Origin of the sequence: Shewanella insulae (assembly GCF_009831655.1) — a bacterium.
GTDB lineage: Bacteria > Pseudomonadota > Gammaproteobacteria > Enterobacterales > Shewanellaceae > Shewanella > Shewanella insulae.
The window spans coordinates 1-230,686 of record NZ_WRPA01000004.1; the positions used below are offsets into that span (position 1 = coordinate 1).

Sequence of the window (230,686 nt, forward strand, 5' to 3'; positions counted from 1 at the left end):
TGCGCAGCTTCTAATTTGAACTCTGCACTGAATGTCGGTCTTGTGTTCTTCATTTCTACCACCTTTTTTCCAGAAGTGAGTCTATCACTTCGTCTATTCAGGTGGCCAAATTCACTATGCCACTACACTCTTGGCCCCAGGCCTCGACGCAGCGCTCTCTGTCTTCATACACCTTAGTGATGTTTCTAAAGGCCTGGAAGGCGACGAACAGGCCCTGCAGCTCGCAGATCCGCTGCCACATCTCAACCTGGGCCTTCTCTAGCGGCGTGTCGCCAAACAGCGAGTGTGCTGGCGCAGTGATTTCGTCGAAGTAGCGGCAGATGGCCACAGACTCACACAGGGTCTGGCCGTCGTCGAGTGCCAGCACCGGGATGCGGCCGTTGACGCTAATGGCCTTGAACTGGTCGCTCAGGTTGTCGCCGGCGCGCAGGTTGAGGCTCTCACGCTTAAGGCCTATCTCTTGCTCGTCTAGGCCGAGTTCTTTTAGGAAGATATTGACGCGTCTGGCGCTAGGGGTCATGGCTAATTCGTAGAGTTTCATCTATCCCTCTCTGACTCTTGTGGTAGTTGTTGTGGTGGCCTCAGTTGAAGGTTCTTGCTTTAACTGAACGCTCGTTTAGAATAGAATCTAGATCATTTCTAAACGTTCGGTCAAGAAACTTGTTGCGAACACATGTGACTAATTCAGAGCAAAATCATCTATGGCGAGAAGTTGTAATTTCGATAGACAAGACAAGCTGATAGCAGCCATGGAGCTGTTTTGGCAGAAGGGCTATGCCGACACCTCGGTGGCGGATCTGGTGGCGCACCTAAAGATTAACCGTTTCAGCCTGTACAACAGCTTCGGTGATAAGTTGAGCCTGTACCGCGAGGCCCTGGGCTATTATCTGGCGCATTACGCCCAGCCAAGAATCACCCCCTTGCTGGCCGATGATGCCGATTTGCAGTCGATTATCGACTATATCCAGGCGTTTGTGGCCCTGCAGGCCGAGCAGCCCTATGGCTGCTTTATGCAGAATGCGGTGCTTGAGAAGTACCTCAGCGATGAGGTGGTGCAGCAGCTTTGTGGCGAGTTGTTCGATGGTCTGCGTGAGGCCTTTGCGCGGGTGCTTACAGATGAGCAGCGCCTTGGGCGTGTGAACAGTGAGGTGAATCCCCAGGAGGTGGCCAGCTTCCTGGTGATGCAGCTGCAAGGCATTCGGGTGCTGGGTAAGGCGAAGCAGTACGCGCTCATCGAGCAAGCCCGCCGAGTGTTGACGGGCTATCTCGACGGACTATTTCTAAGGGCTATCACGGACTAGCTTAAAGGGCTGAGGCCCTAAATAAACGAGAAGCTTATTTGGCGCCTTTAATCAGCGGGATGCCGTTGGTGCCCACCGGAATATAGACTGTGGTGTGATTGGGCGAGTCCGCCATCTTCAGCTGGGCGTTAATCGCCTCGTGCTGCAGATAGTTGGGGGTCAGGGTCTCGTTGATGATCTTCTGCGCCTGGGCGATACCCTTTGCCTCTTCGATGCGGATCTCGGCGTCCTTCTGGGCGATCTCCTTCTGGGTCTCCTTCTCCGACAACAGCTGCTGGGCGGCCAGCTTCTTCTCGACCGCGATGGCGACTATGTCGGGGTAGTTGATGTTGCCCACAATCACGTTGTTGAGCTGAAAGGGCGAGGTCTTGAGGTAGTCTTTGAGCTTGACCGACACCGCTTGGGCGATCTCCGAGCGGTTTTCTTTCAGCGCCACGCTGTCATAACGCTGCACCTCGTCACGCACATAGGTGCGAAAGGTCTCGCGCACGAAACGCACATACCAGTTTTCGGCGCCATATTGCTCTACTACCTGCTGCACAGTGCCCGACTTGATGGCGATCACCGCATGGAAGTTAAAGCTGATGTTGAGATCGTCCTTGGCGAGGATCTTAAAGTTTTCCGTGTAGGTGTTGGGGCGCATGTCGATGTTGATCACCTCGTTGCGCCACAGGGAGACACCATAGTTGCTGGGGCCTATGAGGGTGCCGCGATAGCCGCCGGCGCCGAAGATGCGAGGCTTCTCAAACACATAGCCCTCTTCACCCGCCGGGGTGTTGGGGTTGGTGCAACCCGTTAGGCCAGTGGCCAGCGGCAGTACGACCAGGAGCGGTGCGATAAATTTCAGACGGCCGAGTCCGCTTAGGCGTGGGCCGAAAGTCTTGTTGGCTTTACGATTAAACATCAAAAATCCTTTTTAATAATCTAGGTCCAGGGCGAAACAGAGGTAGCCCATGAGTTTGTTGACCTGGCTAAACTGCTTGGCGCACCAGGTATCGAAATCCTCGGCAAACAGCTGCCGGGTGTCGAGTGGTTTGATGGCGATAAAGTCTTTGCGCTTGAGCTCATCAATCATGGGGTGATGCTTGTCAAAGCCCTTGGGCGGGCGCTGCAGGCTGTCGCCCTCCATGTTAAATCCAGCGTCGCTCAGCTGCTTGAGCGCCTGTTTGTAGGCGTTGGGGTTATCGTCGATGCAGCTGCGGATCTGGCTTAGCGCCTTGCTGTCTGGGTGCCAGATCCCGGCGCCGAGGAAGCAGCCATCGTTGGCGATATGCAAATACAGTCCAGGAGCGTGCACATCTTTGCCCTGGAAATGGCGAAACTGAATGCCGACGTTGATCTTATATGGGGTCTTGTCCTTGCTAAAGCGGGCATCGCGTTGGGGGCGCATCAGGCTGCCGCCGACCTTCTTGGGCACGGCGGTGAGGCGCGGCGAGAGCTTGGCGATATGGGGCGCCATGACACTAATAAAGTTGAGCGCCGGGGTGCGTACCTTGGCCTCATACTCGCTTTGGTGGCTCTTGAACCAGTCGCGCTCGTTATTGCTTGCCAGCTTGGCGAGAAAGTCGAGGCAGTCTGGGGTAAATATGGCTTCCCTGGGGGCCGATGTGGTCATAATCTGTGCCCTATGTCCTAATTATCAATATCTTGGCTAAATTACCATATTCCCTGCAAAGAGTGTTAATGCCTAGGCCCTAGTGATTGCTGGATTGTGCATTCTGCGAAGGGCGATAGCCGCTTGCTATGTTATAGTGCGCTCCATGCTCAACGCTATGTCGATATAACAGGAAAGAGAGATGAAAATTTGGGTCGATGCCGATGCCTGTCCGGGTGTGATTAAGGAGATACTGTTTCGCGCCGCCGAGCGCGCCGAGATCGCCGTGACCTTGGTGGCCAACCATGCTATGCGTATTCCGCCGTCGCGTTTTATCCAGTTGGTGACGGTGTCGTCCGGCTTCGATGTGGCCGACAATGAGATAGTGCGGCGCGCGGCGCCTGGCGATCTGGTGATCACCGCCGATATTCCCCTGGCCTCGGAGGTGATCGACAAGGGGGCGCTGGCGCTCAATCCCCGTGGCGAGCTGTACACTGAGCATAACATTAAGTCTATCCTCAACATGCGCGATTTTATGGATACCATGCGGGCCAGCGGCGTGCAGACCGGCGGCCCGGCCGCCATAGGCCAGAGTGAGAAACAGGCCTTCGGTAACCAGCTGGATCGCCTGATCACCAAACACCACAAACGCTAGGTCGATGTTAGTGCTTTGCATTAGTGCTCGATATGAGTGTAGGCATTAATGCTCAGAATTAGTGGCTAGCGCCTCGTAACAGCGAATCCCTAAGCGCCAGGTTGGCGCTTTTTTTGTGCCAAAATGTGAGTGGATACTGACGCCACAACGCCTGTCAGCCTGGGATTGCGCTCAGAGCCGAGTGAGGCGCATCTCACATAACTATTTGATTGTGAATTTGTTTGTCTTGCACTGGCCGCATAAATCGATTAACTTAAAACAAAAGTTTGCAATACAAACATTTGTTTGTTTTGCGGCGATGTATCCTTAATGCTGAGTGAGATTGCCGTAATGACGGAACGTGAATTAGAAATCCTAGCACTACTCAAGCAAGACCCTCTGATCCCCCAGCAGGAGCTGGCGGATCGTCTTGGGATCAGCCGCTCTGCGGTGGCTGGTCATATCATGAACCTGACCAACAAAGGCATTATCCGTGGCAAGGGCTATATTCTAGCCGAAGCCAAGTTTGCCATGGTGGTCGGCGGGGCCAACATGGATATTCTCGGTCGCCCGGCTGCCAACCTGCGGGTGGGGGATTCTAACCCCGGCAGTGTCAGCTGCTCCCCCGGTGGTGTGGGGCGTAACATTGCCGAGAACCTGGCGCGCCTAGGCTCAGATACCCGCCTGATGACCGCAGTGGGCAAAGATGCCTATGGCCAGCAGATCGTCGAGCATTGTCAGCGCGCCGGTATCGACATGAAACCCAGCTTGCAGCTGAGCGATGGCGTGACCTCCACCTACCTCTCGGTGCTCGATGGTGACAGCGACATGCATGTGGCGATCAACGACATGGCGATTCTGGAGCGTCTCGGGGTCGAGCAGCTCAAGAGTCAGCAGGAGATGTTCAAACGCGCCAGCCTCATCATAGTCGATGCCAACTTGTCTGATGCAGCCTTAGCCTATCTGCTTAGTAACTTCGCCGATATCCCGCTGTTTGTCGATACCGTTTCTTGCGCCAAGGCGGAGAAGATTAAGCCCTACCTGAGTGCGGTACATACCCTCAAGCCTAACCTCAAAGAGGCCGAGCAGCTCTCCGGCATAGCCATCGCCAACTATGGCGAGTTGCCTATGCTGGCCAGCTGGTTCCATGAGCAGGGCGTGCAGCGAATATTCCTGAGCCTGGGAACCGATGGGGTGTTTTACAGTGATGGTGAGGAGCAGGCCCTTGTTCCGGCCATTCCGGTCGAGATGGTCAATGCCAACGGCGCCGGTGATGCCTTCCTCGCGGGCCTGGCCCACGGCTTTATTCAAGGTTGGTCGTCCCGTCAGTCGACCGAGTTTGCCATGGCGGCGGCGGTGGTTGCCCTGTCGGATCTGGCAACCATCAATCCAAATATGTCTGAAATATCAGTTAACCGAGTTATCAAGGAGTCTCTATGTTAGCGCAGTACCTAGATATCAACCCAGAAGTGAAAGCGGCATTGGATGCCGGCCGTCCCGTGGTGGCACTGGAATCGACCATCATCTCTCACGGTATGCCTTATCCGCAAAATGTCGAGACTGCCCTGAAGGTAGAGCAGATCATCCGCGATAACGGCGCTGTGCCAGCCACTATCGCGATTCTCAAGGGACGCCTCAAGGTGGGCATGACCCATGAGGAGATCGAGTATCTGGGTAAGGCGGGTCAGGCTGTGATCAAGACCAGCCGCCGCGACATCCCCTTCATCGTGGCCAAGCAGGCCGATGGTGCGACCACGGTTGCGTCGACCATGATCTTGGCGGCGATGGCAGGCATCAAGGTGTTTGCCACCGGCGGTATCGGCGGCGTGCATCGCGGTGCCCAGCAGACCTTCGACATCTCGGCGGATCTGCAGGAGCTGGCCAACACAGATGTGGCCGTGGTATGCGCCGGTGCCAAGTCGATTCTGGATATCGGCCTGACCCTAGAGTATCTGGAGACCCAAGGGGTGCCGGTTGTCGGCTATGAAACCGAGACACTGCCTGCCTTCTACACCCGTGAGAGCGATTTTGGTGTCGACTATCGCCTGGATACGCCTAAGCAGGTGGCCGATGCCATGACGGCCAAGTGGCAGATGGGCCTCAAGGGCGGTGTGGTTGTGGCTAATCCTATTCCTGCCGAGTATGCCCTGGATAAGGCGATGATCGATCAGGTGATCAAAGATGCCGTGGCCGAGATGGATGCCAAGGGGATCTCGGGTAAGGCATCGACGCCTTTCTTGTTGGCCAAGGTCGCCGAGAAGACCGAAGGCAGCAGCCTGGCCGCCAACATCCAGCTGGTATTTAACAATGCTAAGCTGGCGGCGAAAATCGCCAGTGAATACAGCCGTTAAGGGTAATCTGACGGTGATAAAAAAGAGCGCTTAGGCGCTCTTTTTTTGTGAGTTTACGGGGCGTTTATCTTGAGATGACTCTAATTCGTGAGCAGTTCATCTAGTGAGCAGCTCATCGCGGATCAGTCTTAGCAGATAGGTCTCGCGCTCGATAGACAGACCCTTCTTGTCGCTGTGGGCCATGGTGTGCTCATTGTGGGCAATCGCCTCATGAATATCTATCCATACCGGGCGCATGCCGTTTTGCAGTTCATGGTGCTCGAGCCTAGTATCGCCAAGCTCTTCGCCAATGGCGCAGACAAAGCAGTAAGACTCCATCTGCACAAAATCGAATCCTGGCTTGTGCCAGGGACGAAACTCCTGATAGCGGCCGAACTCACTCAATATCTGTATGGTATGGGCGCCGGTTTCCTCTTCCAGCTCTCGCAGTAGCGCCTGGCGAATATCTTCGCCCTCATCCACACCGCCGCCGGGAATGCTGTAGTCGTGATAGCGCTCGGTGTAGAGCATTAATATTTGGCTGTCTCTGAGCACTATGGCCCGCGCCGCACGGCGCGTGAAGCCCAGTCCAGTTATCTCCTCTGGCGTGGTGGCGTTAAGGTCGGGATGTAGGGTGGATTTCAGCAGGCGCATAAATTGACTCACTTGAAGAAGTAATAAGCAAAAGGAAAAAGGTGGAAACTAGCAGGCTAGGCGCTAAGCAAGTCTAGCTGCGCCTGATAATCTGAGATGGCGCGCTCGAGCAGCGGTTTCTGCTCTTGCTTACTGCCTCTGACCACCTGATGGTAGTGTTTCAGCAGACGCCTTAGGTAGACCACTTGTGTCTCGATTGGCGCCTGCGACCAGAGGCTGTCGCCAATCGCCGTGATGGGCTGCTTGCCGTGGCGCGCCACATGCAAAAGCTCGTAGCAGCGCTGGTTCTCACTGATGAGCCGCTCGTCGAAGTATCTGAGCCCCAAGGTATCGAGTCTCTCTCTAAGCTGATAGGTGTGATGCACGGGGCAGAGCAGAAACTCTATGTTTTGCCCCAGTGCGTCGGCGCGCTGTTGAATCGCGCTCACCAGCTCGCCGGTCAGCTCGCCGCCGACCCCAGCGATGATCACCAGCTGCGGCGTCTCGCTCGGATAGTTCGCCAGCGGTAGCTTAGCCACATCCATACAGTGCACCCGCCATTGAGGGCTGGTGGCATCTTGATTTAGTGGGAAGAAGCGCGCGAGTTTGCCCTGCAGGGTCTGCATTATGCCAGGCACGATGTCGACAAAATGCATGGTACCGGCCACTTGCTTCTTAAGCAGGGCGGCGCCGAGCAGGCCGTGATCGCAGCAGCAATCCCAGATATGTTGGTAACGGCCATCGACCATGGCCTGCAGGTGAGAGAGGCGTTGACTGAGTTTCAAAGGGGAGGCTCGTCACCGGGAATGGCGGTTGTATCGACATTGCCGGTGTTTAATGGGTTGCTTGATCTAGGGTGTCAAAAGTTAAAGCAGATCGATTTCCAGCTCGATATCTGTACAACCCTTCTTACAAAACACGCCGTAATGGCCTGTCTGCGCCTTCTCGGTGGGCACGATCAGCTGCAGTGGTTGTTTACATTTTTGGCAATCGACTCTGTTGCCCTTAAATAGCCGCTTGATCAGATTCTTCTGCTCGTTAAAGGAGGCGGCCGTGCTCTTGTTGATGGCCGAGAAGTCTACTGCTTGGTTTGCTGGCGTGGCGTTGTCTGTCATCGTCAATGTCGTCAATAGTGGCAAATGAGGCCCTAGTATACCAGCCTTGGCGCGTTGCAACAGCGCTTTTACCAGCCGACAAGGCGGGATCTGTATTGCAAAGCTTCTTGTCTGATGATCGCAAAGCCTCTTGTCTGGCGGCGCGATAAGTCAGACAGCGAATTCCACTCCCGAATAAAATGTACACTCGTGCAACATATGTTTATTTTTTGTTAACGTCTTGTTGCCTTTGAGTTGGTGTGATAGCTTGTGCCTTGTTGTGTGGTAGTAAATGCCAAATCAGGTCGCAATTGAAGAGAGAAATACCGCGGCATTTGCTATTCAGGGAAGTTCTAATAAAAAGACTCTTAACAAAATAAATATAATGGAGAGACCTCTATGAAGTTAACTAAGTTGGCAAGTGCAGTAATGGCATTAAGTGTTGGCCTATCAACTCAGGCATTTGCCGATGATGATCGTTACATCATCCAGGTAGACAATGGCAGTAAGGGTGTCGTTAAGGCACTGGCAAAGCAGCTAGGCGCACAGATCCACGTTGATGGTGACGGCTTTATCGCTGCAACCTTTACGGGCAAAGATTTGGCCCAGGTCAAGGGACTGTTAAATAACCCACATGTAAAATTAGTCGAGGCGGATCAGCGTCGTCATCTGATGAGCTTCAGCGATGACGCGGGCAACCCAATGACGCAGCAGGTTACACCTTACGCCGTGTATCAGTCACAGGCCGATCAGGTGACCTTCAATGCTGCTGCTGGCATGAAGGTGTGTGTCATCGACTCTGGTCTGGACGCGTCTAACCCAGATTTCGTTTGGAACAACATCACAGGTGACAACGATTCGGGTACGGGTAACTGGAACGTCAACGGCGGTCCACACGGTACTCACGTTGCCGGTACTATCGGTGCCGCTGACAACAATGTTGGTGTGATCGGTATGGCGCCTGGCGTCGATATGCACATCATCAAGGTATTTAACGCCGAAGGTTGGGGTTACTCATCTGATCTGGCACACGCCACAAACCTGTGTAGCGCAGCCGGTGCCAACATCATCAGCATGAGCCTAGGTGGCGGCGGATCAAACTCTACCGAATCTAATGCCTTCCAAGCCTTCGTCGATGCGGGCGGCCTAGTGGTTGCTGCGGCGGGTAACGATGGTAACAGCGTACGTTCATACCCAGCTGGTTACCCATCTGTCATGATGGTGGGCGCGAACGATGCGAACAATAACATTGCCGATTTCTCTCAGTTCCCATCTTGTACTTCGGGTCGTGGTCCTAAGGCGACTTCTGATGAAACTATCTGTGTGGAAGTGACTGCAGGTGGTGTAGATACACTGTCTACTTACCCAGCAGGCATGGCGACAGCGTCTAACCTGACTGCCGATGGCGCTTCATTTGCCAGCAGCGCAATGGAAAACGCAGGCGTGGTTTCTGGCAACACCTATTTCATGGGCACTGCCGAGGCGACCGATGCGGGCGCGAACGGTAACATCTGTGTGATCGATCGCGGTGCGATCTCTTTCCACGACAAGGTGGCTAACTGTGAAAACTCTGGTGGTATCGGTGCGATCATCATCAACAACGAGCCTGGCATGCTGTATGGCACACTAGGCGATACCAACACCACTTCTATCCCAGCAGTGGGTGCTGCACAGGAAGATCGTGCTGCGCTATTGGCGGCGAGCACTGCAACTGTGGATATCGGCACCTCTGATTACGGCTTCATGAGCGGTACTTCTATGGCAACGCCAGCCGTGTCTGGTATTGCGGCCCTGGTTTGGTCTAACCATAACCAGTGTACCGGTAGCGAGATCCGTGCGGCGCTGAAGGCGACAGCCATGGATAGCGGTGCACCGGGTAAAGATGAGTACTTTGGTTACGGTATCGTTCAGGCTGCGGCTGCCGATGCTTACCTGACGGCTAACGGCTGTGCCGGTGGCGACAATGGTGGCGGAAACAACGGTGGCGGTGATTTCTCTATCTCAGCGAATGGTTATAAGAGTAAGGGCGTTAAGAAAGTTGATCTGACCTTCTCTGGCGCAGCGGGTGCAAACGTAGATGTTTACCGTGACGGTGGCAAGATTGCGACCACTTCGGCAAGCAGCACCTACACTGACACCATCAACACTAAGGGCGGCGGAACTTACGTTTACAAAGCCTGTGACGAAGGTACTTCTACCTGTACTGCTGAGCAGACTGTTGTTTTCTAAACAGTGTTCCTGAGTAACACAAAAAACGCAGCCTAGGCTGCGTTTTTTTATGGTTAATTCTTTAGCAATAGATGGGCACAATGAAAGGGAGCAATGAGTTGGAGTATTGAATGAGCCGCAAGTGAAAGCGTGAATCCCTGAATGTAAGGAGCTAACTGTTAGCCTCGCTCAAATTCCTTTCTTCAATTTCCTTTGCTCAGTTTTCTCTGTAGGTCCTGCTTGACTATCTCTAAAGCCGCCAGTGCCACATCTGGCTCAATCTCATGGCTCTCCAGAAGATAAATAAGGTCTACGGCGAGTTTAATCTCATCACTGGCGTCATCTAGGCCTGTGTTAGCGCTGGCCGAATCATTCGCTGCTTGTGTCATATTTTCCCCTCAGTTGCATGCTGTCGATTTTCACACAGCGCAGCGATAGGAACAAGTTGCCTAAGCTCTCACCTTGATGGCTGGTCGAGATAAAAAAAACAGGCCATAAATGGCCTGTTTTAGTGTGATGAACTGATAAGAATTAGTAGGTATATTTCGCTTCTAGGAAGAAGTAACCACCATTAAAGCCAAACGGGGTGTTGGTTAATGGGTAGACGAAGATACCATTGAAATTATTGCTGTCTGGGCGCTTCTCTGGGTAGACATCAAACAGGTTTTGCGCCCCGGCGGTAAAGCTTAGTGCATCGGTTGCCGCATACTGCACCGACAGATCCATTATCCACTGGTCGCTGTAATTTACGTCGCCCGATGAATAACCCACAGTATAGTCGCCGAAGTAGCTTAGACGAATATTGGTCTTAAAGTCGCCGAGTCTATGGGTGAGCCCCAGGTTGCCCGTGTTATTTGGCGTCGCCGAGGTCATACGGGTTTGTTCGATACGATTGAAGAGCTCTTTACCTACGCCGTCTAAGATCTGCGGGAAATGGATGTCTTGTATTTCCGTTTTGTTATAGGCATAGGCTAGGTTGGCTTGCAGGTCGCCCCAGGAACCGATATCAAAGTCCTGGCTTATCACCAGATCGACGCCACGGGTACGGGTATCGACCGCGTTGATGAAGAAGCGCGCCGACTCGGCATTGGTGCCCGCCAAGGCCTGTGCGACGGCCGGTGAATCATCAGGCGTGACTGAGCTCGACAAGATGATGCGGTCATCGACTGAGATTTGATAGGCATCCAAGGTCAGCGCTAGGCCGGCAGCGTTACGATAGACCAGACCCAGACTGAAAGATTGTGATAACTCTGGAGCCAGCTCGTTGATCCCCAAGCCTTTCGTTACCGGTGACAGGGTGTTGAACGTACCCGACTCTGTCGGTACCAACTGACCCGTGACAGGATCTGGATTGAACAGGGTAGAGATATTGCTGAAGTATAGCTGCTGCACGCTAGGTGCTCTAAAGCCTGTGTTGATGGTGCCGCGCAGCGCTAAGTTGTCGGTAAAATCATAACGGCCTGCCAGCTTCCAGCTGGTGTTGTCGCCGAAGTCTGAATAGTCCTCGTAACGTAGTGCCGCCGCCCAGTAAAACTCATCGGTTAACTGGTTTTCGAGCTCGACATAAACACCTGTGTTATTGCGGGTCTCGTCGACTTCAGATTCTGGGGTAAAGCCCGAAAAGCCTTGGCTACCGGCGGCGCGGTTATCAAAACCACCATTGATGTAGGAACCACTCTCGCCAGCCTCGATTTGGTAGCCATTTTGGCGCCATGAAATACCTGTGGCAAAGAGTATCTCTGAGTCATTTGCAAAGGAAAAATAGCGTGACGCATCGATGTTTAAGTTGGTTTCACGGGTCGACAATGTGCCTGCATCAAACTCGGTAGGGCTGTCGGGGCCTAAAGATGCGTTTAACGTGTTAACAATATTGTAGTTAAAAGCATTTTCGCCGCGGCCTGCGGATGTATCTATATCCCACTCACCCAGGCTGAATTCATAGCCAAGCACTATCGAGGTGTCGATAATGTCGGGGTTGATCTGTGGCAAGAAACCGTCGGGATAAATTTCGGTTAAGTTACGCTTATCTAGGGCTCTGCGGTAGAAGGCGCCAGATTTGGTTTCGCGTTTGCTCACGCCACCGAAGGCGTATAGCTCGCCGTTATCTGAGATGGCCTTGGCGGCGTTGATAAACAAGCCTAAGTTGTCGTATTCGGCGTCACCAACCTGGTGGCTCTTTCGATTAAAGCTGGCTTCACGAGGGTCGAGTGAACCATCGGCCAATTCCGGATACTGCTGGCGAGGATCTAACCCAGCGCGGTTGGTGCTGTCTTTATGGTGGGCCTCGAGTGAGACATTGACGAAGCCATCGTCACCCAGGGCGATACCATGGTTGGCACCCACTCGCCACTGTTCACCGTCACCGGCGTAGGTTTGGCCTGCTTGTGCCGACAGGCTACCACCTTGTTCATTGTCTTTTAGCACCACGTTGATGACTCCGGCGATAGCGTCGGAGCCATATTGTGCCGACGCCCCGTCACGTAGGATCTCGATACGCTTGATGGCCGTCATTGGAATGGCGTTTAAGTCGACGTTCGATGAGCCTTTACCGACAGTGCCACTCAAGTGGACCAATGCCGAGCCGTGACGACGTTTACCGTTGACCAGCACTAGGGTGTGATCCGGTGACAGGCCGCGCAGGCTAGCCGGGCGCACCGCATCTGAGCCGTCGGTGACCGATGAGAATGGAAAGCTATAACTTGGTGCGGCAAATTGCAGCGCCTTAGCCGTTTCCGTCATCCCCGTCGATTCGAGCTGCTCGGCGGTGATAATGTCCACCGGTGCCACACTATCTGTGGCGGTACGTAGCGCGATACGTGAACCTATGATCTCGATTTTTTCGAAGCTGGCTTGTTGATCTTCAGCTTGGACGCCAGGAACAATGAGTGCAGATGACACTGCTAATGCGGAAACAGCTAAGCGCATAAGGCCTCTTAATAATATGTATGTAAAACAATAATGAGAAGCGCGGGATATTATCACTGTAACAATTGTTACATTTAGAAGGATATGTACTAACTCATTGCAGACGGTTCTATTGGGCACTCGCAATAGTGTAGCTCAGGGGAGTTTTATCTCGCCTAGCGCCCCGAGTGAGCTGGATGACGTTTGCAGAATGGGTCTTTGTCGTTGGTGAGAAGGATCGCCCTTATCCAGGCCTGATGATAGGTTCGCGGCCAGCAGATAAGGTTAGATATGAGTGCACAAATAATAAAACGACGGCTGCTTGGGTTAAGCAGCCGTCGTGGGGGGACTCATCTTCAGGGGCAGATAGCCTGGCTGATTGTATTCAGCCTGGTTTATTCCACATTGTTTATTCAGGAGTGCAGCGAGTCACTGTCAGGGGCGCACTGCGATGCTCCTCGGTATCTGCGACAAAACACTCATCACCGCTTATCCAAAGCTGGACGATTTGCGGCAGCTCGAAACTGCGGCCCATTAACAGCTGATTGTTAGGATCCCTATGGGGGTGGCGCTCCAGTGCCAATCGACTGTTTTGGGTGAATGCATCGGCGGCAAGGGTCACCTTATCCATCTGTAACAGTTTGGCGATGGCGGCTTCCAGCTCAGCCAGACTCTCTGCACTCGGCTCGCTAATTATTGCTGGCACTGGGGCCTGCACAGGATCTGGCAAAGCAGCGTCTTGTGCCTGTAGTGAGCAGCCAAGGAGCGTTAACGGCATGACGCCGAGTATGATACGAATTAAGCGTTTCATCATAAATCCTACTTAGGCTGAGTCAGGATACGGTTATTGAGTAGGATATTTTGATTGCGGGTATCTTCCAGTATGTAACCCACATCGACAAACTGAGGTTTCGCCTGGGTTCGGGACGCTTTTGCCATCTGAGCCGGGCAGCTGTTGTTGTCTCGGTAGTAGAGCGCCGCGGCCAGCTGGCTCTCCTCTTTATCGCCTAAGGCATGGCTAAAGTCATCGGCTACGTCACAGCCAGGGACTTCGCTTTGCAGCGTAGGGTTGCTGCTGGGGACGAAACCGTCTGTATAGTCGCCGTAGCCCTTGTCGTTTACCCCCTTAAATTGAATGCTGAAGTAGGTGGTGCCACAGTTGGGGGTCGGGTAGAAACCATAGGGCTTACCACAGGTGGTGCCGCCAATCTGAATCACCTCGACATCTATGCCTCGTAGGCTGTTGATCAGCGATTCACTGGCGGAGCAGGTTCTGTCGGTGGTGAGCACAAACACCCGCGACAGGTTAAGGCTTGGCAGGCTCTTGCCACCAGCCAATAGCCCTGGGTTAAAGCCAAAGGTCTCGTCGTAGAAAGGCCTTGGTGTAAGGGTTTCCCCCGTGACAGGGTTTTTGGTGGGGTATTTGTCGTTGAAGCTGACGTTCTCGAAGATACGATCTTGCGTCGCCTGCTGGCCGGCAATCATATAGCCCAGTTGGCTGGCCATGGCCAATAGGCCACCGCCGTTATAGCGCAGATCCAGTACCAGATCGTCTACCCTGGCTGTGGCCAGGGTAGCGACGGCATCATAGAGGCCGCGCTCTGCCGTGGCGATATGAGCGTTAAACTGCATATAGCCTATGGTGCCCGTCGGTGTGGCGAGCACCTTAGTATTCTGCACTGGGGTAGAGACCACGGCTTGCGCGGTTAGCACCACGTCACGGGTCTGGCTGGCGCCGAGATCTTGGATGGTGAAGCGTGTCTCCTGGCCTTCGTCATCGGGGAACAGGCCCTTGTTGATAATGTCTATCGAGGCTGTGTCGCTGGCATCTTTCACGCTTACGCCGTCTACGCTGACGATGACTGCGCCGCGGGCGATATTGGCGCTGGTGGCCTGAGAGTTGGGCTCAGTGTAGGCGACGGTGACTTTCCTGTCTGTCTTGTCACTGCGCCGTTGTATATAGACACTCATCCCATAGCCAACCGAAACGCCCGATTGGTTGAGCTGTTCCCATTCGCTGGTGGGCATAGAGTAGTGAAACTTATCTTTGGGTTTGCCTGTGGCCGACAGGTTCTCGGTTTTCAGGTAATCGAAATATTCCAGGACCTGGTAAGGGGCCGGGTCCCTGTCGATGATCTCGCTGTACCAGAGGTAAGTGTCGTTACTCCATGAACGCAACCAAAGTTTTTCCCTGAGATCCGCATCGCATTGGTTGGCCAATTGCGAATAGGGGATGAATTCCCCCTCTACCCACTTCACTTCGCTAACCGTATTAGAGTTGCTGGAGCCGCCACAGCCAGTGAGTAATAGACCCGATGCGATCAGGCTTGTAAACAGGGCATTAGAGATTAGCTTCATAAATAATCCTTTATTATTAGACTCTTGTATTTTGGTATATAGCGATTGTTAATCGGCCTCAATTTGCAAACATAGGTGTAACAACCTATTGACCATCTTAGCTAAGAATTGACCACAGGTATAGCCTGTAGCAAACGAACTGGCTATCTTTGTTGGTTGTTTTTTAGACTGTTTGTAGTGGATTATACCTAGGACGCGCCCCTGTTCTGTGGCCGGGTGATGGGAATGGGTGATAACCCAGAGGAAATGTTCGAATCCACCGTGCAAAAGTATCATCTAAATGTCATTCCATCTTTGAATCCGCCAGGAAAATGGGGGAGAAACTGAGTTGCAATATCAATAGGCTATGATTAAATGAGCCTTGGTTAACAAGTTGAATCCATGATGAATAATTACCTGCTCGACCTTATCGCCGTGACCTGCTTCTTTAGCTGCTGGATAGGTTACGCTCGCTTCGCCCGCAAGAAGGCCAAGAACACTAACTGTATCGCCCGTTGCCTGCATCAGCATCGTATTCATTGGATGTATCAGCTGCTAGGCCGCGAGGTGAGGGTGGCGGAGGCGGCGCTGCTGGCCAACCTTGAGCGAAACATCACCTTCTTCGCCAGTACCACTATGCTGGTGCTGGCCGGGGTATTGACCCTGTTTGCCCAGGTCGAGCGGTTAGAGGCGGTGATCGCCTCTATCCCCATGACGGCGCCGCCGGTTCACATGCTGATCCAGTTCAAGCTTGGCATATTGACGCTGATCTTCGTGATGGCCTTCTTTCAGTTTACCTGGTCGATGCGCCAGTATGGTTTTCTCAATGTCATGGTGGGGGCGACCCCAGTCGATAAGAGCGGTCAAGATGCGCAACTAAAGGCCTATGCGCTGCAGATGGCGATAGTGCAGGACAGGGCGGCCCACGCCTATAACTATGGCCTGCGCTCCTACTATTTCTCGATGGCGGTGCTGGGCTGGTTCTTCCATCCGCTGCTGTTTATCGTTTCTAGCCTGGTGGTGGTCTATACCCTGTATCGCCGCGAGTTCAAGTCCAGAGCGGTGCAAGCGATCACTCAAGGGATGTTAATCTTCGATGAGCGTGAGCAGGCGAAAGGTGCCGAGCACTAAAGGCTGCTAGTGTAAGGGGAGCATGAGCACAAGGCGTCTATGGGTCAGTCCAGCGAGTTGTAACTTTTGGGTATCACTTGTTATCTGTTTGTTGCTCGTTGTTTTTATTAATGTTTTATTGCTTGGCTTTTATGAAGTTTTTATTGCACTTTTCCTAAACTATGGCGTATTGTTAGCGCCGCTAGGAGAGCGCCGGATATTTATTCTCATAAATATCATAAATTTACAATGGATTGTGTCTAACACCTTTCTATTTTTTGTCTTTTATTCTCCTAGCTTCATAAATATAAGGGAATACATTGATGAAAAAATCAGTAACAGCCGTTGCCATTATTCTTGGTCTTAGCAGCATGAGCGCCATCGCTGCCCAGGATAATGCCTTTCAACACGAAGCCGGTTTGAACTATAAGTCTAACTCTGAAGAGTTCGGCGATGGCATCTGGAAAGCCGACTACCGCTACTATGTGGCGCCAGTGGATCAGAAAAGCAGCCCATACGCCCTAAATGGCTTCCTGGCGCAAAGCTCTAACCTGGGGGCTTACTACAGTAACTTCGACGATGCCGACCGGGATTCTTACGGTATCGATGGTACTTATGTATTCGCCTCTAAGTGGTTTGTTGGCGTGAACTATAACAAGCACGACTATGCTAACTTTGACTTCGACACCTATGGCGCCGAAGTGGGTTACTACTTTAACGATTCTTCATCTGTTTCTGCCTTCTATGCCGATGGCGACGAGGGTGTTGAAGAGAGCTATGGTGTGAAGGTTCGCAGTTATATCGCGCTACAATCTACAGCCGGTGTGGATCTGCAGGCTAACTGGACTCACAGCGACAGCGACGACATGATCAACCTGGGCGCAGACTGGTATGTGAACAATGCTTGGTCAGTGGGTCTGGGTTACACCAACACCGACGATGATGACGCATTCGACGTGAGAACCGCTTACTGGCTGCGTATTTCTGACAACTTCTCGGCCAACTTCCAAGTGGCACGCGTGTTGGATTCAGATTTCGACGGCGTAAATATCGGTCTTGGTGTAGTCGGTCGTTTCTAAGATTTCTGCCGGACTAATGTCTGAAACTTAATTTCTTTTACTTAGCGCCTCTGACTTGAAATTGTGTCCTAAAGGTTAGAAGCATAGTGAGTATAAAAGGCCTGCTGGCGCCCTGGCTTGGCAGGCCTTCGTCTTATCCTGGTGACGATTAGTGAATGGCTAAGGCGCTCCGGGTTATTCTGTCTATCTTCTCTTAACTTTACCCCACATTTCTAACCGGCTTTATTCTTTGCCGTCTCATCTTTCGGCCGTCTAATCGCGTCGACAGCCCTATGGTCTTAAAACTCGGTGGAGTCGAAGGTGGCTTGTATTTTGAGTACCTCGGGGAGCGCCTCTTGGAGGGCGGCGACACAGTCGGCGTCCAGCTTACTGCCCGACAGACGTGCCAGCTCGGCAAAGGCATCGCTATTGGTCCAGGCGGCCTTGTAGGGGCGCTCACTGGTGAGGGCATCGAACACGTCCGCTACCGCCACTATTCTTGCCTCGATCGGCAGGGTCTCGCCGATGAGTCCCATTGGATAGCCCGAACCATCCATCGCTTCGTGGTGATAGAGCACGATATTACGCAGCATCTGGGTGTGATCCAGATTGCTCAGGCGGTAGTTACACAATAGTTTGTCGATGAGATCCCGGCCTGACTCGCAGTGTTTCTGCATTTCTGCGCGCTCGGCGTCCGTCAGAGAGCCTGGCTTAAACAAGATCTCGTCGGGCACTGTGATCTTACCGATATCGTGCAGGGGGGCAAACATGAAAATATGCTCGATAAAGTGATCGTTTAGTCCTTTCTCATCCGCTATCCGTTGGGCGATGAGACGGGAATAGTGGGCCATGCGGCTCAGGTGGCCGGCGGTTTCCGGGTCGCGAAAATGGGTGACATCTATGGCTGTCTTCATGGTCGAGGCTAGGGTGTTCAACTCGCTTAGCTCGTTGATCACCATCAGGGCCAGCAGGTTACCGATAAGGTCCAGGTGTTCCACGCAGCGCTTGTCGAATACCTGCTTTTCGTCGCCGTTGAAGAAGATAAAGCCCTGCAGGGTATTGCCTGAGAGCAGGGGCAGGGTATAGCTGCTGCGATAGCCCGCCTCATAGATCTTGATGGCGTGTTCGTGTCGGCTGTCTCTGTAGATGCCAAGGTCCTGGACGATTCTTGCCTCTCTGGAGCGGGCAATCTCCAACAGCGAGTTGCACCGGCTGAGATTAGCCTGATAGTGATTGAGAGGCGAGGGCTTACCGCTATAGATGAAGGTGCGCACTATGTCGGTGGTTTCGTCGAATAGGGCGACGGCGATACGGGTGATCTGCGGTAGCTTGGCCTGGGTGGTGGTATGAAGGTGTGCCAGCTTACTCATGATAGAGGAGTGTTGATTGAGCTCCGTAGAGGTGTAGTACATGTGCCCTCCCATGGCGTGGTGCCTGACTAAGCTAAGTTAGCTCATTGTCATTATAGTCAAGCTATTGGCAGAGATAGCATTATACCTATGGCTTATAGGAAAAAGGGCTTAAGGGAGTAAGGGGCATGATCCTTGTTAAGTTACCGAGCCAGTTGGCCCGGTAACTGGGGCCGTCAAATTAAATAGCCTTATCCAGGGCCTGAGAGACGTCCTGGATAATATCGTCGATATGCTCTATGCCGACCGAGATGCGGATCAGATCTTCTGATACCCCCGCCTTGGCCAGCTCCTCGCCGTTGAGCTGTCTGTGGGTGGTCGTCGCCGGATGACAGGCCAGGGATTTGGCATCGCCTATGTTGACCAGGCGCAGGATCATCTGCAGGGCATCGATAAAACGTCCGCCGGCCGCCTTGGCCGCCTCGCTATCTTCGGCCTTGATGCCGAAGCTGATGATGCCCGAGGCCTTGCTCGAGGTGATCTTCTCGCAGTTGTCGCGATAAGGGCTGTTGTCCAGCGCACCATAGTTGACCCAGCTGACCCTGGGATCTTGCTCGAGGAACTTGGCCAGCGCCAGGGCGTTGTCGCAGTGACGCTCCATACGTAGCGCCAAGGTCTCCAGCCCCTGTAGTAACAGGAAGGCACTCTGAGGCGCGAGGGCGGCGCCGGTATTGCGCAGCGGCACCACGCGGCAGCGACCGATGAAGGCCGCCGGACCGAAGGCCTGGGTATAGATCACCCCATGGTATGAGGGATCGGGCTCGTTGAGCAGGGCGAAACGTTCTGGTTGTGCCGCCCAGTCGAACTTGCCCGAATCGATGATCACTCCGCCTATGGTGGTGCCGTGGCCGCCGATATATTTAGTCAGCGAGTGAATCACGATATCGGCACCGTGGTCGAAGGGGCGACAGAGCACTGGGGTCGCGACCGTATTATCGACGATCAGCGGCACGCCGTGCCTGTGGGCTATCTCGGCCAGGCGGACGATGTCGACGATATTACCAGCCGGGTTGCCGATAGACTCACAAAACAGCGCCTTGGTCTTGTCATCGATATGAGCTTCCAGACCCTCGAAGTCGTCGAAGGCCGCCATGCGCACCTCTACGCCTTGTCTAGGCAGGGTGTGGGCAAACAGGTTATAGGTGCCGCCATAGAGCTGACTGGTGCTGACGATGTTATCGCCCACCTGTGTCAGTGCCTGAATGGCATAGGTGATGGCGGCCATGCCAGAGGCCAGTGCCAGGGCACCGATACCGCCTTCGATGGCGGCCAGGCGCTGCTCGAGCACATCTGTAGTGGGGTTCATGATGCGGGTATAGATGTTACCCGGCACCTTAAGATCAAACAGGTCGGCACCGTGTTGGGTGTCGTCGAAGGTATAAGAGGTGGTCTGATAAATAGGCACGGCCGCCGCCTTGGTGGTCGCTTCCGAGGTATATCCATGATGCAGGGCAAGAGATTCGAGTTTCATCTAATTCATCCTATCGCTTAACTGAAAACCTGTGATCGAAAAATGACCATATCATTTAGACTTCTAGATGTCTAAATCTTTTTAATATGGAGATGATTTGCTCGATGAAGGGGACTTGGCAGACGATTCGAGCCGATGAAGCACACTTTTTACCGCTGCTATACACTTAGCTCCCAAGGATTTGCAGAGGGCGAGAATGGCCGAGATGATGCCCTAAACATAAGATAATTTTTGCTCCAAATTGAATGCTTTAGCCTCGGCTAAATAAGGCGCATCCCCTTTACCTGTTTTATTGTTATAAAACTACATTGTTAACAGTTCTTAGGATTGACCAGCGATCATGATCACAATTCCTATCGAAAAACTGTAGCTAAGTTACAAGCTGGTGTCGGAATGTGACCTCAATATCGGAATCCCGGTTAACAAACTTTTACCATGAGGCATCCCAATTTAGTAACGGTTGATGTTTGCGATGGCAGGTTTTCCAGACAAGATTAAGACGATAAAGAAGGGCCTAGATGTGCCTATCGCCGGTGAGCCGAGGCAAGAGATAGATTGCTGCGCTCGTCCTGCAAAGGTGGCACTGCTGGGTGAAGAGTATGTTGGCCTCAAGCCTACCCTATTGGTGGAGGTTGGCGATCGGGTGAAGAAGGGCCAGCCCCTGTTTGAAGACAAGAAGGCGCCGGGTGTACGCTTTACCGCGCCGGCCAGTGGTGTGGTCGTCGAGATCAACCGCGGTGAGCGGCGTGTGCTGCAGTCTGTGGTGATCCAGGTAGAGGGCGATGAGCAAGTCACCTTTAAGGCCTATTCTGATCTGAGTCAGCTTAGCCGTGAAGCCGTGCAGCAGAATCTGGTTGAGAGTGGTCTGTGGACCGCGCTACGTACTCGCCCCTTCTCGCGTGTGCCTCTGCTCGATAGCGAGCCTGCCGACATCTTCGTCAACGCCATGGACACCAACCCCCTAGCGGCCGATCCCCGAGTGATTATTGCAGAGCAAACTCAGGCCTTCGCCGCGGGACTCGAGGTATTGAGCTACCTGACTTCTGGCAAGGTCCACCTGTGCCACGATGCCGGTGAGGCTCTGCCGGGTGCCGACCTTGCGCGTGTCGAGAGCCATCGTTTTGCCGGTGTGCATCCAGCAGGCTTGGTGGGCACTCATATTCACTTCATCGCGCCTGCCAGCCTGGAGCGCCCCGTGTGGCACCTTGGCTATCAGGATGTGATCGCTTACGGCAAGCTGTTCCTGACCGGTGAGCTCTACACAGATCGCGTGGTGGCCCTGGGTGGCCCGACGGCGCTCAATCCGAGATTGTTGCGCACTCAACTGGGCGCTCAGCTAAGTAATCTGGTTGAGGGCGAGATCAAGCCAGGCACCAACCGTGTGGTTTCAGGCTCTGTGCTGGCCGGCCATACAGCCGCTGACGTTCACGATTATCTGGGCCGCTTCCATCAGCAGATCTCTGTGTTGGCGGAAGATGCTAAACATCAGCTACTGCCATGGGTGCGCGGCGGCGCAGACAAGTTCTCTATCACCCGCGCGGTGACCTCTCGCTTCAAGGCGACTAAGCGCCTGTTCGATCTCACCACCCATGCCGGTGGCTCACACCGCGCCATGATGGCCTTTGGCCAGCTGGATCGCGTCATGCCGCTGGATATCTTACCCACGCTTTTGGTGCGCGATCTCGTGGTGCGTGACACAGATGAGGCTCAGGCCTTAGGGGCCTTAGAGCTGGATGAGGAAGATTTAGCCCTGTGTACTTTTGTCTGTCCCGGTAAGTATGACTTCGGGCAGGAACTGCGCATCTGCCTAGATATTATTGAGAGGGAAGGTTAATGAGTAAGCAAGACAATAAGCCAGATGTGCAAGAGAACTACTATGCCCATGGCTCGTCGATGCGCAGCTTCTTGCGCTCCCTGCTTTATGCCCATGGCCGCAGCACTAAAGGCAAGGTGCATGTGCGTGACGCGATTGATGTCAAACGTACCATGACCTTAGTGGGCCTTTGCCTGCTACCTGCCATATTGTTTGGTATTTATAACATAGGCTTACAAGCGCAGCAGGCATTGGCCGCTGGGCTGACGACACCAGAGAGTTGGCAGTTATGGGTGTTCAATGGCATTTCTGGAGGCCTCAGTGAGCAAACTGGGCTTTTAGGGCTATTTGCCTATGGCCTGAGCTTTTTCCTGCCCATCTATCTTACCGCGCTGGTGGTGAGCCTGTTTTGGGAAGTGGTGTTTGCCAAGGTGCGTCGTCAGGAGCTGCATGAAGGCTTCTTCGTCACCGCCTTGCTATTTACCTTGATTCTGCCGGTATCAACACCGCTATGGATAGTTGCCCTAGGCATCACCTTTGGTGTGATCATGGCCAAAGAGGTGTTTGGTGGCATGGGGTATAACTTCCTCAACCCTGCGCTGGCCGGTTATGCCTTTATCTACTTTGCCTACCCGACCGAGGTGGCGCAGATTGCCCAGTTTGTGGCGGTCGATGGCTTCTCTGGCGCGACTACGCTGCTCCAGACCGCGGCAGGCAAGATGAGCTTCGAGGGATACACCTGGTATCAGGCCTTTAGCGATCCGCTATGGTGGGATGCCTTCTTCGGCTTCACCGTCGGTTCTATCGCCGAAACCAGTACCCTGGCAATTCTAATCGGCGGGTTGTTCCTGCTGCTGACTCGCCTGGCCGACTGGCGCGTGGTGGCCGGTGTGATGGCCGGTATGGTGGCGACCGCCGTACTGTTCAACCTAATCGGTTCGGCCAAGAACGAGATGTTTGCCATGCCTTGGACCTGGCATCTGGTCAGTGGCGGCTTCGCCCTGGGGATGATGTTTATGGCAACCGATCCCGTGACTACCGCCTATACCCGCCAGGGTAAGTTTGCCTACGGCGCCCTGATCGGTTTCATGACGGTGCTGATTCGCGTACTGAACCTCAAGATGCCCGAGGGGATCATGCTGGCGATTCTGTTTGCCAACCTGTGGGCGCCCATCTTCGATTACCTGGTGGCACGCAGCAACATGAAGCGGAGGCTGAAGCGCAATGCCTTATAAGTCAGAACATATGCTAAGGATCCAGACCGCCAACCTCTGGTCATCGATTTTCGCATCCTTTTTGTTTCGCCGTTCCAGAGAGCGCGCCACTATGGAGAAGCAACGCTAATGGCATTTAAGAAAGATACCGTTGTGGGGACCATGATCTTCACACTCGTCCTCTGCCTCTCTTGTTCTTTTATGATCACGGGAACCGCCGAGGTACTCAAAGAACGTAAGTTGGTGAAGAAGCGCGACGAGCTTAAGCGCAATGTCCTGCTGGCCGCCGATATCGATATCAGTGGCGACAAAGATTTTCGTGCCATCTTCGAGCAGTCGGTGAGGCCTCTGCTGGTGGAGCTGGACAGCGGCGCCATTGATACCGAGGCGAACGTGTTGGATTTCGACGACCGCATGGCGGCCATCAATCCGCAGACCTCGAGCAAGCCTAAGAAAGATATCGCCAAAATCAAGACCCGTGCCAACCAGGCTCGCGTGTTCAAGGTGTTTGATGACAAGGGCGAGCTGCACGCCGTAGTGCTGCCTATCTACGGCAAGGGGCTCTGGTCGATCATCTATGGTTATGTGGCGCTCAAGCCAGACCTGAACACCATAGAAAACGTGGTCTTCTACGAGCATGGTGAGACACCTGGCATCGGTGACTTCCTCGACGATACGGCCTGGACCGACAAGCTTAAGGGCAAGCAGCTGTTTGACGAGAAGGGCAAGGTCTCCTTCAAGGTGGTCAAGGGCGGTGCTAAGGCCGGCGATCTCCATGGTGTCGATGCCGTGAGCGGCGCGACCATGACGGGACGCGGCGTACAGCGTGCCATGCAGTTCTGGTTCGGGGTCGAAGGTTATCAGACCTTCCTTCACAAGCTAAAAGCGTCGGAGGTTTAAGATGAGTAAGAGTATGACGGCGACCCGGGACATTCTAACCGGCCCGATTTTCGCCAATAACCCCGTGGCCATGCAGGTGCTTGGGGTCTGTTCGGCGCTGGCGGTCAGTAACTCGATGCAGACCGCATTGGTGATGACCCTGGCGGTGACCTTTGTGTTGGTGTTTTCCAATTTGATCATCTCCAGCATTCGTAACTTTATTCCTAACAGCGTGCGCATCATCGCTCAGATGACGGTGATCGCCTCCCTGGTGATCATAGTCGACATGGTGCTGCAGGATGTGGCCTATGAGCTGTCACGTCAGCTGTCGGTATTCGTGGGCTTGATCATCACCAACTGTATCATCATGGGCCGCGCCGAAGCCTTCGCCATGAAGATGCCGCCCCATCTGGCAGTGGTAGATGCCATGGGCAATGCCATGGGCTATGGCGTTATCCTGCTCAGCGTCGCCTTCGTGCGAGAGCTGCTGGGTGCCGGCACCCTGTTTGGTCACGAGATCTTAAAGACGGTGGAGAACGACGGCTGGTATCTGGCCAACGAGATGTTTAAGTTGCCGCCGAGTGCATTCTTCCTGATTGGCTTACTGATCTGGGCCATCAATGTTATCCAGCGTAAGCGAGGTTAAGGCTATGGAACACTATATCAATCTCTTTGTTCAAGCCGTCTTTATCGACAACATGGCGCTCTCCTTCTTCATGGGCATGTGTACCTTCCTGGCCGTGTCGAAGAAGGTGTCGACCTCCTTCGGTCTGGGTATTGCCGTGATTGTGGTGATGACTCTGGCGGTGCCGCTAAACCAGATGATCTACTCCAAGGTGCTGGCCCCCGGTGCACTGGCCTGGGCGGGGTATCCCGAGCTGGACCTGAGCTATCTCAAGCTTATTACCTTCATCGGTGTGATCGCCGCCCTGGTGCAGATCCTGGAGATGTTTCTGGATAAGTATATTCCCAGCCTATATGACAGCCTGGGGATCTTCCTGCCGTTGCTAACGGTTAACTGCGCTATCTTCGCCGGGGTGATCTTTATGGCGAACCGCGACTACACCCTGGGTGAGTCTGTGGTGTTTGCCACCGGCTCCGGCTTTGGCTGGGCGATGGCCATCGTATTGCTGGCGGGACTGCGTGAGCGGATGAAGTTTCACGCCATTCCTGCCGGGCTGCAAGGGGTGGGCATCACCTTTATTACCACGGGCCTGATGGCATTGGGCTTTATGTCTTTCTCCGGCATCTCGCTGTAAGTGGCGTGCTAGTGTCTGCGCATTAAGAAAAGGGTTATTAGATGGAAATGGCAATAGGCATAGGCATGTTCACCATAGTGGTGTGTGTGCTGGTGATGGTGATTTTAGTCGCCAAGAGTAAGCTGGTGATCAACGGTGACGTGAGCATCCGTATCAACGACGACGATGAGAAGAGTATTACCACGGCGGCGGGCGATAAGCTGCTGGGCGCCCTGGCGGGCAAGGATATCTTTATTCCCTCGGCCTGTGGCGGCGGTGGTACCTGCGGTCAGTGCAGGGTAAAGGTCAAGTCGGGTGGCGGCGATATCCTGCCCACCGAGCGCGACCATATCAATAAGAAAGAGGCCAAAGAGGGCTGTCGTCTGGCCTGTCAGGTGGCGGTGAAGACAGACATGGAACTTGAGCTGGAAGAGGAGATCTTCGGCGTCAAGAAGTGGCAGTGTGAGGTGATCTCCAACGATAACCAGGCCACCTTCATCAAGGAGCTGCTGCTCAAGCTGCCCGAAGGGGAAGATGTTAAGTTCAAGGCGGGTGGTTACATTCAGATCGAGGCGCCTGCTCACGAGGTCAAATACAGCGATTTCGATATTCCGGCAGAGTACCGTGATGACTGGGAAAAATATGGCCTGTTCGATCTCGTCTCAACCGTAAATGAAGATGTGCTGCGCGCCTACTCTATGGCCAACTACCCGGATGAGAAAGGGGTGATCATGCTAAACGTGCGTATCGCCACACCGCCATCAGAGGGGCTGCCACCGGGTAAGATGTCCTCCTACATCTTTAACCTCAAGGCGGGTGATAAGGTGACTATCTCAGGGCCTTTCGGTGAGTTCTTCGTTAAGGAGACGGATGCCGAGATGGTGTTTATCGGTGGTGGTGCAGGCATGGCGCCCATGCGCTCCCATATCTTTAACCAGCTAAAGGGTGAGCAGACTAAGCGCAAGATGACCTTCTGGTACGGTGCCCGTTCACGCCGTGAGATCTTCTATCAGGAGGAGTTCGACGCGCTGGCGGCGGAAAATGACAACTTCGAGTGGCACGTGGCCCTGTCGGATCCGCTTCCCGAGGATAGCTGGGACGGCTACACGGGCTTCATCCATAACGTCCTCTATGAGAACTACCTGAAGAATCACAAGGCGCCGGAAGATTGTGAGTTCTACATGTGTGGCCCTCCAATCATGAACTCCTCGGTGATTAATATGCTGGAAAGCCTAGGGGTTGAGCAGGAGAACATACTGCTGGATGACTTCGGCGATTAATCCCGAGTCTTTCTAAGACAAAAACGCAGCCAATGGCTGCGTTTTTTATGTCGAGGTAGGACGGGTCGCTATTTGATCTGTGTCATAGTGGTCTGTGAGGCATAGCTTTATATTGTTTTGTTATCTAAAGGTTAACGAAGTAATGATATGAGCGATAAGCCAGAGAGCTGCGAGAGCAGGGCACCCAAGAGCACCTATACCATCTCCGCGCGGGGCAAGGCGGATCATCAGTCGGTGATTAAGTTTCTTAAACAACACTTTGCCGCGGTGCCCCTTGCCCAGGTAGAGAGTGTATTTGGTTTCGTCGAGCCATCGACCCTATACGGCGGGCGTTTTTATCTGATGCGCCAGTTGTCTGAGCGGGATACGGGTCTGCTGGCAAACCATGGCATAGGGCTTAGAATTCCCTTTACCAATCACTTCGCCACCAAGGAAGAGTTTGACGCCAATCGCCCCTTGCTTGCCAAATATCATCACAAACGCAACTCGATTATCTGTACCAACGACGACCTGGCCTATTGGATCAAGCAGGAGTACCCTGACTATGACATAGAAGCGAGTGTGATTAAAAACTTGCTTAAGCCAGAGCAGATCGAGGAAGCTTTTGACCTGTACGATACCTTAGTACTGCCTATGGTGCTCAATGATGATGAGGCCTTCTTGGCGGCCTTGGCGCAGAAAGATCGCATTCGTTTGTTTGCCAATGCAGGTTGCGCCTACACCTGCCCGGCGCGCATCTGTTACAAGTCTATCTCTAAGTTTAATAAGGGGCTGGGGGGCGAGTTTAAATGTTCCCAAGATCTTAAGGCCCGTGAGATGCAAGGGATGATAGACTTCGATCTGCAAAGGCTGAGAAACCTGGGTTTTCATAAGTTTAAACTGCTAAGGGCCAGGGCTGGCGACCTGACGGGGTACTAGGGCCGATTCGATGGCGGTTGGCTATAACGACTTAGCTTGCTGTTAGGGGTTAGCTTGCAGTTAGGGTTTAGCTAGCCGTCCCGGTCAATTTATTAACCCATTAACCCTATTTTTGGGGACTCGTGGCGCTTTTTGGGGAGGGCGCTAAAAGCGACAGTGTTTGAGGGATAAAAGATTCGTTCAATGCTGTTTTCTAAATCAAAACAGATGGATAAATTTATAACTGGTAAAGGCTAACGCCTTGTTAGCCTGCTATATCTCATCAATATATCCCTTTGCTTATTCAAGCAATTTTTAGTTTTTTATCTTTGTGATAAGCAGCGAACTAAGCGTCGTTAGCGAGTGCCATCAGTGTGATTTACATTTTACAAAATATTCACATTTTGGTTTACTCCTATTTTTATTTGGGTATATTGTATACAGAATATTTTATCTCAATAGGTAATGTTGTTATTCAATCAGAGGGAAACGAATACGCCAGGGAAAGGTGATTTACCCACACACACTAACAATAAGAGTGACGAATAACATGACCAACAAATTGACCCTATCTATCCTGGCCGCCCTGTTAACCACCAGTACTGGCGTTAGCGCCAAGCAGCCGGAATTTGCCGCCGACCATTGTAAGGCGGGGGAGATCAACGCTCAGCATTATCGTAATTTCCCGGCCGCAGAGGCTGAGGCCAAGGCCCGCCATGCCAAGTTGTTTGAGCGTAAGCGCGCCATGGCTAAACCGGGAGACGACAGCGCTTCGACGGGAGATACCCCCTCGGCGCTGGCATTGTCGGCAACCCCAAGCTATGTGATCCCTGTGGTTTTCCATGTCTACGGCAGCCAGTTTAACGGCAAGACGGTAACCGATGCGGTGATCATCGACGCGCTGAATAAGACCAACGAGGACTTTCAGGGGCGCACCGCAGATTTTGCCGACATAGATGCCGAGTTTCAGGGAGTTAAGCAGGCGCTTAATATCGAATTTCGCCTAGCCAGTATCGATCCCGATGGCAATCCCACTTCGGGTATCGTCTATCATCCGGCGTCGTCAGGGGCGGGCAACTATTCCAGCTCGGATGTGAAGCGGGATCATTGGGATAACTACAAGTATATGAATGTCTACATTCAGAACGATCTCTATGCCGATGGGGTTACCAATAACTCAGGGGTGGCCTGGTATCCAGATACCACAATGTCAGACGAGGGGCTGGCACGTGTGACCTATAACGGCGCCTACCTTGGCAGCAACACCGACGAGAACTTCCGCTCTGTGTTGACCCATGAGTTTGGCCACTTTCTGGATCTGATCCACACCTTCGAAGGCGGCTGTAAGCGAGGCTTCGAGCGTCGCTGCGATACCACGGGCGATGAGAACTGCGACACGCCGCAGCAAAACAGCTGGCAGATGAACCCGGGTGATGGTGGCATAGTCAACTGCATGGGCCAGACCATTAACTGGCAGAACTTTATGGCCTACTCAGATCAATATGCCAACTTCACCCAAGATCAGGTGGCACGTATGGTCAATGGTCTCGACAGTCAGTCCCGCGTGACCCTCTGGTCGGCGCAAAACCTGGCCGCGACGGGGGTGGCCAACTAAGACAGAAAACCATGAGAAACGATAAAAACGCAGCCTAGGCTGCGTTTTTTGTTTCCTGGAGGTGAAGAGCTGGCAAATAACTAGACAAATACCGGGGCATCGTATTCGTAGCCCTCGTCGGTATAGGCGGTTACTATGGCATCGTCCACCAGGCCCGCAGGGGAGCTCACCTGAGTCTCGAAGAAGTGTTTGATCTGCTGGCGACGACCGTGAGCCGCCCAGCTTTCACCATCGGCCCAGATCTCGTTGAACACGATAGGATATTCGGTGCGGCTGGCACTCGGGTGGTCTATCTGGCGGGTGAGAATGTACTGAATACAACCTTGCTCCCGCAGGGAGTCGGGTTCCAGTGCCTTGAGTACCTCGAAGAGTTCGGCGGCTTTTCCTGCCTTGGGACGAAACTGGGCTATAACAAAAACGCGTGTTGACATCTGTTGCTCTCCGATAATTAAAAAATAAATGAAATCATGAGTGATCTCTGAGTCTAGCCTAAAAATGGGTTTGGCAAGAAGGAGACGTTTTACTGATATGGCTAGTAGGACACTGTCTAATTCGGCAATGGTTATTCAGCGTCGCAAGGGAGTGTTATCATCTGGGCCTAACGGAGCGCCGAGGAAGTACAGTGACACAGAGATTATCTAAAGATGCCCTTACTGGTTTTGGCGAGTGTCTTGCTCAGCTTGGACTGGCGGCGGATGAATGCACCGAGGCGCTCGGTCAGGCCAAGTGCGTTGCCGCGCCAAGGGGGGAGATACTGCTGCATCAGGGAGCTTGCCAGGCGCATGGCTATTTCATCGTCGACGGTATATTGGGCGCTCAGCATTATGGCGATTGTGGCGGCCTGTTTTCGAAGGAGTTTTATTTCGAAGGGGAGCTCTGCCTGCTCTATCATAGCCTGCTGACGGCAGATGCGGCGCCCTATCAGCTAGAGGCCGTGACCGATGTGACCTTAGTGCGCTTCCCCCTCACGCTACTCAAACAGGCGAGCTGGCAAGGCGTGCTGATTGCCTTGCTGAGTCAACAGCTGCTGTACAAGGAGGAGAAGGAGGCCTTCCTGCTACTCAAACGGCCCGAGGAGCGATATATCTATCTGGTTAACCACAGGCCCATGTGGGTCGAGCGACTGAGTAACGTACAACTCGCCCGCTATATCGGCATCACGCCCGTGAGTCTGTCGCGGCTCAAGGCCAGACTGGCATGAGCTTAGCGAGGTAAAGGCTGTAAGATCGCCCCGGCTTATCTTAAGTTAATGCGTCGCATCGACAACCTGTTACATACTGCCGACATCTTTTGCACGTTGAAGTCTTAGGTGGTGTATGTCGGTATTTCTTCTGTCCCAATGTCTGATCGCGATAGCCATAGTGACAGACATTCTCTCTTTTCAATTCAAGCAGAAGCGTCACATAGTGCTCTGTCTCGCGCTGTCTGGGGTCTTGATTAGCATTCACTTTGCCTTGCTGCTCCAGTGGACGGCAGCCGGGCTCATGTTGGTCGCCGCGATTCGCTACCTGGTGACCGTATTTTCTCACTCACGACGCCTGCTCTGGCTGTTCCTGGGGATAAATAGCCTGATCGCCATGTTTACCTATGCCGGCCCCTTGAGCCTGATTAGCTTTGTCGGCAGCTGCACCCAGACCATAGCCGCCTTCTGTCCGAGGGACCAGCAGTTGAGGCAGCTGATGATAGTGGGGACAAGTATCTGGCTGCTTAACAATTATCTGGTGGGATCGCCGACGGCTGTACTGATGGAGCTGCTGTTTATCGGCAGCAATCTGGTGGGCTACTATCGTTTCTATGGCTTGCCTTGGCGTCCTAGGCTCGCAGATTAAGGCTGGTAGATTTAGGTGAAAAGGGAGCGGGTTCCGAGTATTGCTGAACTGATTCGAGAAAAGTGGCGGCGGTGATTGCCACCGCCCCAACGCTTGCTCTTTCGTAGGCAAGCTCTCCCAACTTAACAGCTCCCTACTTGGCGACTTACCGCTTAGTTATCCCGCTGCTTAGTTCGGCCCTGCTGGCTGTGGGATGAGGCGCCGCGGCCGTTATTGGCATGGTGACTCCTCGCCCGCTGAGGGCTCTTTACATCGCGCTGATGGCTTTTTATATCGCGCTGATGGCTCCTCTCTCTTTGATAACTCTTCGGCTGATGGCTCTTTATATCGCGCTGATGGCTCTTTGCTTTACTCCAGTCTTTAGTTCGGTTATTGGCTTTGGTGCTCGATGAGCGGTTAGCCTGGTCATTGAGGCTGAGCCTGTCGCGCTTCTCATAATATTTGGTTGGCGCCTTATGCGCGTTTTGACGACGGTCATGCTGGCCACGCGCGTCGCTCAGCTTGTGGCTGAATTTCTGCTCGCGGCGTTTCTGGATCTGCGCCGCGTTGTAGTGCTTAGCATGGCTAGGCTTGGCCTGCTTTGAATTGGAATAGCGATTCACGCTGCTGTTGTGTTTTACGTCATAACGGTTATGGCGGTACTTGCCGTAGCGAGCCTTAACCTTAGGCGAGCGATATGCGACTCCGTGTCTATGCACCGGCTTATGGTGCCAACGCTGTGCGCCATTGCTGGTTACGATTCGGCTATGAGGACGGTAGCGATTCGTATGATGGTGATGGGTCACCACAATGTGGCGCCGATGCCAGCTAAAGGCACTGAAGAAATAGTTAAAGCTGATATGTATGCCGCTATTGAAATAGAAGTGTCCCGAAATATGCCCCGGATAATAACGGGTGTAACGAGGTGGATAGGCCCAATACACTGGCGGATAGTTGTACCAGTGCCAATGGCCGTAGACCACACGGGTGTCATAGTAAGGCACATAGATCACCTCACGCTGTACAGGCTCGATAACGATCTGACGATTGACCTTAGTCACCCTCATATTCTCCATATCGTCGAAGGCGTTGGCGCGCTCGGCCTGCTGTCTAAGGCGCTGAATGCTGTCCAGTACCTGGCCCTCGTTTTGTAGGAAGGCATCGCCCAGCTTCTGGGTCCACTCGAGGTCATCACTCAGGCGTTGCAGCAGATCGGGGAAGGCGACCAAGGCGGTGACGCTGGGATCCCAGTCCTGCTTCTCAGCGCGGTTAACCGCCTCGGCGCTCTCAAGGGACTTATGTTTGTTGCGCCAGCGATTGGCCTGTACCACTTCCAGTGGATAGGTGGAGGCGATCAAGATGTGGGTGAGTAGGCTGTCGGGATACAGGGCAATGGGGGCCAGCATCTGCGCCAACTCGGCGTCGCTAAATTGGATCTCTTGAACAGCGTCTTCTGCCCGCGACACTGAAGGGGTAAGCAGTGACTGTGAAAGGGCAATGAGCAGGAGCAAAGTCCATTGTCTGATGCTTTTCATAACGTCTCCTAGGCTTATCTGTCATTGGATTTACTCAGATAATAAAAGGCCCAAGATGAACATTAGCTGAAAGCTAAAAATAGAGGGGCAAATAAGTGCTGAATCGAGCTGAAATCGCTGTTGGTACTGGCTCTTGCTCAAGCTCTGGCTATTGGGCGAACTGCTGGGGGAAGCTCAAGATGAACTTGGCGCCGCCAAGCGTCTCCGAGCTGTCTATGGTGAGCTCTCCCTGATAGCTCTGTACTAAGTCGCAGACTATGGCGAGCCCTATACCATGCCCCTTCTCGTAGGTATCGGCGCGTCGCCCGCGCTCGAGTATGGTCTGACGTTGCTCAGGGCTAACGCCGGCGCCGTCATCTTCGACCCAGATGATGAGTTTGCCCTGCTCGGATGTGATGCTCAGTGTGACCCTGCTGCGGGCAGCCTTGCAGGCATTATCCAGCAGGTTACCCAGCATCTCGGTGAGATCGCTCTGATCGCCGTAGAAGATCTGAGTATCTTCCGGGGCCTTGCCGTAGCTGAGGGCTACCCCGGGATGGATCTTGACCAGGGTACGCAGCAGCTTGTCGGAGACCTGGCTGACCTTGATCCCCAGGTGCCATGCGTTGCCGGCGGCGCTCTGGGCCCGCTTTAGCTGGTGGCCTATGGTGCGATTGATCTGTCCGATCTGCTCGAGTGAGGTGGGGCTGAGATCTTTCTGGCTCTGAATCACCGCCAGCGGCGTCTTGAGGCTGTGGGCCAAGTCAGAGAGGGCATTACGATAGCGGCTGCGTTGGCGTTGCTCAGTGCTGAGCAGGGTGTTGAGCTGTGTGGCCACCGCCTGCAGTTCATTGGGGTAGTGGCCGCTGAGTTGCTCCGCCTCGCCCCGTTGCACCTGTTGTAGCTCTTCTCTGAAGCGTGCCAGAGGTTTTAATGTCCAGACCAGCCAGGCAAACTGAATCGCCAGCAGTAGCAGCATCAGTACGAACAGCCAGCTCCAAAGATGCTGGCTAAAGGCCGAGAGTTGCTGGGCCACGCCGTCGAGATCTTTGATGATGTGGACGGTGACCGGCGCGCTCTGGCGCTGGGCCTCGCCGGGGGCGAAGCGTACGCTGAAGCTGTAGATGAGATGGGGCCGTTGCTCTAGCATCAGCTCGCCAAATTCGCTGCGTCCTACCTTTGGGTGTGGCAGGGGCGCTGTGAGCTTCATCCCTAGAAAGGAGTTTGACGACCAGAGGGGCTCAAAGTTGGCTGGGTTATTGTCCTGACGGACACTATCAGTTTGGTTATTGTCCTGACGGACAATAATGGCATAGAGGCCCGAGCCTATGACATTGAACTGATTTTCCAGTAGGGCCTCTGGCATATAGAGCCTACCCTCTTCCATCTCAGCCACTGCCAAAACCGAATAGAGATAGGCACTTAGCTGCTCTCTGACGTTAGTCATCACCTGTTGTTTAAAGGCGTTATTAAGCGCGACACCTATGGTGGGAAGGAGCAGCAGTATCAGCAGCAGGGCGCTGAGGATCAGGCGAACCCTGAGGGAGTTGAGTTTGCCCTGTGGGGCGCGCAGGCTGCTCATCAAGTGACCTCGAAAGCTTAACTGTTATCCAGTGGCTTGAGGCGGTAGCCCTGGCCACGCAATGTCTCGATGAGACCATACTGACCTTCGGGGTCGAGCTTCTTACGCAGACGGCGGATGAAGACCTCTATGACGTTGGAATCTAGGTCGAAATCCTGATCATAGATGTGTTCGATCAATATGCTCTTGGACTTCACCTCGCCGATATGCAGCATGAAATACTCGAACAGCTTGTACTCAGAGCCGCTTAGGCTGACATCCTGGTCGCCAAACTTGATCTCATGGCTGCTGGTGTTGAGAGAGTAGGGCCCGTTTTGTATCACTGGGCTGGATTTACCCGCCGCGCGGCGGATCAGCGCCTTGAGCCTGGCCACCAGCTCTTCGGGATGAAATGGCTTGGTCAGATAGTCATCGGCGCCGGCATCCAGGCCTTCGACCTTGTCCTGCCAGTTGTCGCGGGCGGTCAGGATCAGTATGGGATAGTCTATCCCTTCCTCTCTGAGCCTGGCGATAAGCGCGATACCATCCAGCTTAGGTAGGCCCACATCGATAATGGCGGCGTCGTAGGGATACTCTTGTCCCTGAAACAGGCCCTCTTCGCCATCGCTGGCGATATCTAAGGTGTAGTTGGCATCGAGTAGGTGTTGTCTCAGGTTTTCCTGCAGGGCTAAATCGTCTTCAACCAGTAATAATCGCATCGGCGTGTCCTTTCTTAGGCTGGGTTATCGTTTGCTCATCTGTCCCGTGACGGCATCTATTGCGACATAGAAGACAACGCCATCTTTACTGAGCAACTTGGCGCGGTAGCCTGGGTTGCCATTGACCCGCGCTGCTTGCACACTCAATACCTTGGCATTAAAGCGTCCCTTGACCATCTGGGCGGCCTGCTGACGATTTTTAACACGCAGATTTTGATGAGTATTTTTCTGAGCCGCCATCAAGATGCTGCTACTGGCCGCCGATATTCCATAGCCTGCACTGTTTCCTTTTAGGGGAAACAGGAGTGACGCTATGGCGATCAATATTAGGGCTGGTTTCATCAAAATCACCTGTGTTGAATTCTTCGGACAGTGTAAAAGATCCTATAAAAATAAGAAACATATGCCGCGAATCTCCATGCTCACCAGAGTAAAGAGGCAAGTGTGCTTTTTCATTGTTATCTTGTGCAGATGAACAAGAGCTGAATGTTCAATTTTACGCCATCTTATTGAATAGGCTGATTTTTAATGTTCAGCTTATGTTCATTTTCGATCGCTTCTAATGGTCTTAAGCAAGACGCAGCCCGTTTTATGGAGATTGATTATGAACAGACTCACGATGAAAACTAGCCAGCATCTGGTAACTAAGATGCCCTCAACTGAGATGTCTTCAACTAAGACCCCCTCTGCTCTGGGCAAGCTGTATAGCGCCATCAAGGCTACTGCCTTACTGACCATGCTGAGCAGCGGCTCAGCCCTGGCCGCCGACAATCTTGGTGAGAATACAGCTTTAGTCGGCTCGGCATCGACCAGCGTAGTGCAGGATGAACAGACCCTGGCCCAAGGTTTTAGCCATGCCGGGCAGAGTATGACCGGCTCGCAGCAGGCGAGCGCCGAGCTGCTCAAACAGCTGGAGGTGAAACTTGCCCCGCGCAAGACACGTGAGCAGGTGATTGCCGAGCGCCAGGCGCTGACACTCAGCGCAGAGCAAGGCTCAGAGATTGGCACTAAGACGCTCAAATCCTCCGCTCAGCGTCTCGAGGCGGGGATCTACCATGAATTTGCTATCTATGAGGCCAGCAGCCGCTTATTCGAAGATGTCGATTATGATGGTTTCTATCGCACCTTCAGCGTGACCTTCGATGCCGATGTCCACAGTTATTACCTGGGTGAGCATGCCGATGTCTATGCCGATCTCTATTTGAGTCGTAATGGCGGCCCCTGGGAGCTGTATCACACCACAGATGTGTTCACCATAGTGGACGATGCCAGCGACGATGATTTTGAGGTGCTCACTACCTTGCATACTGGCTATCCGACGGACCATTACGATGTGCTGATCGACCTGTATGAGGTGGGCTACAGTGATATCGTCGCCACCATCAGCAGCGATGATCTGGATGATCTCTATGCCCTGCCGCTGGAGAGTGCCGATCGCGACCAATATGTGGTCGAAGAGGTGGTCACCGAAGTCGAGGTGAGTGGTGGAAGCCTCTCTGTGGGCTGGCTGTTCGGGCTACTGGGGTTGGGCTGGTTGAGCCTTATCAGACGCCGCCAGCAGGGTTAACAAAGTTATCGAGATCTTCCTTCGTCGCAAGGTTAATTAACCATAAAAAAATTAAGGTTAAGTTGCCTTGCCATGAAGCATATTTCACAAAATTTTTCCCTCAAGGGGCGTATATTAACAGCCACTGGGTAAACGTCTGAAATGGGGGAGACGATGTCACACGAGGCGATTAATCAACAAGACGCTAACCACTTGGCGGCTAGTCAAGGGGCCGTCAGTCAAAGAGGCGTCAGTCAAGAGGTTAAGGTTTACAAGGTATGGGACAGGCCCACTCGGCTATTTCACTGGATAAACCTTGGTTTAGTCATGGTACTGATCTTTATCGGCATGGTGATGTTATTTAAGGGTGATATCGGCATCAGTGGGCTGGAAGCCAAGATAGGCCTGAAGAAACTGCATGTCTGGGTCGGTTACTTGTTTGCCATTAACCTGAGTATCAGGCTGATCTGGGGAGTTATCGGCAGTCATAGCGCCCGCCTGAGTCAGTTTCTCCCGGATCTCAAGGGGCTGTCTCGTTACAAGGCCAAGCTGGCCAAGGGTGGCTCGCCTCAGTATCTGCATCATAATCCCATGGGACGTCTGGCCATCTTTGCCATGATGCTATTGTTGGTGACCATCATGTTGACCGGCCTGGTGCGCGCCGGAACCGATATCTACTACCCGCCATTTGGCGGTGCAGTCAGTGATTACATCGCCCAGCCCGGCGTCGAGGGTGCCAGCATCAAGCCCTATGATGATACCGGCGTCGATGGGAAGAAAGTGGCGATATTGAAACCCTATAAGTCGCTGGCTGGCAAGGTGCACCTGTATAGCGTCTATCTGTTGATCTTGATGATAGTGCTACATATTGCCGGGGTGATAGTGGCCGAAATCAAACATCAACCTGGCTTAGTGTCGGCGATGATATCGGGCAATAAGCCCCTTACCGGGCCCGCCGAGGATGAATAGCCTGTAAAGATTTGACCTATAGAGCAAGCCTGAATAGTCGGGCTACAGAATCTTTAGGCCTGGCAATTCCAGAGAAAATGCAGCCTTGGCTGCATTTTTTTGGGTCTGATTTCTCCCGCATGGGTGCAGGGAGTCTTTGGTTTGAGCTTAATGAAAGTAACAATTAAAGACTTAATTTTATGCGATTTTTACCTTAGTATGTTGGTCACTTGTAAATACTTTGTTTCTGGGGGAAAGCATGAAGCGCGCATCTTTGTTGGCACTGTCTCTGGCAAGCCTAATCGCATCGGGATCTGCGATGGCGGCCGCCGACTTCGAGGGGTTTTATCTAGGAGGTTTGGCGGGGTATTCTCAGCTTGAGGCAGGAGAGTTTGACGAGTCGGCCGTCAGTTATGGCCTCTATGGTGGTTACTATTTCAGTAAGAATTTCGCCGTCGAGAGTACCTATGTTCGCACCGACAACTTTGTTGACGTAGGGGATGTGAAGGCCAATCAATTGTCTGTCGCGGCCAAGTTTCACCATTATTTTAATGACACATACTCTATGTTTATCAAGGCGGGCTTGGCGGCTACCAAGATTGAGGCCGACCTAGACTATGACGGCAACGGCTGGTTGTGGGGCACGGGCTTTAATATGGCGCTCGATAACGGTATCAATGTGCGTATCGCCTATGAGATGCTATACACAGACCTAGATGCCACAGGGCTCGAGCAGGAGATAGAAAGCGACTGGGGCAATGTCTACCTCGGGGTTCATTATCAGTTTTAAAAGACCCGTCTGATTAGCTCAATAAAAACGCAGCCATGGCTGCGTTTTTTTGTGGGTGAAGGCTTGGGTTATTTACCCGGCAGGTATTTGAACCTCGCCATCTGCTCGCCATGATGCTCGATAATTTTCGCCACCTGTTCGTCGCTCAGTACCTGACGCCACTGATTCTTGCTGCCTTGGCGGAAGAAAGACTTGGCATTCTCATGTTTCTCAACAAAGCCGCGTTTGGTTTCCTGAGCCTTAAGCTGAGCGAAGGAGGAGTGCTTGATGGCGTTCTTGAGTCGGTTGGGGTCTTTCTTCAGGCCGAGAAAAGATTCTATTTTACGAAACACCTTCTTGGGATTATCTAAGATATCTTCGTAGCGCAGGATCAACTTGGCTTCTTCTGGGTCTTGGGTCCAACTGGCGACATGCATAGACCAGGAGGTGATCACCTGGGGCACGTTATCGGACTCGTTGGGGGTACCTGTCATATCTTCGGCCATGTAGGAGATAGTTTCATCTATGCTGTAACCGAAATAGTTGGCCATAGAGACGGTGACATCTAAGGGATTTCGTACTATGTAGATGGAGCCCGAGGTCACCGAGGAGTTATGCAGTGGATACTCTTTATAGGTGCCCAAGTAATTGTGGGTCTTTACGAAGGTGGTGCCGTGAGCCTGCATGGCGATATCGGCCTGTACTACAGGTCTGAGGGCGCAGATCTCCTCAAGGCTGAGATCTGTCGTCTTACGACCATCTTGCAGGTGCGCTTGAAAGCGGTGCGCTGCCGACTCGGCGGTCGAGATCTTGTGCATCGTGTTGATGTCGATCCCCTGCTCGGCGTTCTGGATATAGTTTTCAAGGAAGGCGCGAACCCAGGTGTTGCCCGATTTGGGATAGGAGGCGACCCAAAGAATATTCCCCATCAAAAAGTCCTTTCATTATTCTTGTGACTAGTTGGACGTATATGTGTCCGGGTACAGGCATATGAAACTACCGATTTGCAGGACAAATGGCAAGGTGAAGGCGGCTCTCTCGTTAAGCATCTGGTGTTGATTGAAAAACAGTCATCTTGAGTGTCTTGTAGTTCGAGACGAGAGTACCGTAGTCAGTCATGGCTACATTTTTTATGGCCAGCTCCTGTGCATGGCGGCATAAATATTGTGTATATCCAGCCTATGGGTGAATTTACATTGTAAAAAAGTTAGATAAATTTCTTTTAAAACAAATACAAAGTTTCTACATAGGTATCATCTGTGATCTGCCTCATTGTAACGTTAGTGATAATCGTTATCATTTGCGCCTAATTCTTATGGGGGATCTTTATCAGATGAAACAGATGCGCTTATCAGCAGTCGCGCTAGGGTGTGCCGTGTCCTTGTCGGTTGCGGCGGAACAAAATTATTCCAGTATTGAACAACCAGCCTCGGCAGACGTCGAACGAATCACAGTATATGGTCGGCAAAACAGAGTCGTGATGAATTCCGGCCTGGCGACTAAATCAGACATGTCCTTGATGGAAACGCCAGCGGCGGTGGTGATAGTCGATGAGGAGTTGATCAATACACAGGGGGCGACCGAGTTACAAGAGCTGCTACGCAACATCAGTGGTGTGACTCAGGCCGGGAATAACTATGGTATCGGCGACAACATAGTGATTCGTGGCTTGGGCGCTAACTATACCTATGACGGCATGTATGGTGGGGCCGGATTGGGTAACAGCTTCAACCCGACGCGTTCATTGACTAATGTCGAATCTGTTGAGGTGCTAAAAGGCCCTGCTACCGGCCTCTACGGCATGGGAAGTGCCGGTGGTGTGATTAATCTGATCGAGAAGAAGCCGACATTCAATGATAAGCATGAGGTGACTGCCGAGCTAGGCCAATGGGATAGCTATTCCCTGGGCATCGACAGCACGGCGGCGATCAATGACCAAGTGGCTTACCGTTTGGTGGCAAAGCATGCTCGGAGTGATGGGTATCGAGAGATAGGTACTGACAGAGACGAGGCTTATGGCTCTTTGAAATTCTTGCTTAGCGACGATCAGGATCTCATGCTCAGTGCGGCCTATATCAAAGATGCAATTGCGGTGGACTCTATCGGTCATCCTATCCGTATTTACAATGCCGCATCGGTAGGCGGTAAGTCGGCGGGAGAGGTGAGTTGGCAGGATCTGGTCAATGATGCATCGAGTGCCGGCCTACAGTTAAGCGATGAACAGCGCCAACAGCTGGCGGAGTCGCTATCGGCTTCAGATGGATTGACGCCCTATGCCTTCGGTGAGGCGGGGATCATTTCGCCGATGGCGAAAGACAATGAGGGTGAGGAGTTAAGGTTTAAGCTGACCCACAATATCTTTCTCGCCGACAATCTTTTCCTTAATCAGCAGTTACAGTATCGCGACTATCAGTCGGGGTTTGCCCGCCAGACAGGTGCCTACAACTATGTCTATTGGAACCGTAAAGGCGTGATCAACAGCGACCCCAGAGCCCCGTTAGTGGTTGATGATCGTCTCTATCCGTTTGCCGCCCGTCGTCAAGAATATCGTCAGGTTCAGGCCGACGAGACCTCATGGCAGTATTTTGCCGATCTGCGTTATGACTTTAGCTTTGCAGGAATAGATAACGAGCTGTTAGTTAACGCCAACTTCGAAGATCGCAATATTCGCTTCAAGCAATACTCCATCTATGATGCGGATAAGCTGATCAAGAATAAGGCCGGAGAGGTGATCTATCAGGGACAATTGCCTTATATTTTCGATATTCGCTCACCAAACTGGGCTGAGGGACAGTTTGAAGATTATGATCCCCTGATGACCAGTAACTACAACAAGAAGGTGCAGGCATGGGGTGTTGGCCTACAACATGTGGGTTACTTTGATTTTGGCATCACCACGCGTGTCGGAATCGCCTTCAATGATATTACTCAGCGCTACCAGCATTATGGTGTCGATGCTCGCTATAGCACCAGTCGGGCGCAGCCTTCGCCGGAAGCCGATACTTCCGATGATGGTGTGACCTATAACCTGGGCGTTACCTATATGCCTAATGATGATTGGTCATTCTTTATCAATCATGCCAAGGGACGCACCGCGTATAGCATTCTGGGCAGCCTCAAGGGTGATGGTGCGGATCGAGAAGATTCAGAGTCGATCAGCAACGATTTCGGCGTACGCTTCAAGGCTTTCGACGACCAGCTGCTGGCCTCGCTCGTGGTGTTTGAAAGTTCACGAACGAACTTGCAATACAATAACAAAGACTATGAGGCGGGCGTATCGGGTCCGGAAGTGGCTCAGTATTACTATGACGGCAGTGAAGAGACGAAAGGGGTTGAGCTGGATCTGAATGCTCACCTTGGCGAGCGTTGGTCGATCAATGTCAATGGTGTCTATCAAGATGCCAGAGACAAGCAAGATCCGAACAAGAGCAGCTTCGATACGCGTCAGAAGGGGGTCCCCTATGTGACCGCCAGCACCTGGGTGACCTATGATGCCGACTGGTTTAAGCTGCCGAGCCCGCTCAGTGTCAGCCTGGGTGCCAAATATGTCGATGAGCGCAGTACTCATTCATCTTCCTTTGGGATCCCCGACGGTTATGTGCCGAGTTATACCGTGATGGATGCCGCCATCAGTTATCAAGCTGACAACTGGCGAGTGCAGTTGAATCTGAATAATCTGCTCGATGAAGCCTACTATGAGAAAGCCATGTTCTTAGGTGGCATGCCGGGTGCCGAGCGCAACGCTAAGCTGAGCCTAAGCTATCGCTTATAACTCGCTCTATTGCCATTAACGATAGGTAACAAAAAAACGCAGCCATAGGGCTGCGTTTTTTATGCATTTAACGGAGGATATCCGCGATCCGACAGGCAGGTAGGTAGGCGCACAGGATCAGATAAAAATGCTAAGGCAGGTTCGGCGTATCGAAGCCATAGTCAGCTAGGATACTTTGCCCTTGGGGAGAGAGAATGAACAGAGCTAACTCGGCCGCATTGGCCTGGGCACCATGGATAAGGGTTAAGCCGTAGTTAGCGCCGACGCTCAGGTTTTCTGGCAGCTGCACTATCTTGAGGGGATTAACCTCTTTCTGTGCCAGCACGGCGTTGGTGCAGTAGGTGAGGAAGATATCCGCTCGCTTGTTCTCCATCACCCAGCCATAGGGGTTACGGCCTTTTGGTGGCTTGGCGCTGTGGGGGCCGCCGGTTAGTTGGAGAGCCTTGGTTTCTAGCTGCTGCTGAGCACCGGGAGAGAGGCTCTCGGCGCGCTCGAATACCTTAAAGGCGTAATCTCCGGCGGGATCCGCCTTAGGGGTCGAGGTGCCAAGACGTATCTTGCTGTTTAGCATCTGACTGAGCAAGGTGTCGCTTGTCAGAGCGACTTCGGGTTGCGCCAGGGCACAGAGTTTGTTGCGGGCAAACATCACCACATCGCCGCTGCGTGATGCCTGATTTAAGGTGGTGGGATGTTTCATGTTGGCCGAGGCAAAGAGGTCCACCTTCTCACCCGACTCGATACGCGCTCGAAGTAGCCCTGAGGGAGCAAACTGAGGTGCCACTTGGCTATCGTTCTTCGCCTGGTAGGCGTCAATTACCTCTGTCATGGCGGCCTTGAGGCTGCCGGCGGCGCGAAATTCGATGGGCGCCTCAACGGCTATCACCTGTGTGCTCAAGCCAGCAACGAGAAGTGTGCCCAGAAACCACTGATATTTCATGATGTAAAATCCCTGTTTGTCATAGATGGCCCTATCAAACCCGAGTTTATGCCTCCGGGCAATAGTGGGATCAGGCCGGGGAGTCAAGTTGCAACAGGGATCGCTGAATTAGGTATTCTACGAGACAAAATGTCGCGACACTTAGCTGCTATGAAATGGTTTTTAAGGGCAAGCCATGTGCCAGGCCGACGGTGCAATCTTCCTGATTGAGCGTCACCATCTCAGGGCCTTATTCGCCGGTAACCGTTCGCGTTGCTATCAATTTGCCAATCACCTCTCACTATTGCAGATCCAGATTGCTTTGTCTGGCTGCATAGCTATATTAGGCGCGGCCTCAAGGGGCTTTGTTTATTTTCTTTTTATTCAATTGGTTACATTTGTTTTCACACTTTGTGTGAGCGTTAATAGAGAGTGGGTATGTTTACATCTTCGACAAGAAAGACACTTATGGCCTTTATTGGGGTAACACTCGTTACGGGTTGCGCTACCGGTAATACGCCCGAGGCCAAGAAGGCGAATGCGCATCAGGAGACGCAGCAGGCCTTAGCGAGTATCTATGGGCAGCATCCCGGTGCTAAGACTGCCGTGGCCAACTCAGTTGCACATGTGGTTTGTACCGGCAGTAACAGTTATCTGTTCGCCTTGTCGAACGGGGGTGGGATCTGTGTGCTCAGCGAAGGTGGTAAGAAAAGCTACTATCGCTTCGCGACAGGTGGCGTAGGAGCAGGTATAGGCTGGAAACAGGTCGCCTTTGTGCAGGCCTTCATGAAGCGCGATGCGCTGAAGAGATTCAAGGATTCAGGTTATGAGGGCCAGGCCCAGGCGGAAGCCAGTGCCAAATATGAGGAGAATGGCGATCAGCTGTCGGCTAATCAATCGATGGATCTCGATGGGGTGAAAACCTACCAGGTCAATCTGTTGGGGGCCGCGGCGCAGGCAACGGTACAAGGCTATAAGTACTGGCCAACCGATTTTACCGAAGACTTTATGCAGAACAGAGGCTAGCCCTTATCCCGTCGGCACAATCACCAGAGTCTCGGCGGTTGATGTCGACGGTTTTGCCCTCTAGTGAAGGCCTAGTTTTGGTAGATAAGCAGACCAATCAGTTGGCCGAAGAAAAATGCGCAGAGGCACAAGAGTCCCAGTAACGCTAGGGCTAGCAGAGGTTTAATGAGTTCTGGTGTGGCATTCCATGCCTTGAGCAGTGAAGTCATACTCGTCCCTTAGTTTGCAGAGTACGGTCCGGCTTGCTGTGGGTCTGCCCCATGCAAGTGTCGCCAGCCGAGTTTAAGCCTGGGCATAGGATAGCCAAAGATTGTGACACAATAAAGTCATGTGGGGCGTCTTTGGTCAGAGGTTTGACCTTGTCATTGACTGGAGAGGGCGACGAATAAGTTCTGCCTTTTTCCTTATTCCTTATTCCTTATTCCTTAGCCTCTTGCCTTTTGTCTTCGCGTCATCGTCTAGGCATAGGCTAGGTGATATGACTATGACTCGCGCAGGTGGTTAACTTCTTCCCATCTCTCACAATCGGTTCGTTACTTCATTATCGCCTTGCCACCGATGATCTTAAAGGCGGGGACGCCTCTAACTATTGTTTCGCGGGCAAAACATTGGTTGCAGCTTGGGCAGTGGCAGGGAACCTGGGTATGGTCAGTGACGATACGCTCCTTAAAGCATTTGACTAAGGCGCCTTTGCCGCCTTTTTGATACTTGAAGAGGCGTGTCTTGCATTGGGCGCAGAGGATCTCGACCGTGCGGCTGGGGGCTTTCTTGTTGGGTCGTGCCATCGTTATCTTGTCATCTTGAGTATCTGATCCGGCGGGAGCCGCCGAGTGATAGGAGGATTGTATGGCAAAGTGGTGTGTTTGGCTAAGCCAAAAGGGCCCTGGGCTATGCCTCAGGGCCAAGATTCAAGTGAGTGGCAGTCATTACGCCGTCTTGAAGTGGTCGACCATGCTTTTTAGCCCTAGGGAGAGTTGGCTCAACTCGTTACAGGCCTGAGCCGTCTGGCTGGCGCCCTGAGCGGCTTCTGCCGAGGAGAGATTGATGCGCTCTATATTCTGACTCAGATTCTCGGTTACCGAGTTCTGTTCGCTGCAAGCGCTGGCAATCTGAATATTCATCGCCGCAATTTGCGCGACGGCAACTTCTATCTCGCCAATCTTATCGCCGGCGGCCTGACTCTGAGTCATGCAATGATGGATCATCTCGCAGCTCTGTCTGGTAGCGTCGCAGGCCTCGACGGCCCCTTGTTGCAGCTTCTCGATAATCTCGACAATCTGACGAGTCGAATCCTGAGTCCTACCCGCCAGGGTGCGAACCTCGTCGGCAACGACGGCAAACCCTCGGCCTTGCTCGCCGGCCCGTGCGGCTTCGATAGCGGCGTTGAGCGCCAGCAGATTTGTCTGCTCGGCGATGCCACCAATCACATCGACCACCATAGAGATACTGGCGGAATCCTTCTCTAGTAGTGCCACCATTTCACCGGCCTCTTGGATCACTGTGGAGACCCGTTCGATGGCGAGGATATTCTGTTTGACCTCCTGATTGCCGCGGTCGGCAAATTCATTGGCGGCGTTGGCCGATGTCGAGGCGTCCTCTGTATTCATCGCGACCTCATTGACCGTCGCCTGCATCTGCTGCATGGCCGTGGCCACCATAGTGATCTCATTTTGCTGGTCTAGCATTCCTTGGGAGGACTGGGCCGAAATTGCGCTGACCTCTTCGATAGAGGCGCTGAGCTGTACCACGGCTGCACTGATCTCACTTACGAGTGTCGTCAGGCTGTTTTGCATGCTGATACAGGTGTCGGCAAGTTGACCGAATTCGTCGTTGCCTATCTGCTGGCGATCTATCTTGTGGGTTAAATCGCCATTGGCTATGGCTTGTGCCATCTGCATCACTGCGTGCAGGGGGGAGCGGATCTGCCTACCCAGCAAGAAGGTCATCAATGCCATCAACATAAATACCGCGGCTATACCTATGTAGGTCTTGATGCTGGTGCGACTCACTCCCGCTAAGGTACTGGCTCTATCTTCCTCTGTTCGGGCAACATTGATGGCGGTGAGTTGGTTTAAGGCATCTTGCATCTTGTTGAATTTCTTGTATGAACTGAGCAGGTAGGTGTTTGCACCGGCTAAGTCTTGCTGCAGCACTATCTCGTTGAAGCCACTCTGGGCGCTCAGGTACTCCTGCCAATATGTCTTGGCCTGCATGTATGCCTGGCGCTCATCGTCGGTTTTGATGCCTTTCTCGTAGGTGTCGATCATATTGGTGACATCTTGAATCATCCCGTCCGTTGTTTGCATCCAGCTCTTCATCGCGGGATCCCCTATGCTGGGCAGGAAGCTGAATTGATCGCGGCGAATGAAGATGGTGACAAACTTTATCTTCTCGACCAGGAGGACGTTGGGGAGTACCTCATCCGTCAGGGTTAGAATGTTATCTCGTGTCTGATTAAGCCCAGAGATCAGCAGCATGCTGAGCGCTACTATGGCAACGGCGATGCAGCTAAAGACGAGGGCTATCTTGTGGTTAACTGCTAGATTTTTAAGGTTGAACATGCCCTGATAACCTCATTTGTTGATGAAAAAAAGCCTTCGACAGAGCGAAGGCTGGGCCAAAAGGTAGTCGTACAGCGTTAAACGAACTCGGAGCTGACCCTAAAAGGTGGTCATCGACTATCGAATGAGGGTGGCGTCCGATAGCCGATTGACCACACTGGCGGTTAGAAATAGTAGGCCATGCTGATGTTGATACGCTTGTCCCAATCGTCACCCACTTCGGGTAGGCCGACATGGTCGTTGTTGGCGGTAGAGAAGGTCATGTTTTTACCCATGATGAAGTCGATATGGGTGTAAGTTGGGCCCGCCGATAGCGCGGCACCTAAGACGTTCTGCATACTGTTGTCGTAGGTCTCGTCTTCAACGTCAGGTGTCATCAGGCCGAAATCGTTGTAGAACTTGATGCTGCCCCAATCGGTCGGGATAGTCTTAGCGATGTTCAGGTTATAGATTTGGCCTTTGGATGCCACCTCGTATTGCCAGCTCACCACGGATACGGCAATCTTGTTGTCGTCGACCGCATCGGCCGCATCAAATTCATATTGCATCGCCTGCAGCTGAATGTTCCAGCCGTCGAATACAGTGTTAAGGTGAGCCGCGACGGCGTAGCGATCGCCGTTGTTGCCGGTCTTGGCGTTGTAGATTTGGCCGGCCTCCAGCGATGCACCCAGCGTGGTGGTGCCGCCCTGGTGTTCGAAGGTGTAGGTTTGGCGCAGGTTGATCTGGTTGGTCTCTTCGTTGTTGTATTCGGTACCGTTAATGGTGCCAGTGTAGAGATCGGCGGCATAGCGTTTGTTCTCGGTTGGGCCATACTCGGCGCCCTTGTAGAAGGCCATGTCGGTATGCCAACCGTTACGCTCGAAGGTCGCCTTTACACCGATGTCATAGTCATCCTCGAAGCCCAGGTAGTAAGGTAGGCCGAACCAGTAACTATTCGAAATATAGTCGCGGTTGCCAAATGGCACCTGGTTGATACCCATCTGCAGTTGCCACTCAGGGTTGAGATCATAGAAGGCGTAGCCATACTTGATGTAGTTGGTGCCAGAGGTGAAACGATAGTCTGACTTCAATCCCCAGTTGCCTAACTTGCCATCAAATCTTAGTGAGGCCATATCGAATGAAAAGTCGCCGCCTTTGTCTTTAGAGCTCTCGCTATAGTCTTTGTAGGCATAGTTTACACGCACGGCGCCGTGGATATTAATGCCATCTTCTTCTGCTGCGAAAGTATTGAAACCAGTTAGAGCAATGGCACTAGCTAAAATAGAAAGACAAAATGTTTTTTTATTCATCATCATATTTCCAAATTAATTGTTTATTTGTGTTGCTTTATATTTACTTATTGCATTTATCTTTGTTGATATAAAACTCGTTATATATCCTGTTGTTTTTCAAAGTGTGCAAAACCTCCTTACCTGAACTCTGCAAGAGTGGTAATGATTTATTGATTGTCTTATTTCTGACTAATTAGTGTCCGAGAAAGCTATTTATTAAACGTTTTGTTTATCCTTGGTTTTATATGGATAATATTTGCCATAAATTTGCTCACTGTTTAAAAGCTTGCGGCGCTGGTGGTCTCCAGGGCGAGTCCCTTGGTCTCGGGGGCCATAAAGACAGAGACTAGCAAGCCCAATAGGGAGATCGCGGCGCCAACCAGCAGGGTGGCCGATATGCCATAGCTCGCCATGAAGAGAGGTAGGCCGTAGGTGGAGACGATAGTGCCTATACGACTGAAAGACATCACGGCACCCACTGCCGAGGCGCGAATTTCCGTTGGAAACAGTTCGTTAGGGTAGAGCCATTGCAGAATTCCCGGTCCGCCAGAGAAGAAGGCATAGATGGCAAACGCCGCCACAATCAGCCAGATGCTGGGGTTATTGACCACGCCAAGCAGTGCCAGCGCCCCTGTCATGATGGCAAAGCTGCCGATGAGTAGTGGACGGCGACCGACGGAGTTGAGCCAGTACATGGCCGGAATGCAACCCGCCATGAAGAAGATACTGATGACAATATTACCCAGGGCCGCATCTTTTCCATCGGTGAAGCCCAGCAGTTCGATGATTTCGGGACCAAAGGTATAGATGGCGAACATGGGGATCACCTGGCAGGTCCAGATAATGCCGACAAATAAGATACGTTTCAGATAAACCGGCTCGAACAGCTTGCTGTATTTAGTCTGCTCTGCGGTCTCAAAATTAAGGCTGATATCTTTGCCAAAAAATTGATTCATGACCTGCTTACACTCCTCGGTGCGTCCTTTCTTAAGCAGCCATCTTGGGGATTCCGGCAGGTGGAATCGTCCGAGAAGGATCACTAAACAGGGGATGACGGCGCTACCAAACATCCAACGCCAACCGTCGGCCACATCGTACAATAGGAAGCCTACCATGTTGGCCGCCGTCGCGCCCACGTACCACATAGCGGCGATGAAGCCCATGGTGAAGGCACGCTGTTTGGTGGGGGAGAATTCGGCAACCATAGAGGTGGCTATGGGGTAATCGGCGCCTATGACGATGCCGATTAAGAAGCGCAATATCACCAGTTCAATGGGAGAGGAGATGAACATGGTGGCAAAGGAGAGGACGGCGATGGCGATGATGTCTATCATGAACATCAACTTGCGCCCGAAGAGATCGGCGACATAACCAAATAGTGCCGTGCCGATAAACAGGCCGACCAGGGTCGCCGCGCCTACCAGTCCAATCCACTGGGCGTCCAGCTCAAGGGCAGGGGTGAGTTGCTGTAGGGCTAACCCTATGATGACTAACACATAACCATCGAGGAAGGGACCACCACTTCCCCATAACATTATTTTTTTATGAAGCGGAGTAAACTCCAAATCATCGAAACTTTTCTTTGATTTCATGCTTCTAACCACCGACTTAACTTGTTAATTGAAATCACAACTTGTCAGGTTGTGTCAGGCGTTAAAATGTACATAGGTTTAATTTTGTACATTTGATCTTTTTTATAATCTGTTGCCTGCGCTGTTATTCTATCTGGTTTACATTTTGTAAACGGTGATGTAACCAAGTTTTTTGTTCAGTTTTAAAGTCTGTTAATTGTTAATTTATAACTTCGTGATCGGTGTAGGGCTTTGGTTATTTTTTATCGCGCGCAATAAGACAAAAATTATTGATAATATCGGTTTAGATATTCAGCTATCTGAATACTCGATATCTCTTGCTGTATTATTGGCGCGATAATAACGATTAAAGACTCTAAATATATTTATCAAAATCCATTTAATAGCGCGTTAACCGTAACGGTATTCGATGCCGAACGTTCCCCTTGGGTATTCCCACTTTTCCAGAATGGTCTCGCCGCAGAGAAACTTGCAGGTGCCGCATTCCAGGCAACCGGCTGAGTCGAAACGTACGCTACCGTCTTGCTCAAGTTTATAGAGGCCCGCGGGGCAGGCGTTTACCAGCTTGCGAAACTCCTTAATATCTGGGTTATCTTTTAAAATGATGTGCGGGTGTCCCTCATCGACATAGAACTTATTGACACCCAATTTCACGTCGACATTGACTGCATCGGTCATATTGATGTGACTCCTTTATAACCATCTTTGATTAGGTTCATGAAACCCACCTCTTTACAGTGCTTCATCAAGGTCTTGCGTAGCGGCTGCGCAGGGGTCCCGTCTATGGTGAACATCTGGTGCATGATGTCGGCGACCATCTTAGGGTATTGATTGAAGATACGTGGTGTCTCCATGAAGGCGGGGAGCTGTTTGTACAGCTTCATGTCCTTCATCAGGAAGCTCTCTTCGAGCAGGCTCTGGTAGCTGCTCAGGCCCTGGGCCGAGAAATCCTGTTGCGCGCGGGCAGCCAATACGGCCTTGGCTGCGGCTTCACCCGAGGCGATGGCAAGATCCATCCCACGAACCGTATAGCCGACGTTGAGACAGAAACCGGCGGCATCACCCGTGATGAGCACGCCATCATCGACTAATTTAGGCACCATGTTCAGGCCTGCCTCAGGCACCACGTGGCCCGAGTACTCCAGCAGCTTGCCGCCTTCGATTAGCGGCTTGATGAGCGAGTGATTCTTAAAGTCTTCGAGCATCTGTGGCACGCTCTTATCCGATTCGCCTATGCCATGCAGACCACACACTATGCCCAGTGAGATGCTGTTGCGGTTGGTGTAGATAAAGCCGCCGCCCATCAGGCCATTGGAGGGAGAGCCGGCAAATAGCCAGGCGGCGCCCTCATCACCCTCGAGGTTAAATCTGTCTTTGATCACCGCCTCGGGGAGTTCGATCAGCTCTTTTGCACCGACCGCCATGGCATCGGCACTGACCTTAGGCTTCACCATGCCTAGCTGTTCACCCAGAACCGGGTTGACCCCTTCGGCTAAGATAACCGCCTTGGCGGTGAGTTCGTCGCCATCGGCCTTGACGCCGATAACCTTGCCATCCTGAGTGAGGATCTCGTCTACGCGGATCCCTGTGATAAATTGCGCGCCGACTTCTTCGGCCTTACCCATGAGCCACTGGTCGAATTCGCCCCGTAGCAGGGTATAAGATTCCTGCACCGGGCTTTGGTCGCGGCCGTTGTGATAGTCTAGGGTGACGCCTGTGTCATCGGTCAGGAAGGTGACCTTCTCCTTGGTGACCCTGCGCTCTATGGGGGCTTCCTTGGCAAAACCCGGGATGATCTTCTCCAGGCTATGGGCGTAGAGGCGTCCACCCGTCATGTTCTTGCTGCCGGCGTAATTACCGCGCTCGATCACCAATACATCGGCGCCCTCTTTGGCCAGGACATAGGCGGCGACGCAGCCTGCAAGCCCGGCGCCAACGATGATCGCGTCAAATGCTTCTTCTGACATATCTAGTCACTCTTCTTTCTGTTGAGGGAGAGTAGCCGGGTGGCCGGCTACCCGCCTTGGTCAGCCTAGCCTTTCATGGCCTCGATAAGGGCCGGTAGTACCTTGTTGATGTCGCCTACCAGGCCGTAATCTACATATTGGAAGATAGGCGCATTCTTATCCTTGTTGACCGCGAGTATGGTCTGAGAGCCTAAGGCACCAACCATGTGTTGGATCTGACCTGAGATCCCCAGCGCGAGATAGACGTCGGGCTTGAGCATGACGCCGGATACACCTACATAACGTTCACGCTCCATCCACTTCTCGGTTTCGGCGATAGGGCGAGAGCAGCCGAGTTCGGCCTGAATACTTGTGGCGAGTTCACCAGCCAGACCCAGGTTATCCAGGTTGCCGATGCCGCTGCCGACGGCGATAACGCGCTTGGCCTTACCCAGATCGACACTGTTGCCCTGTTTGACGCGGCGTTCGATGCAGGTGATCGTCTGCTTAGGTGCGACGAAAGGTAGTGAGACGCCTTCGCCTGTCAACGAGGTATCGGCCGCCTGTGCTTCGAAGGCGCCGCTGGCCAGGGTGACCAGGGCCACAGGGGAGGCGATCTTCTCTGTGCCGATAGCCAGGCCGCCGTAAACCATATGTTTGGCGGTGACGCCCTCATCCAGGGTGACCTCGGTAGCGTCGTTGATTAGGCCGGCTTCAAGCTGAACGCTGAGCTTAGCCGCCAGTGCCTTACAACGCTTGGTTGCCGGTAGCAACATCAGCGTTGGCTTGTCGCCATCATAGATCGCCTGGCTCATGGTTGTGGCATAATCTTCCACCATCTGAGTGTCGGCCTTGTTGCCCAGATAGTAGACGTGGCTGGCGCCGTAGGAGTAGGCCGTGGCGATATCGGCTTCGCTGCCGATAATAAAGGCAGAGACCTTTTCACCCAGTGCGCGACCACCGGCGATGGTTTCGGGTAGACGTGCAGCAATATCACTAAATACCCATACATTTGACAGTTTGCTCATCGTATTCCCCTCGATTAGTTAAGTGCTTTACGTAGATGGTCGGCAAAGGCTGCGATCTGCGCCTCATCATCGCCTTCGACTATGACCTGGGCGCGCTCGGCCTGTTTCGGTGCCACCACACTGATGGCGTCGACCAGCTTAGGCAGTGCTGCCATTTCCAGGTCTTCAGTGGTCAGATTGGTTACGGGCTTCTTAGCGGCCGCCAGGATAGTCTTCATCGATGGGATCTGAGGCTCATTGATGTCGGCAGAGACAGATATCACCGCCGGCAGGGCGATCTCCAGCACTTCAACTTCATCGTCCAGGGCTCTTTCGACCGTCAGAGTGGTTTCTGTTGCCGCGACAATCTTGCTGACGGCATTGATGGTGTTGACGCTGAGTAACTCACCTAGTTGCATGCCAACCTGTTGTGCGAACAGGTCGCCTGAGCCGTCACCGCAGAGGATCAGGTCGAATTCGCATTTGCGTGCAGCGCTAGCAAGCACACGAGCGGTTTGATGGGGCAGTAGTGCATCAAATTGCTCATCGACTACCAGGGTCAGATCGTCCGGACCACGAGAGAGGATATCCTTGCGAGCCTTTGGGTTATCCAGTGTCTTGCCGCCAACGCTTAAGGCGGTGAGCTGACTGCCCTCTACCATAGACTTGATCTGCACGCCCGCTTCCACGGCATTAAGATCGAATGGGTTGATCTTAGGGGCGGCCTTGTTGGTATCTATAGAACCATCGCCATTAACGGAAATATCTTGTTCTTCGGGGACCAGTTTATAGCAGGTAATAATTTTCATTATATCTCCAAATTATCAGTGTTTATTTAAGGCCTAATCAATAACGAGGTGACATTAATATGTTGTCGATAAACCCTTCGCTACGAGAGCTAGGTGTCACGTCTCTTGCTATTAATAAGGTTAAATCTAGAGTCGTTACAGATAGACGATAAATAAATTGTGTTTGCCATTCTGTTGATTGACTGTGTGGGCATTATAGGATCAGAAATATTTAATCTGATGTTACACGCTTCACATTTATGCTTTGAATTTATTTTTGGACGGGTAGACTTTCTAAAATATATATTAGTTGGGCTAATATTTATGGGTTTATTTAGTTTTTTTAAAATGGCTATAAGTTTGGCTAATAAAGTTTTTAAGATATCCTTATGACCTGTTTAGTGTGGCTTATCATCCTGATTTTAGTTTTTCTAATAGCAACTTTAGAATTCATTCTGTATGTTTTATTATGATTCTGTCTGTAAGTGTTTTTAAATGTAAGCTATTGTTTTTCAAGGGTTTGTATCTTATCCTTTCCTGGTTTTCTCTTAGGTTTAAATATGACGGAAGTCACTTTTTATTCATGCTTTGATATCGCGAGCACATGTTTTTTGTGATCGGTTCGATAGTTGTTTTCGACGTGTTTATCATCTTGGGTGATGCTTTTTTGCTTGTTTTTTTTGATTTTATTTATACGTGATAACGATCACTGAACAATTAAAGTTGCCGCGTATTATTTAAATGCCTGCTAAGCCTTTAATGAGTCAGATTTAATGATGAATTTAAAGTTGTGTGGTGAATCAAAATAAAAAACTGCTTATCAATTTTATGTAAAAGTGTTTATTGACCCCTGCTTATCAATAACACGAAGCATATTAATTAAATTGGCTTTTACCTATTGTCCTCCTATGAAGAGGGAGATCTATTAAGATGAACGAAAAAACCATGGGATTTGATCTCGCAGCGGGGAAAAAGAAGAAGGTCACAATTGAGCCTAAAATCTTTTTTCCTTCTCTGATAGCCGTCATATTGCTCTCTTACCTGACCGTGAGGGATCTCGATGCGGCAAACGTAATTATCAAGGATGTATTTCATTATCTAACCCACTCCTGGGGATGGGCATTCGAGTGGTACATGATAGCCCTGGCCATAGGTTGGGGTTGGCTGGTCTGGGGACCCTATGCAAACAACCGCTTGGGTCAGGAAAAGCCCGAGTTCAGCACAGGTAGCTGGATCTTCTTGATGTTTGCCTCCTGTACCTCGGCCGCAGTGCTCTACTGGGGGTCGCTAGAGGCTTACTACTATCTGACTTACCCACCCTTTGAAATCGAGTCTATGTCGGTGCAAGCCAAAGAGCTTGGGGTAGCCTATAGTCTCTTCCACTGGGGTCCCTTGCCTTGGATGGGCTATGGCTTCTTTACCGTTGCCCTGGGTTACTTCCTGTTTGTGAAGAAGATGGATGTGGTTCGTCCGAGCGGTACTCTTGAGCCGGTACTGGGTAAGCATCACAAGGGGATACTGGGTTCCTTCATCGACAACATCTATGTCGTGGCACTAATCCTGGCCATGGGTACCAGCCTGGGCTTGGCGACACCTTTGGTGACCGAGTGTATTCAGTGGTTGTTTGGCATCGAGCGTACCATTGAGGTCGATACCTTCGTTATCTCTGTGTGGATCATCTTTAACGCCGTGTGCGTGGCATTTGGTCTGACTAAGGGGATCAAAATAGCCAGTGATCTGCGTAGCTATCTGAGCATCATCATGCTGTTCTGGGTGTTCCTGATCGGTGCAACCAGCTTTACCGTCAACTACTTCACCGAGTCTGTCGGTGTGATGCTTGATTATCTACCACGCATGCTGTTCTACACTAGCTCTATCAGCGAAGGTAGCTGGCCACAGGACTGGACCGTGTTCTACTGGGCCTGGTGGGTCGTTTATGGTATCCAGATGTGTATCTTCCTCGCCAAGATCTCTCGCGGTCGTACCGTACGTGAGCTGTGTCTGACTATGGTATTGGGTCTAACCGCTTCTACCTGGTTCCTGTGGACCATCCTAGGCAGTAACACAGTTAACCTGATGCACGAAAGCGTCATCAACATGGGCCAGCTGATCCAAGATCATGGTGCGCCGCGCGCCATCATCGAGACCTGGGCAGCCTTACCCATGAGCACTATCACCATGTGGGGCTTCTTCATTCTCTGTTTCCTCGCCACAGTTACGCTGATCAACGCCTGTTCTTACACCCTGGCAATGTCGACCTGTAAGGGTGCCGATGCCGACAACGAACCACCTGTGTGGATCCGTGTGGGTTGGTCAGTGCTGGTAGGTGTTATCGGTATCGTGTTGCTGTCGCTCGGTGGGTTGAAACCCCTGCAGACCGCCATCATTGCCGGTGGGGCGCCGCTGGTGATCGTCAACATCCTGGTGATCATCTCGTTCTTGAAAGATGCACGTAAAAACAAATGGGCTTCTTAGGCTGGAGTTCCTCCACCTAAGCAGTCGTTAACCGTAAAGATAGGAATATACGATGGACTTTAAATTAACCGACGAACAAGAGCTATTCGTTTCTGGTATTCGCGATCTGATGGCGAAGGAGAACTGGGAAAGCTATTTTGCCGAGTGTGATGAAAATAGCCAGTACCCTGAAAGGTTTGTCAAAGAGCTGGCCGAGATGGGTATCGATAGCCTGCTGCTGCCTGAGGAGCACGGTGGATTCGAAGAGGGCATGGTAACCCTCACTGCAATCTGGGAAGAGCTGGGTCGCCTGGGCGCCCCTACCTATGTCCTGTATCAACTACCTGGCATCGCCACTGTGCTGAGACACGGCAACCAAGATCAGATCGATAAGATCATGGCGCTGCGTGGCACGGGTAAGCAGATGTGGAACTCGGCGATTACCGAGCCAAGCGCGGGTTCAGATGTGGGCAGCCTGCTGACCACCTACAAGCGCCGTAACGGCAAGGTCTACCTGACGGGTAGCAAGTGCTTCATCACCAGCGCCGCCGGCATCCCATACGTGGTGGTGATGGCCAAAGATGCGGACAGCGAGAAGCCAATCTTCACCGAATGGTTTGTCGACATGACCAAGCCTGGCATCAAGCTGAGCAAGCTGCCCAAGCTGGGTCTTAAGATGGACAGCTGCTGTGAGTTGCAGTTTGACGAGGTCGAGCTGGAAGAATCAGACATGTTCGGTATCGAGGGTAACGGCTTCCTGCGAGTGAAGGAGGAGTTCGACTCTGAGCGCTTCCTGGTGGCATTGACCAACTATGGCGCGGCCTACTGCGCCTTCGAAGATGCGGCCAAATACGCCAATCAGCGCGTACAGTTTGGCGAGACTATCGGTCGCTTCCAGCTGATCCAGGACAAGTTCGCCCATATGGCCATCAAGCTGAACAGCATGAAGAACATGGTCTATGAAGCGGCATGGAAGTGCGACCAAGGCACCATGACTTCCGGCGACTCGGCCATGTGTAAATACTTCTGTGCCAATGCAGGTTTCGAGGTGATCGACTCTGCCATGCAGGTATTGGGTGGCTACGCTATCGCAGGTGAACATCGCATCGGCCGTATGTGGCGCGACATCCGTGTCGACCGCGTATCAGGCGGCTCAGATGAGATGCAGATCCTGACGCTGGGCCGTGCCGTGTTGAAGCAATATCGCTAAACGGGGAGGGTAGCGGCGCGGCTCCCAGCGTCGCTGCCCAAGGTTGGCGGTGTGATGGCCGCCATCTCCTCACAATCTCATTAACGTTGAAAATTCGCTACCGCATTGATGCCTGTGCATCAGTGCCGGGGACGGGTTTGTGTGAAAAAGGATGCTAGATATGTCGAAAAAGTTATTTACCCCGCAATTTGGTCCCCTGTCGGGCCTGCGTGTGGTGTTCTCAGGGATTGAAATTGCCGGCCCATTCGCGGCGCAGATGTTAGCAGAGTGGGGCGCCGAGGTGATCTGGATTGAAAACGTCGCCTACGCCGATACTATTCGCGTGCAGCCTCACTATCCAGAGCTGTCACGTCGTAACCTGCATGCCCTGTCGCTGAACATCTTTAAGGATGAAGGCCGCGACGCCTTCCTTAAGTTGATGGAGACCACTGACATCTTTATCGAGGCCAGTAAGGGCCCTGCCTTTGCCCGTCGCGGCATTACCGATGAGGTGTTATGGCAACACAATCCTAAGTTGGTTGTCGCTCACCTGTCAGGCTTCGGCCAGTACGGCACCGATGAGTACACTAACCTGGCCGCCTACAACACCATCGCCCAGGCCTTCAGTGGTTACCTGATTCAAAACGGCGACAAAGACCAGCCTATGCCGGCCTTCCCTTATACCGCAGACTATTTCTCAGGCATGACGGTGACTACGGCGGCCCTGGCGGCCCTACACAAGGTACGCGAGACGGGTGTCGGCGAGAGTATCGATGTGGCCATGTATGAGGTGATGCTGCGCATGGGGCAGTACTTCATGATGGACTACTTCAACGGCGGCGAAGTCTGTCCACGCATGACCAAAGGTAAAGATCCTTACTATGCCGGTTGCGGCCTCTACAAGTGTGTCGACGGCTATATTGTCATGGAGCTGGTGGGTGCCATGCAGATCGAAGAGATGTTTAAGGACATGGGGATCAGCCACCTGTGGGGCACGCCAGAGATCCCTGAGGGCACCCAGCTTATCCATAGGGTGGAATGCCCCTTCGGCGACGAGGTGGAGTCCAGCCTGGACAACTACCTCAATGGCAAGACCATCGAATTCGTGTTGGCCCGCTTTGCCGAGCTGAAGATTGCCTGTGCCAAGGTGCTGACCATTCCCGAGCTGGAAGGCAATCCGCAGTACCAGGCCCGCGAGTCGATCACCGAGTGGACCAACATCGACGGCAAGGCCTGTAAGGGCCCGAACGTTATGCCTAAGTTCAAGAACAACCCTGGCAAGATCTGGCGCGGCATGCCTAAGCATGGCATGGATACCGCGGCCATCTTGGGCGACATCGGCTATTCGGAAGCAGAGATCGCGGCGCTAAGCGCCAAGGGACTCGCCAAGGTGTTTGAAGCTAAGTGAGGCAAGTGATGGATATCGTGGGCAGCAGAACATTAAGGTGCATGTGGCAGGAGCGTGCGCAGCAGTACGGTGATAACACGGCATTGATCTATGAAGATGCTGGCGGCGATATCCGCAGCTTTACCTATCAATCCCTGGACGCCCAGATCAACCGGGCGGCCAACCTCTTCCTCAAACAGGGGATAGCCAAGGGCGACAAGGTGGCGGTGCAGCTCTATAACAGCCCTGAATTTATCTTCTGCTGGTTTGGCCTCGCCAAGATAGGCGCGGTGATAGTGCCTATCAACACCCAATATGTGCAGGGAGAATGCCGGCACATACTGACCAAGTGTGACGTCAGGGCCCTGGTGACTGAGCCAAGCTTTCTGCCTATCTATGAGGCGTTGGCGGCGAAGGGGCAAAGGCTCGAGCAGATCTTCGTCGCCCGCGCGCCGGGTGAGCCTTATCAAGGCCTGGTGAATTTCGATGACCTATTGGCGCTGCAGTCTTCCACCCTGGATACCTATGTGCCACTGGATAGCGAAGATCCCGCCGAGATCCTGTTTACTTCGGGGACGACATCCTTGCCCAAGGGGGTGGTGCTCACCCACTGCAACCTGCAGTTTGCCGGCCACTACACCGCTTGGCAGACCCGGTTGGCGGCCAGGGACAGGTATCTCTCCATGATGCCTAATTTCCACATCGATTTTCAGTGCAACGCGGCCATGGCGGTATTTGCCGTGGGCGCCTGCCTGGTGATGCTGGAGAAATACAGTGCCCGTCGGTTCTGGAAGCAGATTTGCGACTATCGCGCCACGCTGACCCATAGCATGCCGATGATCTTACGCACCCTTATGTTGCAACCCGTGGCCGAGGGGGAAGACCAGCATTGTCTGCGTGACATGTTGTTCTTCATGCATATCTCGGATCAGGAGAAGCTGGATTTCGAGACGCGCTTCAAGGTGACCCTGTTCAATTCCTACGGCATGACAGAGACCCTGGTGGGACTGATCGGCGATACGCCGGGCGAGCCCCGCCACTGGCCGTCAATTGGACGTCCCGGGCTGGGTTATGAGGCCAAGGTGACCGACGAGACCGGCCATGAGGTGGCGCCCAACGTGGTGGGCGATCTCTGGGTCAAGGGCGTGCCTGGCCGCAGCCTGTTTAAGGAGTACTACCAAGACCCTCAGGCCACCCAGGCGGCGCTGCGTTGCGACGGCTGGCTCATCACTGGGGATAAGGCCTATGTGGATGAGCGGGGGCTGTTCTACTTCGTCGATCGCAAGAGCAACATGATCAAGCGTTCGGGCGAGAACATCTCCAGCACCGAGGTGGAGAACATCCTCATGTCCCATCCCGCTATTCAGGATGCCGCTGTCATAGGCGTGGCCGATCCCATTCGCGATCAGGCCGTCAAGGCGTTCGTCATCTTTGCCCCCGGTATGTCGCTGACCGTCGAGGAGATATTGGCGTTTTGTAGCGCCAACATGGCCAAGTTTAAGGTGCCCAGTGTGGTGGAGATCCGCAAGAGCTTTCCCCGCACCTGCACCTGCAAAGTCGATAAGAAACTGCTCGAGTGCCAATGAGGCATGAGCAGCACAAATTTTCCGTTATCACGCGATAACTTAACTGGAGTAGTAACATGAGCGAATCATTACACGTGACCCGTAATGGCAGCATCTTAGAGATCGTTTTAGACCGACCTAAGGCCAATGCCATCGATGCAAAAACCAGTTACGAGATGGGAGAAGTCTTCCTGGCATTTCGTGACGATCCCGAGCTTAGAGTTGCCATCATTACCGGTGCCGGTGCCCGTTTCTTCTCTGCGGGCTGGGATCTCAAGGCGGCGGCCGAGGGTGAGGCGCCAGACGCCGACTTCGGCCCGGGCGGTTTCGCCGGTCTGACCGAGCTGTTTGACCTAGACAAGCCGGTGATCGCCGCGGTTAATGGCTACGCCTTCGGTGGTGGTTTCGAGCTTGCCCTGGCGGCAGACCTGATCGTCTGCGCCGACAACGCCAGCTTCGCCCTGCCAGAGGCCAAACTAGGCATAGTACCAGACAGCGGCGGTATGCTGCGTCTGCCTAAGTTGCTGCCTGCCCCTATCGTCAACGAGTTGATGATGACGGGCCGCACCATGGACGCCCAGGAGGCATTGCGCTGGGGCGTGGTCAACCGCGTGGTTGAACAAGAAGCCCTGATGGCGACGGCTCGTGAGTTGGCAAACGAGATCAGCCAGAGTGCACCGCTGGCGCTGGCGGCCATCAAGGAGATCTATCGCGAGACGGGTGAGCTGTCTGTCGAGCAGGGCTATGCCCATATTCGCAGCGGTCAGCTTAAGCACTATCCGAGTGTGCTGCACTCTGAAGATGCGCTGGAAGGCCCGGCGGCCTTCGCCGAGAAACGCGATCCTGTGTGGCAGGGCAAGTAAGCCACAATGCGTGCAAATTGGGATGGAGGTCGCCTAAGGAAGGTGCGAATAAGTCCCGTGCTTGCTCTGCGAGTGCTTATAGTGGATAGATGCAAGGCACAGTTTGCAGCGAATGGCCCTAGTCCTTCGCAAGAACTGTAACGCAGCAAATACCGCTGTAAGCCTCGCCCTGCGGGGCTTTGACAGCAACACCATTTCGGCGTTATTCAACTTCAGCAGGCCTTGGCATGCCCTCAGTTGAATGCCTTGAACTGTCGTTGCTATCAAAGCCAGAGCTGTGCGACGACTTGTTCGCACCTTCCCTAACGGGGGCCTCCATTTCTGTATCTTTATCAGCAAGATGAGACCGGACGTGCCTTGTGATTGGCGACGGTGAGAATTAAGGAGCGCAGCTTGGGGACGACTCAATCTAAGGCGCTTTAAGTATAAGGAGTTAGTCATGCCACTCGATCCCGAGGTTGCGCAATTTTTACAAGAGGTTGAAGACTCAGGGGCGCCCGCCTATGAGACGATGACGCCCGCAGAGGCCAGGCGTCAGGAGCTGACGGATCTTGCCATTGCCAAGGCGGGTAGAACGCCGGAGGCGGTGGGTGAGGTGATCCACAGCTTTATTCCCGGTCCGACGGCGGATCTGCCCGTGCGCATCTATCGCCCACTGGGGGTAGAGGTGCCTGGGGCTGGCGCGCCGGCGTTGATCTTTATCCATGGTAGCGGCTGGGTGGTCTCCAATATCGAAACTAACGATCACTTTAGCCGGGCACTGGCTAATCGCACCGGTGCCGTGGTGATCGCTGTTAACTATCAGAAGGCGCCCGAGCACAAGTTTCCTATTCCCATGGACGACTGCTACAGCGCGACGCTCTGGGTGTTTGAGCAGGCCAAGGCTCTGGGGCTGGATCCTAAGCGTATCGGCATCATGGGCGACAGCGCCGGGGGCAATCTGGCCGCCGCGGTGACCCTGAGGCTGCGCGATGAGATGGGGCCGCTGCTGGCATGCCAGGTGCTGGTGTATCCGGCGGTGCATTATGGCTGGGACACGGACTCGGCTAAGCTCCACGGCACAGGCTACCTGCTGCAAAGAGAGAGCATGAAATATTACTGGGGGCATTATCTTCGCAGTCCGGCCGATGGGCAAAACCCCTATTGTTCGCCCTTAAATGCCTCTAGCCATAGCTGTCTGCCGCCGGCGCTCATCTATACCGCCGAGTACGACCCTCTGTGCGACGATGGCTTCAACTATGCGCAGAAGCTAAAACTGGCCGGGGTGCCTGTGTCTTACAAGATGTATGAGGGTACGATTCACGGCTTTATCAAGATGTTACAACGTTTTACTCAGGCGCAGACCTTTCTCGATGAGCTGAGTGAGGCGGTAAGGCCGCTGCTGGCCCCACAAGGGGAGTAGAACACAGCCGATTGCGGGGCGATAGCCAGGACTATCGCCGCCGAGTGATGGGGAGCTTCCACAGGATCTTCTGTCTCACGCCGTTTAATGCCTATCTCGTGGTCGATATCACTGTTTCAATCTTGTCACTTAGTGATCTTAGTCTGATTACCACAATTAATCAGTAATTTAACCTGGTGTTAACTTAGATATTGTGCGCGGCGTTACATATTTTCGCTAGCTCCCTTGTTAGCATTTTGATTCGGTTTTCGCTTTGCTAAAGAATCATGAATAATAATATTCCGCTAAGAGCGCTGCAGATATTTGAGGCATGTGCCAGGTTAGAAAGTTGTTCCCTCGCGGCTAATGAGCTGTGCATTACCCAGAGCGCGGTGTCGCAGCAGATAAAGCAGCTGGAAGACTATTTCTTAGAGAAGTTATTTTACAGGCAAGGTGGAAAGATCAACCTCACCGAGGCGGGCATAGAGCTCAGAGAGCGTCTGGCGCCGGTGTTTTACGATCTCAACAGCGTCTGTTCCAGCCTGGTACAGAACATGGCGGGTGAGGTGAGGGTGCATTCCTACACCTCCCTGGCGGCCAGATGGCTGGTGCCTAAGATGGAGCAGCTTAGGCAGATGTATCCCGAGCTCAATATCAATGTCGGCATGTTTCAGAACGATATCGAGATGAGCGACATGATCGCCGATATCTTCATCGTCACTCGCGAGTGTCAGGACGGTTATACCATCATCCCTCTGGTCACCGAGAAGCTGGTGGCCTTCTGCAGCCCTGAATATCTTGCCCAGTCTGAGGGGATCAGCCTGGCGACCCTAGATCAACACTGCCTGCTCTACTCCAAACATAAAGATTATGGCGTCGACTGGGATACCTGGTTTAGAAACAATGATATCGCCATCAGTCCCAACCAGAAGAAGATCTTCTTCAATCACAACATGCTGGCGGTACAGGCTGCCATCTACGGCCAGGGGATAGTATTGGGACTGGAGCAGACACTCAAGGTGGAGCTGGACTCAGGTAATCTGGTGAAGCTGGACCTGCCCACCTGTCTCTCCGGGCTGACCTATTACATCGCCTATAAGACCTCCAAGAAGCGCGACGCACGTATCATGCGTATCGTCGATTGGATCATCGACAACTATCCGGGGGATCATCCGGGAGATCGCACCCTGGCGCGTTAACCCGCATCTCATGGGTTAGTGCCGTTTGGCCCTTGCCTAGGGGACAAAACAATTTCGTTTTTAGGTACTTAACAAGTAAGCAACTTTTGTTATGATGAGTTTCCATTGACTTATCACTGGCTTATCTCATGTTAAGACACCTGAAAACCCTGTTGCTTATCCTGCTGTCGCTTATTTTTCTGGTGGTGGTCGGCGTCTATGTCAGCCTCAATCTCAGCCTGCCCAAACTCTCCGGAGAGGTTCCGACCAGTCAGATCTCGGCCAAGACGAGCATAGGGCGGGATCGTCTGGGCACCGCGGTGATCCACGCCGAGAATCGACAGGATGCCGCCTTTGCCCTGGGGTTTGCCCATGGCCAGGACAGGTTCTTTCAGATGGATCTGCTCAGGCGCAACTCTGCCGGCGAGCTGGCCGAGCTGTTTGGCAAGCCTGCTGTAAAACTTGATGAGTCGCGCCGTTTTCATCAGCTGAGAGCGCGCGCCGAGCAAATCTATCACCGTCTGCCCACCGCTCAGCAACAGCTGTTGCGGCGCTATGCCGACGGCGTCAACCGGGCGATCGCCGAGCAGTCGCTGCCCTCATTCGAATACCTGCTCACCCGCGCCAAGCGCCAGCCGTGGCGACCCGCCGACAGCCTGCTGGTGATCTACAGCATGTATCTGGATCTGCAGGGCAATACTCTCAAGCGGGATCTGGCTCTCGAACATATCGAGCGCCGCTTCGGCAGCGGCATGCGCGCCTTCATCACCCAGACCTCAAACTATCAGGCGGCGCTGGATGACAGTCTGTTTCCCTCGGATCCACCGGCTATTCCCAAGGTCAGTGCAAGCTTAAGCCCCAGTCAAAAGCAGAGCACGGCCTCGACCCTGGCTCAGCGCCTGGCGGTGACCATAGAGGAGCCCGTCGAGGTGGGCAGCAACAACTGGGCGGTGACCGGCAAGATGACCCGCACCGGCAGCGCCATGCTCTCTGACGATATGCACCTCTCCTTCGCCGTGCCCATCATCTGGTACCGTGCGCAGCTAAACTACCCTGACGGTGACGGCAGGGCGGTGCAGGTGACAGGCGTGTCCCTGCCTGGCGCGCCGGCGATCGTTGTCGGCAGCAACGGCAAGCTGGCATGGGGCTTTACCAACGCCTATATCGATACCGCCGATTGGGTAGCGCTGGACAAAGATGAGCCGCTCGAGGTGGTCCACGAGATCATCAAGCTGCCCAAGGGCGAGCTGGACTATCCCCTCACGCTGTCGCATTTCGGTCCGGTTCGCCGCCTAGGGGAACAGGCCTATGCCTTGGCCTGGGTCGCCCATCAGGAGTATGCGGTCAACATGGAGCTGATGGCGCTGGAGCAGATAGATAATGTGCCCGAGGCGATGGCCAAGGCCAGCGGTTTCGGTATCCCGGTGCAGAACCTGATGCTGGCCGATGACAAGGGCCACGCCGCCTGGCAACTTGCCGGCGCCGTCCCTGCCCGAACCAATACCAGCGATATCGCATTACCAGGCGAAGAGGTAGCCTGGGATAAGTGGCAAGAGAGAGACGAGGCGCTGCCGTCGCTACAGGATCCCACGAGCGACAGGTTATGGAGTGCCAATGCCAGGGTGATGTCGACCCAGGAGGCACAGCGTTATGGCGATGGTGGTTATGCCCTGGGGGCCAGGAGCGCACAGATTCGTGACCGGCTGCTGGAGCAGGAGCAGTTCGACGAGAGCGATTTCTATCGCATTCAGTTAGATAATCAGGCTCGCTTTTACCGTCCCTGGCAGGCCTTTCTGCTGCAAGCTTTAATGCGCGAGCCCAAGCGTTTTGCTAAGGATATAGTGCAGCTGCGTGACTGGCAGGAATGCGCCTGCGCCGAGTCGGTGGGCTTTACCCTGGTGAAGGCGTTTCGCAGCCAGATGTTAGACAGCGCCTTCGCGCCGGTAGAAGCCGAGCTAAATAGCGCTAAGCTGAGTCTCTCTGTGCTCAAGCGTTACCTGGAGCCCGCTATCTGGCAACTGCTAAAGCAGCAGCCTGTCGACTGGCTACCACAAGATGTCGCCGACTGGGATGAGCTGGTGATCGCCAGCTATGTCACCGCCCGTGACGAGCTGCTGAATAAGTACAGCGAGGATGGTGAGCTGAACGCGCTCAATTGGGGGCGGGTCAACACCCTGACGATACAGCACCCCTTTAGCCGCCAGTTCCCGCTGCTTAGCCGCTGGCTGGATATGCCTAAGGTGGCCGGTTTCGGCGATACCTTCATGCCGGCGGTGCAGCGCAAGAGCTTCGGCGCCTCCCAGCGCTTCATCGTGCAGCCGGGCTATGAGGAGCGGGCCATCATGGCGATCCCCGGCGGTCAATCGGGCCACCCCTTATCGAAATACTATCGCGCCGGCTTTGGCGAGTATGCCCGCGGCGCGGCGACGCCGCTGTTACCGGGGGAGATAGAGGCCAGACTGACCCTGATGCCGAGCCAGGAGCAAGACTGATTCATCAGATCTCGGCCTCAGATGTTTGAACCGACAAAAAAGCCACCCTAGGGTGGCTTTTATTTGTCTATGCAGCGCTTAGCTAACATTCGAGTTAGCGGGTGGTCAGGCTCACGCCAGTGCCACCTGGGGCTTGTAACGCAAAAGCTCGCCAGGCAGCTTGATCCCCTGTGCCTTGATGGCGTTGACCCGCGCCAGATAGGCGGCGCCGTACATCAGGTGCTTGGCCAGATCCACCGCATGACGCTTGCTGTAGTCATCCAGATAGCTGCCCTTGGCCCACTGGTTGAAGGCGCCCAGAGCGGGGCCCGCCCAGACCTGATAGTCCATCTCGCGGCCTGGCTCGCCGGTGTTTGACCAGCGGCTCGACAGCCCCAGGTACCAGCGGAAGATAAGCGCCATCTTACGCTTGGGATTGCCCTCGGCGCGTTCTATCTGCTTAGGGTCGCGCTCATTAAAATGAGCGACGGTGCCGGCCCAGATCTCATCCAGGCTGGCGCGAAACACCTGCTTCTCCAGCTTGTCGCGCTCATCAGCAGGTATCGCCTCTATCGAGTCGTAGCGGCTGTAGATCTCATACAGCTTGTTGGCACGCATGGGGAATAGTGTGCCGCGCTTGACCACCTGTAGCTTAACGCCCATCTCAAACATGTCGGCGGCCGGCGCCATGGTGACATCGGCCATCTCTGTGGTGGCCAGCAGCTTGCGGGTGTGCTCGCTGGCCCCCGCTTCGACACAGGATTGGTTGATGGAGCCTGTTACTATGTAGGCCGCGCCCATGTTGAAGGCCGCCAGGGTCGCATCCGGGGTGCCTATGCCGCCGCCACAACCGACGCGCAGGGGCGTGGCATATTGGTACTTGTCCTGGATCTCCTCCTTGAGCGCCAAAATGGTCGGCAGCAGGGTCACCAGGGGACGGTTATCCGTGTGGCCGCCCGAGTCTGCCTCGGCGGTGATATCGTCGGCCATGGGTACAGCCTGGGCCATCTCCATCTGATCACGGGTGATCAGCCCCTCGTCCACTAACTTCTGCAGCATCTTGGCGGGCGCAGGCTGCATAAACTTCTCGGCGACCTCGGTGCGGCTCACCTTGGCGATCACCTTGTTGCCTATGACGATGTGACCGTTGGCGTCGCGGCTCAGGCCGGCGGCGCGATAGTAGACGATCTGTGGCGTCAGCCCCAGGAAGGCCGAGGCCTCGACCGTGCGCACCTTGTGCTTGAGGAAGAGCTCGACGCTGCCGCGCTCCAGTGCGGGTTCGCTAGGGCTATGGATCAGGTTGAACATGTAGGGGCCGTTTGGCAGCGCCGCCTGGATGCGTGCGATCGCCTGCTCGACTCGGCTGGGGATGAGTCCTGCGGCGCCGAATGAGCAGAGGATCCCCGCCTTACCCAGGGCGATCACTAGCTCTTCCGACGAGATGCCGTTGGCCATGGCGCCGGCATAGTAGGCGTACTTGACGCCGTGTACCCGGCGAAAGTTACCATCGCCCAGGCTCTCTGTGCCCAGGGCCGGGGTGAAGGCGCTGACCGGATGGCCCGAGGCCTGAGCGCCAGAGCCCTGATTATTGGTCATCAGGCTTGCCTCGGTGGCGATGCCCACGCCCAGATCGCTGTCGTTGACCAGGTAGCAGGCGCGGCTAAAATCTTTGAGCGCAGTAGCCATGGCGGCCGTGTCGAAGCTTATCTTGCTGTCGCTTACCTGCCAGGGCCAGGGAGAAAGCTGCTCGTTTGTGGTAGTCGGATTCATCTAATAAAAGACCTTTTTCGTCTTGGGCGATCCGGGAACATGCCTGTTTTATAAGGCATGACCCGTATCGACCGATTTTCTTATGTTGTTCTAACTATGTGTGTTTATCGCGCTGTCTACATCTGTATCTGTGCTTAGGCTTCTTCGATGCAGATGGCGATATCGCTGACCTCGTAGATCCGCAGGCCATCCTTACTCAGGCTGGCATCGCCGGTTATCACCAGCTTACCCGTTTCCTCTCTGATCGAGGTGATGCTCACATCCATCGACATCTGTTTGTTGAGCGGGTTGATCTGGCCGCGATACTTCCACTTGATGTTGGAGAGGATCTGGCCAAATTTGGGGTTAGTAAACCCGGCGCCCAAGTCTTTGCTGATGGCATAAGTCTGCATGGTTTCTATGATGGCTTCAACGCCTAATGAGCCGGGCATCACAGGATCCTGATGGAAGTGGAACTGGAAGAACCAGTCGCTGGGATCTATGGTGCGCTCGGCGTAGAGGTAGCCCAGGCCGTGGCTGCCGCCGTCATCGACGATCTCGACGCTGTCGATGAAGTTAAGCTGACCACCTGCCAGACGATAGTGTGGCTGGCCCGCCGGTGCGTTGAAGTGGCGCCCGCTCTTGTCCAGCAGATCGACCCGGATGTCCGGCGCGATTCCCTTGGCCTGATGCCAGGGTTGCGTCGTCTTGCCGTTATCCAGCCCTAGCTGATCTTTGAGCGCCTCGGCCTTGAAGTAACCAAACACAGCTGTGCCGCGATAGAAGGGCTCGCCATCTGTGCTTAGCTCGAAGCTGAAGCTTTGAATGATATTGGTGCCCGCCATCACAGTAGAGAGCAGGCGCGAGTCGTTGACGATCGTCTTGCCCCGCAGATCCACCTTACGCAGCAGTTCGCCACTACCGTCTAAGTTGCGGAAGAAGAGCTCGAGACCAGGGAAGCCGAGGGTGGTGCCCATGTAGCCCGAGATGAAGCCGTTTGGCTGCAGGGCTATCTCCATCATCACAGAGTAGGGCATCAGCGCCTGATGGCTGTTGGCATCGAAATACCAGGCGTTGCTTGGTACCTCATACTCGGCGATACAGCTAGCAGGGCGCTTGAAATCGCCGCGCTGGCCATTGACCTCTATCACCCGGGTGGTGAGCTGCAAGTCACCGCAGGGAGTGCGCGGCGGGATCATGCCGCGATAGATGGCGAACTCAGGGCCGAAGCACTTCTCGATATCGCCGGTGGCGAATTCGAACAGGTGATAGGGCGTAAAAGGCACTGAGTCGGGCACCCGGTTCGGGTAATCTGGCGTGATCGGCGCCTCCACGTGCGTCAGCGGGATCACCCCCTTGTTCGGTGCGGCGTTGAGATCCGGTACTTGAGCCATCAGCGGGGCATTAGTCATCTGCGGTGCACTGCAAGAGGCGCCTTGATTGGCCTTAGCCTGTGCGCTGCTTGTGTCGCTGCTTTCCAGCTCAGGATAGCGAGTACACTCAGATTCCTCTTTGATCATCACCCCCAGGTTTTGGAAGTCGACCACCACCTTGCCATTTAGCAAGATATCGATATTCGCCTTGGCGTAGGGGCGCGGGCTGAAGCCTATCTCAGTCACCTCCATGCGGTAGGTGAGGCGGGCCGATTGTGGGATCACCTGGCCGCGACATCGCACCTTCTGGGAAGCGTTTTCCAAGGGCTGGAAACGACCATTTTGGGTCTGGGTGTGCATGCCGAGGTGCAGCATGTAGAACTGCAGCAACTGGCCACAACCCTCGGCCATGAGGGAGCCGGCCATCACCTGATCGTCCTTGAAGTGGCAAGGGAAATACCAGTGATTTGGCTCCAACTGCTTGTGGCCCTCTACCAGACCCAGTCCCCAGGCGCCGCCGTTTCGCTCAACTTTGCTGACCTCTTCGATCATCAAAAACTTCTCCGAGGCGAAGCAGAGCGAAGGTTGAGCAGGTCCCGCGTGTGAGGGACCGAAACAGCCTTGGATATCGGCCGACAGCAGCTTGTGGATGTCGCCATAGCTGAATTGGGTGCGCGGGCAATCTAGGATAGGGTTAAAGGTCTGCTTGGTGGCGCGGCTGCGGGCCAACAGCTCCTCTTCGGTGCGGATCACCCCTTTGCCGTCGGCCAGTTCGGCGTCGGTGAAGAAGCCGGCGCAGCCGCCATCCATCTTGAGGATCATGGTGTCGCCGACGAAACACTCGTAGGAGAAGAAGAACAGCAGGGTATCGCCATTGCGGGCGAAGTTGTTGATCTTAATCTCATATCTTAACGTATCGCCACCGCGGGGCAGATCCCCTAAGAAGGTGAGGGTACAGTCCAGCAGACGATAGACACGTTCGCCCTTGTTTTCCAGGTCGATGCCTAGGTAGCTGATCAACATGAGGTCGCACTGACCCGATTCTACCGCTACCGCCCAGGGGATCTGACCGTCCACCAGATAGGGGGCATCGACGGGAATGTCGTACTCTGTGATCATGGCGCTGGGCTTATATTCGCCCAGCTTGGCGTCCAGCTTGGTCACCCGGGATACCAGCAGGTAGTCTGTGGTGGGCAGGCGCACCCGGCGAGAATAGCCGTCGATCGCCGCATACTCTGGGCCGAATACCTTGGCGATATCCCCCTCGGCGTATTCCACCAGGTCATGATAGTCCCAGATGCAGGGCTTGTGCGCTGGCACCGGAGCACGGTAAGGCGCTACCAGGTGGTGCTTCGGCTGTAGTGGCGCCGTTTGGGCTGCTTCAGCGGCAGTGCTAGCGGTTGCATGGGCGGCTGCTTGAGCTGCTGATTTAGCTACAGGCTTTTGTCCCAGCGCCTCCGCCAGCTGTTGTTTCAGCAGACTATCGGCGAGTTTCAGGCCACTTTCCCGGCTCTTGAGATAGGCGAGGTGGGCCTGACGCGCCAGCTGCTGATTCTGTGCCTGATATTGATTTGCCTGATATTGATCTGCTTGGCCCTGATTAGCCTGAAGCTGGGTAAAGGTACCATTATCGCCTGCGCTTGCCTGAAGGCTAGGTGCTTGAACTGTCTTTTGGCTCATAGTGTGTGTCATACCTGCTGCGCCCGAATGTGCGGGCGCAAGTTGTGATTCGTTAGCTGTATAGGCGGCGTAGGCCTCGCCCAAGTAGCTGACCAGTTTGAGAGGCTGCTGATCTCTTAGTGGTGTTCGTTGCAAGCCATTGCCTTTCATTTGAGCGTCTTGCAGCTGCGCTTGTATCTCGCGCTTCTGGCTCAGCGGCGTCTGTGTGATGTGCGCCACCAGATCCCGCCCCCCCAGGCTGACCTGTTTTATCAGGCGGCGCTCGTTTTGCGCCAAGGGCTGATTGAGGCGAGCATTTAGCGCGTGGGCCTGAGCCTGACTCTGGCTCAGCTGAATAAGGGCGGCCTGATCTTCGCTGCAAGTGACCGAGATGGCCTGCTGGGCATCCTCATGGGCCATCTTATTGGATCTTTGATGAGTTAAGGTCAGCAGTGTGGCGAGCAGGCTGCTCATGCCGGCGGCGGCAAAGCTATGGCCCAGTCGCTGCGTGCTCTGAACCGCCTTGGCTGCTGGCAGCGGCAACATGGTCGACAGTGCCTGGGCGCCGTGCTGGCTGCCCGGCGCGGCGCAAACATCCACCAAGGTGACCTGCTCTGCCGCGGTGCCGCTTTTGTTTTGCGCTTTGATGCTCTGGCTCAGCAGCTGATCGCCAAGCCGCGCAAGCTGTTGCTGGGCGCCGAAATGCAGCCCGGCTATCTGGCCATAGCTCTTGGCCCCGCGTCCGGTAAGGCTCGCCTGGTTTTCCAGCACCAGGGCACCGGCGCCCTCTGCCAGTCGCCAGCCATCGGGATGTGCCGGGCCGGCCACGGGGGCGATGGCGTTTTTCAATATCACCTGCTCCAGGCTGCCACAGAGATCCACGGCGGCGATCACCACGGCGTCCAGGTGTTCCTGCTGCATCATATTCTCGGCGACGTCCATGGCCCGGGCCACAGACTGCTCACCGGCGGAGATGGTGAAGGCCGGGCCGCTGAAGTCCCACAGGGCGGCGATGCGCGAGGCCATGATGTTGCCGATGAAGCTGGTGTACTGGTTGAGCTTGGCGGCGTCGAGGACGCTGTCCATGGTGAGGGCCTCGAGCTCGCGATACTGGCTGTCGCTCAGGCTGGCGCCCATGGCATCCAGGCTCTGTTTGAGCTGAGTGTGCAGGTTGACCCGGCCGCGGAACTGATGCAGTTCCAGCTCTGTCTCCATGGCCACCAGAACGGCGACCTTCTGCCCGGCTCGCAGCCCGGCGTCGCAAATCGCCTCGTCGGTGACCTTCATCAGCATCAGCTGCTGGCCGATGAGGCGATCATCTTCGTTAGGTGGCAGCTTAAAGCGCAGGAAGTCCAGCTCGAAGCTGTCCACATAAGCCCCTTGAGGCACGTGATTGAGCCCGAACTGCGCCAGCAGCTCTGGGTGTTTCTCCAATCCCTTCCAGCGTTTGGGCGGTAGGGTAATTGCGGGATCGCGCCCCTCTTTGAGGCAGGCATCCAGGAGATGAATGTCGCTCAGCGGACCGAAGTGGGCCGCGAGGCCGCTGATCATCAGCTTAGGCTGTGAGGGCTTAGCTTCACTGGCTTCTGGCTCATTAACTAACGATTTTATAGCTGTGGTCTGGCCTGTCGCCTGGTCATGGGTTTTTCCTTGGCTGGAGGCCTGATCATAGGATTCCAGCAAGAGGTGGGCATTACAGCCTCCGAAGCCAAATACCGAGACTCCAGCTAAACGCGCCCGATTATCGACCTTGATCGGCCAGGGGGTGACTTCCCTTGGCAGGGTGTGGGCGCCAAACAGACCATTTGGCGAGGCGATGGCCTCCCTTAGGTTGATGCTCGGTGGCAGCAGGCCATGGTTCATGGCAAAGATCATCTTCATGATCCCAGGCATGCCGGCGGCGGTCAGCAGGTGGCCAAGATTAGACTTGGCCGAGCCGATGAGCGGCGCCTTCTCCCCCTCGAGTTGAGGTGCGAAGAACTGCTCCATGGAGGCCAACTCCACCTTGTCCCCGAGGGGCGTACCTGTGGCGTGACATTCGATCACCTCTATCTGCTTAGGTGCTACACCGCCGTGGTGGTAGGCGCGTTCGAAGGCCTTGACCTGGCCCTTGCTGTTGGGGCTCAGCACAAACTGGCCCTTGCCGTCGTTCGACAGGCCAATGCCGCCGATCAGGGCATAGATCTTATCGCCATCGCGCTCGGCATCTTCCAGGCGTTTCAGTGCCAATACCCCGGCGCCCTCGCCGGCAAACAGCCCCTTGGTGTTGCTATCGAAGGGCGCGGAGAAGCCATGCTCTGGGTAGGCGTGGAAGATGGAGAAGCCCATGTTGATGAAGAAGGGATCGGCGCCAGACACGGCGCCCGCCAACATGAGATCTGCCTTGCCGCTACTGAGATAGTCGCAGGCCAGCTTGAGGGAATAGACGGAGCTTGCGCAGGCGGCGTCCAGGCTTAATGACACCCGGCCCAGCCCGAGGGCGTCGGCCACAAGCTTGGAGGCGTTGTGGGCGATAGCGCCGTTGGCGCAGTCCAGACTATGGCTGCCATTATGCTCCTTGAAGGGGCTCAGGTGGAAGTCTGGGCAGGCCAGCTTCTCGCTCAGCGCCTTCTCTACCGCCTTATGATAGAGGGGCAGAAACAGCTCGTTCGATTTAGCCGTCGGAAATGAGAGGGTGCCCATGATGATGCCGGTGCGAGACAGCAGGGGCGAGTCCAGGGCGATACCGGCATCGAGCAGGGCATTGCGGCTGGTGTCCAGCGCCCACAAGAGGCTGTCGTCTAGTCCTTGCAGCTGCTCGGGGGGGAGCTGGTAGCCGTAGGCATTGAAATGGAAATCCTGAATATAGCCGCCCTTATCGCAGTAGAAGCGGTCGGCCTCGCCCTGCTTGCCGCGATAGTCGTCTAGGCGCGCGCCGAGCTTCTGATCGCTCAGCTGTGAGCGCGAGTCACGCTTATCCAGCAGGTTTTGCCAGAACTGCTTGGGAGTCTTGGCATCGGGATAGAGATTGGCCAGACCCACTATAGCTATCTTGCCGCGGTTATCTGCCGCGTTGCTTGCCTTAGGAGAAGGCGCTTGGTGTGAAGGCATTAAGCATCCTCTTGAAATGGGGGAGCGGCATGGGGTGTGTCACCATGCGTTTTGGCTTGTGTATTAGCTTGCTGCACCTTTGTTTGCAGCAATAGGTCAAGCTGGCGTTTAAGCCCAAGTTGCAGCACTGTGAGGCTGACGGGCACCCTGTGGCTGATCAACTGACCCAGTGCCTTTAGCAGGGTAGTGATATCGCTGGTGCCCTTGGCATTGACCGGCACGCTCACATGGGGGGCGTCGCTGCCTTTTAATATCTTGTCGATCAGGGTGCAGTTTTGCCTGTCCGCGCCCACCTCGACAAACAGGGCGGCGCCCTGACGGCTGGCGCTTTGAATAAGCGCGCCGAAATCCAGTCGGTGGCAGAAGGTTTGGGCTATCGACTCGGCAATGCTTTCGCTGCTCAGGGGCTTATGCTGGTTGAGCGCCTGGTCGTGTTCTTGCTCTTGCGGGCGAGCCAGGTTCGCGGCGCTGATAAATTTAATCTCATGGTTTGCCGCGCCCGGTAGCAATGCCTGGCGATAGAAGGCGGCGACCTTGGGGGCGAGCGGCTCGGCTGGCGGCGTGTGCATGGCCGTGACCCGGTTGGCTGGGATACCGCGTTTGTTGAGCTCCTTGAGCAGCGCCTCGCAGCTATGCTGACAACCGGCGATCACACAAGTATCACCCTGGGTGATTGTCAGATAGGCCCTGGGATAGCGCTCCAGCAATGCGCTGATTTGCTCGGCGGGACAGCGCACCAGGAAGCTGTTCCACTCTATGCTCTCGTTGTCAGAGAGTTGCCAGGCTTGGCGCACCGCCTCGAGCGGGCCCGAGATCTCCTGGGTAAACAGGGGATCCTTGAGTGTCTTGTCAATCAGTTGATGGGGCGCCTGCCAGACATCCAGGCTGGCCCACATGGCTGCCTCGCCCATGGAATACCCTAGGGCAAACTGTGGCTGCACCGCAAACTCATCCATCAGCAACTTGGTCAGCAGATAGCTGGCGCCGACGCCGGCGATTGCCATATTGCTCAGGGGCATCTGCTGACAAATGCTGTCATCGCCGCCGTAGACGAGGTCGGCCTGTAGCATGGCCTTGAGATCCCCCTGCTGTTGCAGGCGGGTAAACAGGGCGGGGAAGTAGCTGTGCAGCTCGCTTAGCATGTCAGGGTAGATGGTGCCGACACCCGGGTAGACGAAGGCCAGTTTGGTCTGGCCCAGTGGCGCGGCGCTGAAGTAGCTGCCCGATGGGGTGCGATACTCGCCCTTCTCCTTGCAGACGCTTGTCAGTGCCTCGCTCATGGCGCTGATCTCTTGCTTCAGGGCGTCGATACTCGTCGCCTGCAGGCTGATGACGAAGCGTGTAGGCGCTGTCGTAGCGAAGGCTTCTAAGTTAGCCTGCATCATCTCGATGAGGGCAATTTCCTGATCATGGGGCTGACTAGCCTGTTGGTCGTCTTTGCCGTGTCTGTCCAGCGCGGCGGCCAAGGCCCACAGCCCCTGATTGAGGGCGGCCTCGCTGCTACCTGGGATGAGGAAAAACAGCTGGTGCGCCGAGAGCAGGGAGCGCGCCTTGAGCCGGCCCGTGCCCTGGGTCAAGATGAGCGCCAGTTGACTCGTCGCGGCGCCTGCTTGCGATTCGCCAGCAGATAGGGTCATGGCCGCGACCCGTCCCTGATAGGGCTTGGTAAACCAGTAGTGGCGCCGAGTATCTGAACGCCTAATGGTACGCTGGGCAATATCAGAGATCAGGCGGCATAAGGCGTCGAAGCCCTTGTTCATATCATCGATATGCGTTCTGCATTGAACACTATCCGGTTGGCGTTTGGCCCGTGCCAGTGCGCCTTGCAGTGCACTGCTCTGGCTTTGACCATATTGCAGTGCCGCCAGGTGGGCATGAGGGTGTAGCGTGTGCTGCGCCGCCTTGAGCGCTGGCATCAGCAGTAATGTTTGCTGGGCGCCTTGCAGGCAAACCAGATCGCCTGTGGCGACCCAGCTCACTGCCTGCTCTAGCGTCTGAGCCAGCTTATTCTCTGTAAGCTCAGCCTCGGTTTGGTCAACATGCAGCTCTCGAACTGGCTGATTGGCTAAGGTATCGGGCAAGGCGGCATCTTTTGGCAACAGCAAGAGGGCTACCCGCAGTGGGGTAGCGCCTTCACCGATAGCGCTAGCATTGCTTACCTTTTGGCCAAACTCCTGGGTCACTGCGTCGCCTCCTCGTTGGCCGTTTCACCGCGCGCGCCGTGTGGCACGAAGGCAGCATTGAGGGTTGAGCTGATGGTGATCCTGGCCCCTTTTATCAGGGCGCTCAGGCGGCCATCTTTATGGTAAAGCGCCACATTGGCCGTCAGGCTTCTGCGATTGCTCTTGACCACATTCAGCTCGATATAGCCAGTTTCTCCGCCGTGCATCGGCTGCACACTGATGAACTCGTCGATGGCCGATGGCAAGCTGGCCGCCCCATAGCTGAGCCTTGCCCAGACCAACATGGCTTGGAGCAAGAGATCCTCGGCAAAAGGCTGACAGCCTGCGCTGCTTAGGCTAGGTACAAACTCGCCGCAGTCTGCTTCGCGCACCTGGGGCAGGCTAACAGAGGCGATAAGCCCCTGCTCATCGAACCTCACAACCTTATCCAATCCCTGCAGTCTTGGTCCATGAAACAGGGTGCCGTCACTGTAGAGCGTGCTGGCATCGGTCACCGCCTCGCCATTGTACAGCCCCTCGAAGGCCTTGATTGGCGCCGAGCTGTCCTCGCTATCCATCAAACAAAGGCTCGCCTGGTACTGCGGTCGTCCCTCGCTGCTTATTGAGGCCTGAATGGCCGTCAGGCTATCGCCTGTATATTCAGGGGTTAGAGTAAGCACTATGTTTTGCGGCGCTTCGGTGTCGAAAATAATGCCTTTGAGCAGCTTATAGCTGCGCACCTTTACCGGGGCGCCAATGTGCGCCCGAGCGACTTCACGCATCCATTGGATAGCACAAACCGTCGGTAATACCGGGTTACCGCCGATCACATGGTCTGAGACAAAGGCCATGGTCGCGGGCGTTAACTGGCGTGTTAAGGTGACAGGCGGCAGCGGATGCTGTGCGGCGTGCACCTCATCCGCATCAGGCTTTTTTACTGAGCTGGCCTCATCTGCTTGCGTCTTGCCTTGGTCATTTTGACTGCTTGGGCCGGATTGAGAGTTACCCTGCATGTCGCTGCCGATCAGCAGTTGCAGGCCGCTGTCGCACAGTAGCTGGGTGGCAAACAGCTCGGCACCGGCCTGCAGAGGGATCACATAGACGCCGCGCTCGACAAACATCTTCTTCAGCGCAGGATTGACCATGCCGCCATCCCAAGGGCCCCAGTTAAAGCTCATTACCTTGGTCTGCTGGTTTAACTGAGTCAGTTGCAGCGCCGCCTTGTTAAGGATCTCGTTGGCCATGGCATAGTCGCTCTGACCCGTGTTGCCATAGAAACCGGCCGCCGAGGAGAAGAGGGCTACCAACTTGAGCTGGGCGGGCTCGATCACGCTCAGCAGCGCCTTAAGCCCGGCGACCTTAGTGCCGTAGACTCGTGCAAGCTCATCTAAGGTTTTGTCTTGTATGTGTTTATCGGCCAGAACTCCCGCACCATGGATTAGTCCTGTGATCGGCGTTAGCTGATTGATGGCGCCGAGGGCCTGCTCGATCGCCTCAGCCTTGCTGACATCCATCGCCAGATATTCCGCCGAGGCACCCACCGCCTCGAAGGCGTTGAGGGCGGCCTGGATCTCAAGGCTGCTCTTTACCGGCCAGATGAGGGCGTCGACCTGTTTAGGGGTCGGCTTGTCGCCGCTGGCGAGCAGGTGGGCGATAGCGGCTTGTTTTAGCTCGTCGATCGCCTTGCCCTGTGCCCAATCCGGCAGCTCCTTGTTGGCGATATGTTCGCTGCGACCAGCCAGGATAAAGTGTGACTGGCAACGTTTGGCCAGTGCCAGGGCGCATTCAAAGGTCACGCCTTTTGCGCCCCCGGTCACCAGTATTTTATCTGAGCCATCTAGCTGGGATTCTGCGGTTTTTATCGCCGCTTCACCCGGCTGCAGCCGATGGCGGCACAGCTCGCCATCGGCATCTAGGCTAATGCCGACTTCATTCATGGCTGTGTCGCTATCTTGTAACTCAGCCAGTAGGGCATCGCCCAGCTGCGCCGCGCTCATGTTTGGCGCGAGATCCAGGGCGCGGCAGAAGATGCCTGGCCACTCATGGCTCAGGGTCTTGGTGAGACCCGAAAGCGCGGCCTGATTGAGTTCGCTCTTGGCCAGTTGCTTAACATCCAGGTAGCCAAAGCCACCGTCGATACGGCTGACGGTGATAAAGCAGCGACGACCCGTCTGAGCGCTCAGTGGCGCCTGCAGGTGTTTAGCCCAGAGAAACGCCGAGCTCAGGTGGTTAAAGCCTGCTTCGGTCAGTTGTAGCCCAGAGACGGCGTTGACCTCCTGCTGAGGTTGCAGGTGAACAAAACCTGCTATGGCACCGTGGTTGGCGGTAATTTCGTTTATCGCCTGCACCACATCTTGCTCGGCCAGCCCTTCTGGCTGCCAGGTGGCGATGGCGCTGCTCAGTGGTGACTGAGGCTGGCCTTCTGGCAGGCGCACAACCACGACCTTGAGTCCCTTGTTGCTGAGTTTCTCGGCCAGCACCCCGGCGTTGTGACCATCGTCTTGGATCACCAGGGTAGCATTGGCGGCGAAACCCTCGGCATCAGGTTTCGCCGCTTCAAGCTTTTTTAGCGCGACCTCGCTGTGAGGTGGCAACTCGACCAGTGGCTCGGCGGAGATTGCTTGCACCTGAGTAACTGTGGCGCTCTCCTCCTGGTTGCCCGTCGTTTCTGCCAAAGCGCCCGCGGCGGCTTGTTGAACAGGAGCGCCTGCGGCGGACAGTTTACTGTTCATATAGCAGACGATCTCACCCAGGGTGCGGCACTCGGCCAGATCTTCCGGGTTGAGATCCGGTAGTCCCGGTAACTCATCCTGCACCGTGCCCAAGATCTCCACCCGCTTGATGGAGTCGATACCGAGATCGGCCTCCATGTCCATCTCTAGCGACAGCATCTCGGTTGGGTAGCCTGTCTTGTCGGCGACCACGGCCAGCATGGTCTGCTGTACTAATTCAGATGATAAGCCTGCTGCTGCGCTTTGAGCTTCAGTGGCTATAGCGCCTGCGGCGGGTTGTTGAGTAGCGCCTGCGGCTGGTAGCTTGCTGTTCATATAGCTGACGATCTCACCCAGGGTGCGGCATTCGGCCAGATCCTCAGGGCTCAGCTCGGGCAGACCCGGCAGCTCGTCCTGCACCGTGCCCAAGATCTCCACCCGCTTGATGGAATCGATACCTAGGTCGGCCTCCATGTCCATCTCTAGCGACAGCATCTCGGTTGGGTAGCCTGTCTTGTCGGCGACCACGGCGAGCATGGTTTCTTGGACTTGTGTCGATGACAAGCCAGATGCTGACTGAGCACTAGCGGTAGTCGTTTCTTGACTGGTCACAGCGCCCGCAGCCGGTAGCTTGCTGTTCATATAGGCAACAATTTCACCCAGGGTGCGGCATTCGGCCAGATCCTCAGGGCTGAGGTCGGGCAGACCCGGCAGCTCATCCTGCACCGTGCCTAAGATCTCCACCCGCTTGATGGAATCGATTCCGAGATCGGCCTCCATATCCATCTCCAGTGACAGCATCTCGGTTGGATAACCCGTCTTGTCCGCCACCACGGCGAGCATGGTTTGCTGCACTTCTGTCGAAGATGAACCGGAAGTAGCAGTGTTTTGAACCTCTGGGGTAGCAACAGCGCCTGCGGCTTGTTGGCTGTTCATAGCGCCCGCGGCGGACAGTTTACTGTTCATATAGTCAACGATCTCACCCAGGGTGCGGCACTCGGCCAAATCCTCAGGGCTGAGCTCCGGCAGGCTCGGCAGCTCATCCTGCACCGTGCCTAAGATCTCGACGCGCTTGATGGAATCGATGCCGAGATCGGCCTCCATATCCATCTCTAGTGACAGCATCTCGGTAGGATAACCTGTCTTGTCGGCGACCACGGTCAGCATGGTCTGTTGCACTAACTCAGATGATAAGCCTGTCGTTTCTTGACTGGTCACAGCGCCCGCAGCCGGTAGCTTGCTGTTCATATAGGCAACAATTTCACCCAGGGTGCGGCACTCGGCCAGATCTTCCGGGCTGAGTTCCGGCAGACCCGGCAGCTCATCCTGCACTGTGCCTAAGATCTCTACGCGCTTGATGGAATCGATGCCGAGATCGGCCTCCATATCCATCTCTAGCGACAGCATCTCGGTGGGATAACCCGTCTTATCGGCGACCACTGTCAGCATGGTCTGCTTGATAGCATCTGCATTGGCTGAATCCGCGGTAGGCTGGCTCGGCATCTCTTGCTTTGATGCCTGAACCTCTGCTGTTGGCACTATTGCCGACGGTACCATGGCGGGTTGTACCACTGGCGTTTTAAGCTCTGGTGTTTGAACAAGTGTTGGTTGAACCACAGGTGCCTGAGTTGCTTGGGGAGTCGCTTGAGCAGCCGGCTGGGTGACAGGCGCTTGTACCGGCTTTTGTACCGGCATAGGCTGAGGTGCCACAGCAGGTGTCGTTAGCGGCGCGCCGTGCACTGCGGGCGCTTGTCCCATCAGTTGCAGGGCGCTTTGGTTGCTCTGGGCCTGCATCTCAAGGAATTGAGTATGGCTCTGTAGCGTCTGCGCCTGATGTTGGTGGAACAGCTCCAGGGAACGCTGCAGGCTCTCAGGAATCGCGACCCCGGCGGCGGCCATCTGTGCCTGTGCCGTCATCAGTTGGGTGACCGTCTCGCCATACTGCTGAGGTATGGTCAGGAACTGCTGGTGCAGCTGCGCCGTCTGTTGCTGGGCGGCGAACAGTGCCGTAAGGGCATCTCCGCTTGCTGCTGTCTGTAGCGGCTGGGTGGCAGGTGTATTGATGACTGAGTCATGAGAGTCATTGGCCTGTGGCGCTGGGGCTGCGGGGATCGGTTTTTCCACTGTATTCTCTACTTCTACAATTTTTTCGACGACTTTTTCGACTTCGACCAGTTTTTCAACTTCCACTATCTTCTCTTGCACTCGGGTCTGTGGCGTGATGGTGCCCGTATTAAGGGATTTTTCCATCTTTGCTAGGGTCGCCGGGCTGATGTAGTTGGTCGCGTTGAGCGTAATATTCATGGGGGAGACAGGCTCGGCCTGGGCCGCCTCGGCGCGGTAGGGGTCCACCTCATCCAATGTGATGCCGCAGACGGCAAGCTGCATGGCACCCTGGCGAAGTTGCAGGTCGCTATCGCCCTTAGGACTAGGGTTGAGGCTGATGGTGCACAGGGTATCTAGCTTGTCGCTAAGGGTGTTCTCCACCAGTTTCTGCAGAATATTCTTCGGGCCGAATTCGACGAAGATGCGCGCGCCGTCTTCATACATGGCCGCTAGCTGCTCGCTAAAGCGCACCGATTGCAGCATATGCTGCTTAAACTCACTCTTGATGGTCTTGGCGACATTGGCGTAGCGAGCACCGCTGGCATTGGCATACACAGGTAGCGCCGGCTTGGCAAATTTCACCTTGTCGATCGCCTCGGCAAACGGTGCCTGGGCGTGGCCAACCAATGGTGTGTGGAAGGCGCCGGATACCGGCAGGGCGATCGCCTTGAAGCCTAGCTCGCTAAGGGCCTTGGCCGCCTGAGTAGTGGCATCTGTCGGGCCTGCGATCACCAGCTGGGTTGGGGCGTTGTAGTTGGCGACCTTGACGCCGTCGAAGGCTTCAAGGGTGGCCTCGAGGCGGGTGATATCCTCGCTCGACTTGGTGATGATGGCATACATGGTACCGCGATCGGCACCCTCGGCACTTGGGCTGGCCATGGCATCGCCGCGCTCGAATGTCAGCTGGTAGTAGTCTTCGAGGCTGATCACCCCGGCGGCGCACAGGGCGCTGAGTTCTCCAAAGCTGTGGCCTGCCACCATGTCGGGCGTGAAGCCGGCTTGCTTGAGCAGGGAGTATTGCCCCATGGAGATGGCGCCGATGGCGCTCTGGGCATTGGCGGTATTGGTCAGCAAGGCCTCTTGGGCCTGACGGTCTGCCTGGTTGAAGACAGGCAGGGGATAGACCAGCTGCGACAAGGGCGTCTTACCCTTGGCGGCAAAGACCTTGTCGGCCAGCACAAACTGAGCACGCATCTCGGGGAAGTGACAGCTTAGCTCGCGGCCCATGTTGAGGTACTGGGCACCCTGGCCAGCAAACAGCGCGGCCACCTTGGCATTATCCAGACTGGCACTGCGATAGTGCACGCCGCCGGGCAGCGACCAGTGGGCCTCATCGCCCGCTTCCAGGCGGCTGAGCGCCTGATTAAGCTGCGTCTTGAGGCTGTCTGTGTCGCTGACCACCAGGCCAAGACGCGGCGCACCGGCGTCCAGTACGCGCATCGGATGTTGAGCGGCCAAGGCGTCGAGGGATTGTTTATCTGAGTCTGCAATGAGCTGATTAATGGTGGCGATAAGCCCAGCCTTGTCGGCGGCGCTCAGCAGCAGACTCTGAGGCACGGCGCGCTGGCGGAAACGGGTGAGCTCGCCTTGATCCCGGCCGTGGTCACTCTGATACTCTTCGAGCACGAAGTGGAAGTTGGTGCCGCCAAAGCCGAATGAGCTGATGCCGGCGCGGCGCGGCGTGCCGTCTGGGCGTGGTAGCCAGGGCCGCGTCTCGGTATTGAGGTAGAAAGGCGAGTTGGCGATATCCAGCTTAGGATTGGGCTGGTCCACATTGATGGTGGGTGGCAACACCTTGTGGTGCAGCGCCAGCGCCGCCTTGATAAGCCCGGCCGTACCTGCGGTCGACTTGGTATGGCCGATTTGCGATTTTACCGAGCCCAGGGCGATATGCTGGGTCGTCTCGCAGCCCTCGCTGAAGACAGACTTGAGGCCGTTAAACTCGGCCACGTCACCGGCGGCCGTGCCTGTGCCGTGGGCCTCCATTAGCCCCAGGGTGTGGGGGGCAAATCCGGCGTCGTCGTAGGCGCGCTTGAGCGCCTTGGCCTGGCCTTCGGGGCGCGGCGCATAGATAGACTTGAACTTACCGTCTGACGAGGCGCCTACGCCCTTGATCACCGAATAGATGCGATCGCCATCGCGCTCGGCATCTTCCAAACGCTTCAGCGCCACCATGCCTATGCCTTCGCCTATCATCATCCCCTTGGAGTCGACATCGAAGGGCTGCACCGTCTCGTTGGTAGTGAAGGCCGGCGTCTTGGAGAAGCTCATGTACATGGAGGGGGAGTTGTCGGTACAGACACCGCCGGTGATCATCATCTCGGCGCGGCCGTCCACCAGTTCACTCAGGGCCATGCGCATGGCTGCCAGCGAGCCGGCGCAGGCGGCGTCGACGACGCAGTTCATGCCGCCTAAGTCGAAGCGGTTGGCGATACGTCCGGCGATCACATTGCCAAGCGAGCCGGGGAAGGAATTCTCCTCCCAGTGAACATACTGATCCTGAAACTTCTTGATTAGCATCTCGCTGTCGGCGTCGCTGATGCCGCTGTGTTTGAACACTTTCTTCAGCACAGGGTACTGCAGCCTGGCGTTGAGGCTGTGGCTGATCTTCTGACCGCCGCCCACACCTAGGGTGATGCCTATCTTGTTTCTGTCGTAGTCGCTGGGTAGCTTGGCATCTGCGAGTACCTCTTTGGCGACGATGAGTGACAACAGCTGTGAGGTGTCGGTCAGCTCTAGGATGTTGGGCGGCAGGCCAAACTCCATAGGGTTGAAGTTGACCTCGGGCATGAAGCCGCCGCGTTTGCAGTAGCTCTTGTCCGGTGCGCTCTTATCGCTGTCGTAGTAGTCGTCGACCTGCCAGTGGGTGTCAGGCACCTCTGTGATGGCGTCAATCTTGTCGCAGATCAGATCCCAAAATTTGTTGAGATAACGTGAGTTGGCAAAGATGCTCGCCATGCCAACGATGGCAATGGGCATATCTTTCAGACGCTTGTTGAGGCGCTGATCGCTTGACGTCTTTGATGTTTCGGTCTGGCTCATTATGAGTCTCCGCTTGCTACCTGATGCTCAGGTGTCTGTATGTCAGCGCCGGATGTTAGCTGTGCCATGGTGGCACCTGGGAAGCGCTGTAAGAAAGTGTGATAGTTGCGTACCAAAAGCTTACGCAGATGAAACGGCCCCTGGCGAAGCAGATGGGTGATGTATCGCTTGGTGGCCTGGGTATTGCCGTCTTGATAGATATCTAAGTAGATCCAGTCGCTGTGGGGATCTATGCCCAAAAGCACTGAGCTTGGCTCGGCGTCCGCCAGTTGTGGCGGCAGGGTGAGCGAGGCCACCTGCAGCACTGTGTCGCCGTCTGCCTGTGGCAGCGCCAAGGTGTTGGCCAGGGTCTCAGGGTTTAGGGTATAGGTGACTATGTCGCTGCCCTGGGCGATGGGCAGCTGGTTGAAGTAATGATCCGGCACCTCGGGGCGCTCGATGTTATGGATGCGCGACACCCCGTAGCGTTTGAGGCAGCGGGCGAGGCCGGAGCGGGACACATTGGGGTTGATAAACTCCTGGGTCACCTTGAGCAGCCTGTCCAGCGGCATCTTCAGCTGGTAGCGCAGCCCCACGACCACATATTCCTGCATCGGTGTCAGTGTGGTGTTGAGGTGGTGGGGGGTGTTGGGCGTGTCCTCGATGGAGTTGCGTCGGCGCCATTTACGCACCGTGGCTTCGCTGATGTTGAGCACCTTTGCCAGCTGGCTCACCGGCAGATCCGACTCCTGGATAAACTGGCGCATCTCAGGGGTCGTGGTGGCATTCTTGTGCCTATATTCACTGGCGCTGAGTTTTCGCGCCGCGGTTTGCGAGTCCCGGCGCTGCGTCTTGTGGTTAGGCTTCTCGAGCATATTGGTTAGGGCGTTCCATCAATAATCTATTGGGACAAACGCTGCCGCGGTTTGCCCGTAGCTTGTAAGATCTCGCGTTGTCCGTCTGAACTGACGTCAATAGAGCAGCAGACTACAGTAGCTTGAGGGCCAATACAATCACCTGGGACTTAAAAGTCATCGACACCGGTTATTTTAGCTTACATATGTTCGCTGTTTGTGACAGGTGTTGGCTAAATTGACCCTGTGAGTTAAAGCGTGATCTCGATCAAAAGCATGGCAGGATGACAGGCCTATACTGATTGTTAATAGACCGTTCACAACACATTGTTTTTGTTTGCAGCAAACGCGATTTTAGTGGCAGGGTAAAAGGTCGTGGTGCTGTTACCTATTGATATAACAGATCAAAGGAGGCCGTTATGGCTGAGTTTACCACGGAGCAGATCCGGAATCTGGCGGTGCTCGGACACACAGGGGCGGGTAAATCCACCTTGTTAGAGGCATTGCTGTTCCAGGGCGAGGCGATCGCTCAAAAAGGCAGGGTGGACAAGGGCACAAATCATGCTGATTTCACTGCCCAGGAAAAAGACCATCGACATAGCCTAGAACCTTCCTTCCTCAATCTCGATTTCGCCAATCATCACATCAACTTTATCGACACCCCAGGCCTGCCCGATTTCTTCGGTCGTGCCTTGTTGCCTCTTAGCGGCGTGGAGTCTGTACTCTTGGTGATCAACGCTGCCACCGGCATAGAGACCATTACCCAGCGCGCCTTCGAGGCGGCCAGGGCCCAGGGTAAGGTGGTGCTCATTGCGATTAACCATATCGATGGCAATGGTACCAAGCTGGCGGGCCTGCTTGATGAGATCCAAACCAAGTTTGGCCATCGCTGCCTGCCGGTGAATCTGCCTAACGCCGCCCTGGATGATGTGATCGACTGTTATCTGCATCCCCAGCCCGAGTTGCAGGGAGAGGCCTTGTTTCACGATGTGGCCAGCGCCCGCGATGAACTGGTGGATACAGTGCTCGAGGAAGACGATGAGCTGATGGATCTCTATCTGGAGCAGGGGGAAAACCTGACGCCCGAGCAGCTACATGCGCCGCTGGAGACTGCACTGCGCATGGGCCATCTGGTGCCTGTCTGTTTCACCAGCGCCGAGCAGCAGGTGGGAATAGGCGCGCTGTTAGAGCTCATCATCAAGCTGAGTCCTAATCCGTTGGAGGCCAATCCGCCCCAATTTATCAAGGGACAAGGTGAGTCGGCCCTGCCGGTGGATGTGACCCAATCCAGCGAGGATCACGCCCTGGCTCATGTCTTTCGGGTGGCCATCGACCCCTTCTTCGGTCGCATGGGGGTATTTAGGGTCTATCAGGGCACCATCTCTCTGGGGATGAAGCTGTTTGTCGGCGATGGTCGCAAGCCTATCAAGGTGAGTAACCTGTTTAAGCTGCAGGGGGACAAGCAGGTCAGCGTGACCTCGGCAGTGCCCGGCGACATCTGCGCCATCTCTAAGGTGGATGAGCTGACAGTGGGCGCCGTGCTTCACGACAGTCACGACGAAGATGAGTTCCACCTGCCTGAGTTGGTGTTGCCACAACCTATCTTCGGCCTGGCGGTGTCGGCCAAGCGCCGCGGCGACGAGCAGAAGATTGCCGAGGTACTCAACAAGCTGGTGGTGGAAGATCCTAGCCTGCATATCGCCAAGAACGAGGCCGAGGGGCAGACGATTTTACAAGGCCAGGGGGACCTGCATCTGCAGATCGCGCTGGAGAAGGCCCATGATCTCTTCAATGTCGATATGGATACCGACGTGCCAGCTGTGGCCTACCGTGAAACCATTACCCGCAGCGCCACGGCGCGTTACCGCCACAAGAAGCAGTCTGGCGGTGCCGGCCAGTTTGGTGAGGTTGAGCTTACCATCGAGCCGCTGCCGAGAGGTGCTGGCTTCGAGTTTGTCAGCAAGGTGGTGGGCGGCTCGGTGCCGAGCCAATATATTCCCGCTGTCGAGAAGGGGGTGAAGGAGGCGATGAACGGCGGCGCCGTGGCGGGCTTCCCGATGCAGGATATGCGCGTCTCCCTGCTCGATGGTAAGCACCATAGCGTCGACTCCAAAGAGATCGCCTTCGTGATGGCGGGTAAGAAGGCCTTCCTGGATGCGGTGCAGGAAGCCAACCCTGTGATCTTGGAGCCGATCGTCGAGATGCAGGTGCAGGTGGCCCAGGAACATGTAGGCGATATTACCGGGGATATCAGCGCCAATCGCGGCATCATCTGCGGTACCCAGGCCCAGGGTAACGGCAAGGTAGAGGTGGAGGTCGAGGCGCCGCTGGCGACCGTTGATGACTACTCTACCCGCTTGAAATCCCTCACAGGCGGCGATGGTCAGTTTGCCATGACCTTCAGCCGTTACGATGTGGTGCCGGTTCATGTGCAGAAGGCGTTGATCTCGGCGGCTAAGGCACACTAAGACCCGATTAGGCATTAGTTTCGCTTGTTAGTCGAGAAAAGGAGAACATAGTTCTCCTTTTTTATGCGAAGGCTTAAATGCCCCGACGCTTATTGCGCTCGCGGAGTCTTAGGATTAGCTTGGTCGCACATAAATGAATCTAGCAGTGGGAGCGGGTATCGATGAAGGTGGTCAGTCGTGACAACAGTGAGCACTATCTTTGGGGCGAACAGGATTTGCGAGGCGATCAGGGAGCAGGGGGAAAAGCCTGTGATGGCTGGCATCTGGTGAAGCGCCCTGCGTTAAGCGTGATCCAAGAGCGGGTGCCTGTGGGCATGGGCGAGCAGCGTCACTACCACAAGGTGGCGGAGCAGTTCTTCTTTATTCTGTCGGGCACGGCGCTGCTTGAGGTGGAAGGTATCGAGCATAGACTCACGGCCCACCAGGGGATGCATGTGGCACCGGGTCAGGCTCACTGCCTGCGCAACGGTGGCGAGCAGGTGCTGGAGTTTCTGGTGACCTCTACGCCGCCAAGCCATGGTGACAGGGTAAAGACTTAAGTAAAGGCGTAGGAAAAAACGGTCACACTTTCGTTTGTTTCCTTTTAAGACAACAAGTTATAGTCTAAAGTTTGAGTGTTTAGCGCAGCATTTAAGCAATGATTGGAGGCGCCGATATGGATGGAGCGAAACTTTGGTTAGCGGGCATGCTTGGCCTTGCCCTGGTGTGTTTAGCGCCTGTCTCGGTGGCTGCCGAGACTCTGATTGCCGAGACTCTGATTGCAGAGGCGACGGGCACACAGACTAGGGTTGCAGAGAGATCGGTTGTAAATAGTAGCGACGCCGTGGAGGCGCGGGATATAGTGCGCCGAGCCGATGAGCAGATGCGCGGCAAGTCCAGCTATGTGGTTGCGACCATGAATATCGTGCGTCCGGACTGGACGCGCTCCATGAGCATGAAGAGCTGGACCAAGGGGCAGGAGCTGTCGCTGGTACTGGTGACGGCACCGGCGAAGGACAAGGGCAGCGTGTCCCTCAAACGCTACCGCGACATGTGGAACTGGGTGCCCGCCATCGAGCGCATCATCAAGATAGCTCCCTCCATGTTGAGTCAGTCCTGGATGGGATCAGACTTCACCAATGACGACCTGATCAATAAGTCCTCCATTGTGGTCGATTATCGCCATCAGCTGGTGCAGCACGAATCGATAGAGGGGGACGATTGCTTTGTCATCGATGCCTTTGCCAAGCCTGACGCGCCCGTGGTCTGGAGCCGTATCCGTCTGTGGATCTCGAGTCGTGATTACCTGCAGCGTAAGGTGGAATTTTTCGACGAGTTCGATGAGCTGGTCAACACACTGACCACCTCGGATATTCAGGAGATGGGCGGGCGCAAGTTGGCTACCAAGATGGTGATGATCCCTGCCGATAAGCCGGGGCAGCGCACCGAGCTTATCACCCATGAGGCGGCATTTGATTTCGAGATAGGCGATGATTTCTTTTCTCAGCAGCAGATGAAGGCGCTGCGGGACTAACACAGGGATAAATCTAAGGTGCTAGGCCTAAGGTGCAAGGACTTAGGTAAAAGACTGAGATACAAGAATAGGGGGAGGCATGTTGATTAAGCTGGCGTGGCGCAATCTCTGGCGGCAGAAGCGGCGCACCCTGCTCACCGCCTTTGCCCTGGCGCTGGCGCTGTTTCTCTCCCTCTTTATGCGCAGCATGCAGGAGGGCAGCTACGAGCACAATATCGACAACAGTGCCCGCTTCTCCACCGGCCTGATCCAGCTGCAATCCCCCGAGTATGCCACCACAGAAAGCATCGAAGACCTGCTGCCCGGCGATGACGACTTTATCGCCCCGGCAAAGGCCTTGCCCCACATCAGCTACGCCCTGCCCAGAATCGAATCTTTCCTGTTGGCCTCCAGCGAGGAGCGCTCCAAAGGCGTGCTGGTGTACGGCGTGCGGCCACAGCTGGAGAGCGACTATTCGGGCATAGAAGATAAGCTGGTGGCCGGCCGCTACTTAACCCCGGGGGCCCAGCAGGTGCTGCTGGGACAAGGATTGGCGGAGTACCTGAAGCTAGGTGTCGGCGATGAGCTGGTGCTCTATGGCCAGGGTTACCATGGCCAGACGGCGGCCGGTGTCTATCCTATTGCCGGCATACTGCATTTCCCCCTGGCCCAGCTGGACAATCAGTTGGTCTACATGCCCCTGAGTGCGGCACAAGGCCTGTTCTCAACCGGTAAACAGGTGACGGCCTGGGTGCTGCATAGCGACAATTTGGATGAGGTGGCGCCTCTGACCGAGAGACTTTCTGCGCTTTATGGTGACAGGGTCAAGGTGCGGGACTGGCAGTCGCTGGCCCCTGAGATGGCGCAGCAGATCGCCTTGGACAGGGCGGGTGGCCTGTTTATGATCTGCCTGCTCTATCTCATTGTCGGCTTCGCCCTTTTTGCCACCATCTTGATGATGACGCTGGAGCGCAGGCGCGAATTCGGCGTCATGCTGGCGACCGGCATGGCCCGCCTGACCTTGCTGCGTTTGGTGATGTTCGAATCCTTGTTGATCGCCGCCTTGGGGACGGCACTGGGGCTTGGGGTGAGCGGCGTGGTGATAGGCTACTTCTATTATCACCCCATCTCTCTGACCGGCGAGACCGCCAGGATGATGCTCGAGATGGGCTGGGAGCCTGTAATGCCGATGAAAGTATCGCTGGCGCTGGTGCGCAATCAGGTGATCATCATACTCAGCCTGATGGCGCTCTGCCTCATCTACCCCCTTTGGCGAACCCAGCATCTGGTGGTGGTCGCGGCCCTCAAAGGAGGTGATGATGACCAAGGATAATTCTGGCTGGCATGCGCCCATGTTGGCCCTTCTGGCCTGGCGCAATCTGTGGCGTAACCGACTGCGCACCAGCATCATGGTGTGCGCCATGGTGCTTGGCTTGGTGGGTGTGGTGGTGATGTTAGGTTTCATGACTGGCATGTACGCCAACATGATAGATAATGCCGTCGCCTGGCAGACCAGTCACTTGCAGGTGCATAACAAAAATTATCTGCTCGACCCGGATATCAATAGCCGGATACGCGCGCCAGAGCCCGTGCTGGCTAAGCTGGACCAGCTCGTTGAGGTGCAAGGGGTTTCGGCGCGCTTCGTGGTGCAGGGCATGCTGGCCTCACCCCGGGCGAGTCGCGGCATTCGCATCAATGGGGTTGACCCCGCTGCCGAGGCTAAGGTGACGCCTATCGCCGACAGTATCACCGAGGGGAGCTGGCTCGAGACCAGTGGACGCCACCCCATAGTGATTTCGGAAAAGACGGCGAGCCGTCTCAAGTTGCGGCTGGGTTCCAAGGTGGTGCTCACCTTCAGCAACGCAGATAAGGCGGTAAGCGGTGCGGCGTTTCGGGTTACGGGCCTCTATCGCTCCCCCTCCAGTACCTTCGATGAGGCCAACGCCTATGTGCGCCGCACCGATTTGACTGCGCTTGCTGGTCTCGATGGTGTGCATGAGATAGCCATTCGCCTGACAAAGAGCGACAGCCTGGACAATAGCCGCGCCAAGGCGGTAGCCAGAATATTGTCGAGCGTGCTGGCCTCCCAGGATAGGGTGCGAGACTGGCAACAAATTCAGCCCATGCTGGCCACCATTATCGCTCAGATGGACACCAGCAACGCGGTGATCTTGCTGATCTTCATCTCGGCGCTGGGGCTGGGGATCACCAACATCATGTTGATGGCGGTGTTTGAGCGCACGCGGGAGTTTGGTGTGCTGATGGCCATCGGCATGGTGAAGCGCAAGATAATGGGGTTGATCCTGCTGGAATCTCTGCTGCTTGGACTGACGGGAGCGCTACTTGGCCTCTTGCTCAGCGTGATGGTGATAGGGCTGCTGGCACACACAGGCATCCCCCTTGGCAACATGGCCGATGGACTCGGCGCCTTCGGGGTATCGACCACCCTCTATCCCCAAGTCACCCTAGGCCAGTATCTCTCGACCCTGGCGATGGTGGTGATTGTGAGCCTGTTGGCGGCCCTTTATCCGGCGCGGCAGATAGTCAAACAGCGTCCGGTGGACGCCATGTCGCAGAAGCATTAGGGCCAAAGGAGTCCATATATTCCATGACCATAGCGATTCAAGCATTAACTAAGATCTATAACCCCGAGAGTGACTTTCCGGTGGCGGCGGTAAAGTCACTGGATCTCACCATAGCCCAGGGGGAGTTTGTCGCCATCATGGGGCCCTCCGGCTCGGGTAAGACCACGCTGCTGAACATGATAGGCGGCATCGACAGTCCGAGTAGCGGCGCCGTGTTTATCGATGGCGAGGATATCACCCACTTGAGCGAGCAAGCGCTAATCGCCTTTCGCCGTGATCATGTGGGCTTTATCTTTCAAGACTATAGCCTGCTGCCCGTGCTGACGGCGCTGGAGAATGTCGAGTTTGTGATGCAGCTGCAGGGCCACAGCGAGGCCGAGTGTCGCCAGCGGGCCATGGCGTTGCTGACCCAGGTCGGGTTGGCAGGCCAGCAAGATAAGATCCCTGCCAAGTTGTCGGGCGGACAGCAACAGAGGGTGGCGGTTGCAAGGGCACTGGCTCCCAGGCCGAGATTTGTCATGGCCGATGAGCCCACCGCCAACCTGGATGCCAAGAGCACCGCCGAGCTGCTGGATATCATGCAATCGCTCAATGAGCAGGAGGGCACCACCTTTATCTTTTCGACCCATGATCCCCGGGTGATCGCCAGGGCCAAGCGGGTGATTGTTTTCGAGGACGGCTGTCTGGTCGAGGATCGCCGCCAATGATTAGGGCGTCTGAGTGCTTATGCTAAAGCTAGGGTTAAGGCCATGCTTGACTGCCACCGCCTGCCTTTGGGCGGCTCTGTTGAGTCGCGGTGCTTTGGCCTCGCCCATTCCAGGCGTTACGCCTGAGCAGCCCTGGCAAGTTAAGGGCTATGTGAGTTACCTGGGCTCTGTCGTTGCCCCGGCCGAGGGCGAGCAACTGTGGGACGGTCTGCTGCACAATCGTATCGACGGCGAATATCGCTGGCAATCGCTCAGGGTAAATGTCGGCCTGCGCAATCGCCTCATGGTTGGGGATAGCGGCAGGTTGCCGGACTATGGCGACCTGCTTGCCTGGGATTCTGGCTACTGGGATCTATCGGCCAACTGGCTTGATAGCGACGGCTGGATTGGCAACAGCCAGTTAGACCGCATCTATCTGAGCTGGCAGCTTGCTGATAACTGGGAGCTGGTCGCCGGCCGCTTTAGGGTCAACTGGGCCATGAGCACCCTGTGGAATCCCAACGATATCTTTAATGCTTACTCTATCTATGATGTCGATTATGCCGAGCGTCGCGGGGTCGATGCCCTCAAGCTTAGCCGTCAACTGGGCTATGCCAGTCAGCTGGAGCTTGTCTATAGCCGGGGGACGGATAGCTTGATAAACGACGTATCAATAAGCCGAACGAATCGTCAGTACGCCGGGCGCTATCTTGGGCATAACGTGTTTGGCTATGATCTGGGCTGGGATTGGCAGCTGATCGTCGGCGAGACCCGTGACGATAGGGTGTTTGGCGGTGGATTTGCCGGCGATATCTGGGGCGCTGGCCTGCGTGGGGAGGTGACCCACTTCGACCCTCTAAATAGCTACAGCATCTCGCCAGTCGATGCCGAGTCAAGGACCAGCCAGGCGATCACAAGCTCGATGCAGACGCTTAAGGCCAGCACAGTAGCGACCCTGGAGCTGGATTACAGCTTCGCCAGTGATGCCAACTGGCGAGTGCTGGGCGCGGCACTCTATATCTCGTCCCCCCTGAGCGTCGACAGCGCCTTGCTCTATCTGAATCTGCCGCTCTCGGCCCGTACCTTGAGCTTCACCACCTGGACCTATTATCTGGATCTGGGGTTAGATGTGACTCCGCTGAGTCGCCTCAGTGCCAATGCCAGTTACTATGATGATGACTCCTTCTTTGTCGGTTTAACCTACCAATATTCGCTGGCGGATGACTGGCAACTTAGCCTGATTGCTCAGCGCTTTGATGGCTCGAATACGAGTCTGTTCGGCCAGTCGGCTTCCACCTTGGGCTACCTACAGCTTAAGTGGAGTTTTTAGTTAGCCTGCCTAATCCTATGCTTAAAGGGCTTTACTTGAACCTTTCTGCTTAAACGGCTTATGTGGTACTCCAAAGCCTTAGATGCTAGGCTTGGGCCTCTTTTTTCTCTTTCTCTGCAGGAGATTAATCGAGTTGAACATGGCCGCTGGCGACGCTATCCCCCTACATCTCTATCTGTGCCCCTTGAACCTGCCAGGCCTTAGCGGCGAGCAGCAAGCGCGCCTGCTCGATACCTTACCTGTGGATGAGCAGCTGAAAGTGACCCGTTATCGAATGGCTTCCGCGAGGGAGAAGGGGCTCTTGGTGAGGTGCTATCTACGCGCGCTGTTGTCACAAGCTCATGGCCTGTTAAGACAAAGCCAGCTAAATGCTGACCCAAACGGCGCTATCGCCCCGAGTGAGTGGTGCTTCGATTACCTGGACAAGGGGAAACCTGTGCTTACTGAGCCTTTCTTTACCCGTAGCCAGTTGGTGTTTAACCTGAGTCATAGCGGTGACTATATGTTGCTGGCTATCGCTCAAGCGCCGCAACTGGAGCTTGGGGTCGATATCGAGCGGCTGAGGGTAAACACGAACATTCATGCCATCCTGAATCATTACTTTACCCACCAGGAGCGAGACGCCCTGCTGGCGCTGCCGAGCGCACGTCAGCGTCAGCGCTTCTTCGATCTCTGGGCATTGAAGGAATCCTACATCAAGGCTAAGGGGATGGGGCTGGCACTCTCGCTTAAATCTTTCTATTTCGAATTGAGCGATAGCGAACCGCGGACGATGAATTTCAAAGGCCTGGATGCCAGACAAGCCAGGCTCGAGCAGGTGGCGCGCCTGTTTCTCGTAGAAGAAGATTCTAAGCATGAGGCGTCTGAGCAAGAAAGCCCAGGTGAGCAACAGATTCAACCGGCAGCGGGCTGGCAGAGTATGCTGGGGCAACTCGATGATGAGTATCGTTTTGCACTCAGTCTCTCGTCGGTAAAACCCATAGACTGGCGATGTGAACTGGTCGACCCGCAGACGCTGTTTGCAGATTGATTAGCCTAAGTTTTAATCTAGCTGTTGAGATAAAAAAGCAGGAAAACCAATGTGTTTAACACAGGCCTTCCTGCAAGAGTCTACTTGCAAAGTCTTTTGTAATAGCGTTTGCAAGAAAGGGAGGTATTGGCCTATCGCCCCCTAGGAGGGCGATAGGCAAGGGACTTAGTAGTTGGCCTGGAAGGTTAACCAGAGCTTATCTGTGTCGTTAGAGAAGCCATAACCTGCATCGGCACCGCTGAAGCTGGCGTATTTCACACCGACGCTATAGTGTTTGGCGAAAGGATAGGTGGCTGCTACCCCCCATTCCTTACCCATGTCCACGTCGCCGTAGTCGGAATCAAACTTGTGGTACTTGGCCAGTAGCTTGAGTCCGGCGAGTTTGGCGGTCAGGATCACATGAGTATCTACGATACCGTTTTCCCAGTTACCCTTGCCGCCGAAGAGGAACTTGTCTGTCCAACCGTTGAAGGCGTGCAGTGTGGCCAGTGGCGTGATGAAACCCGCCTTGCCATCGTCAGAGCCCAAAACTTCGTAGCCTACTTTGGCACCGAAGGCATCGAAGTTTATCCCAGCACCCAGCTTATAGTAAGCCGCCGAGTAGCTGACAGGGTTGTTGCCGCCTTCAGACTGCTGGGCGTATTCTGCCTCATAGTTAAACTTGAGTTGATCTAGCTTGATATCGCCTGTGGCGCGAAGACCATAGGTATCGGTGGAGAAGGCGGCCACATTGATGTTGTCGATCAGGTAGGCGTAGCCACTGAGTTTAACGAAGTCTAAACCTTTGTAGTTAACGTTAAGTAGGTGGGTCTCATTCTTGTGCTCATCTTTGCCAGAGCCTTCCGGGAAGATGCGATTAACGTTATTCACGTAGGCGTAGTAAGCCGTTAGCCCCTCAACTTCTGTGTTCTTTACAGAGAAGGCATCATAGGTCTGTTCGTTTTGACGGAAGCCAACACCACCGACGAAACGTTGGTTGTCGAGCAGGATACGTTGACGGCCATATTGGGCCAAGGTGTTTGCCGGGCCGCGGTAGCCGATAAAGGCCTGATTGATCTGTGTATATTCATAGTCGGCAATCAGAGGTTCATTGTCGGTAGAGCGTACATCGTCCACTTCTGCCAGGGCAAACAGCTTGTAGATATCGCCGGTTTGATAGGTCAGGCGCGTACGTAGCGTAGTCTGATTTTGCTGGTCGACATCGGCCAGATCGACATCTTCATAACGAAGGCGAAATTTCACTTTCACCTGAGAGTCATCGATAAAGGCTTTCTTAAGGGGATCGACTGTCTCTGTCGCAAGGGCTGAGGCGGATAAGCTGGCAAGCACGGCGAGGCTGAGGGCGTGAAGTTTCATTAATTGTAATCCTTTTGTTTGGTCATTGCTCAGGAGCTGTTATAGGACTGCAAGAGGATTGGTTTGTTGATCTAAAACAATGTTACAGAGTGATTGATTTTTTGTGTCAAGATTTGTGATAAAGATCATGAGCTTATACTAAATTAGAGGTATCTCTAAAGTGGTATTTTTAGGCGGTGCTAAATAATAATTTTTGCATGCTTTGAGTTGGGAGGAGTTGGTCAGTAAGGTGAATTTAGTTCATTTCTCACTTCAGTGGGGCTCAAAAAATAGCCCGCGAAAAGCGGGCTGTTTATTAATCGATTACTGGCGCGCCAGTCGATGGTTTTCGGGGGGATGCTCAAAGTCGCTGCGATAAGGGTTGATGTCTAAGCCGCCGCGGCGAGTGTAGCGGGCGTAGACGGTCAGCTTAGCGCAGTGACACAGGCGTTTGAGGTCGACGAAGATACGCTCGACACACTGCTCGTGAAACTCATTGTGCTGCCTGAAGGAGATCAGGTAACGCAGCAATTTCTCACGATCTATCTTAGGACCCTGGTAGCGGATCATCACGCTGCCCCAGTCCGGCTGAGACGTGATCAGACAGTTAGATTTCAACAGGTTAGAGGTGAGTGTCTCGGCCACCACGCTCTTATCATCTGTGCTATCGATAAGGTAGTCGCTCGAAAATTCGTAGCTGTCGATCTCGATATCCAGATCGTCTATGCAGGTGCCTGGTAACTCAACCACGCGCTGGTTGGCGAACTGCCTTGGTTCGATGATCTTTACCACTACCTCACCGCCGGCACAGGCAGACAGATCTTTGGCCAGGGTCTGCTGAACCTGTTCTATGGAGTCGAAGCGGGTCTGGTTGAAGCTGTTGAGATAGAGCTTGAAAGACTTGGACTCGATCAGGTTGTCGCTGTTGAAGTCGAGGATAAACTCGGCGATGGCCACCATGGGCTTGCCTTTGGCGTTCAACCAGGAGAGTTCATAGCCGGTCCAGATGTCGGCGCCATGGAAGGGCAGGGTATCGCCTAAGGCGATGGCATCCCGGTTAAGCTGGCGTGGCACGCCTTGTAGCAGGGAGGCATCGTATTGGGCCTGATAGCCGGTCGATTTACCTAGGGTCAGTTTGGACAACGCGGGGGCGTCGCGATATGGGTCATGAACCTGTGTCATCAATCGTTTTTCCATGTCAAAATAGGCGCATATTATACTTAAAATTCGGGTAACTGCTAAGTGTCTTCTTTGCCTTCGCTGGATCAATTTTTTACGCTTTATCATCAAGCCTATAGCGATAAACTGGGGGAATCGCCCCGCTATTTCCCGTTGGGGGAAGCCTCAATCTGTGTCCTGGCCTGTGATCAGGAAAAGGTCGAAGACTCGCCTGAGCGGTCGGTGCAGTGGCAGGCAGTGAAACGCGATAACCAGGGGCAGTTCGATAACATAGAGCATGCCCTCTCCATCACTCTGCATCCGAGCATACAGGCCTTCTACGGGCGTTACTTTGCCGCGCCGCTGATGTTTGAGTCCGACTTTGGCGAGGGCGAGCTGTTGCAGCCCTGGAACCAGCAAGATTTCGAATATCTACAGCAAAATCTCATCGGCCATCTGATGATGAAACAGAAGCTGAAACAACCTGCGACCTGGTTTATTGGCGTGCTTGGCGAGGGGGATGAGATGCTGGTGGTGGAGAACGAGACCGGCAGCGTCTGGATAGAGATCCCAGGTGAGCAGCCCCATCGTCAATTGGCCGCTAGCCTGGAGGACTTTATCGCCTCTATTCGGCCCCGGGTCTGTCCGCCACAGAAGCCTGTCGAAGCGCCAATGCCCGAGACAGATCATCCCGGGATATGGCAGCGACTCAAGACCATGTGGCGACATCTAATCGCTAAAAAATAGTTAGGGCGCTTAGCGATAGTCGGTTCGTTCATCGGTAGTTGCGGCTAGAGGTGATCCCAGGAGATGTTGGAGACGATGCGGCAGTTGTCGCACCTGAAGTGGAACAGATCCAGCAAGGGAGTTTCTAACCGCCATTGAGTGTTGCCGCAGCGTGGACAGGGTCTTTGCTGCTCGTCGGCCAGGCTCTCTCCCCCCACGCGATAGAGGTAGTAGTAGGTGGGGATCTTGGTGAGGTATTCGATGCGTCCACGCAGATCCCAGCCGCGGCGAAACAGGTCGCTGTCACACTGGCTTAATTCATCTAAGGCGGCGAACTCTGCCTTGGTTGCCGCTGCCATCTGCAGTTCATCACAGGCCTGCCATTCGGTTTGCCACTTGATCACCCGCTTGTGATCGCCGTTGAAGGTTGCAGGGATCTGATACAGGGGAATAGGCTGCAGGGTATCGCCGTTTCGCAGCGGCGAGCACATATGTACATAGCTGGTGTAGAGTAGTTGCCAGCTGGGGGGCTCTGTGCTGCTGACTTCAGAGTTGATATCCTGGCCGATATATTTTTCCCTTGGATGCAGCAGTTTGGCCTGGGTGAGCTCCTCGAGGGCATAGTTGACCCAGGGGCTGTTGAACCGTTTGGCCAAGCTACTCTTTTCCGGCAGCAGCAGACGCACCCTGAATTCGCCTTCGTTAAAGGCCACGGCAAATTCTCGCCCCAATACCTGGCCATTGGCCCGGTAGGCTTCTAAAAGACCATTGATCGCCCGCTCGGCGGCCGTGATGGTGGTGTTGTCAAAACACTCGAATCTGAGTTCCACCACGTGCATTAGTGAGCATCCTTGCCGTTCAGTTTGGCTTCGAGATCACTGATACGCTCAATCAAGATCTCTTGATTGGCTGTGAGCCTGGCAACCTGTTCGGTGAGCTGGGCCAGCGTCGGCGTGGTGTCGTCGGTCGGAACACTTGCTGCTGGCGCGGTCGAGGTTACCACTATCGCCGCCTGCTCATCGGCTGACATGGCCTTGAAGCGCTGTAATCCTTGAACCAGGATAGGCATGGGAAGCGAGTTGCCAAGGCTTGCCTTGATCAAGGCCAGGCTGGGAGGCTTACCCGCCAGACTCAATTTTCGTGCGGCGACCAGCACCTGTTCGAGTGGACTCATGATTGGTTAAATTCCTTACTTTTTAGCCTGACTGACATATTCTCGAATCTGATGTTATTACAAGATATTGATAAATATAAATATATCTGTTTGGCATAAGCTTTGCTTTATCTGAATTCAGTTATAATAGATAAACAGGACGTGAAAGTGAAAACAAAATTAATAACAGCATTGGTCTTTGGCGCTAGCAGCTTAGTGCTATCTGGTTGTGTATTGAATGTGGGTGAAGGGGACAAGGGCTGGAGTACGGGGAATTCTTGGGAGCGCGTGCAGGAGCAGAATCGTGTGAACCTGTCTAAGCTATCCTTGGGAATGACGCGCGATCAGGTGATGACACTCATGGGTACCGCAGATTTTAACGAGGCCTATACCAAGCAAGATAAGACAATCAACGTGCTCTATTATCGTACTCAGCGTACGCGCGAAGATGGCACTACCACCAAGGATGAATGTACGCCTATCGTGATCGCCGACAACCGTGTCGTGGGTTGGGGTGAGAAGGCCTACCACAACATGTAATGGAATAAGTTAACCTTTAAAGGCAAGCCAAGTTGGCTTGCCTTTTTTGTTTAGCCTTTTGGTGTTAAGCCTTTTTGCGGCCTTAGTTCGTTGCGCTATAAGGTGATATTTTAGCCCTATAGCCTAGGCTCGAAGCTGAGCATCGAGATGATCGATCACCTCTGTCCATTGAGCATCTTCCGCTAAGGCCTCGGCTAAGAAGTGTTTCTGGGCCTGGGTCCAAAAGGGGGCCTCGGCGATGTGGATCTCCGCGGCGATTGAATGTTGCCTGATAAAAGTCTCTACGGCATCGGGTTCGCTCGGCAGGCCGAGTTGGTCAAATAAGCTGGTTAGATCCGGTTGTGTGATGTCCATCTTATCCCTCGCTTGTTAGTGATGAGGTGCTTCTATTTAGTATGCGATAAATTGATAAAGTTTCGAATCGATTAAAGTTTGCACTTTTTTACAAGCTTGTTACATTGGGAGGCGTTGATCTGGATCAAGGAATAACAGCAATGATGACAACAGCCACCCCACCTGTTAATGAAAACTATAAAGCTGTCTATTTAACCGCCGAAGACCTACGCGTCGCCGCCTCGATTCTCTATAACGCCTACCATGATGACCCTTTCTTTATTGCTGCCTTGCACAAGGGAGACAGGGCGCAATATGAACAGAAGCTGCGTGGTGCAATTCGGGAGGAGTTACATACTCTCTGGCAAGAGGAGCAGGCATTGATCGGCCTGTTTGAGGAGGAGCGCCTGATCGGCTTGGCCTGCATCGTGACCCAGCAGGTGCCATTGGGGGAAGCCAGGTACTGGCATTGGCGCCTCAAGATGTTGTTAAGCGCCGGCTGGCAGTCGACCCAGGCGCTGATGAAGAAAGAATCTTCGATTCTTGAGCACCTGCCCAGTACCCAATGTGGCATATTGCAGTTTATTGCCGTCACACCGATCGAGCAGCATAAGGGACTAGGTAAACGCTTGATTCAGGCGGTGATGAGCTGGTGTGACGAGCAACCCGAGCTCGAAGGGGTAGGGGTTTATGTGACACAGGATGATCATGCCCACCTGTTTTCCTCCATGGATTTTGCCCCCATCGAGCGCCTCGTTATAGGTGGTGTGCCGGGCGAGCTGCTTTTCTATCGGAGCCCTGAGGTTGAGTAAGCGCTACACCAGCTTTAAAGAGTTTTATCCCTTCTATCTGTCGCAACATAGCGATCCAAGATGCCGCCTCTTGCATTATGTGGGGAGCCTGTCGGTGATCGCTCTCCTGGTGATGGCCATAGTGCTGGGCAAGCATTGGCTGCTGTGGTTGTTGCCTGTCTTGGGTTATGGTGCGGCCTGGATAGGGCACTTCGTGTTTGAGCGAAACCGGCCTGCCACCTTCGAGTATCCTCTGTATAGTTTTATTGCCGATTGGGTAATGTTGGCCCAATGGCTAACCGGACGCCGATGATTGCTTGCTAGGGGGCAGCTACACTTCTTTTGGGACTGTCATACAGACAGAAGGCCCTGTTAAAACGAGGTATTAATGGGGGGACTCACAAATTGCCTGGTAGTTTGTGAGAGATCGCTTACAAGTACGTGAGTCTTTCTCCTGAAACAGCCCCTGTTTTAGCCTGCGAATATTCTAATTTAATTAATATTCAAATATTTACGTCGCATTTTCATGTTGATTGAAATTTGTGCTCATTATAATTGTTTTTGACGGCGTACATTCTGACTTTGTGTTCAGTATACTTAAATCAAGTTAAGGAGCTTACTTAAGTTCAGCGGTTAGCAAGGGATAGCAAGATTGTCGAGGACGCGAGAATCTTACCGCATCAGGGATGAGAGCAGGATGCTTTAGTTAGGCGATAGGGATTGCCGCGAAATGGATTAGCGTTAAACGGATTGATGCTAAATGGATCGTTACTCAAGGGATAGTGAGTGTAACCAAGGACTGTTATACAGGGAATGGTTTACCAAGGAATAGGTAAGAGTAAGCATAAAAGGATAGCGGCAGGAAGCGCTGGAGCCCATAGGATGTGGGAGCGTGGTCGAATGAGTCGATCACCCAAGGAAGAATAAGATAGGATGTCTCAGGAATTGGAGACGGCAGGACGCCGATGTGATCAGGATGATGCAGGGAGCACGTTGATAGCAGGATGGCTAACACAAGAGTATAGAAAGGCGCACTTCATAGTGCGCCTTTTCTTTTTCTGCTCGATATTTTTAGCCCTTTTTTAGCTAGGGAATCCAGAGTACTGGCGGAACTAGGTGAAAGGTTTTGTTGGAGTTGGCTTTAGCTCACAGAAAGTGCCCGCTGCGGTGTGAGACATCTCTTACATTGATGTGCGAGATAAAGCGGACAACTCGCTATCCATATCTGCAACCGTATTTATTTATGTTTAAATTCATATGGTTATAGCTTGTTATGCAGATGGAAATCGTGTGAATGGCTAAGCAGTACTTTTTCCATCCCTATTATTGGGCGGCAGAGGCGCTAGAATTAACAGTGTTCAAGGATGAATGAGAAGGAAAGGTCAGGATGACCTAAACATCATCAGGAAGATGATGGCAAGGATAGCGCAAGGATGACAACTCACGGAAGAGTCAACAACTAAGGAAAGCCAAACACTCATGGATGATGGAATTCTACCTAGGATGGTAGATGACAGGGAGTGTAGGAAAGGAATCCCAAGGATGAAGCTGGACATGCTTAAGGATTAAGCAAACTTGGTAAAGGGATGACCAAGCGCAAGGATGGTACCTTAGTGTAAAAGTGCTAAAAGGTACAAGGAATAGATGGACCAAGGAAGATGCAAGGAGCATAAATTCGCAAGGATGGAGCAGGGAGCACTAAAATAGCTGGATTGCTTAGCGAAAAAGATAGAAGGCGCGACTCTTAACTGAGCCGCGCTTTTTCTTTATCTGCGCTGTAAACCGGAAAGTTTTACTTAAAATAGAAAGACGCCTCAATTAAGGCGTGGCTGACCATTAATGCGTGTAACAGGGAGAGTGTGAGTCAGCCGTTTATGGGAGCTTGATGATTTATTTGCAACCGCCAGATTTGCAACCACCGCGACTACCACAACTGCCGCCGACCGAGCCTCTTGCCTCGGGCGCTTCCAGCCATTCGGGCTCGGGAAAGATGGGCCACTGAATTTTTTCTATCTTCTTACCATGCATCCAGATATGGGCGCGATATTGATTGATGCCGTCGGTACTGAACTCCATCAAGAACTTGGCTTTCCAGGTGAGCCCGCTGCTTCCGCCCACGCTAGGACGGGCCGACTCCATGGCGATGGCTAATAACTGCACTCGCTGCTTCTTACATTCGCTGTTGGCGAACACCCGACTCAGCTCGGCCATTTGGCGTAGTTGCCAGAAGAAGGCGGCAATGATCACCAATGCGGCGATCATTAAAAAGTCTGTCATCATGCTTTCGTCACCTTAAAGAGTCCGCCGATGGCATTGGCGAGGGCCTCGCTGCGTTCTGGATCCCGTAATGCCATTAGGAGTTGAGTTCGTATTGCTGGTATTGCCACAATATCAGCAAAGATCTGGTTAAAGAAGCCCTGGGATTGTTTTGCCAGGGCTTCGAGATAGATCTTGCGAGTCTGATCGTCTTTTAACGCGGTCCAATTTCGGCCTGCTATGGTGATCAAGGCGTTGTCATCCAGCGCATCTTGTTCATCCAGATGCTGTATCGCTTGTTGTGTATGGGTTGGCGCCGAGGCCAGCGCGCGTAGATAGTAGAGCCTCTGCTTTGGACTGGCGGCGTAAAATTCTGCCAATAGACACTCGGCTAATGGCGCCTCGAGTGTAATGTGTTCGAGCTGTTGGCACAGGGCTACCTTGACTTCGTCCGCACTATGTTCAAAGGCGTTAAGCAGTTGCTCAGTGTGGTCGAGTTCTCTGGCTCGCACGCAGATATCCGCCAACCCCTGTAGACCCACATCTTGCCAACGCTCAGCTGAAACCTGTCCCGATAAGTACTGATAGGCAAATTCATATTGGGCCGAGGCGGGCAGGCCAAGCTGCTTGCGTACCAAGGCGTTGAACAGCGACAGTTTCTCCGCGCTTGGTTTAAAAGCAAAGGGATGGTTGGCGAGTTTATCTTGCTGCTCTTGGGAAAGCGCCTGGGTCGGATCGCTACCCAGTGCCTCGAGTACCATGCGAATGAATTGGGTTCTCGGCGCAGGCGAGAGTAGCCCGCGTTCATCCAGAGGTAACTTTAAGAACCAGATGAAATGTTGGTTAGACTCGTCCCAGAAGACAATGGCGAATTGTGCATGGCCTTGTATTGGCGAGGGATAAGGTGCCTGGAGGGCCTCAATCTGTGAGAAGGCCATCATATCGATATGCTGTACCCGGCGGCCGAGGTCATAGACTTGGAATTGGGTGTTAGCCGTGCTGAGAAATTGGGTAAGGGTCGTAATTTCAGTCATTAGAATGCCGTTTTGCTTACAGGGAATAGATTATACCAATCGTAGTAAATAACTGAGCATTCTAGCTTGTTAAAACGTGCGATGACGGCGTTACTATTTTTGATTGTAGAATAACTACTTATCGAAAAATACTGCCTTGTTCTCGACCATTTTCTCTGCGCTATTTCTGATCACTTACTTATCGTGATTGGTATTAAATGGCGCTTATTATAGGGAGAAGTCTGGCGAGATGGTACAATTTCGGCCTAAATAGCTCGCAGGCTCAGGCTCACGTATAGGCCGGGGGCTGCGGTGTCGAATAAGATTGAGGTGAGTGTGTCTCTCTATACCGAAAAACAGCTAAGGCTGATCGAAGCCGAATTAAAACGACTGCAAATGTGGCAAGACAGGCCACCTTCTCCCGAGGCTATGGCAGATCCGACACCCTTTGCCTGTGAGTCGATGGCGTTTGAGCAGTGGCTGCAATTTATCTTTCTGCCTAAGATGGACGAGATCATAGCGACCAATGGGGTGCTGCCCAGCAAGATTGCCCTGGGGCCCATGGCGGAGCATGTGTGGCAAGGTCGAAACGAGATGCAAACATTAATCACCATCATTAACCAATTAGATGAGCATTTGAGTGGATCCAATTAAGCCTGAACCTATGGAAAACCGTACTGAGCCGCTAGCGGGCGACGACGATAGCCTCGCCGCTGAAGCGGCACCCCAAATCGAGATCCTCTATGAAGATGACGATCTCGTTGCTATTCATAAACCCGCGGGACTGCTGGTCCATCGTAGTTATCTCGCGAGGCGGGAAAAATACTTTGCGATGCAGATGACCCGAGACTTGGTGGGCTGTCATGTGTTTCCCGTCCACCGTCTCGACAGGCCGACCTCTGGGGTACTGCTGTTTGCCAAGAGCAGTGAGATGGCCAATCAGTTGTGTGAGCAATTTGCCAGCAAGTCGGTGGAAAAGCATTATGTTGCCCTCGTCAGGGGAAATATGCACGAGCCAGGGCTGCTGGATTATCCTTTAAAGCAGGAACTCGATGAGCTGGGCGACAAGAATGTGGACCCCAACAAAGAGGCTCAAGAGGCGCAGACCAGTTATCGCCCCTTACTTAATTGTGAAATCCCTTTTCCTTCGGGGCGATACGCTACCAGTCGTTATGCCTTGATTCACTTGACTCCGCATACCGGGCGCAAGCATCAGCTGCGAAGGCATATGGCGCACCTACGTCACCCTATCATAGGTGATACCACCCACGGTGATGGTAAGCAAAACCGTTTCATGCGCGAGCACAGTGGCATCAATCGTCTATGGCTGATAGCCAAGAAACTTGAGTTTAATCATCCGCGAACTGGCGAGCGAGTTGCGGTGGAGACAGAGTTAGAGGCTGAGTGGTTGACCCTGTTTCAGCTTCTGGGCTGGGATGATACCCAGCTGAGCGGCGAGGATGAGCCGCTTATCTGTGAGGTTTAACCCTGAAACTAAGAGCCGATGTTAAATCTTAAGCCCTGTGCTCGGGCGTTATTTTACCAGGGCACAGGCCGATTTTATGGCTGCCAGGGGCGTGATCTTATCTTCTTGAGAGTCAACTTCTGATGGGGGATGCGGGTTGAGCGAGAGGGACTGGACGGTTCTGAAATAACACATGCGTCTGATGTGCGCGCTGCGGTGAACATGCTTTAGATGTTTCTGTCGGCTCGAGTGTCGCATCTAATTGATCCTTGAAACTCAATAACCTAGTGTAGCTATCAAGCTTTCAATAAAGTATGTTTAGAGTATAAGAAAATATTGCGCTAAGGGCTAAGTAAAACATGAGAAAAGTGAATCTGGTATATGGAACTGTCTATGGTAATGCACAGTTTGTTGCCGAGACCCTGCAAGAAGAGCTGATAGCTAAAGGTATCCTGGTTACGCTAATGACGCCTGATACCCTCAATGGTTTCGTGCCGCCGGAGGATGAGCTACTGCTTGTGGTGACCTCTACCACAGGTCAGGGGGATCTACCCGATGATATCAGTCCCTGGTTTGAGACCTTGAGAGGTGAGGCGCCTTATCTGCCTAATCTACAGTATGGCGTAGTGGCGCTGGGGGACTCGAGTTACGAGACCTTTTGTTTTGCCGGTATACGTTTCGATGAGTTGTTAACTGAGCTTGGGGGCACGCGCATAGGCGAACTGCTTAAGATAGATGCCTGTGAGACGATGGAGCCTGAAGTAGAAGCAAAAGCATGGTTGACCCAATGGACCCAACTCGTCAACGCTCACCTGGCCGACTAAGCCGGATCAGTCGTCAATGGTTTAAGTTCGCCCAGCGGTTGAGTCAATCTCTGCTGCTGCCCATTGCCATCTTGCCCGCCGCCGGGGTGATGATAGGCCTGGCGGTCAATCCCATTCCCTTTATCTCGGCGGATCTTGCTACCCTGATGTGGACAGTGGGCAACCTGGTTTTCTCCATGATGCCCATGTTATTTGCGGTAACCATCGCCATAGGTTTCTGCAAAGACCAGGGGATTGCCGCCTTCAGTGCCGTATTTGGCTATGGCGTCTTCTTCTCAAGCCTGTCCGCCTTGGCGAAGATCTATCATCTGCCGACCGAGATGATCTTGGGGCAAGCTACCATAGATACAGGCATTGCCGGCGGTATGATGGTGGGCGCCTTTACCTGTTTGGCGGTCAATCATAGCGAGCGCATACGCCTACCAGCCGTGTTTTCCTTCTTCGAGGGACATCGCTCGGCGCCGCTCTTGATGCTGCCGATTGCTATCTTATTGGCTTATCTGTTTCTCTTTCTTTGGCCCTTGTTTTCCACATGGATAGAGGAGGCCTCGAACTGGGCCGTCTATCAGGAACCCGCCTCGGCGTTTGCCGTGTATGGCATGGTCGAGCGCTTGCTGATCCCTCTGGGGCTACATCATATTTGGAATGCCCCTTTCTATCTGGAGATGGGGCAATATTTCAATGGTGATGAATGGGTGAGGGGGGAAGTCGCCAGGTATCTGGCGGGCGATCCTCAGGCCGGTAACCTGGCGGGCGGCTATCTGATTAAGATGTGGGGATTACCGGCGGCTGCGCTGGCCATCTGGCGCTGCGCGGATAAGCAGGAGCGCAACCGTGTAGCCGGTATCATGCTGTCGGCGGCCACCGCCTGCTGGCTGACCGGGGTTACCGAGCCTGTTGAGTTTGCCTTCATATTTGTCGCACCATTACTGTTTATCCTGCACGCCCTGATGACAGGGATCGCCTATGCGGTGGCGATTTCGCTGGATATCCATCATAGCGTGGTGTTTTCCCATGGCTTAGTCGATTTCAGTCTATTGCTGGGACAGTCAAGAAATGTAGAATGGTTTTTGCTCCTCGGTCCCATCACCTCGGTCATCTACTATCTGGTGTTTCGCGCCTCGATATTGGCCTTCAATCTCAAGACTCCGGGTCGCATGGAAGCGGGAAGCGGCCAGCGTGCGGGCCTGATCTCCATGATCTCCGCCCTGGGGGGGCAAGACAATATCAACGAGCTAACCGCCTGCCTGACACGGCTGCGTATTAGCGTCAAGCGCGCCGAGCTGGTAGACAAGGAGCAGCTTAATAAGCTGGGGGCCAAGGGGGTTGTGTTAGTTGGTAATGGGGTGCAGTTGGTGTACGGCACGAAAGCGGAGAGTATCAGGCGTTTATTGCAGCGCTATCTAGATAGGCACAAAACGTGAGAATCATAAGTTAGACATTAAGAGGTAGAGAAGATGCAGCAGAGAGTATTAATCACAGATTGTGCCGATTCGCCAGGACTGATCACTAAGATCACTGGCGTTTGTTATACCCATGGGCTCAACATCGTTAAGAACAGTGAATTTGTTGATAATGCTCAGGGGCGTTTCTTCATGCGCACCGAGTTGGAAGGTGTGTTCGATGAGACGAAGTTCTTGGCCGATATCGACGAGGTACTCCCTGAGCAGCGCCATCGAAAGCTGGTGGCAAAGGGCAGGAAGCGTGTGGTAGTAATGGTAACCAAAGAGGCCCACTGTCTCGGGGATATCCTGATGAAGGCCTACTATGGTGGTCTGGATGTGGAGATAGCCGCTATCGTTGGCAACTACGATACGCTCAAGCCGCTGGCCGACAAGTTTGATGTGCCTTTCTACTGTGTCTCTCACGAGGGCAAGACCCGCCATGAACATGAGCAGGAGATGCTAGCAGTCATAGCGCAATATGACCCAGACTACCTGGTGTTAGCGAAATTTATGCGGGTTTTGACCCCTGAATTTGTTGAGCAATACCCCAATCGTATCATCAATATTCATCACTCTTTCTTGCCGGCCTTTATTGGCGCCTCTCCCTATCGCCAGGCGTGGGAGCGAGGGGTGAAGATCATCGGTGCCACGGCCCATTTCGTCAATAACTGTCTGGATGAAGGGCCGATTATCAAGCAGGACGTTATCCCAGTGGATCATAGTTACAGCGCCGAGGAGCTGGCCAGATGTGGCCGGGATGTCGAGAAGAGCGTCCTCAGTAAGGCATTGCAACTGGTGTTGCAAGAAGAGGTGATTGTCTACGGCAATAAGACGGTTGTGTTTTAGCGAGCTTATTTATCTGCGACCCCCAATAAAAAAGAGCCTTTAGGCTCTTTTTTTATCGGCAATCTAGCTTAGCTTTTATCTTAGACTCGTTAGCTATTGGTTTAGAAGTTAACGACGAAAATATCATCCTCATGATAGTTCATGGTGATATCTTTGATGGTTACAGAACCTAAGGAATAAGGTTCAATCTTGGCGGCGGTGCGATCGGCGCCTTTGCTCAGGGCAAACTGATGGAAGCTCTGATCATTACATACCAAGCGTGGGAAGACGCGCTGCTTATTGATGCGATACTCTTTCATTGTGCCATTAAAGGTAATGACACTGTTGCTTGCACCGGCCTTGCATACGGCAACTAAGGTTTTTTCCATCTGAGGCGACATGGCGGCTTGAGAAGAAAAAGCCAGTGGGGCTAATGCGATGGCGGCAATCGTTAGTAACTTTTTCATTTTGTGCTCCTAGCATATTTCCGTTGGGATCGATTATGAGTAAAGCCCTTTATGTAGTGAAAAGCTGTTAGCGATTTGTCGCGAAATGTATCGGTATATGAGGAGTGGATCTGACTGTGTCTGGGAGTAACAGAATGTGTCTGTTTATCCCTAAAGGAATAAAAAAAGCCAGGTGATCACCTGGCTTTTCTAAATTGGGTCGCGAAAGTGATTAATCGACGATGCGCAGTAGCTCGTTGATACCCACTTTACCGCGGGTCTTGGCGTCGACCTTCTTCACTATGATGGCGGCATATAAATTGTATTTGCCACATTGAGATGGCAGGGTGCCAGAAACCACGACCGAGCCCGCTGGCACGCGGCCATAGTGGATCTCGCCGGTCTCACGGTCATAGATGCGGGTGCTCTGGCCTATGTATACCCCCATAGAGATAACACTGCCTTCTTCGACCACTACGCCTTCGACGATCTCTGAGCGCGCACCGATGAAGCAGTTGTCTTCGATGATGGTTGGACCGGCCTGCAGTGGCTCCAATACACCGCCGATACCGACACCGCCTGACAGGTGAACGTTTTTACCAATCTGGGCGCAAGAGCCTACGGTTGCCCAGGTGTCTACCATGGTGCCTTCGTCGACATAGGCGCCGAGGTTAACGTAGGAAGGCATAAGCACGGTATTTTTACCGATGAAAGAACCTTTGCGCACCGCCGCTGGTGGTACCACACGAATAGCCTCTTCCTTGAAGCGAGCCTCGTTGTAGTCGGCAAACTTCATCGGCACCTTGTCGAAGAATTTGGTTTCTGCGCCATCGATCACCTGGTTGTCGAAGATGCGGAAAGAGAGCAATACGGCTTTCTTTAGCCACTGGTGCACATGCCACTGGCCATCGATCTTCTCGGCGACGCGCGCCTCACCAGTATCTAGCATGGCGATAGCTTTCTCTACGTCGGCACGAACGCTCGGCTCGACAGTGGTAGGGGTGATATCTGCGCGAGCTTCAAAAGCCGCTTCTATACGTTGGCGTAAAGCCTCCATTAACGTCTCCCAATTATCATAAAATAGTCTGTTGATTAAACTTGGTTTTGCGTATTGAGCGCCTTGACCAGTGTTTCACTGAGCGCCTCTTGTTGTGTCTCGTCCAGTTGCTGTCCATCTCGTGTCTGCAACATAAAGAAGTCTTCGGCGCGCTCGCCTATGGTGGTGATCTTCGCTGACAATAGGGTGATTTCGCAGCGATAGAAGATATCCCCCACCTTGGCCAGTAGTCCTGGGCTATCCAGTGCGATCAGTTCCATCATGCTGGTGCCCTGTTTGCGCGCTGGCAGGAAGCTCACCTGCGTCGGTACCCTAAAGGGTTTCATCTTACGCGGTAGCTTCTTAAATTTTGGCAGTTTTGCCGTGTCACTGCTTAAGGCTTTCACCAATGCCTTCTTTATCCCATGGATACGGGAGATCTGCGACACCGGGCTGCCATCTTGCTCTAAAATGACGAAAGAATCCAGTGCGTAGCCATCTTTTGAGGTCATGATGCTAGCGTCGTGGACATTGATATTCTTGTTATCCAGTACGGCCATCACGGTGGCAAACAGTTTGGGCTTATCCTGGCTGTAGACAAACAGCTCTGTGCCGCCCCGGGTGGTGTGTTTGGAGATCAGCACCAAGGGTTCGTCATGCTTATGTTTGAGTATGGCCTCGGCATGCCAGGCCACCTGATTGGGCTGATGGCGCAGGAAGTAATCTGCCTTGAAACGCTGCCAAAGGGTATCTAGGTTCTTCTCCTTTATCCCGCGGCGTAACAGCTCCTTTTTCGCCTTGGCCTGATGCTCGCGCACGCGAGCGCGAATGTCCACCGGCTTCTCCTTGCCTCGGGCAAGTACTCTCTGAGTCGAAAAATAGAGATCCCGCAGCAGCGAGCCCTTCCAGTTGTTCCAGGTCTTCTCGTTAGTGGCGCAGATATCGGCGACCGTGAGGCAGTAGAGATAACTCAGGTGCACCGCGTCGCGCACCCTGTCAGCAAACTCGGCCACCACATCGGGATCGGAAATATCCCGACGCTGGGCGGTCACCGACATCACTAGATGGTTTTCTACCAACCAGCTCACCAGGCGACCATCATGTTTGTTGAGGCCGTGTAGCTCGCAAAAGTCCTGGGCGTCGACGGCGCCGAGTTTACTGTGATCGCCGCCTCGTCCCTTGCCGATGTCGTGGAAGATGGCCGCGAGTACCAGCAGCCCCTTCTTCGGCAGCTGGTTGATCAGTATGGAGCCTAAGGGGAATTCATCCTTCTGCTCCGTCTGTGAGAATCTGTCGATGTTGAGCAGCAGCCTGTGGGTATGCTCATCCACAGTGTAGGCGTGGAACAGATCGAACTGCATCTGTCCTTCGATGTTGCGCCAGGCGGGCAGATAGGCCGATAGTATGCCGTGGCGGTGCATCAAGGAGAGTGATGCGATGCCCCGTGGATGACGCAGTATCTCCAGAAACACCTTGCGGCAATCTTCATTATCCATCAGTGGCGTCTGCAGGGCGCGGCGGGCGCGTCTTAGGCTACGCAGGGTGGGGGCGTAGATCCCCTTGATGTTTGAGTTGCGTGCCGCGTGTAGAAATACCCGCATCAGCTCTACCGAGTCATCAAACAGATCCGCCTGTAGGGACTCGATGAAACTGCCTCTACGCTGGTAATACTCGTCGATGGGCTGGATCTCCAGCTCCTTGGTGTGGCCCAGGGTGGCGCGCTTAAAGAGTTGCAGCAACATCTGATTGAGCTCCATCACCCGGCGCACAGTGCGGTAGTAGCGCTTCATCATCTGTTCGACGGCAAGTTGGGTCTCATCCTTGTAGCCGAGCACTTCTGCCACCTGACGCTGTAGGTCGAACAGCAATCGGTTTTCGTCGCGCCCCGAGATCAAATGCAGGGCGAAGCGCAGCTGCCACAGGTAGCCCTGACACTCAAGCAGCTCCTCGAGTTCATCTTGCTCCAGAAAGCCATGGGCGACCAGCTCCTCGGCGCAGCTGGCGTCGAAGTAGCGCATCGCCACCCAGGTGATGGTCTGAATGTCTCTCAGTCCACCGGGGCAGGACTTAAGATTCGGCTCGAGGTCGAAGGCGCTGGCCTTGGCATGGCGCGCCACCTGTTCATCCCGCTTGGCGACAAAAAAATCGCTGGCAGGCCAAAAATCGCCTTCGCGCACCTTGTCATACAGGGTGTTAAACATCGCCTGTGGGCCGCAGAGTAATCTGGCTTCCAGTAGGTTAGTGGCGATGGTGATATCGGCCTTGCCCTGATTGATAGTCTCATCTAGGGTCCTTACACTGTGTCCCACCTCGAGACCCGCGTCCCAGAGGAAAGCGATAAACTGACTGAGCCTGGCTTCGTCATTTGGGTCGAGCGCGCCTTGGATAAGAAACAGCAGATCCACATCCGACTGGGGATGCAGTTCCCCCCGGCCATAGCCGCCGACGGCGATCAGCGCAACCGGTGTGTCATCGAGTTGATGGGCTTGCCATTGGGCAATGAGGAGTTCATCGACGAAACGGCAGCGTTGGCTGACCAGGGCGGTCACAGATTCGCCGGCGCTGAAACGTTCTAGGAGTTCTTGGTTTTGTTGTTTTAGGGCGTTCTTAGCTGTTAGCGCAGTCTTCATTGCAGTCCTTAACCTCAGAGCGAGCATAGCAGGCCGGATGGCCTGCTATGGGAGTAAACCACAATTTGGCTGTGTGTGCGATTAGTGGTTAATGATGCGGGGGAAGTTTTCCTCTTCGCGCAGGGTAAGGATTTCAACACCCGTGGGGGTGATAAGCAGGGTGTGTTCCCACTGCGCCGAGTTTTTACCGTCGGAGGTAGTCACTGTCCAGTTGTCGTCCTTGTCTAGTACGCTGGTGTGGCGACCGGCGTTGATCATCGGCTCTATGGTGAAACACATGCCAGGACGCAGAACCGTCTTGTCATTGTTTTTGTAGTGCATCACCTGTGGCTCCTCGTGGAAGCCAGCGCCGATGCCGTGGCCACAGTAGTCGGTCACGATACTGTATTTTTCCAGGCCGGTTTTCTTGCTCTTGATATATTTCTCGATGATGGTGCCGATCTCGCCAAGTTTCATGCCTGGACGTACCTTCTTGATCGCCTCATACAGGCTCTCCTGAGCCACGCGACACAGACGCTTGTCTTTGGCACTGACATCGCCGATGAGGAACATCTTAGAGGTATCGCCGTGGTAGCCATCTTTGATCACTGTGATGTCGATGTTGATGATGTCGCCATCTTTCAGGGCGCGATCGCTTGGGATGCCGTGACAGATCACTTCGTTGATGGAAGTACAGATAGATTTCGGAAAGCCATGGTAATCCAGCGGGGCCGAAATCGCGCCTTGCTCTTCGGTATATTTCGCACAGATATCATTGAGTTCGTTTGTGGTCACCCCGGCTTTCACATGGGGGGCAATCATCTCTAACACCTCGGCGGCCAGCTTGCCTGCCGCGCGCATTTTTTCGATCTCTTCGGCGGTTTTTATCACTATACTCATTAAGCTTTCTCTGTTGTGTCGGTAGTCGAATTTGGGGCGCCTCAAGGCGCTAAAAATTTGTGTTGGCGTCGATATTATGGTATAAAGCGCGCCGTTATGTTTGACTCTTGTCGATGAGGTGCATTGTTACCCCATCTCAGAGCGAATGTGGCGGCCATTATACATGGCTATGACTAAATACTAAATCACACACGTATCGACACGTTCTTCGGGGTGCCTATTTAGGTCGGAGATATGGGATGCGTGGAGGTCTAACCCCTAATTTTTTAAGGTAAAAAAATGACTACAGTTTCAATGCGCGACATGCTTCAGGCCGGTGTTCACTTCGGTCACCAAACTCGTTACTGGAACCCAAAGATGAAGCCTTTCATCTTCGGCGCTCGTAACGGTGTACACATCATTAACCTAGAGCACACTGTGCCTATGTTCAATGAAGCACTAGCGTTCATCAGCAACGTAGCATCTAAGAAAGGTAAAGTACTTTTCGTTGGTACTAAGCGCGCTGCAAGCGAAGCGATCAAAGAAGCTGCTATTTCTTGTGATCAATTCTACGTTGACAACCGTTGGTTGGGCGGCATGCTGACTAACTGGAAAACAGTTCGTCAATCAATCAAGCGTCTAAAAGATCTTGAGAGCCAGTCTGTAGACGGTACTTTCGACAAGCTAACCAAGAAAGAAGCGCTAATGCGTACTCGTGAGCTTGAGAAGCTAGAAAAGTCTCTTGGTGGTATCAAGAACATGGGTGGCCTACCTGACGTTATCTTCGTTATCGGTGCTGACCATGAGCATATTGCTATTAAAGAAGCTAACAACCTAGGTATCCCAGTTGTTGCTGTTGTTGATACTAACTCTTCTCCAGACGGCATCAACTACATCGTTCCTGGTAACGATGACGCTATGCGTGCTATCCGTCTGTATGCTGAGTCAGTTGCAGCGGCTGCTAAAGCTGGTCGTGGTCAAGACCTGGCTGTACAAGCTGAGCAAGACGGTTTCGTAGAAGCTGAATAATAAAGGCGAGATGAATTTCATCGCCCTTATTAACCAAGATAGATAATTGGTGAACAGGGGCCTTGAGGCCCCTGTTTTTTCACATTTGATTTGTAGAGTTACCTATAGAGGATTTAACAATGGCAATTACTGCTGCCCAAGTTAAAGAACTACGCGAGCGTACTGGCGCTGGCATGATGGATTGTAAGAAAGCGCTAACTGAAACCAATGGTGACATTGAGCTAGCGATTGAAAACATGCGTAAGAGCGGTGCTGCAAAGGCTGCTAAGAAAGCAGGTAACATCGCTGCTGAAGGTACTATTCTAATCAAGCAAGGCGAAGGTTTCTCAGTACTTCTAGAAGTTAACTGTCAAACTGACTTCGTTGCAAAAGACTCTAACTTCCTGGCATTTGCTAACGAAGTTCTGGACGTTGCTGCAGCTGGCAAGGTATCTGTTGCCGATCTACAAGCTCAGTTCGAAGAAACTCGTGTTGCCCTAGTTGCAAAAATCGGTGAAAACATCAACGTTCGTCGCGTTGAGTACATCGATGGTGCTAGCCAAGCTTCATACCGTCACGGCGACCGTATCGGTGTTGTAGTTTCTGGTGAAGCTGACGAAGAGACGCTGAAGCACGTTGCTATGCACGTTGCTGCTTCTAAGCCTGAGTACGTAAATCCAGAAGACGTACCTGCTGAAGTGGTAGAAAAAGAGAAAGCCGTTCAGATCGAAATCGCGATGAACGAAGGTAAGCCTGCAGAGATCGCTGAGAAGATGGTTTCTGGCCGTATGAAGAAGTTCACCGGTGAAGTATCACTGACTGGTCAAGCTTTCATCATGGAGCCTAAGAAGACTGTTGGCGAAATCCTAAAAGAGAAAGGCGCTACAGTAACTAACTTCATTCGTCTAGAAGTTGGTGAAGGTATCGAGAAGAAAGAAGAAGATTTTGCCGCTGAAGTAGCAGCGCAAATCGCCGCTTCTAAGGCTTAATAGCCAGTTGTAAGATACCCTAAAAACCGCAGCATTCGCTGCGGTTTTATTATGCCAATTAGATTGCTGCAGAGCGCTTTTTTTCCTATATAATTGGCACGTTACCCATCGGCATTTATCAGGATAAACAACTATGAGCACAAATCCAAAACCTGCTTTTCGACGTATTCTTCTCAAACTGAGTGGCGAGGCCCTGATGGGCGAAGAGGGCTTTGGCATCGATCCCAAGGTGCTAGATCGCATGGCACAAGAGATTAAAGAGCTGGTCGAGCTTGGTATTCAGGTAGGTGTTGTGATTGGTGGCGGTAACCTCTTCCGCGGTGAAGGCCTGGCACAAGCCGGTATGAACCGTGTGGTGGGTGACCATATGGGCATGTTGGCAACCGTAATGAATGGCCTGGCAATGCGCGATGCGCTGCACAGAGCCTATGTGAATGCCCGCCTGATGTCGGCCATCCCTTTGAAAGGCGTCTGTGACGACTATAACTGGGCCGAAGCGATTAGCCTGCTTAAATCTGGCCGAGTAGTGATCTTCGCTGCCGGTACGGGTAATCCTTTCTGTACCACAGATTCTGCCGCCTGTTTACGCGGTATCGAAATCGAAGCCGAAGTGGTGCTCAAGGGGACTAAGGTAGATGGTGTTTACTCAGATGACCCGGTCAAGAACCCTGAAGCGGTGAAGTATGACGAGATGGGTTATGGCGAAGTCCTGGAAAAAGAATTGAAAGTGATGGATCTTGCGGCATTTACCCTTGCAAGAGATCACGATATGCCTATCTTAGTGTTTAATATGAACAAGCCTGGTGCGCTACGACGTGTTATCATGGGCGACCATGAAGGTACGCTTATCAGAAGTAGCCGTAAGACTGCCGAATAAATAACCCGATACGAACGAATTTAAGGATATTTAACGTGATTAACGAAATCAAAGAAGATGCAAAGAGCCGCATGGCGAAGTGTGTTGAAGCGACTAAGAATCAAATGGCTAAGGTACGTACTGGTCGTGCTCACCCAAGTCTGCTTGATTCAATCAAGGTGCCTTATTATGGTACGCCAACGCCGCTTAAGCAGGTGGGTAACGTATCGATCGAAGATTCTCGTACACTGGCAATCACAGTCTTTGATACCACTATGATTGCAGCCGTTGAGAAGGCGATCATGAGTTCAGATCTGGGCCTAAACCCAATGTCTGCCGGTACGACTATCCGTATTCCACTGCCTGCACTGACCGAAGAGCGTCGTAAAGACTTGATCAAGGTCGTTCGCGCCGAGGCTGAAAACGGTCGTATCGCCGTACGTAACGTACGTCGTGACGCTAACTCTGACGTGAAAGCGCTAGAGAAAGAGAAAGAGTGTACCGAAGACGATGTACGCCGCACCGAAGATGAGATTCAGAAATTTACAGATGCTCACATCAAGCAGATCGATGAGATCTTGGCGGCAAAAGAAGCAGAGTTGATGGAAGTCTAATCTCCCTGTTTCGTTACTAGAGTTCGCACGCCGTGTAGGGGTATACTACACGGCGTTTGCTATTTTTAAGGGTTGTAATAGATGTCAATCGAATCTCAATCTGGCTCTGAGTTATCTAATGAAGCACTCGCAGAGCTGGTAAAACAGTCTATCCCTAAGCACGTGGCTATCATCATGGATGGCAACGGGCGCTGGGCACAGGCACAGGGCAAGCCCCGTGTCGTGGGCCATAAGGCCGGTGTGAAGACTGTTCGTCGCGCCGTGAGTATGGCACGAGAGATGGGGATAGGTTCGTTAACCCTGTTTGCGTTTTCCAGTGAGAACTGGCGCAGACCCGAGAAAGAAGTCAGCCTATTGATGGAGCTGTTTTTCACCGTTTTACAACGAGAAATAAAACTACTGGATAAAAACGGTGTAAGGCTCAACGTTATAGGGGACACCAGTCGTTTCTCTGCCCGACTGCAGAAGCAGATCGCCGCGGCGATGGAGAAGACGGCTCACAACGATGGTTTAATTCTCAATGTGGCGGCCAACTACGGCGGTCGTTGGGACATAGTGCAGGCGGCGCAAACCTTAGCCAAAAAGGTGGAATCTGGTGAAATGACCAGCAGTCAGTTCACCGAGGAGGCGCTAAGTCAGCATTTAAGCATGCAAAATCAACCGGAAGTTGATTTAATGATTCGCACCGGTGGCGATTTTCGCATTAGTAACTTTGTGTTATGGCAAGCTGCCTATGCAGAGTTAGTGTTTACTGATGTGTTGTGGCCAGATTTTGATGAACAAGCCTTTAAAGATGCGGTAGCCGTATTTGCTACCCGGCAGCGCCGTTTTGGATTGACGGGTTCTCAAATTGAGACTTTGCAGGCTGAGTAATAAATATAAGAGGGAAAGTTTTGCTAAAACATAGAATAATAACAGCAGTATGGTTGATCCCATTGGTGATGGGAGCCATTTTCTTTTTCCCTGTGGAGTATTTTTCATGGGCCTTGGTGGCGGTATTTTTGATTGCCGCCAAGGAGTGGGGACGCATCATAGACAAGCGCTGTAATGTGACCCAGTGGAGTTTCACCCTGACCATAGGCATCTTGTTGGTAGCGTTAAACCTCTTGGTGCCTACCGAAGAGATATGGTTTAAGGGGCAAATGCACCCCGTCTATCTGGCCATCACCCTCATTGGCGCCATGTGGTGGACCATCTCACTCCTCTTGGTGCTGAGTTTCCCTAAAAGTTCGGCGTTGTGGGCCAAGAGCCATATGCTCAAGTCCATGTTTGGCCAGCTGACCTTAGTTCCCTGTTTCACTGCGTTGATCGCGCTAAAAGCCCTGAGCACGGCGAGCATGCCTTACTATGGCGGCTCTTTGGTGTTCCTGGTGATGCTGACCGTATGGGCGACCGATTCCGGCGCCTATTTCGCCGGCAAGGCCATGGGCAAACACAAGTTGATGCCAAACGTCAGCCCGGCAAAAACCGTCGAGGGGCTTCTCGGTGGCCTGGTGACCACTATGGTTGTAGTGGCCGGGGTCATGATGGTCTCGCCCGAGCAGGAGCTGGGGCTAGTGATCTGTGTTACCCTGTTTGTTGCCCTGGTCTCTGCCCTTGGGGATCTCTCTGAAAGTATGTTTAAGCGGGTGGCCGAGATTAAAGATTCGGGCACCATATTGCCGGGTCATGGTGGTGTGCTGGATCGCATCGACAGCCTGACGGCGGCACTGCCTATCTTTACCCTAATTTATATCGCATTTTGGATGTAACCATGCAGAAAATGGTGATTCTGGGCGCCACGGGTTCTATCGGTGCCAGTACCCTAAGTGTTATCGAGCAAAACCCTGAGGCCTACAAGGCATTTGCCCTGGTTGCCCATAAGAGCGTCGATAAGATGCTGGACTTGTGTATCAAGCACAATCCATCGATCGCCCACATGGTCGACCCACAGGCGGCGGCCGAGTTGCAGCGTCGCTTGCCGCCGCATATGGCGATTGCCGTCTCGTCTGGTGAAGATGAGCTGGCGGCCATCGTCGCGCTCCCCGAGGTCGACTGCGTCATGGCGGCCGTCGTCGGCGCGGCGGGCTTGCCGGCGACACTGGCGGCGGTTAAGGCCGGTAAAAGGGTGCTGCTGGCCAACAAAGAATCATTGGTGATGTCGGGTCGCCTGTTTATCGATGCGATGCAGGGCTCAAACGCCAAGGTGTTACCTGTGGACAGCGAGCATAACGCCATCTTCCAGTGTCTGCCTGAGCCTGCTCAGCAGGCCATTGGCGCCTGTGATCTGCCCGGTGCGGGTATCTCACATATTCTGCTGACAGGCTCCGGCGGACCATTTCTCAGCTCGGATCTCGACAGCCTGAGTCAGATGACACCAGATCAGGCGTGCAAACATCCTAACTGGTCGATGGGCCGCAAGATCTCGGTCGACTCTGCCAGTATGATGAACAAGGGGCTCGAGTATATCGAGGCCCGCTGGCTGTTTAACGCCACCAAAGACCAACTCAAGGTAGTGGTGCATCCCCAGAGCGTGATTCACTCTATGGTCCAGTATAAGGATGGCAGCGTGCTGGCCCAGATGGGCAACCCAGACATGCGCACCCCTATCGCTCACTGCATGGCCTATCCGCAAAGAATTTCGGCGGGCGTTGAACCTTTAGATTTTTTCAAAGTCGGACAGTTAAGCTTTCTTAAGCCCGACTTTAACCGCTTTCCCTGTTTGAAGCTGGCCATAGATGCCTGCGAGCAGGGGCAGGAAGCCACAACGGTATTGAACGCGGCCAACGAGGTGTCGGTAGAGGCCTTCCTGGCAGGTAAGATACGTTTCACCGATATCGCCCGGGTAAACGAGTATTGCCTGAGCCATGTCGAGCAGCGTAGCTTAGACACAATAGAAGATATTTTGGCGCTGGACAGCCTGGCACGGCGTGCGGCGCAGGAACGAGTCGCCAAGCTTTAAGGCTCATGCCAAATAAGATTTAAGGCGCGCCAATTAGGTTTTCAGGCTCGCGCCAACAGAAGCAGAGATAAGGAGAGGAATGCTAGACTTTTTGTGGAACTTGGGCTCATTCATCATTGCCCTTGGGATTCTGATCACGGCCCATGAATATGGTCACTTTTGGGTGGCCAGACGCTGTGGCGTGAAAGTTGAGCGTTTCTCTATCGGTTTTGGTAAGGCTATCTGGCGCAAAATCGGTGCCGATGGTACCGAATACGTGGTGGCCATGATCCCCTTGGGTGGCTATGTCAAGATGCTCGATGAGCGGGTCGATACCGTTGCCGATGAGCTAAAGCCCCAAGCATTTAACCGTAAATCTGTCTGGCAGCGCATTGCTATTGTCGGCGCCGGCCCCATGGCCAACTTCGTGTTTGCCATCTTTGCCCTCTACATCATGTACCTTATCGGTGTGCCCTCGATCAAACCTGTGATCGAATCGACGCAGGCTGGCTCGCCGGCGGCGGTGATCCAGGTCAACAAGCCGATGCAGGTGATTGCCGTTGGCGATCGCAGCGTGCGCAACTGGGAAGAGGTGACCTACGCCTTGGTCGGTCACATAGGCGATGACGCTATCGACGTGACCGTGGCGCCCTTATCGGGCGTGATGGGTGAGGAGCGTAGCTATAAGCTGGATATCCGCAAGTGGAAGTTTAATCCTGAGACAGAGTCGCCCATTACTTCGCTGGGCCTAGATGTATTCAGGCCAGCCATCACACCTAAGCTGGGCTTTGTCGATGAAGATGGCGCCGCCTATGCGGCGGGTTTACGCCTAGGTGACACCTTAGTTGCCGTCGATAACCAGGCCTATGACGACTGGGAGCAATTTGTCGCTAAGGTTAAGGCCTCAGCCGATAAGCCACTCAGCGTGACCATCAGACGCGACGGTGAGCAGCTCAAGCTAACAGTCACCCCTAAGGCGCGCACTATTGATGGCGGTAAGGTCGAGGGCGTGATTGGCGTAGCGCCGACTCAGGCGCCTTGGCCCGATGAGATGCAGTTGCAACTCGAATACGGTGTTGGCGAGTCCCTATGGGTCGCCGCCGATAAGACATGGCAACTTGTAACGGTCAGCATTAAGATGATCGGCAAACTCTTTACCGGTGATGTGTCGGTAAAGAATTTGAGCGGCCCTATCTCCATCGCCCAAGGGGCGGGAAATAGTGCCAATTACGGTTTAGTTTACTTTTTGGGATTCCTGGCATTAATCAGCGTGAATTTAGGCATTATTAATTTATTGCCTTTACCCGTGCTTGATGGCGGGCATCTGTTATATTACTTCATCGAAGTGATCACAGGCAGGCCTGTACCGGAAAAGGTGCAGGAAATTGGATTCAGATTTGGGGCAGCCTTGCTGCTAATATTGATGAGTATCGCCCTTTTCAATGATTTTTCCCGACTCTGAGCAAGGACACACACATAATTAGAAGTGCTCTATGAGATTGAATAAAATTTTTGCCTCGATGTTATTAGTCGGTGCGTCTTTATCAGGGAAGGGTTGGGCAGAGACATTCCAGCCTTTTGAAGTGACCGACATCCAGGTTAAGGGATTGCAGCGTGTTGCACTGGGTGCGGCGCTGTTGAATATTCCTATCAAGGTGGGAGACACGGTCGACGAGATGCGTCTACAACAGGCGATCAAGAGCCTGTATTCCTCGACCAACTTCGAGCATATTGAGGTGAGTCGTGATGGCAGCGTCTTGGTGGTGACGGTCAAAGAAAGGCCTACCATCAGCATAGTGACCTTCGAAGGCAACAAGGACATTAAAGACGAGCAGCTGCAAGAGAGTCTCGACGGCAGTGGCGTCAAGACCGGTGAGTCGTTGGATCGCACCATGCTTAGCGGCATCGAGAAGAGCCTGCAAGACTTCTACTATGGCGTGGGTAAATATGGCGCCAAGGTAGAGGCCCAGGTGATCAACCTGCCACGTAACCGTGTCGAGTTGAAATTTAAGTTTACCGAAGGTTTGGCGGCAGAGATTCGCCAGATTAACGTTGTGGGCAACACTGTCTTTAGCGACGCCGAACTGATTGGCATGCTGGAATTGAAAGACTATGTGGCCTGGTGGGATCTCTTCGGCGAGCGTCGCTATCAGAAGCAGAAGCTGCAAGCCGATCTCGAAACCATCAAAACCTTCTATCACAACCGTGGCTATATCCGTTTCGAGGTCACCTCGACTCAGGTAGCGATGACGCCAGATCGTAAGGGCCTCTACATCACCATCAACGTCAACGAGGGTGAGCAGTACAAGGTTAAGGAAGTTAACCTGACCGGTGACCTCATGGGCCGTGAAGAGGTGATGGAAAAGATTTTGCCGATCAAGGTAGGCGATACCTATAACGGTGCGGATGTGACCTTTACCGAAGAGATGTACGGCAAGTATCTGGGCCGTTTCGGTTACGCCTATCCAGAGGTGAAGACCTATCCTGAGATCGATGATGAAACCAAAGAGGTCGCCCTCAACGTCAACATCAAGCCGGGCAAGCGCGTCTATGTGCGCAGCATTAACTTTACCGGTAACCAGGTCACCAAAGACGAGGTGATGCGCCGCGAGCTGCGTCAGATGGAAGGCGCCTGGCTGAATTCGGCTCAGGTCGAGCAATCCAAGGCGCGTCTGAACCGTCTGGGTTACTTCGAAACCGTCGATACTCAGACGGTGCAGGTACCTGGCACTGATGATCTGGTAGATGTCGACTTCACGGTGAAGGAACAACCATCTGGCTCGTTCAATGCGGGTGTGGGTTATGGTACCGAGTCGGGCCTGAGCCTACAGTTTGGTGTGCAACAGAGTAACTTCTTGGGTACGGGTAATCAGGCGGGGATCAACCTCAATACCAACAAGTACTCGAAGAACGTTAACATAAACTACACAGACCCCTACTTTACCAAAGATGGCGTGAGTCTGGGGGGGAGCATCTACTGGAACGAGTTTGACGCCCAGGAAGCGAACCTCGAGCGCTATAAGAACAGTTCTTACGGTGTTGCGTTAAATTCAGGTTTCCCGATCAACGAATACAACCGTATTAACGGCGGTATCGGTTATCGTCACAACAGTATCTCGGAGATCTCGGCCTACGAGCAGGCCCTGCGTTTCTACAACATCTATCGTGATGCCAATGACCCTAACGCCGACCTGTCGTTTGATAACTTCGAACTGACCCTTGGCTGGTACCGCAGCACGCTAAACCGCGGCACCTTCCCAACCGACGGTTCATCACAGCGCCTGAGCGGTAAGATGACGGTACCTGGCTCGGATCTGCAGTACTTTAAGACAGATTTCGACACCAGTTTCTACTGGCCAATCAACCGTAGTCATAGCTTTGTGCTCTTGACTAAGGCGCGTCTTGGCTATGGTAATGGTTATGGTCAGTTTAACGACAATGACCAGATCCTGCCGTTCTGGGAGAACTACTACTCGGGTGGTAGTAGCTCGCTGCGTGGCTTCAAGTCTAATTCTGTAGGCCCACGTTCCTTCTACCTGTATCGTGGTAGCGAGCCGTGCTCACCCGATCCATCGGGTGATACCTGTACCTTGCCTGGGGACCCTAACCGAGTCACAGTGAGCGGTGGTCGCTCTATCGGTGGTAACGCCATCGCCACGGCGAGTGTCGAGATGATAGTGCCAACCCCATTCCTGGATGAGGCCTACACCAACTCGGTTCGTACCAGCTTCTTCGTCGATGCGGGTAACGTCTGGGATACCGAGTTCGACTATGACGCCTATCGCTTCTTGCCGGCTGAGCAGTTTGATAAGCTGTCGGATTACTCTGACCCGGGACGTATCCGTGCCTCGGCGGGGATGAGTGTACAATGGTTGTCGCCCATGGGACCTATGGTATTTAGTCTTGCATGGCCAATCAAAAAATATGAAGATGATGACACAGAGATCTTCTCGTTCAACATTGGTAAAACTTTCTAAAGTAGAACTAATTTAAATAAAAAGTCATCGGCAAGTTTTGCTGATTATAAGGAGTTTATTTTGAATAAGATGTTTAATCGCGCAATGATGGTGTTGGTTCTTTTAGGTGCGCCTATTGCCGCACAAGCTGAAAAGATCGCCGTTGTCGATATGCAGGCGGTATTTGAGCAGCTGCCACAGCGCGAAGAAGTCAGCAAGACACTGAAAACCGAATTCGGCGATCGTGTGGCTGGCGTACAGAAGATGCAGGAAGAGCTGCGCGGCATGCTAGAGAAGCAGCAACGCGATGCGGCCCTGATGAGCGAAACCCAAAAGACTGAGATGCTGCGTAAGATGGAGTCTCTCAAGGCTGAGCTGCAGCTGAAGGGTAAGGCGCTGGATGAAGATATGCGTCGTCGTAACGGCGAAGAGCAAAACAAGCTTTTGGTTAAAGTCCAAAAAGCCATCAGCGCCATCGCCGAGAAAGAGCAATATGACGTAGTGCTGCAGCGCGGCGCCGTGATCTACGTGAAGCCTGCATCAGATATCAGCAGCAAAGTGGTTGAAGCTCTGAGCAAAGGCTAAGCATCGATGACAAGTTATACCCTAAGTGAGATCGCCGCCCATCTGAATGCCGAGGTCAAAGGTGACGAGACGGTGACCATTCACCGTGTTGCCACACTGGAGAAGGCACAGGCGGGGGAGATCTCCTTTCTGGCGAACGCAAAATACCAGAGTCAGTTAGAAGGCACGGCGGCCTCTGCCGTGCTGCTTTCACCCAAGATGGCCGAGCACTACAGTGGTAACGCCGTGGTGTTGGCCGATCCCTATGTTGGATTCGCGCGGGTAGCCCAGCTGCTCGACACCACGCCTAAGGCCGCCGAGGCCATTCATCCCAGTGCGGTTATCGACCCTAGCGCCCAGTTGGGTGAAGGCGTCGCCATAGGTGCCAATGCGGTGATCGGTGCCAACGTCATCTTAGGTGAGAATGTTCAGGTAGGTGCGGGCTGTGTGGTTGGCCAAGATGTCATCATAGGCTCAAACTCCATCCTGTGGGCTAACGTGACCCTGTATCATGACGTGCAGCTAGGCACAGATTGTATCGTCCATTCAGGAACCGTGATCGGCTCTGATGGCTTTGGTTATGCCAACGAGCGTGGTCAATGGATCAAGATCCCGCAAACCGGTGGGGTGCGTATCGGCAACCGTGTCGAGATCGGCGCCTGTACCAGTATCGACCGTGGGGCGCTGGATCATACCGAGATCCACGATGGTGTTATTATCGATAACCAGGTGCAACTTGCACACAACGTGGTGGTGGGTGAAAATACCGCGCTGGCGGGTAGCTCTACCTTTGCCGGCAGCTGCACCATAGGTAAATACTGTATCATAGGCGGTAACAGCGCGGTGGCAGGACACCTGTCGGTCGCCGACGGTACCCATGTCTCGGGTGGCACCAATGTAACGAGTGTTATTCGTGAGCCTGGTGTATACTCTTCTGCTACCATAGCGATGGAAAATAAGCTGTGGCGACGTAATACCGTCAGATTCAGACAACTAGATGAGTTGTTCCAACGCGTCAAACAGCTTGAGAAAAACGTTAATTCAGATGATTAACTGCCCGAGGGCAGCTAAGGAAGTTATTGAGTGTCAAATCAATTAAATACGATGGATATCAAAGAGATCCTAAAGTTTCTACCTCACAGATATCCGTTTTTATTGATCGATAGAGTCCTTGACTTTACGCCAGGTGAAACACTGCACGCGATCAAGAATGTCACCATCAATGAGCCATTCTTTCAGGGGCATTTCCCCGTGGCGCCTGTTATGCCAGGTGTATTGATCCTTGAGGCCATGGCCCAGGCGACCGGTCTGTTAGCGTTTAAAACCATGAGCGATGAGCCATCTAGCGACGCCCTGTACTATTTTGCCGGTATCGATAATGCCCGTTTCAAGCGCGTAGTCGAGCCAGGCGACCAAATTCATTTCGAAGTTAAGATGATTAAAGAGCGCCGCGGGATTGGCGTCTTCACAGGTGAAGCTAAGGTTGATGGCGAACTAGTTTGTTCGGCCGAGATCATGTGTGCCCGTAGAGAGATTGCCAAGTGATTGATAAGTTAGCATTTGTACACCCAGATGCCAAAATCGGTAACAATGTTACCATAGGCCCGTGGACCTACATTGGCCCAGATGTCGAGATCGGCGACGACTGTCATCTGAGTTCTCATGTGGTGGTCAAGGGGCCTACGGTTATCGGTAAGGGTAACCGTATTTTCCAGTTCGCCTCGGTGGGGGAAGATTGCCAGGATAAGAAGTATGCTGGCGAGCCCACCCGACTGATCATCGGCGACAACAATGTGATCCGCGAGTCTGTCACTATACACCGTGGTACGGTGCAGGATAACGGCGAGACCCGTATCGGGTCCAATAACCTGTTTATGGCCTATGTGCATATCGCCCACGACTGTGTGGTGGGTAACAATGTGATCATGGCCAATAATGCCTCTATCGCCGGCCACGTGCACGTGGGAGACTGGGCGATTTTAGGCGGCATGACAGGTGTGCATCAGTTTGTTCATATAGGTGCACATGCCTTCACTGCAGGCTACTCGCTGATTTTGCAAGATGTGCCGCCATTTGTGATGGCATCGGGTCAGCCAGCCATTCCTCGAGGGCTGAACAGTGAAGGCATGAAACGCCGTGGCTTCTCAAAGGAGAGTCAACTGGCGGTGCGCCGGACCTATAAGACCCTGTACCGTAAGGGACTGACCGTGGAAGAGGCGGTTGCCGCCTTGGGTGAAGATGCCGAGGATGAGCAGGTTAAGCTGATGATGGACTTTGTGGTCAACTCAAACCGAGGCATTATTCGTTAATCGGTTGGGTTAATCGGTCGCATTAATCGGTATTAGTTATCGAAGAAAAGCTCGTATTCACGGGCTTTTTTATTTTCAGAATGCCAATCATAGTAAGTAAGCGGTTAGAAGTAGCGAAGGAAAACGCTTGAGAACCAGGCAAGGTTTTTAGATAAAAAGTTATTCTACAATCAAAAATAGTAACGCAGTTATCGAGTGTTTTAACCCGCTAAAATGATCAATTATTTATTAGGATTGGTATCAGCAAGTAAAAGAAGATGAATCAGAGCAATCAAAAAGTATTTGCCATGGTGGCGGGCGAGCTATCCGGTGATATTCTCGGCGCCGGTTTGATCAAGGCCTTGAAACAGCAATATCCCGATGCCCGCTTCGTCGGTATCGGCGGCCCGCAGATGGATGCCCTTGGGTTTGAGTCCCTGTTCTCTTTCGAAGAGCTGGCCGTGATGGGCCTGGTCGAGGTGCTGTCGCGCCTGCCGCGCCTGCTCAAGGTGCGTAAGACGCTGATCGAAGAGCTTACCGCCTTAAAGCCCGATTGCTTCATCGGTATCGATGCCCCTGATTTCAACATAGGGTTGGAGCTGAAGCTTAAGGCCAAGGGGATCAAGACGGTCCATTATGTCAGTCCTTCGGTCTGGGCCTGGCGTCCTAAGCGGATCTTCAAGATCGCTAAGGCTACCAATATGGTGCTGTCGCTGTTGCCGTTTGAGAAGGCCTTCTACGACAAGCACAATGTGCCTTGTACCTTTGTCGGTCATACCCTGGCGGACGATATTCCGCTGGAAAGCGATAAATTAAGTGCCCGCGAGCAGTTGGGGTTAGCGCCTCATGATGAATACCTCGCCATCTTACCCGGTTCACGGGGCGGCGAGCTCAAGCAGCTGGCCGAGCCCTTCGTGCAGGCCGCGGTGAAATTGCGCCAGCGTTACCCGGATCTTAAGTTTGTCACCCCGCTGGTCAATGCTAAGCGCCGGGCCCAGTTTGAACAGGCCCTCAAGACCCATGCACCGGATCTCGACATACATCTGGTGGAGGGACAATCCCGCACCGTGATGGCTGCGGCCGATGCCATCTTACTCGCCTCTGGCACCGCGACCCTAGAGGCTATGCTGGTGAAACGACCTATGGTGGTTGCCTATCGGGTGTCGCCTATCACCTATCGCATCGCTAAGGGGATGATGCAGATCGAGCATTACTCGCTGCCAAACTTGCTGGCGGGAAGGGAGATCATCCCAGAGTTGATTCAGGCCGACTGCACCCCGGATAAGATAGTCGACGCGGTATCCAGTCAGCTCGATGGCGACCATAGGCCGCTGATGGAGACCTTCACCGAACTGCATCAACAGCTAAGGTGCGATGCCAGTGCGCGGGCGGCCCAGGCGGTTTTCGAGTTAGTGGAGACAAAGTAGTGGCTATCTATAAACAAATTACCGCCGAGCAGGTCGAGGCGCTCTGCAGCGGCTTCTACGCCGGCGTCGATGAGGTGGGCCGTGGCCCCTTGGTGGGTGATGTAGTGACCGCAGCCGTAGTGCTGGATCCAAGCAATCCCATCGAAGGGCTAAACGATTCCAAGAAGCTGTCGGAGAAGAAGCGTGATGCCCTCTATGAGGAGATCCTCGCCAAGGCGCTGGATGTCAGCGTCGGGCGCTGCTCGCCGACTGAGATCGACGAGCTCAACATCTTACATGCCACCATGCTGGCGATGCAGCGCGCCGTAGCGGGTCTGCGTGCCCGCCCCGATAGGGTATTGATCGACGGTAATCGTGTTCCCACCTTCGTTGATGAGACCCTCGAGGGCCATGCGGTGATCAAGGGCGACGGCCTGATCCCGGCTATCAGCGCCGCCTCCATAGTTGCCAAGGTGGTACGCGACAGGGAGATGGAAACCCTGGATGAGCGCTATCCAGAGTATGGTTTTGCCAAGCACAAGGGGTACCCTACCAAGGCCCATTTCGAGGCATTGGAGGCCCATGGCGTATTGGCCGAGCACCGTAAGAGCTTCAGGCCGGTCAAGGAGCGTCTCGACGCCTGTTGAGTCGATGCGTCGGGGCGCCATTAACTGGTGCCCTGTGTGTGACTCTGATACTCTTTCAAGGTTGCTCTTTAAAGGTGACTTTTCAAGGCGACTCTTTCACGGGAATAGTTCGCCGCATAAATATTAGAAAACTAGCTAACTAAATTAGAACCTCCATATGTCAGAACCTCGTTTCGTGCACCTGCGCGTACATAGTGATTTTTCCATGTCCGATGGCCTCTCCAAGGTCAAGCCCATTCTCGCCAAGGCGAGTGAAGATCAGATGGCCGCCCTGGCCCTGACCGATAACACCAACCTCTGTGGTCTGGTGAAGTTTTACGGCGGCTGTCATGGTGCGGGCATCAAGCCTATCGTAGGTTGTGACTTCTTCATGCTGGTGCCGGGCTTCGAGGATGAATTCTGTTCCCTGACCGTGCTTGCCATGAACAACGAGGGTTATAAGAATCTGACCCTGTTGATCAGCGACGCCTACCTGCGCGGTCATGTGAAAGACAGGGCGGTGATCGACCAGGCCTGGCTAGAAGGCTACAGCGAGGGGCTGATCCTGCTCTCCGGCGCTAAAGATGGCGACGTGGGTAAGGCCCTGCTCAAGGGTAACCGGGGGCAGGTGGACTCTCTGGTCGACTTCTATCAGACTCATTTCCCCGACCGTTATTATCTCGAGCTGATCCGCACCGGTCGCCCCGACGAGGAGCGTTATCTGCATATGGCGGTCGAGTTGGCGGGCGAGAAAGAACTGCCTGTGGTGGCCACCAATCAGGTGGTGTTCATGCAGCCCGAGCAGTTCGAGGCCCACGAGATCCGCGTGTCTATCTCTGATGGCTTTACCCTGGCCGACCCGAGGCGGCCACGACGCTACAGCGAGCAGCAGTATTTCCGTAGCCAGGAAGAGATGTGCGAGCTGTTTGACGATATTCCCGAGGCGCTGCAAAACAGTGTGGAGATTGCCAAGCGCTGTAACGTCACTGTGAGGCTGGGCGAATACTTCCTGCCAAATTTCCCTACCGGCGATCTCTCCATCGAAGATTTCTTGATTGAGGTCTCCAAGCAGGGGCTCGAGGAGCGTCTCGAGTTTCTCTTCCCCGATGAGACGGAGCGCGCCGAGCGCCGCGGCGAATATGATGAGCGTCTCGATGTCGAGCTAACGGTAATTAACAACATGGGATTCCCTGGTTACTTCCTTATCGTGATGGAGTTCATCCAGTGGGGTAAGGACAACGGCATCCCTATCGGTCCCGGCCGTGGTTCGGGGGCGGGTTCTCTGGTGGCCTATGCCCTTAAGATCACCGACCTGGATCCGCTGGAGTTCGACCTGCTGTTCGAACGTTTCCTTAACCCAGAACGTGTTTCCATGCCCGACTTCGACGTCGATTTCTGTATGGACAGACGTGACGAGGTGATCGATCACGTGGCCGATCTTTATGGCCGTGACGCCGTGTCGCAGATCATCACCTTCGGTACCATGGCGGCTAAGGCCGTGGTGCGTGACGTGGGTCGTGTACTGGGCCACCCCTATGGCTTCGTCGACCGTATCTCTAAGATGATCCCCGCAGAACCCGGTATGACACTGGCCAAGGCGTTCGAGGCCGAACCGGCGCTGCCCGAGGCCTATGACGCCGACGAAGAGGTGAAAGATCTCATCGACATGTGTCGGGTGCTCGAAGGGGTCACCCGTAACGCGGGTAAACACGCTGGGGGCGTGGTGATCGCGCCGACCGTGATCACCGACTTTGCGCCGCTCTATTGTGACGCCGAGGGCCACAACCCGGTTACCCAGTTCGATAAGAACGACGTGGAAACCGCTGGGCTGGTGAAGTTCGACTTCCTGGGGCTGAGGACCCTGACCATCATCGACTGGGCGCTGCAGATGATCAATCCGCATCTGGAGAAGCAGGGCAAGGAGCCAGTGCGTATCGAGGCGATCGCCTTAGACGATCCGGCCTCCTTCCGTCTGTTGCAGCGTTATGAAACCACCGCCGTGTTCCAGCTGGAATCTCGCGGTATGAAAGATCTGATTAAGCGTCTACAGCCGGACTGTTTCGAAGATATGATCGCACTGGTGGCCCTGTTCCGTCCCGGGCCGCTACAGTCGGGCATGGTAGATAACTTCATCGAACGTAAGCACGGTCGTGAAGAGGTTTCCTATCCGGACCAGCAGTGGCAACACGATAGCCTCAAGCCTATTCTGGAGCCCACCTACGGCATCATTCTCTATCAGGAGCAGGTGATGCAGATCGCCCAGGTTTTGGCGGGCTATACCCTGGGCGGCGCGGACATGCTGCGTCGTGCAATGGGTAAGAAGAAGCCCGAAGAGATGGCCAAGCAGCGAAGCATCTTCGAAGAGGGTGCGGTGAAGAACAACGTCGACGGCGAGTTGGCGATGAAGATCTTCGACTTGGTGGAGAAGTTTGCCGGTTACGGTTTCAACAAGTCGCACTCGGCCGCCTACGCGCTGGTGTCCTACCAGACCCTCTGGCTCAAGACTCACTATCCGGCGCAGTTTATGGCGGCGGTGATGTCGGCGGATATGGACAACACAGATAAGATAGTCACCCTGGTGGACGAGTGTGAGCGCATGGGTCTGCCCCTGCTGCCGCCGGACGTCAACAAGGGCCTGTTCCGCTTTACCGTCGATGACGATCTCAACATCGTCTATGGCATAGGTGCCATCAAGGGGGTGGGTGAAGGTCCGGTCGAGTCGATTCTTAAGGCGCGAGAAGATGGGCCTTTCCTGGATCTGTTCGATTTCTGCGCCCGGGTCGATCTCAAGAAGCTCAATCGAAGAGTTATCGAGAAACTGATCTGCGCCGGCGCCCTGGATAACCTGGGGCCACACCGCGCCGCCATGATGGCGACCCTGCCAGAGGCGATTCGCGCCGCCGATCAGCATGCCAAGGCCGAGGCGATTGGTCAGCATGACATGTTCGGCCTGCTCAACAGCGAGCCGGAAGATAACAAGCAGCAGTTTGTGCAGTGCACCCCCTGGCCCGATAAGGTGTGGCTCGAGGGGGAGCGGGAGACATTAGGCCTCTATCTCACCGGTCACCCGATCAACCAGTACCTCAAGGAGCTTAAGCACTACACCTCTGGTAGGCTCAAGGATGTACATCCCACGGAGCGGGGCAAGACCACCAAGGCCGCCGGGCTGGTGGTGGCCACCCGTGTGATGATGACCAAGCGCGGCTCCAAGATGGGTCTGGTGACGCTGGATGACAAGAGCGCCCGCCTCGAGGTAATGCTGTTTACCGAGGCCTTCGAGAAATTTGGCGAACTGCTGGAGAAAGACAGAATCTTGATCGTCGAAGGAGAGGTGAGTTTCGACGACTTCTCCGGCGGCAATCGCATGACGGCGCGCAATATCATAGACATGGGCGAGGCGCGCAGCCACTTCGCCCACGCAGTCGAGGTCGATATGGAAGCTACCAGCGTCACCCCTGAGTGGCTTAGCCAGTTCCAGCAAGCGGTCGAGCCCTGGAAGGCGGGAAGCGTACCTTTGGTGATCAACTATGCTCAGCCAACCGCCAAGGCCCAGTTCAGGCTGGGGGATGAGTGGCGGGTGAATCCGACCGATGAGCTGATGCTGGCGCTTGAGACGCTGACAGGCTCGGACAAGGTAAGGATCCTCTTCTAGATGGCGCTCAACACCTTCAGCCCATTTGATGCACTGACCCGGATTTTGACGTGTGTTAAGCCTTTGGCTGGTACTAATTCAGGTATTAGGCCTGGTACTAAGTTAGTGCTGGCTTACAGTGGCGGCGTCGACTCTGAAGTGCTCGCCCATGGTCTGAGCCGATACGCCAAGCAGCATCCCGAGTTTAATTATCTCTTGGTGCATGTGCATCATGGCCTCAGCGCCAATGCGGCGAGTTGGCAGGCTCATTGTGAGGGCCGCGCCCGTGAGTATGGTTTGCCGATCAGCGTAAAACAGGTGACAGTGGCAAGTGGTTCCCGCATCAGCCTGGAGGCGGCGGCCCGCGAGGCGAGATACGATGCGCTGCGAACTGAGCTGGCCCCCGGCGATATCTTGATCACCGCCCATCATCAGGACGATCAGCTAGAGACCCTAATGCTGGCCCTCAAGCGAGGCCTTGGGCCCAAGGGGTTGGCGGCCATGGGGGAGGTGCAGTCTTTTACCCCTGATAACCTACTCCTCAGGCCTTTGCTGACGACTTCACGTGCCCAGATAGAAACCTTCGCCAAGGCCGTGGGACTTAGCCATATCGAGGATGAGAGCAATCAAGATAGCCGCTTCGACCGTAACTTTTTGCGTAATGAGGTGCTGCCGATAATTACGGCGCGCTGGCCAGCCTTTGCCGCCACCGCCAGTCGCAGCGCCCAACTGTGCGCCGAGCAGCAGGCGCTGATCGACGAGCAGGTGAGTCTTCGCTTACCTGCCATGCTGGCGAGCGTGCCCTATAGTCAGGCTGCCGTGCTGGATCTTAAGGCGCTGGCAGAGCAGCCTGGTCGCTGGCGCCCCCATCTGCTGAGGGGCTTTATCGAACATCGCGGCTTCGCCTTACCCTCGGCGGCGCAGCTGGGGGATATCTTGGCGCAGCTCGAGGCCAAGGCGGATGCTCAGGTGGCTATTCGTATCAAATCTATGTTGCTGAGACGGTTTCAGCACCGCCTCTATCTAGAGCCTGTCGAGGTGGAAGCCAGACAAGCAAGGTCACTCGATGAACTGGGTACTCAACCTGAGTCACTCGATGCGACGCCGCTATGCTGGTCACTGGATAGCCAGAGTAAACTTGTGGCTAACTGGAGTATGACTGGCCCTAGGCTGCATCTGGGTGAGGCTGATGAGGTGAGGCTATGCTTCGGCGCCCCGGGTGGGCTGCGCTGTCATCCCCATGGGCGGGATAAGGGACGTGAACTGAAGAAGTTATGGCAAGAATTTGCCGTGCCGACCTGGGAGCGTAAGCGGGTGCCGCTGATCTTCTCGGGTGAACAGCTAGTGGCCGCCGTGGGGCTCTGGGTCGACAAGCGTTATCTGGCGCCTGATGGAGAGGGCGGCTGGCAGTTCAGCCTCGCTTAGCCCCTTAACCTTTGCCGGCGATTTCCGGTTCAGTTTGCCAGGCCAGTTCTAGATAACAGTCGCCATGGCTAGTTGTCAGGGTTAGTCGACCCGGTAACAGCGACGCCCTGCCGCCTTGGCGCGATACAGGGCCCTGTCAGCCCTGAGGTACAGCGCCTCGGCATCATTTTCGAGTTGCCACTGGGCGACCCCGATACTGGTTTGCACCAAAAACTTAGTCAGCAGGGTATCTTGTTCCATCATGGCGAGGATCCGCTCGCACAGCACGCTGGCCGCCTTGGCATCCCCCTCTATCAGCAATGCAAACTCATCGCCACCGATGCGAAACGCCTGGTCACTGTCGCGAATGACCTGATTCAGTGTCTGGCCGAACTGGCTCAGCACCTCATCCCCCACCAGATGTCCATATTTGTCATTCAGGCTCTTGAAGTTATCCAGATCCAGCACCACCAGGGAGATAGCATCCCCGTGACGCTGCGCGCGGGCCAGCACCTGCTTGAGACTCTGCTCATAGTAGCGACGGTTGCCCAGATGGGTGAGGGAGTCGTGCATCGCCTGTTTCGCCATCTGCTGGTAGGCGATGGCGTTAACCAAAGGACTCAGCAGCAGAGACTGTAGCTGATGCAGCAGCTCTGTCTGTGGCTTGCTCAGGGGCGCCGACAAGCGATAGGCGATGTTGATGTTCAAACCATCATGGCTAAGGTTTTGTTTTATTAGTAAACCTTGCTCACCGCCCCAGCTTAGCTGATACTCTTTATAACACAGGGTGATCCCCTGCACAGGCAAGTGTTGTCCCATGAGTTTGCCGTAGCAGGCAAATACCGTCCGTGGATCTAGGCTCTCATGCAGCTGCTGCATGATGGTGACTAGGTTAGGCGCACCGTAAGGCGCACCGACTGTATTGTGATGGTGATCTGGCTGATAGCGATATTCGTCAAACGAAAATTCTGTCGCTAAGGCAAAGTCCATAATCTTTACTCCACAATGTAACGGACCCGAGATAGGATATATAAAGCAAAAAACGTGCCTAATACTAAATGATGAGTTTGTCTATATTTGTCATTGAGTTAGTCTGGTGGAGGGCTGTCTAAGTGGTGACAGTATTTTGACTGTGTCGAGAAACTTGACGGTGACGCTTGGGATTAGGGGGCGTCCTGCGGGACGGTTGCGAAGAATGGAGAGGTAATGGAGCACAGCATACTGGTTAAGATCCTTTTGATGCTAATGATGGCCATAGTGGCGATCGCCCTCTTTAGGCGGGCGGGCTTGCCGGCTATCTTGGCCTATCTGATCACCGGGGTGATCAGCGGCCCGTCGGTATTCAACTGGTTTACTCAGCAGCAGATCCACTCGGTTGCCGAGTTGGGTGTGGTACTCCTGATGTTCTCCCTTGGATTGGAATTCTCGCTGCCCAGGCTGTGGGCCATGCGCCGCACTGTATTCGGCCTGGGTAGTGCTCAGGTATTCGTCACCGCGGTGCTCACCATGTGCATCAGCATGCTGCTAGGGCTCAACCTGAGTGAGTCTATCGTGGTCGGCTCGGCCATAGCACTCTCATCCACCGCTATCGTCTTAAAATTACTCAACGAACGTGGCTGGCTCAGGCGGCGCCACGGCGAGCTGTCGGTCAGTGTCTTGCTGTTTCAGGATCTGGCCGTGGTGCCTCTGCTGATCCTCATGCCCCTGCTGGCCTCCGACGGTGAGATGTTGAGTTGGCACGAGATAGCACTCGCCATGGTGGAGGGGGTACTGGCCTTCGTTGCGCTGATGGCCGTGGGTAAGTGGGCGCTGCCTAAGGTGTTTGACGAGGTAGCCCGCTCGCGCTCCAACGAGCTGTTTGTGCTCTCCACCTTAGTGGTGGCATTGGTGACCGGAGCCCTGACTCAGTGGCTGGGGCTCTCCATGGCGCTGGGGGCCTTTATCGCCGGTATGCTGCTGGGGGAGAGCCAATACAAAAGGCAGTTGGAAGCGGATATTCGCCCCTTCAGGGATCTCCTGATGGGACTGTTTTTCATCTCCATCGGCATGCTGCTCGACTTTAGCCTGGTGATCACCTTCTGGTGGCAGGTGTTGCTGCTGGTGGTGGCTGTGATCATCGCCAAGGCCTTGATTGTCTTCGGCCTGCTACGGGCCGCCAAGGAAACCTTTCGTACCTCGGTGGCCACGGCCATCAGCCTGGCTCAGGTGGGGGAGTTCAGCTTCGTGGTGCTGGCACTGGCGGTAAACTATGAACTGCTTGAGATCACCGTCAGCACTAAGCTGGTGATGGTGGCGGTGCTCTCTATGGCTGTGGCTCCCTGGCTGGTGCGTCATAGCGTGGATATCGCCCGGCGGCTGCATGGGGTCAAGGCGATCAAGCAGGGTGACAGCGAGATCATCCCGCCTCTGGAGCAGAGTAGTGATCTGGTGTTGATCTTGGGCTATGGCCGGGTGGGGCAGACCATTGCACGCTTCATGAAGACGGAGGCGATCCCCTATCTGGTGCTCGACAGGGATCCCACCAGGGTGACAGAGGCCCGCCGGGCGGGAGAGCCTGTCTATTTTGGCGATGTGGCAAAGCGGGCAATCCTCAAGCAGGCGCAGATTAAGCAGGCAAAGCTTATTGTACTCACCTTTACCAGCAGCCATGTGCTCGACCAGGTGTTACCCTTGTGTCGCCAGCTGGCGCCCGAGGCCAAGATCTTGGTCAGAACCCGCGACGATGAGGGAATGGAGGCGCTGGAGGAGGCTGGGGCCAGTCAGGTGATCCCGGAAACCCTAGAGGGCAGCCTGATGCTGGTGTCCCAGGTGCTCTATCAGTGCGGTGTGCCCCTGACCCGTATCCTCAAGCGCCTCGAGTATGAGCGGCGTAACCACTATCAATATCTGCATGGCTTCTTCTCCGGGGAGGAGACAGACTTTACCCTGGAGCTTCTGCATGCGGTGGCCCTGCCCAAGGGGGCCCAGGTGGTGGGCCAGCCACTGTCGGCCATTCCCTGGGAGAAACTCAGGGTGGAGCTCAGGGCGGTGCGCCGTAGCGGCGCCGAGGTGGAAAGCCCCGAACTAGACTGGCTGATCCGCCCGGGGGATATCCTGATCATCCTTGGCAAGCCAAGGCGCATCGAGAAGGCCGAGCACTATCTGTTGCAGGGTTAAATGGGTAGAAGGCTGATGGTAAGACGAACCCTATTGATTGTACTTTCTCCCTTGCTCTTGATGCAGGCCCTTTGGGTCAAGTGGCGCACCCCCAGGCTGCCTGAGCCCATGGGTGAGCGCAGTGGCGAGTTGGGGGAGGGGCCGCTATTGCGTCTTTTGATCTTGGGGGATTCGGCCGCGGCCGGTGTTGGCGTCTCTGCGCAGCATGAGGCGCTAAGCGGTCAGCTCACTCGTTTGTTAGAGCCTCATTATCGGCTGCGATGGCGCCTCCTGGCCAAGTCGGGCATGACCACGACCCAGACGCTGGCTTGGGTAGAGCAGGAGGCGGCTCAGGCGGACGTGGTGCTTATCTCCCTCGGAGTGAACGATCTGCTCTCGCCCATAGGAGTGCGGCGTTGGCTTACTGCTACGGGGGAATTAATCGATGGGCTGCTTGCAAGCTCGCCAGGAGCTAAGGTGCTGCTGACGCCGCTGCCGCCTCTGGGTGCCTTTCCAAGGTTTGCTCAGCCACTGGCCGGGGTGTTAACGAGGCGAGAGGCGCGTTTTAATCAGGCTTTAATGGCATTCTGCCAAGGCCGACGGGCGTGCCAGCTCTTGCCGCTCCAGCTTCCCCTCACGCCAGAGGCCCTGGCCAGCGACGGCTTTCATCCCAGCGCGGCGAGTTACCGCCTGTGGGCCGAATGTGCCTGTCGGGCCATCATCTCCCTGCATAGGCCATCATAGAGTGGGATAACGCGCAGGTTAATTTGGCAATGGTGTGGGCTACTTTATGTTGAAGAAGGCCTTTATCTCATCGATCTGACACATGGCATCCTGATAGCCCAGGTTGATCAAGGCGCTACAGTAAGATTGTTCGAACAGCAGATAGGAGACGATACTCGAGTCCGATTGCTGGTTGATGCCTATTAGTCTTAGCAGCACTTTCACCGCCAGGGGCATCTCATGATAATGCTGGGCGGCGAGCAGGCTCAGATCCTCGCTGGGCTTAATTACCAGGGTATCTATGGTCTTGAGCGCCACCTCTTGCCTGCGCTCCTCAGGGATCAGGTTTAGCGTGCTGTTGATCCGCTGCAGGCGCTCGAGATCGCTGTTTAAGGTGTCGGAGAAGATGGTATCGAGCAGGTGACCGGCTATGGTCGCCGTCTTGGGGTGATGCTCGAGCTCCTTGGGCGTCTGCTTATGTGGACTCTCCAGGTTGATCACCATTATCTTTTCCGCCCCCAGATGGATAGGGCTGCTCAGCGGCGCCAATTGGTGCACCGAGCCGTCCCCATAGTAGCCGCGATTGAGTTTCACCGAGGGAAATACCAGGGGAATGGCGGCGCTGGCCAGAAGGTGTTCCGTGTTGAGGTGGGTACGCTGGCCCCCTCGTCTGGCGCGGTTCCAATCTTCTATCTCTTTGGCCGCCTGAAAGAAACTCACCGAGCGTGACGAGTTATAACAGGAGGTGTCTACGCTAAGAGCATGCAGGGCGCCGTTGCCTATGTTGCGGTCGATGCGTTCGAAGTTGATCAGGTTGTTCAGCAGGTTTCTCAGGGGCTGATTATCAAAAAGGCTACCGGCTTCTGTGTTGATCTTCACATCCTGCAGGCCCATCAAGGCCATCTGCGATAGGTGGGCGAAGATGCCGCCGAAGGAGGAGCGATAGACCTTATGGGTGTTGAAGTGACGCCAGACCCATTCCAGTTTACGTACCCCGAGATGAAAACAGGAGGCATGGGTCGCGATAGAGGTGCCATTAATGGCACCGGCAGAGGTGCCGCAGATGATCTTAAAGGGCACGCCGTGGTTACGGGGATAGAACTGCACTATGGCCTTGAGTACCCCGACCTGATATGCGGCGCGCGCACCGCCGCCCCCTAATACCAATGCTGTCTTATCTGGCAACTGAGTTCCCTCTAAATCCTTCTCTTATGCTCTGCGTCGGCCCTGCTGACACTTTGTAAGGTAACGCCTATGGTTGCGTCTAACTTTTTGTGGTTTCGACTCGTGCCGTTTCGCCTGTGAGTCTCTAGTGCTTATATTGATTAGAATATGTGAGCCGTGAGCCTTGTTCAAGCCGACTCTTCGGAACGGTTTTCGGGCCACTAGAGTGATGGTCTCGGCTCGGATTGGGGCGGCGGTGGTGCAATTTCCCCATATCTAGCACAAATAATCCGCTTGTGACCTAGATAATAAGTCTATATTGACCCAGGTGTTAGTCGCGTTTTCTGCCGGTGTAGCAGGGCTATCTACTTGTAATGTAAATGTTAACTGACAAGTTGGTCCTTTGCCATGGGTTTTAGGCCTGTTTGATAATCTCTAAGGTTCGCGTAGACTGGAAACGAGTACATATGAGGGATCAAACATGTTACAGCCACTAAAAATAATAATAGCTGATGATCATCCACTGTTTAGGCAAGCACTCGTAAACACCTTAACCACTCAGTTCGATCAGCCTATGCTGTTTGAGGCGGAGACGGTGACGGCACTGGATGAGATCTTAACCCAGCATCAGGATGCAGATCTGCTCCTATTGGATCTGAATATCCCCAATGCGCATGGGTTCAACACCTTAGTCAATATTCGTAACAGCTACCCCCACATAGGGATAGTGGTGATTTCCGGCCAGGAAGATAAAGTGACCGTGGGCAAGGCGATGTCCTTCGGCGCGGCAGGCTTTATTCCCAAGTCCTCGTCGGTCGAGTTGATGGTCAAGGCGATCAATGCCGTGATGGCCGGGCGCCAATGGACGCCGCCGGGCTGTGAGGATCTTAGCGCCATCACCTTGGACAGCATGAGCAGCAAGATCGCCAGCCTGTCGCCGCGTCAGCACAAGATCTTGATGATGTTTGCCGACGGCCTGCTCAACAAGCAGATAGCCTATGAGTTGGGCCTGTCAGAGGCGACAATCAAGGCGCACGCCAGCGCCATCTTCCTTAAGCTCGGGGTGCATACCCGTACCCAGGCGGTGATCGCCATGAGCCAGCTCTATCTGGACAAGACGCCACTGACCGCAGAGGTGGAACAAGTCTAGACGCTTGGTTAGCGACAGAGAAACGCCCCGCATCTGCTTGAGCCAGACGCGGGGTGTTTTTTAGTCTGTTAGTGGGTCGACCAGATTAAAGTGGGGGCTGGGCTGGGCCGAGTAGTTGTTGTGCAGGCTGTTGGCCAGGGTGGCGCTCATCACGGCGCGCAGGGCGATAGGCTTGATGATCTTACGTAGATAGCCATAACCTAACTCCTTGGTGCGCTGCACCACCTCCTCGTCAATGGTAGCTGTGATCAGAATCGCCGGGATAGGGCGGCTGGATAGGGCTTGCAGCTCGGCCATGAGATCCAGACCGTTCTGGTTGTTGTCCAGCTGATAGTCCATCAGCACTATGTCTATCTTACTGGCAAACTGGCTGACACAGGCCTTGGCCTGTTGCGGCGAGGAGGCGGTATAGACCTGACACTTCCAGCCCCTAAGCAGCTCCTCCATGCCCGCCAGCACGTTCGGGTCGTCATCGACACACAGTACCTGGACGCCGTTGAGGGTGAGGATATCCGGCTGGCTGGTGTTTTCCTCTTCGAGTTGAGGCTTAACGGCGGCTAGGCTCAGGCTGAAGATGCTGCCTTGATTGACCTCTGATGACAGGGTGAGCCTGTGCTGCATCAGCTCCGCCAGACCCTGGGCGATATTCAGTCCCAATCCAAGGCCGTTGACCCCTTCGTGGCCCGAGTGCTGCAAGCGGGTGAATTGCTCGAAGATCACCGCCTGTTTATCGGCGGGGATCCCCGGGCCGTCGTCCACCACCTGGATTGCTATGGTCTCGCCGTGGCGGCGACAACCCAGCAGGATGCGGCCGCCGCCGGCGTAGCGAAACGCATTGCTGATCAGGTTCTGCAGTATGCGTCTGAGTAGCACCTTGTCGCTACGCACCCAGAGCTTGGTCTTGATGCACTTGAATTCCGCCTGGGTAGTGCTGGCCATGGCGCTGAACTCTTCCACCAGGGAGTCGAGCACCTCCTGTAGGGCAAACTCGGTGATCTCGGGCACTACCGTACCCCCCTCGATACGCGACACTTCGTTGAGATCCAATAGCAGTTCGTTAGCCACCTGCAGGGCGTTATCGATATAACCTATCTGCTGTTTCTGCTTATTCGACAGCTGACCCCCTTGAACAAAGGCGGAGGAGAACAAGCGCGCCGCCGACAGGGGCTGCAGCAGATCATGGCTACAGGCCTTGAGGTATTGGCTCTTCTTCTGGTGTGCCTGCTCAACCTTCTGCAGAGCCTCGGCCAGCTCGGCGTTGGACTTGGCCAGCTGCAGGTTTGCCTGTTCCAGTCGCTTGGTGCGCTCAAATACCCTGGCTTCAAGGTCCAGGTTTTTCTCTTTCAATAGTTTCTCCGCCTCGCGGTACATGCTGATGTCGGAGAAGATCATCACGAAGCCGCCGCCTGGGATAGGATTACCCTGGATGCGTATCGTCTTGCCGTCGGGCTGGATGCGCTCGGTGGCATGGCGGCTACCCTGGCGCAGGAAGTTGAGGCGCCGTTCAACCTGTTCATCCAGGTTGGGTACATAGCTCTTGCCAAACTTGAGGTTATATTCGATAAGCTGCCTCACCGGACAGCCGATGTAGATGAGGTCGTCCGGGTAGTTAAACAGGCTCAGATACTGCTGATTCCAGGCCACCAGGTTGAGGTCTTTGTCGATCACCGAGATCCCTTCGCTGGCGTTTTCGATGGCGCTGTGCAGCACGCTGCGACTGAACTCCTTACGGTGGCTGGAAGCTTCCTCAACCAGCTGGGCCACATCCTCTATGGCGATGTCGCGACCATGGAGGGCGCAGGAGAGCACTAGGCGCGCCGAGGCTGAGCCCATGACGCTGGCGAGCATGTTTTCGGTGAAGAAGATCAGCGCCTGATTGTGGGCGTTCTTGTCCTGAATCGGCTGGGGCTGACAGGAGAAGAAGGAGTAGAACCCCTGGGCGGCCTTGTCCTTACCCACGAAGCGGGCCACCAGTAGCTCGAGCTCTGTGGGGTTCACATGCTTGGGCACCTCGGGCAGCGACTTGTCCAGCTCGGGACGCTCGATAAAGTGGCCTATCTGCATCTGCTCATGGACGCTCTGGCGGGTAAAGGAGGAGACCAGCCAGATAGCCATCACGTTGACAAACAGGCCCACCAGGGTCGACATAGTGGTCATGGAGTAGCCGCTGCCGGCGAAGGGATGGCCGTAGAGCCCCAGCTGTGGCAGCAGGTTAAGCACTAGCCAGAGGGCGAATCCGCTGGAGATCCCGACCAATACGCCGATCAGCGTGACCCGGCGCCAGAGGAAGGCAGCAAACAGCGCCGGGCCTATTTGGGCGATGGCGCCGAAGGCTACCTCACCCAGGGAGGCCAGGGTGTCGGGCGGCGCGATGAGGAACATGCCATAGCTCATGAAGATCACCAAAAGTACCAGCGCCTTGCGGATGTTAAGCAGGTGCGAGCGGAACTTGTGGAAGTCATTATTCTGTATATTGTTGATCTTAAATAGTGTTGGGAAGACGATCTCGTTACTCAGCATGGTACTCAGGGCGATGGTAGAGATGATCACCATGGAGCTGGCCGCCGAGATGGCGCCGAGAAAACTAAACAGCCCCAGCCAGATATCGCCGCTAAATACCGGCAGAAACAGCACATAGGCGTCGCTCTGTAGCGAGTCGCCATAGAGGATATTGCCCGCTTGGCCCAATGGTGTGGCGAAGAAAGCAAACACCAGCACATAGAGGGGGAAGGTCCAGCGGCTCCAGAGCACATGTTTCTGTGATTTTAGCTCGACGATTAACACCTGAAACTGTCTCGGCAGGCAAAGAAACGCCGACATCACTATGATCAGCAGACCAAACAGCGAGATGAAGTTGGGGTAGTTAAACTCAGCCGCTATAGGGTTGATTTCCGTTGCCTTTTGCCAGATCTCCAGGGGGGAGTCGAACAGGAAGAAGGAGACGAAGATCCCTATGGTGAGGTAGGCGATAAGCTTCACAAAGGACTCGAAGGCGATGGCCAGCATCATGCCGGGATGTCGCTCGGTCACGTCGATGGCGCGCACCCCGAAGACTATGGTGAAACCGGCGAGGATAAGGCTCACCACCAGGCCGAGCTGCCAGGAGGAGAGCAGGTGATCTTGCCGCAAGATCTCATAGGAGTTGACGATGGCTTTCTGCTGCTGGGCAATATAGGGCAGGGTGCCAAACAGGGCGACGAAGGTGACCACCACCGCCAGCAAGGGCGATTTGCCGAAACGGGCCGCCAGCAGGTCGGCAATCGAGGTGATGTTGAGCTTGAGGCAGACACGGATCACCCGCTGGATAAAGGGCCAGGCGAAGATAAACAGCAAGATAGGCGCGATATAGACAGGCAGGTAGGCGAAGGAGTTATTGGCGGCCTGGCCAGCGGTGCCGAGAAAGCCCCAGGAGGTACAGTAGACGCCGAGGGAGAGGGAGTAGATGATGGTGTGCTGCCCGGCAAACCACTTGCCACGGTACTTGTCACCCAGAAACGCCATTAAAAACAGCAGACCGATATAGCTGATGCTGATGGCAACCAATAGCCAGTTTGGGAACATCTATCACTTATCCTATCTTTTCAGGAGTTTATCGCGCCATCCCGGCTCACTCCTTTTATTTTGTTATTCAAGTCAACATATCACAGTTGGCGCCAAAGTCGGCATTTATGGTCATCGACTTAAGTATTAGTGCTTATTGCCTAATCCTCACGTATTGCGCCCAATGGTCTACTACCGCTGCATTACTACCTATTCCCAATTGAGGCCAAGGAGGCATTTCTCCATCTTGGAGGCAACCACAAAAGGGGATAATCAAGATGATATCAACAATAAAAAAACTCACACTCGCAACTTCACTCGGCCTGATGGCCAGTTCTGCCATGGCCGGCTATGACTTTAATGTCGGCGATGACGGTAAGCTGTCTTTCGGTGGCTATCTCAAGGTAGATGCCCGTTATGTCAACGGCGATGTCGGCTACCGTGATTTCTGGATCGGCACAGGCACGGCCCAGGAAGAGAGCACGTCACAGTTCCGCATCTTTGCCAACGAGTCTCGTTTCAACACTAAGTATGTTCACGGCGACGTGATGGGTTTCATCGAGATGGATTTCCTCGGCGGTGGCGGTAACCAGGTGGTGTCTAACTCGGCCCATCCGCGTCTGCGTCACGCCTTCATCAAGTACAAAGATCTTACCGTGGGTCAAACCTGGACCACCTTCATGAACACCAGTGCTATCCCGGAAACCGCCGATTTTGCCGGTGCCACAGTCGGTCTGGCCTTCGTGCGTCAGGGCCAGATCCGCTACGACATAGGTGGCTTCCAGGTCTCTATCGAGAACCCTGAAAGTCACGGTGGCGACACCGCCAATGACGATCTGCCGGATGTGGTAGCCCGTTATAACTTCAAGGGTGACTGGGGTAACGTCTCTATCTCGGCTTTGGGTCGCCGGCTTAACACTCTGGGCGGCAATAGCGAAACCGCCTTCGGTGGCTCGATTGCCGGTCGCATCAACACCTTCGGTAAAGATGACCTGCGCTTCCAGTTCCACCAAGGGGAAGTGGGCCGCTACGTGGGCCTGGGTGTGACCAAAGATCTTATCGGCGAAGAGGTGGAAACCACTACCTCTTATCTGGCCGCCTACCGTCACTACTGGACAGATACCCTGCGCAGCACCTTCCTCTATGGCCGTATCGAGACCGACAAATCGGATGCGGATCGCAGCCAGTGGAGCGTCAACCTGTTCCAAAACCTGACGCCGGCACTGGCCGTGGGCATCGAAGTGGGTAACTTCGCCCTGGACGACCAGAACGTCGATTCAGACTACGCACAGCTTTCAATGCGTTACGCCTTGTAAGTGCTCTTGGGGGAGGCTTCCTCCCCATTTTTTTACCCGTTTAACCCTCGTCTTGGCATTCGCCGGGGCGACTCATCGCCGAAACACCCAGGCAGAGCCGTTTAAAGGAGTAGGGTTGTGAAAGATACTATTTTAACTGTCGATCAGATCTCGCTCGCATTTGGTGGGGTAAAGGCCCTGACAGATGTGAGCTTCGAGGTTGAACGCGGCGCCGTGTTTTCGATTATCGGTCCCAACGGGGCGGGTAAGACCTCAATGCTCAACAGCATCTCGGGTCGCTACCGTCCACAGAAGGGAACCATTCACTTCGATAATCAGGATGTTACCCATCTCAGACCCAATGCCCGTGCCGATCTCGGTATAGGCCGTACCTTTCAAAACCTGGCCCTGTTTGGCCACATGTCGGTGCTGGACAACATCATGGTCGGCCGTCATCACCTGATGAAGAACAACTGGCTCACTGGCCCCCTGTACTGGGCCTCACCGGCGCAGAAAGAGGAGCTGGCCCATCGCCGTCAGGTGGAGGAGATCATCGACTTTCTCGACATCTCCCATGTGCGTAAATCCATCGCCGGCACCCTCTCCTACGGTCTGCGTAAGCGGGTCGAGCTGGCCCGGGCCATGGCGCTCAACCCTAAGCTGATTCTGCTCGACGAGCCGATGGCGGGGATGAACCTGGAGGAGAAGGAGGATATGGCCCGCTATATCCTGGATCTCAACGAGGAGTTCGGCATTACCGTGGTGATGATTGAACACGACATGGGGGTGGTGATGGATATCTCCCATGAGGTGATGGTGCTCGATTTCGGTAAGAAATTGATCTCTGGCCTGCCCGAAGCGGTGATGGCCGACGAGCACGTGAGACAGGCCTATCTCGGCCTTGAAGATGACGAGCAATTACAAGAGGTTGGCTAATGACTCAGGTAAATAATGCGTCGACGGCGCGGGCCTTCGACATGGGCTCACTCGACACCTTTCCCAAGATCCTGCGCCACAATGCGGCCAACTGGAGCCGTGAGGTGGCCATGCGCGAGAAGGAGTTCGGCATCTGGACCGAATTCAGCTGGCAAGATTATCACAACCGGGTGAAGTGGATGGCGCTGGCCTTCGATCGCTTGGGCATCAAAGCCGAGAGCACCATAGCCCTGCTTGGCGAGAATCGCCCCGAGTGGGTCTGGGGCGAGGTGGCCGCCCATGCGCTGGCCTGCTTCTCACTGGGGATATATCAAGATTCGCTTCACGAAGAGGTGGCCTACCTGCTTAATCGCAGCGAGGCCCAGGTGATCGTAGCCGAAGATGAGGAGCAGTGCGACAAGCTGCTGGAGCTGGGCGATAGCATCCCCTCGGTGAAATATATCGTCTACTGCGACCCGCGCGGCATGCGCAAGTATGACGACCCAAGGCTCATCAGCGTCGAGGAGATCTATCGAATCGGCCAGGAGGTGGATAACACCCAGCCGCGCCACTATGACAACCTGGTGGATGCGGGCAAGGCGGAGAACATCGCCATCTACTGCACCACCTCGGGCACCACCTCTAAGCCCAAAATCGTATTGCTACAGGGCAGCAAGTTTATCGACCATTGCTGCTCCTACCTGCGGGCCGATCCCCGCGCGCCGGGGGACAACTATGTTTCCGTGCTGCCGCTGCCCTGGATCATGGAGCAGGTTTATGCCGTGGGCCAGGCGCTTATCGCCCGTCAGATCGTTAACTTCGTCGAAGAGCAGGAAACCATGATGGCGGATCTGCGCGAGATAGGTCCAAGCTTCGTGCTGCTGGCACCTCGGGTGTGGGAAGGGATTCTCGCCGACGTCAAGGCGCGCATGATGGACTCGACGCCCTTCAAACAGAAGCTGTTCGATTTTGCCATGAAACGCGCCGAGCAGCGACTTGCCGATGGCCGACGCTCTAAGTTGGCCGATATCCTGTTGATGAAGGCGCTGCGCGACCGTTTAGGCTTCTCCTTCTTAAAATCGGCAGCCACAGGCGGAGCGGCCATGGGCCCGGATACCTTCAAGTTCTTCCAGGCGATCGGCGTGCCGCTGCGTCAGCTCTATGGTCAGACCGAGATGTGCGGCGCCTACACCATACACGAAGAGCATGACGTGGATTACGACACGGTAGGCGTGGCCTTCGATACCGCAGAGCTCAAGGTGATCAACACCGACAGCGAAGGGGTGGGTGAGGTGATCGCCAGAACCGTGGGCATGTTCAACGGCTACTTGGGGGATCAGGCGGCTTTCGATGAAGATGTCAAAGATGGCTGGATGCACACCGGCGACGCAGGTTACTTCAAGCCGTCGGGCCATCTGGTGGTGATCGACCGCATCAAGGACCTGGCCAAGACCAGCCAGGGGATTCAGTACTCGCCGCAATATATCGAGAATAAGCTTAAGTTCTCCTCCTTCATCGGTGAGGCGGTGATCTTAGGTAAGGACAAGCCCTACCTGTCGGCCATCCTCTGTATCCGTTTCAGCATCGTCTCCAAATGGGCCGAGCAGCAGGGACTGGCCTTTACCAACTACACCAACCTGTCGAGCCTGCCCGAGGTGTATGAGCAGCTACAGGCCGAGGTGGAGCGGGTGAATGAAACCCTGCCGGACGCGCAGAAGATCAACAAATTTGTGCTGCTCTACAAGGAGCTGGACGCCGATGACGGCGAGCTGACCCGTACCCGTAAGGTGAGACGTGGCGTCATCGCCGATAAGTATGGCGAGATCATCGAGGCCATCTATGGCGACCAGCCCCATGTGGATATCGATACCGTGATCACCTTCCAGGATGGCACCAAGTCGCGCATCCAAACCCAAGTCAAGGTGGCGACAGTGATCGCCCAGCGTCAGTCCATCGAGGGCGAGGCGAATCAAAGGAGAGCATCATGAATTTTGAACTCTTAATTCAACTTATCATCAACGGCCTGATCGTCGGCCTGCTGTATGGCGTGGTGGGCATGTGTTTCGTACTGGTGTACAAGTCGACCCAGATCGTTAACTTTGCCCAGGGGGAGTTTCTGCTGGTGGGGGCCTGGGTCTGCTGGGCGTTTCTCACCTATTTCCAGCTACCGTTTTTCATCGGTTTCCTGTTCACCCTCTGTTTCATGGCGGTGTTCGGTGTGCTGCTGCAGATGATAGTGCTGCGTCCCATGATAGGTGAGCCCATCATCTCGGTGATCATGGTGACTATTGGCTTGTCTATCTTCTTCCAGTCGCTGACCAAGTGGATATTCGGCGTCTCGCCCCAGAGTTACCCTAAGGTGTTCGATACCCAGTCTATCGCCATCTTCGGCCTCAACATCGAGCTGGCGTACCTGATGAGTACCATCATCGCCATCTTAATCATGGCCGCCTTCTTCCTCTTCTTTAAATACTCCAAGCATGGCCTGGCGATGCGCGCCACCGCGTTTGACCAGCAGGTAGCCCAGAGCCTGGGGATCTCGGTCAAGCAGGTATTTGCCATGAGCTGGGGCATCGCCGCGACCGTCTCGGCCACGGCCGGTGTGGTGATCGGCATGGTTAACGGCGTGTCGGATTCGCTCTCGACCATAGGCATCAAGGTGTTCCCCGCGGTGATCCTGGGGGGGCTGGACTCCATCGTCGGCGCCATCGTCGGCGGCGTGGTGATAGGCGTGCTTGAAAACGTCGCCGAGTTCTTCGATAGCCAGTGGCTGCATGTGGGCAACCTGTACAACATCGCTCCCTTCTATGTGCTGTTGGTGATCCTTTGGTTCAAGCCCTACGGCCTGTTCGGTACCCGCGACATCGAGCGTATCTAAGGAACACTGCCATGACACAACTAATAACGTTCGACCCTATTGCAGTTCAAGGAGTTTTCTATGTCTAGTTTAGCGATGCGCCCGTGCGGGGATTTTCGCACCAGCTATAAGGCTGACAATACGATTTTTGAAACCAAGACCATACGCCTGGTGACCTGTTTGGTGATCGCGCTGGCCTGCGCCGCGCCATTGGTACTCGATGGTTACTTTCTGACCCTGTTTATTCAGATCTCTTATCTCGGCATCGCCGCCCTGGGGCTGAATATCCTGGTGGGCTTCACCGGGCAGATCTCTTTGGGACACGGCGCCTTCTTCGGCTTCGGCGCCTTCGCCTCGGCCTGGCTCAACACCAGCTTTAACATCCCTGTGGTGTTTTGTATTCCGCTGGCGGGCTTTCTCACCATGGGCGTCGGCATGATGTTCGGTATGCCGGCGGCGCGAATCAAGGGACTCTACCTGGCCATCGCCACCCTTGCGGCGCAGTTCATCATTCAGGACTTCTTCGGCCGCGCCGAGTGGTTTACCGGCGGTGCGTCCGGGGCCATGGCGGCGCCCGTGAGCCTGTTCGGTTTCGACTTCGATACCGACATGAGCTTCTACTTCATCGCGCTGTTTGCCTTGGTATTCATGTACATCTGGGGCTGTAACCTGATGCGTAGTCGTGACGGCCGCGCCTTCGTGGCGGTGCGCGATCACTATCTATCGGCCGAGATCATGGGGGTTAAGCTCAACAAGTACCGTCTGCTGTCCTTTGGTATCTCCTCTTTCTACGCCGGGATAGGTGGCGCCCTCTATGGCCACTATCTGGGCTATGTATCGTCCGAGGGCTTCACCATCTTAATGTCGATTCAGTTCCTGGCCATGGTGATCATCGGCGGCCTGGGCTCTATCAAGGGCACCCTGATGGGCGTGGTCTTTATGGTACTGCTGCCCGAGGTGTTAGAGGGCATGGTGGGACTGATGAAGTATACCGACTACGGCAACCTGCCCATGGTCACCGACGGCCTGGCCTACATCAAGGAGATGGCTATCGGCCTGGTGATCATCCTGTTCCTCATCTTCGAGCCAGAGGGACTGGCCCATCGCTGGGGACAGATTAAGAACTACTGGAAGTGTTATCCCTTCGCCTACTAAGTAGAGGACAGATAAGGGCGAGGACAAATTAATTTGCTGTAAAACCGACACAGTTTGAATCGCAATGAGCGTTAAACCTGGCTGTAGCGCTGCCTTAACCGCATTCAATCTTTATGGATCATGTTGAAGGAAGAAAACGATGACTAAAAAAATACTGCTTAGCACCACGCTTGCTTGTTTAACCTTTACCGCCGGCGCTGCCCAGGCCGAAGACACGGTTTTTGTCGGCCACCTGGCCGACATGTCTGGCCCAACGGCCTTCGTGGGTAAGCCCTACGCCGATGGTGTGCGTGACGCCCTGGCCTATATCAATGCCCACGGCGGTATCGACGGCACTAAGCTGGAGTATGAGACCATAGACTACGCCTACAAGGTGCCCCAGGCGATCGCCTCCTATAAGAAGTGGCTATCGCGCAAGAACATGGTGGCCATGCAGGGCTGGGGAACGGCCGACACCGAGGCGCTGATCTCCTTCGCCGCCAAGGACAAGACACCTATCTTCTCCGCCTCCTATTCGGGCCATCTGACGGATCCTAAGGGCAAGAACCCTAAGACCACTAAGCCGGCACCTTATAACTTTTTCTACGGCGCATCCTATTCAGATGCCTGTCGCGGCCTGGTGCAGTGGGCAGCCGACGACTGGAAGGCCAAGGGCGGTAAGGGCAAGCCTAAGTTTACCCATATCGGCGCCAACCATCCTTTCCCGAACGCGCCTAAAGAGGCCTGTGCCGAGTACGCCACCGAGCTGGGCTTCGACGTGCAACCCTCTGTGGTGATCTCCATGAAGCCGGGCGACTTCAAGGCTCAGTGTTTGAGCCTCAAGAGCTCGGGCACCAACTATGGTTATATCGGCAATCTGGGAGGCTCGGTGCAGTCGCTGATCAAGTCTTGCGACACGGTTGGCACAGATATCCAGTTCATGTCTAACATCTGGGGCGGCGACAAGCTGGTGTTTAAGGCCGCCGGTGAGGGGGTGAGAAACTATATCTTCCCAACCATGACGCCGTTCTGGACCGACGATGTACCTGGCATGAAGCTGGTGCGTGAGATCTCTAAGATGTCTGACAGCACGGGCACAGAGGAGCGCCTGCACCACTATATTCGCGGCGTCTGCTCGACCTATTTCATGAAGGAGTCGATGGAGTGGGCCAAGGCCAATGGCGGTATCACGGGTGAGAACGTGAAGAAGGGCATGTACGCCCATAAAAACTGGGTACCAAAGGGGCTAGAGGGCGTCTGCCTGGCAGCGACCTGGACCCCAGAGGATCACCGCGGCATCAACCAGGTCAACATCTACAAGGGTAACTTTAACCATGGCGACATCAAGGTCGAGAAGGTGAATCAGGTGACCCTTGAGCGCCGTACCGACTGGTTAGGCTACTAATCTCTTACCATTTGCCGGGCAGGTCATTGCCCGGCTCGCTTCTTGACCTTGGAGTTGTTATGACACAAGCAGTGCAGTTAAAGCCCGAGACACCACTTCTCTCGATCAACAATATCGAAGTGGTCTATGACGATGTGATCCAGGTGCTACGCGGCGTGAGCATAGAGGTGCCCCAGGGGGAGATAGTTACCCTACTCGGGCCAAACGGCGCCGGTAAGTCCACCACCCTTAAGGCTATTTCAGGTTTGCTTAAGACGGAAAATGGCGAGGTATCCCGCGGTGACATTCATTTCATGGGCGAGCGTATCGACGTAAAGAATGCCGATGACGTGGTGCGCTCCGGCCTGTTTCAGGTGATGGAGGGACGCCGCATCGTCGAGGATATGACGGTGATCGAAAACCTGAAACTGGGGGCCTATACCCGCCGTGACGGCCAGGTGAACCAGGATATCGAGATGGTGTTCAACTACTTCCCGCGTCTCAAGGAGCGCACCGGACTGGCGGGTTATCTGTCGGGCGGTGAGCAACAGATGCTGGCCATCGGCCGTGCCCTGATGGCCAGACCTAAGATGATCTGCCTGGACGAACCCTCTATGGGTCTCTCGCCCCTGCTGGTCAAAGAGGTATTTGGCATCATAGAGAAGATCAACCGCGAGCAGGGAATTACTATGCTGCTGGTGGAGCAGAACGCCAACTATGCCCTCAAAGCCGCTAACTACGGCTACATCATGGAGTCGGGCAAGATAGTGCTCGACGGCACCAAGGCCCAGCTGCTCAACAACGAAGATGTGAAGGAGTTCTATCTGGGGGGCGGCAACGAGACCCGCAAGAGCTTCAAGAACTTAAAGTCCTATAAACGCCGTAAGCGTTGGCTGTAGGAGGCAATATGGCCGAGTATTTCAAACCCCAAGAGGCTATCGCCCCTGCCGAGCGCGAACAGCAACTGATGGCGGCGCTGCCCGAGCAGCTAGGCTATGCCAGCCGTCATTGCGATTACTTTGCCCATTTATTTGAGGGGGTAGATCTCACTCAGATTAATAGCCGCGAGGCGCTGGCAACCCTACCCATTACCCGTAAGGCCGATCTGATCCGCCTGCAGGCAGAGCAGCCGCCTTTTGCCGGCATGACGCCAGACAGGCCAAGTGGCCGCATCTTTCAGTCGCCAGGGCCTATTTTAGATCCCGAATGTGACGGCCATGACTGGTGGCGCATGGGCCAGGCCTTCTTCGCCGCCGGCTTCCGCCCCGGCGATATTGTGCAGAACTGCCTCGCCTACCACCTGACGCCCGGCGGCTTCATCATGGATTCGGGCGCCAAGGCCTGCGGCTGCACTGTGATCCCGGCGGGACCTGGGCAGACCGAGATGCAGCTGGCGCTGATAGGCTCAATCAAACCCAATGGCTACTGCGGCACTCCCTCGTTTCTCAACATACTGCTGGAGAAAGGCAGGGAGCAGGGGATGGACACCAGCTCGATCACTAAGGCGCTGGTGTCCGGCGAGGCGTTAACCCCATCCCTCAAGGCCAGCTTCGAGGCGGCGGATATCGACGTCAAGCAGGCTTATGTCACCGCAGATCTGGGGCTTATCGCCTTCGAGAGTGTCTCGGGCGAGGGCCTGGTGGTGGCCGAAGAGATTATCGTTGAAATCGTGCGTCCCGGTACCCTGACACCTGTGCCCGAGGGCGAGGTGGGTGAGGTGGTGGTGACCAGCTTTAACCGCGACTATCCCCTGGTGCGCTTTGCCACCGGCGATCTGTCGGCCATTATGCCGGGTGCTAGCCCCTGTGGGCGCAGCAACATGCGCATCAAGGGCTGGCTGGGACGCGCCGATCAGACCACTAAGGTGAAGGGGCTGTTTGTGCATCCAGAGCAGGTCGAGCGGGTGCGCGCCCGTCATCCCGGCATTGCTAAGGTGCGACTCGTCGTTACCCGTCAGCAGGAGAATGATGTGATGCGCCTGCTGTGCGAGGTGGATGAGACGACGCGGCCACAGCTGGATATCGCCGCCGTGCAGGCGTCGATCCGCGCCGAGACTCAGTTGTCAGGGGAGGTGGCGCTGGTGGCACCAGGAGCCTTGGCGGACGATGGGGTCGTGATTGAGGATCAAAGATAATGGTCTAGGCTTCGTCTAGCTTGACGTTGAGGAAAGCCTAGCAGCGATGCTAGGCTTTGTGTTTTGAACAATGAAATCAACGATTTTTTGTATGCAACGAAAAAGCACAAATTGTCGCGGCGACACCGCACAGCGTCAAGACTAACCCCAGCGACTGCATGGCTCCAGCCAGACCGAGCCCTATACTTAGCAACAAGTAATAAGCTAGGCCAAATAATGCGCCAGCGCTCCCCGCAACCTCTTTGTAATTGACTAAAGCTTGGCTCAAGATATTTGGTATTGCGATACCAAATGAGATCACAACGCCCATCATAGGTAACAAGAACCACAGTGATGATTGAGTCAGCCATACCGCTGTTCCACAAATGAGCGCTATACCAACGGCGAGTTTGGTCAGTGCCATGGGTGACCATCCCTTATTGAGAAGGTGCTTATTCATCATGCTACCAATAAATGTTGCCATAGCAAGCACTACACCGGAGTAGCCAAAGTCTTTTGCTGTCATACCAATATCTGAAAACAAAAATGGTGCGAGGCTGTAATACCCAAACAACATTGAGTTGAAAATAGCAACCAGTAAGGCGTTTAGCCAAAGTGTTGAGTCTTTTGACATTCTCTTTATCAAGGGCCACATCTGTATCTTAGAGGTTGTCATGGGCCTAGTTTCAGGTAACCCCCATACTGCTATGAGCAATAGAACCATTGCGAGTAGCATCAAACCACTGAAAACACCGACATAGCCATAGTATTCAGCAAGCAACCCACCGCTCAATAGGCCTATGACAGGGCTAATTGAGAGAGCAACCCCCATGACGGAGAATACTTTTGCTAATTCAGAGCCATCATAGCAATCACGCAGCATCGTCTGAGTAATGACCGAACCCACTGCGGCACCAAATGCAGAAATGACACGCGCCAACAACAATATTTCAAACTTGTTTGTGACTAAAGCGATTAGTGCACCAAGTCCATACGTCAGTAAGCCTGCAAGCATAGCTGGGCGTCTTCCGATTAAGTCACTTAGCCTTCCCCAAAACACCACTCCGATAGCAAATGCTAAAAAGTAGACGGAAAGTGTTTGAGATGCTTTAGCATCGCTAACATTAAACTGATGAGCGATATCAGTAAGAGCTGGACTGTAGATTGTCTCCACGATTTGTGGAAACATCATTAATACTACCGCTAGCCATAGAGGCGGAACTTTAGAAATCATAATAACCTCCATTAATTAAGTGGCGGCCATTGTAAAGTTTCGCTTAAAGCTCTGTTATAATAATTAAGACTAAATACATCAAAAATAGGACATTATGGCAATCATTCATCCGCAGCAAGATTTTAATCCTGATTTAATCGATGCCATGGTTGTTGGCGTGGCCTCAAAGCTCGCTGTGCATGACTCTGGCCCACATACGCATCGCTCTCACCAGCTGCTGTTTGCTCAAGCAGGGTGTATGAGCATTGAACTAGAGCAGCGGATATGTCTGCTTCCTCCTAGCCGCGCTGTTTGGATTCCTGCTGGGATGGTACACAGAGTGTTAATGACTGGTGTCGTTGAGTACCGTTCACTTTACTTCTCGTTGGACACTGTGCTACCTGACTTTGACAAGGTCCAGATAATGGACGTCAATCCTTTACTGAGAGAGCTGATTGAAAGGATGGCTCATTGGCAATGGGATATGCCCGTGGGTGACCAAAAAACGGTACTTGCTCTTTTTTTGGAAGAAATAAAGAGCGCACCACGCGAATATTGGCAGTTAAAAATGCCGAAACATCCGAGGTTACAAACTTGGTTATCAGACCTTAAACAAGATCATTTGTTACCTGAACAACTCAACACATTCTCTAAACAAATTGGAATGAGTACGAAGACGGTCAGCCGTATTTTCAAAGCTGAGACGGGCATGAGTTACCAAGCTTGGCGTCAGCAATGGCGGTTACTTAAAGCAATGAATTTATTAGCCGATGACTTACAAGTGAACCAAGTCGCTGATAAATTAGCCTTTTCAAGCGATAGCGCTTTTATCAGTTTTTTCAAAAAACACACAGGGCATACGCCACTCCATTATCAAAATAATGAGTAAGCAGGCGTGAGAGGTGGTTCCCCTGTTTGTAGGTAAATAGGCTGAATGTGAAGAAGTGGCGATTCACAGTGACATTAGCCATGCTACCCACCCTCGTTTGCTTGCTCCCGCGAATACGAAGTGTTCAGGTTTCGTAAAACATTGATTTCTTATTGCTTTCAGTACGGCGTTCATTGCTTGAGCAACCGATTGGTTAGATAGCAAAGGGAATAATTACATTATAGCTATCAAATAAGTTTTATATTTTTCGTGTGGAGGTTTAAGTATTTGCCTTTTGTTCCCCTTAGGAAGAGATACGTTATCAGCCTCGACTCAGTTGAATGTGTTCAAAGGTGAGCTATGATTGTTGGTTTATAGGAATTGACTTAGCCTGCCAATTAAACTGTGGCACTCTTCAGTTGTTCGAATATTGGTAAAACCGAGAATTAGGCTTGGGTGCGTTGGCTTTGAAGAGCACTGTGACAGCGCTTGAGCAAATAATCCGGCTTTCATCATCTGGCGAGAGAGCGCTAGATCATCACATTTAGGGTTATTTAACCTTGCTATCATATGCATTCCCCCCGGTTGTGGCTCAATAGATAGCTTGTGGCCTAGCATTTTGGTGAACAGTTCAGACGTTAATTCTCGCCGTTCGCGATATAGCTTCCTCATCCGTTGAATATGCCGAGGAAAGTGGCCTTCTTGCATGAAGGTAAGAATACAGTTTTGTGTAAAAGTGGAGACGTTTCCAGTGAATAACTCTGCACATTGTTCAAATTGAAAGACCTGACTTGGTGGAACCACTATGTATGCCACTCTCAAGCTTGGGAAGAGAACTTTACTGAAAGTACCCGAATAAATCACTCTGTCATGAGTATCTAAACTTTTTAAAGCGGGTAGGGGCTGCCCTGTATGGCGGTACTCTCCGTCATAATCATCCTCTATAATCCAGCTTTGATTGCTCACCGCCCAGTTTAATAGCATCTGTCGCCGTTGTAGTGAAAGTGATACACAGGTTGGGCTTTGATGTGCTGGTGTGACAATAAGTGCTTTCACTTTGCTGTTGTCTGGAAGAGCTAGCCCTTCATCGTCAACAGGAATCGGCTCAGGATGAAACCCACTGCTTGCCAGTACCTGACGAGTTAACGGGTAACCGGGGTCTTCAATGCCAATATGAGATTGTGTTTTGAGCAGTACGCTAGTGATCCAGCGAATTGAATTGACATACCCTGATGTAATAAAGACCTGCGCCGGGTGGCACTGGACACCTCGGTATAACTGCAGATATTGGCTTATTGCGACTCTTAAATCAGGGAGGCCGCAGGTTGGGGGATAGGCAAGGCTGCTTTTGTGTGTGTTCCTCGCACATCGCGCCGAAATTCTTGACCAAGTGTTGATAGGAAAGGCATCTAAAGCGGGAATGCCTAGGTGAAACGGTAAAATATCAGAGTGATTGATCTCTAAATTGAACTGAGAAGATGGAGTCGGTGAATTCCCTTTAGTTGGGGTCAATAGTTGATGACTGACGACAGTGCCAGCCTGCCCTTTCGCTTCGAGGTAACCTTCAGCTTTAAGTAACGCATATCCTTCTTCAACTGTCCCTCGTGAAACTCCCATTTCTTTCGCAAGTGCGCGAGCCGAAGGGACTTTCTCACCGGGTTTTAGTATCTGCTGCAAAATCGCGTCGAGAATACGCCGATACACACGCTTATATACAAATTGTTTTGGGGTTTTCATTGAGATATGGACCATAAAAAAAGATAACTTATGGCTCTTAAATTGAGCCATTTTCTCTTATAACATACTTAGTAAAGCAGCGGCAATCACCCTGTTTTTTCCGGAGAAATATATGAATATCCTGCTAGTTAACAGTAGCCCTAGAAAGCATCAAGCCTGTACGTATCAATTGGCGCAATTTATTATTCAGCAGATATCAGAGAAGATAGATGTTGAAGTGGTTGAAGTCGATGCAGCAACCTTGCCTCATCTTGATGCTGATTATGCCAAGGCACTGAGTACGCCTGACCTCATGTACGATGAGTCAAGTGGTAGTTTATCATTGTCGAATCAATTAATTGCCCAGCTGAATAAAGCTGATTTCATTATTATTGCTTCTCCAATGCATAACTTTTCTTTACCTTCCAGTCTTAAAAGCTGGGTGGACCACGTGGTGAGAGCAGGTCGGACCTTTGAGATTACAGCCACCGAAAAGCAAGGTTTATTAAGCAATAAACCTATTTATGTTCTTGTGTCTGCTGGTGGAAGGTTTTCTGGAAAAAATGCTTATCAGCCTGATTTCTTTACTCCGTACCTGACAGAAATTATGGCTACAGTAGGATTAAAAGATATTCAGTTCTTCACCATTGAAGGTACTGTTACAAATCGCGAAACCGTACAAGAACAAATTGACTTACTGCAAAAGCAATTAAAAAACCATTTAGAAAGTACTGAGATATCAAGGGAGATGCCTGTCGCGATTTAATGGTAATCAGTAGATGCGCTAGCCGGTATGGGCTAAGTGGGTTTCAGTGTAGCTGACTAAGATATTGATACTTCCTTGTAGTATCGCCGTATATCACTGAGTCATGATTTTTTTAGAGTCGTCTGATTGCTGTAAGTGAGACATATCGATAAATTAGCTATGCATTCTGGGTCTCTCTCTGTTGCCCCTTATGCGATTAACTAAGGTTAGTCTGTGCCTCATTCATTGTTTTTCTTCAAAGGTTGTTGATGGTTGGTTGTCATTTATTTACTAGATGTCATGTAGGGGGGGGGGCCAAAAATATGCACCTACACAATGGCAATGTGCTCAGTTTTGATTTTAGAGGAAATATAAGAATATGAAATCACGTATGAACTATTACACTACTGCTCCGGAAGCGATGAAAATTTTGATTGGACAAGAAGGGTATTTGCGAGAGCAGTTTAGAACATCTGAAACCCTTACGGTTCAGTTATGGGAGCTAATTAAGCTTAGAGTATCTCAAATGAATCAATGTGCGTACTGTGTGAATTTGCATAGTAAAGATGCGCTTGAGCAAGGAGAATGTGTGGAACGATTGATCGGCCTTAGTGCTTGGCGTGAAATGCCTTTTTACGATCAGGTCGAATCGATAGCGCTTGATATGGCTGAAGTTCTGACGCTAGGGCAATCATTGGAAGACGATAAATACAGCCAAGCAGTTGAAATGTTGGGTGACAAGGCTGTGGTTGATTTAGTTGTGGCCATCAACGCCATAAATAGTTGGAATCGGATAGCGAAAACGTTCAAACCGCAAATAACAACGAAATAAACAATAATGGCCGAATGAAATGAATAGACGCGGATTCATCCGCGTTTTTCACTTTTTTAGAACAAAATCTACATCTTGAACTGACAATATAGGTGGCTCGAGAAATAAGAGACAAACAACTCATATAGCGTTCGTCAGTACAGACAGAGTAAGTTCAAAGAAAGAAGGATTTTGTAAAATTAGGATTATTCCTATTTTTATATAGAGGAGAACCTAAGTTTAACAGACTTTGTTGAATAGATGACTCGTTATGTCGGCTAAGGATGTAAAGTAGCTAGGCATTCTTGCCCTTCTGGTAATGACTTAAAATATTTCCTCGAAATCATCCTTAGTTGTCTGCTCACTTTGTAGAGAATAGAGAATAGAGAATAGAGAATAGAGAATAGAGAATAGAGAATAGAGAATAGAAAAGATGATGAAGAAAAGAATAAAGCTGCACACCACTTTAGTCGCTGTTTTTTCGTTAAGCACTTTTACGGCATTTGCGAACTCTGAAGCGACCATTGATATAAAATTAAAAAATACGGTAGATAAAAATGCGGCAGAGCTGATGAAGGAATACGGAATTCCAGGCTTGGCTGTGGCAGTTACGGTAGATGGCGAACGCTACTATTACGATTATGGCGTTGCGGATAAAGAAACCAACAGTCCGGTAACCAATGAAACCATCTTTGAGTTGGGGTCGGTTAGTAAGACTTTTGCGGCAACTTTGGCTGGCTATGCTGAGGAAAAGGGGAAATTGAATATGGGGGATAAGGTTTCGGCTTACTTACCGGAACTGAATGGTAGTCCTCTAGGAGAGACTAAATTACTACACATCGCCACGTATACTGCGGGTGGGTTACCTCTTCAATTTCCTAGTGAAGTGACCGATCATGAGGGGATGATCAATTATTACAAATCTTGGCAGCCTGAGTTTGAAGCGGGTGCGCAGCGAAGGTATTCAAACCCTAGCATCGGTTTGTATGGTTACGTCGGAGCCCTGAGCATGAAGTCTGACTATGCCGAGATGATGGAAAAAGTCATTCTACCTAAACTTGGAATGAAAAATACGTTCGTGAATGTTCCTAGTGATTTAACGCACAAATATGCCTTTGGATATAATGCAAAGAATGCAGCGGTGCGAGTCAACCCAGGAGTGCTTGACGCTGAAGCTTATGGTATTAAATCGACTAGCGCGGATATGCTTCACTTTATCGAAGCGAATATCGGGAAAATATCTCTAAGTGATGATATCGAGAAGGCGATAGAAAGCACACATAAAGGGTATTTCGATGTTGGCCCATTCACCCAAGCCGTTGGTTGGGAGAGCTATGATTACCCGGTTTCACTTCAAAATCTACTAAAGGGGAACTCAAGAGAGATTATGTTCGCTCCTAATCCAGTCACTGAAAGTCAATCCAGTAAACTAGCTGACGCTGCTTGGGTCAACAAGACTGGCTCAACAGGCGGTTTCGGCGCGTATGTTGCGTATGTACCCTCTGAAAAAATCGGTGTGGTGATTCTAGCCAATAAAAACTATCCAATTAATGAAAGAGTGGAAACGGCTTACGACATTATTAATGCTATCACTCATTAGTGATAAAGCGCTCAATGTGAATAGCTGAGACTGTAAGATCTTTTGTGTAAGTGGCTGTTTGTCATAGTGATAGGCGGTCATGGTTCCACCTATTATGTACGAGGTGCATCTTAACACCTCTAATCAGGTGGCCAAATTCACTATGCTACTACATTTATTCAGGCGCTGAACTCGGGCGCTAAAGTTGAATCAGCAAATAGAAAACAATAGCCAGTGACTTCAGATGTTAACTGGGTCATTGCAAACTGCGCATTAAAGCGCATAGTATTGCGCTCAGCGTTATAGCAAAGAAGGAAAAGCCCTGCTCAAATCAGCGCCTAGGCGGTATTGGTGTCGGTGTTGTATAGCTTTTGTATGGTTTTTTCCTTCGTCGACCGAGGTATTTAATGCAGCCGACCCCTTTATTGAAGCAACCTAGAATTCACTGACGAGCGTGATGTTTTATCAATAATTTTTCGATTAAACATTAGCTTGAGGTCTAGTATGCAAGACAAACATTGGTCAAAATTTCAATTGTTACACCAAGTTGTAACTAACCCGAATATTAAGGTAAAGGGCGAGCACAGCTACTACAGCGACTGTTGGGACAATGGTTTCGAGGAGTCGGTGGTCAGGTACCTACACGGCGACAAGATCAGCCGTGACTGGGAGCCCAGGTGGGAGATAGATAAACTTCATATCGGCGATTATGTCTGTATCGGTGCCGAAGTGGTGATTTTGATGGGCGGAAACCATACCCATAGGGCCGATTGGTTCTGCCTGTATCCCTTCATGGATTACATAGAAGAGGCCTATATTGGCAAGGGCGATACGCATATTGGTGACGGTGCCTGGTTGGGCATGAGAGCCATGATCATGCCGGGTGTCTCGATAGGTGAGGGGGCGGTCATCGCCGCCAACAGTGTCGTTACTAAGGATGTCGAGCCTTACGCTGTCGTGGGGGGCTCACCCGCCAAGTTAGTGAAGTATCGTTTTGAACCCGCCATTATTAAAGAGTTGTTGCAACTGAACATTTATGACTGGCCCGAGGAAAAATTTTCCGCCCTAAAACGATATCTATGTGCCTCTGACATACAGCGGCTTAAAGACGCTGCCTTAGCCTACGATGCCAAGAATCAGGCTTAGCTAAGCCTTGAGTTCCTCCCAACGTCTGACATTTCCCGCAGGCGTTGGGAAATTCTGTTTGTCGTCTGTTTTCGACTTAATCAGTTTTCTACCTAAATATAAGTCAGCCAAATCTTGCCCGTCCTATCTAGTTAATACCAATCGTAATAAACAATTGATCATTCTAGCTTGTTAAAACGCTCGATAACTGTATTAGTATTTTTAATTGTAGAATAACTACTTATCTAAAAATCCTGCTTTGTTCTCAAGCGTTTTTCCTGCGCTATTTCTGATCACATGTTTACTGTGATTGGTATAACTCGCCCGTTGGGATTCTCAACGAATGGTTAAAGCATTGTTCTGTTTGAGTGAAAGGGTTATGCTTTCGCCCGCACTAAGTGCAGCTTTCGGCTTTACAAAACAGCATCATAGATATGGATTGAGTGAGATATTAATGGACTATACAGCGGACTATGTTTCTGACTATGCTTCTGACTTTACCCCGGATTTTTCAACATATTCCCTAGAAGAGTTATTAGAGGCCAAGCGGTACATTGACCGCGAGGCTTATCCTGAGCGGTATGCCATGATTGTCGCCTTGTTAAACGACCCTGCTCGCTTCCCAAAGCGGGAGGTCGACGATGGGCAAGTGACAGAACACAATAAATACGCAACCTTTTGGCCGCGCTTCTGGGCGGCAATCTTAGATGGCTTACTCTTCGGCTTGATATTGATTGTTGAACGTCTGATCTTCGATATCCAACTCAATTATGACGATAAGTTGGTGCAGGCGTTAAATGGCGTTCTATTTGGCGTTTATTCCCTTTTGATGCATGGTTATTTTGGTCAGACAGTTGGCAAGATGATCATGGAGGTCAAGGTGGTCGATCACCTGAGCGAAACCGACATCGACCTATGGCAGGCATTTAGAAGAGAGTCGGTCAATTTAGCGCTGAGCATCTTAGGAGCCCTGTTAGTAGCCGCCTATCTGATGGTGATGGCGTCGGCCGGCAAGGTCAGCCTGGGCCTGTCATTCGTGGTGATTGGTTTTACCTTTATCTCACTGAGCTGGGATCTGTCAGAGTTTGTCACCATGTTGTTTAACGATAAGCGGCGCGCGGTGCACGATTTTATCGGTAAAACTGTTGTGGTGCGTATTTAGATGGGGCGGCTAAGAAGTCTTTAGTCTATGAGTATTCCCCTCGAATCTGCGCCGCGCGCCGGCGATAGCCTGATGCTAAACGGTCGACCGGTTTATTTTCTTGCGCCGCTGCCCGTGATGTCACTCCCAGATGACCCCTTGCTCCCCCCTGAGCTGATTCTGCAACACGATGAGGTGACACTGGATCTCGGCCAGGGTAAGGCCGACAGAGATCTTGCCTTTCAGACGCGCTTCGTCATTTTTATCTTGTATCTCTTCGGCGCGATTTTTATCGCGGCGGGCATGCAAGAGGGTGAGTTGGACAGCTTGGCGTTCATGCTAACCCTGGCACTATTATCGATTGTAATGCTGGCGGCCCTGTTGGGGTTTGGCTGGCAAGTGATTCGCCGACGACGGCGGCCAACGATACGTTTTAATCGTCAGCGGCGCGAGCTCTGCTATCGAGATGCTGTCAGTGGCGCGCCGCGTTTCGTGCCCTGGGAGTCTGTGGTGGCCTATGTTCATGGCGGCACGGCACTGGGTGCCACGGCCATTGGCCGACCGATAAAGATGGAAGATCACAGCCTGCGCCTGGCGGAGTATCAGGCGCACGACGGGTTGCTGCATAATTTCTATCAGGGGGAGGGCTACATGGTAGTGAACTTTTCTCTGGAAAATTGGGAGGCGATCCGCCGCTTCATGGAGGAGCCAAAGGAGAATTGGCTAAGGGTAGACCCCTTACCCGATAGCCAGGGCTTTCGCCGCAGACGTCGTGAGCTATGGCAGCGCTTCAAGTCCAATCCCAATAAGCGCTGGCTGCATATTAATCTGCGCGATTACAGCGAGTCCTGGTTGACTATGGGCGGCTATTATCTGTTTCATCTGCTGACTTGGTGGCAGCTACCTTACTCAGTTTCAGCCTGGTATTTGCGCCTCGCCGTGCTAAGCCCCTGGCCTGATGCGGTAGCAGAGTGGTCTCAACCTCTGCCTAAGTCGCAATGGGCCCAGCCCAGCAAGCAGTATCTCGAGGCTCGCGCCGCATTTTTAATGACGCAGCAGGCGGTATAATTGGTCAGATAGCACATACCACATACCACATACCACATATAAGCCCTTAGAAGGGCAATAAAAAAGCCCGGCATATGCCGGGCGTTTTATATTCGAGTTCTGTAAGCGTATTACTTGGCGGACTTGATGAAGTCGACCATCTGCTCGAATGGGATCTCTTGTTTCTCACCGGTGCGACGGTTCTTGTATTCGAATACACCGTTGTCTATGTTGCGCTCGCCAATCACGATGACGTGTGGCAGACCAATCAGCTCCATGTCGGCAAACATCACGCCTGGACGCTCTTTACGATCATCGAACAGGACTTCGATGCCGGCATCGTTAAGATCGCTGTATAGCTTCTCGGCCATATCTTTAATGCGATGTGACTTGTGCATGTTCATCGGCAGGATGCCTACCTTGAACGGGGCGATGGCGTCTGGCCAGATGATGCCGCGATCGTCGTGGTTCTGCTCGATGGCGGCGGCCACGATACGGCTCACACCGACACCGTAACAACCCATCAGCAGGGTCTGTGCCTTACCGTTCTCGTCCAGTACGCTAGCGCCCATGGCCTTTGAGTAGTTGGTGCCGAGCTGGAAGATGTGACCCACTTCGATACCGCGTAGCAGGCCGATAGTGCCCTTGCCACATGGGCTAGGCTCACCTTCGATGACGTTACGCAGATCGGCAACCTCTGCCTGTGGCAGGTCGCGCTCCCAGTTGATGCCGACATAGTGCTTACCGTCTTGGTTGGCACCGGCGGCGAAGTCGCTCATGACGTTGACGCTGTGATCCACATAGACAGGGATGGTCATGCCCACAGGGCCGAGTGAGCCTGGGCCTGCACCTAAGGCGGCGCGGATCTCGGCTTCACCGGCCATCTCAAATGGTGCCGCCACAGCGTCGAGCTTCTCGACTTTGACTTCGTTCAGTTCATGGTCGCCACGGACGATGACGGCCACCAGAGGTGCCTCTTCGCTGGCGCCCTTAACGATAATGGTCTTGACCGTCTTCTCGATAGCGATACCGTGCTGCTCAACCAACTCTTCGATGGTCTTGGCGTTTGGTGTGTCGATAACGCTCATTTCCATGGTGGCGGCGCCACGAGGCTCGGTAGGCATTGGCGCCTCGGCCTTCTCGATGTTGGCGGCGTAGTCACTTTCGGTCGAGTAGGCGATCAGGTCTTCACCGCTGTTGGCCAGCACGTGGAACTCGTGTGACATGCTGCCACCGATAGAACCTGTGTCGGCCAATACCGGGCGGAAAGCCAGGCCCATACGGCCTAAGATGTTGCTGTAGGCTGTGTACATGGCCTGATAGGTATCATCCATGGTCTGCTGATCCAGATGGAAAGAGTAGGCATCTTTCATCAGGAACTCGCGTGAACGCATCACGCCGAAACGGGGACGTACCTCGTCGCGGAACTTGGTCTGGATCTGATACAGGTTCAGCGGCAGCTGCTTGTAAGAGCTGACCTCTTTACGAATGATGTCGGTGATCACCTCTTCGTGGGTTGGGCCCAGTACGAAGTCGCGGTTATGTCTGTCTTGGAAACGCAGTAGCTCGGGGCCAAATTTCTCCCAACGGCCGGTTTCAACCCAAAGGTCCGCCGGTTGCACCATGGGCATCAAGATCTCAACAGCACCTGCATTGTTCATCTCTTCGCGAACGATCGCTTCGACTTTGCGCAGCACACGTAAGCCTGACGGCAACCAGCTGTATAGGCCAGAAGCGTTACGGCGTATCATGCCGGCGCGCAGCATTAATTGATGACTGACCACCTCAGCGTTTGCTGGGGTCTCTTTTTGTGTTGAAAGCAGGTACTTGCTAACTCGCATTCCCAATATCCAGTTGTGTGATGAAATAGGTCGACATTTTAGCACCCTGACGTTTGATGTCACCTAGTTTGTTGGCCTGGCGCCGTGGCAGATTTTTTTCGGCCAACTAGTGATCAATATGGATAAATTGCGTAAAGTATTGGGCTTTTCGAGGCTGGCTATCGGCAAGATCTATCGGCAAAACTAAGTTAGCTAAGTAGGTCGATGAAACGTGAGATAAAAGGCCAGATAACAAGGTAGAGAAAAACATGGAAGTGATCGCGCAAATTTATCCCGACCGTATCGTGGTGAGCCATGGCTCGCAGCAGCAAACGTTTTCACCCCAAGCACCTTTTACCACCCGGCGCCTGCTGGTGGGTAATTTTTCCCCTGCCGAGCAGTGCCTGAAAGCGGGATTAAAGCAGCAGGGTTGCTTCGGGCTGTTTAAGCGGCCAACACTCGTCATCCAACCTATGGCCATGTGTGAGGGCGGCCTGTCTGAGATCGAGGAGCGCTGCCTGATGGAGCTTGGCCTGAGCGCCGGTGCCCGTGATGTCAGGATACAGCTAGCGTGAGCCTGGCTCTCGGCCAATGGGCGCCGGGATATGCATGCTCTGGTCTTATGTCATTAAGGACAGTTATTTTAAAGGCAGTTATTTAAGGATAGCTATGAAAGCAAAATTTATTATCGTCATCGGACTGACTCTAGGCGCCTTGGTTGTGGTGCCTAAGCTAGAGACCACCTATCAGAAAGCGACCCTGAGCAACGACAAGGGGGAGACGGTGCAGTGCGAGGTGAATTGGACCGGGCTTGGCTTTGGCGACAGGCTGTCAGACGGCAAGTATCAACAGTGTATCGACGACTATATCGACCAGGGCTATGTGATCAGCCGCAACGAGAAGCGGGTTGAGAAGGTGGGTGCCCAGCTGCTGAGTCTCTGATATCAGCCTTTTAAATTGATGCTAGGCACCAGATGCCGGGCAAAAAAATGCCAGCCTATTTAGGGAATTGGCTGGCGAAGGGCTAGCTGGGATCGCTAGTTGCAGTTAATTGCCTCATACAGCTCCTGATACATCATCTCGCGCATCTTGAATTTCTGTATCTTACCCGTCACAGTCATCGGATACTGCTCGACGAACTTGATGTATCTCGGGACCTTAAAGTAGGCAAATTTCTCGGTGAGGAAGTGACGTATCTCCTCCTCGGTCACGCTGGCGCCCGGTTGCACCTTGATCCAGGCGCATACCTCTTCACCATATTTCTCGCTCTTCACGCCGAAGATGGCCGCATCCTGTACGTCGGGGTGGGTGTAGAGCTTCTCTTCGATCTCTCTCGGATAGATGTTCTCGCCGCCGCGGATGATCATATCCTTGATGCGACCGACGATTTTCACATAGCCTTCGCTGTCCATCTCACCCAGATCGCCTGAGTGTAACCAGCCTTCGCCATCTATGGTGGCGGCGGTCTTCTCGGCGTCGTTCCAGTAGAATTGCATCACGCAGTAGCCGCGGCTGCACACCTCTCCGGGTTGACCCACCGGCAGCACCTCGCCGAACTCATCGACGATCTTCACCTGGGTGTGGGCCAGGGCGCGGCCGACCGTGGTGACGCGCTTTTCCAGTGACGAGCCAATCTCGGTCATGTTGTTGATGGGGCTGCACTCCGTCTGGCCATAGCCTATCAGCACCTCTTTCATGTACATGAGATCTTGCACCCTGCGCATTACCTCTTCGGGGCAGGTGGCCCCTGCCATCACGCCGGTGCGCAGCGAGCTGAGATCGAAGCGTTTAAATTCGGGGTGCTCCAGCTGGGCGATAAACATGGTCGGCACCCCATGTAAGGCGGTGCAGCGCTCGGCCTGTACCACCTCAAGTGTGGTGAGTGGATCGAAGGAGTCGCCTGGGTAGATAGCCGAGGCGCCCACCGAGATACAAGAGAGGTTACCCAATACCATGCCGAAACAGTGGTACAGGGGCACGGGAATACAGAGTCTGTCTTCCAGTCCAAGGCGCATCGCCTTGGCAACCAATAGGCCGTTGTTCAAGATGTTGTGGTGGCTCAGGGTCGCGCCCTTGGGGCTGCCTGTAGTACCCGAGGTAAATTGGATATTGATGGCATCGAAGGGGGAGAGCTGGGCGGCGGTGTCTTTGAGCGCCTTGCGGTCGCTCTCGGTGAGCGGACGCTTGATATGGTCGAAGTTGAGCATGCCGGGCGAGGCTTCATCGCCCATGCGGATCACAAACTCCAGGCTCGGCAGGTTGGCCGATTGCAGTTGTCCCGGCAGGCAGTGCCCGAGTTCGGGGGCCAGCTCGTTGAGCATGGAGAGGTAGTGGCTGGACTTAAATTTCTCGGCGCAGATGATGGCTCGGCAGCCCACGTTGTTGAGGGCGTATTGCAGCTCCTCCGGGCGATAGGCCGGGTTGATGCACACCATGATGGCGCCTATCTTGGCGGTGGCAAACTGGGTCAGACACCACTCGATATTGTTGGGTGACCAGATGCCGACACGGTCCCCTGGCTTGATGCCTATGGCCAGCAAGCCGGCGGCCAGTTCGTCGATATGGGACTGATATTCCTGATAGCTCCAGCGGATCCCTTGATGATGCATGACGATGGCCAGCTGGTCGGGATGGGTGGCCGCCATCTGATCCAGATAATCGCCTATGGTCTGTTCGATCAGTGGTGTGCTGGTGTCGCCGTTAAATTGGCTCAGTTGAAGGGGAAGTTGGTTCTCAGTAGCAAATGTCGTTACAGCAGACATAGAGCCTCCGTGCATAGAGTGTGTCGTTAGCGGTCTGAAGACACACTACTCAAAGTGTGAGGTTTCTCACAAGCAAAGAATGGCGTTTATAGACTAAAGAACTAAGTTGGCCGCGGGGGATAGTTAGAAAGGTGAAGATGGGATTTTATTCAATAAAAACAATATGAAAAAGGAGGCCTTGGCCTCCTTTTGTCGGTAAGTATCATGGCTATGGCTAGCGGCCGTCCTGGGCGCGGCGGGTCTTAAAATCTGACGCCTCGAGCCACTTTGGCCAGTCGTCATTGTTGGCTAGCTTCTCTAGAATATCGCTGATGAGCGCCAAATCTTGCTCGACGCCACCGAGGGTCCAACTTGGATCATAATCATCGGCGCCCTGATGATACTTGTGGGCGATATAGTCAGGGTCGGTATCTCCCAGACTCATAAACATCAGGCCGGGCACTCCTTGCTTGGCCAGGGCGAAGTGATCCGAGCGGAACATCAGGCCATTCTGTGGTCTGGGATCGGCCTTGACCCAACGTCCCTGCGCCTTGGCGGCGTCGTCCAGATAGTGTTCCAGCTCTGACACCCCTTCGCCATAACGCAGTATGTAGTCGACGCCTTTACCGACATTCATGCCATCTATGTTGAGGAAGGCGACCAGCTGCTTGGTAGGCACAGGCGGGTTCTCGGCAAAATATTGCGCGCCGATAAGGCCTGTCTCTTCGGCGGTGAAGGCGCTAAACAGCATGGAGCGCGCAGGCGGTTGGGTGGCGCTTAGCGTCTTGAAGTTACGCGCCAGCTGCAGCACGCCAGCCACGCCTGAGGCGTTGTCTACCGCGCCGTTGTAGATGCGGGTCTGGTCTTCGTGCACTGTCTTGCCCAGGTGATCCCAGTGGGCGTGCATCACCAGCCACTCGTCAGGACGCTGCTTGCCTGGTAGGAGACCGGCGACGTTGTAAGAGGTGGCCAGCTCAATAGTATTTTTCACCTCGAGCCTGGCCTTGAGATCTAGCGAGCGCGACTTAAAGCCCGGTTTGGCGGCGGTGAGCTTGAGCTTGTCATAGTCGAGCCCGGCGGCGGCAAAGATCTTCTGCGCCACCTCATGTTGGATCCAACCCATGACCCCGATATGCGAGCGATTCTTCTGCTTATCGACCAGGGTGTACTTGGTATTGGTGTTGCTGTTTTGCACCACGTTCCAGCCATAGGCGGCCGGGGCCGTTTCATGGACGATAAAGACCGCCTTGGCACCCTGTCTTGCGGCCTCTTCATACTTGTAGGTCCAGCGGCCATAGTAGGTCATGGCGTTGCCCTTGAATACTTGTGGGTCTTGGGTGGCAAAGCCCGGGTCGTTGACCATGAGGATCACCGTCTTGCCTTTCACATCGATACCCGCGTAGTCGTTCCAGCCATATTCCGGGGCATTGATGCCGTAGCCGACGAAGACGATGTCGCTGTTATCCAGCTTGATGGTTGGCTGGATCTGCTCGGTGCGGGCGGTAAAGTCGCTGCCGTTGTTAAACACCAGATCGCCAACGCTCAGCTGCATATTCTGATCGGCGGTGATCTTGGCCATGGGCACGCTCTGGCGGTAACTGTCGCCAAAGCCCGGTGCGAGCCCCATCTGCTTGAACGCATTTTCAAGGTATTCCACCGTGAGGGTTTCCCCCTTGGAGAGCGGGCCTCGACCCTCAAATTGGTCGCTGGCGAGGGTTTGAACATCTTGCCGGTAGCTGGCTTGGTCAAAGACGAAGGGGGCGGCACTGGCGGCCGGTAGCAGCAACAGGCCGAGTAAGCCCAAGAGGCGTGGGGTATTCACAGACGACTTCCTTTTGTGATGTTTGTTTTATTATCTGGTGCTCGCCGCCTTAGTAATGGCAAACGATTGGTATAATCATCATATGTGCATCAGAAAGGGTGATGCAAGAGGGGAGCGATGGCGCGGCTAAGATCTGTTAAGTTTGTTTGCTTGTTAAAAAATCTGCTTTAGCTTTAAGCTATTGGTAAATGTAGGTGTGCCATTGATTGGCGCTATGAATGCTAGCGGATTCAAGGAATAACGATGAGAGTAACCTGGGGAAAGGAAAAGACGATGAAGGCCACAATAATCATGCTGATAGCAAGTGTCAGCCTAGGGCTCATGAGCGGTTGCGCCAGTAATAAATCCCTCGATCAAGCATTTTACGATGGGGTTAAGAAAAGCGCCGAGTCGCGGCCCAATAATCCAGATAATCGAGTCGAAGATAAGGATTTAGCGGGCGGGGTGGTCAACGTGATTTTTCATGGTACCGGTAAGCTGATCCACGGTGATGGCGCGACTAAATAGTGCGGCGGTTTATTTCTTATCGCGCCTGTCACCTATGATACGCGCCGGGTTACCGGCGACGATGGCGTAGTCGGGCACGTCTTTGGTGACGATACAGCCCATGCCGATCACGGCGCAGTCACCTATGGTCACCCCATCGACTATGCCCGCCTGGGCGCCGATCCACACATCTCTGCCTATGACGATCCCCTTCGACTGACTGCTCTGCTGATAGATAGGCGTGTCCGGGTGCATGCCGTGGTTGAAGGCGTAGATGGTGACATTGTTGGCGATGCGGGTCTGATCGCCAATCACTATCTTGCCGCGCCCGCCGTCCAGGGAGCAGCCATGATTGATAGCCACCTCGTTACCCATGACGATGGGGCCGTGCAGAAAGCTGTCGGCGGCGATCATGCAGCGATCACCTATGAGGATATCCCGGCCCGGTTCGGCAAACAGTTTCGCCTGGGGCGCGATAAAGCACTCCTTACCTATGCTCACGGTTTCTACCCTCATCAGCGCTTGCTGCACCTCATCCTGCCAGGGCTTGGCCCAGACGAGATGTTTGGGCTTCAAGGAGAAGTAGAGCCAGGGCATGTAGGCCAGGCGCTGCTTATGTTGCTCACGGTAGTCCACCTGGTTAGCTAATGGGGTTTGCATGATTAATCTGCTTCCCTATGGGCGTCGGGCTGCACCGGGCGCACCGCATCGACTAAGATGCCTGTCTCATCCACATGCCAGAGGATATCCAGATCATAGAGGGCAACCTGATAATGCTTAGGATCTTCCTTGGCCTTCTTGTAGGCTGGGCGGGGATCCTGCGCCAGCACCCCTTCGATAATGGCCTTGAGGTTGGGGTACTTGTCCTTGGAAAGCTTGTCTAGCTGACCCAGTACCGCATCGCTAAAGCGCACATCGATCAGCACTGGTGCCTCATGGGCGATGCCGCCGATGGCTCCCTCGATGGCATCGGAGAAGGGGATGTAAGGCTTGATATCCAGGATCGGCGTGCCGTCCAGCAGATCCATCGCGGAGATCTCGAGCTCCACCTTGCCCTTACGCTGGTGGATGGCGTGCAGCCTAACCACAGACTGGCCTATGCCGTTGGGGCGAAAGGTAGAGCGGGTGGCAAATACTCCCAGCTTCTCGTTGCCGCCCAGGCGCGGCGGTCTGACCGTGGTCTTCCAGCCTTGGCTCAGGTTTTCATGGAAGGTAAACAGCAGCCAGATGTGCGAGTACTGAGACAGGCCGCGGACGGTATCGATATGGTTATAGGGAGGCTGCAGCTCGACGAAGCCGCGGGCGGCGGTGACCAGCCCCGGCTGTCTGGGAATACCAAATTTCTGCTTATAGGGAGTGCGGCAGATAGCCACCGCCTCAATTTCACGCTTGAGTGTCATGGTAAAGACTTATGTTCACGCTATTGCGAAGGGCGCTAAAACTACTTTTCTGTGGTGGGCAACAATATGGCCTGACCGACACACAGGGCTTGGCTAACACAGGCCTTGCTCGGCTCCTCGATGAGGGCGCAGCGCTTGATGATCAGCCCGTTGGCGCCTTTATCTGCGGCGGCGCGGCGGGCCATGGTGCGGGCCTCGCCGATGGATGCCGGCACATCCTGGGCGCGCTCCTGACAAGACTCACCTTCGACCATTCCCTTGAGTTCATATGGACCCTTTGGTTGAGTCTCTTGAAACAGCTGGACATCACCGGCCTTGAAGTAGTCGTCGATGGCCTGACCATCTAAATTGCTGTTGAAGGTGTATTCGCCCGCACAGCCGCCGAGCAGCAGGGCAGAGAGCAGCAGGACAGACTTAGGAGCCGTTTTCAGAGCAGTCGTCAGGTCGGAATTAGTCATGATTTGGGCCTGTATTAGGAAGAGAGCTCAAAACTGGCCAATAACCGGCCAGTTTTGAGTCGTTTAGAAGCAAAAGTCTAACGCTTTAGGTACTTTTGATAAAGTTGTTGTTGGCGATTATTGAGATCTATTTGGCGACCGTCGATAAACACAGCGTCTATCTTGCTCGTGGCGGGGTCGAGAATGTCGCCCTTGGAGAGCACTAGGTTGGCGCGGTAGCCCACGGCGATGGCGCCCATATCATCCACGCCTAAGATCTTGGCAGCATCTAGGGTGATGCTCTTAAGCGCCTCTTCCTTACTCAGGCCATAGGCCGCCGCCTGACCGGCCGCAAAGGGCAGGTTACGAGCGTTCCAGTCGCCGCTAAAGCCGATGGCGAAGGGGACGCCCGCCTGTTTCAGCAGGGCTGGGATCTTAAAGCTCATCTCCACCGGCTCATCCTTGCGCATTGGCAGGCTGAGGGTACGGTTGTAGATCACAGATGCGCCGATCTCACCCAGTTGCTCCGCCAGGCGCCAGGCGTCATAGCCGCCGACAAACACCAGCTTGAAGCCATAGGGGCGGGTCATGGCGATGGCGCGCTCTATCTCCTCGCTGCGATTGGCGTGGATAAACAGGCTCGCCTTGCCCTGATACAGGGGCAGCGCCGCCTGCCAGCGATTATCCAGTTTCTGGACCGTTCCAGCCTTGTCCGCCAGATAGTAGCGATAGCCATCTTCGAGCTGTTCGGCTAATCGGGTCATCTGTTCACCCCGCGCCTTGAGCTGCTTGGCGGCGACCTCTTTATCTTTGGAGAGATAACGAATGGCGGGCCAGTAGAGATGGAACTGGGGCGCGGTACTTACCAGGGCATCTTCTATGGTCCAGCTGTCGAGAGAGACCAGAGAGGATTGACCGGCCAGGGCATCACCCTGGGGTACCACCTGGGCATGGGTGATACCGTTGACCCTGATGGTTGGGATCAACTCAGAGTCGGGGTTAAAGGCGCTAACGGCAAGCAGTTGTGGGTTGCTTTCACCCACCTCGAAGGCGTCGTTGCTGGCGCGCATCATCTCCACCTCGACTATGCCGATAGAGGTGTCCAGCGCGATAAGCCCTGGGTAGAGCTCTTGCCCTGTGGCATCGATCACCTTGGCATCGGCTTGGGGTAACTGCTGACCTATGGCGACTATCTTACCCTTGTCGAACAATACATCGGTGGCATCGAGTACGCCGTTAAGAACGGTGTGCACCCTGGCGTTGTGGATCAATATCGGCTGGCTCTGGGGGCTGGCGGGCACCATGTCGTGGGCAAGCGTTGCACATGAGATGAGGCCCAGGCTAAGGGCAAAGAGTGTCTGCTTCATTAGATGGCCTCCTTGTGTAGTTTGCTGTGGACGCGGTTCTGGCTGTGGGCTTTATGCTCGCTCATGGCTTTATGCTCGCTCAGGGCTGTGCCCCAGGCGTTGAAATGGGTGTCGCAATGCCACTGGGGTTCGCTCTTCTCTTCTGGCGTTTCGCCGGGGATCTCGGGTTTATCCTGGGTCAACACCGCCTGGATCAGTGCGGCGCGCTCCAGCTCGACCTCATGTTGCATCTGTTTATCCTGCTGGCGGTCGAAGTAGCGGCGTCCCTCCACCCAGGTGTTCTCCACCTTGGCGTAGACAGAGAGGGGGGAGTCGCTCCAGAGCACCAGGTCGGCCTGTTTGCCTTCCTCCAGCGAGCCGGTCAGCTGGTCGATCCCCAGCTGTTTGGCTGGGTTGATGGTGACCATGTTCCAGGCATCAGTTGGCGACATGTCGCAATACATCATAGATTTGGCCGCCTCCTGATTAAGGCGTCGCTGCATCTCATAGTCGTCCGAGTTGATGCTGGTGAGCACCCCCTTGTTGTGCATCAGGCAGGTGTTTTGCGGAATGGCATCATAGACCTCGAATTTATAGGCCCACCAGTCGGAGAAGGTGGAGGCGTAGGTGCCATGTTTGGCCATCTCGTCGGCCACCTTGTAGCCTTCCAGAATATGGGTGAAGGTGCCTACCTTGAAGTTATAGGCCTCGGCGAGACGCAGGAACATCAAGATCTCAGATTGCACATAGGAGTGAATGTGTACCTGACGTTCTCCTTGTAGCACCTCGGCCACAGCCGCCAGGCGATAGTTCGGCTTAGGCGCCACCTGCTTGCGCTGTTGGCTGCTACGCAGACGTTTGTAGTCGGCCTTGGCCTTCTCATAGGCCAGGGCCTCGTTGAAGGCTTCCTCAAACAGTGACTTCACCCCTATACGGCTCTGGGGGAAGCGACGGTTGAAGTTGTCGCCCCAGTTGGCCTGCTTGACGTTTTCTCCCAGGGCAAACTTGATGCTGGCTGGCGCCTGCTTGAGTTTCATCGCCTCGGCGCTCTCGCCCCAGCGCATCTGGATCACCTGGGCCTGACCGCCTATGGGGTTGGCGCTGCCATGGAGGATCTGCGCCGTGGTCACCCCACCCGCAAGGGCGCGGTAGATGGCGATATCGTCAGGGTTGATCACATCGCCGATGCGTACCTCGGCGGTGACGGCGTCGGTATCTTCGTTGATGCCGCCGTTAAGGGCGATGTGGGAGTGCTCGTCTATGATGCCGGCGCTCAGGTGTTTACCCGTGGCGTCCAGGGTTTGGTAGCCAGACGGGGTCTTAAGGGACTGACCAATCTTCTCGATACGGCCATCACGGATAAGCAGATCATAGCCTTCCAGCACCCCTTGCTCGCTCGAGGTCCACAGGGTGGCGTTTTGAATATGCAAACGCTCCGCCTTGGGCTGCGTGGTTAGGCCATAGCCAGTATTGGGGCTGGTCAGCTTAGAGATAAGTTCTGGGGCCTCGGTGGCTTTCTGCTCATCACTCTCACTACTGCCATCAATGGGGTCTCTGGCCATCATCACACCTGCTATGGGATGTTGACGATTGCCACTGTCTAGCATTCTACCGTGAATGCCCTGGGCATCGAACCAGAGGGTGAAGCGGCTGATGCCAGGGTAACCCGCCTCGCCGAGATCGGCGTTGAAGGTGAGACGCTCCTTGGCATACTTAAGATCGCTTAGGCTTATCTCCTGCTCTCCGCTGGCCAGGGTGCCCTTTAGCTTATCGCCATCAATAAGGTCGAGATCTAAGGTGAGTTCGCCTAGGGTCAGCTGATAGCCTTGGTGTAACCAGTGTCTGTCGCGGGGCACCTTTTGGGTCTCGCTGCCCTGTAGCCAGACGCTGACTATCTTACCTTGTGAAAAGATATCGCCATCTGTCACCACAAGATCCGCCATGAAGCCGGGTTTCAGCTTGCCGCTAAAGGCTGAGATGCCGGCAATCTCAGCCGCCTCTGTCGTAAGTGCCGCCAGTGCCGTCTCTCTACTCAGTCCCTGTTTGACCGCCTGTCTGAGTCTGGGCCAGAAGGCGTCGGCCTTGATGCCATGTTGGGTAAAGGCAAAGGGAATACCGGCGCTTTCCAGTGCGTGGGGATTACTCGGCGCGCGCTCCCAGTGACGAAGTTGAGCCAGGCTTATCTCTCTTTCTTTATCGCCATCTTTAATATTAGGCGCTGCAGGAAAATTGAGAGGCGCAATAATGCTAAAGCCGGTGGCTTTCACTTCATCGATGCGCGCATATTCTCGGCCGCTGCCGACCAGGCTCGCCGACAATTCAAACTCGTTTAATAAGTGAGCGGCGCGAAGTAAGCTATTTAAATTCTTGGTTTCAAATATCGCCGTGTTTTTGTTTATATCACCCAGACGCTCTAGTGCGATATTAAACTCTATGTTTTTCTCTTGGGTGGCCGAGTCGGCTTTATCAATATTGGCTCGATACCAGTTGGTCTCGGCCAGGGTTTGCCGAATAAGGGCGATACTGCCCATCAAGGAGTTGGGATAATCTTGAATCGAACTGCCTTTATCGAAGGCGAGTAGATGGCTGGTTTTTGCGCGATAAATGATGTCATTGGTTTTTAAAGGCGCCAGCGAGAGGGTTGTAGCCCGGCCTCTAAATATCCCATCCAACATACCGGTTTGTACGCTGGTAAACCCATTATCTATCCATTGCTTCGCCGCTTCCTGGTCGGGATATATATAGTTAAACCACTCTTTCTCTGCGTGAATGGCACCATTCTCGGCATTGCCGCCTATGCGCTTAATTTCATAAACCGGACGTGTGACTTTCTGCTGATCATATTTAAAGTCGATACCGTAATTGGTATAGGGATCGATAAAGCCGGGATAAATAAGCTTGCCTGCCATATCGATGACATAGGCATCCTCGGGTATTTTGTCATTGGAGATAATGGCCTTAATCTTATTATCTTCAATTAATAGGGTAGCATCCTGTTTGGTCTCGCCAGGGGCGAGTATCAGGGTTGCGTGGGATAATGCCGTTAATTTTGGCGTGTTATCAGTTAATTGAGAGTTCGCTATCGCGGACGGACTCATCAGGAGGCAGGCCATCAGACTCGCACTCACAGAGGGAAGATGGATTCGCATAGAGTTTATTATTATCGGCTGAGATCAAAAGTGGCTCAAGATTATCCCATATCATGAACAATTTCCAAGGGCGGAACTGTATCGGTTTATGTCAAAACATAGAGGCTCGGTTATTCGGAAAGTCAGTCCATAAACGCTATAAATGTGGTCGATACTGCTTTCGAGACGAGTAGCACTAACAGGAAATAAAAAAGCCAACCCTAGGGCTGGCTTTTCTGTTTGTTACTCCCAGGGGGAGTTAGGCTTTGATAAGAAACTCGTCCAGTGAACGCCCCTTATCTAATTCGTTTTTAAATACGGTTGGTGTGCGACCCTGACCCGTCCAAGTGATCGTTTCGCCATTCACTTCAATTTTATATTTTGGTGGGCGTGGAGCACGTTTTTTAGGGGCTGGCTTAGCGGCCACAGCACCTAAATCGTCAATTGATAAACCAACAGCTTCCATTTGTTGGCGAATCTCTTCTATCTTTGCATTGCGCTCGGCCATCACCGCGCTTTCTTCTTCTGCTTGTTTCTCTTTCTCGGTAATGATTTTTTCAAGCTTAACCGCTACATCTTTTAAATCTTCTACCGACAATTCTTTAACAGCAGCCTTAAAGCGACGACCATGCGTCAATATATCTAGAAATTCGCTCATATTAATTATGTCCTGCTTAAAAATAAAATAGTAAATAGGATTACAGGGCTAATAATAGGAACTAAAAAAGGTTTTATCAAACGAATTAAATGAATATTTGGGCCTTTATTGTAAAATTTATTTCAACTTTTCTTTTTTTGTCCTGTTTTTCCCCTTATTCGCTCCTAAACACGCCGTTTTTGATGCAAGACAAAGATGCTGGTGACTTCCTGTTGACGTTAACGTCAACAGCACGTAAAGTGGCATGAGTTGGTGATAGTTTTGCTATGCACTATTTGTTATCCAGAATAAAGACGTAAGAAGGAAGCCTTATGAAAGTATTGGTGCCAGTTAAACGCGTCGTCGATGCTAATGTGAAGGTCAGGGTCAACGCTGACAATACAAATGTCGATACCGCAAATCTGAAGATGGCCATTAACCCATTTTGTGAGATTGCTGTCGAAGAAGCGGTACGTTTGAAAGAAGCAGGTATTGCGACCGAGATTGTGGTAGCAAGCATAGGGCCTAAGGCGTCGCAGGAGCAGCTACGCACGGCGATGGCACTGGGTGCCGACCGTGGTATCCATGTGGAGACCGAAGAAGAGCTTGCACCACTTTCTATAGCAAAGATCCTCAATGCGATTCAAGCCAATGAGCAGGCGCAGCTGATCATGCTGGGTAAGCAGTCAATCGATGGCGACAATAACCAGACAGGCCAGATGCTGGCGGCGCTTGCCGGCCTGCCTCAGGCGACCTTTGCCTCTGAGGTAAAGGTCGAGGGTGAACAACTCGTCGTGACCCGTGAGATCGATGGCGGCCTGCAGACCCTTAAGATGCCGCTGCCTGCGATTGTCACCACAGACCTGCGTCTGAACGAGCCTCGCTATGCCAAATTACCTAACATCATGAAGGCGAAACGTAAGCCGCTCGATACCGTCACGGTAGACAGCCTGGGCGTGACCCTGAAGCAGCACCAGAAGGTGCTCAAGGTGACACCGCCTGCCGAGCGTCAAGCGGGTATTATGGTGGCTTCTGTCGAGGAGCTGGTGGAAAAGCTAAAGAATGAAGCGAAGGTGATCTAAATGGCGATTCTAGTAATAGCAGAACATGATAATGCGACTTTAAAACTCGATACCGCCAAGGTTGTGGCTTGTGCTCAGGCCGTAGGCAGTGAAGTCGATGTGCTGGTAGCCGGTCATAACTGTAGCGCCGCGGCCGATAGCGCCAAGCAGCTTGCCGGTGTGCGTCAGGTTCTGGTGGCCGACAGCGCCGTTTATGCCAACGCCATCGCCGAAAACCTGTCACAGCTGATCGTCTCAGTAGCCAGCGAGTATCAATATATTCTGGCTGCGGCTTCAAGCGTAGGTAAAGATGTACTGCCTCGCGTGGCGGCGCTTCTGGACGTTGCGCAGATCTCTGAAGTGGTCGAAGTCGTGAGCGAAGACACCTTCGTGCGTCCTATCTATGCCGGTAGCGCCATGGCGACGGTTCAGAGCCTGGATGCCATCAAGGTGATGACGGTTCGCGCCAGTGCCTTCGATGCGGTGGCTCAAGACGGTAGCGCCTCGGTGCAGACCCTGGATAACGAATACAGCGGCGATGTCGAGTTTGTCTCTCAGACCCTGTCTGAGTCTGAGCGTCCCGACCTTGGTGCCGCCTCCGTAGTGGTTTCGGGTGGCCGCGCCATGGGCAGCGCCGAGAACTTCGCGATTCTCGAGCAGTTGGCCGATAAGCTGGGCGGTGCACTGGGTGCGTCTCGCGCCGCGGTAGACGCCGGGTATGTGCCAAACGATCTGCAGGTCGGTCAGACGGGTAAGATTGTCGCGCCGGACCTCTATATCGCCGTGGGTATCTCGGGTGCCATCCAGCACCTGGCGGGGATGAAAGATTCTAAGGTGATCGTGGCGATCAACAAAGATCCTGAGGCGCCTATCTTCCAGGTGGCCGACTATGGTCTGGAAGCGGATCTGTTCGAGGCAGTGCCTAAGCTACTCGAACTTATTTAATAAAATGTAAATGCTTGGTGAGCACTTTGGTGTTCATCTGAAATTTAGTGTGATATATATCACATGGAGCGGCTTTGAGGTAGCGTCCTTAAAGCCGCTTATGTTTTTATGTGCCTCACGTTTGCCGATAGTGACATTGGTAGACGTCCTGAGACGTAGAGGTGCATTAAATATCAGTAGTATTCGTTAGGGTGATGCCGTTAAGCGAATATGAAAGGATTTGGTGCCGAAGTGGTGGAGTTGATCAAGGCTCGCCGCTGGGGCTGTCATCGAATAGAGGCAGCACTGCCATAGTGCTTCTTATCTGGATTGATAAGTGGAAGGTATACCGAGAATGGGTATCACTATGGAGCGCTACTGATAGGACAGGTGTAATATCTCATGCTATATCCCACCAGTTCAGTTGCCCTCCATTCGTATTTAAACGAAGACAATATTTTACAATGACAACTTTGAGTTATGCCGATTCGGCACTTTCTTTGCTGCCGCCTGTGGTAGCGATTCTGCTGGCGATCTTTACCCGCCGCGTCCTGCTCTCACTCGGTGTGGGGATCCTCCTGGGGGCACTGTTGATTGCCGATTTTTCACCGCTGGATATGGGCCAATACCTGGGACAACAGGTGGTGGGCCTGGTGTGGGATGATGGCGCCTTAAACAGCTGGAACGTCTATCTGCTGGGTTTCTTGATTCTGCTTGGGATGATCACCGCCCTCATTACCGTGAGCGGCGCCGCCAAGGCCTTTGCCGACTGGGCGCGTCAACATATTCGTAATAAGCGCGATGCCAAGCTGCTCACCATGTTCCTGGGCTGCGTGGTCTTTATCGACGACTACTTCAACAGCCTGGTGGTTGGCAGTGTCGCCAGACCCCTCACCGACAGATACTATATCTCCCGCAGCAAGCTGGCTTACCTGCTGGACTCGACCGCGGCGCCTATCTGCGTCATCTCACCCGTCTCTAGCTGGGGGGCCTACATTATCGCGCTGATCGGTGGCATTCTCACCGCCCATGGCTTTGCCGACACCGGCCATCTGAGTGTGTTTATCCAGATGATCCCGATGAACTTCTATGCCATCTTCGCCTTGCTGCTATTGCTGTGCGTCGCCTTCATGGGGCTGGATGTTGGGCCCATGCGTGAGCATGAGCTAAACGCCCAGAAGGGGAACCTGTATGACGAGGCCAAGGGCCTGCCTCCCGGGGCCAACAGCGACCTGCCCGAGGCCGATTCTGGCAAGATCTTAGGCCTGTTCCTGCCTATCACAGTATTGGTGTTTGCCACCATCTACTTCATGATCAGCAGCGGTGCAGACGCCTTGGCGGCGGAGAACCTGCCCTTTAGTGTCATTGGTGCCTTCGAGAAGACAGATGTGGCCTCGTCGCTCTTCTTCGGCGCCGTGATTGGCCTGGCCGCGACAATTTTGCTGGTGATTGTTCAGGGGCTGGACAAGGAGCTTATCTTTAAAGGCGTGATTGCCGGTGCCCGTTCTATGCTGCCCGCTATCTATATTCTGCTGTTTGCCTGGACCATCGCCGGGGTGATTGGTCAGATGGAGACGGGTAAATACATGGCCAGCCTAGCGACGGGCAATATTCCGTTTGCGCTGCTGCCTGCCGTGCTGTTTGTGCTGGCGGGTCTGACTGCCTTCTCCACAGGTACCAGCTGGGGCACCTTCGGCATCATGCTGCCTATCGCCGCCGATATGGCCATGGGGACTCACACCGGCATGATGTTGCCTATGCTGGCCTCTGTGCTGGCGGGCGCCGTATTTGGCGATCACTGCTCGCCTATCTCGGACACTACCATCCTGTCTTCTACCGGGGCCAACTGTCACCATATAGACCATGTGCTGACTCAGCTGCCCTATGCCATCATCGTGGCGGGGATCAGCCTGGTAGGTTATACCGTACTGGGCTTCACCGAATCTGTGGGCGCCGGATTGGCAGCCTGTAGTGCGATGTTTGTGGTGAGCGTTCTGGTGCTGCGCCATAAGGCCAATCGCCCGGCCTAATTAAGGTAGGCAAAACCAAGGTACACTAGATATAAAAATGCCGCTCATCGAGCGGCATTTTTTATGGGTGTTCCCCCATCAATGGGAGTCTGTGAGTCGGGGAATTAGTTGAGTCCGCGACGCTTAAGCAGCGCCTCTGTGGTCGGTGCCTGACCACGGAAGGCCTTGTAGGCTTCCATCGGCGGCACGCTGTTACCCACCTCGCGTATGGTCTTGCGATACTTCATGCCGATTTCGCGGTTGAGGCCGCCCTGGGTTTGCACATAGGCGAAGGCATCTGCCGCCAGGATCTCGCTCCACATGTAGGCGTAGTAGCTGGCCGAATAGCCACCCGGGAAGGCGTGGGCGAAGTAGGTCGACTTGTAGCGTGGCGGCACGGCGGCGATATTGATGCCATGTTTCTCCAGTGCCTTGGCTTCAAACTCGGCCACATCCTGTAGTGGGGCATCGCTGCTCAGTGAGTGCCACTCGAGATCCACTAGGGCCGCCGCCATATATTCCAATGTGTCGAAGCCCTGGTTGAAGCTGCGTGACTTCAGCAGTTTCTGTAGCAGCTCATCGGGGATCACCTCGCCAGTCTCATAGTGCTTGGCGTAGTTGGCCAGCACCTCGGGGTGGGCCGCCCAATCCTCTTCGAAGGTCGAGGGAAACTCCACAAAGTCACGGGACACGGCTGTGCCCGACAGGCTAGGGTAGGTCACCTTAGAGAACATGCCGTGGGTGCCATGGCCCATCTCATGGAACATGGTGGTGACCTCATCATAGCTGACGAAGGTAGGCTCTCCCGCTGGCGCCTTCTTGATGTTCATCACGTTGACCACCACAGGCTTCTGGTTGAGCAGCTTAGACTGAGTCACGAAGGAGCTCATCCATGCGCCGCCGCGCTTGCCTTCGCGGGCAAAGTAGTCGGCGTAGAAGATCGCCATAGAGCTGCCGTCGGCGTCAAACATCTCGTAGGCCTTCACATCTTCATGGTAGACAGGCAAGTCCGGGCGTGGCTTGAGGGTCACACCATAGAGACGCTCCAGGGTGAAGAAGACGCCATCTTCCAGCACCCGGTTGAATTCGAAGTAGGGCTTGATGGCGGCAGCGTCCAGGTCGAACTTGTCTTTACGTACCTTCTCGGCATAAAACGCCCAGTCCCATGGCGCCAGGGTGAAGTCGCCACCTGTCTTGTCGATCATCGCCTGGATGTCATCGGCTTCCTTCTGGGTGTTGGCCACCACGGCTGGGACCATAGAGCCGAACATCTGGTAGACGGCATCCGGGGTCTTGGCCATCTGCGGCGTCAGGCGGTAGTCGGCCCAGCTCTTGTAACCCAGCAATTGGGCGCGCTCGGCGCGCAGCTGTGCCAGACGGGCAACCAGTGAGGCGGTCTCATTCTCGCCGCTCATGCCGCGAGTCGATGAGGCCTGCCACACCTGCTGACGCAGCTCACGGTTTTCCAGCTTGGCCAGGATAGGCTGACGTGTGGTATTGGTGATATTGATAAGATACTTGCCTTCATGGCCAGCGGCACTGGCATCGGCCTTGGCGGCGCGGATCTCGCTGTCAGACAATCCCTTAAGTTCATCGATGCTGTCGACGACGACGGCGATCTCCTTGGTGAGTCTGAGCAGACGCTGACCAAACTCGTTGGTAAGCTTAGACTGCTCTTCGTTAAGCAAGCGAATCTCGGCCTTTTGTGCCTCGGTCAGCTTGGCACCGGCCATAACGAAGCGTTGGTGGTAGATCTCGATGAGGCGCACCTCTTCGGCGGTTAGTCCTAAGGTTTTGCGGCTCTGATACAGGCTATCGATGCGCTCAAATAGCTTACCGTTGAGGTGGATATTGTCCGAGTGAGCGGCCATCTTAGGGGCCATCTCGCCCTGAAGCTTACGAAGCGCCGGGTTGCTGTTAGACCCCGTGAGGTTATAGAACACCTTGGAGGCGCGGGTCAGCAGCTCGCCGCTGGTCTCCAGAGCCACGATAGTGTTGGCAAAGGTGGCGGGTTCGCTGTTGTCGGCAATGGCCAGCACCTGGGCATGGTGATCTGTGATGCCTTGCTCTAGTGCTGCCTTGAAGTGTTCATCCTTGATCTGGCTAAAATCTGGGGCCTGATATTGCAGCGTGCTTGGCTGCATCAGTGGGTTTTGCGCCTCGATGCTGGCGGCGGCCTGAGTGGTAGAGCCACTCGATTGACAACCCGTGAGTAGCACTGTGGTCGATAAGGCACCGACGACGGCAAAGGCGATTAGGTTCAATTTCATCTATACAACTTCCTTAGATTGCGATTGTTATTTTTATGTGGGTGAGTCTGCTAACAATCTAGCTTTTGTAAATTAACTCAGGCTGAAAAAGGAGCGTTTTACGGATAGAAAGTGGTTTTTAATGAAGGACTTTTTAGGTTTTACCTGGGCGTCACTAGGGTGATGAGAGGGAAGGCGAGGCACCTGTAGTATCCTGGCGCCGTGGGGGCTGTTTGTCGATATTGCCCTTACCTGGTGGTAAGGAGCCGAGAAAGCCCGATTTTGTGCGGCATAGTCCATTGCTAAGGCCATTGACGCTGCTAATTGGCGCAAGATGGTGATAGAATCCCGTGATAACAAAAATCAGGGGAATACTCGCTTTGGCACAGCTCTATTTTTACTATTCGGCAATGAATGCCGGTAAATCCACCTCACTGCTGCAATCTTCCTATAACTACCGTGAGCGCGGCATGAACACCTTGGTTATGACGGCGTCTATCGATGATCGTTATGGCGTGGGTAAGGTGGCTTCACGTATCGGTATCGAGACAGATGCCCAGGTGTTCGCCAGCGACGATAACCTAGTCGAGATGGTTAAAACCGCCTGTCAGGCGCAGACTCTGCACTGCATCTTGATCGACGAGTCGCAGTTTCTCAGCAAGGAGCAGGTGAAGCAGCTGACCTATGTGGTGGATGTGATGGATATTCCCGTGCTCTGCTATGGTCTGAAGACAGATTTTCAGGGCGAGCTGTTTAGTGGCAGTCAGTACCTGTTGGCCTGGGCCGATAAGTTGGTGGAACTCAAGACCATATGTCATTGTGGCCGTAAGGCCAACATGGTGGTGAGACTCGATGGCGAAGGTCGCCCCATGAAAGAGGGCGAGCAGGTGGCTATCGGTGGTAACGAGAGCTATGAGTCGGTCTGCCGTAAGCATTTCCGCGAATTTTTATGGGACTAATTCTCCCACTCGTATGAGCTAAGCAATAAGCCATCCAACCGGGTGGCTTTTTTATACCTACGCCTCGGCTATTCAAGGCTGGCGAGTAAGTGTCTTACACTGGCGCGTGTATGGTCAATCTGCTCGACGATGCGGGTTGCGCTCTCTCGCTGCTCGGTCATTTGTGGCCAGTGGTGTTGCCATACCGTCTTGAGGTCGGCGGCTGAGGCGATAACCTTTTCCTCGGTGATCATACTCAGGTCGTTTATCAGATTTACCTTAATCCAGCCCTTTCGCGGATTGCCCGCAACTGGGTCTTTATCATAGTGTGCGGCAAACACTATGGCCTCAAGCTCAGAGAGTTGTAGTAACAGCTCGAAGCTTGCGGTTCGCATTGTGTTGTTATATTCGCTAATTTCCATGCGCCACACGTTATAGCTAAATCCCACCAGCGCAAATATCATGCTGAATATGGCGGTGAGCTGGAAGATATAGCGCCTGCTATTGAGTCTGCTTGTCATAGAATAAGGCCGTCTGTGAAACAGCTACTATTGCTCGCTTTGATCTTGCTTATTAACATTGTAGCCGCAGACTTAAGCTTCTGTGGGCTTAACGGCCAATCGAGAGGGGCTAGGATTCTGGTCGCGCTTGTAACCGAGGATTAACGCGCATCATGCCTATTGTCGGTGCCATGTAGTGGAAACCATTTTTGGTATAACCGCTCGATCTCTCCTTCTTCGATGAAGCTGTTTAGGGCGTCGTCGATCTTGGCTAAGAGTTCGATATTGCCTTTCTTGACGGCGAAGGCCACGGGCGAGCCGGGATCGGGGTTGTCCAGTATCTTGACCCCAACCTCCATCTGCTGTGCCAAGTAGAGGCCGACCGCTTTAGGCATGATGGCAGCCTCGATCTTGCCGGCTTTTAACAGTTCCATAGATTGTGCTTTGGTCTGGGTGCCTATGATACGAAAATTGTAGAGTGTACCCAGCTCCTTCCAGTGAGTCTCTATGTAGGAGTGGCGATCACCGCTCACCAGTTCGTTATGGAGATCCTCTACCTTAGTGATCTCCTGGTTGTCCTCAAGAATGAAGATCACGTCATATCTGTGATAGTAGGGACGGGTGAAGTCGAAAAACTTGGTTCTCAAGTCGTTAATCTCCATCCCCGCAATTACCTCTATATTGCCGAACCTGAGTTCGTTGAAGACCAGATCCCAGGGTTGCTGTTTAAACTGAAACGGCATACCCAGGCGTTTGAAGATTAATCTGGCCATATCGGCATCGAAACCTTGTGTGTCGCCTTGTTGATCAAATTGGTAGGGAGGAAATCCGGTGGCGACACCACAGCGTATAGGGGTTGCCTGCTGCGCGGCGGCGGTAAGACTCAGGCAGAGGAGTAGGGGGCCTAGAAGCAGCTTCTTGTAGGTAACAAAATTAGGCATCAGTCGAGGTGGCCTGCTAGTTTCATGATTTCATTCTTAAGGTTTTTATTTTAGTTGTTTTTGCGGATATTGAATGCGAAACCCTATAGCCCCCCCTGGTGAGCGAGTCGTCGCAAAAGGCCATGATAATAATGTGGATTAAGGCCGATTTGCAAACAAAAGCTGTTACAAGGTGTTTTCTGCTTATATATTCAACCAATTAGATGAAAATAATCTTTATAATTAAAGACTTAATTAGTGGTTGTTTAGGTGACCTCCTATGAGATCTGGCTCAAAAAATCAACACTTGTAACCTCTCTGGATACAGAAATATTGTGTTAGATCAATTGTCAGTAAATTGTTAGGCGTCAAAATTCAGTCACCGCTTTGATAACTAATTAAAATGCAATGCGAAATAATCAACCCGTAATCGACAACGAGGTCGCGCTGACTGACGACGATATTCTGCTGTCCACGACGGATCTCAAGGGCAACATAGGTTATGCCAACGAGGATTTCTGCCGTATATGTGGGTTTTCCGAGGAGGAGCTGCTTAGCCAGCCTCACAACATAGTGCGTCACCCCGACATGCCCAAGGCCGCCTTTGCCATGTTGTGGCAGCGCCTGAGGCAACAGCAATCCTGGTTGGGGGTAGTGAAGAACCGTTGTAAAGATGGCTCCTATTACTGGGTCAACGCCTATGTGGCGCCCGTGATGGAGAACGGCCAGGTCAAGGAGTATCAATCGGTGCGGCGCCGGGCGAGTCAGGCCCAGGTCGATCGTGCTAGCGACATCTATCAGAGCCTGAATAAGTCAGAGCAGCGCAGCGAGATCAAGGATGCCAAGCTAAGCTATGGCGGTAAGCTGACCCTATTTGCGCTGGTCTGTCTGCTGCTGGGCATCGCCCTTAGCAACATCTCTCCCTGGCTGGCGCTGCTTTGCGCCCCCCTGTTGGTCTTTGGGATGCGCGCTATGTTGGCGCCGCTGCGCGCCCTCAACCAGCATGCGCTGTCCATAGTGTCAGACCCAGTGGCCAGACATATCTATGCCGGGCGGCGGGACGAGCTGGGTAATATTCAGTTTGCCATGGAGTTCACCACCGCGGAGATCGCCGGGGTGGTGGGGCGCATGACAGATGCCTCGACCACTATCGCCAGGGACAGTGACACCTTGCTGAGCTCTATCACGGCCACCGCCGATCGCGCCGATGGTCAGAATCAGCAGACGGCCCAGGCCGCGGCGGCGGTGGAGGAGCTGACCGCCAGCTTTAACGAGTTGGGTCAGCAAATCAAGCAGGTCTCGGCAGATGTAGAAGCCAGCCAGGCGGCGGTGCAACAGGGCTATGAGCAGCTCGACGCCGTGGTGGCCAGCATAGACGAGCTACACAGCGAGGTGGGCAACTTTGCCCAGGTGGTCAGCGAGATTGAGCATGATAGCGTGGCCATCAATCAGGTGCTTGAGGTGATCACCAAGATTGCCGAACAGACCAACCTGCTGGCGCTCAACGCAGCCATCGAGGCGGCGCGGGCCGGGGAATCGGGCCGGGGCTTCGCCGTGGTGGCTGACGAGGTGCGGCAGTTGTCGGCACGTACCGCCGACTCAACCAGTCAGATCGACGCCATCATCGCCAAGTTCCAGCAGAGCACGGCCAATGCAGCCCATACCCTGAGCGCAGGTCAGCGTCAGGCGACCCAAGCGGTACAGCTGGTGAAGCAGGCCGAGGCGGTATTTGCCGAGCTGGTCACTCGTATCGATAAGATCAACCAGATGACAGAGTTAAGCGCCGATGCCATGCAGGAGCAGGGGCTGGCGGCGGTGGATATCAGCGATTCGCTGCAGGCGATCAGTGAGCTGGCCAGTGAAGGCTTTGAACAATCTCAGGCCGATAGGCGTTTGGGAGAGCGCAGTTCACTCAAGTCGATGGAGTCGCGGCAACTGGCGCGTCAGTTCTGGCGTCAGGCGGTGCATCGTGCCAATGCCTAGGCGTGTCGCGAAAATGCTTAGCAGTATTAGCCTGTAAACAAAAAGCCCAGAGAGCACTCTGGGCTTTTTTAGGTTTTGTGATTAGAGCTGCATCTCAGGTACATGCTCGGGCACGATAAGCTTGCCGGCCGTCTTGGCGACAATCTCCTCGACGCTTACGCCTGGGGCACGTTCCAGCAGGTGGAAGGCGCCATCTTTGATCTCCAGGAAGGCCAGATCGGTCAGCACGCGCTTGATACAGCCATAGCCGGTCAGCGGCAGCTCACACTTAGGCAGCAGCTTAGAGTTGCCGTGCTTGTCGGCGTGCATCATGGTGACGATAATATTGTCGGCACCGGCCACCAGATCCATGGCACCGCCCATGCCTTTGATGAGCTTACCAGGGATCATCCAAGAGGCGATTGAGCCCTCAACATCCACCTCGAAGGCGCCCAGCACGGTGAGATCCACATGACCACCACGGATCATGGCGAAGCTCTCTGCCGAGGAGAAGAAGGAGGCGCCGGGTACTGCCGTCACCGTCTGCTTACCCGCGTTGATAAGATCTGCATCTATGGTCTCTTCGGTGGGGAACTCGCCCATGCCGAGCAGGCCGTTTTCCGATTGCAGCATCACCTGCATGCCTTCGGGAATATAGTTGGCGACCAGAGTCGGAATGCCTATGCCCAGGTTGACATAAAAGCCATCCTGTAGCTCCTGGGAAACACGCTGTGCCAATTGTTCTCTCGATAAAGCCATGGTTGTCTCCTCCCTATTTGCTCTTCACTGTGCGCTGCTCGATACGCTTCTCGAACGTACCTTGGATCAGGCGGTCAACATAGATGCCTGGTGTATGGATATGGTCGGGATCCAGCTCGCCCGGCTCGACGATATGCTCGGCTTCTACCACAGTGATCTTACCGGCCGTGGCCATCATAGGGTTGAAGTTGGCCGCCGTCTTGCGGAACACCAGGTTACCCATGGTGTCGGCCTTCCAGGCGCGAACCAGGGCAAAATCTGCGGTCAGCGCAGGCTCAAGCACATAGTGGCGACCATTGATCTCACGGGTCTCCTTGCCTTCGGCTACCGGGGTACCGTAACCGGTTGCGGTGAAGAAGGCGGGGATTCCGGCGCCGCCGGCGCGGATCTTCTCGGCCAGGGTGCCTTGAGGGGTGAGGATAACGTTGAGCTCACCCGAGAGCATCTGCTGCTCGAAGGTGGCGTTCTCGCCCACATAGGAGGCGATCATTGTGCTGATCTGACGGCTCTTGAGCAGTAGCCCCAGGCCAAAATCGTCCACCCCTGCGTTGTTCGAGATGGCGGTGAGCCCCTTGGCACCGTTCTTGACCATCTGGGCGATCAAGCCTTCGGGAATACCGCAGAGGCCGAAACCACCGACCATGACGGTCATATTGTCTGTCAGACCTTCCAATGCTTCTTCATAGCTGGCGACCAGCTTATTGAGTCCTGCCATTATCATTATCTCCTTTGAGCGTGAGTCGGGCGCGAGCCCAACCCTATTATTCTGTTAGCGCGCGTGCGACCTTGGCACCACTGACTCTACCCAGTGCCTGGCTGATGTTGTTACCCGCCTCGATCAGGGCGTTAAGATCTATGCCGGTCTCTATTCCCATGCCGTGGAGCATATAGACCAGATCTTCCGTGGCCAGGTTGCCTGAGGCGCCCTTGGCATAGGGACAGCCGCCCAGGCCCGCCACCGAGCTGTCGATGACGCTGACGCCGGTTTCCAGACAGGCAAGAATATTGGCTAGTGCCTGGCCATAGGTGTCATGAAAGTGTAGCGCCAGTTTCTCTACCGGCACCCTGTGCGCGACCGCTTCCACCATTCTACGGGCATTTAAGGGGGTGCCAACGCCTATGGTGTCACCCAGAGAGATCTCGTAGCAGCCCATTTTGTAAAGGATCTCTGCCACGCGAGCCACCTCTTCGACCTGGATCTCGCCCTCGTAGGGACAGCCCAGCACGCAGGAGACATAGCCGCGCACGGGTATCTGTTTCGCCTGAGCCGCCTCCATCACAGGGATGAAGCGCTCGATCGACTCTTCGATAGAGCAGTTGATGTTACGCTGGCTAAAGCTCTGGGAGGCGGCGCCGAAGATGGCCACCTCGTCGGCCCCGGCGTCAAGCGCAAGTTCCAGCCCCTTGAGGTTAGGGGTCAGGGCGCTGTAGACCACGCCCGGACGTTTGCTGAGCTGGCGGAAGATATCGCCCGAGTCGGCCATCTGTGGCACCCACTTGGGGGAGACGAAACTGCCGGCCTCGATGCGGGTCAGGCCCGCCGCGCTCAGTTGGTCGATAAGGGTCAGCTTATCGGCGGTGGTGACCGCCTTCTCGTTCTGCAGGCCGTCGCGGGCACCGACCTCGAAGATGCTGACCCGGTTTGGATAAGTCTTGGTCATGGTTAGGCGTCCTCGTTCGGGGTGACGTCCAGCAGCAGGGCACCGTCGCTCACCAGCTCACCTGGCTGGAAGAAGAAGGCGGCAACCTTGCCGTCAAACGGCGCCTCTATGGTGTATTCCATCTTCATCGCTTCCATCACCATCAGGCCTTGACCCGCCTCGACATCATCGCCCACCTCGACCAGATGAGTCACGATAGTGCCGTTCATAGGCGCCTTGAGCTTATCTTCGCTGCTGGCCTGATCTTCCATTACCTCGGTCTGCAGGGCGCGGAAGTGATAGCTGCCGCTTGGCAGGAAGAGGGTGAAGTCGTCGCCTTCACGGCTGACGGGGATCTTGCTCTTGTGACCGTTGATCTCTGCGTGCAGCAGATCTTGCTTCAGCTCGCCGCTCAGGGTCAGCTGTTGATCGTTGAGGCTTAAGTAGTAGCAATCGCCAATCTGGCTCAGGGTCAGGTGCTGGACCTCGTGCTCGTCGTCCAGCAGGGAGAGCTGATGCATGCCGCTGCGGTTGAGCCTGAAGCCGCTCACCTGTCCCCAGGGAGAGTAGGGATCCTGGCTATTGGTGGCGGTGAGCTTGGCCTCTTCCTTCTGTGCACACAGGTGGTAGAGGGCGGCGAAGGCCAGGGCGCCATTCTGCTCATGGCTGTTGTCGGCATCCAGATTGGCACCGATCAGGGTGTCGCCATAACGCTCGATAAAGTCTGTGCTGAAATCACACTCGCTAAAGGCCTTGTGCTCGGCGATATTGGCCAGAAACTCTATGTTGTGCTTGAGGCCGCTGATCTGATAGGACTCCAGGGCGTGCACCAGGCGCTGCAGGGCGCGGGGGCGCGACTCGTCCCAGACGATCAGTTTGGCGATCATAGGGTCGTAGAAGTTACTGATCACATCGTTCTCGCGGATGCCGGAATCGATGCGCACATAACGGTTCTGCTCCGGCTCACGCAGGAAGTTGAGCTTGCCACTGGCGGGCAGGAACTCGTTCTGGGGATCTTCGGCGTAGATACGCACCTCGAAGGAGTGGCCGTGGATGCGTACATCCTCCTGGCTCAGTGGCAGCTCGCTGCCGCTGGCGACCATCAGCTGCCACTTGACTAAGTCTTGACCCGTAACCATCTCGGTTACCGGATGTTCCACCTGCAGACGTGTGTTCATCTCCATGAAGTAGAAGCAGTCGGCTTCGTCGGTCGCGTGGGTATCCAGCAGGAACTCCACCGTACCCGCACCCACATAGTCGATCGCCTTGGCGGCTGCCACGGCGGCCTCGCCCATGGCGCGGCGCAGGCTGTCAGACAGGCCTGGGGCCGGGGCTTCCTCCACCACCTTCTGGTGGCGACGCTGAATGGAGCAGTCGCGATCCGACAGATAGATGCAGTTGCCCTGGGTATCGGCAAACACCTGCACCTCGACGTGGCGGGGCTGTCTCAGGTAGCGCTCGATCAGTAGCTTGTCGTTGCCAAAAGATGAGGCGGCTTCGCGGCGGGCCGAGTTGATCGCCTCCAGGGCCTCAGACTCGGACTCGACGATACGCATCCCCTTACCACCACCGCCGTAGGCGGCCTTGATCAGCTGAGGAAAGCCAATCTCCTTGGAGGCCTTGAGCAGCACCTCGTCGCTCTGGTCGTCGCCGTGATAACCGGGCACCAGGGGAACATTGGCCTGTTCCATGATGATCTTGGCGGCGCTCTTGCTGCCCATGGCATCGATGGCATCGGCGCTCGGACCGACGAAGGCGATACCGGCCTGTTCACACTGGCGGGCAAAATCGGCGTTTTCCGACAGGAAGCCGTAGCCAGGGTGAATTGCCTGGGCACCGCTACGCTTGGCGATCTCTAAGATTAGCTCGCCCTTGAGGTAAGACTCGCTCGGGGCGCTGCCGCCCAGGTAGAAGGACTCGTCGGCCATGGCCACATGGCGGGCGTCCTTGTCGGCGTCCGAATAGAGGGCGACCGTCTTGATGCCCATGACCTGTGCGGTCTTGATGATTCTGCAGGCGATTTCGCCACGGTTGGCGATCAATAATTTGGTAAACATGTTAGCGTGCTCCCCGAACTGGTAGGGCAATAGGGTCTAAGATGATCTCTGGCTTCATTAGGCGTTCCACCTCGGGCTTCTCTTTTCGAAGAAGGCGTTAAGTCCCTCCTGGCCCTCGTCTGAGACGCGAATACGGGCGATACGCTCGCTGGTGTAGGCCAGGGTCTCCTGGTCGATCACACCATCTTCCAGGCGCGATAGTAGGGTCTTGACCCAGGCCATGCCCTGAGGGCTATTGCCCTTAAGTGCTTTGATGATAGGTGCGCTGGCACCCTCGAGATCATCGTTAATCTCATGGATCACATTGAGCTTGAGCGCGGTTTCGGCGTCGAAACGCTCGGCGGTCAGCATGTAGCGGCGCGAGGCGCGTTGGCCCATGGCGCGTACCACATAGGGGCTGATCACCGCTGGGATAAGTCCGAGTTTCACCTCGCTCAGGCAGAAGCTGGCGCGGCTATCGGCGATGGCGATATCACTGGCGCAGATAAGCCCCAGGGCGCCGCCGAAGGCTGCTCCTTGTACCAAGGCCAGTGTCGGCTTGGGGAACTTGTCGAGCTTATGCATCAGGGTCGCCAGCTCGTTGGCGTCACTCAAGTTTTGCTCGAAATCCATCTTGGCCTGCTTGCGCATCCAGTTGAGATCGGCGCCGGCGCTGAAGTTACGCCCGTTGGCCTTTAGCACCAGCAGCTGACAGCTGTCGTCGGCCGCGAACAGATCGAGGGCGGCGATCATCTCAGCGATCATCACCTCATCGAAGGCGTTATGTTTGTCGGCGCGGTCAAGCACCATCTCGCCGACCCCATCGCTTAGGGCGCAGCTTAAGTATTCAAAATCTTGCGTAATCGTTTGGCTTGTCATGGTCTACTTCCTTGCCTCTGCGTTATCGATTGTTGACTTAGCGGCGCATTACATGCGGAACACGCCAAACTTAGTCTCTTCAATCGGCGCATTGAGCGCTGCAGAGAGGGCCAGGCCGACCACGTCACGGGTCTGGGCCGGATCGATAATGCCATCGTCCCATAGACGCGCGCTGGCATGATAAGGATGCCCCTCCTTGTCATATTGAGCCACGATCGGGGCGCGGAAGGCAGCCTCATCTTCGGCGGGCCAGTCTACGCCTTTACGGGCCAGACCGTCGCGGCGCACGGTCGCCAGTACGCCGGCTGCCTGCTCGCCACCCATCACAGAGATGCGGGCGTTAGGCCACATCCACATCATGGTCGGCTCGAAGGCGCGGCCACACATGCCGTAGTTACCGGCGCCGTATGAGCCGCCGATGATTACGGTGAACTTAGGCACGGTGGCGCAGGAAACCGCGGTCACCATCTTGGCGCCATGCTTGGCGATCCCTTCGTGCTCATACTTCTTACCCACCATGAAGCCGGTGATATTTTGCAAAAACAGCAGTGGGATCTTGCGCTGACAGCAGAGCTCGATGAAGTGGGCGCCTTTCTGCGCCGACTCGGAGAAGAGGATACCGTTGTTGGCGACGATGCCAACTGGGTAGCCGTGGATGCGGGCGAAGCCGCACACCAGGGTGGCGCCATAGTTGGCCTTGAACTCGTCGAAGTCTGAGTCGTCCACGATGCGGGCGATCACCTCTTTGACATCGAACGGCTTCTTAAGGTCGGTACCCACTATGCCGTAGAGCTCGTTGATATCGAACTTAGGCGGTTTGACCGGGCTCAGCTGGCTGGCGATCTGCTTGTTGTGATTGAGGCGGGTCACCGACTTGCGTGCCAGTTCCAGGGCATGCTCATCGTTTTGCGCCATATGATCGGCCACGCCGGAGATCTTGGTGTGTACCTCGGCGCCGCCCAGCTCTTCGGCCGAGACCTCTTCGCCGGTGGCGGCCTTCACCAATGGTGGGCCCGCGAGGAAGATGGTGCCCTGCTCCTTGACGATGATCGACTCATCGGCCATGGCAGGCACATAGGCGCCGCCCGCGGTACACAGGCCCATCACCACGGCGATCTGTGGGATGCCCTTTGAAGACATCTTGGCCTGGTTATAGAAGATGCGACCGAAATGGTCTCTGTCGGGGAATACCTCGTCCTGGCGCGGCAGGTTCGCCCCGCCCGAGTCCACCAGATAGATGCAGGGCAGGTGACAGCGCTCGGCGATCTCCTGGGCCCTAAGATGTTTCTTCACCGTCAGCGGATAGTAGGTTCCGCCCTTTACCGTGGCGTCGTTGGCAATGATCATGCACTCGACGCCGCTAACGCGGCCGACACCGGCGATGATGCCCGCGGCCGGGACCACGTCTTCATAGACCTGGTAGGCGGCAAACTGGGAGATCTCCAGAAACGGCGAGCCGGGATCCAGTAGCTTCTCGACACGCTGACGTGGCGACAGCTTGCCACGGGCGAGATGGCGCTCCATGGCGACGGCGCCACCGCCTTGTTCGATTTCAGACAGTTTTAACTTGAGATCGGCGACCACCTGGCTCATCTGCTGATGTTTGGCCTTAAACTCGTCGCTGCGGGGATTGATTTGACTGCTCAGTTGCGTCACGGCTTGGTTCCTTTTAAGACTGTGGTGAACGGGAAGTGGCGATTGCCCGCCCGAGGCCGGACTGGGTCCGGCCTACTCTGCGCATTCGACTATTTCGACTCGTTGAACAGCTCGCGGCCGATCAGCATGCGACGGATCTCTGAGGTACCGGCGCCAATCTCGTAGAGCTTGGCATCGCGCAGCAGGCGACCCGTGGCGTATTCGTTGACATAGCCGTTGCCGCCCAGCAGCTGGATGGCATCCAGGGCCATCTTGGTGGCCAGCTCGGCGCTGTAAAGGATGGCGCCGGCGGCGTCTTTACGTGTGGTCTCGCCGCGATCGCATGACTTGGCTACGTTATATATGTAAGACTTGGCGGCGTTCATGCCTGTGTACATGTCGGCAAGCTTGCCCTGCACCAGCTGGAATTGACCGATAGACTTGCCGAACTGCTCACGCTCGTGAATATAAGGTACGACGATATCCATACAGGCGGTCATGATCCCAAGAGGGCCGCCAGAGAGTACCACGCGCTCATAATCCAGGCCGCTCATCAGTACCTTAACGCCGTTGTTGAGGCCGCCAAGGATGTTCTCTTCCGGTACCTCACAGTCTTCGAACACCAGCTCACAGGTGTTAGAGCCGCGCATGCCCAGCTTGTCCAGCTTCTGCGCCTGGCTGAAGCCCTTGAAACCACGCTCGACGATGAAGGCGGTGATGCCGTGTGGGCCCTTGTCCATGTCTGTCTTGGCATAGATCACATAGGTGTCCGCGTCTGGACCGTTGGTGATCCACATCTTGTTGCCGTTGAGGATAAAACGGTCACCCTCTTTGCGGGCGCTCAGCTTCATCGACACCACGTCTGAACCCGCGTTAGGCTCGCTCATGGCCAGGGCGCCGATATGCTCGCCGCTCACCAGCTTAGGCAGGTACTTGGCCTTCTGTTCGGCGTTACCGTTACGGTTGATCTGGTTGACACATAGGTTTGAGTGCGCGCCGTAGCTCAGGCCGATAGAGGCCGAGGCGCGAGAGATCTCCTCCATGGCGACCACGTGGGCCAGGTACCCCATGTCTGCTCCGCCGTACTCTTCGGGCACTGTCACCCCAAGCAGGCCCATCTCGCCCAGCACAGGCCAAAGCTCGTTAGGGAAGGCATTTTCCTGATCCACCTTGGCGGCGATAGGGGCGATTTCATTGGCGGCGAAGCTGCGTACTGCGTCACGCAGCATGTCGATATCTTCGCCGAGGCCGAAGTTGAGAGAGGAGTAGAGTTGAGTCATTGTTTTATCCTACAGGTCAGATGCTTTTATAATTTTTTATCTGGCCGGTTTACCCGGCCTTGCTTGTGTTCAATTTGTTGCTGCGTTAACTCGATATGGATTTCTCGGCGCCTTAGGCCTGTTCTTGTTGTTCCAAGGCGGCGCGGCACTGCTGCTCGGCTGAGTTGAGCTCCATCAAGACCACCTTGATGTCGTCCATCTGCTGTTGCAGGGCCGATTTCTTCTCTTCCACCAGTTCCAGCATTGTATGTAGCTGGGTGCTGCTGTTCTTGTCGGCGTCATAGAGCTCGAACAGACGGCGGGTTTCGGCGAGCGAGAAGCCCAGACGTTTACCCCTTAAGATCAGCTTGAGACGAACGCGATCTTTCAGGCCATAGATGCGGGTTTGCCCGCGGCGCTTAGGTTTCAGCAGCCCCTGATCTTCGTAGAAGCGGATACTACGTGTGGTAATATCGAACTCCTTCGACAGGTCGCTGATAGAGTAGGTGGTCTGTGGACTGTGTTTGTCACTCATCGAAAAAATACCATATTGATTAACTTTCCTAGCACGATATATGAAGTTTACGTAAAGGTAAAGATTTTAGGTGTCTGATTGGCCCATTTGGCTGTAAAAATCTCGGTAACAGCTGGTGAAATTACCACCAGCCCTGGGTTTGCGGATAGGTTAGGCAAAGGTCTAATGGGAAAAGTGTCACTTGGCTCCATAATGTGATCTATGGCGCATAAGCCAAATCGTATGGAAGGGGAAGCCGATATGTCGACCGTGAGTGGCGGGCGCATGTCATTCGGAGAAGATCACATGAAGGATTTGCATAATCAGTTACACCAGGAATCTATCGATAATCCCAACGCCTTCTGGGGCGAGGCCGCCGGGGCCTTAGCCTGGGACAAGACGTTCGAGCGGGTACTCGATGACAGTCAGGCACCTATGTATCGCTGGTTTAGCGGCGGGCAGCTCAATACCTGTTACAACGCGGTCGACAGACACGTGGAGGCCGGGCGCGGCGAACAGGTGGCGATTCAATATGTGAGCCCGATTACGGGCACAGAATATGGGATCACCTACAACGAGTTGCAGGCACAGGTGAGCCGACTGGCCGGCTACATGGCCAGCCAGGGCGTCGTCAAAGGCGACAGAGTGATCATCTATATGCCCATGGTGCCAGAGACCGCCTATGCCATGCTGGCCTGTGCGCGCCTTGGGGCGATTCACTCAGTAGTGTTCGGCGGTTTTGCCGCCAACGAGCTAGCGACCCGAATCGATGATGCCAAGCCTAAGATGATCCTCTCCGCCTCCTGCGGCGTCGAGCCGTCGGGCGTGGTGGCCTACAAGCCGCTGCTGGACGATGCGCTGGAGCAGGCGAGCCACAGGGTGGATCAGTGCGTGATCCTCAACCGTCCTCAGCTGCAAGCTGAGTTGCTCGATGGCCGTGACGTCGACTGGCAGGGGGCCATGGCCGATGCGCCAAACATAGACTGTCAGACGGTAGAGGCGACCGATCCCCTTTATATCCTCTATACCTCGGGCACCACGGGTCAGCCCAAGGGAGTGGTGCGCGACAATGGCGGCCATGCAGTGGCGCTCGCCTGGTCGATGAAGCATATCTATGATATCAACCCGGGAGATGTCTTCTGGGCGGCCTCGGATGTGGGCTGGGTGGTTGGTCACTCTTACATCGTCTATGGCCCCTTACTGGTTGGCGCTACGACTGTACTGTTCGAGGGTAAGCCAGTGGGCACGCCGGATCCCGGTATCTTCTGGCGCACCATTGCCAAATATAATGTAAAGAGTTTCTTTACCGCGCCGACGGCGATCCGAGCCATCAAACGTGACGATCCAGAGGGCGATTACCTCAAGGATGTGGACCTTAGCTGTCTCGGCACTTTGTTCCTCGCCGGCGAGCGCTGCGATCCCGATACCCTGCACTGGGCCGAGCAGCAGCTCGACAAGCCGGTGATCGACCACTGGTGGCAGACGGAAACCGGCTGGCCGGTTGCCGCCAACCTGATGGGCACGGCGCCGGTACCGGTTAAGGCGGGCTCTCCTGCCAAGGCGGTGCCTGGTTATGATGTGCAGGTGCTCGATGAGATGGGGGACCCTGTGGCGCCGGATCAGTCGGGCAACGTGGTGATCAAGCTGCCACTGCCGCCGGGCACGCTGGCGACTCTGTGGCAAAACGAGGGACGCTACAAGGAGAGCTACCTCTCCATGTATCCGGGTTACTACCTCACAGGGGATGCCGGTTACATGGATGAAGAGGGTTACCTCTATATCATGAGCCGCATCGACGACATCATTAATGTGGCCGGTCACCGTTTATCGACTGGACGCTTCGAAGAGGTGTTGTGTCAGCATGAGGCGGTCGCCGAGGCGGCAGTGATCGGGGTGGACGACAAGCTCAAGGGGCAAGTGCCGCTTGGTCTGGTGGTGCTCAAGAAGGGTTGCGATCTCAGCGACGAGCAGCTTTACAAGGAGCTGATTGGCCTGGTGCGTGAGCAGATCGGTCCTGTGGCCGCCTTTAAGCTGGTGAGCGCCGTGCCTAAGCTGCCTAAGACGCGCTCGGGCAAGATCCTGCGCGGCACCATGCGTAAGATTGCCGATAATCAGGACTTCAAGATGCCGGCAACCATCGAAGATCCCTACACCCTCGAACTGGTGCGCAACGCCCTGACCCGCATGGGCTATGCCGACGCTCACGTCTAGCGTTGTCTTCTACTCGTATTTAGAAAAGGGCCCCAGGGCCCTTTTTTGTATAGTATTTCCCTAGATACTAGGACTTCTTGGTTAGCTGTGGCTAATTAAGCTGTGGTTGATGAAGGCTGTGGCTAAGCTTTAGGAGAGATGATTAGTATCTTATATTTCATGAAGTTAAATGAATGGATTTACATATCCACGAATAACACTTTTGGTGCGGCATGTTATTTTATTAAAGTTAGTGATATTAATTAATTCTTTTTGAGAATTATCTTTATTAGTTTTTGTGATTATTTTTTGTTATAAAAAATGAGAAATATTCACGAATAATAGATTGTAATTGAAAGCATCCTCTAACTGTTTGAGTTTTATTGGGTATATTTTTCTGGGTATATTTTTCTGGGGGTATCAGTTTTGGGGGGGGTAAGTTTGTATTGTTTATTTGATGTGAATTTTTTATTGACAAAAGTTATTGCCATATGCTTTAAGTTTAAGTGTTGAAGTTCGTCACGAAATGGTTTTCGGTGATGTGATAGCTCCTATATCAAATTGTCTTGATATGATGTTGAGTACAGGGATGTTATATGTCTAGTTTATTCAGAAAACAGGCCGTTCAGGCACAAAAGCAAAAGCTGCATGGCGATGTGTCGCTTGCACAGCCCCTGTCTATTTATAATTCTGCGTTTATTATTTTTGTCGTTGTTACGGCTATAGCTGTATTTCTCTCTTGTTCCCACTATGCCAGAAAGGAAACCGTTCGAGGGTATTTGGTTCCTAATAAGGGGCTTATTAAGACATACGCCAATCGTAGCGGTAACGTTGAGAAACTACACGTGTCAGAGGGAGCGCTAGTTCAAGAAGGGGATCCTTTAGTGACTATCGTTCTCAGACGTAGTATGACCTCCGGCGAAGAGCTCAGCGAGTCTTTAATTGGCGAACTGAAACAACAGTTAGACTTGCTTGAAGCTGAACGAGTAGTGAATCAGAGAATGTTAGGAGATGAGTCTGCTAGATTAAGAACAGCGATATCAGATAATCAAAGCTCACTCACTGTCATTAATAATCTGGAGAAATTGCTTTCTGAAAAACTGTCGATTCAACTGTCTCAGCAAAATCAGCATAAGAAGTTATATCAAGACGGTTTTCTTTCTGAGCTCGATTATCAGTCTCAGCAAGAGAAACTTATCAATATTCGACAAGAAATTGAAAATATTAAATCCAATAAAGTGACCGTTTCTAGTCAGTTAAATGCGTCACAAGCTGAGCTTAAACTGTTACCCCACGAGTACGCATTAAAAGAGAGTGAACTTAAAAGACGTCGCTCAGACCTTCAACGTCAAATCGATGAAACGGAAAATAATTATCGCTATGTTATCCGCGCTGCAGAAGCGGGAACGGTTGCCGCAATACAAATTGTTGAGGGAGAGTTTATTGCGACAAATCGCCCGTTAATGAGCCTTATCCCTCAAGGCGCAGAGCTCGTCGCTGAGCTACTTTTACCTACCCGTAGTGCAGGATTTGTTAGAGAAGGGGATGAGGCTAGATTACGCTTTGATGCATTTCCCTATCAGCGGTTTGGATTCCTTGAAAGCCATATTTCTCGCATTGATAAGGCGTTATTGCTCGACGGTGAAGCCAGAGTACCAGTTAATTTGTCAGAACCTGTTTATCGTATTCGGACCCAGTTGTCTAAACAGGATATGCTGGCTTATGGAGAAGCGTTTCCGCTAAAAAGTGGGATGTTGCTTGAGGCTGACATTGTGCTCGACAGACGAAGCTTACTCGATTGGCTGCTTGACCCAATATACAGCTTGAAAGGGAGGGTCGGCTGATGAATGCTTCTACAGATGTGACTACTGAGTCCTCTCCAATTGAACTGTTGGAATTTTCAGGTAAGAAACGCGTACCGCTTATATTGCAGGCAGAAATGGCTGAATGTGGTTTGGCTTGTATCGCCATGGTTGCTAGCTTTTATGGCCACAAACTCGATATGGCGGCGTTAAGGAAGCGATTCAGTGCAGATTTAAAGGGGATGAATCTGCAGCAGATGATTGGCCTCAGTGACAGCATAGGGCTTGCGAGCCGTGCGCTGAAGTGTCCGATAGAAGAGGTCGGTAAACTCACATTACCTTGTGTGCTGCATTGGGACATGAATCACTTTGTGGTGTTGACCGGGGTGACTAAGTCCGGGGTGAGCATTAATGATCCGGCGTTTGGGAAAAAGACCTTTACCTTTAGTGAGTTTGCCGAGCATTTCACTGGCATTGCGTTAGAGTTGACCCCAGCCAAAGGGTTTGAGCAGGTTGATGAACGCCAGCAGATGCGCTTATCTCAGCTCTGGAGCAAGATGACTGGGTTAGGACGAGCATTAACAACCCTTTTCGTATTGTCATTATTGTTGCAAGTCTTTGCACTGGTCACGCCTTACTACATGCAATGGGTGGTTGATGAAGTGCTCATTAGCCAAGATAAACCATTACTCATAGTGTTGGCAGTAGGCTTTGGCTTGCTTGTGGCTATCAACGTAATTACCACTAGCGTGCGTAGTTGGTTGGTGTTGCGTGTATCGAGCCTGCTCAATATGCAGATGGGTGTCAATTTATTGCGTCACCTGCTTAGGCTACCCATGAGTTATTTTGAAAAGCGCCATGTTGGTGACTTGGTTTCGCGGTTTGGCTCACTTGCCCAGGTGCGAGAGCGTTTAACTACCGGTTTAGTTGAAACGGTTGTCGATGGTGTCATGTCAATAGCCGTGCTGGTGATGATGTTAATTTATAGCGTCAAGTTGACATTAGTAGTTGTTGCAGCAATTTCACTTTACGCCCTATTGAGGTTTGCGCTTTATCGGCCGCTGCATCGTGCAACCGAAGAGTCCATACAATCGAGCGCCAAAGAGCAAACGAATTTCTTAGAGAACATTCGCGGCATACAAACCATTAAGCTGTTTACCTGCGAGCCCCAACGCCAAAGTTTATGGCAAAACCGTTACAGCGAAGTCATTAATGCAGATATCCGTTTAGGCAAGTTAAAAATTAGCTTCGATGCCATGAACAAGTTGCTGTTTGGGGGGGAGAACATTATTGTGGTTTACCTGGCGGCAACGATCGTGATGAGCGGTGGCTTAACAATCGGTATGGTGCTGGCTTTTATCGCATACAAGAATCAGCTGACAGAGCGTTTTGCTAGTCTGATTGAACAACTTATTTTGTTTCGCATGCTGCGTTTGCACCTCGACCGTATCTCTGACATTGCGCTGCACGAACAGGAAGCAAATAGAGAGAGCATCACTTCCCTCAACCAGGTGACTGGACAGTTAACGCTTGAGCGGGTGAGTTTCCGATACGCACCAAATGAGCCCTGTGTCATCGATGATGTGTCGGTAACCATTAATGCCAATGAATCCGTTGCCATCGTGGGGGAGTCTGGTTGTGGCAAGACAACATTAGTAAAGCTAATGCTTGGGCTACTAACTCCGACACAAGGGCGAATTTTGCTTGATGGGCAAGATATTACTCAAATTGGCTTGATAGCATATCGAAAACATATCGCCGCGGTCATGCAAGACGATACTCTACTATCGGGCTCTATCGCAGACAATCTTACCTTTTTCGACCCCGAGCCTAACTATTTGCGTATGCAGCAGTGCGCACAAATGGCCGCTATTGATACCGACATCAGTAAAATGACAATGGGGTACAACACCTTGGTGGGGGATATGGGCAACCAGTTCTCCGGCGGGCAAGTACAGCGCCTGTTGCTTGCCAGAGCCCTGTATCAGCAACCGAGCCTGCTGTTTATGGATGAGGCCACCAGTCATCTTGATGTTAATAACGAAGCAAGAATTAGCGAGCAGATAAAACATCTCGATATGACGCGCATCATCATTGCCCACCGACCGGAAACCATCAAGCAGGCTCAGCGGGTATTGGTGATGCATCAAGGCAAAGTCTACACACAGGATGAGATGCAGCAGTTGATGGGAATGGCGCAGTAAGGGAAATAACGAATCGATCCATAGAAAAGAGAATTTTAGTCGATGCGGTGTGACGCTCAAAACCGCAAAGCATGGCATCGGTTAAAAGCAAGGGTGCGGCAACTTTAGCGGGAAACCGCGCCCTTGGTCAGCCGCTTAAGGCCAAATAAACCTAAAAAGTTCGTTTGAGCACTTAGGCAAACATAACGTTAAAGAGTTTAAATTAAGGAAGATATTATGCAAGAACTAACAATGAACGAAATTGAACAGGTTAATGGTGGAGTTGATCAAGGCACTGCTATTAGCTCTCAATTGGGAATTATAGGTATTGGGGTAGGCATTATGGTTGCAGGAGCCACGGCCCCTGTATGGTTCTCTGCAGGAATGATAGGAGCTAGTATTGGAATTACTTGGAGTTATTGGAATGATTTAGATAAGCCATAATTATACTAGACAATAAGCAAAAAAGCTCAGGAGATAGACTCTCCTGAGCAGGGAGGTTTTATGAAAAAAAATACTAACAAAAATGAAGGTAATTGGAACTTCGATAATAAAAATGGCTGGGATTCTGCAATAAATGACAACAAATCATTTATTTCAGGTTTATTTATAGGCTTTGCTATTGGTGTTGTTCTTGGAGCTTTGTTATGAAAGAAGTTCTTAGTCCCAGAAATAACACCATGTATGCGTCTAGATATTTAAATGGTGTTTAAAATTCACTCATTGTCATGTCTTCAATTTTTGATACTTGCGTATTCTATTGAAGTGCTTTTTTATAGGAGGAAATATGACTAATGCTAAAAATTAAAAGTTTAAAAACTTGTGTAACTTTTTAGAGTTAAATGGTTTTGTGTGCGAAACTGAAAAATATGGTGTGAGTGTAAGGTTGTTTCTTTTGGCGAAGATTAAAATGATTTCTAACGGAGGAGGTTTTAGGCTGGTTTCAAATGAATGGCGTGAAGGATTGCTGTTTGTATTATTACTTGGCTGGGCCTTAACTGTAAGAAATGATTTGTTTTTTTTCGTTGCAATCTCTATGGTGTCGTCTTTGAATTTAATCGTATTCCTAATGAAGATTAAGTTTTCAATTATTTACTCGCACTTTAAACAATGAGTTTGTACCTGATGGGTAGCATTTGATGTATAAAATAATGTAGAGGTAGATGATGAGTAAAAGTTTCACGACACAATTATATTTGTTTTTTATTGGTTTATTAGCATCAGTCTGCTATTAGTTAATTATCCAGCTTACTCCGCAACGAGTAATGACTTTTCTCGTCATCCCGAGTTCTACAACGTCAAAATATCCTCGGATGGTAAACACCTGGCGGTTTTGGTTAATACCGAAGGCCGTAAAACATTGGCTTTTTTAGACAGTAACACCTTTAAGGTGACCTTTGCGCTTGGGGGAGAAAAGCGCGATCAGGTTGCGGACTACTACTGGGTAAACGATGAGCGAGTGGTGGTTCAAGTTGAACAGGTGCGCGGTGCCCTAGAGAAACCGCTTAATTACGGTGAAATTTACGCGGTGAATTTTGATGGTTCAAAAGGGCGAATGATATTTGGTTACCGCAGCAAGAAGCCTACAGCGGAGGGGGGATTTTTAATTGATACACTGAAACAGGACGACAAGTATGTCCTTATTTCTAAGCGTGCATTAAGCCGCCGTACGGATGTGTTACCAGAGGTGACCAAGCTGAATGTCTATTCTGGCAAAGCACGTAAAGTGAAACGAGCGCCAATCGCTTATAGTGATTTTTTGATTGATCATGAAGGGTACCCTCGTTTTGTCTCGGGTGTCGATAAAGATTTTCGCACCCAACTTTACTACTCTTCTGGTAAGGGCGATTCATGGAGTAAGTTTGGTGAAGAGTTTGAAGGCGAGTTTCAGCCCATTGCCTTTGCTCCAGATAATAACAGTATCTACGCATTAAAGAGCAGTGATGGTGGGCCAAAAGGGCTTTACCACTATGATTTGAACACCAACAAAGAGACAGAGCTTTATCGCAGCACCATGGTAGACCCAACTTACACCATAAGCTCACAACTCAATGAAGTTTTTGGTTTGCGCCTGGATGAAGATTATCCAAATTATTTGTATTTAAAGCCTGATGCTGCTGAAGCGAAATTGCATAAGTCGTTGGTGCAAGCGTTTAATGGTGACAGTGTTGCGGTAACGAGCGTTACGAGTGACGGTAAGCAAGCAATTGTCCATGTTAGTAGTGATAGAAACCCGGGGACTTTTTACCTTTTCGATACCGAGACAATGAAGGCACGTCATCTGCTTAATGCGCGAGGATGGATAAAACCATCTGAGATGGCAATGACGGAGCCTTTTAGAATTAAGACTAAAGATGGACTCATTTTGAATGGGTTAATGACCCTACCTAAAGGAAAACAGAAAAATCTGCCCACGGTGATTTTACCTCATGGTGGCCCACATGCCCGTGACTATTGGGGGTTTGACCCAATAGTTCAAATGCTAGCAAATAAAGGGTATGCAGTAATACAAGTTAATTTCCGAGGCTCTACAGGTTATGGCAAGAGCTTTGAAAAAGCGGGTTACGGGAATTGGGGTGCTAAGATTCAAGATGACATCATGCTAGCGACACAGTATGTGGTTCAGCAAGGTGTTGCTGACGAAAACCGTATGTGTATTTTTGGCATAAGTTTTGGTGGTTACAGTGCCTTACAGAGTGCGGTTCGTTTTCCTGATACTTACAAGTGTTCTATTGGTTACGCTGGTGTCTATGATTTAGAGATGCTCTATGATGAAGGAGATATTAAGTCTGTCAATTGGGGCGACGCTTATCTAGATGAAACCCTTGGTAGTGACAAGGCTCAGCGACATGCTCAATCTCCAGTGTTTTTTGTGAATAAGCTTAAGGTGCCGGTATTGATCATTCATGGTGAGGATGATGAACGTGCACCAATTGAGCATGCAGAGGTGTTAAGGGACGCTTTGGAGAAGGCTAACCGTCCTTACGAGTGGCTGGTGAAAGACAAGGAAGGCCACGGTTTTTATAATGAGGAAAATATTCTCGAAGCCAATGAGAAGATACTGGCATTTTTAGATAAGCATATTGGTCATTAATACAATGTTTCTAGCGCTTGCAGAGTATTCTTGAAGAGAGTTATTGCGATTAGCCATGGTTTTCTAAAAATTGCCAGTGAACAGTATAGTCTAATGCCTAAGTTTAAAAGCCACCAATATTTGGTGGCTTTTTACTGTTAGTGCTTTATAGCTTAAAGGTCTCAATTCTGGCCTTGAGGCTGTGGGCCAGGTTGCTGATCTCCTGACAGGCGATGGCGGTCTGTGAGGCGCCCTCTGTCATCTCGGTAGAGACATTGTTGATATGATCCACACTGCGGTTGAGCTCCTCGGATACCGCATTTTGCTCGCTACAGGCGGTGGCGATCTGGGTGCTCATCTGGGCGATGTTTTCCACCGAATGCTCTATCTCGCCTATCTGGCTGCCGGCGGCGTTGACCTGCTCGACACACTGGCCTATGCCCGTCTGGCACTCCTGACTGGAGTGGCCTATCTTGCTGCTGTTTTCCTGTAGTTGATTGACAATATCCACGATCTGCGCCGTGGAGTCCTGGGTGCGCTGGGCCAGAGATCTCACCTCATCGGCTACCACGGCGAAGCCCCGGCCCTGTTCGCCGGCGCGGGCGGCCTCGATGGCGGCGTTGAGGGCCAGCAGGTTAGTCTGTTCGGCAATGCCACGGATCACATCCACCACCATGTTGATGTTGTTGGAGCTGGATTCCAGCTCTTGGGCCAAGAGGTCCGATTCCTGAATCGTCTGGGAGACCCGCTCGATCACTGCGATAGTCTGGGCCAGTGTCTCTGTGCCTTGTTTGGCGATCTCAGTGGCCGAGTAAGCCGAGGTGGCGCCGTTTTCTGTATTCTGCGCTACTTCGCCTACGGCGGCCTGCATCTGTGTCATGGCCGAGGCCACCGAGCTGAGTTCGAGCTGTTGGTTCTGCATGCTGGAGGCGTTTTGCGCCGAGATGGCACTCACCTCTTCGACGGCGGCGGTGAGCTGTATGGTGGAGTCGTTGATCTCTGAGACCAGGGAATGCAGATTACTCTGCATGGTGACCAGCTCGCGCAGCAGGGTGCCAAGCTCATCCTGGGTCAGGGCCTGTTCGTCTATGGTATTGTTAAGCTGTCCCTTGGCAATGTTGGCGGCGAAAGTCAGGGCCCTGTCGATGGGGCGGCAGATGGCCCGCGATAGCAAGGTGGAAGCGAGGGCGATCACTACGATGATCACCAGCGCGCCTATGCCCGCACTGTATTGGGTAGAGAGCGCCTCATGATTGACATCTTCCCCTATCTGTTTCACCAGGGCATCGTTGAGTCCAAGGGTGTCGTCTAGGCTGCTCAGCGCCTTAGAATAGGTGCCGAAACTCGCCAGCACCACCTGATTGGCCATGTCCGCATCACCTTTGCTCAGCAGGTCGTTATAGGGGCTGGTTTCCCGTATATATTGATTCCAGGTGTCTTTGAAAACCTTAAAGGATTGACGCTCTTGCTCGTTGAGCCGTAGTGACTCATAGGCGCTGATGCCCGCCTGCACGTCGGCGCGCCATCTGTCCAGATCCTGCAGCCACTGGCCTATCTTGGGGTTGTCGCTGTTGGGAAGCAGGGAGAACTCATCTTTGCGGACCTTGGTAATGTCCACTTGGATTCCCTTGAGAATGGCGACCGAGGGCAGGCTCTTGTCGGTCAGCACCCGGATGTTGTCATTGAGCGCCGACAGGCTCAAGATCAACAGCATAGCGACGATGGCAAAGACGACAAATACGGTTAGATAACTTGCCCATATCTTCTTGACCACACTCAAGTCTCTAATATTCATAAGCTTCCCCTAAAAAACTTGCCAAAAGAACAATATCTATTAACTATAGCGGCATTCTCGGCGAGTCTATGACCAATTAGCTGTAAATTATAGTTTTTATTTTATGTTTGGCTGTGATGCGCTCAAAGAGACGAGTGACAGAGGGAAGAGGACGACTTTTGGGGCCAGTGAGTTGGAGAAAATGGATGATGAAACTTAAGGGGTTGTTGGCGGTGCTAATGGTCGTGGTCATATTGTGCTTGAGTTACTTAACGCTGGGCAAACTGACCAAGGACTATGTCGAACGCCTTGGAGAATGTCGATGGTCGCTTTCATCTGCGCGGTGAGGTAGAGCCCTATAGCGGTAAGGCCAAGTATTTCGCCGATCAGGGCTGGCTGAAGCAGCAAGCCATGCTTAGTCAGGGCAAGCTTAACGGCGAGCTGCTGGATTTCTATGAAAGCGGTGCCGTCGAGGCGGTCACGCATTATGTCGATGGTCAGATAACGGGGGTGACCCGTGTCTATCTGGAAGATGGCACCCTGAATAAGGAGATCCCTTATCAAGATGGGCTGAAAGAGGGCACGGAAAAACACTACAGCTTCGAGGGCGGCCTGTTGTCGGCGTCTATCGAGTATCGCCAGGGCAAGCGTAACGGCTGGAGCACGACCTATTGGGACTCAGACAGGTTAAGGAATCGCATCCATTATGTGGATGACCTGCGCGACGGCCTGTGGCAGCAGTATAGTTTCGGTAAGGTGGTGATCGAAGGCCCCATGGTGAAGGATAAGGAAGAGGGCGAGTGGCGATCCTATTTTCAGGACACAGACATCTTAAAGGGGATAGCTCATTTCAAGGCGGGTCAGCTAGACGGTGAGGTGACCGAGTTCTATCAAAATGGGGCCAAGGAGTGCGTCGAGTATTATGACTCGGGCAATAGGGTGGGAACCTGGAGTCGCTTCTATGATGATGGCAGCCTTGAGTTGGTGAAAAACTACCGAGACGACAAGCTACATGGCAGCTATAGGGAACATCATAGAAATGGTCCGCTCGCCTGGGAGGGGCAATACCAGAATGGCGAAAAGGTCGGTATATGGCGCCGCTTCAGCCCGGATGGTCAGCTTATCTCCGAACATGAGGAGCAAAGGGTAAGACTTGAAACGGACAACGTTGCGAGCGACGAGTAAGACGCTATTTTGTAAGGAATGAGTAAGGCATTAAATATGGAAGTGATTTTTACCAAGGGAGATGGCCGTTACGGCAAGCTTTGCTGCGTTCGTCAGGATGCCTGTCGCACCGAGACCCAGATGCCGGAGCAGGGGATAGCACCTCATGACATGATCCACTATGTGGTGGAGAAGACCCTGGCGATCTGTGGTGCTTTCTATGGCCAACTAAAGGCCGGGGCCAATATCAGCTTTACCCTGGAGCACAATCAGCTGTCGCGGCAGATTGCCGATAAGACCCAGGTGTGGCAGACAGAGTCTATGGTGGAGGCGCTGCAGTCTCTCTACTGGTCGCAGGATCTCAGCTTTGATGGCTTCTGCTACCTGCTCGCTCAAGGTTGCGAGCAGCGTCGGCTCGAAGTGCCTGAGGTGAGTGAGCATGAGTTCAGGCTGATGATAGCCGAGATCACAGAGCTTACTCGCCAATGGCAGGCCCTGACGCCGGGGCAGAGCATGTCTCTGTTCTTTTAAGCGACTTTTCACTGAGCTTGAGTCAAGGGCATTGGACCGAGATCTGGCTCATATTGATATCTGGCGCCTAGCTGTCGTATGCTGAGGCAATCAGCTAGTTTCAAGAGGCTTTGAAGATGAAGAGTAGATATTTAGGGATAGTCTTGTTGGTTATCGGCGTGGCCTTGGCGTGGTGGGGGTATAACATCTACGACTCTACCAGCTCGCAGATCAGCCGTGCGGTCAGTGGCGATACCCCCATAGAAGCCTGGGCCGGCATGGTCGGCGGCGCCATCTGTGTGCTAGTTGGCCTGCTGAAATTGAAATAGCCCTTGGGTTCAAGATGGCGCACATTCGCGACTATGTGAAAGTGAAAGAATGTGCGTATTAGATGAAAAGCCTGCATGATGCAGGCTTTTTACTTTTTGCAGGGAGTTTCTCTTGGTCCAAATAAGCTGGGCAGATCCTTTGCCCTTAGGCCGAGCGGGGTTTAGGCCTAATGAGTCCAATTTTTTAGAAACGGTAGCTCGCCATCAGGGTGGCCGACCACTGATTGCGCGATTCGGTAATGGGCGAATCGGCGATCTCCTCGCTCAGGCGGGTATAGCTTGTCTGCTGGGTTATGCGCCAGTTACTCGAAAGCGGCAGTATCAGCTGGTAACCGACATCATAGTTAATGCCAGCCTTGGCCTCGTACTGCGCACGCTTAGGCAGAGCCTCTTTCTTGCTGACGCCAAAGTAGTGATCGTTAAACTTGGCGCTGTTGTAGCTCACGCCCACAAAAGGCACCAGATCCAGACTTCCTAGGTTGAGGATCTGCTGATAGCGCACTCCCGCCACATAGCCTTTATATTCGCCGCTGATGTCGTGCTGGAAGTTGGTGGAAAGCACGCCGCGCGGCCCCACCTTGATATCCATGTTCAGGCCCAGATCTACGCTCATGCGACGCTCTTCCATGCCTGCCAGCACCTTAGACACATCCTTGTCCAGCCAGAGGCCGTTACCTGTCAGGTAGGTGCTGAAGGTAATGGCGTCTCTGTCTTTACCGTAGAGGCGGTAGTTGATGCCCTTGTCCAGATCCGCGTTGAAGCGATCGCCGTGATAGCCCACATTCACGCGGGGGCCGAAGCGGTTGTGGTCGCCGAAGGCAAATTTGTAGTCGTTCTTCTGTTCTTTGATGATGTCTGAGTTATAGCCAGCGCCAAACTCGACCACCCAGCCTCTGCTGTGATAGACCTGACCATTGCTGATATAGGTGTCTGACTCGGCGGCCTGGGCCAGATTGATGCTGCCAAGGGCAACTAGGGCTAAGGGAAGGTACTTCATTGCTCACTCCACTTTGAAGGTTTTCATTGGTTGAGAGCAATGTACTCGCTGGGCACTTAGATAAGTATCATGAGTTTGTAAGCCTGTGTCGCCTTTGTGTATGGCGGGCCGTGAATGCCCAAGACTTTGTTGTATAAAGGTAAAAAAGACCGGCCCAGTGGAGCCGGTCTTTGTGGCAATGTGTTGTGAGGCGAATGCTTACAGCTTAACCACCATCTTACCGCGGTTCTTGCCTTCGAACAGGCCGATAAAGGCCGCCGGGGCGTTGTCGAGTCCCTCGTAGACGGTCTGCTCGGCCTTGATCTGACCGCTGGCTAACCACTGGCCCATCTGCTTGGCAAACTCGCCGTAGTGCTGCCAGTGCTCGAATACGATAAAGCCCTCGACTCTGAGCTTCTTCATGATGATATAGCCAAGATTGCTCGGGCCAGGGGTCGGCTTGGTGTCGTTGTACTGGGCGATCATGCCACATACGGCGATACGGCCATGGTCGTTCATGTTATCCAGCGCCGCGGCTAGGTGCTCGCCGCCGACGTTCTCAAAGTAAACGTCAACGCCTTGCGGCGCGGCGGCCTTCAGCGCCTGGCTCAGGTTAGGCGTGGTCTTGTAGTTGATCACCTGCTCTATGCCCATCGCCTTGAGGGCCTCGGCTTTCTCGTCCGAGCCGACCGAGGCAACCACCTTGGCCCCCATCAAGAGACCTAGCTGACAGGCGACGCTGCCGACCGCGCCCGAGGCGGCCGAGACAAACAGGGTCTCACCTTCCTTTAGCTGAGCGATGCGGTTAAGGCCGGTCCAGGCTGTCATGCCTGGCATGCCCATGACGCCAAGGAAATGAGATTCAGACAGAGGAGTGTCCGGTAGCAGGGTGTGATCTGTACCGTCGGTGACATAGTGGCTGCGCCAGCCCTTCATGCTGCTGACCTTGCTGCCCACAGGGAAGCTCTCATGGTTCGACTCGATTACCTCACCAATGGCGCCGCCTTCCAGCACTTCGCCTAGGGCGAAGGGGGCGATATAGCTCTCTCTGTCTATCATGCGGCCGCGCATGTAAGGGTCGACCGACATCCATAGGTTTTTAACCAGGAATTCGCCCGGCTTGAGGGCCGGGAGTTCGACCTGCTTTAGGCCAAAGTTGGCTTGGGTTGGCATGCCTTCTGGGCGGCTGGCCAGTGTTATCTCTTGTGCTTGCATGGAATTAACCTCTTTTTGCTTTGCGCGCTAACTAATTATGGTAGACTCTACAAACAAATTGAGCGCAATGCAAATACTTTGTGCGCAAAGTAATGGTTTTACTGCCAGCCTATCGAGCGTCGTTTTTTGGTAAGATAGGCAGCAAGCGGTGAGACGATGGATGGCGTGGATGGGCAATTCCTTGAAATGCTTTGAGTAATATAGACAGCTAGAGTAGTGAGTAAGCAGATGAGTGACGAGCAAGTAATGAAAGAAGCCCCAGGCCTGGAGTCGCACCAAGACGGTGAGTGTCTGTCGGATAATGTTTGCTTCGCGCTTTACACCGCTGCTAATGCCCTAGTCCGGGCCTATCGCCCCTTGCTGCAAGAGTGCGATCTCACCTATCCGCAATACCTGGCGATGCAGGCGCTCTGGCTCAAAGATAATGCCAGCCTGACGGATCTCTCCCTGGCGACTCGTCTGGATCTCGGCACCTTAACCCCTATCGTCAAGCGACTAGAGGCCAAGGGGTTAGTGGTACGCCATGTGGACAGTCGGGATGAGCGCAAGAAGGTGATTCAGGTGACACCGGCCGGTGAGGGGCTCAAACAAGATGCACTGGCGCTGAAACAGCAGTTGCTGGAGAAGGTGAGCGTGTCGGACGCTGAACTGGAACAGCTGCGGCAGATCTGCCTTACCCTGACCCAAGATCTCAATTTAAAATAGGAAATTCATCATTTTATTCAGTCAGTTGACAGCCTTTTGCTTTAATTGAGAAAACACTGTTCTGCATGATGGTCAGTGAGTTGGGACTTTTTCTAGTAATTAACTTACCAGTTTTTGTATAATCGCGACCAATTTCGTGCCTATCGACTATGTGGCTCGCAGTTGAAGCAATTGAGCGATTTAAGCTTATGATTTGACTTAGGTAGTCCAGACTATAATAAAGGATAGGTGTAGACACTCTCAGTTTCCCATGGGGAAAAATCTCATGCAAAATCACTCTGACCTCCTCGACATAGGCGTGATAGGCCTAGGCGTCATGGGCAAGAATCTGGCGCTCAACATCGCCGACAACAGCTATCGCGTCGCCGCCTTCGATCTCGACGGCGCCAAGGTCGAAGCCCTACTGCAGCAGGAGCAAAAAGAGCGCCCTGCCAATTACGCACAGCGCATCGAAGGATGTAGCAATCTTTCAGAAATGTTATCCAGTCTCGCAAAGCCGCGCATCTTAGTCTTGTCGGTACCTGCCGGTGCGCCTGTGGATGGCGTCTGTAACGCCCTGTTAGAGGCCGGTATAGAGCAGGATGATATCGTGGTGGACACGGGCAATAGCCTGTGGACAGATACCGTCGCCCGCGAAGCTCAATACCAGGGCAAGTTTAGCTTCTTTAGCTGCGCCATCTCAGGCGGCGAGATGGGCGCGCGCTTCGGACCCTCTCTGATGCCGAGCGGCGACATCAAGGCGTGGGACAGAATCAAGCCCATCTGGGAGGCGATTGCCGCCAAGGTCGATCCTAAGACCGGCCTGCCCATAGAGCGTCAGGAGCCGGGTAACCCAGTGACCGAGGGCGAGCCATGCACTACCTACATAGGCCCGGCAGGCGCCGGTCACTACGTAAAGATGGTACATAACGGCATCGAATACGCCGACATGCAGTTGATCTGCGAGGCCTATCAGCTACTTAGCGATGGTCTTGGGCTGAGCGCCGCCGAGGTGGGTGAGATCTTCGCTCGCTGGAACCGGGGGAGCCTCAACAGCTATCTGATGGAGATCAGCGCCGATGTACTTTCTCAGGCCGATCCCTTAACCGGCAAGCCGCTGGTGGAGATGATCCTGGATAAGGCGGGTCAGAAGGGCACAGGCCTGTGGACCGCGGTCAGCAGTCTGCAGATTGGTTGCCCGGCGCCAACCATAGCCGAGGCGGTCTATGCCAGGGCGGTCAGTACCCAGAAGCATCAGCGTCAGCAGCTGAGCCTGTTGCTGGCAGGTCCCGAGCCGCTCACATTGAGTGATGATGAGCGCGCCACCTTTATCGATGAGCTGGAAAATGCCCTCTACTGCGCCAAGATCGCCTGTTATGCCCAGGGGTTCCAGCTGATGGCGATGAATGCTCAGGAGCGCGGCTGGCAGTTGGATTTTGCCGAAATCGCCAAGATCTGGCGTGCCGGCTGTATCATTCGCGCCACCTTCCTGCAATCTATCACCCAGGCCTATCAGCAGGCGCAGAAGGTGGGAGAGCCTCTCGACAACCTGCTGATGGCTGAGACCTTTAGCCTGGCACTGTCCGCCAAGCAGCAAGATTGGCGCCGCGCCGTGGCAAGGGCGATCATGAGCGGTGTGCCCGTGCCCTGTATCGGCTCGGCGCTGGCCTACTACGACAGCTATCGCAGCGAGACCCTGCCGGCCAATCTGCTTCAGGGTCAGCGGGACTTCTTCGGCGCCCACAGCTTCGAGCGTATCGACAAGCACGCTGGCGAGAAGTATCACCTCAACTGGAGCCATAGCGAACGCACGCTGGAGAAGCTCTAGTGCATCATTAAGCTTCAATAAAAAGAAAACCGCTAGTCAGTCGCTAGCGGTTTTTTTATCTCAGTGTTGTGGCCTGTACTTATATCAATCACGGCAAGTAAGTGATCAGTTATTTGCCGTGATTGGAATTAGCCCTGACAGCCACCACTCTCATAGCAGCTTGGCTTGCGCGGACAACTGGCGCCGCGGGCGCAGATGAGTCTGGCCTCGCTGTCGATACCGCGCTCGACCCAATTGATATTGAGGATCTTGGCCACTCGTTTGATGTCAGTCTTGATGTTGCTGGGCAGGGGCGAAGAGCCACCGTTGTCGACACAGGCTTCCTTGAGCTGCTGCGCCACTTGATTGGCGTCGCCACCCTGGGCCTCGATGGCCGGGTTGAGGTCGATACCGGCGCAGAGCACATGGGGGTTGCCCGCCAAGTCTTTCACCCGAATCGATTCGCAGCAGTAGATCTTAGGCTCGTTGGCCACATCTAGGATGGAGATCTGCGCCGAGGAGCCCTGAGTCGAGGCGTTGATCATCCTAAATACCGCCCAGTGCTGGCAGGGATCTTCCACCTGGCGCATGTTGCCCCAAGGCAATGGGATGCCGTTGCCTCGGTATACGGCCTTGAGCTTACCGGGCGAGTAGGCATCGAAATAGTGCCAGTGGCTGTAGGGAGAGACTGCCGTCATGCGGCGCATGGCCACCGAGGGAGAGACATCTACCAACTTGGCTACATCTATCTCATAGCCGTGACGGTCGAGCAGTTGCCTGAAAGGCACCTTAGGGCAGAGCAGGGCGCCGGCGAAGAAGCTGGACTCGAAATCCCGCCAGGCATGCAGGATATCCTGGGCATCTACGGTCGAGGATTGCATGGGACTATCGGCATCATCCACCAGGCTGGTGCCATGGCTGCGCCCGGCGACCATGATGCTCTTCAGACCATCCTTGTTGTGCAGCACGCAGTGGCCGATATGGACGGCCAGGTCGTACTTGAGCCGTCGAGTATGTTGGTTAAGTAATTGATTGAGGCAGATCTTATTGGGTTGCTCGAAATAGGAGGTGATGATATGTTGCTTGCCGGTGCCGGCCTCTTCGCGGATCGCCTTGGGCGCCCGGGTAAACCATTTCACCACTAGGCCGAGGCGCTGCACTATGGCCAGCAGATCCTCTAGGCTCAGCGGCATGCGTTTGAGCCCAACCTCTTCGGCGGCGCGCTCGAGATCGGGAAAATGGTTCTGATGATGTTCCTGATGGGCGCGGATCAGCAGGTGGGCAAACTGACGGCCGCTGATCCCCGTCTGTGAGAGCATCTCAGGAATGGCGATCTGTAGTATCTCGTTGGAAAACAGGAAGCTTGGCTCCAGCGCCATGCCGCTGATCCCGCCGCGAGAGCCTTTGACCGGAGTGATCGCCTGCTCCTCTGGGGCATCGTCGAGAAACCAGTCCACCTCCTTTTGAAACACGGCGGCGATCACCGCCAACATGCCGGCACTGGGCACGCGTTTACCGCGTTCTATCATGGAGAGGTAGGAGACAGAGGGGGCCGAATCCGCGTCCACCCTGATACAGCGGGCTGACAGATCTTCCATGGTTAGATTATTGCGCTTCCTGAGATTACGTATCTTAGTCCCCAGGAAATGCGACTTTCTCATCAAGCTGCTATTGGTCTTCATTTTGTAAAATTCACAATGTGAAATTTCTATTGTGAAATTGTAATGAAAAAGTCGCTAGACTACAAATTAAGCAATCGGGGAAGCGATAAATCCCTTAGAGCGCCACTTAAAGCTGTAGGGCAAAAATGTCATCAGCGAGTCAAACATAGCAATAGATAGCATGAGTGAGAGGGATGAGGCGATGAATATACAGACAGAGCAACTAGACCAGAGTATTTACAACTTCATCAAGCAGGTAATGCCTATGACACAAGTGAATGGAAACAACGCGCTGGCACCTCAGATGGAGCAGCAAGATGGCCTGACTTATGCCAAGCAGATCTTAGATCAGTACTTTCCCCTGAGTCAGGGATCGCACCAGGATGTCTGCAGCTATGTGATCTATTACAAGCAACTACTGGCCTTCTTCGCCGACGGCAGCCAGAGCGGTCTGGCGCAGCCCCGACAGTTTGTTGCCCTCTCAGGTCACAAGTGCGAGCCAAGCTCTCTGGTGCTGAAGAACAACGGTTTCCACATCGAGATTGCACTGGATCGTCGCGGCGAGCAGGGACGTCACGATCTTGCCGGCATCAACGACGTACAGGTCGAGGCGGCGCTGATGACAATCGTCGATAATGAGCAGAGCCCATGCCTGCGTACCTGGACCAGCCTGGTGACAGGGCAGGCCGACCAGCACTGTAAAGAGTTCACCTCGAAAGACGGGACCGAATACCGCCTCTAACTTGTGTGATGACTCGCCATAAAAAATGCCAGCAATTGCTGGCATTTTTTATGTCTGTGCTGGTTTCCTTTCTAGGCCAAGGCAAGGCCCAGGCTGAACAGGGCGCTGAAGATCACCGTGAGTTTCGCCGTGCGTCCCAGCAGTGGGTTTAACGCCGCTCCCGAGGTCTGGCTAAATTCGCTGTTGAGCTTGCGTGCCAGGATCAGTGCCAGGCCGCCGAGCAACACAGGTAACCCAGGTAAGATGCCGAGCAGAAAACCACCTATGACGAGGGCGAAAGGCAGGTAGACCAAGGCCTGATACAGGACTCTGGCTTGACCTTCGCCTATCTTGACCGCCAGGGTGCGTTTGCCCGCCTTGGCATCTGTGGGGATGTCGCGGGTGTTGTTCACCAGCATCACGGCGGCGTTAAACAGGCCGATGGCGCTGCCTAGTATCCAGGCGGCGACACTCGTGTCATGGGCCTGCAGGTAGTAGCTGCCGACCACGGCCACCAGGCCGAAGAAGATGAAGGCGGCGACCTCACCCAGGCCATGGGAGGCCAGAGGGTAGGGGCCTCCGCTATATCCCAGGGCGCCCAGGATAGAGGCGGCGGCTAGGATGGCGATGGGCCAGCCACCATGGTAGATAAGCAAAGAGCCCACCAGTAACGCCAGCACCAGGCAGGCGATCATGGCGTTGCGCACCTTGCTCGGGTCGAGCAGGCCACTCTGGGTGACGCGAACCGGGCCGAGTCGCTCCTCGGTGTCGATGCCACTCTTAAAATCGAAGTAGTCGTTGGCCAGGTTAACGGCGATCTGCAGCAATAGTGCGCACAACATGGAGGTGGCGGCAATTAGCCAGCTAAATTGTGTCAGTGATAGGGCGAGCGCATTGCCGACTAAGATAGGGCCAATGGCTGCGGGAAGAGTACGTGGGCGTGTCGCCAGGATCCAGGGATTCATTATCTGTGTTCGTAATTATTAGGTAGGGATTGAGTCAGGCTCGAAAATATAGCCCAAGCATAGCAAATAAGCCCAAGTCGATGAAGCGCTTGCATTAGCATTATGTGAACAGCCTCGTTTTATTTTTCCGGGATCTTTAGGATAATCCCCCAAGCCTTTAATAAACCTTAAACGCCTTGTTAAAAATTTGTGTAATTTTGACGCGGCGCACACCTTTGCTGCTTCTTTCCATCAAATCTGTTGCCAGCCTCAAAGATCTCCGGCCTGACATGTGCTGTTATAGCTGTCTGACGGTGAGATTCAGCCGGGAATGCTTTAAGCTTATCTAATTAATTTATATAGGTTTTATAAATTTAATACTTAGGTCGAATAAGGCTTTTTGGCGGCGAGAGACAAGGATCAGGATGATGCGTTTTGATGAACAGGTAGCTGTCGTCACAGGAGCTGGGGCAGGCTTAGGACGAGCCTATGCGATCGCCTTAGCCGAGCGCGGTGCGCGCTTGGCCATTATCGATTCGGGATGCGGCGATAGCCGCTGTCAGACCTATAGTGGTGCCGGCCTCAATAAGACGGCTCGTACCCTGACCGAGCTGGGCGCCGACTGCCTGAGCTTTCAGGTGGATGTGTGTGACAGTCAGGCTCTGGCCGAGGTTGTTGAGTCTGTGATGGCACGCTGGGGGCGTATTGACATAGTCGTCAACAATGCCGGCATCCACAATCCCGTGTCGTTCGACAGCCTGAGCTTCGATCAATGGCAGCGTCAGCTGGATGTGGATCTCAACGGCAGTTTCCACCTGACCAAGTTGGTGTGGCCTTTGATGAAGCGGCAAAACTATGGCCGTATCGTGATGACGGCGGGAGCCAGCGGTCTCTATGGCGACATGCATGAGACCCACTACAGTGCCAGCAAGATGGCGCTTATAGGCCTGGTTAACAGCCTGGCCAAGGAGGGGCGGGACTATAACATCTCGGTCAATACCCTGGTGCCCCAGGCGTTGACCGCCATGACGGAGCATCATCTCAGCCCCTTGGTGAAACCGCTGTTTAGCACCTCGTCTGTCAATGCCACGCTGCTCTATCTCTGTTCCTCTCATGCCTGTAGTGGCCAACACCTGCTTGCCGCCGCCGGTAGCGTAAGCCATGGAATGTTTGTCGAGTTTCAGCCGCTGCGAATCGTCGAAGATGATTGCAAGCCCGAGGTGATCGCCCTGCGCTGGGATGAACTTTATCGGGCGCAGCCTTGCCATTACCACGAGAGCGGCGAGGAGCAGGTGACCGCCTGGGCAAGGCGCAGCGCCGCCGAGCATCATGTCGACATCGAATAGCCGGCGGTGACAAATTGCTGCAGGAAGCGCCAGGAAAGGTCAACGGGCCCTAGCAAGATAAGGGGAATCTAAGGTAAGCTTGACGACCAATATTGATGAGTTATCGGTGAGGTTGCATGAGTCAGGTATTAGATGATCTCTTATCCCTGTTATCGCTCGAACAGATAGAGGTCGGCCTCTATCGCGGTCAGAGCCAAGATCTGGGGTTCGGCCATGTGTTTGGCGGACAGGTCATGGGCCAGGCCCTCAGCGCAGCGGCGCAAACCGTCGACAGTGAGCGTCAGGTGCACTCCTTCCACTCCTATTTCTTGCGTGCCGGTGATGAGAAACTGCCCATCGTCTATGACGTTGAAAATATGCGTGACGGTGGCAGCTTTAGTGCCCGCCGAGTGAAGGCGATTCAGAAGGGCAGACCCATTTTCTACATGACCTGCTCCTTTCAAAAGCCCGAGCAAGGCCTAGATCACCAGAGTCAGATGCCCGATGTGCCTGGGCCAGAGGGCTTGCTTAATCAGCAGGAGCTGGCTTCGACACTCAGAGACAAGGTGCCGCGTAAGGTGCTGGAGAAGTTTATGGCGGATTCGCCACTGGAGATGCGTCTGGTGAACCCTTGTAATCCCATGGCACCTAACCAACGCGAGCCCATCAGACATGTGTGGATCCGTGCCAATGGTAAGGTGCCTAACGATCTCTCGGTGCACGAATATCTGCTGGCCTATGCCTCAGACTTTAATTTCCTGGTGACGGCGGCTCAGCCCCACGGCGTCTCCTTCTTAACCCCTGGCATGCGTATGGCGACCATAGATCATGCCATGTGGTTCCACCGTCCGCTGGATCTCAGCCAGTGGTTGCTCTATAGCATAGATAGCCCCAATGCCGGTGGCGGTCGTGGCTTCGTGCGCGGCGAGTTTTACACCCAGAGTGGTGAGCTGGTAGCCTCGGCAACCCAGGAAGGCTTGATTCGATTAACACAGGGATAAATGAAACAGTGAGTGAAAGGTTGAATGTGATGAAGATGAAAATGAAAGCCATATTGGCGTCTTTGCTGCTTATTTTGTTGGCGGGCTGTGTGACGGTAGAGCCCGAGCCGCCGATTTTCGTCAATGGCGCCGCCGGTTATCTGGAGAAGATCAATCTGCCCCAAGGTTGCAGCATTACCATAGCCGTGATCGATCTCGACACCCCGGGCGCCATCATCGCCCAGAAGAGCTTCGATATCGCCAGAGCCCCGGTGCCCTTTAAGTTTGCCTTCGCCCGCGAGACCATAGACAAGAGTGTCAACTATGGTGTGGTCGCCATGATCCAGTATCAGGGCAAGGTGATCTTCCAGACCTACGACAGGTTTCCGGTGATTAATAACGGCAAGTACACCACGGAAGTGGTGATGAAACTGGTCAAGTAGACCTACTTGATGAAGCGAAGGGAGCCCAAGGGCTCCTTTTTTATGGCGCGTTTTCAGCGGAGCTCATAGAGGATAGCCTTCAGGCTCGGCTTTTGAGAATAGGCTTTGTGGATGAAACTTGCGGTTAGCCTTGGCGTATGAACTTTTGTGCAGGCCTTTGCAATTGGACACCTGGTTATTTGAGCAAGGCAACTCGAACAAAGGCAATTTGAACAAGGGTAATTTGAGCAAGAGTAATTTAAGAACAGACAATTTAAGAATAGGCAACTTGAGTAAATTTCAGTCAAGTGTCATCGCCTGAATCTTGATTTAATATATTTTATCCAATAGGGTGGGTTGATAATAATAACAAATCAAGGAAGAACAGATGCAGTTTATCGGCAGTCATCATCTCATCGGCAGTCTGCCCGGTGCCGACACCCCTGGCTCGTTCTCATCTCATCGAGAAGCTGAGTTCAAGCGTCAGCTTAATACCCACACTAACAAGATCAATAGCAACAATATCAATACCAATATCAATACCAACAAGATCAATACCAGTACCAACAATTCCAATAGGGAACATGATGGCTGGCGTTCGGCCTGTCGAAGCAGCGACGAGCCACACAATGCCTTTAAGGATAGAAGCTGGCAGCACCAAGAAGGCCGAGACCCGCTAGTTGCCAGCCTGGCTCTGATTAGTCTCGCAATGCTGAGTCTCGCGTCCGGCCTATTAACGATAGGGGCATAGCAGGAGTCTAGCTGGAGCATTCGCCGCCTCAGGCTAGCACCACGACGCTCGCCAAAGCTAAAACCAAAGCCATATTTTCAGCTACCCCCAGCCGCTCGCCCACTGCCATGCCATTTGCCCGCATTGTTTTGGGGGATAGCGGTGAGTTGCCGACATTAGCTGATAGCTCCATCCATACCCATTTATCTGCTTAGGCGTTGCTGCAAAGATGAGCAAACGCCCAGGCATCTCTTTCTCTCAGCGGGCATTCATCGCTGTTTTCAATCTATCAGAATGGTTAACAACCGCGCCGAATTACAGGGTCTTTGGGGATGTTGCTTGTTTGTTAATTTCTGAATTTATCTGAGTTCCGCTCGGTTGATCAACAAGTGATCGATGCGGATATGCGTCACGGAAATTAAAGGGGTATTATCAATATTTGTTTATTTTGTGTGATCTGGGTCGCGCATAGCTACGCAAAAAGAGGTATTGCTCTGGCTTATTGATTTGGATCAAGAACTTTTAGGTATTCATCTGGCAGGATACGCGCAAATGTAAGGATTTTGATAATAAAAACAACGTTAACTGTTGTATTAATGGAGTAGTATGATGAAAAAAACTATCGTTTCAGGTCTGATCGCTGCCGCCCTACTGTCTACTGGATTTGCCGCTTCTGCACACCAAGCTGGTGACATCATCGTTCGCGCCGGTGCTGTTACCGTTGCGCCAAATGAATCTAGCCAGGATGTCGTTACACCTGACCTAGGTAACCTAGGTGAGTTTTCTGTTAGCAGTAATACGCAATTAGGCCTGAACTTCGGTTACATGCTGACCGACAACTTTGGTATTGAACTGTTGGCCGCGACCCCCTTTAGCCATGACATTTCGCTAAAAGGTGTTGGTAAAGTGGCTGAGACCAAGCACCTGCCACCTACCTTAGTGGCTCAGTACTACTTCGGTTCGGCCGATTCTAAGTTACGTCCATATATCGGTGCCGGTGTGAACTTCACTAACTTCTTCGATAATGAGATCACTAATGATGCAGGCGGACGCCTATCGGATCTAAGTCTGTCAAACTCTTGGGGTGTGGCGGCGCAAGTGGGTATCGACTATCAGGTGAACAAGAACTGGTTGGTTAACGCCTCAGTTTGGTATGCGCAAATTAGCACTGACGCCAAGTTTAACTATACCTTCGACAATGCAGGTACTGCGACAACTGTGCCTGTGACTATCGAAACAGATATCAACCCTTGGGTTTACATGGTGAGCGTTGGCTACACCTTCTAATCCTCTGGATTAGGAATAGAAAAAGGAGCCAGTTGGCTCCTTTTTTTGTGCGTTTCTATTCGCCCTCGCTCGTGATTAGGGCTTTACTAGTGCGCCTTACTACTGCGCTTTCTTGGCAGCTTTTGCCGCCTTGCGCTCTTCCTTGGTGCGCCAGTGGCGTGTGTTGTAGATAAATTCCGGTAGACACTTGGTTAACCAAGCCACCAGGCGCCAACGCTTGGTGATATAGGCACGTCGCTTGCCCTTCTGCATCGCCTTGATCGCCTGCCGCGCCACCTCATGGGGAGGAGACAGCCAGAGGCGACTCTGCTGCATGGCTGCCTTGTCCAGCAGACCCAGCTGCAGGTCGGTGATGGTGATAGGCAGCTTAAGTCGCTGGGCATGCATACTTAGCCCCTCTAGATAGCTGCTGGCGTAGGCCTTGGAGGCATGATAGGCCACGCTGGGGCCGCCTCTGAGTCCGGCGATGGAGTTGATGGCCGCGAGCTGGCCATAGCCCTGGTCGACAAATAATCTGAATGCCGTATTGCATATGGCGCTATAGCCCTGCACATTGACGGTAATGATGTCCTGTTCCAGTGGCCAGGGGAGCGAGGCGTCATAGCCATTGAGGCCGGTATTGACGATCACCAGATGGGCACCGCCTAGCTGTTGCCAGACGCTCTCCAGTGTGGTGATGATTTCCCTCGGGCTCTCGATCGCCAGCTCATGCAGGCTGACCTGGGTGGGCAGAGACTGGGCAAATTCGGTAAGGGATTCGGTATCTTGTGCTAGAAGTGCCAGTTCCACGCCTTGCTGGGCAAGTTGTTTGGCAATTTCACGGCTAACGAGTGAGCTGGCGCCCACAATTATGGCTGTAGCTTGAGACATGAGGCTATTTCTCAACAAATGTTTCGCCTATGATATGAAGATCTCTGATAGAGAACAAGATTTATAGTATAGACATATGGACATCCAGAAGTCTTGATGTATGATTAGGAGCAAGAGTATGAACAGATGGTTGAAACCCCTAGCGGCAGTGGCGATGAGTGCGGGCCTGATGACGGCTTGTGCGACCCCAAATGCCAGCGTGGAGATCCAGGGGGAGGTTTGGTTTAAGGAGCGAATCGCCTTACCACCAGAGGCTGTGCTGTCGGTGCAGATCCAGGACGTGTCATTGATGGACGCGCCTGCCGTGGTGTTGGCGGCCTTCGAGCGTGATGATGTGACCACGCCGGCGCCCTTTACCTTTGTCATCCCAAGGGATCAGTTCGAGGCGGGCCATACCTATAGCGTGGGCGCCAAGATAAGCCTGGATGGCAAACTGATGTTTATCAATACTCAATCTTACCCCATAGATTTAGGCGATAGTGCGCCTATCTCTGTGCTAGTACAGCGCGTCGGCGGTTAAGGCGATACACCGCGCCGCTTGCGACATCTAGCCTATTGTGGGGCTCTGTTAACCAGGTCGAAAGAGGCGCGGTATGCCGGTAAAAATTCCCGATAATCTGCCAGCGGCGGAAATTCTCGAATCAGAAAATATCTTTGTCATGTCCGAGACCCGGGCGGCCAATCAGGATATCAGACCCATGAAGGTGCTGATCCTCAACCTGATGCCAAACAAGATAGAGACTGAAACCCAGCTGCTTAGACTACTCGGCAATACCCCCTTGCAGGTGGATGTGGATCTGCTGCGCATTCACGATAAGGCGTCCAAGCACACCTCTATTGACCACATGAACAATTTCTATCGTGATTTCGAGGCGGTGCGCCATAAGAATTACGATGGTCTGATCATCACCGGCGCGCCCCTGGGGCAGATAGAGTTCGAAGAGGTGACCTACTGGGATCATATACGCGAGATCATCGACTGGTCCCAACAACATGTGACCTCAGTGCTGTTTCTCTGCTGGGCGGCCCACGCGGCCCTGTACCACCTCTACGGTTTGCAGCGAAAGCTACTCTCGGCCAAGCGCTCCGGCGTGTTTAATCACCAGCGCACTCATAAACATTTTCCCCTGCTGCGGGGCTTCGACGATGAGTTCTTCGCGCCTCATTCCCGCTTCGCCGAGATGAATGTCGAGGATCTCAAGGCCCATAAGGAGCTACAGGTCTTGGCCGAGTCCGATGAGGCCGGTGCCTATCTGGTATTGAGCCGCAACAACCGCAACCTGTTTGTGATGGGCCATCCGGAATATCAAAAATCGACCCTGGGGGATGAGTATCAGCGGGATCTGGCAGAAGGGCTTAACCCTGCAATACCGAAGAACTATTTTCGCTGTGATGATCCCAGCCAGGCGCCCGTCGCCCGCTGGCATGGTCACGGCAGCCTGCTGGTCAGCAACTGGCTGAATTACTATGTCTACCAGCTGACCCCCTATGATCTCCATGACATGAGCGCCATCACGCCCTGGGAGCATGAGTATAAGGATGGGCAAGAGGATGACTAAGCCTGCCGCGCTTATCGAGACGCCAAGGCTCACCATGCGTCAGTTTGTGATGGAGGATGCCGAGGCCGTGTATCGTTTCTCCTCAAATCCTGAGGTGGTGCGCTATACCGGCGATGAGGATGCGATCAAGAGCCTGGACGATGCCAGGGGCGTCATAGAAAGCTACTGGCTCGCCGGATACCGCGAACATGGTTTTGCTCGCTACGCCTTGGTCAACAAGCAGGACGACGAGCTCATTGGCTTTTGCGGCATCAAGTATGAGCCGCTGCTCAATCGTGGTCAGGGTGGGGTGGACATAGGCTATCGCATGTTGCCCGAGTATTGGGGCAAGGGGCTGGCCACCGAGGCCGTTAGCGCCTGTTTGCGTTACGCCAGGGATACCTTAGGCATAAATTGCGTATACGCCGAGGTGATGAAGGAAAACGTCGCGTCCATCCGGGTGCTGGAGAAGGCGGGCATGGTGCGAATCGACAGTTATGAGGATCAAGGGGCTGAGCTTCATCTCTACCGCACGGCCTAGTCTGGGCGCGCAACTGACATCGAGGGTAAATTGCCAGAACCTTAGGTGACAGCGCTTGAAGAACAAGGTCTTAGGCGCTATTTTAGTGAGGACAGTTGATACCTTCATCGAGGCTCAACGGCTCCTAAACCAAGCGCCCGGTGTTCGCCAGACGCATCACCTTAGAGAATGGATCCTCATGTCAGAGCAACAGCAAGCCGTACTCCTGTTATTAGCACATCCCTCCCAACATAGATCCGAAGTTAATCTGCCCCTGTTCGAACTGGCCAAGAAGATACCGGGTGTCACCACTGTGGATCTCTATGGCGAGTATCCCGAATTTGATATCGACATCGAGCGTGAACAGCAGCGTCTGTTGGCCCACGATGTGGTGATATTTCAATTTCCCCTCTACTGGTATTCCACGCCCGCCATCCTAAAGGAGTGGCAAGACTTGGTGCTGGAATATGGCTTTGCCTATGGCACAGATGGCAATGCGCTCAAGGGGAAACGCTTCTTCTGTGCCATCACGGCAGGGGGCAAGGAGGAGGCCTATCAGGCAGAGGGCTATAATCATTTCACCCTGAGACAACTCCTGGCGCCCCTTGAGCAGACCGCCAGCCTCACCGGCATGCGCTATCTGCCGCCGTTCGCCCTGTTTGGCGCCCGCACCGCCGTCGAGGATGGACTGATGGCGCTGCACCTCGAGGAGTGGCGCGAGCTGCTCACCGCACTGGTGGCGGGCAAGCTCAATCGCCGTCTGGCCGCCAGGCTTGAGAAGTTAAACGGCCATCTTGATCAGATCATCACGGGGTAAGCGCTATGACCAATTATTTCCTGCAAGCCTTTATCTATCTGGTTGCCGCGGTGATCGCCGTGCCCCTGGCGAGGCGCTTTGGCCTGGGTTCGGTGCTTGGCTACCTGATCGCCGGGGTGGTGATAGGGCCGGTGATCGGCCTGGTGGGCGAGGAGACCTCGGTCATTCAGCACTTCGCCGAGTTTGGTGTGGTGATGATGCTGTTTGTGGTGGGGCTGGAGCTGGAGCCTAAGATGTTATGGGCCATGCGCCACCGCCTGCTGGGGTTGGGCGGGCTGCAGTTACTGCTGACCACGGGCGCGGTGGCGGCCATCGCCCTCTATTTCGGCCAGCAGTGGAGTATCGCCTTCACCATAGGCCTTATCTTCGCCCTGTCGTCGACGGCGATCGTGCTACAGACCTTTAATGAGAAGGGTCTCAGTCGCACCGATGGTGGCCGCAACGCCTTCTCGGTGCTGCTGTTTCAGGATATTGCTGTGATCCCCATGCTGGCCTTTATTCCGCTGCTGGCCCTGCCCGAACTGGTGGAACAGGCGCAGCAGGCGGCCACCCAGATGGCGGCGCAGCATGAGGAGATGAGCCTGGTTGCAGACCTGCCGCCCTGGGCCTATGCCATGGTGATGGTGGCGACCATCGGCATATTAGTCGTTGGTGGTCACTACCTGAGCCGCCCCCTGTTTCGTTTCGTGGCCTCATCCGGGGTGAGGGAGATCTTTACTGCCACCGCCCTGATGTTGGTGATCGGCATCGCGGCGCTGATGAGCCTGGTGGGGCTGTCACCAGCCCTGGGCACCTTTCTCGCGGGCGTGGTGCTGGCCAACAGTGAGTTTCGCCATGAGCTGGAGTCAAATATCGATCCCTTCAAGGGGCTGCTGCTGGGGCTCTTCTTTATCACCGTCGGTGCCGGCATCGACTTTGGCATTCTGTGGCAGGATCTCGGCCTCATCCTGGGACTGACTCTGGGGATCATAGTGCTGAAGGCCCTGGTACTCTTGCTGCTCACCCCTGTGTTTAAGATAGGGCAGAGTGACCGTTGGCTGTTTGCCCTGAGCCTAGCCCAGGCCGGGGAGTTCGGCTTTGTGCTGCTCAGTTTCACCGTGCAAAACCATGTATTGCCTGGTGAGCTGGCACAGCTACTCTCACTGGTGGTCGCCCTGAGTATGATGCTGACTCCCGGCCTATTTATCCTGTTTGAACGTGTGATAGAGCCGAGATATTGCACCAGCGAGGCCGAGCGCGAGGCTGATAACATCGACGAGCACGGCAGCGTGATCATCGCCGGTGTCGGCCGTTTTGGTCAGGTGGTCAATCGCCTGCTCAGCGCCAACGGTATCAAGACGGTCGTGCTGGACCATCAGATTAGCCAGGTGGATATGCTGCGCCGCATCAATGTGAAGAGCTATTTTGGCGATGCGACCCGCCCGGATCTGCTGCATACGGCGGGGATAGAGGAGGCTGCCTTGTTGGTGGTCGCCATGGACAATCGCGACAGCGCGGTGGAGCTGGTGAAGTATGTCAAGCATACCTATCCCAAGGTCAAGGTGCTTGCCCGGGCATTCGACCGCGGCCATGCCTATCTGCTGCGGGACGCCGGTGCCGACTTCATCCAGAAGGAGACCCTGCTGTCGGCACTTGAGCTAGGGGCCGATGCCATGAAGTGCCTGGGCTTTCATCCCTTCCATGTGGAGCAGCAGAAGAACACCTTCAAGCGCATCGAGAAGCGCAGCTCCGACATGCTCTATGGCGCCTGGAAAGATGACAGCAGCGGCGAGCGATTCGACAACAACTACCGCAAGCTGTTTATCGAGCTGGAGGAAACCATCAAGGCCGCCATGGCCAGAGATAGAAACGACAAGTATGCCATGAGTGAGCGGGGATGGACGCCGCCACCCAAGGGCTATGACGAGCTACTAGATGACGATGAGCCCCTAACAGCGAAGCGCGTGGATGACCCCATGTCATCGGCACCTAGTGATGAGCAGATCAAGCCTTAAGCACCGCTAAGCCTTAAGAGCCTTTAGGCTAGGTTGCAGTGCATCGGGGAGTGCCACATGTAGTGGTTGCTGGCTGAGTGGACAGGTGAAATCCAGGAAGCAGGCGGTAAGCTGCAGGTTAACATCGCTCGCCTCGGCGCCGCCGTGTTGTCGGTCGCCCACCACGGGAAAGTCTATGCTGGTCATGTGGATGCGGATCTGGTGCTTGCGGCCAGTTTCTATCTTTACCTGTACCAGCGACATATCCTGCGCGCTGTCGTACTCCACCAGGCTGGCGTGGGAGCACGCCGACTTGCCATCCACTTCAGTTGTGATGGTGCGCGTGCCCTTGGGAAACTCTCCCTTGACGATCACCCTGTACTGCTTATCGAGTTCGCGATGTTCGAACTGGGCCGCCAGCGCCGCCGTTGTCTTCTTGCTATGACCTATGATCACCAACCCAGTGGCGGCCCTGTCCAGACGGTGGATGATAAAGGCTGGGCGCTGCGGCGTGAGGTGGGTCTCCACGAAGCGGTTGATGGTGGTGTGATCGCTCCATTTAGAGCCCTGACACAACATGGCGTAAGGTTTGTACCAGATGCTGTATTCGCCCTTGTCCAGAATCAACTGAGCATCCTCCACCTCCTGGCCGAGCACCTTGGGGTTGTAGTAGAGGTGTAGCTGATCCCCAAGCTTCAGCGGCTTCTTGGCCCGGCGCAGGCGCTGGGTGTATTTGCCCCTTGTGAGCCATACCGCCCCCTTGGCCATCGCCTGTTTGATCTCCTGCTTAGAGAGTCGACTGGCCTCAGCCAACAGGGTACAGGCGTCCGTCTCTGTCTGGCTGACATTGAGGTGATGTTCGATAGGGCTTGGCTTGGGGTCTGCTTGCATGCTGGCGTTATCTTCTGCGGTACGGGCTAATTGGTGCCCGGGTGAAAAACCTCGCCAGTTTACACTATTTTGTGCCCTGGTTCTCTTCCCTCAGTTGTCGGCAAGGCATTAAATCGAGTGATAATTGACGCCCAATCTTTGAGTCTTGACTGCTATACTCAACCAAGGTGGCACCAGGGAGGAGCAAAATGCGGCGATTTAGCATGATGATGTGGGGGAGATCGCTCCTTTGTCAGTGCATTACCCTTTGCCTGTGTATTACCCTTGGCATTAGCATGACGGCGCCCGCCGAGGCTGCCGACATACGCTATAACCTGTCGACCCATTTCGTCGATCCCAAACAGAGTTACTATATAGACCTGCTGCGCTTGGCCATGGAGAAGAGCCGCGATCAGTATGGTGACTACCGTCTGCTCCCGGTAGAGATGGATATGCCCCAGGGGCGCACCATCAAGTTAGTGGAACAGGGCAAGCTGGACGTGGTCTGGACCATGACCAGCATCAGCCGGGAGCAACAACTCAGAGCCGTCTATTTTCCGCTGCTCAAGGGGCTAATGGGTCATCGCATCGCCATCATTCGTAAGGAAGACGAACTCCGTTTTGCCAATATCACCACCATAGAGCAACTTCAGGCCATCCCTGTGGGACAGGGGAGCGATTGGCCCGATAGCGACATATTGCAGCGTCAGGGCTTTACCTTAGTACGGGGTGCCGCCCACAACCTACTCAACATGTTAGAGAAGCGCCGCTTCGACTATTTTCTGCGGGCGCTTCATGAGCCCTGGGATGAAATTGCCGATAAGGCTTCGCTGGTGGTGGATAACCACTTCGTTATCGTCTATCCCGCTCCCCTCTATTTCTTTGTGGCTCCAGATAACCTGGCATTGGCCCAGCGAATAGAATATGGCCTGCGCGCCGCGCTGAACGATGGCAGTTTTGATGAACTTTTTTATCATCACGCAATCACAGAAGGTATGCTGGGCCGGGCGAAGTTAACCGATAGGCGTGTTTTTCACCTGGACAATCCTTTCATGTCCCAGACCAGCAAGAATCTGTTGAGCGAACCTGAACTTTGGTTCGACTAATCATGTGATTTGTCTGGCTATTTCTCGCCTCGTTGGCGTCAAATAGGAGTAGACAGGCTTGAATTATGGGGTGGTTATGATCGCAAATGAGCAGATGGTCGCCGTGCTTGAGGCACTACCGGATCCCGCGTTTATTCTATCGAGCAGCGGCAAGTATGTGGCCGTCTTCGGCGGCAGTGACGAGCGTTATTATCACGATGGTCGTTGCCTGATAGGTACCTACCTGCACGAGGTGATCAAACCCGCCAAGGCGGCCTGGTTTCTTCAGACCATAGACAGGGCGCTCTCCTGCCGCCGCCTGTTGATCGAAGAGTATGAGCTGAGCAACAAGGATGTGAAAGGGCTTCCCGAAGAGGGGCCGGTGGCACCCATCTGGTTTGAGGGGCGGATCCAGGCGCTGGACTTTCGTGTCGACGGCGAAGAGGTGGTGCTCTGGGTCGCTAGTAATATCTCTCAGCGCCATGAGCTGGAGTTAAGGCTCAGGGAGATGAGCGACACAGATCAGCTGACAGGCCTGTTTAATCGTCGCCGTCTCGAGCGGGACTTTAGTCTGCATTTCGATAACTTCAGCGACCAGGGGATGCCGACCACCATCTTGATGCTGGATATCGATAACCTGAAACAGATCAACGACGCCAAGGGCCACCACAAGGGAGATGAGAGCATCCTGGCCATCGCCGAGATCTGTCGCTGCGAGTTTCGCAAGACCGACTATGCCTACCGTTTCGGTGGTGATGAGTTTGTAGTAGTACTGCCCGGACTCATGCCGGCCCAGGCGATGGCCATGGTCGAAGCCCTGCATCGAAGCTTTAATCTCGCTCTATCCGCCTTGGCGGACGATGAGCTATTGGCCACCATCAGCATGGGGATGACGGGAATTAATGCAGGTGACACCTCCTATCAGGATACGCTAAAGCGTGCCGACAAGGCCCTGTATCAGGCCAAGGCCAACGGTAAGAACCAACTGATCTTCCACCCTTAAGTGATCTCCTCGGTGAGCGTCTGGCCGGGCGCCACCGCTATGGACAGAGACCGCCAATTCGATTGGGTCATCCGCATCTATCTTCTATAGTTTATATAACGAATCTTTAATGCAAATTCACTTGTTAACCCCTTCTGGCAGACATACTGTTAAGGGAAACTGGTGCAGCGGAGGCATTATGCAAACACAGATACAGGCAAGGATAAAACATTGGTTGAGTCTCGACAGCGATGCCAAGAGTCGCGACGAGATCCAGGCCCTGATGGATCAAGGGGAACAAGAGGAGCTGGCGGCGAGATTTGCCGGCCGTCTAACCTTCGGTACCGCGGGCATTCGCGGCGTGGTGGGCGCAGGTCCCATGCGGATGAACCGCCTGGTGGTGCAGCAGACCTCCAAGGGGGTCGCCGAATATCTTAAGGCCCAGGTGGACAATGCAGTGAGTCGCGGCGTTGTCATCGGCTACGATGGCCGCCACGACTCCAAGCAGTTTGCCGAAGATGCCGCCAGCGTGCTCACCGCTGCTGGCTTTAAGGTGTTCCTCACCGGCAAGGTGGCGCCAACGCCCCTAGTGGCCTTCGGCGTGCTGCACCTAGGGGCGGCGGCCGGTATCGTGGTGACCGCCAGTCACAACCCGCCGCAGTACAATGGCTATAAGGTCTACTGGGGCAATGGCGCGCAGATCATTCCGCCCCATGACACAGGCATCGCGGCGCGTATCGAGCTGGCGGCCAACTCGCCGGTGGATATGTTGCCGCTGGAAACCGCCATTGAGAGTGGCAAGCTGGTGATGCTGGAGGAGGATTACTATCAGGC

At 53.8% G+C, this 230,686-nt stretch carries 191 protein-coding genes, 1 pseudogene and 1 riboswitch (1 of these 193 cut by a window edge); of the genes and pseudogenes, 115 read left to right on the top strand and 77 right to left on the bottom strand.

Features of this window, described 5'->3' with window-relative positions; translation table 11 throughout:
- Nucleotides 1-127: 127 nt before the first annotated feature.
- Nucleotides 128-541 (bottom strand): annotated as a pseudogene (locus GNT65_RS05755) (glutathione S-transferase family protein); the annotation flags it as partial.
- A gap of 160 nt (nucleotides 542-701) precedes the next feature.
- Between GNT65_RS05755 and GNT65_RS05760 the strand changes: the two are divergent.
- The gene (locus GNT65_RS05760; protein ID WP_160794291.1) at nucleotides 702-1,301 is read left to right on the top strand and encodes a TetR/AcrR family transcriptional regulator; all 600 of its coding nucleotides are present in this window, start codon (nucleotides 702-704) and stop codon (nucleotides 1,299-1,301) included.
- A 34-nt stretch (nucleotides 1,302-1,335) separates the two neighbouring features.
- Here GNT65_RS05760 and GNT65_RS05765 read toward each other — a convergent pair whose 3' ends face one another.
- Together GNT65_RS05765 and GNT65_RS05770 are read right to left on the bottom strand one after the other, a co-directional pair.
- Nucleotides 1,336-2,205, bottom strand: coding sequence for an SPFH domain-containing protein (locus GNT65_RS05765; RefSeq protein WP_244952106.1), 870 nt, complete (start codon nucleotides 2,203-2,205; stop codon nucleotides 1,336-1,338).
- 12 nt (nucleotides 2,206-2,217) lie between these two features.
- The gene (locus GNT65_RS05770) at nucleotides 2,218-2,916 is read right to left on the bottom strand and encodes a DUF2461 domain-containing protein (RefSeq protein ID WP_160794293.1); all 699 of its coding nucleotides are present in this window, start codon (nucleotides 2,914-2,916) and stop codon (nucleotides 2,218-2,220) included.
- Between the two features lie 181 nt (nucleotides 2,917-3,097).
- Between GNT65_RS05770 and GNT65_RS05775 the strand changes: the two genes are divergently transcribed.
- From GNT65_RS05775 to GNT65_RS05785, 3 genes are all read left to right on the top strand, one after another.
- Entirely contained in the window at nucleotides 3,098-3,550 is a 453-nt protein-coding gene (locus GNT65_RS05775) for a YaiI/YqxD family protein (protein ID WP_160794295.1), read from the top strand.
- A 330-nt stretch (nucleotides 3,551-3,880) separates the two neighbouring features.
- Nucleotides 3,881-4,972: a PfkB family carbohydrate kinase gene (locus tag GNT65_RS05780; protein ID WP_160794297.1), complete on the top strand. Its 1,092-nt coding sequence runs from the start codon at nucleotides 3,881-3,883 to the stop codon at nucleotides 4,970-4,972.
- Nucleotides 4,966-5,880, top strand: a complete 915-nt coding sequence (locus GNT65_RS05785; RefSeq protein ID WP_160794299.1) for a pseudouridine-5'-phosphate glycosidase — start codon at nucleotides 4,966-4,968, stop codon at nucleotides 5,878-5,880. Before GNT65_RS05780 ends, GNT65_RS05785 begins: the two co-directional genes overlap by 7 nt.
- A gap of 96 nt (nucleotides 5,881-5,976) precedes the next feature.
- On the opposite strand, the gene GNT65_RS05790 is transcribed toward GNT65_RS05785, so the two are convergent.
- The 3 genes from GNT65_RS05790 to GNT65_RS05800 all read right to left on the bottom strand — a co-directional run bounded on the left by GNT65_RS05790 (nucleotide 5,977) and on the right by GNT65_RS05800 (nucleotide 7,607).
- Nucleotides 5,977-6,513, bottom strand: coding sequence for an NUDIX domain-containing protein (locus tag GNT65_RS05790; protein ID WP_160794301.1), 537 nt, complete (start codon nucleotides 6,511-6,513; stop codon nucleotides 5,977-5,979).
- 56 nt (nucleotides 6,514-6,569) lie between these two features.
- On the bottom strand, nucleotides 6,570-7,277 hold the full coding sequence (locus GNT65_RS05795; RefSeq protein ID WP_244952107.1) for a tRNA (adenine(22)-N(1))-methyltransferase: 708 nt from the start codon (nucleotides 7,275-7,277) through the stop codon (nucleotides 6,570-6,572).
- 81 nt (nucleotides 7,278-7,358) lie between these two features.
- Nucleotides 7,359-7,607, bottom strand: coding sequence for a hypothetical protein (locus GNT65_RS05800; protein ID WP_041406678.1), 249 nt, complete (start codon nucleotides 7,605-7,607; stop codon nucleotides 7,359-7,361).
- 378 nt (nucleotides 7,608-7,985) lie between these two features.
- Between GNT65_RS05800 and GNT65_RS05805 the strand changes: the two genes are divergently transcribed.
- The gene (locus GNT65_RS05805; RefSeq protein ID WP_160794303.1) at nucleotides 7,986-9,815 is read left to right on the top strand and encodes a S8 family serine peptidase; all 1,830 of its coding nucleotides are present in this window, start codon (nucleotides 7,986-7,988) and stop codon (nucleotides 9,813-9,815) included.
- 182 nt (nucleotides 9,816-9,997) lie between these two features.
- Here the strand turns inward: GNT65_RS05805 and rsmS are convergent, their stop codons facing one another.
- The 4 genes from rsmS to GNT65_RS05825 form a co-directional block, all read right to left on the bottom strand.
- On the bottom strand, nucleotides 9,998-10,183 hold the full coding sequence (gene rsmS / locus GNT65_RS05810; protein ID WP_160794305.1) for a pleiotropic regulatory protein RsmS: 186 nt from the start codon (nucleotides 10,181-10,183) through the stop codon (nucleotides 9,998-10,000).
- A gap of 142 nt (nucleotides 10,184-10,325) precedes the next feature.
- Nucleotides 10,326-12,719: a TonB-dependent receptor plug domain-containing protein gene (locus GNT65_RS05815; RefSeq protein WP_160794307.1), complete on the bottom strand. Its 2,394-nt coding sequence runs from the start codon at nucleotides 12,717-12,719 to the stop codon at nucleotides 10,326-10,328.
- 388 nt (nucleotides 12,720-13,107) lie between these two features.
- A complete protein-coding gene (locus GNT65_RS05820) occupies nucleotides 13,108-13,509 on the bottom strand; it encodes a hypothetical protein (protein ID WP_160794309.1) in 402 nt (133 codons plus the stop codon).
- Nucleotides 13,510-13,517: 8 nt separating this feature from the next.
- Entirely contained in the window at nucleotides 13,518-15,056 is a 1,539-nt protein-coding gene (locus GNT65_RS05825; RefSeq protein WP_160794311.1) for a S41 family peptidase, read from the bottom strand.
- A gap of 384 nt (nucleotides 15,057-15,440) precedes the next feature.
- On the opposite strand from GNT65_RS05825, the gene GNT65_RS05830 reads away from it, so the two are divergent.
- Nucleotides 15,441-16,166 carry a DUF599 domain-containing protein gene (locus GNT65_RS05830; protein WP_160794678.1) on the top strand — a complete coding sequence of 242 codons (726 nt, stop codon included), beginning with the start codon at nucleotides 15,441-15,443 and terminating at the stop codon, nucleotides 16,164-16,166.
- 302 nt (nucleotides 16,167-16,468) lie between these two features.
- Nucleotides 16,469-17,224 (top strand): putative porin, encoded by a 756-nt coding sequence (locus GNT65_RS05835; RefSeq protein WP_160794313.1) that lies wholly within the window; start codon nucleotides 16,469-16,471, stop codon nucleotides 17,222-17,224.
- 278 nt (nucleotides 17,225-17,502) lie between these two features.
- Here GNT65_RS05835 and GNT65_RS05840 read toward each other — a convergent pair whose 3' ends face one another.
- Both GNT65_RS05840 and GNT65_RS05845 read right to left on the bottom strand, forming a co-directional pair.
- The gene (locus tag GNT65_RS05840) at nucleotides 17,503-18,615 is read right to left on the bottom strand and encodes an HD-GYP domain-containing protein (protein ID WP_160794314.1); all 1,113 of its coding nucleotides are present in this window, start codon (nucleotides 18,613-18,615) and stop codon (nucleotides 17,503-17,505) included.
- A gap of 178 nt (nucleotides 18,616-18,793) precedes the next feature.
- Nucleotides 18,794-20,083, bottom strand: coding sequence for an O-acetylhomoserine aminocarboxypropyltransferase/cysteine synthase family protein (locus GNT65_RS05845; protein WP_160794316.1), 1,290 nt, complete (start codon nucleotides 20,081-20,083; stop codon nucleotides 18,794-18,796).
- 472 nt (nucleotides 20,084-20,555) lie between these two features.
- On the opposite strand from GNT65_RS05845, the gene GNT65_RS05850 reads away from it, so the two are divergent.
- The 8 genes from GNT65_RS05850 (at nucleotide 20,556) to GNT65_RS05885 (ending at nucleotide 29,019) form a co-directional block, all read left to right on the top strand.
- Nucleotides 20,556-21,917 (top strand): Na(+)-translocating NADH-quinone reductase subunit A, encoded by a 1,362-nt coding sequence (locus GNT65_RS05850; RefSeq protein WP_160794318.1) that lies wholly within the window; start codon nucleotides 20,556-20,558, stop codon nucleotides 21,915-21,917.
- Nucleotides 21,917-23,131 (top strand): NADH:ubiquinone reductase (Na(+)-transporting) subunit B, encoded by a 1,215-nt coding sequence (locus tag GNT65_RS05855; protein ID WP_160794320.1) that lies wholly within the window; start codon nucleotides 21,917-21,919, stop codon nucleotides 23,129-23,131. Before GNT65_RS05850 ends, GNT65_RS05855 begins: the two co-directional genes overlap by 1 nt.
- 108 nt (nucleotides 23,132-23,239) lie before the next feature.
- Complete coding sequence (locus tag GNT65_RS05860) at nucleotides 23,240-24,010, top strand: Na(+)-translocating NADH-quinone reductase subunit C (protein WP_160794322.1); 771 nt, start codon at nucleotides 23,240-23,242, stop codon at nucleotides 24,008-24,010.
- A 1-nt stretch (nucleotide 24,011) separates the two neighbouring features.
- A complete protein-coding gene (locus GNT65_RS05865) occupies nucleotides 24,012-24,635 on the top strand; it encodes an NADH:ubiquinone reductase (Na(+)-transporting) subunit D (protein ID WP_011866503.1) in 624 nt (207 codons plus the stop codon).
- A gap of 4 nt (nucleotides 24,636-24,639) precedes the next feature.
- Nucleotides 24,640-25,248, top strand: a complete 609-nt coding sequence (gene nqrE, locus GNT65_RS05870; RefSeq protein ID WP_041509220.1) for an NADH:ubiquinone reductase (Na(+)-transporting) subunit E — start codon at nucleotides 24,640-24,642, stop codon at nucleotides 25,246-25,248.
- 41 nt (nucleotides 25,249-25,289) lie between these two features.
- Nucleotides 25,290-26,507, top strand: a complete 1,218-nt coding sequence (nqrF, locus tag GNT65_RS05875; protein ID WP_160794324.1) for an NADH:ubiquinone reductase (Na(+)-transporting) subunit F — start codon at nucleotides 25,290-25,292, stop codon at nucleotides 26,505-26,507.
- Nucleotides 26,508-26,654: 147 nt separating this feature from the next.
- On the top strand, nucleotides 26,655-27,425 hold the full coding sequence (locus tag GNT65_RS05880) for a hypothetical protein (RefSeq protein WP_160794326.1): 771 nt from the start codon (nucleotides 26,655-26,657) through the stop codon (nucleotides 27,423-27,425).
- A gap of 529 nt (nucleotides 27,426-27,954) precedes the next feature.
- The gene (locus GNT65_RS05885) at nucleotides 27,955-29,019 is read left to right on the top strand and encodes a M43 family zinc metalloprotease (protein WP_160794328.1); all 1,065 of its coding nucleotides are present in this window, start codon (nucleotides 27,955-27,957) and stop codon (nucleotides 29,017-29,019) included.
- An 80-nt stretch (nucleotides 29,020-29,099) separates the two neighbouring features.
- Here the strand turns inward: GNT65_RS05885 and GNT65_RS05890 are convergent, their stop codons facing one another.
- Nucleotides 29,100-29,450: a putative quinol monooxygenase gene (locus GNT65_RS05890; RefSeq protein WP_160794330.1), complete on the bottom strand. Its 351-nt coding sequence runs from the start codon at nucleotides 29,448-29,450 to the stop codon at nucleotides 29,100-29,102.
- Between the two features lie 191 nt (nucleotides 29,451-29,641).
- On the opposite strand from GNT65_RS05890, the gene GNT65_RS05895 reads away from it, so the two are divergent.
- Together GNT65_RS05895 and GNT65_RS05900 are read left to right on the top strand one after the other, a co-directional pair.
- Complete coding sequence (locus tag GNT65_RS05895) at nucleotides 29,642-30,220, top strand: cyclic nucleotide-binding domain-containing protein (protein WP_160794332.1); 579 nt, start codon at nucleotides 29,642-29,644, stop codon at nucleotides 30,218-30,220.
- 115 nt (nucleotides 30,221-30,335) lie between these two features.
- Nucleotides 30,336-30,848 carry a YgjV family protein gene (locus GNT65_RS05900; RefSeq protein ID WP_160794334.1) on the top strand — a complete coding sequence of 171 codons (513 nt, stop codon included), beginning with the start codon at nucleotides 30,336-30,338 and terminating at the stop codon, nucleotides 30,846-30,848.
- Between the two features lie 152 nt (nucleotides 30,849-31,000).
- On the opposite strand, the gene GNT65_RS05905 is transcribed toward GNT65_RS05900, so the two are convergent.
- The 4 genes from GNT65_RS05905 to GNT65_RS05920 all read right to left on the bottom strand — a co-directional run bounded on the left by GNT65_RS05905 (nucleotide 31,001) and on the right by GNT65_RS05920 (nucleotide 34,963).
- A complete protein-coding gene (locus GNT65_RS05905; protein ID WP_160794336.1) occupies nucleotides 31,001-32,362 on the bottom strand; it encodes a DUF3300 domain-containing protein in 1,362 nt (453 codons plus the stop codon).
- A 148-nt stretch (nucleotides 32,363-32,510) separates the two neighbouring features.
- Nucleotides 32,511-33,923, bottom strand: coding sequence for an ATP-binding protein (locus GNT65_RS05910; protein WP_160794338.1), 1,413 nt, complete (start codon nucleotides 33,921-33,923; stop codon nucleotides 32,511-32,513).
- 17 nt (nucleotides 33,924-33,940) lie between these two features.
- Nucleotides 33,941-34,621 carry a response regulator transcription factor gene (locus tag GNT65_RS05915; RefSeq protein ID WP_160794340.1) on the bottom strand — a complete coding sequence of 227 codons (681 nt, stop codon included), beginning with the start codon at nucleotides 34,619-34,621 and terminating at the stop codon, nucleotides 33,941-33,943.
- A 24-nt stretch (nucleotides 34,622-34,645) separates the two neighbouring features.
- On the bottom strand, nucleotides 34,646-34,963 hold the full coding sequence (locus GNT65_RS05920) for a PepSY domain-containing protein (RefSeq protein ID WP_181006175.1): 318 nt from the start codon (nucleotides 34,961-34,963) through the stop codon (nucleotides 34,646-34,648).
- Nucleotides 34,964-35,225: 262 nt separating this feature from the next.
- Here GNT65_RS05920 and GNT65_RS20515 point away from each other — a divergent pair, with 262 nt between their 5' ends.
- From GNT65_RS20515 to GNT65_RS05935, 3 genes are all read left to right on the top strand, one after another.
- Nucleotides 35,226-36,188, top strand: a complete 963-nt coding sequence (locus tag GNT65_RS20515) for a choice-of-anchor H family protein (RefSeq protein WP_244952108.1) — start codon at nucleotides 35,226-35,228, stop codon at nucleotides 36,186-36,188.
- Between the two features lie 153 nt (nucleotides 36,189-36,341).
- The gene (locus tag GNT65_RS05930; RefSeq protein ID WP_160794342.1) at nucleotides 36,342-37,136 is read left to right on the top strand and encodes a cytochrome b/b6 domain-containing protein; all 795 of its coding nucleotides are present in this window, start codon (nucleotides 36,342-36,344) and stop codon (nucleotides 37,134-37,136) included.
- Nucleotides 37,137-37,374: 238 nt separating this feature from the next.
- Nucleotides 37,375-37,905 carry an outer membrane beta-barrel protein gene (locus GNT65_RS05935; protein ID WP_160794344.1) on the top strand — a complete coding sequence of 177 codons (531 nt, stop codon included), beginning with the start codon at nucleotides 37,375-37,377 and terminating at the stop codon, nucleotides 37,903-37,905.
- A 68-nt stretch (nucleotides 37,906-37,973) separates the two neighbouring features.
- On the opposite strand, the gene GNT65_RS05940 is transcribed toward GNT65_RS05935, so the two are convergent.
- A complete protein-coding gene (locus GNT65_RS05940) occupies nucleotides 37,974-38,813 on the bottom strand; it encodes a sulfotransferase domain-containing protein (protein WP_160794346.1) in 840 nt (279 codons plus the stop codon).
- A 404-nt stretch (nucleotides 38,814-39,217) separates the two neighbouring features.
- Here GNT65_RS05940 and GNT65_RS05945 point away from each other — a divergent pair, with 404 nt between their 5' ends.
- Complete coding sequence (locus tag GNT65_RS05945) at nucleotides 39,218-41,656, top strand: TonB-dependent receptor (RefSeq protein WP_160794348.1); 2,439 nt, start codon at nucleotides 39,218-39,220, stop codon at nucleotides 41,654-41,656.
- Nucleotides 41,657-41,786: 130 nt separating this feature from the next.
- On the opposite strand, the gene GNT65_RS05950 is transcribed toward GNT65_RS05945, so the two are convergent.
- The gene (locus GNT65_RS05950; protein ID WP_160794350.1) at nucleotides 41,787-42,593 is read right to left on the bottom strand and encodes a molybdate ABC transporter substrate-binding protein; all 807 of its coding nucleotides are present in this window, start codon (nucleotides 42,591-42,593) and stop codon (nucleotides 41,787-41,789) included.
- A 417-nt stretch (nucleotides 42,594-43,010) separates the two neighbouring features.
- On the opposite strand from GNT65_RS05950, the gene GNT65_RS05955 reads away from it, so the two are divergent.
- Nucleotides 43,011-43,598, top strand: a complete 588-nt coding sequence (locus GNT65_RS05955) for a lipid-binding SYLF domain-containing protein (protein ID WP_160794352.1) — start codon at nucleotides 43,011-43,013, stop codon at nucleotides 43,596-43,598.
- Nucleotides 43,599-43,669: 71 nt separating this feature from the next.
- On the opposite strand, the gene GNT65_RS05960 is transcribed toward GNT65_RS05955, so the two are convergent.
- The 9 genes from GNT65_RS05960 to fixA form a co-directional block, all read right to left on the bottom strand.
- Nucleotides 43,670-43,807 carry a hypothetical protein gene (locus GNT65_RS05960; RefSeq protein ID WP_160794354.1) on the bottom strand — a complete coding sequence of 46 codons (138 nt, stop codon included), beginning with the start codon at nucleotides 43,805-43,807 and terminating at the stop codon, nucleotides 43,670-43,672.
- 324 nt (nucleotides 43,808-44,131) lie between these two features.
- Nucleotides 44,132-44,383, bottom strand: a complete 252-nt coding sequence (locus tag GNT65_RS05965; protein ID WP_160794356.1) for a hypothetical protein — start codon at nucleotides 44,381-44,383, stop codon at nucleotides 44,132-44,134.
- Nucleotides 44,384-44,524: 141 nt separating this feature from the next.
- Nucleotides 44,525-46,159: a methyl-accepting chemotaxis protein gene (locus GNT65_RS05970; RefSeq protein ID WP_160794358.1), complete on the bottom strand. Its 1,635-nt coding sequence runs from the start codon at nucleotides 46,157-46,159 to the stop codon at nucleotides 44,525-44,527.
- A 164-nt stretch (nucleotides 46,160-46,323) separates the two neighbouring features.
- The gene (locus tag GNT65_RS05975) at nucleotides 46,324-47,451 is read right to left on the bottom strand and encodes a hypothetical protein (RefSeq protein ID WP_160794360.1); all 1,128 of its coding nucleotides are present in this window, start codon (nucleotides 47,449-47,451) and stop codon (nucleotides 46,324-46,326) included.
- A gap of 257 nt (nucleotides 47,452-47,708) precedes the next feature.
- On the bottom strand, nucleotides 47,709-48,965 hold the full coding sequence (locus GNT65_RS05980; protein ID WP_239880609.1) for an MFS transporter: 1,257 nt from the start codon (nucleotides 48,963-48,965) through the stop codon (nucleotides 47,709-47,711).
- 447 nt (nucleotides 48,966-49,412) lie between these two features.
- Nucleotides 49,413-49,700, bottom strand: a complete 288-nt coding sequence (locus GNT65_RS05985) for a ferredoxin family protein (RefSeq protein ID WP_160794364.1) — start codon at nucleotides 49,698-49,700, stop codon at nucleotides 49,413-49,415.
- On the bottom strand, nucleotides 49,697-50,989 hold the full coding sequence (gene fixC / locus GNT65_RS05990) for an FAD-dependent oxidoreductase FixC (RefSeq protein WP_160794366.1): 1,293 nt from the start codon (nucleotides 50,987-50,989) through the stop codon (nucleotides 49,697-49,699). The genes GNT65_RS05985 and fixC overlap by 4 nt, the downstream gene beginning before the upstream one ends.
- Before the next feature lie 65 nt (nucleotides 50,990-51,054).
- A complete protein-coding gene (locus GNT65_RS05995; RefSeq protein ID WP_160794368.1) occupies nucleotides 51,055-51,996 on the bottom strand; it encodes an FAD-binding protein in 942 nt (313 codons plus the stop codon).
- Nucleotides 51,997-52,010: 14 nt separating this feature from the next.
- Complete coding sequence (fixA, locus tag GNT65_RS06000; RefSeq protein ID WP_160794373.1) at nucleotides 52,011-52,784, bottom strand: putative electron transfer flavoprotein FixA; 774 nt, start codon at nucleotides 52,782-52,784, stop codon at nucleotides 52,011-52,013.
- Between the two features lie 909 nt (nucleotides 52,785-53,693).
- On the opposite strand from fixA, the gene caiT reads away from it, so the two are divergent.
- The 8 genes from caiT to GNT65_RS06040 all read left to right on the top strand — a co-directional run bounded on the left by caiT (nucleotide 53,694) and on the right by GNT65_RS06040 (nucleotide 65,272).
- Nucleotides 53,694-55,238, top strand: a complete 1,545-nt coding sequence (gene caiT, locus GNT65_RS06005) for an L-carnitine/gamma-butyrobetaine antiporter (protein WP_160794375.1) — start codon at nucleotides 53,694-53,696, stop codon at nucleotides 55,236-55,238.
- A 52-nt stretch (nucleotides 55,239-55,290) separates the two neighbouring features.
- Nucleotides 55,291-56,427, top strand: a complete 1,137-nt coding sequence (caiA, locus tag GNT65_RS06010; RefSeq protein ID WP_160794377.1) for a crotonobetainyl-CoA dehydrogenase — start codon at nucleotides 55,291-55,293, stop codon at nucleotides 56,425-56,427.
- A 160-nt stretch (nucleotides 56,428-56,587) separates the two neighbouring features.
- Complete coding sequence (gene caiB, locus GNT65_RS06015; protein WP_160794379.1) at nucleotides 56,588-57,814, top strand: L-carnitine CoA-transferase; 1,227 nt, start codon at nucleotides 56,588-56,590, stop codon at nucleotides 57,812-57,814.
- A gap of 8 nt (nucleotides 57,815-57,822) precedes the next feature.
- Complete coding sequence (gene caiC, locus GNT65_RS06020; RefSeq protein WP_160794682.1) at nucleotides 57,823-59,379, top strand: crotonobetaine/carnitine-CoA ligase; 1,557 nt, start codon at nucleotides 57,823-57,825, stop codon at nucleotides 59,377-59,379.
- A 56-nt stretch (nucleotides 59,380-59,435) separates the two neighbouring features.
- The gene (gene caiD, locus GNT65_RS06025; RefSeq protein ID WP_160794381.1) at nucleotides 59,436-60,221 is read left to right on the top strand and encodes a crotonobetainyl-CoA hydratase; all 786 of its coding nucleotides are present in this window, start codon (nucleotides 59,436-59,438) and stop codon (nucleotides 60,219-60,221) included.
- A gap of 439 nt (nucleotides 60,222-60,660) precedes the next feature.
- On the top strand, nucleotides 60,661-61,623 hold the full coding sequence (locus tag GNT65_RS06030; protein WP_160794383.1) for an alpha/beta hydrolase: 963 nt from the start codon (nucleotides 60,661-60,663) through the stop codon (nucleotides 61,621-61,623).
- 266 nt (nucleotides 61,624-61,889) lie between these two features.
- A complete protein-coding gene (locus tag GNT65_RS06035) occupies nucleotides 61,890-62,801 on the top strand; it encodes a LysR substrate-binding domain-containing protein (protein ID WP_160794385.1) in 912 nt (303 codons plus the stop codon).
- Between the two features lie 128 nt (nucleotides 62,802-62,929).
- Entirely contained in the window at nucleotides 62,930-65,272 is a 2,343-nt protein-coding gene (locus tag GNT65_RS06040; RefSeq protein ID WP_160794387.1) for a penicillin acylase family protein, read from the top strand.
- Nucleotides 65,273-65,383: 111 nt separating this feature from the next.
- Here GNT65_RS06040 and pfaD read toward each other — a convergent pair whose 3' ends face one another.
- The 5 genes from pfaD to GNT65_RS06065 all read right to left on the bottom strand — a co-directional run bounded on the left by pfaD (nucleotide 65,384) and on the right by GNT65_RS06065 (nucleotide 83,997).
- On the bottom strand, nucleotides 65,384-67,021 hold the full coding sequence (gene pfaD, locus GNT65_RS06045) for an eicosapentaenoate synthase subunit PfaD (protein ID WP_160794389.1): 1,638 nt from the start codon (nucleotides 67,019-67,021) through the stop codon (nucleotides 65,384-65,386).
- A 134-nt stretch (nucleotides 67,022-67,155) separates the two neighbouring features.
- The gene (locus tag GNT65_RS06050) at nucleotides 67,156-73,122 is read right to left on the bottom strand and encodes a hotdog fold thioesterase (RefSeq protein ID WP_160794390.1); all 5,967 of its coding nucleotides are present in this window, start codon (nucleotides 73,120-73,122) and stop codon (nucleotides 67,156-67,158) included.
- Nucleotides 73,122-75,305 carry a PfaB family protein gene (locus GNT65_RS06055; protein WP_160794391.1) on the bottom strand — a complete coding sequence of 728 codons (2,184 nt, stop codon included), beginning with the start codon at nucleotides 75,303-75,305 and terminating at the stop codon, nucleotides 73,122-73,124. The genes GNT65_RS06050 and GNT65_RS06055 overlap by 1 nt, the downstream gene beginning before the upstream one ends.
- Nucleotides 75,302-83,143: a type I polyketide synthase gene (locus GNT65_RS06060; protein WP_160794392.1), complete on the bottom strand. Its 7,842-nt coding sequence runs from the start codon at nucleotides 83,141-83,143 to the stop codon at nucleotides 75,302-75,304. Before GNT65_RS06060 ends, GNT65_RS06055 begins: the two co-directional genes overlap by 4 nt.
- On the bottom strand, nucleotides 83,143-83,997 hold the full coding sequence (locus GNT65_RS06065; protein WP_160794393.1) for a helix-turn-helix domain-containing protein: 855 nt from the start codon (nucleotides 83,995-83,997) through the stop codon (nucleotides 83,143-83,145). Before GNT65_RS06065 ends, GNT65_RS06060 begins: the two co-directional genes overlap by 1 nt.
- 398 nt (nucleotides 83,998-84,395) lie before the next feature.
- Between GNT65_RS06065 and fusA the strand changes: the two genes are divergently transcribed.
- From fusA to GNT65_RS06105, 8 genes are all read left to right on the top strand, one after another.
- Entirely contained in the window at nucleotides 84,396-86,444 is a 2,049-nt protein-coding gene (gene fusA, locus GNT65_RS06070) for an elongation factor G (RefSeq protein WP_160794394.1), read from the top strand.
- Nucleotides 86,445-86,605: 161 nt separating this feature from the next.
- The gene (locus GNT65_RS06075) at nucleotides 86,606-86,983 is read left to right on the top strand and encodes a cupin domain-containing protein (RefSeq protein ID WP_160794395.1); all 378 of its coding nucleotides are present in this window, start codon (nucleotides 86,606-86,608) and stop codon (nucleotides 86,981-86,983) included.
- A gap of 116 nt (nucleotides 86,984-87,099) precedes the next feature.
- Nucleotides 87,100-87,957 (top strand): outer membrane lipoprotein-sorting protein, encoded by an 858-nt coding sequence (locus GNT65_RS06080; RefSeq protein WP_160794397.1) that lies wholly within the window; start codon nucleotides 87,100-87,102, stop codon nucleotides 87,955-87,957.
- A gap of 79 nt (nucleotides 87,958-88,036) precedes the next feature.
- On the top strand, nucleotides 88,037-89,269 hold the full coding sequence (locus GNT65_RS06085; protein WP_160794398.1) for an ABC transporter permease: 1,233 nt from the start codon (nucleotides 88,037-88,039) through the stop codon (nucleotides 89,267-89,269).
- Nucleotides 89,256-90,521, top strand: coding sequence for an ABC transporter permease (locus tag GNT65_RS06090; protein WP_219822458.1), 1,266 nt, complete (start codon nucleotides 89,256-89,258; stop codon nucleotides 90,519-90,521). Before GNT65_RS06085 ends, GNT65_RS06090 begins: the two co-directional genes overlap by 14 nt.
- A gap of 23 nt (nucleotides 90,522-90,544) precedes the next feature.
- Entirely contained in the window at nucleotides 90,545-91,228 is a 684-nt protein-coding gene (locus GNT65_RS06095) for an ABC transporter ATP-binding protein (protein ID WP_160794399.1), read from the top strand.
- 79 nt (nucleotides 91,229-91,307) lie between these two features.
- Nucleotides 91,308-92,537 (top strand): hypothetical protein, encoded by a 1,230-nt coding sequence (locus tag GNT65_RS06100; RefSeq protein ID WP_244952109.1) that lies wholly within the window; start codon nucleotides 91,308-91,310, stop codon nucleotides 92,535-92,537.
- Nucleotides 92,538-92,676: 139 nt separating this feature from the next.
- A complete protein-coding gene (locus GNT65_RS06105; protein ID WP_160794686.1) occupies nucleotides 92,677-93,567 on the top strand; it encodes a 4'-phosphopantetheinyl transferase family protein in 891 nt (296 codons plus the stop codon).
- Nucleotides 93,568-93,732: 165 nt separating this feature from the next.
- On the opposite strand, the gene GNT65_RS06110 is transcribed toward GNT65_RS06105, so the two are convergent.
- Together GNT65_RS06110 and queF are read right to left on the bottom strand one after the other, a co-directional pair.
- The gene (locus GNT65_RS06110; RefSeq protein ID WP_160794401.1) at nucleotides 93,733-94,923 is read right to left on the bottom strand and encodes an alginate export family protein; all 1,191 of its coding nucleotides are present in this window, start codon (nucleotides 94,921-94,923) and stop codon (nucleotides 93,733-93,735) included.
- A gap of 303 nt (nucleotides 94,924-95,226) precedes the next feature.
- Nucleotides 95,227-96,084, bottom strand: a complete 858-nt coding sequence (gene queF, locus GNT65_RS06115) for an NADPH-dependent 7-cyano-7-deazaguanine reductase QueF (protein WP_181006177.1) — start codon at nucleotides 96,082-96,084, stop codon at nucleotides 95,227-95,229.
- A 60-nt stretch (nucleotides 96,085-96,144) separates the two neighbouring features.
- Here queF and syd point away from each other — a divergent pair, with 60 nt between their 5' ends.
- Nucleotides 96,145-96,807 (top strand): SecY-interacting protein, encoded by a 663-nt coding sequence (gene syd, locus GNT65_RS06120; protein ID WP_160794403.1) that lies wholly within the window; start codon nucleotides 96,145-96,147, stop codon nucleotides 96,805-96,807.
- A gap of 44 nt (nucleotides 96,808-96,851) precedes the next feature.
- Here syd and GNT65_RS06125 read toward each other — a convergent pair whose 3' ends face one another.
- Both GNT65_RS06125 and GNT65_RS06130 read right to left on the bottom strand, forming a co-directional pair.
- Entirely contained in the window at nucleotides 96,852-97,625 is a 774-nt protein-coding gene (locus GNT65_RS06125) for a Zn-ribbon-containing protein (RefSeq protein WP_160794404.1), read from the bottom strand.
- Entirely contained in the window at nucleotides 97,625-97,960 is a 336-nt protein-coding gene (locus GNT65_RS06130; protein ID WP_160794405.1) for a hypothetical protein, read from the bottom strand. The genes GNT65_RS06125 and GNT65_RS06130 overlap by 1 nt, the downstream gene beginning before the upstream one ends.
- 147 nt (nucleotides 97,961-98,107) lie before the next feature.
- On the opposite strand from GNT65_RS06130, the gene GNT65_RS06135 reads away from it, so the two are divergent.
- Nucleotides 98,108-98,479 (top strand): DUF3192 domain-containing protein, encoded by a 372-nt coding sequence (locus tag GNT65_RS06135; protein WP_160794406.1) that lies wholly within the window; start codon nucleotides 98,108-98,110, stop codon nucleotides 98,477-98,479.
- 123 nt (nucleotides 98,480-98,602) lie between these two features.
- On the opposite strand, the gene GNT65_RS06140 is transcribed toward GNT65_RS06135, so the two are convergent.
- Nucleotides 98,603-98,833 (bottom strand): DUF2789 domain-containing protein, encoded by a 231-nt coding sequence (locus GNT65_RS06140; RefSeq protein WP_160794407.1) that lies wholly within the window; start codon nucleotides 98,831-98,833, stop codon nucleotides 98,603-98,605.
- A gap of 140 nt (nucleotides 98,834-98,973) precedes the next feature.
- On the opposite strand from GNT65_RS06140, the gene GNT65_RS06145 reads away from it, so the two are divergent.
- Both GNT65_RS06145 and GNT65_RS06150 read left to right on the top strand, forming a co-directional pair.
- Nucleotides 98,974-99,624: a GNAT family N-acetyltransferase gene (locus tag GNT65_RS06145; protein ID WP_160794408.1), complete on the top strand. Its 651-nt coding sequence runs from the start codon at nucleotides 98,974-98,976 to the stop codon at nucleotides 99,622-99,624.
- Nucleotides 99,617-99,916: an Mpo1-like protein gene (locus tag GNT65_RS06150; protein ID WP_160794409.1), complete on the top strand. Its 300-nt coding sequence runs from the start codon at nucleotides 99,617-99,619 to the stop codon at nucleotides 99,914-99,916. Before GNT65_RS06145 ends, GNT65_RS06150 begins: the two co-directional genes overlap by 8 nt.
- A 1,577-nt stretch (nucleotides 99,917-101,493) precedes the next feature.
- Here the strand turns inward: GNT65_RS06150 and GNT65_RS06155 are convergent.
- Nucleotides 101,494-101,883 carry a DUF3301 domain-containing protein gene (locus tag GNT65_RS06155; protein WP_160794410.1) on the bottom strand — a complete coding sequence of 130 codons (390 nt, stop codon included), beginning with the start codon at nucleotides 101,881-101,883 and terminating at the stop codon, nucleotides 101,494-101,496.
- The gene (locus tag GNT65_RS06160) at nucleotides 101,880-102,893 is read right to left on the bottom strand and encodes a DUF3549 family protein (RefSeq protein WP_160794411.1); all 1,014 of its coding nucleotides are present in this window, start codon (nucleotides 102,891-102,893) and stop codon (nucleotides 101,880-101,882) included. The genes GNT65_RS06155 and GNT65_RS06160 overlap by 4 nt, the downstream gene beginning before the upstream one ends.
- Nucleotides 102,894-103,184: 291 nt before the next feature.
- Here GNT65_RS06160 and GNT65_RS06165 point away from each other — a divergent pair, with 291 nt between their 5' ends.
- From GNT65_RS06165 to purU, 5 genes are all read left to right on the top strand, one after another.
- Nucleotides 103,185-103,526, top strand: a complete 342-nt coding sequence (locus tag GNT65_RS06165; RefSeq protein WP_239867607.1) for a YqcC family protein — start codon at nucleotides 103,185-103,187, stop codon at nucleotides 103,524-103,526.
- Between the two features lie 10 nt (nucleotides 103,527-103,536).
- Complete coding sequence (truC, locus tag GNT65_RS06170) at nucleotides 103,537-104,358, top strand: tRNA pseudouridine(65) synthase TruC (protein WP_160794690.1); 822 nt, start codon at nucleotides 103,537-103,539, stop codon at nucleotides 104,356-104,358.
- Nucleotides 104,359-104,696: 338 nt separating this feature from the next.
- Nucleotides 104,697-105,161: a flavodoxin gene (locus GNT65_RS06175; RefSeq protein ID WP_160794413.1), complete on the top strand. Its 465-nt coding sequence runs from the start codon at nucleotides 104,697-104,699 to the stop codon at nucleotides 105,159-105,161.
- A complete protein-coding gene (locus tag GNT65_RS06180) occupies nucleotides 105,113-106,585 on the top strand; it encodes a PTS transporter subunit EIIC (RefSeq protein ID WP_160794415.1) in 1,473 nt (490 codons plus the stop codon). Before GNT65_RS06175 ends, GNT65_RS06180 begins: the two co-directional genes overlap by 49 nt.
- 33 nt (nucleotides 106,586-106,618) lie before the next feature.
- Nucleotides 106,619-107,452 carry a formyltetrahydrofolate deformylase gene (purU, locus tag GNT65_RS06185; RefSeq protein WP_160794417.1) on the top strand — a complete coding sequence of 278 codons (834 nt, stop codon included), beginning with the start codon at nucleotides 106,619-106,621 and terminating at the stop codon, nucleotides 107,450-107,452.
- 101 nt (nucleotides 107,453-107,553) lie between these two features.
- Here purU and GNT65_RS06190 read toward each other — a convergent pair whose 3' ends face one another.
- From GNT65_RS06190 to map, 4 genes are all read right to left on the bottom strand, one after another.
- On the bottom strand, nucleotides 107,554-107,898 hold the full coding sequence (locus GNT65_RS06190) for a DUF3718 domain-containing protein (protein ID WP_160794419.1): 345 nt from the start codon (nucleotides 107,896-107,898) through the stop codon (nucleotides 107,554-107,556).
- Nucleotides 107,899-108,109: 211 nt separating this feature from the next.
- Entirely contained in the window at nucleotides 108,110-108,934 is an 825-nt protein-coding gene (dapD, locus tag GNT65_RS06195; RefSeq protein ID WP_160794420.1) for a 2,3,4,5-tetrahydropyridine-2,6-dicarboxylate N-succinyltransferase, read from the bottom strand.
- Between the two features lie 35 nt (nucleotides 108,935-108,969).
- Entirely contained in the window at nucleotides 108,970-111,543 is a 2,574-nt protein-coding gene (gene glnD, locus GNT65_RS06200; RefSeq protein WP_160794422.1) for a bifunctional uridylyltransferase/uridylyl-removing protein GlnD, read from the bottom strand.
- Nucleotides 111,544-111,624: 81 nt separating this feature from the next.
- Nucleotides 111,625-112,467, bottom strand: a complete 843-nt coding sequence (gene map, locus GNT65_RS06205) for a type I methionyl aminopeptidase (protein WP_275659397.1) — start codon at nucleotides 112,465-112,467, stop codon at nucleotides 111,625-111,627.
- Nucleotides 112,468-112,701: 234 nt separating this feature from the next.
- Between map and rpsB the strand changes: the two genes are divergently transcribed.
- The 17 genes from rpsB to tilS all read left to right on the top strand — a co-directional run bounded on the left by rpsB (nucleotide 112,702) and on the right by tilS (nucleotide 132,684).
- Nucleotides 112,702-113,430 (top strand): 30S ribosomal protein S2, encoded by a 729-nt coding sequence (gene rpsB / locus GNT65_RS06210; protein WP_160794426.1) that lies wholly within the window; start codon nucleotides 112,702-112,704, stop codon nucleotides 113,428-113,430.
- A gap of 119 nt (nucleotides 113,431-113,549) precedes the next feature.
- Entirely contained in the window at nucleotides 113,550-114,398 is an 849-nt protein-coding gene (gene tsf / locus GNT65_RS06215) for a translation elongation factor Ts (RefSeq protein WP_160794428.1), read from the top strand.
- A gap of 133 nt (nucleotides 114,399-114,531) precedes the next feature.
- Nucleotides 114,532-115,275 carry a UMP kinase gene (gene pyrH / locus GNT65_RS06220; RefSeq protein WP_011866430.1) on the top strand — a complete coding sequence of 248 codons (744 nt, stop codon included), beginning with the start codon at nucleotides 114,532-114,534 and terminating at the stop codon, nucleotides 115,273-115,275.
- A 35-nt stretch (nucleotides 115,276-115,310) separates the two neighbouring features.
- Nucleotides 115,311-115,868, top strand: coding sequence for a ribosome recycling factor (frr, locus tag GNT65_RS06225; protein WP_041509278.1), 558 nt, complete (start codon nucleotides 115,311-115,313; stop codon nucleotides 115,866-115,868).
- Nucleotides 115,869-115,949: 81 nt separating this feature from the next.
- The gene (locus tag GNT65_RS06230; protein WP_041509279.1) at nucleotides 115,950-116,741 is read left to right on the top strand and encodes an isoprenyl transferase; all 792 of its coding nucleotides are present in this window, start codon (nucleotides 115,950-115,952) and stop codon (nucleotides 116,739-116,741) included.
- Between the two features lie 20 nt (nucleotides 116,742-116,761).
- A complete protein-coding gene (locus tag GNT65_RS06235; protein WP_160794430.1) occupies nucleotides 116,762-117,619 on the top strand; it encodes a phosphatidate cytidylyltransferase in 858 nt (285 codons plus the stop codon).
- Nucleotides 117,620-117,621: 2 nt separating this feature from the next.
- The gene (ispC, locus tag GNT65_RS06240) at nucleotides 117,622-118,809 is read left to right on the top strand and encodes a 1-deoxy-D-xylulose-5-phosphate reductoisomerase (RefSeq protein WP_160794432.1); all 1,188 of its coding nucleotides are present in this window, start codon (nucleotides 117,622-117,624) and stop codon (nucleotides 118,807-118,809) included.
- Between the two features lie 79 nt (nucleotides 118,810-118,888).
- Nucleotides 118,889-120,250, top strand: coding sequence for a sigma E protease regulator RseP (gene rseP, locus GNT65_RS06245; RefSeq protein ID WP_160794434.1), 1,362 nt, complete (start codon nucleotides 118,889-118,891; stop codon nucleotides 120,248-120,250).
- Nucleotides 120,251-120,281: 31 nt separating this feature from the next.
- The gene (gene bamA / locus GNT65_RS06250) at nucleotides 120,282-122,765 is read left to right on the top strand and encodes an outer membrane protein assembly factor BamA (RefSeq protein WP_160794436.1); all 2,484 of its coding nucleotides are present in this window, start codon (nucleotides 120,282-120,284) and stop codon (nucleotides 122,763-122,765) included.
- Between the two features lie 69 nt (nucleotides 122,766-122,834).
- Complete coding sequence (locus GNT65_RS06255) at nucleotides 122,835-123,329, top strand: OmpH/Skp family outer membrane protein (protein WP_160794692.1); 495 nt, start codon at nucleotides 122,835-122,837, stop codon at nucleotides 123,327-123,329.
- 6 nt (nucleotides 123,330-123,335) lie between these two features.
- On the top strand, nucleotides 123,336-124,361 hold the full coding sequence (gene lpxD, locus GNT65_RS06260) for a UDP-3-O-(3-hydroxymyristoyl)glucosamine N-acyltransferase (protein ID WP_160794438.1): 1,026 nt from the start codon (nucleotides 123,336-123,338) through the stop codon (nucleotides 124,359-124,361).
- Between the two features lie 30 nt (nucleotides 124,362-124,391).
- Complete coding sequence (gene fabZ / locus GNT65_RS06265) at nucleotides 124,392-124,853, top strand: 3-hydroxyacyl-ACP dehydratase FabZ (RefSeq protein ID WP_160794440.1); 462 nt, start codon at nucleotides 124,392-124,394, stop codon at nucleotides 124,851-124,853.
- Nucleotides 124,850-125,617: an acyl-ACP--UDP-N-acetylglucosamine O-acyltransferase gene (lpxA, locus tag GNT65_RS06270; RefSeq protein WP_160794442.1), complete on the top strand. Its 768-nt coding sequence runs from the start codon at nucleotides 124,850-124,852 to the stop codon at nucleotides 125,615-125,617. Before fabZ ends, lpxA begins: the two co-directional genes overlap by 4 nt.
- Nucleotides 125,618-125,874: 257 nt before the next feature.
- Complete coding sequence (lpxB, locus tag GNT65_RS06275) at nucleotides 125,875-127,023, top strand: lipid-A-disaccharide synthase (protein ID WP_160794444.1); 1,149 nt, start codon at nucleotides 125,875-125,877, stop codon at nucleotides 127,021-127,023.
- Nucleotides 127,023-127,649 carry a ribonuclease HII gene (gene rnhB / locus GNT65_RS06280; protein ID WP_160794446.1) on the top strand — a complete coding sequence of 209 codons (627 nt, stop codon included), beginning with the start codon at nucleotides 127,023-127,025 and terminating at the stop codon, nucleotides 127,647-127,649. The genes lpxB and rnhB overlap by 1 nt, the downstream gene beginning before the upstream one ends.
- A gap of 157 nt (nucleotides 127,650-127,806) precedes the next feature.
- Nucleotides 127,807-131,280, top strand: coding sequence for a DNA polymerase III subunit alpha (gene dnaE, locus GNT65_RS06285; RefSeq protein ID WP_160794448.1), 3,474 nt, complete (start codon nucleotides 127,807-127,809; stop codon nucleotides 131,278-131,280).
- A gap of 105 nt (nucleotides 131,281-131,385) precedes the next feature.
- Nucleotides 131,386-132,684 (top strand): tRNA lysidine(34) synthetase TilS, encoded by a 1,299-nt coding sequence (tilS, locus tag GNT65_RS06290; RefSeq protein ID WP_338091762.1) that lies wholly within the window; start codon nucleotides 131,386-131,388, stop codon nucleotides 132,682-132,684.
- Between the two features lie 81 nt (nucleotides 132,685-132,765).
- Here tilS and dgcS read toward each other — a convergent pair whose 3' ends face one another.
- Nucleotides 132,766-133,653 carry a diguanylate cyclase DgcS gene (gene dgcS / locus GNT65_RS06295; protein ID WP_160794452.1) on the bottom strand — a complete coding sequence of 296 codons (888 nt, stop codon included), beginning with the start codon at nucleotides 133,651-133,653 and terminating at the stop codon, nucleotides 132,766-132,768.
- Nucleotides 133,654-133,869: 216 nt separating this feature from the next.
- On the opposite strand from dgcS, the gene GNT65_RS06300 reads away from it, so the two are divergent.
- Nucleotides 133,870-135,819 carry a monovalent cation:proton antiporter family protein gene (locus tag GNT65_RS06300; protein WP_160794454.1) on the top strand — a complete coding sequence of 650 codons (1,950 nt, stop codon included), beginning with the start codon at nucleotides 133,870-133,872 and terminating at the stop codon, nucleotides 135,817-135,819.
- 15 nt (nucleotides 135,820-135,834) lie between these two features.
- Nucleotides 135,835-136,542 (top strand): SGNH/GDSL hydrolase family protein, encoded by a 708-nt coding sequence (locus GNT65_RS06305; RefSeq protein ID WP_160794456.1) that lies wholly within the window; start codon nucleotides 135,835-135,837, stop codon nucleotides 136,540-136,542.
- A gap of 39 nt (nucleotides 136,543-136,581) precedes the next feature.
- Here GNT65_RS06305 and GNT65_RS06310 read toward each other — a convergent pair whose 3' ends face one another.
- A complete protein-coding gene (locus tag GNT65_RS06310; protein ID WP_160794458.1) occupies nucleotides 136,582-137,706 on the bottom strand; it encodes a patatin-like phospholipase family protein in 1,125 nt (374 codons plus the stop codon).
- Nucleotides 137,707-138,166: 460 nt separating this feature from the next.
- Here GNT65_RS06310 and GNT65_RS06315 point away from each other — a divergent pair, with 460 nt between their 5' ends.
- Nucleotides 138,167-138,835, top strand: coding sequence for a response regulator transcription factor (locus GNT65_RS06315; RefSeq protein ID WP_160794460.1), 669 nt, complete (start codon nucleotides 138,167-138,169; stop codon nucleotides 138,833-138,835).
- 60 nt (nucleotides 138,836-138,895) lie between these two features.
- Here GNT65_RS06315 and GNT65_RS06320 read toward each other — a convergent pair whose 3' ends face one another.
- Nucleotides 138,896-142,396 (bottom strand): hybrid sensor histidine kinase/response regulator, encoded by a 3,501-nt coding sequence (locus GNT65_RS06320; protein ID WP_160794462.1) that lies wholly within the window; start codon nucleotides 142,394-142,396, stop codon nucleotides 138,896-138,898.
- Between the two features lie 257 nt (nucleotides 142,397-142,653).
- On the opposite strand from GNT65_RS06320, the gene GNT65_RS06325 reads away from it, so the two are divergent.
- The 8 genes from GNT65_RS06325 to GNT65_RS06360 all read left to right on the top strand — a co-directional run bounded on the left by GNT65_RS06325 (nucleotide 142,654) and on the right by GNT65_RS06360 (nucleotide 152,094).
- The gene (locus tag GNT65_RS06325; protein WP_160794464.1) at nucleotides 142,654-143,691 is read left to right on the top strand and encodes a DcaP family trimeric outer membrane transporter; all 1,038 of its coding nucleotides are present in this window, start codon (nucleotides 142,654-142,656) and stop codon (nucleotides 143,689-143,691) included.
- A 117-nt stretch (nucleotides 143,692-143,808) separates the two neighbouring features.
- Nucleotides 143,809-144,606, top strand: coding sequence for an ABC transporter ATP-binding protein (locus GNT65_RS06330; protein ID WP_011866408.1), 798 nt, complete (start codon nucleotides 143,809-143,811; stop codon nucleotides 144,604-144,606).
- Entirely contained in the window at nucleotides 144,606-146,573 is a 1,968-nt protein-coding gene (locus tag GNT65_RS06335) for a long-chain fatty acid--CoA ligase (protein ID WP_160794466.1), read from the top strand. The genes GNT65_RS06330 and GNT65_RS06335 overlap by 1 nt, the downstream gene beginning before the upstream one ends.
- Entirely contained in the window at nucleotides 146,570-147,463 is an 894-nt protein-coding gene (locus tag GNT65_RS06340) for a branched-chain amino acid ABC transporter permease (RefSeq protein WP_160794468.1), read from the top strand. The genes GNT65_RS06335 and GNT65_RS06340 overlap by 4 nt, the downstream gene beginning before the upstream one ends.
- A 60-nt stretch (nucleotides 147,464-147,523) precedes the next feature.
- Complete coding sequence (locus tag GNT65_RS06345) at nucleotides 147,524-148,597, top strand: branched-chain amino acid ABC transporter permease (RefSeq protein ID WP_160794470.1); 1,074 nt, start codon at nucleotides 147,524-147,526, stop codon at nucleotides 148,595-148,597.
- Between the two features lie 139 nt (nucleotides 148,598-148,736).
- A complete protein-coding gene (locus GNT65_RS06350; RefSeq protein ID WP_160794472.1) occupies nucleotides 148,737-149,981 on the top strand; it encodes an ABC transporter substrate-binding protein in 1,245 nt (414 codons plus the stop codon).
- Between the two features lie 59 nt (nucleotides 149,982-150,040).
- Nucleotides 150,041-150,859, top strand: a complete 819-nt coding sequence (locus tag GNT65_RS06355) for an ABC transporter ATP-binding protein (RefSeq protein ID WP_041509300.1) — start codon at nucleotides 150,041-150,043, stop codon at nucleotides 150,857-150,859.
- An 8-nt stretch (nucleotides 150,860-150,867) separates the two neighbouring features.
- The gene (locus GNT65_RS06360; RefSeq protein ID WP_160794474.1) at nucleotides 150,868-152,094 is read left to right on the top strand and encodes a phenylacetate--CoA ligase family protein; all 1,227 of its coding nucleotides are present in this window, start codon (nucleotides 150,868-150,870) and stop codon (nucleotides 152,092-152,094) included.
- A 76-nt stretch (nucleotides 152,095-152,170) separates the two neighbouring features.
- On the opposite strand, the gene GNT65_RS06365 is transcribed toward GNT65_RS06360, so the two are convergent.
- A complete protein-coding gene (locus GNT65_RS06365) occupies nucleotides 152,171-153,304 on the bottom strand; it encodes a multidrug effflux MFS transporter (protein WP_420853504.1) in 1,134 nt (377 codons plus the stop codon).
- 97 nt (nucleotides 153,305-153,401) lie between these two features.
- Here GNT65_RS06365 and GNT65_RS06370 point away from each other — a divergent pair, with 97 nt between their 5' ends.
- Complete coding sequence (locus GNT65_RS06370) at nucleotides 153,402-154,175, top strand: AraC family transcriptional regulator (RefSeq protein ID WP_160794478.1); 774 nt, start codon at nucleotides 153,402-153,404, stop codon at nucleotides 154,173-154,175.
- Between the two features lie 63 nt (nucleotides 154,176-154,238).
- Here the strand turns inward: GNT65_RS06370 and GNT65_RS20755 are convergent, their stop codons facing one another.
- Both GNT65_RS20755 and pdxR read right to left on the bottom strand, forming a co-directional pair.
- On the bottom strand, nucleotides 154,239-154,379 hold the full coding sequence (locus GNT65_RS20755; RefSeq protein WP_420853502.1) for a PhoPQ-activated protein PqaA family protein: 141 nt from the start codon (nucleotides 154,377-154,379) through the stop codon (nucleotides 154,239-154,241).
- A gap of 147 nt (nucleotides 154,380-154,526) precedes the next feature.
- Nucleotides 154,527-155,942, bottom strand: coding sequence for a MocR-like pyridoxine biosynthesis transcription factor PdxR (gene pdxR, locus GNT65_RS06380; protein ID WP_244952110.1), 1,416 nt, complete (start codon nucleotides 155,940-155,942; stop codon nucleotides 154,527-154,529).
- A 61-nt stretch (nucleotides 155,943-156,003) separates the two neighbouring features.
- On the opposite strand from pdxR, the gene GNT65_RS06385 reads away from it, so the two are divergent.
- From GNT65_RS06385 to GNT65_RS06410, 6 genes are all read left to right on the top strand, one after another.
- Nucleotides 156,004-156,636: an FMN-dependent NADH-azoreductase gene (locus GNT65_RS06385; protein ID WP_160794482.1), complete on the top strand. Its 633-nt coding sequence runs from the start codon at nucleotides 156,004-156,006 to the stop codon at nucleotides 156,634-156,636.
- Between the two features lie 358 nt (nucleotides 156,637-156,994).
- The gene (locus GNT65_RS06390) at nucleotides 156,995-157,447 is read left to right on the top strand and encodes a carboxymuconolactone decarboxylase family protein (RefSeq protein ID WP_160794484.1); all 453 of its coding nucleotides are present in this window, start codon (nucleotides 156,995-156,997) and stop codon (nucleotides 157,445-157,447) included.
- A 412-nt stretch (nucleotides 157,448-157,859) separates the two neighbouring features.
- Nucleotides 157,860-159,026 carry a class C beta-lactamase gene (gene ampC, locus GNT65_RS06395; protein ID WP_160794486.1) on the top strand — a complete coding sequence of 389 codons (1,167 nt, stop codon included), beginning with the start codon at nucleotides 157,860-157,862 and terminating at the stop codon, nucleotides 159,024-159,026.
- A gap of 483 nt (nucleotides 159,027-159,509) precedes the next feature.
- On the top strand, nucleotides 159,510-160,151 hold the full coding sequence (locus tag GNT65_RS06400) for a CatB-related O-acetyltransferase (RefSeq protein ID WP_160794488.1): 642 nt from the start codon (nucleotides 159,510-159,512) through the stop codon (nucleotides 160,149-160,151).
- A 322-nt stretch (nucleotides 160,152-160,473) separates the two neighbouring features.
- Nucleotides 160,474-161,292 (top strand): RDD family protein, encoded by an 819-nt coding sequence (locus GNT65_RS06405; RefSeq protein ID WP_244952111.1) that lies wholly within the window; start codon nucleotides 160,474-160,476, stop codon nucleotides 161,290-161,292.
- 27 nt (nucleotides 161,293-161,319) lie between these two features.
- Complete coding sequence (locus GNT65_RS06410; protein WP_160794490.1) at nucleotides 161,320-162,339, top strand: hypothetical protein; 1,020 nt, start codon at nucleotides 161,320-161,322, stop codon at nucleotides 162,337-162,339.
- 110 nt (nucleotides 162,340-162,449) lie between these two features.
- On the opposite strand, the gene GNT65_RS06415 is transcribed toward GNT65_RS06410, so the two are convergent.
- Nucleotides 162,450-164,159 carry a proline--tRNA ligase gene (locus GNT65_RS06415; RefSeq protein WP_160794492.1) on the bottom strand — a complete coding sequence of 570 codons (1,710 nt, stop codon included), beginning with the start codon at nucleotides 164,157-164,159 and terminating at the stop codon, nucleotides 162,450-162,452.
- Between the two features lie 248 nt (nucleotides 164,160-164,407).
- On the opposite strand from GNT65_RS06415, the gene GNT65_RS06420 reads away from it, so the two are divergent.
- Together GNT65_RS06420 and GNT65_RS06425 are read left to right on the top strand one after the other, a co-directional pair.
- Nucleotides 164,408-164,713 carry a hypothetical protein gene (locus GNT65_RS06420; RefSeq protein ID WP_160794494.1) on the top strand — a complete coding sequence of 102 codons (306 nt, stop codon included), beginning with the start codon at nucleotides 164,408-164,410 and terminating at the stop codon, nucleotides 164,711-164,713.
- A gap of 94 nt (nucleotides 164,714-164,807) precedes the next feature.
- Nucleotides 164,808-165,080 carry a hypothetical protein gene (locus tag GNT65_RS06425; protein ID WP_160794496.1) on the top strand — a complete coding sequence of 91 codons (273 nt, stop codon included), beginning with the start codon at nucleotides 164,808-164,810 and terminating at the stop codon, nucleotides 165,078-165,080.
- 95 nt (nucleotides 165,081-165,175) lie between these two features.
- Here the strand turns inward: GNT65_RS06425 and GNT65_RS06430 are convergent, their stop codons facing one another.
- Nucleotides 165,176-166,900 (bottom strand): AMP-binding protein, encoded by a 1,725-nt coding sequence (locus tag GNT65_RS06430; RefSeq protein ID WP_041509312.1) that lies wholly within the window; start codon nucleotides 166,898-166,900, stop codon nucleotides 165,176-165,178.
- Nucleotides 166,901-167,114: 214 nt separating this feature from the next.
- Nucleotides 167,115-168,701 (bottom strand): M28 family metallopeptidase, encoded by a 1,587-nt coding sequence (locus tag GNT65_RS06435; protein ID WP_160794498.1) that lies wholly within the window; start codon nucleotides 168,699-168,701, stop codon nucleotides 167,115-167,117.
- A gap of 273 nt (nucleotides 168,702-168,974) precedes the next feature.
- Between GNT65_RS06435 and GNT65_RS06440 the strand changes: the two genes are divergently transcribed.
- Complete coding sequence (locus GNT65_RS06440) at nucleotides 168,975-169,208, top strand: hypothetical protein (RefSeq protein WP_160794500.1); 234 nt, start codon at nucleotides 168,975-168,977, stop codon at nucleotides 169,206-169,208.
- Between the two features lie 9 nt (nucleotides 169,209-169,217).
- On the opposite strand, the gene GNT65_RS06445 is transcribed toward GNT65_RS06440, so the two are convergent.
- The 6 genes from GNT65_RS06445 to GNT65_RS06470 form a co-directional block, all read right to left on the bottom strand.
- Nucleotides 169,218-169,847, bottom strand: a complete 630-nt coding sequence (locus GNT65_RS06445; RefSeq protein ID WP_160794502.1) for an acyltransferase — start codon at nucleotides 169,845-169,847, stop codon at nucleotides 169,218-169,220.
- Nucleotides 169,848-169,849: 2 nt separating this feature from the next.
- Complete coding sequence (gene tsaA, locus GNT65_RS06450) at nucleotides 169,850-170,587, bottom strand: tRNA (N6-threonylcarbamoyladenosine(37)-N6)-methyltransferase TrmO (protein ID WP_160794504.1); 738 nt, start codon at nucleotides 170,585-170,587, stop codon at nucleotides 169,850-169,852.
- Nucleotides 170,588-170,628: 41 nt separating this feature from the next.
- On the bottom strand, nucleotides 170,629-171,045 hold the full coding sequence (gene rcsF / locus GNT65_RS06455) for an Rcs stress response system protein RcsF (protein ID WP_160794506.1): 417 nt from the start codon (nucleotides 171,043-171,045) through the stop codon (nucleotides 170,629-170,631).
- Between the two features lie 77 nt (nucleotides 171,046-171,122).
- Nucleotides 171,123-172,391 (bottom strand): amidohydrolase family protein, encoded by a 1,269-nt coding sequence (locus GNT65_RS06460; RefSeq protein ID WP_160794508.1) that lies wholly within the window; start codon nucleotides 172,389-172,391, stop codon nucleotides 171,123-171,125.
- On the bottom strand, nucleotides 172,391-175,519 hold the full coding sequence (locus tag GNT65_RS06465; protein WP_160794510.1) for an amidohydrolase family protein: 3,129 nt from the start codon (nucleotides 175,517-175,519) through the stop codon (nucleotides 172,391-172,393). Before GNT65_RS06465 ends, GNT65_RS06460 begins: the two co-directional genes overlap by 1 nt.
- Before the next feature lie 238 nt (nucleotides 175,520-175,757).
- Complete coding sequence (locus GNT65_RS06470; protein ID WP_160794512.1) at nucleotides 175,758-176,156, bottom strand: H-NS histone family protein; 399 nt, start codon at nucleotides 176,154-176,156, stop codon at nucleotides 175,758-175,760.
- A 311-nt stretch (nucleotides 176,157-176,467) separates the two neighbouring features.
- Between GNT65_RS06470 and GNT65_RS06475 the strand changes: the two genes are divergently transcribed.
- The 3 genes from GNT65_RS06475 (at nucleotide 176,468) to GNT65_RS06485 (ending at nucleotide 180,150) form a co-directional block, all read left to right on the top strand.
- The gene (locus tag GNT65_RS06475; RefSeq protein ID WP_160794514.1) at nucleotides 176,468-177,217 is read left to right on the top strand and encodes an electron transfer flavoprotein subunit beta/FixA family protein; all 750 of its coding nucleotides are present in this window, start codon (nucleotides 176,468-176,470) and stop codon (nucleotides 177,215-177,217) included.
- The gene (locus GNT65_RS06480; protein ID WP_160794516.1) at nucleotides 177,218-178,141 is read left to right on the top strand and encodes an electron transfer flavoprotein subunit alpha/FixB family protein; all 924 of its coding nucleotides are present in this window, start codon (nucleotides 177,218-177,220) and stop codon (nucleotides 178,139-178,141) included. It begins immediately after the preceding gene.
- A gap of 148 nt (nucleotides 178,142-178,289) precedes the next feature.
- Nucleotides 178,290-178,506: riboswitch (Lysine riboswitch) on the top strand.
- A gap of 78 nt (nucleotides 178,507-178,584) precedes the next feature.
- The gene (locus tag GNT65_RS06485; protein WP_160794518.1) at nucleotides 178,585-180,150 is read left to right on the top strand and encodes a Na+/H+ antiporter NhaC family protein; all 1,566 of its coding nucleotides are present in this window, start codon (nucleotides 178,585-178,587) and stop codon (nucleotides 180,148-180,150) included.
- A gap of 104 nt (nucleotides 180,151-180,254) precedes the next feature.
- Here GNT65_RS06485 and GNT65_RS06490 read toward each other — a convergent pair whose 3' ends face one another.
- Nucleotides 180,255-182,399 (bottom strand): M3 family metallopeptidase, encoded by a 2,145-nt coding sequence (locus GNT65_RS06490; RefSeq protein WP_160794520.1) that lies wholly within the window; start codon nucleotides 182,397-182,399, stop codon nucleotides 180,255-180,257.
- A 359-nt stretch (nucleotides 182,400-182,758) separates the two neighbouring features.
- Between GNT65_RS06490 and GNT65_RS06495 the strand changes: the two genes are divergently transcribed.
- Nucleotides 182,759-183,337, top strand: a complete 579-nt coding sequence (locus GNT65_RS06495) for a thymidine kinase (protein ID WP_160794698.1) — start codon at nucleotides 182,759-182,761, stop codon at nucleotides 183,335-183,337.
- Nucleotides 183,338-183,405: 68 nt separating this feature from the next.
- On the opposite strand, the gene GNT65_RS06500 is transcribed toward GNT65_RS06495, so the two are convergent.
- Together GNT65_RS06500 and GNT65_RS06505 are read right to left on the bottom strand one after the other, a co-directional pair.
- Nucleotides 183,406-183,837 (bottom strand): hypothetical protein, encoded by a 432-nt coding sequence (locus tag GNT65_RS06500; protein WP_160794522.1) that lies wholly within the window; start codon nucleotides 183,835-183,837, stop codon nucleotides 183,406-183,408.
- A gap of 140 nt (nucleotides 183,838-183,977) precedes the next feature.
- Nucleotides 183,978-184,757: a transporter substrate-binding domain-containing protein gene (locus tag GNT65_RS06505; protein ID WP_160794524.1), complete on the bottom strand. Its 780-nt coding sequence runs from the start codon at nucleotides 184,755-184,757 to the stop codon at nucleotides 183,978-183,980.
- A gap of 387 nt (nucleotides 184,758-185,144) precedes the next feature.
- Between GNT65_RS06505 and GNT65_RS06510 the strand changes: the two genes are divergently transcribed.
- The gene (locus GNT65_RS06510) at nucleotides 185,145-186,719 is read left to right on the top strand and encodes a methyl-accepting chemotaxis protein (RefSeq protein ID WP_160794526.1); all 1,575 of its coding nucleotides are present in this window, start codon (nucleotides 185,145-185,147) and stop codon (nucleotides 186,717-186,719) included.
- A gap of 81 nt (nucleotides 186,720-186,800) precedes the next feature.
- Here the strand turns inward: GNT65_RS06510 and GNT65_RS06515 are convergent, their stop codons facing one another.
- The 8 genes from GNT65_RS06515 to GNT65_RS06550 form a co-directional block, all read right to left on the bottom strand.
- Nucleotides 186,801-187,457, bottom strand: a complete 657-nt coding sequence (locus GNT65_RS06515; RefSeq protein ID WP_160794528.1) for a 3-oxoacid CoA-transferase subunit B — start codon at nucleotides 187,455-187,457, stop codon at nucleotides 186,801-186,803.
- 13 nt (nucleotides 187,458-187,470) lie between these two features.
- A complete protein-coding gene (locus GNT65_RS06520; protein ID WP_160794530.1) occupies nucleotides 187,471-188,172 on the bottom strand; it encodes a CoA transferase subunit A in 702 nt (233 codons plus the stop codon).
- Between the two features lie 46 nt (nucleotides 188,173-188,218).
- Complete coding sequence (locus GNT65_RS06525; protein WP_160794532.1) at nucleotides 188,219-189,118, bottom strand: hydroxymethylglutaryl-CoA lyase; 900 nt, start codon at nucleotides 189,116-189,118, stop codon at nucleotides 188,219-188,221.
- 2 nt (nucleotides 189,119-189,120) lie between these two features.
- Entirely contained in the window at nucleotides 189,121-191,154 is a 2,034-nt protein-coding gene (locus tag GNT65_RS06530) for an acetyl/propionyl/methylcrotonyl-CoA carboxylase subunit alpha (RefSeq protein ID WP_160794534.1), read from the bottom strand.
- Nucleotides 191,155-191,211: 57 nt separating this feature from the next.
- Nucleotides 191,212-192,012: an enoyl-CoA hydratase-related protein gene (locus tag GNT65_RS06535; protein ID WP_160794536.1), complete on the bottom strand. Its 801-nt coding sequence runs from the start codon at nucleotides 192,010-192,012 to the stop codon at nucleotides 191,212-191,214.
- A gap of 48 nt (nucleotides 192,013-192,060) precedes the next feature.
- Entirely contained in the window at nucleotides 192,061-193,668 is a 1,608-nt protein-coding gene (locus GNT65_RS06540; RefSeq protein WP_160794538.1) for a carboxyl transferase domain-containing protein, read from the bottom strand.
- An 89-nt stretch (nucleotides 193,669-193,757) separates the two neighbouring features.
- Nucleotides 193,758-194,927 carry an isovaleryl-CoA dehydrogenase gene (locus GNT65_RS06545; protein ID WP_160794540.1) on the bottom strand — a complete coding sequence of 390 codons (1,170 nt, stop codon included), beginning with the start codon at nucleotides 194,925-194,927 and terminating at the stop codon, nucleotides 193,758-193,760.
- 112 nt (nucleotides 194,928-195,039) lie between these two features.
- Complete coding sequence (locus tag GNT65_RS06550) at nucleotides 195,040-195,441, bottom strand: MerR family transcriptional regulator (protein WP_033537616.1); 402 nt, start codon at nucleotides 195,439-195,441, stop codon at nucleotides 195,040-195,042.
- Nucleotides 195,442-195,726: 285 nt separating this feature from the next.
- On the opposite strand from GNT65_RS06550, the gene GNT65_RS06555 reads away from it, so the two are divergent.
- The 6 genes from GNT65_RS06555 to GNT65_RS06580 all read left to right on the top strand — a co-directional run bounded on the left by GNT65_RS06555 (nucleotide 195,727) and on the right by GNT65_RS06580 (nucleotide 204,689).
- Complete coding sequence (locus GNT65_RS06555; protein ID WP_160794700.1) at nucleotides 195,727-197,631, top strand: propionyl-CoA synthetase; 1,905 nt, start codon at nucleotides 195,727-195,729, stop codon at nucleotides 197,629-197,631.
- Nucleotides 197,632-198,206: 575 nt separating this feature from the next.
- Nucleotides 198,207-199,454, top strand: coding sequence for an HlyD family secretion protein (locus tag GNT65_RS06560; RefSeq protein WP_160794542.1), 1,248 nt, complete (start codon nucleotides 198,207-198,209; stop codon nucleotides 199,452-199,454).
- Nucleotides 199,454-201,616: a peptidase domain-containing ABC transporter gene (locus GNT65_RS06565; protein ID WP_160794544.1), complete on the top strand. Its 2,163-nt coding sequence runs from the start codon at nucleotides 199,454-199,456 to the stop codon at nucleotides 201,614-201,616. The genes GNT65_RS06560 and GNT65_RS06565 overlap by 1 nt, the downstream gene beginning before the upstream one ends.
- A 216-nt stretch (nucleotides 201,617-201,832) precedes the next feature.
- A complete protein-coding gene (locus GNT65_RS06570) occupies nucleotides 201,833-202,039 on the top strand; it encodes a bacteriocin-like peptide (protein ID WP_160794546.1) in 207 nt (68 codons plus the stop codon).
- Nucleotides 202,040-202,099: 60 nt separating this feature from the next.
- Nucleotides 202,100-202,246 (top strand): hypothetical protein, encoded by a 147-nt coding sequence (locus GNT65_RS06575; protein ID WP_160794548.1) that lies wholly within the window; start codon nucleotides 202,100-202,102, stop codon nucleotides 202,244-202,246.
- Nucleotides 202,247-202,928: 682 nt separating this feature from the next.
- Nucleotides 202,929-204,689, top strand: coding sequence for an alpha/beta hydrolase family protein (locus tag GNT65_RS06580; protein WP_244952113.1), 1,761 nt, complete (start codon nucleotides 202,929-202,931; stop codon nucleotides 204,687-204,689).
- Nucleotides 204,690-204,834: 145 nt separating this feature from the next.
- Here GNT65_RS06580 and GNT65_RS06585 read toward each other — a convergent pair whose 3' ends face one another.
- Nucleotides 204,835-206,463 (bottom strand): methyl-accepting chemotaxis protein, encoded by a 1,629-nt coding sequence (locus GNT65_RS06585; RefSeq protein WP_160794550.1) that lies wholly within the window; start codon nucleotides 206,461-206,463, stop codon nucleotides 204,835-204,837.
- A gap of 276 nt (nucleotides 206,464-206,739) precedes the next feature.
- Between GNT65_RS06585 and GNT65_RS06590 the strand changes: the two genes are divergently transcribed.
- The 3 genes from GNT65_RS06590 (at nucleotide 206,740) to GNT65_RS06600 (ending at nucleotide 208,445) form a co-directional block, all read left to right on the top strand.
- Nucleotides 206,740-207,627: a toxin-antitoxin system YwqK family antitoxin gene (locus tag GNT65_RS06590; RefSeq protein ID WP_160794552.1), complete on the top strand. Its 888-nt coding sequence runs from the start codon at nucleotides 206,740-206,742 to the stop codon at nucleotides 207,625-207,627.
- A gap of 36 nt (nucleotides 207,628-207,663) precedes the next feature.
- Nucleotides 207,664-208,137 (top strand): cytoplasmic protein, encoded by a 474-nt coding sequence (locus tag GNT65_RS06595; RefSeq protein ID WP_160794554.1) that lies wholly within the window; start codon nucleotides 207,664-207,666, stop codon nucleotides 208,135-208,137.
- A gap of 116 nt (nucleotides 208,138-208,253) precedes the next feature.
- A complete protein-coding gene (locus GNT65_RS06600) occupies nucleotides 208,254-208,445 on the top strand; it encodes a DUF3185 family protein (RefSeq protein ID WP_160794556.1) in 192 nt (63 codons plus the stop codon).
- Between the two features lie 184 nt (nucleotides 208,446-208,629).
- Here the strand turns inward: GNT65_RS06600 and GNT65_RS06605 are convergent, their stop codons facing one another.
- Both GNT65_RS06605 and GNT65_RS06610 read right to left on the bottom strand, forming a co-directional pair.
- Nucleotides 208,630-209,442, bottom strand: a complete 813-nt coding sequence (locus GNT65_RS06605; protein WP_160794558.1) for a MipA/OmpV family protein — start codon at nucleotides 209,440-209,442, stop codon at nucleotides 208,630-208,632.
- A 198-nt stretch (nucleotides 209,443-209,640) separates the two neighbouring features.
- On the bottom strand, nucleotides 209,641-210,636 hold the full coding sequence (locus GNT65_RS06610) for an NADP-dependent oxidoreductase (RefSeq protein WP_160794560.1): 996 nt from the start codon (nucleotides 210,634-210,636) through the stop codon (nucleotides 209,641-209,643).
- A 228-nt stretch (nucleotides 210,637-210,864) separates the two neighbouring features.
- Here GNT65_RS06610 and GNT65_RS06615 point away from each other — a divergent pair, with 228 nt between their 5' ends.
- Both GNT65_RS06615 and gndA read left to right on the top strand, forming a co-directional pair.
- Nucleotides 210,865-211,341, top strand: a complete 477-nt coding sequence (locus tag GNT65_RS06615; RefSeq protein WP_244952114.1) for a MarR family winged helix-turn-helix transcriptional regulator — start codon at nucleotides 210,865-210,867, stop codon at nucleotides 211,339-211,341.
- 265 nt (nucleotides 211,342-211,606) lie between these two features.
- Nucleotides 211,607-213,148 carry an NADP-dependent phosphogluconate dehydrogenase gene (gene gndA / locus GNT65_RS06620; RefSeq protein ID WP_160794562.1) on the top strand — a complete coding sequence of 514 codons (1,542 nt, stop codon included), beginning with the start codon at nucleotides 211,607-211,609 and terminating at the stop codon, nucleotides 213,146-213,148.
- Nucleotides 213,149-213,276: 128 nt separating this feature from the next.
- Here gndA and GNT65_RS06625 read toward each other — a convergent pair whose 3' ends face one another.
- Nucleotides 213,277-214,809: a DUF3612 domain-containing protein gene (locus GNT65_RS06625; protein WP_160794564.1), complete on the bottom strand. Its 1,533-nt coding sequence runs from the start codon at nucleotides 214,807-214,809 to the stop codon at nucleotides 213,277-213,279.
- A gap of 181 nt (nucleotides 214,810-214,990) precedes the next feature.
- Between GNT65_RS06625 and GNT65_RS06630 the strand changes: the two genes are divergently transcribed.
- Entirely contained in the window at nucleotides 214,991-215,530 is a 540-nt protein-coding gene (locus GNT65_RS06630; protein WP_160794566.1) for an aldolase/citrate lyase/malate synthase family protein, read from the top strand.
- Nucleotides 215,531-215,601: 71 nt separating this feature from the next.
- On the opposite strand, the gene GNT65_RS06635 is transcribed toward GNT65_RS06630, so the two are convergent.
- Nucleotides 215,602-216,474 carry a 1,4-dihydroxy-2-naphthoate polyprenyltransferase gene (locus GNT65_RS06635; RefSeq protein ID WP_160794568.1) on the bottom strand — a complete coding sequence of 291 codons (873 nt, stop codon included), beginning with the start codon at nucleotides 216,472-216,474 and terminating at the stop codon, nucleotides 215,602-215,604.
- Nucleotides 216,475-216,881: 407 nt separating this feature from the next.
- Here GNT65_RS06635 and GNT65_RS06640 point away from each other — a divergent pair, with 407 nt between their 5' ends.
- The 5 genes from GNT65_RS06640 (at nucleotide 216,882) to ompW (ending at nucleotide 221,197) form a co-directional block, all read left to right on the top strand.
- Nucleotides 216,882-217,799, top strand: a complete 918-nt coding sequence (locus tag GNT65_RS06640; RefSeq protein ID WP_160794706.1) for an SDR family NAD(P)-dependent oxidoreductase — start codon at nucleotides 216,882-216,884, stop codon at nucleotides 217,797-217,799.
- A 116-nt stretch (nucleotides 217,800-217,915) separates the two neighbouring features.
- Nucleotides 217,916-218,779, top strand: coding sequence for an acyl-CoA thioesterase II (tesB, locus tag GNT65_RS06645; protein WP_160794570.1), 864 nt, complete (start codon nucleotides 217,916-217,918; stop codon nucleotides 218,777-218,779).
- A 29-nt stretch (nucleotides 218,780-218,808) separates the two neighbouring features.
- Nucleotides 218,809-219,201, top strand: coding sequence for a YbaY family lipoprotein (locus tag GNT65_RS06650; RefSeq protein ID WP_041509552.1), 393 nt, complete (start codon nucleotides 218,809-218,811; stop codon nucleotides 219,199-219,201).
- 367 nt (nucleotides 219,202-219,568) lie between these two features.
- Nucleotides 219,569-219,931 (top strand): hypothetical protein, encoded by a 363-nt coding sequence (locus GNT65_RS06655; protein ID WP_160794572.1) that lies wholly within the window; start codon nucleotides 219,569-219,571, stop codon nucleotides 219,929-219,931.
- A gap of 585 nt (nucleotides 219,932-220,516) precedes the next feature.
- A complete protein-coding gene (ompW, locus tag GNT65_RS06660; protein WP_160794574.1) occupies nucleotides 220,517-221,197 on the top strand; it encodes an outer membrane protein OmpW in 681 nt (226 codons plus the stop codon).
- Between the two features lie 99 nt (nucleotides 221,198-221,296).
- Here ompW and GNT65_RS06665 read toward each other — a convergent pair whose 3' ends face one another.
- Nucleotides 221,297-222,067: an SDR family NAD(P)-dependent oxidoreductase gene (locus GNT65_RS06665; RefSeq protein ID WP_041509345.1), complete on the bottom strand. Its 771-nt coding sequence runs from the start codon at nucleotides 222,065-222,067 to the stop codon at nucleotides 221,297-221,299.
- A 118-nt stretch (nucleotides 222,068-222,185) separates the two neighbouring features.
- On the opposite strand from GNT65_RS06665, the gene GNT65_RS06670 reads away from it, so the two are divergent.
- The 5 genes from GNT65_RS06670 to GNT65_RS06690 all read left to right on the top strand — a co-directional run bounded on the left by GNT65_RS06670 (nucleotide 222,186) and on the right by GNT65_RS06690 (nucleotide 226,936).
- The gene (locus GNT65_RS06670) at nucleotides 222,186-222,587 is read left to right on the top strand and encodes a YbaY family lipoprotein (RefSeq protein ID WP_041509346.1); all 402 of its coding nucleotides are present in this window, start codon (nucleotides 222,186-222,188) and stop codon (nucleotides 222,585-222,587) included.
- Between the two features lie 73 nt (nucleotides 222,588-222,660).
- Nucleotides 222,661-223,626, top strand: a complete 966-nt coding sequence (gene metA, locus GNT65_RS06675; RefSeq protein WP_160794576.1) for a homoserine O-acetyltransferase MetA — start codon at nucleotides 222,661-222,663, stop codon at nucleotides 223,624-223,626.
- Nucleotides 223,619-224,146 carry a GNAT family N-acetyltransferase gene (locus GNT65_RS06680; protein WP_244952115.1) on the top strand — a complete coding sequence of 176 codons (528 nt, stop codon included), beginning with the start codon at nucleotides 223,619-223,621 and terminating at the stop codon, nucleotides 224,144-224,146. The genes metA and GNT65_RS06680 overlap by 8 nt, the downstream gene beginning before the upstream one ends.
- A 178-nt stretch (nucleotides 224,147-224,324) precedes the next feature.
- A complete protein-coding gene (locus tag GNT65_RS06685) occupies nucleotides 224,325-224,942 on the top strand; it encodes an NAD(P)H-dependent oxidoreductase (RefSeq protein ID WP_160794580.1) in 618 nt (205 codons plus the stop codon).
- 5 nt (nucleotides 224,943-224,947) lie between these two features.
- Entirely contained in the window at nucleotides 224,948-226,936 is a 1,989-nt protein-coding gene (locus GNT65_RS06690; RefSeq protein WP_160794582.1) for a monovalent cation:proton antiporter-2 (CPA2) family protein, read from the top strand.
- 6 nt (nucleotides 226,937-226,942) lie between these two features.
- On the opposite strand, the gene GNT65_RS06695 is transcribed toward GNT65_RS06690, so the two are convergent.
- Nucleotides 226,943-227,806 carry an RluA family pseudouridine synthase gene (locus GNT65_RS06695; RefSeq protein WP_160794584.1) on the bottom strand — a complete coding sequence of 288 codons (864 nt, stop codon included), beginning with the start codon at nucleotides 227,804-227,806 and terminating at the stop codon, nucleotides 226,943-226,945.
- A 188-nt stretch (nucleotides 227,807-227,994) separates the two neighbouring features.
- Here GNT65_RS06695 and GNT65_RS06700 point away from each other — a divergent pair, with 188 nt between their 5' ends.
- The 3 genes from GNT65_RS06700 to GNT65_RS06710 all read left to right on the top strand — a co-directional run.
- Nucleotides 227,995-228,891 (top strand): substrate-binding periplasmic protein, encoded by an 897-nt coding sequence (locus GNT65_RS06700; RefSeq protein ID WP_244952116.1) that lies wholly within the window; start codon nucleotides 227,995-227,997, stop codon nucleotides 228,889-228,891.
- A 76-nt stretch (nucleotides 228,892-228,967) separates the two neighbouring features.
- Complete coding sequence (locus tag GNT65_RS06705) at nucleotides 228,968-229,873, top strand: GGDEF domain-containing protein (protein WP_160794586.1); 906 nt, start codon at nucleotides 228,968-228,970, stop codon at nucleotides 229,871-229,873.
- Nucleotides 229,874-230,051: 178 nt separating this feature from the next.
- Nucleotides 230,052-230,686 carry the 5' end (the start) of a phospho-sugar mutase gene (locus tag GNT65_RS06710; RefSeq protein ID WP_160794588.1) on the top strand. The gene runs 1,120 nt beyond the window's last position, so the window shows 635 of its 1,755 coding nt (coding positions 1-635); the start codon lies at nucleotides 230,052-230,054; its stop codon lies off the right edge, out of view.

What these genes read in the sequence shown, in the direction of transcription:
- GNT65_RS06700 (WP_244952116.1), top strand. Translation starts at nt 227,995, where the DNA reads ATGCGGCGATTTAGCATGATGATGTGGGGGAGATCGCTCCTTTGTCAG.
- GNT65_RS05820 (WP_160794309.1), bottom strand. Translation starts at nt 13,509, where the DNA reads ATGAAACGCTTAATTCGTATCATACTCGGCGTCATGCCGTTAACGCTC.
- pyrH (WP_011866430.1), top strand. Translation starts at nt 114,532, where the DNA reads ATGAGCACAAATCCAAAACCTGCTTTTCGACGTATTCTTCTCAAACTG.
- GNT65_RS05800 (WP_041406678.1), bottom strand. Translation starts at nt 7,607, where the DNA reads ATGACAGACAACGCCACGCCAGCAAACCAAGCAGTAGACTTCTCGGCC.
- GNT65_RS05890 (WP_160794330.1), bottom strand. Translation starts at nt 29,450, where the DNA reads ATGTCAACACGCGTTTTTGTTATAGCCCAGTTTCGTCCCAAGGCAGGA.
- GNT65_RS06060 (WP_160794392.1), bottom strand. Translation starts at nt 83,143, where the DNA reads ATGAGCCAGACCGAAACATCAAAGACGTCAAGCGATCAGCGCCTCAAC.
- GNT65_RS05995 (WP_160794368.1), bottom strand. Translation starts at nt 51,996, where the DNA reads ATGAGCAAACTGTCAAATGTATGGGTATTTAGTGATATTGCTGCACGT.
- GNT65_RS06575 (WP_160794548.1), top strand. Translation starts at nt 202,100, where the DNA reads ATGAAAAAAAATACTAACAAAAATGAAGGTAATTGGAACTTCGATAAT.
- GNT65_RS06145 (WP_160794408.1), top strand. Translation starts at nt 98,974, where the DNA reads ATGATGACAACAGCCACCCCACCTGTTAATGAAAACTATAAAGCTGTC.
- GNT65_RS06625 (WP_160794564.1), bottom strand. Translation starts at nt 214,809, where the DNA reads ATGAAGACCAATAGCAGCTTGATGAGAAAGTCGCATTTCCTGGGGACT.
- GNT65_RS06315 (WP_160794460.1), top strand. Translation starts at nt 138,167, where the DNA reads ATGTTACAGCCACTAAAAATAATAATAGCTGATGATCATCCACTGTTT.
- GNT65_RS06535 (WP_160794536.1), bottom strand. Translation starts at nt 192,012, where the DNA reads ATGACAAGCCAAACGATTACGCAAGATTTTGAATACTTAAGCTGCGCC.
- GNT65_RS06585 (WP_160794550.1), bottom strand. Translation starts at nt 206,463, where the DNA reads ATGAATATTAGAGACTTGAGTGTGGTCAAGAAGATATGGGCAAGTTAT.
- fusA (WP_160794394.1), top strand. Translation starts at nt 84,396, where the DNA reads ATGGCTGAGTTTACCACGGAGCAGATCCGGAATCTGGCGGTGCTCGGA.
- GNT65_RS05900 (WP_160794334.1), top strand. Translation starts at nt 30,336, where the DNA reads ATGTCGGTATTTCTTCTGTCCCAATGTCTGATCGCGATAGCCATAGTG.
- GNT65_RS06440 (WP_160794500.1), top strand. Translation starts at nt 168,975, where the DNA reads ATGAAGGCCACAATAATCATGCTGATAGCAAGTGTCAGCCTAGGGCTC.
- GNT65_RS06125 (WP_160794404.1), bottom strand. Translation starts at nt 97,625, where the DNA reads ATGCACGTGGTGGAACTCAGATTCGAGTGTTTTGACAACACCACCATC.
- tsf (WP_160794428.1), top strand. Translation starts at nt 113,550, where the DNA reads ATGGCAATTACTGCTGCCCAAGTTAAAGAACTACGCGAGCGTACTGGC.
- GNT65_RS06705 (WP_160794586.1), top strand. Translation starts at nt 228,968, where the DNA reads ATGATCGCAAATGAGCAGATGGTCGCCGTGCTTGAGGCACTACCGGAT.
- GNT65_RS06430 (WP_041509312.1), bottom strand. Translation starts at nt 166,900, where the DNA reads ATGTCTGCTGTAACGACATTTGCTACTGAGAACCAACTTCCCCTTCAA.
- ispC (WP_160794432.1), top strand. Translation starts at nt 117,622, where the DNA reads ATGCAGAAAATGGTGATTCTGGGCGCCACGGGTTCTATCGGTGCCAGT.
- GNT65_RS05830 (WP_160794678.1), top strand. Translation starts at nt 15,441, where the DNA reads ATGAATAATTACCTGCTCGACCTTATCGCCGTGACCTGCTTCTTTAGC.
- GNT65_RS06030 (WP_160794383.1), top strand. Translation starts at nt 60,661, where the DNA reads ATGCCACTCGATCCCGAGGTTGCGCAATTTTTACAAGAGGTTGAAGAC.
- purU (WP_160794417.1), top strand. Translation starts at nt 106,619, where the DNA reads ATGCAGCAGAGAGTATTAATCACAGATTGTGCCGATTCGCCAGGACTG.
- GNT65_RS06525 (WP_160794532.1), bottom strand. Translation starts at nt 189,118, where the DNA reads ATGACCAAGACTTATCCAAACCGGGTCAGCATCTTCGAGGTCGGTGCC.
- GNT65_RS05945 (WP_160794348.1), top strand. Translation starts at nt 39,218, where the DNA reads ATGAAACAGATGCGCTTATCAGCAGTCGCGCTAGGGTGTGCCGTGTCC.
- GNT65_RS06090 (WP_219822458.1), top strand. Translation starts at nt 89,256, where the DNA reads ATGACCAAGGATAATTCTGGCTGGCATGCGCCCATGTTGGCCCTTCTG.
- GNT65_RS05985 (WP_160794364.1), bottom strand. Translation starts at nt 49,700, where the DNA reads ATGACCGATGCAGTCAATGTCGACGTGAAATTGGGTGTCAATAAGTTC.
- GNT65_RS05825 (WP_160794311.1), bottom strand. Translation starts at nt 15,056, where the DNA reads ATGAAGCTAATCTCTAATGCCCTGTTTACAAGCCTGATCGCATCGGGT.
- GNT65_RS06655 (WP_160794572.1), top strand. Translation starts at nt 219,569, where the DNA reads ATGCAGTTTATCGGCAGTCATCATCTCATCGGCAGTCTGCCCGGTGCC.
- ompW (WP_160794574.1), top strand. Translation starts at nt 220,517, where the DNA reads ATGATGAAAAAAACTATCGTTTCAGGTCTGATCGCTGCCGCCCTACTG.
- GNT65_RS05850 (WP_160794318.1), top strand. Translation starts at nt 20,556, where the DNA reads ATGGCAGGTTTTCCAGACAAGATTAAGACGATAAAGAAGGGCCTAGAT.
- caiT (WP_160794375.1), top strand. Translation starts at nt 53,694, where the DNA reads ATGAACGAAAAAACCATGGGATTTGATCTCGCAGCGGGGAAAAAGAAG.
- GNT65_RS05885 (WP_160794328.1), top strand. Translation starts at nt 27,955, where the DNA reads ATGACCAACAAATTGACCCTATCTATCCTGGCCGCCCTGTTAACCACC.
- GNT65_RS06050 (WP_160794390.1), bottom strand. Translation starts at nt 73,122, where the DNA reads ATGCCTTCACACCAAGCGCCTTCTCCTAAGGCAAGCAACGCGGCAGAT.
- GNT65_RS06550 (WP_033537616.1), bottom strand. Translation starts at nt 195,441, where the DNA reads ATGAGTGACAAACACAGTCCACAGACCACCTACTCTATCAGCGACCTG.
- GNT65_RS05970 (WP_160794358.1), bottom strand. Translation starts at nt 46,159, where the DNA reads ATGTTCAACCTTAAAAATCTAGCAGTTAACCACAAGATAGCCCTCGTC.
- GNT65_RS06500 (WP_160794522.1), bottom strand. Translation starts at nt 183,837, where the DNA reads ATGACAAGCAGACTCAATAGCAGGCGCTATATCTTCCAGCTCACCGCC.
- GNT65_RS06385 (WP_160794482.1), top strand. Translation starts at nt 156,004, where the DNA reads ATGAATATCCTGCTAGTTAACAGTAGCCCTAGAAAGCATCAAGCCTGT.
- GNT65_RS06605 (WP_160794558.1), bottom strand. Translation starts at nt 209,442, where the DNA reads ATGAAGTACCTTCCCTTAGCCCTAGTTGCCCTTGGCAGCATCAATCTG.
- GNT65_RS06665 (WP_041509345.1), bottom strand. Translation starts at nt 222,067, where the DNA reads ATGTCTCAAGCTACAGCCATAATTGTGGGCGCCAGCTCACTCGTTAGC.
- GNT65_RS05785 (WP_160794299.1), top strand. Translation starts at nt 4,966, where the DNA reads ATGTTAGCGCAGTACCTAGATATCAACCCAGAAGTGAAAGCGGCATTG.
- GNT65_RS05880 (WP_160794326.1), top strand. Translation starts at nt 26,655, where the DNA reads ATGAGCGATAAGCCAGAGAGCTGCGAGAGCAGGGCACCCAAGAGCACC.
- GNT65_RS06610 (WP_160794560.1), bottom strand. Translation starts at nt 210,636, where the DNA reads ATGCAAGCACAAGAGATAACACTGGCCAGCCGCCCAGAAGGCATGCCA.
- GNT65_RS05865 (WP_011866503.1), top strand. Translation starts at nt 24,012, where the DNA reads ATGAGTAAGAGTATGACGGCGACCCGGGACATTCTAACCGGCCCGATT.
- GNT65_RS06370 (WP_160794478.1), top strand. Translation starts at nt 153,402, where the DNA reads ATGGCAATCATTCATCCGCAGCAAGATTTTAATCCTGATTTAATCGAT.
- GNT65_RS06340 (WP_160794468.1), top strand. Translation starts at nt 146,570, where the DNA reads ATGAATTTTGAACTCTTAATTCAACTTATCATCAACGGCCTGATCGTC.
- GNT65_RS06080 (WP_160794397.1), top strand. Translation starts at nt 87,100, where the DNA reads ATGGATGGAGCGAAACTTTGGTTAGCGGGCATGCTTGGCCTTGCCCTG.
- GNT65_RS06600 (WP_160794556.1), top strand. Translation starts at nt 208,254, where the DNA reads ATGAAGAGTAGATATTTAGGGATAGTCTTGTTGGTTATCGGCGTGGCC.
- GNT65_RS05855 (WP_160794320.1), top strand. Translation starts at nt 21,917, where the DNA reads ATGAGTAAGCAAGACAATAAGCCAGATGTGCAAGAGAACTACTATGCC.
- GNT65_RS06075 (WP_160794395.1), top strand. Translation starts at nt 86,606, where the DNA reads ATGAAGGTGGTCAGTCGTGACAACAGTGAGCACTATCTTTGGGGCGAA.
- GNT65_RS06110 (WP_160794401.1), bottom strand. Translation starts at nt 94,923, where the DNA reads ATGAAACTTCACGCCCTCAGCCTCGCCGTGCTTGCCAGCTTATCCGCC.
- GNT65_RS06520 (WP_160794530.1), bottom strand. Translation starts at nt 188,172, where the DNA reads ATGGCAGGACTCAATAAGCTGGTCGCCAGCTATGAAGAAGCATTGGAA.
- GNT65_RS05955 (WP_160794352.1), top strand. Translation starts at nt 43,011, where the DNA reads ATGTTTACATCTTCGACAAGAAAGACACTTATGGCCTTTATTGGGGTA.
- GNT65_RS05840 (WP_160794314.1), bottom strand. Translation starts at nt 18,615, where the DNA reads ATGTACTACACCTCTACGGAGCTCAATCAACACTCCTCTATCATGAGT.
- GNT65_RS06140 (WP_160794407.1), bottom strand. Translation starts at nt 98,833, where the DNA reads ATGGACATCACACAACCGGATCTAACCAGCTTATTTGACCAACTCGGC.
- GNT65_RS06065 (WP_160794393.1), bottom strand. Translation starts at nt 83,997, where the DNA reads ATGCTCGAGAAGCCTAACCACAAGACGCAGCGCCGGGACTCGCAAACC.
- dapD (WP_160794420.1), bottom strand. Translation starts at nt 108,934, where the DNA reads ATGGAGGCTTTACGCCAACGTATAGAAGCGGCTTTTGAAGCTCGCGCA.
- GNT65_RS06405 (WP_244952111.1), top strand. Translation starts at nt 160,474, where the DNA reads ATGGTTAAAGCATTGTTCTGTTTGAGTGAAAGGGTTATGCTTTCGCCC.
- GNT65_RS06155 (WP_160794410.1), bottom strand. Translation starts at nt 101,883, where the DNA reads ATGATGACAGACTTTTTAATGATCGCCGCATTGGTGATCATTGCCGCC.
- GNT65_RS06555 (WP_160794700.1), top strand. Translation starts at nt 195,727, where the DNA reads ATGAAGGATTTGCATAATCAGTTACACCAGGAATCTATCGATAATCCC.
- GNT65_RS06415 (WP_160794492.1), bottom strand. Translation starts at nt 164,159, where the DNA reads ATGCGAGTTAGCAAGTACCTGCTTTCAACACAAAAAGAGACCCCAGCA.
- GNT65_RS06680 (WP_244952115.1), top strand. Translation starts at nt 223,619, where the DNA reads ATGACTAAGCCTGCCGCGCTTATCGAGACGCCAAGGCTCACCATGCGT.
- fixC (WP_160794366.1), bottom strand. Translation starts at nt 50,989, where the DNA reads ATGTCAGAAGAAGCATTTGACGCGATCATCGTTGGCGCCGGGCTTGCA.
- tesB (WP_160794570.1), top strand. Translation starts at nt 217,916, where the DNA reads ATGAGTCAGGTATTAGATGATCTCTTATCCCTGTTATCGCTCGAACAG.
- GNT65_RS06640 (WP_160794706.1), top strand. Translation starts at nt 216,882, where the DNA reads ATGCGTTTTGATGAACAGGTAGCTGTCGTCACAGGAGCTGGGGCAGGC.
- queF (WP_181006177.1), bottom strand. Translation starts at nt 96,084, where the DNA reads ATGACACAGGTTCATGACCCATATCGCGACGCCCCCGCGTTGTCCAAA.
- bamA (WP_160794436.1), top strand. Translation starts at nt 120,282, where the DNA reads ATGAGATTGAATAAAATTTTTGCCTCGATGTTATTAGTCGGTGCGTCT.
- GNT65_RS06630 (WP_160794566.1), top strand. Translation starts at nt 214,991, where the DNA reads ATGAATATACAGACAGAGCAACTAGACCAGAGTATTTACAACTTCATC.
- GNT65_RS05845 (WP_160794316.1), bottom strand. Translation starts at nt 20,083, where the DNA reads ATGAAACTCGAATCTCTTGCCCTGCATCATGGATATACCTCGGAAGCG.
- pdxR (WP_244952110.1), bottom strand. Translation starts at nt 155,942, where the DNA reads ATGGCTCAATTTAAGAGCCATAAGTTATCTTTTTTTATGGTCCATATC.
- GNT65_RS06565 (WP_160794544.1), top strand. Translation starts at nt 199,454, where the DNA reads ATGAATGCTTCTACAGATGTGACTACTGAGTCCTCTCCAATTGAACTG.
- GNT65_RS05930 (WP_160794342.1), top strand. Translation starts at nt 36,342, where the DNA reads ATGTCACACGAGGCGATTAATCAACAAGACGCTAACCACTTGGCGGCT.
- GNT65_RS06105 (WP_160794686.1), top strand. Translation starts at nt 92,677, where the DNA reads ATGGCCGCTGGCGACGCTATCCCCCTACATCTCTATCTGTGCCCCTTG.
- GNT65_RS05765 (WP_244952106.1), bottom strand. Translation starts at nt 2,205, where the DNA reads ATGTTTAATCGTAAAGCCAACAAGACTTTCGGCCCACGCCTAAGCGGA.
- GNT65_RS05780 (WP_160794297.1), top strand. Translation starts at nt 3,881, where the DNA reads ATGACGGAACGTGAATTAGAAATCCTAGCACTACTCAAGCAAGACCCT.
- GNT65_RS06130 (WP_160794405.1), bottom strand. Translation starts at nt 97,960, where the DNA reads ATGAGTCCACTCGAACAGGTGCTGGTCGCCGCACGAAAATTGAGTCTG.
- GNT65_RS06180 (WP_160794415.1), top strand. Translation starts at nt 105,113, where the DNA reads ATGGTTGACCCAATGGACCCAACTCGTCAACGCTCACCTGGCCGACTA.
- lpxB (WP_160794444.1), top strand. Translation starts at nt 125,875, where the DNA reads ATGAATCAGAGCAATCAAAAAGTATTTGCCATGGTGGCGGGCGAGCTA.
- pfaD (WP_160794389.1), bottom strand. Translation starts at nt 67,021, where the DNA reads ATGAATCCGACTACCACAAACGAGCAGCTTTCTCCCTGGCCCTGGCAG.
- GNT65_RS06505 (WP_160794524.1), bottom strand. Translation starts at nt 184,757, where the DNA reads ATGCCTAATTTTGTTACCTACAAGAAGCTGCTTCTAGGCCCCCTACTC.
- GNT65_RS05910 (WP_160794338.1), bottom strand. Translation starts at nt 33,923, where the DNA reads ATGAGCAGCCTGCGCGCCCCACAGGGCAAACTCAACTCCCTCAGGGTT.
- rpsB (WP_160794426.1), top strand. Translation starts at nt 112,702, where the DNA reads ATGACTACAGTTTCAATGCGCGACATGCTTCAGGCCGGTGTTCACTTC.
- GNT65_RS06475 (WP_160794514.1), top strand. Translation starts at nt 176,468, where the DNA reads ATGAAAGTATTGGTGCCAGTTAAACGCGTCGTCGATGCTAATGTGAAG.
- GNT65_RS06545 (WP_160794540.1), bottom strand. Translation starts at nt 194,927, where the DNA reads ATGACTCAACTCTACTCCTCTCTCAACTTCGGCCTCGGCGAAGATATC.
- GNT65_RS06320 (WP_160794462.1), bottom strand. Translation starts at nt 142,396, where the DNA reads ATGTTCCCAAACTGGCTATTGGTTGCCATCAGCATCAGCTATATCGGT.
- GNT65_RS05920 (WP_181006175.1), bottom strand. Translation starts at nt 34,963, where the DNA reads ATGAAACCAGCCCTAATATTGATCGCCATAGCGTCACTCCTGTTTCCC.
- truC (WP_160794690.1), top strand. Translation starts at nt 103,537, where the DNA reads ATGGAAAACCGTACTGAGCCGCTAGCGGGCGACGACGATAGCCTCGCC.
- GNT65_RS06650 (WP_041509552.1), top strand. Translation starts at nt 218,809, where the DNA reads ATGAAGATGAAAATGAAAGCCATATTGGCGTCTTTGCTGCTTATTTTG.
- metA (WP_160794576.1), top strand. Translation starts at nt 222,661, where the DNA reads ATGCCGGTAAAAATTCCCGATAATCTGCCAGCGGCGGAAATTCTCGAA.
- GNT65_RS06160 (WP_160794411.1), bottom strand. Translation starts at nt 102,893, where the DNA reads ATGACTGAAATTACGACCCTTACCCAATTTCTCAGCACGGCTAACACC.
- GNT65_RS06390 (WP_160794484.1), top strand. Translation starts at nt 156,995, where the DNA reads ATGAAATCACGTATGAACTATTACACTACTGCTCCGGAAGCGATGAAA.
- GNT65_RS06305 (WP_160794456.1), top strand. Translation starts at nt 135,835, where the DNA reads ATGGTAAGACGAACCCTATTGATTGTACTTTCTCCCTTGCTCTTGATG.
- lpxD (WP_160794438.1), top strand. Translation starts at nt 123,336, where the DNA reads ATGACAAGTTATACCCTAAGTGAGATCGCCGCCCATCTGAATGCCGAG.
- GNT65_RS05835 (WP_160794313.1), top strand. Translation starts at nt 16,469, where the DNA reads ATGAAAAAATCAGTAACAGCCGTTGCCATTATTCTTGGTCTTAGCAGC.
- GNT65_RS06530 (WP_160794534.1), bottom strand. Translation starts at nt 191,154, where the DNA reads ATGTTTACCAAATTATTGATCGCCAACCGTGGCGAAATCGCCTGCAGA.
- GNT65_RS05770 (WP_160794293.1), bottom strand. Translation starts at nt 2,916, where the DNA reads ATGACCACATCGGCCCCCAGGGAAGCCATATTTACCCCAGACTGCCTC.
- GNT65_RS05905 (WP_160794336.1), bottom strand. Translation starts at nt 32,362, where the DNA reads ATGAAAAGCATCAGACAATGGACTTTGCTCCTGCTCATTGCCCTTTCA.
- GNT65_RS05975 (WP_160794360.1), bottom strand. Translation starts at nt 47,451, where the DNA reads ATGATGAATAAAAAAACATTTTGTCTTTCTATTTTAGCTAGTGCCATT.
- rsmS (WP_160794305.1), bottom strand. Translation starts at nt 10,183, where the DNA reads ATGACACAAGCAGCGAATGATTCGGCCAGCGCTAACACAGGCCTAGAT.
- dgcS (WP_160794452.1), bottom strand. Translation starts at nt 133,653, where the DNA reads ATGGACTTTGCCTTAGCGACAGAATTTTCGTTTGACGAATATCGCTAT.
- GNT65_RS06670 (WP_041509346.1), top strand. Translation starts at nt 222,186, where the DNA reads ATGAACAGATGGTTGAAACCCCTAGCGGCAGTGGCGATGAGTGCGGGC.
- GNT65_RS06690 (WP_160794582.1), top strand. Translation starts at nt 224,948, where the DNA reads ATGACCAATTATTTCCTGCAAGCCTTTATCTATCTGGTTGCCGCGGTG.
- GNT65_RS06595 (WP_160794554.1), top strand. Translation starts at nt 207,664, where the DNA reads ATGGAAGTGATTTTTACCAAGGGAGATGGCCGTTACGGCAAGCTTTGC.
- GNT65_RS06335 (WP_160794466.1), top strand. Translation starts at nt 144,606, where the DNA reads ATGACTCAGGTAAATAATGCGTCGACGGCGCGGGCCTTCGACATGGGC.
- rcsF (WP_160794506.1), bottom strand. Translation starts at nt 171,045, where the DNA reads ATGACTAATTCCGACCTGACGACTGCTCTGAAAACGGCTCCTAAGTCT.
- GNT65_RS06425 (WP_160794496.1), top strand. Translation starts at nt 164,808, where the DNA reads ATGAAAGCAAAATTTATTATCGTCATCGGACTGACTCTAGGCGCCTTG.
- GNT65_RS06460 (WP_160794508.1), bottom strand. Translation starts at nt 172,391, where the DNA reads ATGAAGCAGACACTCTTTGCCCTTAGCCTGGGCCTCATCTCATGTGCA.
- dnaE (WP_160794448.1), top strand. Translation starts at nt 127,807, where the DNA reads ATGTCAGAACCTCGTTTCGTGCACCTGCGCGTACATAGTGATTTTTCC.
- tsaA (WP_160794504.1), bottom strand. Translation starts at nt 170,587, where the DNA reads ATGACACTCAAGCGTGAAATTGAGGCGGTGGCTATCTGCCGCACTCCC.
- GNT65_RS06085 (WP_160794398.1), top strand. Translation starts at nt 88,037, where the DNA reads ATGTTGATTAAGCTGGCGTGGCGCAATCTCTGGCGGCAGAAGCGGCGC.
- GNT65_RS06350 (WP_160794472.1), top strand. Translation starts at nt 148,737, where the DNA reads ATGACTAAAAAAATACTGCTTAGCACCACGCTTGCTTGTTTAACCTTT.
- GNT65_RS06685 (WP_160794580.1), top strand. Translation starts at nt 224,325, where the DNA reads ATGTCAGAGCAACAGCAAGCCGTACTCCTGTTATTAGCACATCCCTCC.
- GNT65_RS06035 (WP_160794385.1), top strand. Translation starts at nt 61,890, where the DNA reads ATGAATAATAATATTCCGCTAAGAGCGCTGCAGATATTTGAGGCATGT.
- GNT65_RS05760 (WP_160794291.1), top strand. Translation starts at nt 702, where the DNA reads ATGGCGAGAAGTTGTAATTTCGATAGACAAGACAAGCTGATAGCAGCC.
- GNT65_RS06190 (WP_160794419.1), bottom strand. Translation starts at nt 107,898, where the DNA reads ATGAAAAAGTTACTAACGATTGCCGCCATCGCATTAGCCCCACTGGCT.
- GNT65_RS06175 (WP_160794413.1), top strand. Translation starts at nt 104,697, where the DNA reads ATGAGAAAAGTGAATCTGGTATATGGAACTGTCTATGGTAATGCACAG.
- GNT65_RS06570 (WP_160794546.1), top strand. Translation starts at nt 201,833, where the DNA reads ATGCAAGAACTAACAATGAACGAAATTGAACAGGTTAATGGTGGAGTT.
- GNT65_RS06635 (WP_160794568.1), bottom strand. Translation starts at nt 216,474, where the DNA reads ATGAATCCCTGGATCCTGGCGACACGCCCACGTACTCTTCCCGCAGCC.
- GNT65_RS05915 (WP_160794340.1), bottom strand. Translation starts at nt 34,621, where the DNA reads ATGCGATTATTACTGGTTGAAGACGATTTAGCCCTGCAGGAAAACCTG.
- GNT65_RS06325 (WP_160794464.1), top strand. Translation starts at nt 142,654, where the DNA reads ATGATATCAACAATAAAAAAACTCACACTCGCAACTTCACTCGGCCTG.
- caiA (WP_160794377.1), top strand. Translation starts at nt 55,291, where the DNA reads ATGGACTTTAAATTAACCGACGAACAAGAGCTATTCGTTTCTGGTATT.
- caiD (WP_160794381.1), top strand. Translation starts at nt 59,436, where the DNA reads ATGAGCGAATCATTACACGTGACCCGTAATGGCAGCATCTTAGAGATC.
- GNT65_RS05860 (WP_160794322.1), top strand. Translation starts at nt 23,240, where the DNA reads ATGGCATTTAAGAAAGATACCGTTGTGGGGACCATGATCTTCACACTC.
- GNT65_RS06355 (WP_041509300.1), top strand. Translation starts at nt 150,041, where the DNA reads ATGACACAAGCAGTGCAGTTAAAGCCCGAGACACCACTTCTCTCGATC.
- GNT65_RS05965 (WP_160794356.1), bottom strand. Translation starts at nt 44,383, where the DNA reads ATGGCACGACCCAACAAGAAAGCCCCCAGCCGCACGGTCGAGATCCTC.
- GNT65_RS06300 (WP_160794454.1), top strand. Translation starts at nt 133,870, where the DNA reads ATGGAGCACAGCATACTGGTTAAGATCCTTTTGATGCTAATGATGGCC.
- GNT65_RS06490 (WP_160794520.1), bottom strand. Translation starts at nt 182,399, where the DNA reads ATGAAATTGAACCTAATCGCCTTTGCCGTCGTCGGTGCCTTATCGACC.
- GNT65_RS05960 (WP_160794354.1), bottom strand. Translation starts at nt 43,807, where the DNA reads ATGACTTCACTGCTCAAGGCATGGAATGCCACACCAGAACTCATTAAA.
- GNT65_RS05940 (WP_160794346.1), bottom strand. Translation starts at nt 38,813, where the DNA reads ATGGGGAATATTCTTTGGGTCGCCTCCTATCCCAAATCGGGCAACACC.
- GNT65_RS06040 (WP_160794387.1), top strand. Translation starts at nt 62,930, where the DNA reads ATGTTAAGACACCTGAAAACCCTGTTGCTTATCCTGCTGTCGCTTATT.
- ampC (WP_160794486.1), top strand. Translation starts at nt 157,860, where the DNA reads ATGATGAAGAAAAGAATAAAGCTGCACACCACTTTAGTCGCTGTTTTT.
- GNT65_RS06695 (WP_160794584.1), bottom strand. Translation starts at nt 227,806, where the DNA reads ATGCAAGCAGACCCCAAGCCAAGCCCTATCGAACATCACCTCAATGTC.
- GNT65_RS06465 (WP_160794510.1), bottom strand. Translation starts at nt 175,519, where the DNA reads ATGCGAATCCATCTTCCCTCTGTGAGTGCGAGTCTGATGGCCTGCCTC.
- GNT65_RS06230 (WP_041509279.1), top strand. Translation starts at nt 115,950, where the DNA reads ATGTCAATCGAATCTCAATCTGGCTCTGAGTTATCTAATGAAGCACTC.
- GNT65_RS06255 (WP_160794692.1), top strand. Translation starts at nt 122,835, where the DNA reads ATGTTTAATCGCGCAATGATGGTGTTGGTTCTTTTAGGTGCGCCTATT.
- nqrE (WP_041509220.1), top strand. Translation starts at nt 24,640, where the DNA reads ATGGAACACTATATCAATCTCTTTGTTCAAGCCGTCTTTATCGACAAC.
- GNT65_RS05790 (WP_160794301.1), bottom strand. Translation starts at nt 6,513, where the DNA reads ATGCGCCTGCTGAAATCCACCCTACATCCCGACCTTAACGCCACCACG.
- GNT65_RS05805 (WP_160794303.1), top strand. Translation starts at nt 7,986, where the DNA reads ATGAAGTTAACTAAGTTGGCAAGTGCAGTAATGGCATTAAGTGTTGGC.
- fixA (WP_160794373.1), bottom strand. Translation starts at nt 52,784, where the DNA reads ATGAAAATTATTACCTGCTATAAACTGGTCCCCGAAGAACAAGATATT.
- GNT65_RS20515 (WP_244952108.1), top strand. Translation starts at nt 35,226, where the DNA reads ATGAACAGACTCACGATGAAAACTAGCCAGCATCTGGTAACTAAGATG.
- GNT65_RS05950 (WP_160794350.1), bottom strand. Translation starts at nt 42,593, where the DNA reads ATGAAATATCAGTGGTTTCTGGGCACACTTCTCGTTGCTGGCTTGAGC.
- nqrF (WP_160794324.1), top strand. Translation starts at nt 25,290, where the DNA reads ATGGAAATGGCAATAGGCATAGGCATGTTCACCATAGTGGTGTGTGTG.
- GNT65_RS06470 (WP_160794512.1), bottom strand. Translation starts at nt 176,156, where the DNA reads ATGAGCGAATTTCTAGATATATTGACGCATGGTCGTCGCTTTAAGGCT.
- GNT65_RS05775 (WP_160794295.1), top strand. Translation starts at nt 3,098, where the DNA reads ATGAAAATTTGGGTCGATGCCGATGCCTGTCCGGGTGTGATTAAGGAG.
- GNT65_RS06360 (WP_160794474.1), top strand. Translation starts at nt 150,868, where the DNA reads ATGGCCGAGTATTTCAAACCCCAAGAGGCTATCGCCCCTGCCGAGCGC.
- GNT65_RS06345 (WP_160794470.1), top strand. Translation starts at nt 147,524, where the DNA reads ATGTCTAGTTTAGCGATGCGCCCGTGCGGGGATTTTCGCACCAGCTAT.
- GNT65_RS06590 (WP_160794552.1), top strand. Translation starts at nt 206,740, where the DNA reads ATGTCGAACGCCTTGGAGAATGTCGATGGTCGCTTTCATCTGCGCGGT.
- gndA (WP_160794562.1), top strand. Translation starts at nt 211,607, where the DNA reads ATGCAAAATCACTCTGACCTCCTCGACATAGGCGTGATAGGCCTAGGC.
- GNT65_RS05815 (WP_160794307.1), bottom strand. Translation starts at nt 12,719, where the DNA reads ATGCGCTTAGCTGTTTCCGCATTAGCAGTGTCATCTGCACTCATTGTT.
- GNT65_RS05980 (WP_239880609.1), bottom strand. Translation starts at nt 48,965, where the DNA reads ATGTTATGGGGAAGTGGTGGTCCCTTCCTCGATGGTTATGTGTTAGTC.
- GNT65_RS06445 (WP_160794502.1), bottom strand. Translation starts at nt 169,847, where the DNA reads ATGCAAACCCCATTAGCTAACCAGGTGGACTACCGTGAGCAACATAAG.
- GNT65_RS06095 (WP_160794399.1), top strand. Translation starts at nt 90,545, where the DNA reads ATGACCATAGCGATTCAAGCATTAACTAAGATCTATAACCCCGAGAGT.
- glnD (WP_160794422.1), bottom strand. Translation starts at nt 111,543, where the DNA reads ATGAAGACTGCGCTAACAGCTAAGAACGCCCTAAAACAACAAAACCAA.
- GNT65_RS06420 (WP_160794494.1), top strand. Translation starts at nt 164,408, where the DNA reads ATGGAAGTGATCGCGCAAATTTATCCCGACCGTATCGTGGTGAGCCAT.
- GNT65_RS05935 (WP_160794344.1), top strand. Translation starts at nt 37,375, where the DNA reads ATGAAGCGCGCATCTTTGTTGGCACTGTCTCTGGCAAGCCTAATCGCA.
- GNT65_RS06560 (WP_160794542.1), top strand. Translation starts at nt 198,207, where the DNA reads ATGTCTAGTTTATTCAGAAAACAGGCCGTTCAGGCACAAAAGCAAAAG.
- GNT65_RS06480 (WP_160794516.1), top strand. Translation starts at nt 177,218, where the DNA reads ATGGCGATTCTAGTAATAGCAGAACATGATAATGCGACTTTAAAACTC.
- GNT65_RS06410 (WP_160794490.1), top strand. Translation starts at nt 161,320, where the DNA reads ATGAGTATTCCCCTCGAATCTGCGCCGCGCGCCGGCGATAGCCTGATG.
- GNT65_RS06485 (WP_160794518.1), top strand. Translation starts at nt 178,585, where the DNA reads ATGACAACTTTGAGTTATGCCGATTCGGCACTTTCTTTGCTGCCGCCT.
- GNT65_RS06400 (WP_160794488.1), top strand. Translation starts at nt 159,510, where the DNA reads ATGCAAGACAAACATTGGTCAAAATTTCAATTGTTACACCAAGTTGTA.
- GNT65_RS06615 (WP_244952114.1), top strand. Translation starts at nt 210,865, where the DNA reads ATGAGTGACGAGCAAGTAATGAAAGAAGCCCCAGGCCTGGAGTCGCAC.
- caiB (WP_160794379.1), top strand. Translation starts at nt 56,588, where the DNA reads ATGTCGAAAAAGTTATTTACCCCGCAATTTGGTCCCCTGTCGGGCCTG.
- GNT65_RS06510 (WP_160794526.1), top strand. Translation starts at nt 185,145, where the DNA reads ATGCGAAATAATCAACCCGTAATCGACAACGAGGTCGCGCTGACTGAC.
- rseP (WP_160794434.1), top strand. Translation starts at nt 118,889, where the DNA reads ATGCTAGACTTTTTGTGGAACTTGGGCTCATTCATCATTGCCCTTGGG.
- GNT65_RS06515 (WP_160794528.1), bottom strand. Translation starts at nt 187,457, where the DNA reads ATGGCTTTATCGAGAGAACAATTGGCACAGCGTGTTTCCCAGGAGCTA.
- caiC (WP_160794682.1), top strand. Translation starts at nt 57,823, where the DNA reads ATGGATATCGTGGGCAGCAGAACATTAAGGTGCATGTGGCAGGAGCGT.